The 230,686-nt window shown below is 66.0% G+C and carries 182 protein-coding genes, 1 tRNA gene, 8 pseudogenes and 1 riboswitch (2 of these 192 cut by a window edge); of the genes and pseudogenes, 103 read left to right on the top strand and 88 right to left on the bottom strand.

All coding sequences use genetic code 11. The features are described from left to right. Positions 1-475 carry the 5' portion of a DMT family transporter gene (locus ABDW49_RS01840; protein WP_343609287.1) on the bottom strand. Its footprint begins 371 nt before the window's first position, so the window shows 475 of its 846 coding nt (coding positions 1-475); it begins with the start codon at positions 473-475; the stop codon falls past the left edge of the window. 256 nt (positions 476-731) lie between these two features. Beyond that, the gene (locus ABDW49_RS01835) at positions 732-1,481 is read right to left on the bottom strand and encodes a copper homeostasis protein CutC (protein WP_343609285.1); all 750 of its coding nucleotides are present in this window, start codon (positions 1,479-1,481) and stop codon (positions 732-734) included. 194 nt (positions 1,482-1,675) lie between these two features. On the opposite strand from ABDW49_RS01835, the gene ABDW49_RS01830 reads away from it, so the two are divergent. After that, positions 1,676-3,214 (top strand): M81 family metallopeptidase, encoded by a 1,539-nt coding sequence (locus tag ABDW49_RS01830; RefSeq protein ID WP_343609283.1) that lies wholly within the window; start codon positions 1,676-1,678, stop codon positions 3,212-3,214. A gap of 258 nt (positions 3,215-3,472) precedes the next feature. Then, entirely contained in the window at positions 3,473-4,225 is a 753-nt protein-coding gene (locus tag ABDW49_RS01825; protein ID WP_343609281.1) for a hypothetical protein, read from the top strand. A 72-nt stretch (positions 4,226-4,297) separates the two neighbouring features. On the opposite strand, the gene ABDW49_RS01820 is transcribed toward ABDW49_RS01825, so the two are convergent. Beyond that, positions 4,298-5,359 (bottom strand): LacI family DNA-binding transcriptional regulator, encoded by a 1,062-nt coding sequence (locus ABDW49_RS01820; protein WP_343609279.1) that lies wholly within the window; start codon positions 5,357-5,359, stop codon positions 4,298-4,300. A 450-nt stretch (positions 5,360-5,809) separates the two neighbouring features. On the opposite strand from ABDW49_RS01820, the gene ABDW49_RS01815 reads away from it, so the two are divergent. From ABDW49_RS01815 to ABDW49_RS01775, 9 genes are all read left to right on the top strand, one after another. Then, positions 5,810-8,098 carry a TonB-dependent receptor gene (locus ABDW49_RS01815; RefSeq protein WP_343609278.1) on the top strand — a complete coding sequence of 763 codons (2,289 nt, stop codon included), beginning with the start codon at positions 5,810-5,812 and terminating at the stop codon, positions 8,096-8,098. A 20-nt stretch (positions 8,099-8,118) separates the two neighbouring features. Continuing rightward, entirely contained in the window at positions 8,119-11,205 is a 3,087-nt protein-coding gene (locus ABDW49_RS01810) for a glycoside hydrolase family 2 TIM barrel-domain containing protein (protein WP_343609276.1), read from the top strand. A gap of 128 nt (positions 11,206-11,333) precedes the next feature. Beyond that, entirely contained in the window at positions 11,334-11,726 is a 393-nt protein-coding gene (locus ABDW49_RS01805) for a hypothetical protein (RefSeq protein WP_343609274.1), read from the top strand. Positions 11,727-11,837: 111 nt separating this feature from the next. Further along, entirely contained in the window at positions 11,838-12,356 is a 519-nt protein-coding gene (locus ABDW49_RS01800) for a hypothetical protein (RefSeq protein ID WP_343609272.1), read from the top strand. Next, the gene (locus ABDW49_RS01795; RefSeq protein ID WP_343609270.1) at positions 12,340-12,582 is read left to right on the top strand and encodes a DUF6434 domain-containing protein; all 243 of its coding nucleotides are present in this window, start codon (positions 12,340-12,342) and stop codon (positions 12,580-12,582) included. Before ABDW49_RS01800 ends, ABDW49_RS01795 begins: the two co-directional genes overlap by 17 nt. A gap of 42 nt (positions 12,583-12,624) precedes the next feature. Continuing rightward, a complete protein-coding gene (locus ABDW49_RS01790; protein ID WP_343609268.1) occupies positions 12,625-14,712 on the top strand; it encodes an FUSC family protein in 2,088 nt (695 codons plus the stop codon). Then, positions 14,709-14,957: a DUF1656 domain-containing protein gene (locus tag ABDW49_RS01785; RefSeq protein ID WP_343609267.1), complete on the top strand. Its 249-nt coding sequence runs from the start codon at positions 14,709-14,711 to the stop codon at positions 14,955-14,957. The genes ABDW49_RS01790 and ABDW49_RS01785 overlap by 4 nt, the downstream gene beginning before the upstream one ends. After that, on the top strand, positions 14,954-15,982 hold the full coding sequence (locus ABDW49_RS01780) for an HlyD family secretion protein (RefSeq protein ID WP_343609265.1): 1,029 nt from the start codon (positions 14,954-14,956) through the stop codon (positions 15,980-15,982). The genes ABDW49_RS01785 and ABDW49_RS01780 overlap by 4 nt, the downstream gene beginning before the upstream one ends. After that, complete coding sequence (locus tag ABDW49_RS01775; protein WP_343609264.1) at positions 15,979-17,442, top strand: efflux transporter outer membrane subunit; 1,464 nt, start codon at positions 15,979-15,981, stop codon at positions 17,440-17,442. The genes ABDW49_RS01780 and ABDW49_RS01775 overlap by 4 nt, the downstream gene beginning before the upstream one ends. On the opposite strand, the gene ABDW49_RS01770 is transcribed toward ABDW49_RS01775, so the two are convergent. From ABDW49_RS01770 to ABDW49_RS01760, 3 genes are read right to left on the bottom strand one after another with little or no spacing between them, the layout of a single operon-like run. Next, positions 17,443-18,186, bottom strand: coding sequence for an MgtC/SapB family protein (locus ABDW49_RS01770; RefSeq protein ID WP_343609262.1), 744 nt, complete (start codon positions 18,184-18,186; stop codon positions 17,443-17,445). Between the two features lie 53 nt (positions 18,187-18,239). Further along, entirely contained in the window at positions 18,240-19,607 is a 1,368-nt protein-coding gene (locus tag ABDW49_RS01765; protein WP_343609260.1) for an ATP-binding protein, read from the bottom strand. Beyond that, positions 19,597-20,271, bottom strand: a complete 675-nt coding sequence (locus ABDW49_RS01760; protein WP_343609259.1) for a response regulator transcription factor — start codon at positions 20,269-20,271, stop codon at positions 19,597-19,599. Before ABDW49_RS01760 ends, ABDW49_RS01765 begins: the two co-directional genes overlap by 11 nt. 147 nt (positions 20,272-20,418) lie before the next feature. Here ABDW49_RS01760 and ABDW49_RS01755 point away from each other — a divergent pair, with 147 nt between their 5' ends. The 7 genes from ABDW49_RS01755 to ABDW49_RS01725 all read left to right on the top strand — a co-directional run bounded on the left by ABDW49_RS01755 (position 20,419) and on the right by ABDW49_RS01725 (position 31,295). Then, positions 20,419-21,738, top strand: a complete 1,320-nt coding sequence (locus ABDW49_RS01755; RefSeq protein WP_343609257.1) for a TolC family protein — start codon at positions 20,419-20,421, stop codon at positions 21,736-21,738. Next, positions 21,735-22,760 (top strand): efflux RND transporter periplasmic adaptor subunit, encoded by a 1,026-nt coding sequence (locus tag ABDW49_RS01750; protein ID WP_343609255.1) that lies wholly within the window; start codon positions 21,735-21,737, stop codon positions 22,758-22,760. Before ABDW49_RS01755 ends, ABDW49_RS01750 begins: the two co-directional genes overlap by 4 nt. Beyond that, entirely contained in the window at positions 22,760-25,822 is a 3,063-nt protein-coding gene (locus tag ABDW49_RS01745) for an efflux RND transporter permease subunit (protein WP_343609253.1), read from the top strand. Before ABDW49_RS01750 ends, ABDW49_RS01745 begins: the two co-directional genes overlap by 1 nt. A 283-nt stretch (positions 25,823-26,105) precedes the next feature. Then, the gene (locus ABDW49_RS01740) at positions 26,106-27,128 is read left to right on the top strand and encodes a YncE family protein (RefSeq protein ID WP_343609252.1); all 1,023 of its coding nucleotides are present in this window, start codon (positions 26,106-26,108) and stop codon (positions 27,126-27,128) included. 58 nt (positions 27,129-27,186) lie between these two features. Beyond that, a complete protein-coding gene (locus tag ABDW49_RS01735) occupies positions 27,187-27,885 on the top strand; it encodes a phosphatase PAP2 family protein (RefSeq protein ID WP_343609251.1) in 699 nt (232 codons plus the stop codon). A gap of 25 nt (positions 27,886-27,910) precedes the next feature. After that, positions 27,911-30,355 carry a TonB-dependent receptor gene (locus ABDW49_RS01730; RefSeq protein ID WP_343609249.1) on the top strand — a complete coding sequence of 815 codons (2,445 nt, stop codon included), beginning with the start codon at positions 27,911-27,913 and terminating at the stop codon, positions 30,353-30,355. 166 nt (positions 30,356-30,521) lie between these two features. After that, positions 30,522-31,295, top strand: coding sequence for a hypothetical protein (locus tag ABDW49_RS01725; RefSeq protein ID WP_343609247.1), 774 nt, complete (start codon positions 30,522-30,524; stop codon positions 31,293-31,295). 10 nt (positions 31,296-31,305) lie between these two features. Here ABDW49_RS01725 and ABDW49_RS01720 read toward each other — a convergent pair whose 3' ends face one another. From ABDW49_RS01720 to ABDW49_RS01690, 7 genes are all read right to left on the bottom strand, one after another. Further along, complete coding sequence (locus ABDW49_RS01720; protein WP_343609245.1) at positions 31,306-32,466, bottom strand: DUF1501 domain-containing protein; 1,161 nt, start codon at positions 32,464-32,466, stop codon at positions 31,306-31,308. A gap of 3 nt (positions 32,467-32,469) precedes the next feature. Further along, on the bottom strand, positions 32,470-33,897 hold the full coding sequence (locus ABDW49_RS01715) for a DUF1800 domain-containing protein (RefSeq protein WP_343609243.1): 1,428 nt from the start codon (positions 33,895-33,897) through the stop codon (positions 32,470-32,472). 68 nt (positions 33,898-33,965) lie between these two features. After that, on the bottom strand, positions 33,966-34,418 hold the full coding sequence (locus ABDW49_RS01710; protein WP_343609241.1) for a periplasmic heavy metal sensor: 453 nt from the start codon (positions 34,416-34,418) through the stop codon (positions 33,966-33,968). Next, positions 34,415-34,816, bottom strand: coding sequence for a hypothetical protein (locus ABDW49_RS01705; RefSeq protein ID WP_343609239.1), 402 nt, complete (start codon positions 34,814-34,816; stop codon positions 34,415-34,417). The genes ABDW49_RS01710 and ABDW49_RS01705 overlap by 4 nt, the downstream gene beginning before the upstream one ends. After that, a complete protein-coding gene (locus ABDW49_RS01700) occupies positions 34,809-35,372 on the bottom strand; it encodes an RNA polymerase sigma factor (RefSeq protein WP_343609237.1) in 564 nt (187 codons plus the stop codon). The genes ABDW49_RS01705 and ABDW49_RS01700 overlap by 8 nt, the downstream gene beginning before the upstream one ends. 39 nt (positions 35,373-35,411) lie before the next feature. Next, complete coding sequence (locus ABDW49_RS01695) at positions 35,412-35,894, bottom strand: EF-hand domain-containing protein (protein WP_343609235.1); 483 nt, start codon at positions 35,892-35,894, stop codon at positions 35,412-35,414. Positions 35,895-36,012: 118 nt separating this feature from the next. Further along, a complete protein-coding gene (locus ABDW49_RS01690) occupies positions 36,013-36,669 on the bottom strand; it encodes a hypothetical protein (RefSeq protein WP_343609233.1) in 657 nt (218 codons plus the stop codon). A 286-nt stretch (positions 36,670-36,955) separates the two neighbouring features. Between ABDW49_RS01690 and ABDW49_RS01685 the strand changes: the two genes are divergently transcribed. The 5 genes from ABDW49_RS01685 (at position 36,956) to ABDW49_RS01665 (ending at position 40,435) form a co-directional block, all read left to right on the top strand. Then, the gene (locus ABDW49_RS01685) at positions 36,956-37,393 is read left to right on the top strand and encodes a hypothetical protein (protein ID WP_343609231.1); all 438 of its coding nucleotides are present in this window, start codon (positions 36,956-36,958) and stop codon (positions 37,391-37,393) included. A 17-nt stretch (positions 37,394-37,410) separates the two neighbouring features. Continuing rightward, a complete protein-coding gene (locus tag ABDW49_RS01680) occupies positions 37,411-38,226 on the top strand; it encodes a ferredoxin--NADP reductase (protein ID WP_343609229.1) in 816 nt (271 codons plus the stop codon). A 54-nt stretch (positions 38,227-38,280) separates the two neighbouring features. After that, the gene (locus tag ABDW49_RS01675; protein ID WP_343609227.1) at positions 38,281-39,027 is read left to right on the top strand and encodes an electron transfer flavoprotein subunit beta/FixA family protein; all 747 of its coding nucleotides are present in this window, start codon (positions 38,281-38,283) and stop codon (positions 39,025-39,027) included. After that, positions 39,027-39,959: an FAD-binding protein gene (locus tag ABDW49_RS01670; RefSeq protein ID WP_343614081.1), complete on the top strand. Its 933-nt coding sequence runs from the start codon at positions 39,027-39,029 to the stop codon at positions 39,957-39,959. The genes ABDW49_RS01675 and ABDW49_RS01670 overlap by 1 nt, the downstream gene beginning before the upstream one ends. Before the next feature lie 170 nt (positions 39,960-40,129). Next, entirely contained in the window at positions 40,130-40,435 is a 306-nt protein-coding gene (locus ABDW49_RS01665; RefSeq protein WP_343609225.1) for a hypothetical protein, read from the top strand. A gap of 69 nt (positions 40,436-40,504) precedes the next feature. On the opposite strand, the gene acnA is transcribed toward ABDW49_RS01665, so the two are convergent. Further along, positions 40,505-43,177 (bottom strand): aconitate hydratase AcnA, encoded by a 2,673-nt coding sequence (acnA, locus tag ABDW49_RS01660; protein WP_343609223.1) that lies wholly within the window; start codon positions 43,175-43,177, stop codon positions 40,505-40,507. Between the two features lie 237 nt (positions 43,178-43,414). Continuing rightward, on the bottom strand, positions 43,415-44,365 hold the full coding sequence (locus tag ABDW49_RS01655; protein ID WP_343609221.1) for a DMT family transporter: 951 nt from the start codon (positions 44,363-44,365) through the stop codon (positions 43,415-43,417). A gap of 227 nt (positions 44,366-44,592) precedes the next feature. Here ABDW49_RS01655 and ABDW49_RS01650 point away from each other — a divergent pair, with 227 nt between their 5' ends. Further along, positions 44,593-46,212: a L,D-transpeptidase family protein gene (locus ABDW49_RS01650; protein WP_343609219.1), complete on the top strand. Its 1,620-nt coding sequence runs from the start codon at positions 44,593-44,595 to the stop codon at positions 46,210-46,212. A gap of 306 nt (positions 46,213-46,518) precedes the next feature. Here ABDW49_RS01650 and ABDW49_RS01645 read toward each other — a convergent pair whose 3' ends face one another. From ABDW49_RS01645 to ABDW49_RS01595, 11 genes are all read right to left on the bottom strand, one after another. Beyond that, positions 46,519-47,253, bottom strand: a complete 735-nt coding sequence (locus tag ABDW49_RS01645) for a murein L,D-transpeptidase catalytic domain-containing protein (protein ID WP_343609217.1) — start codon at positions 47,251-47,253, stop codon at positions 46,519-46,521. A gap of 34 nt (positions 47,254-47,287) precedes the next feature. After that, entirely contained in the window at positions 47,288-47,791 is a 504-nt protein-coding gene (locus ABDW49_RS01640) for a GNAT family N-acetyltransferase (protein ID WP_343609215.1), read from the bottom strand. A gap of 39 nt (positions 47,792-47,830) precedes the next feature. Further along, positions 47,831-48,388, bottom strand: a complete 558-nt coding sequence (locus ABDW49_RS01635; RefSeq protein WP_343609212.1) for a TIGR02281 family clan AA aspartic protease — start codon at positions 48,386-48,388, stop codon at positions 47,831-47,833. Positions 48,389-48,699: 311 nt separating this feature from the next. Continuing rightward, positions 48,700-49,830, bottom strand: a complete 1,131-nt coding sequence (gene ispG / locus ABDW49_RS01630) for a flavodoxin-dependent (E)-4-hydroxy-3-methylbut-2-enyl-diphosphate synthase (protein ID WP_343609210.1) — start codon at positions 49,828-49,830, stop codon at positions 48,700-48,702. A 238-nt stretch (positions 49,831-50,068) separates the two neighbouring features. Beyond that, the gene (locus ABDW49_RS01625; RefSeq protein WP_343609208.1) at positions 50,069-50,962 is read right to left on the bottom strand and encodes an RDD family protein; all 894 of its coding nucleotides are present in this window, start codon (positions 50,960-50,962) and stop codon (positions 50,069-50,071) included. Further along, complete coding sequence (locus ABDW49_RS01620) at positions 50,955-52,013, bottom strand: stage II sporulation protein M (RefSeq protein WP_343609206.1); 1,059 nt, start codon at positions 52,011-52,013, stop codon at positions 50,955-50,957. Before ABDW49_RS01620 ends, ABDW49_RS01625 begins: the two co-directional genes overlap by 8 nt. Next, positions 52,010-53,362, bottom strand: a complete 1,353-nt coding sequence (locus ABDW49_RS01615) for a DUF58 domain-containing protein (protein WP_343609204.1) — start codon at positions 53,360-53,362, stop codon at positions 52,010-52,012. Before ABDW49_RS01615 ends, ABDW49_RS01620 begins: the two co-directional genes overlap by 4 nt. 5 nt (positions 53,363-53,367) lie before the next feature. Then, the gene (locus tag ABDW49_RS01610; RefSeq protein WP_343609202.1) at positions 53,368-54,345 is read right to left on the bottom strand and encodes a MoxR family ATPase; all 978 of its coding nucleotides are present in this window, start codon (positions 54,343-54,345) and stop codon (positions 53,368-53,370) included. After that, positions 54,342-55,628: a DUF4350 domain-containing protein gene (locus tag ABDW49_RS01605; RefSeq protein ID WP_343609200.1), complete on the bottom strand. Its 1,287-nt coding sequence runs from the start codon at positions 55,626-55,628 to the stop codon at positions 54,342-54,344. The genes ABDW49_RS01610 and ABDW49_RS01605 overlap by 4 nt, the downstream gene beginning before the upstream one ends. After that, positions 55,625-56,305 (bottom strand): hypothetical protein, encoded by a 681-nt coding sequence (locus tag ABDW49_RS01600; protein WP_343609198.1) that lies wholly within the window; start codon positions 56,303-56,305, stop codon positions 55,625-55,627. The genes ABDW49_RS01605 and ABDW49_RS01600 overlap by 4 nt, the downstream gene beginning before the upstream one ends. 138 nt (positions 56,306-56,443) lie before the next feature. Beyond that, on the bottom strand, positions 56,444-57,343 hold the full coding sequence (locus ABDW49_RS01595) for a prephenate dehydratase (protein ID WP_343609196.1): 900 nt from the start codon (positions 57,341-57,343) through the stop codon (positions 56,444-56,446). A 118-nt stretch (positions 57,344-57,461) separates the two neighbouring features. Here ABDW49_RS01595 and ABDW49_RS01590 point away from each other — a divergent pair, with 118 nt between their 5' ends. The 3 genes from ABDW49_RS01590 (at position 57,462) to ABDW49_RS01580 (ending at position 58,690) form a co-directional block, all read left to right on the top strand. Further along, positions 57,462-58,079, top strand: a complete 618-nt coding sequence (locus ABDW49_RS01590) for a cytochrome c family protein (RefSeq protein ID WP_343609194.1) — start codon at positions 57,462-57,464, stop codon at positions 58,077-58,079. A 69-nt stretch (positions 58,080-58,148) separates the two neighbouring features. Continuing rightward, the gene (locus ABDW49_RS01585; protein WP_343609192.1) at positions 58,149-58,397 is read left to right on the top strand and encodes a type II toxin-antitoxin system ParD family antitoxin; all 249 of its coding nucleotides are present in this window, start codon (positions 58,149-58,151) and stop codon (positions 58,395-58,397) included. Next, positions 58,394-58,690 carry a type II toxin-antitoxin system RelE/ParE family toxin gene (locus tag ABDW49_RS01580; RefSeq protein ID WP_343609190.1) on the top strand — a complete coding sequence of 99 codons (297 nt, stop codon included), beginning with the start codon at positions 58,394-58,396 and terminating at the stop codon, positions 58,688-58,690. Before ABDW49_RS01585 ends, ABDW49_RS01580 begins: the two co-directional genes overlap by 4 nt. Before the next feature lie 94 nt (positions 58,691-58,784). Here the strand turns inward: ABDW49_RS01580 and rplL are convergent, their stop codons facing one another. Together rplL and rplJ are read right to left on the bottom strand one after the other, a co-directional pair. Then, complete coding sequence (rplL, locus tag ABDW49_RS01575; protein ID WP_168603844.1) at positions 58,785-59,162, bottom strand: 50S ribosomal protein L7/L12; 378 nt, start codon at positions 59,160-59,162, stop codon at positions 58,785-58,787. Between the two features lie 87 nt (positions 59,163-59,249). Further along, positions 59,250-59,762: a 50S ribosomal protein L10 gene (gene rplJ, locus ABDW49_RS01570; protein WP_206242113.1), complete on the bottom strand. Its 513-nt coding sequence runs from the start codon at positions 59,760-59,762 to the stop codon at positions 59,250-59,252. 487 nt (positions 59,763-60,249) lie between these two features. Between rplJ and ABDW49_RS01565 the strand changes: the two genes are divergently transcribed. After that, entirely contained in the window at positions 60,250-60,876 is a 627-nt protein-coding gene (locus ABDW49_RS01565) for an isoprenylcysteine carboxylmethyltransferase family protein (protein WP_343609182.1), read from the top strand. Between the two features lie 78 nt (positions 60,877-60,954). On the opposite strand, the gene ABDW49_RS01560 is transcribed toward ABDW49_RS01565, so the two are convergent. Further along, entirely contained in the window at positions 60,955-62,163 is a 1,209-nt protein-coding gene (locus ABDW49_RS01560; protein WP_343609181.1) for a hypothetical protein, read from the bottom strand. A 525-nt stretch (positions 62,164-62,688) separates the two neighbouring features. Here ABDW49_RS01560 and rpoB point away from each other — a divergent pair. After that, positions 62,689-66,876, top strand: a pseudogene (gene rpoB / locus ABDW49_RS01555) (DNA-directed RNA polymerase subunit beta). An 87-nt stretch (positions 66,877-66,963) separates the two neighbouring features. After that, positions 66,964-71,276 (top strand): annotated as a pseudogene (rpoC, locus tag ABDW49_RS01550) (DNA-directed RNA polymerase subunit beta'). Between the two features lie 162 nt (positions 71,277-71,438). Here rpoC and ABDW49_RS01545 read toward each other — a convergent pair. The 3 genes from ABDW49_RS01545 to ABDW49_RS01535 all read right to left on the bottom strand — a co-directional run bounded on the left by ABDW49_RS01545 (position 71,439) and on the right by ABDW49_RS01535 (position 74,064). Beyond that, on the bottom strand, positions 71,439-71,930 hold the full coding sequence (locus ABDW49_RS01545; RefSeq protein WP_343609180.1) for an ATP-binding protein: 492 nt from the start codon (positions 71,928-71,930) through the stop codon (positions 71,439-71,441). 257 nt (positions 71,931-72,187) lie between these two features. After that, a complete protein-coding gene (locus ABDW49_RS01540; RefSeq protein ID WP_343609178.1) occupies positions 72,188-72,874 on the bottom strand; it encodes an RlmE family RNA methyltransferase in 687 nt (228 codons plus the stop codon). After that, positions 72,871-74,064, bottom strand: coding sequence for a Ppx/GppA phosphatase family protein (locus ABDW49_RS01535; RefSeq protein WP_343609177.1), 1,194 nt, complete (start codon positions 74,062-74,064; stop codon positions 72,871-72,873). Before ABDW49_RS01535 ends, ABDW49_RS01540 begins: the two co-directional genes overlap by 4 nt. A gap of 440 nt (positions 74,065-74,504) precedes the next feature. Here ABDW49_RS01535 and ABDW49_RS01530 point away from each other — a divergent pair, with 440 nt between their 5' ends. After that, positions 74,505-76,934, top strand: coding sequence for a DNA translocase FtsK 4TM domain-containing protein (locus ABDW49_RS01530; RefSeq protein WP_343609176.1), 2,430 nt, complete (start codon positions 74,505-74,507; stop codon positions 76,932-76,934). 250 nt (positions 76,935-77,184) lie between these two features. Here ABDW49_RS01530 and ABDW49_RS01525 read toward each other — a convergent pair whose 3' ends face one another. The 4 genes from ABDW49_RS01525 to ABDW49_RS01510 are packed head-to-tail and all read right to left on the bottom strand — an operon-like array spanning position 77,185 to position 80,239. Continuing rightward, positions 77,185-77,595 (bottom strand): thioesterase family protein, encoded by a 411-nt coding sequence (locus tag ABDW49_RS01525; protein ID WP_343609175.1) that lies wholly within the window; start codon positions 77,593-77,595, stop codon positions 77,185-77,187. Then, positions 77,595-77,879 carry a hypothetical protein gene (locus ABDW49_RS01520; RefSeq protein ID WP_343609173.1) on the bottom strand — a complete coding sequence of 95 codons (285 nt, stop codon included), beginning with the start codon at positions 77,877-77,879 and terminating at the stop codon, positions 77,595-77,597. Before ABDW49_RS01520 ends, ABDW49_RS01525 begins: the two co-directional genes overlap by 1 nt. 4 nt (positions 77,880-77,883) lie before the next feature. Beyond that, positions 77,884-78,147 (bottom strand): hypothetical protein, encoded by a 264-nt coding sequence (locus ABDW49_RS01515; protein ID WP_343609171.1) that lies wholly within the window; start codon positions 78,145-78,147, stop codon positions 77,884-77,886. Between the two features lies 1 nt (position 78,148). Continuing rightward, positions 78,149-80,239 (bottom strand): S9 family peptidase, encoded by a 2,091-nt coding sequence (locus ABDW49_RS01510; protein ID WP_343609170.1) that lies wholly within the window; start codon positions 80,237-80,239, stop codon positions 78,149-78,151. Between the two features lie 103 nt (positions 80,240-80,342). Here ABDW49_RS01510 and ABDW49_RS01505 point away from each other — a divergent pair, with 103 nt between their 5' ends. From ABDW49_RS01505 to ABDW49_RS01480, 6 genes are all read left to right on the top strand, one after another. After that, a complete protein-coding gene (locus ABDW49_RS01505; RefSeq protein ID WP_343614079.1) occupies positions 80,343-82,142 on the top strand; it encodes an aminopeptidase P family protein in 1,800 nt (599 codons plus the stop codon). A gap of 69 nt (positions 82,143-82,211) precedes the next feature. After that, positions 82,212-82,583 (top strand): VOC family protein, encoded by a 372-nt coding sequence (locus ABDW49_RS01500; RefSeq protein ID WP_343609169.1) that lies wholly within the window; start codon positions 82,212-82,214, stop codon positions 82,581-82,583. A gap of 4 nt (positions 82,584-82,587) precedes the next feature. Continuing rightward, the gene (locus ABDW49_RS01495) at positions 82,588-82,995 is read left to right on the top strand and encodes a cupin domain-containing protein (RefSeq protein WP_343609167.1); all 408 of its coding nucleotides are present in this window, start codon (positions 82,588-82,590) and stop codon (positions 82,993-82,995) included. A gap of 483 nt (positions 82,996-83,478) precedes the next feature. After that, complete coding sequence (locus ABDW49_RS01490) at positions 83,479-84,303, top strand: hypothetical protein (protein ID WP_343609165.1); 825 nt, start codon at positions 83,479-83,481, stop codon at positions 84,301-84,303. Between the two features lie 91 nt (positions 84,304-84,394). Then, a complete protein-coding gene (locus ABDW49_RS01485; RefSeq protein ID WP_343609163.1) occupies positions 84,395-85,132 on the top strand; it encodes a response regulator in 738 nt (245 codons plus the stop codon). A 10-nt stretch (positions 85,133-85,142) separates the two neighbouring features. Beyond that, a complete protein-coding gene (locus tag ABDW49_RS01480; RefSeq protein ID WP_343609162.1) occupies positions 85,143-86,744 on the top strand; it encodes an ATP-binding protein in 1,602 nt (533 codons plus the stop codon). Positions 86,745-86,967: 223 nt separating this feature from the next. Here ABDW49_RS01480 and ABDW49_RS01475 read toward each other — a convergent pair whose 3' ends face one another. Both ABDW49_RS01475 and ABDW49_RS01470 read right to left on the bottom strand, forming a co-directional pair. Then, positions 86,968-88,905, bottom strand: a complete 1,938-nt coding sequence (locus ABDW49_RS01475; RefSeq protein WP_343609161.1) for a M1 family aminopeptidase — start codon at positions 88,903-88,905, stop codon at positions 86,968-86,970. Positions 88,906-88,912: 7 nt separating this feature from the next. Further along, entirely contained in the window at positions 88,913-89,674 is a 762-nt protein-coding gene (locus ABDW49_RS01470) for a hypothetical protein (protein ID WP_343609159.1), read from the bottom strand. Positions 89,675-89,991: 317 nt separating this feature from the next. Between ABDW49_RS01470 and pabB the strand changes: the two genes are divergently transcribed. Genes pabB through arfB form a run of 4 tightly spaced genes read left to right on the top strand, consistent with a single transcriptional unit; the run spans position 89,992 to position 94,152 of the window. Continuing rightward, positions 89,992-91,893 (top strand): aminodeoxychorismate synthase component I, encoded by a 1,902-nt coding sequence (gene pabB / locus ABDW49_RS01465; protein ID WP_343609158.1) that lies wholly within the window; start codon positions 89,992-89,994, stop codon positions 91,891-91,893. After that, a complete protein-coding gene (locus ABDW49_RS01460; protein WP_343614077.1) occupies positions 91,893-93,074 on the top strand; it encodes a pyridoxal phosphate-dependent aminotransferase in 1,182 nt (393 codons plus the stop codon). Before pabB ends, ABDW49_RS01460 begins: the two co-directional genes overlap by 1 nt. Further along, positions 93,071-93,733 (top strand): RluA family pseudouridine synthase, encoded by a 663-nt coding sequence (locus ABDW49_RS01455; RefSeq protein WP_343609157.1) that lies wholly within the window; start codon positions 93,071-93,073, stop codon positions 93,731-93,733. The genes ABDW49_RS01460 and ABDW49_RS01455 overlap by 4 nt, the downstream gene beginning before the upstream one ends. Next, the gene (gene arfB / locus ABDW49_RS01450) at positions 93,730-94,152 is read left to right on the top strand and encodes an alternative ribosome rescue aminoacyl-tRNA hydrolase ArfB (RefSeq protein WP_343609156.1); all 423 of its coding nucleotides are present in this window, start codon (positions 93,730-93,732) and stop codon (positions 94,150-94,152) included. Before ABDW49_RS01455 ends, arfB begins: the two co-directional genes overlap by 4 nt. Positions 94,153-94,380: 228 nt before the next feature. On the opposite strand, the gene ABDW49_RS01445 is transcribed toward arfB, so the two are convergent. Next, complete coding sequence (locus ABDW49_RS01445) at positions 94,381-94,611, bottom strand: hypothetical protein (RefSeq protein ID WP_343609155.1); 231 nt, start codon at positions 94,609-94,611, stop codon at positions 94,381-94,383. A 130-nt stretch (positions 94,612-94,741) separates the two neighbouring features. Between ABDW49_RS01445 and ABDW49_RS01440 the strand changes: the two are divergent. From ABDW49_RS01440 to ABDW49_RS01410, 7 genes and pseudogenes are all read left to right on the top strand, one after another. Further along, a pseudogene (locus ABDW49_RS01440) lies at positions 94,742-95,720 on the top strand (metalloregulator ArsR/SmtB family transcription factor). Between the two features lie 9 nt (positions 95,721-95,729). Beyond that, positions 95,730-96,665, top strand: a complete 936-nt coding sequence (metF, locus tag ABDW49_RS01435; RefSeq protein ID WP_343609154.1) for a methylenetetrahydrofolate reductase [NAD(P)H] — start codon at positions 95,730-95,732, stop codon at positions 96,663-96,665. Beyond that, positions 96,662-97,723 (top strand): homocysteine S-methyltransferase family protein, encoded by a 1,062-nt coding sequence (locus ABDW49_RS01430; RefSeq protein WP_343609153.1) that lies wholly within the window; start codon positions 96,662-96,664, stop codon positions 97,721-97,723. Before metF ends, ABDW49_RS01430 begins: the two co-directional genes overlap by 4 nt. Before the next feature lie 6 nt (positions 97,724-97,729). After that, complete coding sequence (gene metH, locus ABDW49_RS01425) at positions 97,730-100,342, top strand: methionine synthase (RefSeq protein ID WP_343609151.1); 2,613 nt, start codon at positions 97,730-97,732, stop codon at positions 100,340-100,342. 289 nt (positions 100,343-100,631) lie between these two features. After that, complete coding sequence (gene recQ, locus ABDW49_RS01420; RefSeq protein ID WP_343609149.1) at positions 100,632-102,416, top strand: DNA helicase RecQ; 1,785 nt, start codon at positions 100,632-100,634, stop codon at positions 102,414-102,416. A gap of 275 nt (positions 102,417-102,691) precedes the next feature. Continuing rightward, complete coding sequence (locus tag ABDW49_RS01415; RefSeq protein WP_343609147.1) at positions 102,692-103,315, top strand: 6-phosphogluconolactonase; 624 nt, start codon at positions 102,692-102,694, stop codon at positions 103,313-103,315. Further along, a complete protein-coding gene (locus ABDW49_RS01410) occupies positions 103,303-104,061 on the top strand; it encodes an NUDIX domain-containing protein (protein ID WP_343609145.1) in 759 nt (252 codons plus the stop codon). The genes ABDW49_RS01415 and ABDW49_RS01410 overlap by 13 nt, the downstream gene beginning before the upstream one ends. Here ABDW49_RS01410 and dinB read toward each other — a convergent pair. Together dinB and ABDW49_RS01400 are read right to left on the bottom strand one after the other, a co-directional pair. Next, on the bottom strand, positions 104,031-105,167 hold the full coding sequence (dinB, locus tag ABDW49_RS01405) for a DNA polymerase IV (RefSeq protein WP_343609143.1): 1,137 nt from the start codon (positions 105,165-105,167) through the stop codon (positions 104,031-104,033). The two genes, ABDW49_RS01410 and dinB, sit on opposite strands and share 31 nt — an antisense overlap. 135 nt (positions 105,168-105,302) lie before the next feature. Beyond that, a complete protein-coding gene (locus tag ABDW49_RS01400; RefSeq protein ID WP_343609141.1) occupies positions 105,303-105,677 on the bottom strand; it encodes a UrcA family protein in 375 nt (124 codons plus the stop codon). 245 nt (positions 105,678-105,922) lie between these two features. On the opposite strand from ABDW49_RS01400, the gene ABDW49_RS01395 reads away from it, so the two are divergent. After that, entirely contained in the window at positions 105,923-107,185 is a 1,263-nt protein-coding gene (locus tag ABDW49_RS01395) for a multidrug effflux MFS transporter (protein ID WP_343609139.1), read from the top strand. Between the two features lie 222 nt (positions 107,186-107,407). On the opposite strand, the gene ABDW49_RS01390 is transcribed toward ABDW49_RS01395, so the two are convergent. Genes ABDW49_RS01390 through crtY form a run of 4 tightly spaced genes read right to left on the bottom strand, consistent with a single transcriptional unit; the run spans position 107,408 to position 111,715 of the window. Beyond that, positions 107,408-108,376, bottom strand: coding sequence for a phytoene/squalene synthase family protein (locus ABDW49_RS01390; RefSeq protein WP_343609138.1), 969 nt, complete (start codon positions 108,374-108,376; stop codon positions 107,408-107,410). A gap of 14 nt (positions 108,377-108,390) precedes the next feature. Next, positions 108,391-108,972, bottom strand: a complete 582-nt coding sequence (locus tag ABDW49_RS01385) for a TIGR00730 family Rossman fold protein (protein WP_343609137.1) — start codon at positions 108,970-108,972, stop codon at positions 108,391-108,393. Next, complete coding sequence (locus ABDW49_RS01380; protein ID WP_343609135.1) at positions 108,969-110,450, bottom strand: phytoene desaturase; 1,482 nt, start codon at positions 110,448-110,450, stop codon at positions 108,969-108,971. The genes ABDW49_RS01385 and ABDW49_RS01380 overlap by 4 nt, the downstream gene beginning before the upstream one ends. Continuing rightward, entirely contained in the window at positions 110,447-111,715 is a 1,269-nt protein-coding gene (gene crtY / locus ABDW49_RS01375; protein ID WP_343609133.1) for a lycopene beta-cyclase CrtY, read from the bottom strand. Before crtY ends, ABDW49_RS01380 begins: the two co-directional genes overlap by 4 nt. Before the next feature lie 200 nt (positions 111,716-111,915). Between crtY and ABDW49_RS01370 the strand changes: the two genes are divergently transcribed. From ABDW49_RS01370 to ABDW49_RS01360, 3 genes and pseudogenes are all read left to right on the top strand, one after another. Then, a complete protein-coding gene (locus ABDW49_RS01370; protein WP_343609131.1) occupies positions 111,916-113,343 on the top strand; it encodes a DUF4261 domain-containing protein in 1,428 nt (475 codons plus the stop codon). Positions 113,344-113,623: 280 nt separating this feature from the next. Continuing rightward, a riboswitch (TPP riboswitch) is annotated at positions 113,624-113,731 on the top strand. A 73-nt stretch (positions 113,732-113,804) separates the two neighbouring features. Further along, positions 113,805-115,686, top strand: a pseudogene (gene thiC, locus ABDW49_RS01365) (phosphomethylpyrimidine synthase ThiC). Between the two features lie 138 nt (positions 115,687-115,824). After that, positions 115,825-116,274 (top strand): YiiD C-terminal domain-containing protein, encoded by a 450-nt coding sequence (locus ABDW49_RS01360; protein WP_343609130.1) that lies wholly within the window; start codon positions 115,825-115,827, stop codon positions 116,272-116,274. A gap of 165 nt (positions 116,275-116,439) precedes the next feature. Here the strand turns inward: ABDW49_RS01360 and ABDW49_RS01355 are convergent, their stop codons facing one another. Continuing rightward, positions 116,440-116,730 (bottom strand): hypothetical protein, encoded by a 291-nt coding sequence (locus tag ABDW49_RS01355; protein ID WP_068089913.1) that lies wholly within the window; start codon positions 116,728-116,730, stop codon positions 116,440-116,442. Positions 116,731-117,329: 599 nt separating this feature from the next. On the opposite strand from ABDW49_RS01355, the gene ABDW49_RS01350 reads away from it, so the two are divergent. The 10 genes from ABDW49_RS01350 to ABDW49_RS01305 all read left to right on the top strand — a co-directional run bounded on the left by ABDW49_RS01350 (position 117,330) and on the right by ABDW49_RS01305 (position 131,653). Next, positions 117,330-118,235, top strand: coding sequence for a hypothetical protein (locus ABDW49_RS01350; RefSeq protein ID WP_343609128.1), 906 nt, complete (start codon positions 117,330-117,332; stop codon positions 118,233-118,235). A gap of 137 nt (positions 118,236-118,372) precedes the next feature. Next, entirely contained in the window at positions 118,373-118,753 is a 381-nt protein-coding gene (locus ABDW49_RS01345) for a hypothetical protein (RefSeq protein WP_343609127.1), read from the top strand. A 34-nt stretch (positions 118,754-118,787) separates the two neighbouring features. Continuing rightward, on the top strand, positions 118,788-118,913 hold the full coding sequence (locus ABDW49_RS01340) for a hypothetical protein (protein WP_343609125.1): 126 nt from the start codon (positions 118,788-118,790) through the stop codon (positions 118,911-118,913). Positions 118,914-118,958: 45 nt separating this feature from the next. Next, on the top strand, positions 118,959-120,239 hold the full coding sequence (locus tag ABDW49_RS01335; protein ID WP_343609124.1) for a TolC family protein: 1,281 nt from the start codon (positions 118,959-118,961) through the stop codon (positions 120,237-120,239). Next, positions 120,226-121,431, top strand: a complete 1,206-nt coding sequence (locus ABDW49_RS01330) for an efflux RND transporter periplasmic adaptor subunit (protein WP_343609123.1) — start codon at positions 120,226-120,228, stop codon at positions 121,429-121,431. The genes ABDW49_RS01335 and ABDW49_RS01330 overlap by 14 nt, the downstream gene beginning before the upstream one ends. Before the next feature lie 36 nt (positions 121,432-121,467). After that, positions 121,468-122,997, top strand: a complete 1,530-nt coding sequence (locus ABDW49_RS01325; RefSeq protein ID WP_343609122.1) for a glucan biosynthesis protein — start codon at positions 121,468-121,470, stop codon at positions 122,995-122,997. Further along, complete coding sequence (gene mdoH / locus ABDW49_RS01320) at positions 122,994-124,811, top strand: glucans biosynthesis glucosyltransferase MdoH (protein WP_343609121.1); 1,818 nt, start codon at positions 122,994-122,996, stop codon at positions 124,809-124,811. Before ABDW49_RS01325 ends, mdoH begins: the two co-directional genes overlap by 4 nt. Before the next feature lie 78 nt (positions 124,812-124,889). Then, positions 124,890-128,267 (top strand): transglutaminase family protein, encoded by a 3,378-nt coding sequence (locus ABDW49_RS01315; protein ID WP_343609120.1) that lies wholly within the window; start codon positions 124,890-124,892, stop codon positions 128,265-128,267. 3 nt (positions 128,268-128,270) lie between these two features. After that, positions 128,271-130,760 (top strand): circularly permuted type 2 ATP-grasp protein, encoded by a 2,490-nt coding sequence (locus ABDW49_RS01310; RefSeq protein WP_343609119.1) that lies wholly within the window; start codon positions 128,271-128,273, stop codon positions 130,758-130,760. Then, on the top strand, positions 130,757-131,653 hold the full coding sequence (locus tag ABDW49_RS01305) for a transglutaminase family protein (protein WP_343609118.1): 897 nt from the start codon (positions 130,757-130,759) through the stop codon (positions 131,651-131,653). The genes ABDW49_RS01310 and ABDW49_RS01305 overlap by 4 nt, the downstream gene beginning before the upstream one ends. Positions 131,654-131,746: 93 nt before the next feature. Here the strand turns inward: ABDW49_RS01305 and ABDW49_RS01300 are convergent, their stop codons facing one another. The 8 genes from ABDW49_RS01300 to ald all read right to left on the bottom strand — a co-directional run bounded on the left by ABDW49_RS01300 (position 131,747) and on the right by ald (position 143,621). Continuing rightward, entirely contained in the window at positions 131,747-132,337 is a 591-nt protein-coding gene (locus ABDW49_RS01300) for an LptA/OstA family protein (protein WP_343609117.1), read from the bottom strand. Positions 132,338-132,407: 70 nt separating this feature from the next. Then, complete coding sequence (locus ABDW49_RS01295; RefSeq protein WP_343609116.1) at positions 132,408-133,103, bottom strand: LPS export ABC transporter periplasmic protein LptC; 696 nt, start codon at positions 133,101-133,103, stop codon at positions 132,408-132,410. A gap of 8 nt (positions 133,104-133,111) precedes the next feature. Next, positions 133,112-133,735, bottom strand: coding sequence for a ribonuclease D (locus tag ABDW49_RS01290; protein ID WP_343609115.1), 624 nt, complete (start codon positions 133,733-133,735; stop codon positions 133,112-133,114). A 195-nt stretch (positions 133,736-133,930) separates the two neighbouring features. After that, the gene (locus tag ABDW49_RS01285; RefSeq protein ID WP_343609114.1) at positions 133,931-136,405 is read right to left on the bottom strand and encodes a TonB-dependent receptor; all 2,475 of its coding nucleotides are present in this window, start codon (positions 136,403-136,405) and stop codon (positions 133,931-133,933) included. Between the two features lie 270 nt (positions 136,406-136,675). Then, entirely contained in the window at positions 136,676-139,114 is a 2,439-nt protein-coding gene (locus ABDW49_RS01280; protein ID WP_343609113.1) for a TonB-dependent receptor, read from the bottom strand. A 608-nt stretch (positions 139,115-139,722) separates the two neighbouring features. Further along, the gene (locus tag ABDW49_RS01275) at positions 139,723-140,361 is read right to left on the bottom strand and encodes a trimeric intracellular cation channel family protein (protein WP_343609112.1); all 639 of its coding nucleotides are present in this window, start codon (positions 140,359-140,361) and stop codon (positions 139,723-139,725) included. Positions 140,362-140,383: 22 nt separating this feature from the next. Further along, complete coding sequence (locus ABDW49_RS01270; protein WP_343609111.1) at positions 140,384-142,414, bottom strand: M3 family metallopeptidase; 2,031 nt, start codon at positions 142,412-142,414, stop codon at positions 140,384-140,386. A gap of 91 nt (positions 142,415-142,505) precedes the next feature. Continuing rightward, positions 142,506-143,621, bottom strand: a complete 1,116-nt coding sequence (gene ald / locus ABDW49_RS01265; protein WP_343609110.1) for an alanine dehydrogenase — start codon at positions 143,619-143,621, stop codon at positions 142,506-142,508. A gap of 132 nt (positions 143,622-143,753) precedes the next feature. Here ald and ABDW49_RS01260 point away from each other — a divergent pair, with 132 nt between their 5' ends. Both ABDW49_RS01260 and ABDW49_RS01255 read left to right on the top strand, forming a co-directional pair. Continuing rightward, positions 143,754-144,212: an Lrp/AsnC family transcriptional regulator gene (locus ABDW49_RS01260; RefSeq protein WP_343609109.1), complete on the top strand. Its 459-nt coding sequence runs from the start codon at positions 143,754-143,756 to the stop codon at positions 144,210-144,212. 330 nt (positions 144,213-144,542) lie between these two features. Further along, complete coding sequence (locus ABDW49_RS01255; RefSeq protein ID WP_343609108.1) at positions 144,543-145,367, top strand: glycoside hydrolase family 16 protein; 825 nt, start codon at positions 144,543-144,545, stop codon at positions 145,365-145,367. Here ABDW49_RS01255 and ABDW49_RS01250 read toward each other — a convergent pair. Both ABDW49_RS01250 and ABDW49_RS01245 read right to left on the bottom strand, forming a co-directional pair. Next, the gene (locus ABDW49_RS01250; protein WP_343609107.1) at positions 145,346-146,917 is read right to left on the bottom strand and encodes a hypothetical protein; all 1,572 of its coding nucleotides are present in this window, start codon (positions 146,915-146,917) and stop codon (positions 145,346-145,348) included. The genes ABDW49_RS01255 and ABDW49_RS01250 overlap by 22 nt on opposite strands. Before the next feature lie 147 nt (positions 146,918-147,064). After that, a complete protein-coding gene (locus ABDW49_RS01245; protein WP_343609106.1) occupies positions 147,065-147,343 on the bottom strand; it encodes a metal/formaldehyde-sensitive transcriptional repressor in 279 nt (92 codons plus the stop codon). A 159-nt stretch (positions 147,344-147,502) separates the two neighbouring features. Between ABDW49_RS01245 and ABDW49_RS01240 the strand changes: the two genes are divergently transcribed. Both ABDW49_RS01240 and ABDW49_RS01235 read left to right on the top strand, forming a co-directional pair. After that, complete coding sequence (locus ABDW49_RS01240) at positions 147,503-148,861, top strand: carbohydrate porin (RefSeq protein WP_343609105.1); 1,359 nt, start codon at positions 147,503-147,505, stop codon at positions 148,859-148,861. Positions 148,862-148,997: 136 nt separating this feature from the next. Next, positions 148,998-150,689, top strand: coding sequence for an FMN-binding glutamate synthase family protein (locus ABDW49_RS01235; protein WP_343609104.1), 1,692 nt, complete (start codon positions 148,998-149,000; stop codon positions 150,687-150,689). Positions 150,690-150,968: 279 nt separating this feature from the next. Here ABDW49_RS01235 and ABDW49_RS01230 read toward each other — a convergent pair whose 3' ends face one another. The 5 genes from ABDW49_RS01230 to ABDW49_RS01210 form a co-directional block, all read right to left on the bottom strand. Next, positions 150,969-152,312 (bottom strand): sugar transferase, encoded by a 1,344-nt coding sequence (locus ABDW49_RS01230; RefSeq protein ID WP_343609103.1) that lies wholly within the window; start codon positions 152,310-152,312, stop codon positions 150,969-150,971. Positions 152,313-152,568: 256 nt separating this feature from the next. After that, positions 152,569-153,597, bottom strand: coding sequence for a DNA polymerase III subunit delta (holA, locus tag ABDW49_RS01225; protein ID WP_343609102.1), 1,029 nt, complete (start codon positions 153,595-153,597; stop codon positions 152,569-152,571). A gap of 7 nt (positions 153,598-153,604) precedes the next feature. Further along, positions 153,605-154,165, bottom strand: coding sequence for an LPS assembly lipoprotein LptE (lptE, locus tag ABDW49_RS01220; RefSeq protein ID WP_343609101.1), 561 nt, complete (start codon positions 154,163-154,165; stop codon positions 153,605-153,607). A 5-nt stretch (positions 154,166-154,170) separates the two neighbouring features. Further along, on the bottom strand, positions 154,171-156,690 hold the full coding sequence (leuS, locus tag ABDW49_RS01215; protein WP_343609100.1) for a leucine--tRNA ligase: 2,520 nt from the start codon (positions 156,688-156,690) through the stop codon (positions 154,171-154,173). An 88-nt stretch (positions 156,691-156,778) separates the two neighbouring features. Beyond that, a complete protein-coding gene (locus ABDW49_RS01210) occupies positions 156,779-157,279 on the bottom strand; it encodes a DUF3576 domain-containing protein (protein WP_343609099.1) in 501 nt (166 codons plus the stop codon). 338 nt (positions 157,280-157,617) lie between these two features. On the opposite strand from ABDW49_RS01210, the gene ABDW49_RS01205 reads away from it, so the two are divergent. From ABDW49_RS01205 to ABDW49_RS01190, 4 genes and pseudogenes are all read left to right on the top strand, one after another. Further along, entirely contained in the window at positions 157,618-158,454 is an 837-nt protein-coding gene (locus tag ABDW49_RS01205) for a hypothetical protein (RefSeq protein ID WP_343609098.1), read from the top strand. A gap of 231 nt (positions 158,455-158,685) precedes the next feature. Continuing rightward, positions 158,686-159,408, top strand: coding sequence for an acetoacetyl-CoA reductase (phbB, locus tag ABDW49_RS01200; protein ID WP_343609097.1), 723 nt, complete (start codon positions 158,686-158,688; stop codon positions 159,406-159,408). 173 nt (positions 159,409-159,581) lie between these two features. Next, a pseudogene (locus tag ABDW49_RS01195) lies at positions 159,582-159,797 on the top strand (ribbon-helix-helix domain-containing protein); the annotation flags it as partial. Between the two features lie 127 nt (positions 159,798-159,924). Continuing rightward, complete coding sequence (locus ABDW49_RS01190) at positions 159,925-160,215, top strand: glycine zipper domain-containing protein (protein ID WP_343609096.1); 291 nt, start codon at positions 159,925-159,927, stop codon at positions 160,213-160,215. A gap of 260 nt (positions 160,216-160,475) precedes the next feature. Here ABDW49_RS01190 and murA read toward each other — a convergent pair whose 3' ends face one another. Then, positions 160,476-161,759: a UDP-N-acetylglucosamine 1-carboxyvinyltransferase gene (gene murA, locus ABDW49_RS01185; RefSeq protein ID WP_343609095.1), complete on the bottom strand. Its 1,284-nt coding sequence runs from the start codon at positions 161,757-161,759 to the stop codon at positions 160,476-160,478. A gap of 155 nt (positions 161,760-161,914) precedes the next feature. Here murA and galU point away from each other — a divergent pair, with 155 nt between their 5' ends. After that, positions 161,915-162,811: a UTP--glucose-1-phosphate uridylyltransferase GalU gene (galU, locus tag ABDW49_RS01180; RefSeq protein WP_343609094.1), complete on the top strand. Its 897-nt coding sequence runs from the start codon at positions 161,915-161,917 to the stop codon at positions 162,809-162,811. A 483-nt stretch (positions 162,812-163,294) separates the two neighbouring features. On the opposite strand, the gene ABDW49_RS01175 is transcribed toward galU, so the two are convergent. The 4 genes from ABDW49_RS01175 to glnE all read right to left on the bottom strand — a co-directional run bounded on the left by ABDW49_RS01175 (position 163,295) and on the right by glnE (position 168,488). After that, a complete protein-coding gene (locus ABDW49_RS01175) occupies positions 163,295-164,065 on the bottom strand; it encodes a M23 family metallopeptidase (protein ID WP_343609093.1) in 771 nt (256 codons plus the stop codon). 161 nt (positions 164,066-164,226) lie between these two features. Beyond that, positions 164,227-165,024, bottom strand: coding sequence for a ferritin-like domain-containing protein (locus ABDW49_RS01170; RefSeq protein ID WP_343614075.1), 798 nt, complete (start codon positions 165,022-165,024; stop codon positions 164,227-164,229). Between the two features lie 271 nt (positions 165,025-165,295). Beyond that, on the bottom strand, positions 165,296-165,769 hold the full coding sequence (locus ABDW49_RS01165) for a peroxiredoxin (protein ID WP_343609092.1): 474 nt from the start codon (positions 165,767-165,769) through the stop codon (positions 165,296-165,298). Next, positions 165,762-168,488 carry a bifunctional [glutamate--ammonia ligase]-adenylyl-L-tyrosine phosphorylase/[glutamate--ammonia-ligase] adenylyltransferase gene (gene glnE, locus ABDW49_RS01160; protein ID WP_343609090.1) on the bottom strand — a complete coding sequence of 909 codons (2,727 nt, stop codon included), beginning with the start codon at positions 168,486-168,488 and terminating at the stop codon, positions 165,762-165,764. The genes ABDW49_RS01165 and glnE overlap by 8 nt, the downstream gene beginning before the upstream one ends. A gap of 100 nt (positions 168,489-168,588) precedes the next feature. Here glnE and ABDW49_RS01155 point away from each other — a divergent pair, with 100 nt between their 5' ends. Continuing rightward, the gene (locus ABDW49_RS01155; RefSeq protein WP_343609089.1) at positions 168,589-169,572 is read left to right on the top strand and encodes an agmatine deiminase family protein; all 984 of its coding nucleotides are present in this window, start codon (positions 168,589-168,591) and stop codon (positions 169,570-169,572) included. Between the two features lie 483 nt (positions 169,573-170,055). On the opposite strand, the pseudogene thrS reads toward ABDW49_RS01155, so the two are convergent. Then, positions 170,056-172,046 (bottom strand): annotated as a pseudogene (thrS, locus tag ABDW49_RS01150) (threonine--tRNA ligase). A 149-nt stretch (positions 172,047-172,195) separates the two neighbouring features. Here thrS and ABDW49_RS01145 point away from each other — a divergent pair. The 5 genes from ABDW49_RS01145 to ABDW49_RS01125 all read left to right on the top strand — a co-directional run bounded on the left by ABDW49_RS01145 (position 172,196) and on the right by ABDW49_RS01125 (position 179,394). Beyond that, the gene (locus ABDW49_RS01145; RefSeq protein ID WP_343609087.1) at positions 172,196-172,615 is read left to right on the top strand and encodes a hypothetical protein; all 420 of its coding nucleotides are present in this window, start codon (positions 172,196-172,198) and stop codon (positions 172,613-172,615) included. Next, positions 172,612-172,803 (top strand): helix-turn-helix transcriptional regulator, encoded by a 192-nt coding sequence (locus ABDW49_RS01140; protein WP_343609085.1) that lies wholly within the window; start codon positions 172,612-172,614, stop codon positions 172,801-172,803. The genes ABDW49_RS01145 and ABDW49_RS01140 overlap by 4 nt, the downstream gene beginning before the upstream one ends. Before the next feature lie 48 nt (positions 172,804-172,851). Then, a complete protein-coding gene (locus ABDW49_RS01135; protein ID WP_343609083.1) occupies positions 172,852-173,622 on the top strand; it encodes an alpha/beta hydrolase in 771 nt (256 codons plus the stop codon). Between the two features lie 15 nt (positions 173,623-173,637). Continuing rightward, positions 173,638-174,570: a tetratricopeptide repeat protein gene (locus ABDW49_RS01130; protein WP_343609080.1), complete on the top strand. Its 933-nt coding sequence runs from the start codon at positions 173,638-173,640 to the stop codon at positions 174,568-174,570. 78 nt (positions 174,571-174,648) lie between these two features. Next, a complete protein-coding gene (locus ABDW49_RS01125) occupies positions 174,649-179,394 on the top strand; it encodes an NAD-glutamate dehydrogenase domain-containing protein (protein WP_343609079.1) in 4,746 nt (1,581 codons plus the stop codon). Positions 179,395-179,619: 225 nt separating this feature from the next. On the opposite strand, the gene queG is transcribed toward ABDW49_RS01125, so the two are convergent. Then, positions 179,620-180,687, bottom strand: coding sequence for a tRNA epoxyqueuosine(34) reductase QueG (queG, locus tag ABDW49_RS01120; RefSeq protein WP_343609078.1), 1,068 nt, complete (start codon positions 180,685-180,687; stop codon positions 179,620-179,622). 41 nt (positions 180,688-180,728) lie between these two features. Between queG and ABDW49_RS01115 the strand changes: the two genes are divergently transcribed. Together ABDW49_RS01115 and ABDW49_RS01110 are read left to right on the top strand one after the other, a co-directional pair. Continuing rightward, positions 180,729-181,706: an ATP-binding cassette domain-containing protein gene (locus ABDW49_RS01115; RefSeq protein WP_343609076.1), complete on the top strand. Its 978-nt coding sequence runs from the start codon at positions 180,729-180,731 to the stop codon at positions 181,704-181,706. After that, entirely contained in the window at positions 181,706-182,965 is a 1,260-nt protein-coding gene (locus ABDW49_RS01110; RefSeq protein ID WP_343609074.1) for an ABC transporter permease, read from the top strand. The genes ABDW49_RS01115 and ABDW49_RS01110 overlap by 1 nt, the downstream gene beginning before the upstream one ends. Before the next feature lie 242 nt (positions 182,966-183,207). On the opposite strand, the gene ABDW49_RS01105 is transcribed toward ABDW49_RS01110, so the two are convergent. Continuing rightward, positions 183,208-183,993, bottom strand: coding sequence for a 3'(2'),5'-bisphosphate nucleotidase CysQ (locus ABDW49_RS01105; RefSeq protein WP_343609072.1), 786 nt, complete (start codon positions 183,991-183,993; stop codon positions 183,208-183,210). A gap of 134 nt (positions 183,994-184,127) precedes the next feature. Between ABDW49_RS01105 and sucC the strand changes: the two genes are divergently transcribed. The 3 genes and pseudogenes from sucC to ABDW49_RS01090 all read left to right on the top strand — a co-directional run bounded on the left by sucC (position 184,128) and on the right by ABDW49_RS01090 (position 187,464). Beyond that, positions 184,128-185,330: an ADP-forming succinate--CoA ligase subunit beta gene (sucC, locus tag ABDW49_RS01100; RefSeq protein ID WP_343609071.1), complete on the top strand. Its 1,203-nt coding sequence runs from the start codon at positions 184,128-184,130 to the stop codon at positions 185,328-185,330. Between the two features lie 446 nt (positions 185,331-185,776). Then, positions 185,777-186,525, top strand: a pseudogene (locus ABDW49_RS01095) (electron transfer flavoprotein subunit beta/FixA family protein). Between the two features lies 1 nt (position 186,526). Next, positions 186,527-187,464, top strand: a pseudogene (locus tag ABDW49_RS01090) (FAD-binding protein). 304 nt (positions 187,465-187,768) lie between these two features. On the opposite strand, the gene ABDW49_RS01085 reads toward ABDW49_RS01090, so the two are convergent. From ABDW49_RS01085 to ABDW49_RS01065, 5 genes are all read right to left on the bottom strand, one after another. Further along, positions 187,769-188,980, bottom strand: a complete 1,212-nt coding sequence (locus tag ABDW49_RS01085) for a DUF445 domain-containing protein (protein WP_343609069.1) — start codon at positions 188,978-188,980, stop codon at positions 187,769-187,771. Positions 188,981-189,015: 35 nt separating this feature from the next. Next, complete coding sequence (locus ABDW49_RS01080; protein WP_343609068.1) at positions 189,016-192,261, bottom strand: efflux RND transporter permease subunit; 3,246 nt, start codon at positions 192,259-192,261, stop codon at positions 189,016-189,018. Next, on the bottom strand, positions 192,258-193,421 hold the full coding sequence (locus ABDW49_RS01075) for an efflux RND transporter periplasmic adaptor subunit (protein ID WP_343609066.1): 1,164 nt from the start codon (positions 193,419-193,421) through the stop codon (positions 192,258-192,260). Before ABDW49_RS01075 ends, ABDW49_RS01080 begins: the two co-directional genes overlap by 4 nt. Before the next feature lie 247 nt (positions 193,422-193,668). Continuing rightward, positions 193,669-193,968 (bottom strand): DUF1153 domain-containing protein, encoded by a 300-nt coding sequence (locus ABDW49_RS01070; RefSeq protein ID WP_343609064.1) that lies wholly within the window; start codon positions 193,966-193,968, stop codon positions 193,669-193,671. Next, positions 193,965-194,423, bottom strand: coding sequence for a hypothetical protein (locus ABDW49_RS01065; RefSeq protein ID WP_343609062.1), 459 nt, complete (start codon positions 194,421-194,423; stop codon positions 193,965-193,967). The genes ABDW49_RS01070 and ABDW49_RS01065 overlap by 4 nt, the downstream gene beginning before the upstream one ends. A gap of 196 nt (positions 194,424-194,619) precedes the next feature. On the opposite strand from ABDW49_RS01065, the gene mnmA reads away from it, so the two are divergent. Further along, the gene (mnmA, locus tag ABDW49_RS01060; protein ID WP_343609061.1) at positions 194,620-195,771 is read left to right on the top strand and encodes a tRNA 2-thiouridine(34) synthase MnmA; all 1,152 of its coding nucleotides are present in this window, start codon (positions 194,620-194,622) and stop codon (positions 195,769-195,771) included. Between the two features lie 236 nt (positions 195,772-196,007). On the opposite strand, the gene ABDW49_RS01055 is transcribed toward mnmA, so the two are convergent. Continuing rightward, complete coding sequence (locus ABDW49_RS01055; protein WP_343609060.1) at positions 196,008-196,421, bottom strand: hypothetical protein; 414 nt, start codon at positions 196,419-196,421, stop codon at positions 196,008-196,010. Between the two features lie 55 nt (positions 196,422-196,476). Here ABDW49_RS01055 and ABDW49_RS01050 point away from each other — a divergent pair, with 55 nt between their 5' ends. Further along, positions 196,477-197,586, top strand: a complete 1,110-nt coding sequence (locus tag ABDW49_RS01050; protein WP_343609058.1) for a serine hydrolase — start codon at positions 196,477-196,479, stop codon at positions 197,584-197,586. Between the two features lie 227 nt (positions 197,587-197,813). Here ABDW49_RS01050 and ABDW49_RS01045 read toward each other — a convergent pair whose 3' ends face one another. After that, a complete protein-coding gene (locus tag ABDW49_RS01045; protein WP_343609056.1) occupies positions 197,814-198,737 on the bottom strand; it encodes a cation diffusion facilitator family transporter in 924 nt (307 codons plus the stop codon). Next, on the bottom strand, positions 198,734-199,360 hold the full coding sequence (gene pdxH / locus ABDW49_RS01040; protein ID WP_343609054.1) for a pyridoxamine 5'-phosphate oxidase: 627 nt from the start codon (positions 199,358-199,360) through the stop codon (positions 198,734-198,736). The genes ABDW49_RS01045 and pdxH overlap by 4 nt, the downstream gene beginning before the upstream one ends. Before the next feature lie 154 nt (positions 199,361-199,514). Between pdxH and ABDW49_RS01035 the strand changes: the two genes are divergently transcribed. From ABDW49_RS01035 to fabI, 3 genes are read left to right on the top strand one after another with little or no spacing between them, the layout of a single operon-like run. Beyond that, positions 199,515-200,465 (top strand): DnaJ C-terminal domain-containing protein, encoded by a 951-nt coding sequence (locus ABDW49_RS01035; RefSeq protein ID WP_343609053.1) that lies wholly within the window; start codon positions 199,515-199,517, stop codon positions 200,463-200,465. Between the two features lie 7 nt (positions 200,466-200,472). Beyond that, positions 200,473-201,444 carry a YihY/virulence factor BrkB family protein gene (locus ABDW49_RS01030; protein WP_343609051.1) on the top strand — a complete coding sequence of 324 codons (972 nt, stop codon included), beginning with the start codon at positions 200,473-200,475 and terminating at the stop codon, positions 201,442-201,444. Between the two features lie 18 nt (positions 201,445-201,462). Further along, positions 201,463-202,266, top strand: a complete 804-nt coding sequence (fabI, locus tag ABDW49_RS01025) for an enoyl-ACP reductase FabI (protein WP_343609049.1) — start codon at positions 201,463-201,465, stop codon at positions 202,264-202,266. A gap of 264 nt (positions 202,267-202,530) precedes the next feature. Here fabI and ABDW49_RS01020 read toward each other — a convergent pair whose 3' ends face one another. From ABDW49_RS01020 to ABDW49_RS01010, 3 genes are all read right to left on the bottom strand, one after another. Then, positions 202,531-203,088, bottom strand: a complete 558-nt coding sequence (locus tag ABDW49_RS01020; protein ID WP_343609047.1) for a hypothetical protein — start codon at positions 203,086-203,088, stop codon at positions 202,531-202,533. A gap of 109 nt (positions 203,089-203,197) precedes the next feature. After that, positions 203,198-203,950 carry an NTP transferase domain-containing protein gene (locus ABDW49_RS01015; protein ID WP_343609045.1) on the bottom strand — a complete coding sequence of 251 codons (753 nt, stop codon included), beginning with the start codon at positions 203,948-203,950 and terminating at the stop codon, positions 203,198-203,200. Positions 203,951-204,281: 331 nt separating this feature from the next. Then, positions 204,282-205,382 (bottom strand): inositol-3-phosphate synthase, encoded by a 1,101-nt coding sequence (locus ABDW49_RS01010; RefSeq protein ID WP_343609043.1) that lies wholly within the window; start codon positions 205,380-205,382, stop codon positions 204,282-204,284. 391 nt (positions 205,383-205,773) lie between these two features. Here ABDW49_RS01010 and ABDW49_RS01005 point away from each other — a divergent pair, with 391 nt between their 5' ends. From ABDW49_RS01005 to ABDW49_RS00995, 3 genes are all read left to right on the top strand, one after another. Continuing rightward, on the top strand, positions 205,774-206,658 hold the full coding sequence (locus ABDW49_RS01005; protein WP_343609041.1) for a CDP-alcohol phosphatidyltransferase family protein: 885 nt from the start codon (positions 205,774-205,776) through the stop codon (positions 206,656-206,658). Between the two features lie 12 nt (positions 206,659-206,670). Further along, positions 206,671-207,882, top strand: a complete 1,212-nt coding sequence (locus tag ABDW49_RS01000) for a M20 family metallopeptidase (protein WP_343609039.1) — start codon at positions 206,671-206,673, stop codon at positions 207,880-207,882. 208 nt (positions 207,883-208,090) lie between these two features. Continuing rightward, positions 208,091-210,310, top strand: coding sequence for an EAL domain-containing protein (locus tag ABDW49_RS00995; RefSeq protein ID WP_343609037.1), 2,220 nt, complete (start codon positions 208,091-208,093; stop codon positions 210,308-210,310). 73 nt (positions 210,311-210,383) lie between these two features. On the opposite strand, the gene ABDW49_RS00990 is transcribed toward ABDW49_RS00995, so the two are convergent. The 3 genes from ABDW49_RS00990 to ABDW49_RS00980 form a co-directional block, all read right to left on the bottom strand. Continuing rightward, positions 210,384-210,548 (bottom strand): hypothetical protein, encoded by a 165-nt coding sequence (locus ABDW49_RS00990; RefSeq protein WP_343609036.1) that lies wholly within the window; start codon positions 210,546-210,548, stop codon positions 210,384-210,386. A gap of 139 nt (positions 210,549-210,687) precedes the next feature. Then, on the bottom strand, positions 210,688-211,230 hold the full coding sequence (locus ABDW49_RS00985) for a type II toxin-antitoxin system antitoxin SocA domain-containing protein (RefSeq protein WP_343609034.1): 543 nt from the start codon (positions 211,228-211,230) through the stop codon (positions 210,688-210,690). Positions 211,231-211,457: 227 nt separating this feature from the next. Continuing rightward, positions 211,458-211,532 (bottom strand) — tRNA-Thr (locus ABDW49_RS00980). 160 nt (positions 211,533-211,692) lie between these two features. Between ABDW49_RS00980 and ABDW49_RS00975 the strand changes: the two genes are divergently transcribed. The 9 genes from ABDW49_RS00975 to ABDW49_RS00935 all read left to right on the top strand — a co-directional run bounded on the left by ABDW49_RS00975 (position 211,693) and on the right by ABDW49_RS00935 (position 219,792). Next, entirely contained in the window at positions 211,693-211,842 is a 150-nt protein-coding gene (locus tag ABDW49_RS00975) for a hypothetical protein (RefSeq protein WP_343609032.1), read from the top strand. A gap of 118 nt (positions 211,843-211,960) precedes the next feature. Continuing rightward, on the top strand, positions 211,961-212,647 hold the full coding sequence (gene gpmA, locus ABDW49_RS00970) for a 2,3-diphosphoglycerate-dependent phosphoglycerate mutase (protein WP_343609031.1): 687 nt from the start codon (positions 211,961-211,963) through the stop codon (positions 212,645-212,647). Positions 212,648-212,650: 3 nt separating this feature from the next. Further along, the gene (purE, locus tag ABDW49_RS00965) at positions 212,651-213,145 is read left to right on the top strand and encodes a 5-(carboxyamino)imidazole ribonucleotide mutase (RefSeq protein ID WP_343609029.1); all 495 of its coding nucleotides are present in this window, start codon (positions 212,651-212,653) and stop codon (positions 213,143-213,145) included. 18 nt (positions 213,146-213,163) lie between these two features. Next, positions 213,164-214,219, top strand: a complete 1,056-nt coding sequence (locus ABDW49_RS00960; RefSeq protein WP_343609028.1) for a 5-(carboxyamino)imidazole ribonucleotide synthase — start codon at positions 213,164-213,166, stop codon at positions 214,217-214,219. A gap of 11 nt (positions 214,220-214,230) precedes the next feature. Beyond that, positions 214,231-214,713, top strand: a complete 483-nt coding sequence (locus ABDW49_RS00955; RefSeq protein ID WP_343609027.1) for a dihydrofolate reductase — start codon at positions 214,231-214,233, stop codon at positions 214,711-214,713. 10 nt (positions 214,714-214,723) lie between these two features. Continuing rightward, positions 214,724-215,653: a bifunctional riboflavin kinase/FAD synthetase gene (locus tag ABDW49_RS00950; protein ID WP_343609026.1), complete on the top strand. Its 930-nt coding sequence runs from the start codon at positions 214,724-214,726 to the stop codon at positions 215,651-215,653. Between the two features lie 286 nt (positions 215,654-215,939). Continuing rightward, positions 215,940-218,810 carry an isoleucine--tRNA ligase gene (gene ileS / locus ABDW49_RS00945; RefSeq protein ID WP_343609024.1) on the top strand — a complete coding sequence of 957 codons (2,871 nt, stop codon included), beginning with the start codon at positions 215,940-215,942 and terminating at the stop codon, positions 218,808-218,810. Then, complete coding sequence (lspA, locus tag ABDW49_RS00940) at positions 218,807-219,379, top strand: signal peptidase II (RefSeq protein WP_343609022.1); 573 nt, start codon at positions 218,807-218,809, stop codon at positions 219,377-219,379. The genes ileS and lspA overlap by 4 nt, the downstream gene beginning before the upstream one ends. Positions 219,380-219,384: 5 nt before the next feature. Then, positions 219,385-219,792: a DUF3035 domain-containing protein gene (locus ABDW49_RS00935; RefSeq protein WP_343609021.1), complete on the top strand. Its 408-nt coding sequence runs from the start codon at positions 219,385-219,387 to the stop codon at positions 219,790-219,792. 306 nt (positions 219,793-220,098) lie between these two features. Here ABDW49_RS00935 and ABDW49_RS00930 read toward each other — a convergent pair whose 3' ends face one another. Further along, a complete protein-coding gene (locus tag ABDW49_RS00930) occupies positions 220,099-221,415 on the bottom strand; it encodes a hemolysin family protein (RefSeq protein WP_343609019.1) in 1,317 nt (438 codons plus the stop codon). A gap of 198 nt (positions 221,416-221,613) precedes the next feature. Here ABDW49_RS00930 and ABDW49_RS00925 point away from each other — a divergent pair, with 198 nt between their 5' ends. Together ABDW49_RS00925 and msrB are read left to right on the top strand one after the other, a co-directional pair. Continuing rightward, positions 221,614-222,315, top strand: a complete 702-nt coding sequence (locus tag ABDW49_RS00925; protein ID WP_343609017.1) for an OmpA family protein — start codon at positions 221,614-221,616, stop codon at positions 222,313-222,315. Between the two features lie 105 nt (positions 222,316-222,420). Further along, on the top strand, positions 222,421-222,942 hold the full coding sequence (msrB, locus tag ABDW49_RS00920; RefSeq protein WP_343609015.1) for a peptide-methionine (R)-S-oxide reductase MsrB: 522 nt from the start codon (positions 222,421-222,423) through the stop codon (positions 222,940-222,942). Between the two features lie 285 nt (positions 222,943-223,227). Here msrB and ABDW49_RS00915 read toward each other — a convergent pair whose 3' ends face one another. Genes ABDW49_RS00915 through ABDW49_RS00905 form a run of 3 tightly spaced genes read right to left on the bottom strand, consistent with a single transcriptional unit; the run spans position 223,228 to position 227,028 of the window. Continuing rightward, positions 223,228-225,033 carry a hypothetical protein gene (locus ABDW49_RS00915; protein ID WP_343609013.1) on the bottom strand — a complete coding sequence of 602 codons (1,806 nt, stop codon included), beginning with the start codon at positions 225,031-225,033 and terminating at the stop codon, positions 223,228-223,230. Between the two features lie 5 nt (positions 225,034-225,038). Beyond that, positions 225,039-225,443: a GtrA family protein gene (locus tag ABDW49_RS00910; RefSeq protein ID WP_343609012.1), complete on the bottom strand. Its 405-nt coding sequence runs from the start codon at positions 225,441-225,443 to the stop codon at positions 225,039-225,041. Between the two features lie 10 nt (positions 225,444-225,453). Beyond that, entirely contained in the window at positions 225,454-227,028 is a 1,575-nt protein-coding gene (locus ABDW49_RS00905; protein ID WP_343609011.1) for an NAD(P)/FAD-dependent oxidoreductase, read from the bottom strand. 287 nt (positions 227,029-227,315) lie between these two features. On the opposite strand from ABDW49_RS00905, the gene ABDW49_RS00900 reads away from it, so the two are divergent. Beyond that, positions 227,316-229,079: a hypothetical protein gene (locus ABDW49_RS00900; protein WP_343609010.1), complete on the top strand. Its 1,764-nt coding sequence runs from the start codon at positions 227,316-227,318 to the stop codon at positions 229,077-229,079. A 241-nt stretch (positions 229,080-229,320) separates the two neighbouring features. Here the strand turns inward: ABDW49_RS00900 and ABDW49_RS00895 are convergent, their stop codons facing one another. Further along, positions 229,321-229,863: a DUF2141 domain-containing protein gene (locus tag ABDW49_RS00895; protein WP_343609009.1), complete on the bottom strand. Its 543-nt coding sequence runs from the start codon at positions 229,861-229,863 to the stop codon at positions 229,321-229,323. A gap of 340 nt (positions 229,864-230,203) precedes the next feature. Here ABDW49_RS00895 and rpe point away from each other — a divergent pair, with 340 nt between their 5' ends. After that, on the top strand, positions 230,204-230,686 hold the 5' portion of the coding sequence (rpe, locus tag ABDW49_RS00890; protein ID WP_343609007.1) for a ribulose-phosphate 3-epimerase. The gene runs 180 nt beyond the window's last position; the window shows 483 of its 663 coding nt (coding positions 1-483); it begins with the start codon at positions 230,204-230,206; its stop codon lies beyond the right edge, outside the window.

The raw sequence follows: 230,686 nt of genomic DNA, 5'->3' as shown, positions 1-230,686 counted from the left end.
GCAGCGCCAGCAGCGCGAAGGTCAAACCGGCCAGCCCGAATTGCGCGCCCGCCATGCCGTCCCACACCACCATCGCCACCCCGGCCAGCGCGCAGAGCAGCCCGCCGCCGCGCAGCAGGGTGAAGCGATGCTCGGTGATGGCCAGGGTCAGCAGCGGCTGGATGCCCAGCAAGGTCGCCAGCAGGCCGGGCCGCAGCCCATGCTCCATGGCCAGCAGATAGCAGGAGGAGTAGATCCCCGCCATCGCCAGCCCGATGCCCATCACCCGCAGGCGGCTGCCCCGCTCGGGCAGGAAGCGCCCCCGCCGCAAGGCGAAAGCCGAAAGCACCGCCAGCGCGATGCCATAGCGCAGGATCAACAGGGCAAAGGGCGAGCCATGGCGCAGGCCCACTTCGGAAACGATGGCGCCGCTGCTCCACAGCAGCACGAAAAGGCTCGTGAGGACGAAGGCCCTCGCGGAAAAACGAAATGTCATGAATCACCTGAAAATGCAGTTATCCGGCGCGCGAGGGGCGCCGGGCCAAAGCGTCAGACGGGCTTAACCCGCGACGGCAGAAGTCGGAGGAGTCGCGGCCCGAACGACCACGACACGCTGCATGACAGGGGGAGGAGGCGAGATGCCCCGGCGCAGACCGCGAAACCCGGACGAACCGGACATCAGCAAGGAGGAAAGGGTCTGCATGGCGCCAAGGCTAGGGTAATCCGCGCAGTGAGGCAAGCTGTTCCCGGATTCAGGCTTTCGCCAGATCGTCGAGCACACGGCGCATCCGCTCGACAGCGGCGCGGTCGGTCGCGCTCCGGCGCGGCGGGGCAAAGCCCATCGCGACGGCGCGCGGATCGCCGCCATCGCGTATACCGCTGCAGGAGGCATGGACCGCCCTCACCCCGGTGGCCGCCACCAGCGCGCCGACATTCTCCGCGCGCAAGCCGCTGCCCGCCAGAATGGTCAGATCCGGCCCGGCGCGCCGCACCATCGCCAGGATTTCATCGTTCCCCTCGGGCGCCTTGAGCGCGCCGCCCGAGGTGAGGATCGTATCGATGCCCAAAGCCCGCGCGACCTCCACCGCCTCGCGCGGCGAAGGCAGCAGATCGACGGCACGATGCAGCGTCACCCCCATGCCCGATGCGGCAGCCATCAAGCCTTCCAGCACGGCCCGGTCCAGCGCCCCCGCGGCATCGATCGCGCCGATCACCACCCCGGCCAGACCGGCATCGCGCGCGGCTTTGATGTCATCACGCATCACGGCGACCTCCGCCGCGTCAAAGGTGAAATCTCCGGCGCGCGGGCGGATCATCGCACGCACCGGCAGGGATTGCCGCCCGGCCAGCGCCATCAGCCCGGCCGAGGGTGTCAGCCCGCCCTCGCCCAGCGAGGAGCACAGCTCGATTCTGTCCGCCCCGCCCGCAATGGCGGCCTCCAGCCCTTCCGCCGTATCGACGCAGACTTCGAGCAGGATTGCGGGCAGCAGGATATCGGGCACTCTCAACTCCACGCATCGCGGTTTCGGCAATCGGCCTTGCGCATGTGCAAAAAACCGCGCCTTCATTCAAGGCATTGCCGACTGAGCCGGCGCTCTCAGCGGGAAAGGCGCTCAACAATGTGGCGAACGACCACTATCTGTCAGGCGCGCGCAGTGCCACCGCCCAACAGTCACGCGCCGATCAGGAGATCCCCATGAAGCGTCGTTCCTTTCTTCGCTCGGCGGGTACGGGCGCCATCGCCGCCATGACCGTGGGCGCTCCGCTGGCTCAGGGCGCGCCTCTGGTGGAGCCGCTGGGCCGCATGCCGCGCATCGCCTTTGGCGGCATTGCCTCGGAATGCAGCACCTACAGCAACATCCGGCAGGTCATCACCGATGCCAACATCCTGCGCGGCGAGGCTCTGGCCGCCAATGAGCGCTTTGCCTTCCTCAAGCGCTATGAGATGCCCTTCCTGCCCACCCTCGTCGCCGTCTTCCCCTCCGGCGGACCACTGGCGCGGGCGACCTATGAGGCGATCAAGGCCGACTATCTCGACCGGCTGAAAGCGCTGCTGCCGCTCGACGGCGTCTATCTGCCAATGCATGGCGCGCTGGCGGTGGACGGCATGGAGGATGCCGAGGGCGACTGGTATGAGGCCACCCGCAAGCTGGTGGGCCCGGCCTGCATCCTCTCGGCCAGCTATGATCTGCACGGCAATTTCAGCAGGAAGATCGTCGACACGCTGGACGCCATGTCGGCCTATCGCACCGCCCCGCATGTGGACCGCGTGGAAACCATGATGCGCGCCACCGACATGCTGACCCACGCCCTTCGCACGGGTGAGCGGCCTTCCATCGTCTGGGCCAGCATCCCCATCGTCCTGCCCGGCGAGCAGACCAGCACCGAATGGGAGCCGGGCCGACGCCTGTGGTCGGACCTGTCGGAGTACAACCGGCTCTCGGGCATTCTCGATGTGACGACGCTGGTCGGCTATGTCTGGGCCGATGAGCCGCGCTCGGCCGCCTCGATCGTGGTGACGGGCACCAATCGCGCGATGCAGACGCTGATCGCCACCGAACTGGCCAGTCGCTATTGGGCGGCCCGGCGCGAGTTCCGCTTCGACTTCCCCACCGGCACCATCGCCCAGACCCTGGCGCAGGCCATGGCATCGCAGACCCATCCGGTGATCATTTCCGATTCCGGCGACAATCCGGGCGGCGGCGGCAATGCCGACCAGAGCTTCTTTCTGCAGGCCGTGCTCGATGCGGGGGCGAAGAATGTGTTGCTGGGCGGCATGACCGACAAGCCCGCCACCGATGCCTGCTATGCCGCGGGCGTGGGGGCGACGATCCCGCTGTCGGTCGGCGCCACGCTGGACCCCATCATGTGCAAACCGGTGAAGGTGGAGGCGACGGTCAAATATCTCGCCAAGGCCGCCGATCCCGCCGACCGCGAGGCGGTGATCAGCTTCCGGGGCGTGACCATGACCCTCGCCGCGCGCCGCCGCGCCTATCACGAGGCCGATGCCTTCCGTTCACTGGGGGAGGAGCCGCTGAAGTATGACATCGTGGTGCTGAAATGCGGCTATCTGGCGCCCACGATGAAGCCTCTGGCCAATCCACATCTGATGGCGCTGTCGCCCGGCGCGATCGATCAGGATATCCTGCATCTGGCCAACAAAAGGCGCGGTCCGCGTTTCCCCTGGCAGCCCGATCTGCCCTATGTGCCGCAGCCTTATTTTTCGCCCCGTTGACCGCCCACACGCCCCATCCGTTCAGGAAATGATTGGACGCCTGCCTTTTTCTTCTGACATACTTGCGGGGTGAGAGTCTGTTTGGAAATCCGGCGAAAGCCGAATTTGCGGCACCAGCCCTCTCCCCCACCCGGCCACCCATATCATCCTGCCGTTGGGTGGCCGGGTGGGGGAGAGGGCTGGTGCCGCGCTGAACATGCGCTTTAGCGCATGTTCCAAACGGGCTCCAAGTGTTCAGCAGAACCGAAGGACAAGCCCATGGCGCGCGGCAAGATCACCATGGTTCTGGGCGGCACGCTGGCGGCGGCGCTGGTGACGGGCGGCATCGTGCTGGCGACCCATCCGGCGACAGGCAACTCCTCGGACGCCAACACGCCGAGCCTGAGCAGCGTGACCGCAACCACCCCTGCTGCGCCCTTCGACATCGAAAGCTACACCTACAGCGATGCCTTTGTCGGCGGCATCAAGGTGGCGCAGATCCGCGCCATCGTGACGGGTGACGACCGCAACCGCTGGGCGGCCACGATCATCACCATCGGCCAGATGGCTCAGCAGTCGGGCGCGGAAGCCGTCAAGGTGACCCTGCTGCGCAACATCCCCAAAACCGTGCCTGACATCATGCGCGAGCTGGGGCACGCCTGGTATCAGCCGGTCCCCAACCGCACGGTGTGGAACGACAAGGAAAAATGGACGATCTTCGTCGCCCAGCCGCGCCATATCGCGGATGACCGGACCATCGCGGTCAATCAGGCCTATCACGAGGCGTATCGCAAGCTGATCCGTGCCCGCGTCGATACCAACAAGGCGGCGGACCAGGCGCATCAGACGATTGCCGAACGCTTTCACCTGCCCTCCGACTGGAAGCTGTGGGCGGGCAATGTGAATGAGAACACCGACCGGGTCAGCCCGGAGGCGATCTCCATCGACAAGACGCCGGTGACCGACCGGCTCAAGGAGTTGAAGGACTGCCTGTCGATGGGCATGGCCTATCAGCCAAAGCCCTGCACCTAGGGCCTTGGCACGCGCGATGGGCAGGATCTGACGCAGCGCTCCGGGCAGCTACGGCATAACAGCTTCGCGGGATCAGCCCGCAGCCGTCGATTCGCGCACCACCAGCTCCAGCGCGACCGGCCCCACCGCCTCTGCGGAGGGCTCGCCATGGATGATCTCGATCAGCCACTCGGTCGCCTGCCGCGCCATCATCTGCAGGGGCCGCCGGATCGTGGTCAGCGAGGGCGAGACCATCGCGGCAATATCACTGCCGTCGAAACCGGCGATGGCCACATCCTCGGGCACGCGCAACCCCAGCTTCGTCGCCGCCTTCAGCACGCCGATGGCCGAGACATCGTTGCAGGCAAAGATCGCGCTGGGGCGGTCCTCGCCCGACAGCAGCCTGTGGCCCGCCTCAAGCCCGCCAGCGAACGTATAGTCGCCCTGCACCACATGATGCGGGGCCAGATGGACGCCTTTTTCCTCCAGCGCGGCGATAAAGCCGCTGGCCCTTTCCTGCGAGGACTGGCGCTCCGGCGAGCCGGTCACCAGAGCGATGCGGCGGTGGCCCAGATCGTAGAAATGCTCGGCCATGGCCCGTGTGGCGATGTTTTCGCCCGACACCAGCATGCCCGAATAGCCCGCCACATAGCGCGCGCCCAGCCCGATGGCGGGGATGTGAAGCCCGGCCAGCATCTCGGGCAGCCTGGGCTCCTCCGAGGTGGGGGACAGCACGATGACACCATCGACGCGCGAGCGCTGAATAAATTCGCGCACATTGCGCACCAGATCGGGATCGTCGACCGAGGCGGAATGGACCACCAGCTCGAAGCCCTGCGCGGTGCAGGAGGTGACGATGCCATGCTGGATCGCGCCGATGGTGTGGGAATTGGCATCCCCCTGAATCACCCCGATCAGGTTCGAACGGCCCGAGCGAAGCCCGCGCGCCCGCGCGCTGGGGCTGAAATCCAGCTCCTCGATCGCCGCTTCCACCCGCAGCCGGGTCTCGCTGTTGACCAGCGGCGACTTGTTGACCACGCGCGAGGCGGTGCGCACCGACACGCCGGCCAGTTGCGCCACATCGACGATGGTGGCCACCGCCGGGCGCGGGGATGAGGCGCCATTGATCCGGTTGCCGGACTGATGATCTGTCATGCGTGTCGCGATCTCCGGACATGAGGCCTTGGACTGGCGGGAAGCGCTGTGGGGCGGACGGACAGGCGGAATATCAACAAACGCCGCAAGGTGCCAGCAACCTGCGGGAGGAGACGGAAAGCCACGCATCGACGGGGCGAACCGCCCTTTGCATCAAACGCTTTGCCGCTCTTTTCACTCCTTCTGCCAACGTAGGCAAAAAATTTTCCTGAACAGATTGACAGCCATTGCCAACGTAGGCAGTTATTCCTCAAGACCTTCATGGAGTCAATCTCCGCCCCAACAGGTGGAAAGGATCCGGCGTATACAATCACCCGCCGGCATGAACACAGTCACGCCATCGCAGAGTTGATGACCACATCCGGCCAAGACCGCCGATATCTGACCGATCTTCATCGCTAAAAATCAGACCAAGATCAAAAGAACAAAAATATCCCACGGAGGGGAACCATGGCTTCAAAACTTGATGACACCCGAGTTGCGTCCAACATCGGGATCATGGCGATTTCGATCATCGCCATGACCGTCGCAACCGCCACGCCGCTGCATGCGCAGGACACCGCCCCGGCCGCCCCCAAACCCGCGTCCGACAATGAGATCATCGTCACCGCGCAAAAGCGCGCGGAGAACATCCAGAAAGTCCCGCTCGCGGTTCAGGTGGTCAATGACCATGCGCTGCAGGTCAATGGCGTGCGCAATTTCGCCGATCTCTCGAAGGTCGCCCCCTCGCTGGTGGTGCGCCCGGCCGAGCAGCCGGTGAACTCCTCGATCTCGATCCGCGGCATCGGCACCTTCGCCTTCAGCATCAGCACCGAACCCAGCGTCGCGGTGCAGGTCGATGATGTGCCGGTGGCCTTTCAGGCCCGCGCCTTCACCAACCTCACCGACATCGACCGGCTCGAGGTGCTGCGCGGCCCCCAGAGCACGCTTTACGGCAAATCCGCCTCGGCAGGCCTGCTCAACATCGTGACCAAGGACCCCACGCCAACGCTGACCGGCCGCGTTGGCGCGCTGGCCACCTCGGATTCGGAGTTTCAGGGCAATGCCTCGCTGTCCGGGCCGCTGACCGACACGCTGGGCTTTCGCGCCTCGGTCAATTGGGACAAGTTTCTTGGCAATGTCACCAATGTCACCGATGGCCGCCGCCTGAGCGGACGTGAGGATTTCTCCGCGCGCGGCAAGCTGAAATGGACCCCCACCTCGGATCTGACGGTCCATCTCGGCCTCGATTATGTCGATGGGCACACCACGCTGGGCCAGCCCTTCATCACCATCTCGCCCGATGCGCGGCTGCGCGGCACGCCGGCACTCACCCCGGCGGTTTTTGCGCCGGGCATCACGGCCACGCTTGGCAACCGCCTGGTCGCCAATGATTTTGTCGGCGGCACGCGCTATCACGATTTCCAGCAATCGCTGCGCGCCAGCTATGATTTCGGCTTTGCCTCGCTGATGTCGATCACCTCGCATGACTTCTACAAGATGTATGACCGTCTGGACAATGACGGCACGGCCATCGCCGCCTTCAACAACCAGCAGACCGGCACCATCACCGCATCGCAATGGACCCAGGAGTTTCGCCTGATTTCCGCCAGCAACCAGCCGCTGCGCTATACGCTGGGGCTGTTCTATGCCGATGCCAATTTCACCCAGATCCGCGATCGCGGGCAGGTCTTCTCGCTCAGCCATTACACCGCCTCGGCGGGCTCGTTGCAGAAGGCGGCCTTCGGTCAGCTTGAGTATGATGTGTTCAAGAACCTGACCACCATCGGCGGCCTGCGCTATGGCATCGACGATGTCAGCTACACCTTCCTCGACCGGCAGAACGGCAATGCCTATTTCTCCGGCTCGGACGAGCGCGATTATGTCACCTACAAGGCCAGCCTGCGCTACACCTTCACCCCCGATGTGAATGTGTTTTTCACCCATGCCTCGGGCCGCAAGGGCGTCAGCTATGATCTGAGCACCGGTTTCAACGCCACCCGCGCCGCCGGCGGGCCGGTGAAGCCGGAAACCTCCAAGGACTTTGAACTCGGCCTGCGCAGCCAGATGTTCAACCGCCGCCTGACCTTCAACGCCACCTTGTTCACCGCCACCTACAAGAACTTCCAGGCGCAGGGCATCGAAACCCTGCCCGATGGCACATCGAACTTCCGCCTCGCCAATGTCGGCGCGATCCGCACACGCGGCGTCGAACTGGAAGCCAATGGCCGCGCGACCGATCACCTCTCGCTGGGCGGTTCGCTGGCCTATGTCGATGCGCGGATCACCTCTTTCCCGGTGGCGCAATGCTATCCGGGGCAGACGCTGGCGCTGGGCTGCGTGCCCGCCAATGCCGCGACCGGCGCGCCCGCCTTCCAGAATCTGGCAGGTGCCCGCCCGGCTCAGGCGCCGGTGTGGAAGGCCTCAGCCAACATCGATTACACCCATGCCCTCGGCAACGGCCCGCTGGAGGCCGCCGCCAACGCCGCCTTCTCCTACCAGAGCGCGATCAACTATTCGCTCAGTCAGGACCCGGCCACGGTGCAGGGCGGCTATGGCATTCTCAACCTCTCGCTGGGGGTGCGCTCGCAGGACCGCCGCTGGGAGGTGATGGGCTTCGTCAACAATGTCACCGACAAGCAATATGCCGCCAACCTCGGCAATGCCTATGGCACTTTCGGCAATCAGCTGGCGGTGACAGCCTTGCTGCCCCGCGATTTCCGCCGCTATTTCGGCGTGCGCTCATCTTTCCAATTCTGACCTGACAGGGGCCCAGTCGCATGAAGCGTCGTTTCGCAGCACTCTTTCTGGCCTCGGCCTGCCTGCCTTCCGCAGCGCTGGCCGCCCCCGGCCCCATCGACACGCAAAAGCAGATGTTGAGCGGGGACGGCCCCGACAATGCCGTCCCCTGGGATTTCACCATCGACGGCGGGGCACGCGCGGGGGAAAAGGCCACCATCCCCGTGCCCTCCAACTGGCAGCAGCAGGGCTTTGGCCATCCGCATTACGGCACCGACCGCGCCTGGCAGACGCATGATCGCGCCACCTATCACCGCAGCTTCACCGTGCCCGCCGACTGGCAGGGCAAGCGCATCCGCCTCACCTTCGATGCGGTGATGACCGACACCATCGTCAAGGTGAATGGCGTGCAGGCCGGGCCGCTGCATCAGGGCGGCTTCAACCGCTTCAGCTTCGACATCACCCCGCTGCTCAAGCTGGGCGCCAGCAATGATGTCGAGGTCGAGGTCGCGGAAAACTCGGCCAACAAGGACACCGAAATCGCCGAGCGCTATGGCGATTACTGGACCTTCGGCGGCATCTACCGCCCGGTCTGGCTGGAGGCGCTGCCCGCCGAGGCCATCGGCCATGTCAGCGTGGACGCGCGCGCCGATGGCACCATCGCCGCCGATATCACGCTGGCCGAACCCAGGACCGTCACCTCGGTTGTTGGCCAGATCGTCGACAAGGATGGCAACAAGGTGGGCACGCCCTTCTCCACCCCGATCCCGGCGGGCGGCACGGGGCTGGTGACGCTGCATGGCTCTGCGGCGAACCCGCGCCTGTGGTCGTCCGAAACGCCCAATCTCTATGTCCTCGATGTCACGCTCTTCAAGGGGAATGAGGCGGTGCATCATGTCCGCACCCGCTTCGGCTTCCGCACTTTCGAGGTGCGCGCGGGGGGGGGGCTTTACCTCAACGGGCAGAAGATCGTGCTCAAGGGCGTCAACCGCCACAGCTTCCGGCCCGACACCGGCCGCGCCTTGACCCATGCGAACTCCTATGAGGATGTGAAGCTGATCCGCGGCATGAACATGAATGCCGTGCGCATGTCGCATTACTCGCCCGAGGAGAGCTTCCTCAAAGCCTGCGACGAGCTGGGCCTCTATGTCCTCGATGAACTCAGCGGCTGGCAGCATTCCCACGACACGGAGGTCGGCCGCAAGCTGGTGCGCGAACTGGTCGAGCGCGACGTCAACCACCCCGCCATTCTCTTCTGGGACAATGGCAATGAGGGCGGCTTCAACCGCGAACTCGATCCCGAATATGCCCGCTATGACCCGCAACACCGCAAGGTGCTCCACCCGTGGGACCCGCATGACGGGGTGGATACCAAACATTACCCGAAATATCAGGATTTCGTGGCGCGGTTGAACGGCCCCAATCTGGTAATGCCCACCGAATTCCAGCACGGCCTCTATGACGGCGGCGCGGGCGCGGCGATGGAGGATGTGTGGCAGGCGATCAAGGCCTCGCCCCATGGCGCGGGCGGCTTCGTCTGGGTCTTCGCCGATGAGGGGCTGGCCCGCAAGGATCAGGGCGGGCGGATCGACAATGTCGGCACGCAGGCCCCCGACGGCATCCTCGACGCGCGCCATAACCCCGAGCCGAGCTATTTCACCATCCGCGACATCTATGCGCCGGTGCAGATCACGCCGCCCACGCTGGATGGTTCTTTCGACGGGCAGATCAAACTGGCCAATGCCTATGATTTCACGCCCCTGTCGGCGCTAACCTTCCGCTGGGAATGGCTGCGCTTCCCGCTGCCCAGCGAGGCCGGAACCCAGCCGCGCGTTCTGGCCTCGGGGCAGATCACCGGTCCCGATGTGGCCCCGCACAGCGAGGGACGGCTGGCACTGCCCCGCTCGGCCAGCATGGGGCAGGCCGATGCCCTGCGCCTCACCGCACGTCGCGGCGAAGAGGACGTGATGCGCTGGGTCTGGCCCATCGCCACGCCCCGCCCCGAAGCCTCAGCGCCGCAAGCCGGAACGCCGCAGATCGCCAAAGCCAATGGCGCGATCCGCCTGACCGCGGGCCGCTTCAGCGCCGATTTCGACGAAAAGACCGGACTGCTGCACAAGATCGCCAGCGGCAGCCGCACGGTGGCGATCGCGGGCGGCCCGCGCCTCGTCTATGCCCATCCCGCCAGCGCTCAGCCGGTCTGGTCCGAGGTGACGGCGGCGGGCGACAATGTCTTCAAACCCGCTGCGCCGGGGCTGGCCAACATCGCCCAGATCGACTTCGGCCTCGATGAAAAAAGCTTCCTCTCCGGTTTCACCCTGCAAATCTCGCGCGACGGCAAGGCATGGACCACCGTCGCCGCGACGCAGCGCACATGGCGCGATCCCACGCTCTATGCCTTCCCCGCGCAGCAGATCGCGGCGATCCGCCTGCTCGATGTGCAGGGGCTGCATGGCGCGCTCAACCCGCCCAAGGTGAGGATCGGCTATCAGGCCGACCGTTTCGAGCCCGCACCGACCCCGGCCAGCACCGTAACCAGCGGCACCGGAACCGATCCTGCCACAGGCAAGCCGGTCGTCTGGCTCGATGCGCCGGGCGCGGGTGGGCTGGAACGGGCACACTGGACTCTGGACGCCAGCGGCGCGCTGCGGCTCGACTATCGCTATCAGCTCAGCGGCGCCTATGTTTACTATGGCGTGGGCTTCGACACCGCGCCGGTCACCTCGGCGCGTGCCCTGCTGCGCGGGCCATGGCCGGTGTGGAAGAACCGCCTGCGCGGGCCGGAACTCGGGGTCCACGATATCGCCGACAGCAAGAAGGCCGGCGCGCTGTCGCCCGCCAATGCCGGCTATTTCGCCGATCCGCGCTGGGTGAAGCTCGATATGGGCGGCGCGCCGCTGCTGATCCGTCCCTCGGCGGGCACGCCCTTTCTGCAGCTCGGCGCGCGGCTTCAGGACCACCCCAACACCAGCCCGCCCTTCCCGGACACCACCTTCGGCTTCATGCAGGCGATCCCCGGCATGGGGAACAAGTTCCACGAGGCGGCGGACACCGGGCCGCAAGGCCAGCCCACCAGCACCACCGGCAGCCATGAGGGGAGCCTGACCTTCACCCTGCCCGCGCCGTAAGGCACGGTTTTTCCGGCTTGAACCGTGGCTGTACCGGGCATTCGCAACCCGTTCAGATCGTGGGGTCCAAAGGGGGCGTGGCTGATCGACAATCACCCCCCGTCAGCCCGATACAAGCAGGAGGATTTATGAAGCTCGCCCGCGCAACGCTCGCCGCCGCCGCCCTTTCCATTGGCGCCGTCACCGCCGGTCTGATGGGCGCCAATGTCGCCATGGCCCAGCCTGGCCAATGGGCTCCTGGCCAGTGGAACCCCGGCACCTTCTGGCGCGGCGCGCCCGACAACCCCTATGAGCGCATCCACTTCCTGCGCGAGCGCGTCAACCGTGGCCGGGCCGACGGCAGCCTCGACCGCCGCGAAGCCGTCCGCGTCAGCCGCGAGCTGGACGGGGTGGAGCAGTGGATCCGCCGCATGCACTGGGCCGACGCCGGTCGCCTGACGCCCGACCAGCGCGCGCAGGTTCAGGGCCGCCTCGACGGCATCAGCCGCCAGATTCACTGGATGCGCCGCAACGGTTTCTAAGCGGCCACGATCCCTCCCGCCGGTTTTCACGACCGGCGGGAGAGGACATCAAGAACCGTCGACCTGCCGCGCAACCATGTTATAGAACCGCCAGCTTGAGCGGGGGATATCATGGGTTCACGCGGCGCGATCATCATGGGCTTTTTCGGCGCGGTGTTCATCGCCATGACGCTGCATTGGCAATGGCATGTTTCCGGAATGCCGCTCGCCCTGCCCTTTGCCGTTTTTGTCATGATCGGCCTTGGCGCTCTTCGCGTGATGCGCCTGCCGGGTGAGGGCATCACCCCCTCGCCTCGCGCCGAAAAGGCCATCACCTGGGCCAGCGTTGGCGAGGGGATCGGCCTGTTCCTCGCCTCCAATCTGGTGATGAACCTGCATCATCCCGAATGGCTGATGCCCGCCGTGGCGCTGGTCGTCGGCCTGCATTTCCTGCCCATCGCATGGGCCGCGCCCTTTCCGCCCTTTTACGCGCTGGGTTCGGCGCTGATCGCGGCGGCTGTCGTCGGTGTGCTGCTGCCCGCGCCACTGGGCGGGGCGCTCTCCGGCTTCGCGGCGGCGCTTGCCTTGTGGACCGCCTCGCTCGTCGCGCTGCTGCGCGATGCGGGCGCGAAACGTGCCGCCCTGTCCTGAAATGACCGCTTTCGACTGGCACGGCGCCCCGATCCACCGCGATACGCCCATTGATGGCACCTATCGCAACACGCAGAATGTCCGGCGCTTCTTCCTCGCCGCCTGCGGTCCGGACTTCGCGTTCGACCGGAGTTTCATGGCCTGGCTGAAGGACGGCACGCCCAAGACCATGGGCGAGGCCGCCGACATATGGACCCGCCATCACGCCCCTGCCCTACGCCCTTAAATGCTTGCTCCTTCCGGGGCTTATGCCTAAGATTTTTACCCTATGGCGGCTCCACCCCTCAGCCTGCGCGGTGTGTATGATTCCCTGCGCGTGCCGACGCTGCGGGATCTGGTCTTTTCCACCAAGGCCTATCTGGCCACCGCCCTCGCGCTGATCGTCGGCTTCAGTCAGGATCTGGAAAATCCGTACTGGGCGGTGCTCACGATCTACATCGTGCTCAACCCGCCCGAGACCGGGGCGATCCGCTCCAAGGCGCTGTTCCGTTTTATCGGCACCATCGCGGGCGGCACGGTGATGATGGGCGTCACCGGCCTGTTTGGCGATCAGTTGGGCATTCTGGTCACCGTCACGCTCGGCATCATCGTGGGCGCCACCTTTCTGCGCCAGATCGACCGGACCCCGGCCAATTACCTGTGGTTCTCGGCGGGGGTGACCGCCGGTGTGGTGGGCCTCACCAATCTGATGGCGCCGACCAATGTCTTCGATTACGCCACCGCGCGCATGGGCGAGATCTCGCTGGGCATTCTGGCGATCACCGCGGTCGACAGCGCCTTCTGGCCGCGCCCGATGACTCCCGATTTCCTGAAAACCATGGCCGACTGGCGCGGGCAAACCCGCGACTGGCTGGTCGATGCCCTCAGCCTCACCGCCGCGCAATCCCCCGATGAAGATCGCCGCCGCGCCCTGCGCCAGGGCCTGCGTGAGCTGACCAAGGCCGTCGGCGTGATCGATGCCAAGGCGGTGCAACTGCCCTTCGACGTTGTCGCCATGGCGCCGCGCGGACGGCAGCTCAACCTGCTGCGGCGGCAGGTGGTGGAGCTGATCGCCGATCTGGCGGGAATCGAGATCTGGGCGCGGTCCCTGCGCCATGACCGCCGCCTGCACACCGATCTGGGCCGCTCGCTCGACCTTGTGACGGCCTGGGTGCAGGAAACACCCGCAGACCCTCACGACCATGCTGCGCACGGCAACCTGCTGATCCACGCGCTGGAAGAGACGCGCGATGCGCTCGACCCGGCGGGCGGCGAGATCCTCACCATGGAGCGCGGGCTGCTCTCGCGCCTTGCCGCCTTTGTGCGCGCGTGGTCGGTGCTGGGCATCGCGCTGCATGCCATCGAGACCGGCGCAAAGCTGCCCGCGCCGCTCGAACGGATGGCGCGGCAGGCCAAACCGGTGCGCAGCGCGGATTATCTGGGCGCGTTCCTCGATGTCGTGCCGATGATCCTCTCCACCGGCCTCACCACGCTGATCTGGTATTTTACCGCCTGGAGTTCGGGCGGCGGGGCGCTGCTGTTCTCCTTCATCGGCTGCGTCTTCCTGACCGGGCAGGACCGCATCCTCTCCTCCAGCGTCGGGCTGGTGACATGGGTGATGACCGCCTTTGCCGTCGTCTTCCTCTACCAATATGCCATCCTGCCGCGCGTCACCGATTTTCCCGTGCTGATCGCGGTGCTGGGCTGCGTGCTGCTGCCCTTCGGCCTGATGATGGCGATGAATCTGGCGGGCATGCTGATCTGCGTCTACATCTTCGCCTTCCTCGGGCTGCAAAGCGCCTATGCCGCCGATTTCAACCAGAGTTTGCAGACGCTCAACGCCTCGCTGGCCGGGCTGCTGATCGCCTGCGGCTGCCTTTATGTGTGCAGCTATGACCATGCCCGCTTTGCGGCGCGGCGGCTGGTGCTGGCGGTGCGCCGCGACATTCTCGACATCGCGCGCAGCCACCGCATGCCCGACCGCGAGCGGTTCCTGTTTCTGGTGATCGACCGGCTGGCGCTCTATTTCCCCGCCGCCGAGCAGATTTACGGCGCCGGGCAATTGCCGCGCCTGCGCATGATCGACGATTTCGGCATCGGCATCAACCTGCTGGCGCTGCGCCAATGCGAGGGTGAGGTGAGCCCCCATATGCACGCCATCCTGTGTGACCTGCGCGCCCAGACCGCGCTCAGCTATCGCGACAGGCTGGCCGGGCGGCAGGAGGACGGCAGGCTGCGCGCCATGGTCAACGACGCGCTGGCCGACCCCGCCCTGCTGGCCGAAACCGCGCATGGCCGCCTGCGTGAGGCGCTGATGGGCATGCATCTGGCGCTGGAAGACGAAGTCGCGCCCCCGCCCGGAGAGATCATCCCATGATGGCCCATGACTTCCTGATCGGCGGGGTGATCCTCTCGCCCATCGTGCCGCAATTGCTGATCGCGCTGCTGCTCACGGTGCTGCTGTCGATCCTGCTGATGCGGCTGGGCTTTTACCGGCTGGTATGGCATCGACCGCTGGTCGAACTGGCAATTTTCTGCATCCTTCTGGGGACACTTGTGGCCTTGACTCCCGACGGCTCGTCGCAACCCTTTGGCACCATTCCCAGGGAGGCCGCGCGATGACCCGCCTGCTGCCCGATCTGGGGCGTATCCTGCTCACCATCCTGCTGATCGCCGGGGCCATTCTGGCGCTGGTGCTGGTCTGGCGCCATTACGAGGACGATCCCTGGACCCGCGACGGCGCGCTTCAGGCCGATGTGGTGCAGGTCAGCGCGGATGTCGCCGGGCTGGTGACTCAAATCCATGTCCATGACAACCAGCCGGTGCGCGCCGGGGATCTGCTCTTCACGGTCGATCAGGAGCGTTATGCCGCGCAGCTTGCCCAGGCCGATGCGGCGGTGGCCAGCGCGCAGGCCGGCATCGCCAATGCGAGCGCCACCATCACCAATGCGCAAGCCACGCTGAGCAACGCATTGCGCGAAAAGAGCCGCTATGTCGCGCTGGGCAATCTGGTCAGCCAGGAGGAGCGCGACACCCGCATTACAACCGTCGACAAGGATCAGGCCGCGCTGGTTCAGGCCCGCGCGGGGCTGCAATCCGCGCAGGCCGGGCTGAAACAGGCCGAGGCCAACAGGCGGCTGGCGCAGGTCAACATGGATCACTCGGCTGTGCGGGCCAAGGTCAACGGCTACATCACCGGCTTCTCGATGCGGCCGGGCGATTATGTCGCGGCGGGCAGTCCGCAATTCGCGCTGCTCGACACCGACAGCTTCTATGTGCTGGGCTATTTCGAGGAAACCAAGCTGCGCCGCTTTGCGCTGGGCGACAAGGTGCGCATCGACCTGCTGGGCGACAACCGCCCGCTATGGGGCCATGTCGACAGTCTGGCGGCGGGCATCACCGACCGCCAGCAGAATGCTTCGGAGCTGCGGCTGCCCAACATCACCCCGACCTTCAGCTGGATCCGGCTGGCGCAGCGCGTACCGGTGCGCGTGGTGATCGATACCGTGCCCACCAACATCCGCCTGGTCGCCGGGCGCACCGCGACGGTGACAGTGCTGCCCACGCATGAGAAGGTCGCTCCACGCGCCGCGCCCAATTCCACGCTGGTGCCGGGCACCGCGCCGCTTAACCGGGCCGCGCAATGAAGGGGCGCCTTGCCGCTGTCGGCACCCTGCTGCTGGCGGGCTGCACCGTCGGGCCGAACTATCACGCGCCGCCCTTGCAGGTGGGGGGCACACCGCCCGCCGCCTTCCTCGGCGCGGGCGATGCCGCCTATGACCAGCAAGGCGCGCTGCCGCCGCGCTGGTGGCGGCTCTACGACGATCCGCTGCTCGACGGGCTGGAGGAGAAGGCGCTCACCCACAACACCGATCTGCGCGTCGCGCTGGCCAGCCTGCAACAGGCGCAGGCCGCCCTGCGCGGGGCGGAACTTGCGCGCACGCCGCAGACCAGCCTGACGCTCGACCCGACCTATGGGCAGGCCTCGGGCGACTCCAAGGGCTCGCCCGTCGCCCTGAAACCGGGCTTCGCCTATGCCGGGACCGAGAGCATCTCCTACGATCTCGACCTGTTCGGGCGGCTGAAACGCTCGATCGAGGTCGGGCAGGCCAATCTCGGGGCGGCGCAGGCGGCGCTCGATCTGGCGCGGGTCAATGTCGCGGCGGCGACGGCGCAGGCCTATGTCACGGTCTGCGCGGCGGGGTTGCAGATCGCGGTCACCCGGCGCTCGATCACCGTGACCGAACAGTCGCTGGCGGTCACCCAGCGCCGCTATGACGCCGGGATCGCCGGGATCAACGATGTGGTGCGCGCCCGCACCCTGCTGCGCCAGACCGCCGCCACCCTGCCCGCGCTGGAGGCCCAGCAGCGCGGCGGCCTCTTCACGCTGGCCACGCTGACCGGCGACGCGCCGGAAACGCTGCCCACGCAGGTTGCAAGCTGCGCCGCGCCGCCGCTGATCCGCCACCCCATCCCCATCGGAGATGGCGCTACCCTGCTGGCCCGCCGCCCCGATGTGCGCGAGGCGGAACGCAAGCTGGCCTCCGCCGTGGCGGGGATCGGCGTCAGCACGGCAGCGCTTTATCCTTCGGTCAGTCTGGGCGGGTCGCTGGGCACGGTGGCGACCAGCGTGCCCGATATCGTCAAGGATCGCGGCTTCCAGTGGAGCGTCGGGCCGCTGCTCTCATGGTCCATCCCCAATCTGGGGCGGGCGCGGGCTCAGGTTGCGCAGTCCAATGCCGCGGCGCGCGGCGCGCTGGCCCAGTTCGACGGCACGGTGCTGACCGCGCTGCGCGAGACCGAGGGCGCGCTCAACACTTTGGCCCGGCGGCTCGACACCGAAAGGCAACTCACCGCCGCGCGCGACGATGCCGCCACCGCCAATGCCAACACCGCGCGGCTCTATGCCGGGGGCATCGGCCAGTTCCTCGACACGCTGGACGCCGAGCGCACGCTGATCGGGGCGGAAAATTCGCTGGCCAATGCCACGGCGCAGGTCTCGCAGGATCAGATCGCGCTGTTTCTGGCACTGGGCGGCGGGTGGCAGGACGCGCCGCCGGTGAAGGACACCTCGTTGGAAACCGTCACCGAGCGAAAAACCCGATAATCAGCTTGTCGTGCTCACCGTCCAGGTCGCGCTGATGATCGCCTGATGCCGGGCGATATGGCTGGTGATGGCGTCCAGCTCGGCGGGATCGGCGGTGGTGGGCAGCAGGACCGCGGCCAGTTCCACCTGAGCATCGCCATCGGTCAGCGTCTCGATCTCGCGGATCGGGTAGTGGTGGATATCCAGCTCCTCGAACAGCAGGTCGCGCGCGTCGGTGACGTGATCGTCGGAGCAGATCACATGGATGCGGTACAGCGCCTCGGTCTCGCCCGCCGTGATCGGGCGGCGGTTCACGAAATCGACCAGCGGGCGCAGCAGCGTGTTGCCCGCCAGCACGAAGATCGTCACCAGCACCGCCTCGGCCGGCTTGCGCGCGCCGGCAAAGCTGCCCACCGCCGCCGATGCCCAGAGCGTGGCCGCCGTGTTGAGCCCGCGCACATGGGTGCCCTCCTTCATGATGACACCCGCGCCCAGAAAGCCGATGCCCGACACGACATAGGAAATGACGCGCACCCCGCCATCGGCCCCCGCCGTGCGCAGCCCAAGGTCGACAAAGGCCGCCGCGCCCACCGCCACCAGCACATTGGTGCGCAGCCCGGCCGTGCGCTGGCGCCATTGCCGCTCCAGCCCGATCAGCGTGCCCAGCAGGAAGGCCGTCAGCAGGCAGATGCAACTGGCCAGCAGCGAGAGCACATCGACATCGAAAAGTTCGGCCAGAGCCTGAGCGCCGGTGGTGATATGCATGGGTTGGCCAGGCTCCGTTGATCAATCGAGCCCGCTGTATCAGCCGTCCGCTTTCAGGAAAATGACAAAGGGCAGGCGCGGAAGGTCAGCTCCAGCGCAAAGCCCGGCCCCGGCATCACGCGGCATTCGGCGCGATGCACCTCGGCGATGGCGGCCACCAGCGACAGGCCAAGGCCCGTGCCCGGCAGCCCCTTGCTGGCCGCGCCGCGATAGAAACGGCGGAAGATCTTCTCGTAATCCTCCGGGTCCACGCCCGGCCCATCGTCGCTGATCCGCGCCAGCACCGTCTCGGCCCCGGCCTCCAGATCCACGGTGATGGTGGTGCCCTCGGGCGTGTGCACGATGGCATTCTCGACCAGATTGGTGAAGAGCTGGGCCAGCATCTCGGCATCGCCCTCCACACACAGGTCCGGCGCGATCCGCGCGATCAGGCGGTGCCCCTCATCCTCGGCCACCGGCGCATAGGTTTCGGCCATGCGCGACAATTGCTCGGACAGCGGCACGGGGCGGAAGCGGCTGCGCCCCACCCCGCCCTCGATCATGCCGATGCGCAGCAGCGCCTGAAAGGTGGAGAGAATATCCTCGACCTCGCCGATCGCCGCCTCGACCGCCTCATCGCCCTCTTCGGTCTTGCCGCTCAGCCGCTCCAGCCGCTGGTGCAGCCGCATCAGCGGCGTGCGCAGATCATGGGCGATGGCGGTCGAGACCTGCCGCAGCCCCTCCATCGCCGCATCCTTGTGATCGAGCATATGGTTGAGGTTGCGCGTCAGCGTATCGAACTCCGGCGCCAGGCCGATGGCGGGCAGGCGCTCGGCACTGTCCCCCGCCACGATCCGCTCGACCTGACGGTTCACCCCATCAAGCCGCCGCAGGAAGAGCCGCCCCGCGCCATAGCCGCCGATCAGCGCGAAAAGCGTGATCGCCGCCCCGCTCAGCATGGTGAAGCGCGCCAGCCGCGCCCGCAATTCGTCGAAATCGAAGAAGTCGGTGGCCACCACCAGCACCAGCCCGTCACCGATCCGCAGGCCGAACTGGCGCATCATCACCGGGCCGCTGTCGGCCTCGCTCATGCGGATGGTGGCTTCGCCGAGCTGGCCTTGTCCCGCGGGAATGTCGCCATAGAGGCGGCGGCCCTGCCCATCGCGCAGCAGGTAATGGAACTGATTCTCGCCCGCGCCCTCGCCGTGGCGGCGCAGTGCCTTGAGCAGACCGTCGCGCCCGGTCTGGGCATATTCCCCGGCCAGCACGCGCGCCTCGGCATGCAGCATCACCTCGGTCGCTTCGAGCCCATAGCCGCCCACCTGCCGCTCCACCACCCAGAGCAGCGCGATCGAGCCCAGCGCGAAGACCAGCGCCAGCACCAGCGCAAAGCGGAAGGCCCCGCTGCGCAGCGCTGCCAAAGGCGCGGAATTAACCGTCATGGAAGCGATAGCCGACGCGGCGCAGGGTCTGGATCGGGTCCGGCTCACCATTGGCGCACAGCTTGTTGCGCAAGCGGCTCATATGGCTTTCGACGATGTTGGTGCGGGTCTCGAAATGATAGGACCACACGCCTTCCAGCAGCATGGTGCGCGTCACGATCTGACCGGCATTCAGCATCAGATATTCCAGCAGCTTGAACTCCTGCACCTGCAGGCGAATAAGCTGCCCGCCACGGGTGACGCTGCGCTTCATGCGGTCGATCTCGATGTCGCCGATGGCCAGCACCGCCTGCACCTCGGCCTGCGGCGAGCGGCGGCCCAGCGCCTGCACCCGCGCCAGCAATTCGCGGGCGGAAAAGGGCTTGGCCAGATAATCGTCGCCGCCCGCTTCGAGACCCTCGACCCGGTCGTCCACCCCGGTCATCGCGGTGAGAAACAGAGCCGGGGTCAAAATGCCCTTGGCGCGCAGGGCTTTCAGCGCGGTCAGCCCGTCCATGCCTTCCACCATGCGGTCGAAGATCAGCACGCGATAGTCCTGCGAGGCGGCCAGCTCGATCGCCTCCTGCCCGGACCGGCAGGTGTCGACCTCATGCCCGGCCTCCTGCAGGTCGGCCACAAGGTTGCGCGACAGCGTCTCGTCATCTTCCAGCAGCAGTATGTTCATGGGTCACAGCACTCGGTGTTCCGGGGCGCCCGCGCAAGACAGGCAGGCATGAGGTCAGGATACTGTAAGCGGCATGGGAAAGCCAAGTTGGGAAGAATTTAGGATTCCGTCCTCTGCCTGTCATGGTTTTTTCAGTATTGGCGCGGGATGCAGCGATCCTTTCTTCCCCCCCTTGTTCTGGGCCTGATGCTGGCCGGCTGCGCGCATGACGCGCCGCTGCCGCTGCCCGCGCAGCCCTCGCTGGTCGCCTCACCCGATCGCCTTGCGCAGGCCCCTGCCACGCAGGGCCCGCTGGGGGTCGAGCAGGTGGTGGCGCTGGCACTGGCCAACAACCCTGACCTGAAAGCCGCCCGGCTGCGCGATGCCGTGGCGCGCGGCCAGACGAAGCAGGCGGGCATATTGCCCAATCCGCAACTGACGGGGGCCTTTCTGCCGCTGCTCTCGGGGGTGGGCACGGTTCCGGCGTGGAATGTGGGGCTGGCGCAGAATCTGCGCGCCATCATCACCTATCGCGCCCATCTGCGCGGCGCGCGCGATGCCCAGCAGCAGGTCGCCGCCGACATCGTCTGGCAGGAATGGCAGACCGCCGGCCTCGCCCGCCAGCTCGCCACCGACATCATCATGGGCGAGCAGAGCCGCCCCGCCACCGCCGAGACCGTCACCCTGCTGGCGGATCGCAACGCAAGGCTGGAACAGGCCATGACGCGGGGCAATGCCACGCTGGCCATGCTGGCGCCCGACCGCGCCGCGCTGCAGGCCGCCCGCGCCGCGCTGGAGGGGCTCGACCAGCGGCAACTGGCCTTGCGGCAACAGCTCAACGCCCTGCTCGGCCTGCGCCCCGACGCGGCGCTGCCGCTGGTGGCCCAGCCCGATCTGCCGCCCTTCGACCCCGCCGCCACGCGCGCGGGACTGGCCACGCTGCCCGACCGCCGCCCCGATCTGATCGCGCTGCGCTTCGGCTATGCCGCCGCCGAGGAAGGCGTGCGTGAGGCCATTCAGGCACAATTCCCCGATCTGGTGCTGGGCGGCGGCGTCGCCAGCGACAATTCCAAGGTCATCAACGGCGGCCCCAATGCCGCGCTGGGCCTGCCCGTCTTCGACCGCAATCAGGGCCAGATCGCCATCGCCCGCGCCACCCGCGCCCAGTTGCGCGCCGAGTATGACGCGCGCCTGTCCGCCGTCTCCGGCGAGGCCGAGGGGCTGCTGGCGCAATATGCCCAGATCGCCACCCAGCTCGACCGTGTGCGCCGCGAGATCCCCGCCGCGCGCGACGCCGCCCGCCGCGCCGAAACGGCACTTCATGCGGGCACCATCGACGAACGTGCCTTTGCCGATCTCGTCGCCAACCGCCTTGCCAAGGAACAGGAACTGATGAGCTTGCAGACCGCTGCGCTCGACCGCCAGATCGCCCTTCAGACGCTGACTGGCGAGGGCCTGCCCACCGTGAAGACCGGAGGCGCACAATGAACCGCCTGCCTTTCCTCGCGCTCCCTCTGCTGACCCTGACGGCTTGCGGCAGCGCGGACCAGCCCGCCGACACCCAGCCCAGCGTGGCAGTCACCACCACAAGCGTGACGCAGGGCGATCTGCCCGAAACCGTGACGGCCTATGGCACCGCCGCGCCTTCGCTCTCGGGGGTGCAGACGATCAGCTTCGCCCAGCCGGGACAGGTCACCGCGCTGCTGGTCACCCCCGGCCTTGCGGTGCATGCGGGGCAGAAGCTGCTGACCTTCGCCCCCGCCGCCAGTGCGCGCGCCAGCTATGCCCAGGCGCTCAATGCGCTGCATGCCGCGCAGGTGCAGGAAAACAGCACCCGCCAGCTGCTCAGCCAGCAGCTGGCCACCGCCGACCAGATGGCGCAGGCCAGCAAATCCGTCGCCGACGCCCGCGCCAGCCTGCAAGGCCTCTCCGCCGAGGGCGCAGGACAGGCCAGCACCACCGTCACCGCCCCCTTCGACGGGGTGATCGCCACACTGACCGTGGCGCAGGGCGACCGCACCCAGCCGAGCGCCCCGCTGCTGACCGTGGCCAAGGGCGGCGCGCTGATCGTCACCGCCGGGATCGACCCTGCGCAGCGCGCCCGCGTCAACCCCGGCCAGAGCGTGTCAGTGCAGCGCCTGACGGGCGGCGCGGCGGTCACCGGCCATGTGCTGCGTGTGGCAGGCGCGCTCGATCCCAAGACCCGGCTGGTGTCGGTCGACATCGCCTTCCCCGCTGGCGCTTTGATGCCCGGCGAGGCGGTCAAGGCGCAGATCGCCACGCGGCCCGTGCATGGCTGGGTGGTGCCGCATCAGGCGGTGGTCACCGCCGATGGGCCGCCCCATGTGTTTCAGGATGTCGGCGGCAAAGCGCATCAATTGCCTGTCACCGTGCTGCTCTCCACCGACAAAAGCGATGTGGTGAGCGGCGCACTCGATACCGCGCGCCCGGTGGTGGTCGATGGCGCCTATCAGGCGCATGACGGCGACCGCCTGCGTCGGGGGCAGTGATGCTGGAACATCTGCTTCGCACGCAATCGCGCGCCTTTGTGCTGATCGCCATGGCCGCGGCGCTGGCGGGCCTGGTGGCGGCCTTCGGCCTGCCCATCGGCCTGTTTCCGCAGGTCTCTTTCCCGCGCGTCGTAGTCGATCTCGACGCGGGCAGCCGCCCCGCCGACCAGACCGCGCTGACCGTCACCCGCCCGGTCGAGGAAGCGATCCGCGCCCTGCCCGGCGTGCAGGATGTGCGTTCGGAAACCAGCCGGGGCGCGGCGCAGATCTCCATCGATTTCGGCTGGGGCCGCGATATGGTGGCCAGCACCTTGCTGGTCGACACCGCCATCGGCCGCGTGCTGCCCAGCCTGCCCACCGGCACACAGTACAATGTGCGGCGGATGGACCCCACGGTCTTCCCAATCATCTCCTATGCGCTGGAATCGGATCGCGATCCCAAGGCGCTGCAGGATCTGGCCAAATATCAGATCACCCCGCTGCTTTCCTCGATCCCCGGTCTGGCCCGTGTCGGCGTGCAGGGCGGCGAGACCAGCGAGGTCGAGGTGCTGGCCGATCCGCATCGTCTGGCCGACCATGGCATGGCGCTGGGCGATCTGGCGCAGGCGATCAAGGCGGGCAATGTGCTCTCCGCCGTGGGACAGGTGCAGGATCGCGGGCGCCTCTCGCTGGTGATCGCCGACCGCAGCGCGGTCAGTTCAACGCAGATCGGCGACATCGTGGTCAAGTCCGACCCCGCCGGTGTGGTGCGCGTGCGCGATGTCGCCACGGTGCAGGATGGCAGCGTGCCGCAATGGCTGCGCATCGTCGAGGACGGCAAGCCCGCCGTGCTGTTCAACATCTATGAGCAACCCGATGGCAATGCCGTGCAGATCGCTCAGGAGGTGCAACGGCGCCTGAAGGCCTTCCCGCTGCCGCCCGGCGTCCGCCTCGTCAACTGGTACGACCAGAGCGAGCTGGTGACCCAGTCGGTGGCCAGCGTGCGCGATGCGGTGCTGATCGGGCTGGTGCTGGCGGCCATCGTGCTGCTCGCCTTCCTGCGCAGTTGGCGCGTCACGCTGGTGGCGGTGATCGTGGTGCCTGCGACGCTGGCGGCCACGGTGCTGGTGCTCTCCATTCTGGGCATGAGCTTCAACATCATGACTTTGGGCGGCATCGCGGCGGCGGTCGGCCTGCTGATCGACGATGTGATCGTGATGGTCGAGCATATCGCCCGCCGCGCCGGGGCGAAAGGCAAGGACGGCCAGCCACTGGGCGACGAAGCCGTGCTGCCCGCCGCGCGCGAATTTATGGCACCGCTGATGGGATCGAGTCTGGCGACGCTGATCGTCTTTCTGCCGCTCTCCTTCCTGACCGGCGTGACCGGGGCCTTTTCCAAGGCCCTGTCGGTGACGATGGCGGCGGCGCTGGCGATCAGTTGGGCGATGACCGCCTTCGTGGTGCCGATTCTGGTGCGCGCGCTGGTCGATTTCGGCAAATGGCACGATCCGGGCGCCGAGGCCGACGGGCGCATGGAGACGGTGCATCACGGCCTGCTCTCGCGCCTGTCACGCCGCCCGGTGCTGCTGCTGGCAATTGCCCTGCCGCTGCTGGTGGTCGGCTATATCGGCTATGCCCGCGTGCCCACCGGCTTTATGCCCAAGGTGGATGAGGGCGGCTTCGTGATGGATTACTACACGCCGCCGGGCACTTCGCTGAACGAGACCGGGCGGCAAGTCGGCCAGATCGATGCGTTGCTGCGCGCCAATCCGGATGTGCTGACCTTTTCGCGCCGTCTGGGCACGGGCATGGGCGGCGATCTGGGGCAAAGCTATCACGGCGACTATTTCGTCAAGCTGAAACCCAGCCACAGCAAGCCCACCGAGGAGATCGCCGCCGCCGTCGCCGCCGAAGTGGCGCAGAAGGTGCCGGGCGTCGATGTCGAGGTGGCGCAGCTGATGGAGGATCTGATCGGCGACCTTACCGCCGTGCCCCAGCCCATTGAGGTCAAGCTCTTCGCCGCCGATCCTTCGGTGCTGTATGGGCAGGCCAAGAAGGTCGCGGCGCTGATCGGCAAGATCGATGGCGTGATCGAGGTGAAGGATGGCGTCCGCCTGGCCGGTGACGCGCTGGATGTGAAGATCGATCCGGTGCGCGCGGGGCTGGAAAGCGTGACCGTCGCCGATGTGCAGAGCCAGATGAGCGATGCGCTGTCGGGCACCATCGCCACCTCGCTCGCCCAGCCGGGCAAGCCGGTCGATGTGCGCGTGCGCCTGCCCGAGGCGCTGACGCTGAGCCAGAACGATCTGGAAAGCCTGCCGATCCGCGCCACCGACGGCCATGTCTTCCCCTTGAGCCGCGTGGCCACCATCGATCCCGTGGCCGGACAGCCGCAGATCACCCGCGAGAATCTGGAGCCGATGGTCGCCGTCACCGGGCGCATTCAGGGGCGCGGCATGGGCGCGGCGGTGGGCGATGTGACCAAGGTGCTCGACCAGCCCGGCACGCTGGCGCAAGGCGTGCGTTACGAGCTGGGCGGGCTCTATCAGCAGCAGCAGATCGCCTTCAACGGGCTGATCCGCGTGTTCGGCGCGGCGCTGATCGCCGAGCTGATCCTGCTGGTAGTGCTCTATCGCGGGCTGGTGCTGCCGCTGATCATCATTGCCTGTTCGCTGCTCTCGACCACGGCGGTCTTCACCGGCCTGTGGCTGACGGGCGTGGATCTCAACATCACCGCGCTGATGGGGATGACGATGATCATCGGCATCGGCACCGAAATGGCGATCTTCTACGTCTCGGAATATGAGGAGCTGGCCGCGCATCTGCCCCGCGCCGAGGCGGTGTGGCAGGCGGCACGGAACCGCTTGCGCCCCATCACCATGACAACGCTGGCGGCGATCCTCACCCTGCTGCCGCTGGCCTTTGCCATCGGGCAAGGATCGGGCATCCAGCAGCCGCTGGCCATCGCGATCATCTCCGGGTTGCTGCTGCAATATCCGCTGGTGTTGCTGGTGATGCCGGTGCTGGTCAGCCTGACCCTGCGTGACAACACGGCTCCGCAAACCTTAACCGCCGGCGCCTGACCGGGTCGCGGGAGGGCATGGCCATTGATTCGGCCATGCCCTCCTTCGCGCTTTCAGGCAATCTTCTGACATTGTTGCTTTTATTATGTGGGCGCCCCAATCCCGGAGGCGCCCCATATTGCATGTCTGCAATCTTGCCCGGCACCCCAACATTATAAGTTGCCAATGTTGGTTGTTTACCAGCCGATCGCAAGAATCCGTCACAGATTCGTCATTCGGCGCGCCTAGTCCGCCCCTCAGATTTCACAGAATATCTGTTTCTCACAATACAGGGTCCACCATCATGTTCACCCGCTTCTCCGGGGCGACGGCATTTGCCGTCTGCTGTCTTGCATCCGCTGCTGCCGTTCATGCCGCGCCTGCGCCCAGCTATGGCGTGGTCGACAAGGTGGCCGGGCCCGATGGTGGCTGGGATTTCGCCAATGTCGATACGGCGCGCGGCGTGCTCTATGTCGCGCGCAGCAATGCGGTGATGGCGATGGACATTGCCAGCCACAAGGTTTCCACTCTGGCTGCGGCGCAGGGCAGCCATCAGGCCATGGCCATCGCGGACGGTAAGACCGTGGTTCAGACCGACGGCAAGACCGGCCTGACCCGCTTTATCGACGCCGCCACCGGCCATATCGATGCGCAGGTGCCCAGCGGCCAGAAGCCCGACGCCGCCTTCTACGACGCGCAGACCGGCAAGGTCGCGGTGATGAGCCCCGGCAATGACACGATCACCACCATCGACGCCAAAAGCCACAAGGTGGTGGGCACGATGAAGCTGGCGGGCGGTCTGGAATTTGCCGTCACCAACGGCAAGGGCGGCGCCTTCATCAACCTTGAGGATGCGGCCAAGATCGCCGAGGTCAATCTGGCCAAGGGCACGCTGCTGCGCAAGATCGACCTGCCCGGCTGCGAGGGCCCCACGGGTCTGGCACGTTTTGCCCATGGTACGCGGCTGATCTCGGCCTGCGCGAATGGCGTGGCGCTGGTGATCGACACCGCCACCGGCAAGACGCTGACCACCCTGCCCATCGGCAAGGATGCCGATGCCGTGCTGCTGGATGAGGAACGCGGCCTGGCCTTCGTGCCCTGCGGCGGCACCGGCACGCTGGTCGCGCTGTCGATTGCCGATGCCAACAACGTCACCGTGGCTCAGGTGATCCCCACGCAGGTCGGCGCCAAGACCGGCGCGGTCGATCCGCGCGACGGGCGCATCTATCTGCCCACCGCCACGCTGGCCACGCCCGAGCCCGGCGCCAAGCGCGGCAAGCCGGTGCCCGGCAGCTTCACCGTTCTGATCGTCGCCCCCAAGGCCTGAATCTGTTTGCAAATCCGGCGGAAGCCGGATTTGCCGCATTTGCCCAGAGGATTTTCCCATGAAGCGCTTTCTCTCCGTCGCGCTGCTCTGCGCGGCTTTGCCTGCTGTTGCCCAGGCCGAAGCTCCCAAGCATCTGCAATATCTCGATGCCGCCAGGTTCAACCCCGCGCAGATCCTGCCGCCTCCGGCCGCGCATGGTTCGCCCGCCGAGGCTTTCGAGCTGGAAACGCTGCACCGCCTGCTCGCCAAGGCCAGCCCCGAGCGGCTCAAGCAGGCCAAGGTGGACAGCGACAATGAAGATCCCTCGCTGTTCAACGGCGTGCTGGGCTTCGATCTGAAGACCAAGCCCGCCACCTGGGCGCTGCTCACGCTGGTCCAGTCCGAGGCGGATGCGGCCGCTGGCGACAGCAAGGCCTTTTTCCACCGCATGCGGCCCTACAGCACCGATCCCTCGATCCCCTTCTGCGAATACAAGCCCGATCCGGCCAAGCCCGAATACAAGTCCTATCCCTCGGGCCATTCCACGCTGGGCTATTCGGTGGGCTGGGTGCTGGCACAGCTGATGCCCGAAAAGTCGCAGGTCATTCTGGCCCGCGCGCATGACTATGCGGTGAGCCGCCTCTATTGCGGCGCACATTACGCCAGCGACACCGAGGCCAGCCATGTCATCGGCACGATGGTCGGCATCGACCTGCTCGCCGATCCGCGTCTGGCCGACAAGATCGCCGCCGCCCGCGCCGAACTCTCCAAGCCGTAATTCCTTCCTTCAGGGGGCTTTCATCATGATTTCTTTTCCTTCGCTTTTGAAGGGTGGCAGCGCTTTGGCCGCCGTTCTGGTCGCCACCTCGGCCTTTGCCGCCACCGAACCGGCCAATGCGCCGGCACCGTCGGCCGCCGATGGCGCCGCCGATCCGCAATCGACCAGCGCCAATCAGGCAGGGCAGGCCAATGACAAGCAGGCGCTGACCTCCTCCGACATCATCGTGCTGGGTTCGCACACGGCGCAGGCCGCGCCGATCTCCACCTCGCTGACCACCACCCAGCCGCAGTCGGCGATCAGCCGCGATTTCATCGACAATGCCAATGCCGCCTCGGACTTCAACGAGCTGATCGCCCTGACGCCCAGCGTCTCGATCACCGGCACCGGCAATGGCCTTGGCTTTGGCGAGACCAAGGCGGTGATCCGCGGCTTTCAGGATGGCGAATACAACGTCACCTATGACTCGATCCCCTTTGCCGACACCAACAACCCCACCCACCACTCGACCGCCTTCTTCCCCTCCAACACGATCGAGACCATCGTGGTCGATCGCGGGCCGGGCAATGCCAGTCAGCTGGGTCAGGCCACCTATGGCGGCAACCTCAACATGTATTCGCGCGGCGTCAGCGACAAGATGGGCGCGCAGGTCGAGGGCCTGCTGGGCAACTGGAACAGCGCCATCGGCCGTTTCGAGATCCAGAGCGGCAAGATCGACAAGCTGAACGGCGCCAAATTCGTGCTGGCCGGGCAGTTCCTGCGCTCCGACGGCGCGCTGACCAACTCGCCGGTCAACTCCAAGAACCTGTTCTTCAAGGGCGTGGTGCCCATCGGCGAGCACAACACGCTGACCGTGCTGAGCACCTACAACCGCAACTTCTACTATCAGTCCGACGTGCTGAAGGGTGCCACCTGCGGCGTGCCGACCAGCGGTCTGGTCTCGGGCTCGGCCACGTTGAAGGCCAGCAATTGCGCGGCAACCTCCAACATCGGCCAGTATGGGCTGAACTATGGCATGGGCAGCGACCCGACCAAGCAGGATTACTGGAAGTACAACCGCACCGACAAGACCACCGACTTCTCCTATCTGCGCCTGCAGAGCGAGCTGGGCAGCGGCTTCTCGATGGACAACCGTGCCTATATGTACGGCTACACCAACAACACGTTGTCGGGGAACACCACCCCGGTGGTGACCGGCTTCACCGGCGCGGGCACAACGGCCTCGCCCTATAAGGCAGTGACCGCCCCCAATGACGTGCCCGGCTACAACAAGCTGAACAAGTACCGCGTGCTGGGCTACATCGGCCAGGTCGATTACACCTTCAAATATGGCAAGGTGAAGGTCGGCGGCTGGTACGAGCATGCCAAGAGCTGGCGCCACACCTGGGATTTCGACTGGACCACCGGCCAGCCCAGCTATGACCAGAAGGCCAATCTGGGCACCGCCGCCACGGCGCAGTTCCCCTCGATCAGCATGGCCAATCTGAAGTATGAGCAGAATTCGAGCTGGGATCAGTTCCAGCTCTTCGGTGAGTTCGAGATCAGGCCCACCGACACGCTCTCGGTCACGCCCGGCGTGAAGTATGTGAACTTCACGCGCGGCGTGAACGCGCTGGTCAATGCCGACGCCAACCGCTCGCCCTCGAACAATTCGGCGACCTGGACCAAGACCCTGCCCTTCGCCACCATCAACTGGCAGCCGGTGCAGAATCTGTCGGTCTATGGCCAATATGCGCAGGGCATGTATGTGCCCGACCTGTCGAGCTTCTACACGCCGACCACCGGCACCGGCAGCTCGGTGCAGCAGAGCACCGCCCTGGCCTCGGTCAAGCCGCAGACCTCGACCAACTATCAGCTGGGTTCGGTCTGGCATGGCAAGAAGGTCTCGGTGGACGTCGATGTCTACAAGATCGACGTGAACAACAAGATCGCCACCGACAATTCGGTCGGCGCCATCTCGGGCGCGCTGGTGAACATCGGCAGTGTGCATTACAAGGGCGTCGAAGGCTCGCTGGCCTATATGCCCGTCGAGGGGCTGACGCTGTTCGGCAATGGCTCGTACAATTACGCCCATTCCGGCACCACCGGGGCGCAGATCGCCAAAGCGCCCTTCTCCACGGCGGCGGCGGGCGTGATCTACAAGCATCACGGCACGCGCGTGTCCTTCAGCCAGAAGTTCACCGGGCCGCAGTACGCCACCGAACTGTCCTCCAGCGTGACGACCACCGACGGCATCCGCATGTATCGCATCAGCCCCTACAGCACGGGCGAATTCGCGATCAGCCAAGAGGTTGGCCAGCACTTCCGCATCGGCGCCACCGTGTCGAATGTGTTCAACAGCCGGGCAATCACCGCCGTATCGAACGGCGGCACGACGGTCGTGAATGGCCAGACCTTCTACGCCGGGGCAGACCAGTTCAACTTCCTGCCGCCGCGTTCCTTCCTGATGGATGTGCGCGTCAAATATTGATCGCGCCACCCACGACCCGGTGCGGGCCCTCTTCCCGCACCGGGTCACCCCGGTTCATCACGAACCTAAAAACATCCCAACCTTCGCACCCATTGGTGGCGATGGGCTCCGGCGGGCCCTACGATGCTTTTGCCGGATGCTTTGCGCAAGATTTCCCAGGACAGCCATGAACGACCAATCCTCCCCCACGCTCCAGGCCCGAGACACGCTGGCAAAAGTGCCCGCCGTCACGCTGGGCTTCTGGGTCATCAAGATTCTGGCCACCACGCTGGGCGAAACCGGCGCCGACCTGTTCACCCAGCAGTATGACATGGGCTATGCCGCCGGCATCGCGCTGTTCTGCGTGCCGTTGCTGATCCTGGTCGCCGCGCAGATACGCGCCCGCGGTTTTCATCCGCTGCTCTATTGGGCGGCGATCCTCGCCTCGACCACGGCGGGCACGGCGCTGGCCGATTTCTTCGACCGCTCGCTGGGCATCGGCTACACCGGGGGCAGCGCGGTGCTGCTGGCCTGTGTCGCCGCCTCGCTGCTGAGCTGGCGTCTGGTGCTGGGCACCATCTCGGTGGAAAGCGTGTCCTCGCCCCGCGCCGAGGTGTTCTACTGGGTCACCATCACCTTCTCGCAAACGCTGGGCACCGCACTGGGCGACTGGTCGGCCGATGACGGCGGTCTGGGCTATCTGGGCGGCGCGGCGGTGTTTGGCGGCGCGCTGCTGGTGCTGGCGCTGCTGCATCGCTTCACCAGCCTGTCGCGCACCGGCCTGTTCTGGGCCGCCTTCATCCTGACCCGCCCGCTGGGCGCGACGGTGGGCGATTTCCTCGACAAGCCGCTGGCGCAAGGCGGGCTCAATCTGGGCCGCGATATGGCGACGCTGGTGCTGCTGGTCGCCATTGCCCTGGCGCTATGGCTGGTGCCGCAGCGCGCGGGCAAGCCGCATTGAGGTTGGCAACCTAAGCCACCAACCCCGTCACCGGCCTGCCTCCGCCCGCCTGTGGGAACAGCACCCGCGCCACATGGTCGGGGTCGAGCGACAGGGCCTCGCCCGCCACCCCCGCGATCAGCGCATCGAGGCCAATCGTAGGACGCAGATCGCGGTTCTGGTAAAGCTGGCTACCCGCCAGCCCCGGCCAGTCGGCGACCACCCGGCCACCGCGCACCCCGCCGCCCAGCACCCATGCCACCGAGCCCGTGCCGTGATCGGTGCCGCCCGTGCCATTGGCAGCGGCGGTGCGCCCGAACTCGGTCGCGACCACCACGGTGGTCTGCGCCCAGACCGGCCCCAGCCCGTCACGTAGCGAGGCCAACAGCGTGTCGAGCGCTCTCAACTGCCCCGCCAGCCGGTTGTTCTGGCCGCTATGCGTGTCCCAGCCGCTGGTCTCCAGCATGGCGATACGCGGGCCGGAGGGCTTGGTGAGGAAGCTGGCGGTCAGATGCCCCAGCGAGGCTGGGTCCTGCTTCGCCCCCGTGCCTTCGGCCAGATCGCGCGCGGCCAGCGCCGCCGACCATGCCGGGTGGAACTGGGCGTCACTGGCGTAAAGCTGGCCCACCCGCATCATCAGATCATCCGAAGGCTGAGGCAGCGCCGAGGGCGCATAGCTGGAGACCTCCACACCCCCACGCAAGGCCTGAGGCACGGTTGCGGCAATGGCGATCGCGCTGTCCCCATGCACCGGCGGCAGCATGCCGGTCAGCCGGTTGAGCCAGCCGTCGCGGGTCTGGTAGGGCTGGGTGCCGCCGGTCTCCAGCACATTCTGCCCGTCGAAATGCGAGCGGTCGCGATAGGGCGAGGCGGCGGCATGCACGAACAGCGCCTGCTTCGCCGCGAACATCCCCGCCGTCTGCTTGAGCGCGGGATGCAGCGCGAACATGCCGTCCAGCTTGGTCGCGCCGGCCGGGTCGATGGCCAGATCGCCGCGCAGCTTCGCATAGGCCGGGTCGCCATAGGGCACCACGATGTTGAGCCCATCGGCGGCACCACGCTGGATGATGAAGATAAAGCGCCGCTCGGTCTGGGCGGCGGCCAGCACCAGTTGCGGCGAGATCAGCATCGCCCCCGCCCCGGCACCCGCGCAGGCAATGAAATGACGACGGGCCAGTATCGGATTGATCATAGCCTATCTCCGCAGAAAATCGGGGGACACCAGCAACAACGCCAGAGCGCTGACCGGACTTTCCGCCATCGCCACCTGCCCGGCGGTGGCCGGATCGAGCGAAGCGGGGAGCAAACGCGGCGCCAGCGCCCGCGCATCGATCTGGGCGCCCAGCGGCGCGGCCAGCCTTTGGGCGAATTCCACGCGGCGCATCAGCGCATCGGGCGCGATCCAGCTCGCGCCGAGATCGTCCCACCCGGCGGGCGAGCCCGGCTTCCACACCGGCTGGCCAAGCTGGCGCTGCACGGCGGCCATCTGGATCGCCCCGGTCTCGCCGCGCCCCAGCCCGCGCAGCGCCGAGATCGTCCACTCCCAGGGCGTCTTGAACTTCAGCGGTTGGGGCGCCCAGGCTTCGGGGCTGTCGATCAGCGCCTTGTAGAGCGTCGGCAGATCGCCGCGACCGCTGGTGAAGGCCGCAGCCAGCCGCGCCACCATGGCGGGCGGGGGCGTGTCTCCGGCAAAATGGCGCGCCAGCTTGGTGGCGATATGCGTGGCCGTGGCGGGCGCATGGGTGAAATCACCCAGAGCGGCACGGGCCTGATGCTCGCCCACCTGATGATAGCTGCGGCCGAGGATCTGGCGCGAGCCCGGCTCATGCTGCCGGTCGCGGAAGAGGAAGGTGCCGGGCGTGTTGCTCTCCGCGCCCGAGACCGACCAGCCGGTCAGCGCGCGGGCAAATTCGGTGACATCGGCCTGCGTATAGCCGCTGCGCACGCCCAGCGTGTGCAGTTCCATGATTTCGCGGGCGAGGTTTTCGTTCAGGCCCCGCCGTTTGGCCGGATCGCCTCCCAAAGCACTGCGTTGCGCGGCGATGCTGTTCGGCCCGATCGACTGGTTCTGGTTGAGGTAGATCAGCATGGCCGGATGGTGCTCGACCGCCATCGCCATATCCTCGAAGCGGCCCAGCACATAAGGACGGATCGCATCGCGCTCGAAGGAGCCGGCATAGGCGGTGACCGGCTGATTATCGACCGAGACGCAGAAATGGTTCGACCAGAAATGGACCATGCGCTCGACGAAAGGCGCCTGGGTCTGCAGCGCGGCATCGCTGCGCGCCTGCACCGCCGCGCGATAGAGCGCCTGCACCTGCTGGCCATAATCCTGTCGCGCGGCGAGCAGGACGGGGTCTTTCACCCCGGCGCCATCAGTGGTGGCGCCAGAAGCGGCAGGAGGCGGCTGGTTCTTCCGCTCCATGCGGCGCTCGGCCTGATAGGCGGTGACCATCGCTCCGGCATCGGGCAGGGCCGCAAAACCGGCGGGACGCACCTCGAAGTGGTCGAACTGGTCCAGCAGCCAGCCGCGCGGATTGTCAGGCGCCGCGCCGGGGCTGGCGCCCAGCCCGAAGCGGTTGAGCGCGATCGCCTGAAGGGAGAGAGCATGGGAAACCGGCATGGATGCTGTCCTCTGTGGGTCTGCCCTTTTTGAACGCGGCGCGGCGGGGTTTCCGTCGCGCTCTTGTGCTATTGTGCGGGTTTCTTCAGCGCTCCCTTGCGCTGCAGGCTTTCGGCCAGCTTGATGCGGTCGGCCTGAGGCAAGGTGGCGATAAAGGGCACGGCGCGTTCCTCGACATGGGCGCGCAGGGCCACATCGCTGTCGCGCACCCTTTGCAGCGCGGCGAGCAGCGCGGGCTGATCGACGGCCGGAGCACCCAGCAATTGGGCCGCCTCATCGCGGCGGGCGCGGTTGTCCTGCACCATCGGCTGCACCTCCTTGCGGGCGGCGCGCAGGGTCTGGCGCAGGGCCTTGCGCTCATCCCTGGGCAGGTCGGCGCCCGCGATGCGCATGGCCCCCGCGCCGATCATCGGCGGTTTGACCTGCAGGCGGGTGAAGGCGGCAATGCCCCCCGCGACCAGAAAGATGTTGAGCAGGACCGAAACCAGACAGGCGATCCGCAAGGTGCGAGGACTCATCATCCTTCTCCCGGACTGAAATCGCCAAAGGCGGTCGCCTCGAAGCTGGACGAAGCCGAAGGCAAGGCTACGCCGCCCAGCGAGGCCAGGGCCAGACCCGCTCCGGCCCCCGCCAGCGCCGCGCCCAGTCCCAGTGCCGACCACCACAGCCGCACGCGCCGTCCCAGCGGAGCCTGCCACGATCCCGCCACCGCCTGACGCAGGCGCGGCGAGGGCGCGGGCACCGTCCAGAGATCGAGCTGTGCGTCGAGCGCCGAGGCCTCTGCCAGCACAGCCGAGGCCTCGGGCTCAAGCGCCATGCGTTGCGCGGCATCCCGCACATCGGCAGGCCAGCGGGTAAGGTCGCCGCCATAGGCTTCGGCCAGTTCGGCGAAGCGGGCCAGTGTCAGGGCTTCACTCATCGCGCCAACCTTCCTTTTGGGCAAAATGCTGCTTCAACGTGCGACGCCCGCGTGCCAGCAGGCTTTCCAGCGCCTCGACGCTGATGTCCAGCACCTGCGCCGCCGCAATGTTGGTAAGATCCTGATAATGCACCAGCAGGATCGCCTCGCGCTGGCGTTCGGGCAAGGTGGCAATCGCCTCGGCCACCGCTTTTCCGCGGGCCGAGGCTTCCAGCATGGCATCGGCGCGCGGCTGCGGGTCGGGCGGATCGGGCATATCCTCGCCCGTCACGGGAGCATGGCGTTTGCGGCGCAACCGGTCGCGGCACAGATTGAGCGTCACCGTATGCAGCCAGGTGTCGAAGCGCCCCTGCCCCGGCTGCCAGCGCGGCGCCTGACGCCAGGCACGGGTAAAGGCTTCCTGCGCAACATCCTCGGCCTCGGCCGGGTCGCGCAGCAGGCGCAGGCCCAGCGCCAGCACGCGCGGCAGCCGGGCGGTGACGAATTGGCGCACCGCCCCCTCGTCGCCCTGGCCCATCCGCTCGATCAGCGCGGTGTCCGGGTCCTGCGTGGTCAAGCCGGACTCGCGCATGCAGCAGAACAGGGCGCCACAGGATCAAGGCTGCTGCGCTGGGGCGGGCATATCACCGCCACCCTGAGAGCCCTGCCCTCCACGCTGCCCTCCATGCTGGCCACCCCGCTGCCCCACGCGCTCGTCGGGCGTGAGGACGCCATCGCCATTGCGGTCCATGCGCTGGAACCGCGCGGTGAGCGCGGCGCGGATCTCATCCTTGTCGAGATAGCCGTCATGGTTGGTGTCCATCCGGTCGAAGCGGCGCTCGGGATTGCCCTGCGCGCCTCCGCCCTGTCCCTTGCCTCCCGCACCGGCGGCCATCATTTCGGCCTTGCTGATGCGGCCGTCGCCATCGGTGTCGGCGGCCATGATACGCGCGGTCTGGCGCGAAAGGAACTGGTCGAGCGTAAGGGGTTTTCCGTGCGGAGCAGCGGGCATCTCATCGGCGCCCTGGGCCATGGCGGGCTGAACGAAGGCGGGCATGGCCAGCACCAGTCCGGCCAAGAGAAGGGGGGAGAAACGCATGATGATCTCCTTGATGGGTTCAGACATCCGCCATCCGGGGCAGATGCCGGTTGAACGCATCGCGAAGACTGTTCCGTCGCGGGCACCGCGAAATTTTTCGCAGGGCGTGCTTCGGCCCCTAGAGCGGGGTGGTGATATCCACCCCGAAGCGGCTGAAGGAACCACGCGTGGGCTGAGACATCTCGTCCTGTCGCTGGCCGGGATAGCGCGTCGTCTGCCAGCCCATGGTCATCTGCATGGGCCCCAGCGGGTGCTGCAGCCCCACCGAACTGCGCCAGCCGGTCAGCTTCGGCTCGTTGAAGAACCACAGATGCGTGCTGTCGTCGAAGCCGTCATGCAGCCGCAGTTGCAGCGCCCCCGCCCCGGCCACCAGCCGCCACTGGCCGTGCAGGCGCAGGCTGGCGCTGCCGCCGACATAGATCTCGCGGTCCACGCGCAGGCTGCGGTGATCGGCCTCATGCCCGATATAGTCGTTGGGATTGACCGCAAAGGCCGCGCCATACTGAAAGGTGACGCCATAGCGCAGCCGCCCGGCATTGCTGTCCAGATTGACGAAGGCGACGTCCAGCCGCCGATGCACCGGCGTGCCGCCCAGCGGCCCGGCCATGGCCATCACATCGTCCTGAGAGACCAGATCGGTGGTCAGCACCGGATGCGCCTGCGCCGCCCCCGACACAATCCCCCCGATGGCCAGAACAAGCGCCGCAAGCTGCCGATGACAGCGCGGCATGCGTTGTGACGCGCGCGCCGACGCGCCCGCACAGAATGTCCCCATGATGCTTACCCCCGTTTCCTCCTTTCAGCCTGCCCCCAGGCGCGAAAGGAGAGTGATCCCGCGAGCCATTCTGGGCGGGACAGTTGAAGCAATGCTTGCATGGAATGGTTGACGGCATGGCAGGAAGGATTCAGCATAATGACCCCAACGGCGGTCCCTTTTGCCGCCCCCTTCTCGGGCAAGATTACCCTGCTGGATGCTAATGCGATTGACTCGCATTAGATTGGCGCCTAGTCGGTCCGGATGGACGCCCGCGCGGCGTCGCCTCACTGGCGTGGGAGATGTTATGTACCAATTCCTCGACCGCAAGATCAGCGAGCTGGATGCCCCGGCCGCCTTCATCGCCGGCGCCATGCGCATGTGGGTCAACGCGGTGCAGTCCGGGCGCTGCCCCTGCGGCATGATCGCCGCCCATTTCGCCAAGGCCGGGCTGGAAACGGTGGCGGGCGATTTCGGCATGGCGATGTTCACGCTGAACGGCGACGGGCTGCAGCAGCTCCACCTCGCCCCGCCCGGCTGCCTGGCGATCCGTGATGATGAGGCGCGCCTGCTCGCCCTGTTCACCAGCGCCATCGATGGCGACCAGCCGATGCTGGCACAACTTGCCGCAACACTGGTGCATGACAACGCCATACCTCGTCTGATACAGGCCGTGTCCATCGTGGCCGCGCATATCGCCGCAAGCCACGTCTCGACTCGTTTCGACGTCTCTCCACGCGATTAATTCGGAATTCTGCCCGCATGACTGTCCAGACCCTCGAACCCCGCCTGCTTCCCGAACACAGTGGTTTTCACACCAGCACCGTGCGCTGGGTGCGCCACTGGAACGAGCACCTCTTCAGCTTCGCCATCGAGCGGCCCGCCTCCTTGCGCTTCCGTTCGGGCGAATTTGTCATGGTCGGGCTGGACAACGGGCCGCGCCCGCTGATGCGCGCCTATTCGATCGCCAGCCCGGACTATGCCGAGGAGCTGGAGTTCCTCTCGATCAAGGTGCCCGACGGCCCGCTGACCTCGCGGCTGCAGACCATTCGCGCGGGCGATCAGGTCTATCTCTCGCGCAAGCCCACCGGCACGCTGGTGTGCGATGCGCTGCTGCCGGGCAGCCGCCTGTTCCTCTTCTCCACCGGCACGGGGCTGGCGCCCTTCCTCAGCCTGGTGCGCGATCCGGAGGTCTATGACCGTTTCTCGCAGATCGTGCTGGTGCACTCCGTGCGCCGGGTCAGCGATCTGGCCTATCATGACGAGCTGATGGCGCAGCTTGCCGCCGATCCGCTGGTGGCCGATCAGGCGCTGCTGCAGTTCCATTATGTGCCCACCGTCACGCGCGAGCCCTTCCGCAACACCGGGCGCATTCAGGCGATGATCGACGATGGCAGCCTGTTCGCCCCGCCGCTGATGGGCGCGCCCAAGCTGGACCCGGAAACCGACCGCGTGATGCTCTGCGGCAGCACCGAGATGATCCGCGATTTCGCCCATATGCTGGACGGGGCCGGTTTCGAGGAAGGCTCCAACGCCAAGATGGGCCATTATGTGATCGAGCGCGCTTTCGTCGATTGACGAACCATCACGGCGTCGACTGATCGCACCGAACTGAACACCAGAGGACCGCAGATGAAGATCCTTGTGCCGGTCAAGCGCGTGCTTGACTACAATGTGAAGCCGCGCGTGAAAATCGACGGATCGGGCGTGGATCTGGCCAACGTCAAGATGAGCATGAACCCCTTCGACGAAATCGCCGTCGAGGAGGCCGTCCGCCTGAAGGAAAAGGGTGTGGCCAGTGAGGTGATCGCGGTCTCGGTTGGCCCGGCCAAGGCGCTCGACACGCTGCGCACCGCGCTGGCGATGGGCGCGGACCGGGCCATTCTAGTGCAGACCGATGCCGAGGTCGAGCCGCTGGCCGTCGCCAAGATCCTGAAGGGCGTCGCTCTGAAGGAAGGGCCCGCGCTGGTCATTCTGGGCAAGCAGGCCATCGATGATGACAGCAATCAGACCGGTCAGATGCTCGCCGCGCTGCTGGGCCGCCCGCAAGGCACCTTCGCCAGCAAGGTCGAGATCGATGGCGATCACGCCACCGTCACCCGCGAGGTCGATGGCGGTCTGGAGACGGTGAAGCTGGCCCTGCCCGCCATCGTCACCACCGATCTGCGCCTGAACGAACCGCGCTTTGCCAGCCTGCCCAACATCATGAAGGCGCGCTCCAAGCCGGTGGCGAACAGGACTCCCGAGGATTTCGGGGTGGATGTCGCGCCGCGCCTCACCGTTCTGGGCGTTACCGAACCTGCGCCGCGCACGGGCGGGGTCAAGGTGGCCGATGTCGATGCGCTGGTGGCCAAACTCAAGGAACTGGGAGCAGCATGATGGGACAGATCCTTGTCTGGGCCGAACATGACCATGCCGCGCTGAAAGAGGCCACGCTGCATGCCGTGACCGCCGCCGCGCAATTGGGCGAGGTGCATCTGCTGGTGGCTGGCGCGGGCGTCGATACTGTGGCGCAGGCTGCCGCTCAGGTGGCGGGCGTGGCCAGGGTGTTGGTGGCCGATGATGCCGCCTATGCCCATGGGCTGGCTGAAAATGTCGCGCCGCTGGTGGTGAGCCTGATGGAGACCCACGACGCCTTTGTCGCCACTGCGACCTCGGGCGCCAAGAACATCGCGCCGCGCGTGGCGGCCCTGCTCGATGTGGCGCAAATTTCCGAGATCCTGAGCGTAGAGGGTCCCAAGACCTTCACCCGCCCGATCTATGCCGGCAACGCCATCGCCACGGTGGAAAGCAGCGACGCCAGGCTGGTGATCACCGTGCGCGGCACCGCTTTCGCCAAGGCCGAAACGCAGGGCGGCAGCGCTTCCATCGAAACCGTCGCGGCGGCGGGCAATCCGGGCCTGTCCAGCTTTGTCGGCGCCGATCTGGCCGTGTCCGAGCGGCCCGAACTGACCAGCGCCCGCGTGGTGCTATCGGGCGGACGGGCACTGAAGGACGAAGCCACCTTCCAGTCCCTGCTCCTCCCACTGGCCGACAAGCTCGGCGCCGCCGTGGGCGCCAGCCGCGCGGCGGTGGATGCGGGCTATGCCCCCAATGACTGCCAGGTCGGGCAGACCGGCAAGATCGTCGCGCCCGATGTCTATATCGCTGTCGGCATTTCCGGGGCGATCCAGCATCTGGCGGGGATGAAGGATTCCAAGACCATCATCGCCATCAACAAGGACGAGGACGCGCCGATCTTCCAGATCGCCGATGTTGGCCTTGTCGCCGATCTGTTCGAGGCCGTGCCCGCGCTGACCGCGCAAGTCTAACCATCCGAGGCAGGGACCGGGTTACACCCCCGGTCCCTGCCGGACACCACGGGCAAGCCGGCCCGTCGCACGGGGCGAGAGGATTGCAATCCCCCGCCTCATCGCCTGTAAATCTGATCGCAACCACAAGGCCATCACCGGCCCCGCCCCGACAGATTTCAGGACACACTATGACCGACGCAGATCTCTACACCTATGCGGGCCTCGCCATCCGCACCCTGCTGACGGTGATGATCCTGACATGGCTGATCGAGATGGTGGCCTTCCGCCGCCTGCGCCCCCTGCTGCGCGCCAGCCTGACCGTCACGCTAGCCTGGCTGGCCTCGGCCGCAACGACGGGCCCGTGGCGCGACTGGGGCCAGCGCTATGACCCACACGCATTGATCCTCTATCTGCCCGCCGCCGCGATCGTCTGGGCCTTCTATCTGCGCAGCCTGATGAAGGCTTATGGCGACGGCCCGGATCACGCCGAATAATCCCCGCCCATAACAAAAGGGCGCCCCCTTGCGGGGACGCCCTCCTGATTGTCAGCGTGATCGGAAGGATCAGGCGGCCAGCTTGCGCAGCACATAGTGCAGGATGCCGCCGTTGTTGAAGTATTCCACTTCATTGGCGGTATCGATGCGGCACAGCGCGGTGAAGGTGAAGCTGGTGCCGTCGGGGCGCTTCACGGTCACCACCACGTCCTGACGCGGCTTGATGGAGGCCAGGCCCTCGATGGTGAAGCTGTCGTCGCCGGTCAGGCCCAGGCTCTGGCGGGTGTCGCCATCCTTGAACTGCAGCGGCAGCACGCCCATGCCGACCAGGTTCGAGCGGTGAATACGCTCGAAGCTCTCGACGATGACCACGCGCACGCCCAGCAGGTTGGTGCCCTTGGCGGCCCAGTCACGCGACGAGCCAGTGCCATATTCCTTGCCCGCGATCACGATCAGCGGCGTGCCATCGGCCTTGTGCTTCTGGGCGACGTCGTAGACCGCGCCGGTTTCCGTACCATAGCGCGAGAAGCCGCCCTCGATGCCGGGGACCATCTCGTTCTTGATGCGGATGTTGGCGAAGGTGCCGCGCATCATGACTTCATGGTGGCCACGGCGCGCGCCGTAGCTGTTGAAGTCGGCCTTGGCGACCTGATGGGCCTGCAACCATTCACCGGCGGGGCTGTCGGCCTTGATGTTGCCGGCGGGGCTGATGTGATCGGTGGTGATCGAATCGCCCAGGATCAGCAGCGGCTTGGCCTCGATGATGTCGGTCACGGGGGCCGGGGTCATCGTCATGCCCTCGAAATAGGGCGGGTTGGCGACATAGGTCGAACCGGCGCGCCAGCCATAGGTTTCCGAGCCGGTGACGTTGATCGCCTGCCAGTGCTTGTCGCCCTTGTAGACGTCGGCATAGCGGGCCTGGAACATGGCACGGTCCATGCAGCCGGTCATGACGGTGTAGACCTCGTCATTGGTCGGCCAGATGTCCTTGAGGTACACGTCCTTGCCCTCGGTCGACTGGCCGATCGGGGTGGTGGTGAAGTCCTCGATCACCGTGCCCTTCAGGGCATAGGCGACGACCAGCGGCGGGCTGGCCAGGAAGTTGGCGCGCACGTCGGGCGAGACGCGGCCCTCGAAGTTGCGGTTGCCCGAGATGACGGCGGCGGCAACCAGACCGTTCTCGTTGATCGCCTTGCTGATCGGCTCGGCCAGAGGGCCCGAGTTGCCGATGCAGGTGGTGCAACCGTAACCCACCAGGTTGAAGCCGATGTTGTCGAGGTGCGACTGAAGACCGGCACGCTCCAGATAGTCGGTGACGACCTGCGAACCGGGGGCCAGCGAGGTCTTGACCCAGGGCTTGGGCTTCAGGCCCAGCTCATCGGCCTTCTTGGCGACCAGACCGGCGGCGACCAGAACCGAGGGGTTGCTGGTGTTGGTGCAGCTGGTGATGGCTGCGATGGTGACGTCGCCGTCGCCGATGGTGAAGTCCTTGCCTTCGACCGCAACGCGGGTCTGGGCCTTCTTGTAGACGTTGGCCATGTCGGCGTTGAACACATCGTCCACGTCGGGCAGCGACACGCGGTCCTGCGGGCGCTTGGGACCGGCGAGCGAGGGCACGACAGTCGACAGGTCCAGTTCAAGCGTGCTCGAGAAGATCGGCTCGACAGCGGGGTCGATCCAGAAGCCCTGCTCCTTGGCATAGGCTTCGACCAGAGCGATCTGGTCTTCCTCACGACCGGTCAGGCGCATGTAGTCGAGCGTCTTGTCGTCGATGCCGAAGAAGCCGCAGGTCGCGCCATACTCGGGGGCCATGTTGGCCAGCGTGGCGCGGTCGGCCAGCGTCAGGCCGGCAAGGCCGGGACCGAAGTATTCGACGAAACGGCCCACCACGCCATGCTTGCGCAGCATGTTGGTGGCGGTCAGCACGAGGTCGGTGGCGGTGACGCCTTCCGACAGCGTGCCGGTGAACTTGAAGCCGACCACTTCGGGGATCAGCATCGAGACGGGCTGACCCAGCATCGCGGCCTCGGCCTCGATGCCGCCCACGCCCCAACCCAGCACGCCCAGGCCATTGACCATGGTGGTGTGGCTGTCGGTGCCGACGCAGGTGTCGGGATAGGCGATCGTCACGCCATCCTGATCCTTGCTGGTCCACACCGTCTGGGCGATGTTCTCAAGGTTGACCTGGTGGCAGATGCCGGTGCCGGGGGGCACGGCATAGAAATTGTTGAGCGACTTGGAGCCCCACTTCAGGAAGTCGTAACGCTCCATGTTGCGGTGATATTCGATCTCGACGTTCTCTTCGAAGGCCTTGGGGTGACCGAATTCGTCCACCATCACCGAGTGGTCGATGACGAGGTTGACGGGGACCAGCGGGTTGATCTTGCTGGTGTCGCCGCCCAGCTTGGCGATGGCGTCGCGCATCGCGGCCAGATCGACCACGCAGGGCACGCCGGTGAAGTCCTGAAGCAGCACGCGCGCCGGGCGGTACTGGATCTCATTGTCCGAGGCGCTGGGGTTCTTCTGCCAGTCGGACACCGCCTGGATGTCGGCGGTGGAGACGGTGAAGCCGCCATCCTCGAAGCGAAGCAGATTTTCCAGCAGCACCTTCATGCTGAAAGGCAGACGGCTGACATCGCCGATGTGGCTTGCGGCCTTCTTCAGCGAATAATATGCCACCTCGCGACCGGCAACATTCAGAGTGCTGCGGGTTTTCAGAGAGTCCTGTCCGACCTGAGTCATGCGGCGTCTTTCCCTCGGCTGTCACCAGACCGCAAAGGGGCGCCGCGCTTCGGGGATCAATCCCGTCCGCGCCATGCTGCTTTGCGGAAAAGGTGCATTGATGTTGGGAAGCCCCTGCGCGCTTGCAGCGGAGTCGTCAAGTGTGCCGAAGGTAGGGTGGCCGGTAAAATTTGCCGGTACGACTGCTTATTTTTGATACTGATTTTCAACAGCAATTCAAGCAGGAAAAAGCCGCCTTCACCCTGCCAATTCGCCCGGCAATCCTTCCTGATCGGCCTGCGCCCGCGGCCCGCCGCGCGCCGTGCCAACCCAGACGCCCGCCACGATCAGCGCCACACCGCCCAGAGTCCATGGGCTCAGCCCCTCATGGAACCACAGATATCCCATCAGCGCGGACCAGACGAAAGCACTGTATTCGACCGGCAAAAGCCGATGCGCCTCGGCCCGCGCCCAGCCCCAGCCCAGCAGCGCCAGCGACAAGGAGGCCAGCACCCCGGCGCCCACCACCAGCGCCGCCGCATAGCCATCGAAGGCTCCACGCCCCGGCATCATCCCCAGCCAGGGCGACAGCGGCAGCATGTACAAAGCGATGAACAGCCCTTGAAAAAAGGCGATCTCCCCCGGCCCGGCCCGCTGCGCCTGATGGCGCTGCAGCACCAGATTGCCCGCATAGAGCACCGCCGAGGTCAGGATCGCCCCCAGCCCCAGCCGCGACTCCAGCGAATCGGCCAGCCCCTCGTTCAGCCGCCCGGCCGCCACCACACCCACGCCGAGCAGCGCGATCAGCGAGGCGCCCAGCGCCCGCCGGGTGATCGGCTCGCCCAGAAACAGCGCCGAGAGATAGAGCGCGATCAGCGGCGCGATGAAGGACAGGCCCATGCCCACCGCCATCGGCGTGCGCACCAGCCCCCAGAAGAACAGGCTGGCCATGGCGCAGACCAGCGCGGCACGCACGGCATGCACCAGCAGCATCGCCCGCTCCGGCCAGACGATCCGCCGCCCCTTCAGGCGCTCGGCCGCCCACCATGCCGCCAGAGTCAGCATGGCGCCAAGCACATTGCGCCACAGCAGCGCGGTGAACACCCCCACCGCCATCGACGCGCCCTTCATCAGCGCATCCATGATGGCAAAGGTGGCAATGCCAGCGGCAGCGGCCAGCACAGGCGCAAGGTGGTGAGGGCGCGTCATGCGCCGGGCCCTATCGCGTGTCGGCACCCGCGTCACCCCCGGCCCAGGATCAAGGCCAAAGATAAAAGCCCAAGATGAACGATGCCCGAGCGGGCAATTCAGCAAGTTGCAAGGCACAATGCTTGATGCGGGGCGTTGAAAAGGGCAAAGCATCCGGCGCAGCTTCCCAGCATCTGGGCAACTATTGCCGTGCCGGATGGGATTGAAGACAGGGATACGATACGGACATGGCCAACCAACCGCACGACCGCCTGACGCCGGGCTCGATCAGCGCTGCCGTCGGCAGGCGCAAGCGGCTGGGCCTGTGGCTGGGCAGCGCGGCACTGCTGATGCCCGGCGCTGCGCTGGCCATTCCGCCGGGTGGCTACAGCGGGTTGCAGGCCTCACCCCCACCCTCACCCACGCCGACCCCCACGGCCACCCCCACCCCGAAGCCCAAGCCCCGGACTCCGCCGCCGACCTCGATCCTGCCGGCATCGATGCAGCCTGTCACCCGCGCCACCCCCACGCCTCAGGCCTCGCCCGCAAAGCCCGTGACGCCCAAGGCCACGCCCTCGACCGCGCCCTATATCGACGCCCAGCCCACCACCGCACCGGTCACCCCGCCGCCGGTGATCACACCGGGTGCGCCGGGCTCGCACACCGTCACCACCACCACCATCGTCCCCGCCGAACAGCCGGTGCGCGTCTGGACGCTGGCTGACGCCCAGGCCCTGCTGGCCGTGGTCAAGACCATCGACACCGAAGGCCTGTTCCCCGGCGACTACAAGCCCGAGGTGCTGGCCGCCGCCATCACCGCCGGCGCCGGCCCCGCGCTGGACGAAGCCGCCAGCCGCACCTTCGACTGGCTGGCCGAAGACCTGCGCGACGGCCGCACCCCGATGGACAGCCGCATCCAGTGGTTCGCCGTCGACACCGATGTCGATGCCCACCCCACCCATGAGCTGCTCGAAACCGCGCTGGCCACGCATGATGTGGCGGGCGTGCTGGCCGGGCTCGACCCGACCTATGCCGACTATGCCGCGCTGAAGGATGCGCTGGCAGCCACGCCCCGCGCCGACAAGGCCCGCCGCGACATGATCCGCATCAATATGGACCGCTGGCGCTGGCTGCCGCGCGACCTCGGGCAGGTCTATCTGCTGACCAACATCCCGGAATACATGCTGCGCTTCAACGTGGGCGGCAAGATCATCAAGAGCTATCGCACCGTCGTCGGCAAGCCGGGCCGCACCGCCACGCCTCAGCTCGCCGAAAAGGTGCAGGCCGTGGTGTTCAACCCCACCTGGACCGTGCCGCAGTCCATCGTGAAGGGCGAAAATCTGGGCGCCAAGCTGCTGGCCAACCCGGCCTCCGCCGCGCGCCAGGGCTACAAGGTGACCAAGGCCGAGAATGGCGTCGTCACCGTGGTGCAGCAGCCGGGCGACAAGAACTCGCTGGGCCGCATGAAGATCGACATGCCCAACCCGCATGCCATCTATCTGCACGACACCCCCGCCAAGGCGCTGTTCGAAACCCCCGTGCGCGCCTATTCTCACGGCTGCATCCGCACGCAGGACGCGCTGAAGCTGGGCATGACCATCGCCATGCTGCGCGGCGACATGACTCAGGATGAGGCCTCGGAACTCTACCACTCGCTGAAGTACAAGCGCGTGGTGATGAAGCAGGCCACGCCTGTCTATTTGACCTACACCACCATGGGCCTGAACGTGGACGGCCAGATGACCACCTTCAAGGACATCTACACCCGCGACGCGCCCGTGCTGGCGAGCTTCCGTGGACCGCGCGCGCTGCACACCACGCAGCGGGTGAGCACGCAGGAAGTGATCGTGGCGGATGATCCTTTGTAAGGGGGCTTGAAGGTTTAGGAAGATAGATGCGAGGGGGTTACCCCCTCGCGCTCCCATGACGTCTTCCGACGATAAGGCAGTGGTTCCGCATCGTGGTGCGCGAACTCTCCACCAGCGCAACAAAATGGCGCCGCAGGCAAGAATGCCCGGCGCCTTTCTCGTTTCAAAGCCTGCGGCGCGGCGACCCTAGCCCTTGGGCCGAACCCGATGCGCAACGTGGACAATAATGGGAGCGCGAGGGGATAATCCCCTCGCACTTATCCTTTTCAATCCCGCTACTTTTCTTAATCCTGCCGATTCACCAAATCAGGCTTCGGAAATCCGGTCAGCATAGAGCAGACGCCCCGCCGCAAGATGGGTCAGCGCCTTGTTGAACTGCTGCGGGTCCATGGCGAAGCAGCCTTCCGAGCGGCCCAGCTTGCCATATTTCGTCAGCATATCGGGCGCGGCATACCATGCCGGATGCATCACGATGGCGCGCTCCAGCGCATTGGAATTGTCGGCATCGAGCCCGCGCAGGCGGATCGAGGGTCCGTATTTACCATCATAGATCGAGGCGGTGAGATAGGCCCCGCGCGAGGTCGCCTCGGAGTTCACCGTGTTCGAGAAATGCTTGAGCCAGCCGTCGTGCTGCGGGTCGGAACCGCGGCCATGCGCCACCAGTTCGGAGCGCAGCGTGCCGTTTTCCACGTTCACGAAGTGCAGGCGCGGCAGGTTGGAGGGGCGGGCGAAATCGGCCACCGCCACCAGATCGCGCTTCCAGATCACGCCTGAAAGGCGGCTGATCTGCTGCTGCGCGATGGTGACCACCTGACGCTCATAGGGCGTCAGCGGGCTGGCCGTTGCCGGCATGCTGGCGCTGGGGGCCATGCTTTCGAAGCCCGGCCCGGCCTGCATCAGATGCGACGCTCCAGCCTGCCCAGCGCCGTGGGCGGTGGAGGTCTTGTGGGCATGGGCCAGCAAACGCATGGGCGTTGCCAGAGCCACACCAGTCCATAACCCGCCAATCAGCAGGTTTCTACGATTCAGCGATCCCGTCATGGTCGTCATCCATGCGGATGGTTTATCCAATTGGCTATGCCCTTTCGGCGGAAGCGCTCTGGCCTGCGGCGAGTTGAGACAAAGCGGAACCATTAACGCGCATAACGGTCCATTGTTCCTGAGGAATCGCCCCAAGCGAGCGATAAAATCCGATCGCAGGCTCATTCCAGTCCAGCACCGACCACTCGAGTCGCGCGCAATCGCGCTCCACCGCCAGCGCCGCGAGCCGCGTCAGCAACGCCTTGCCCAGCCCGGCCCCGCGCGCCGTCGGGCGCACATAGAGATCTTCCAGATAGATACCCGGCCGCCCCTCGAAGGTCGAAAAATTATGGAAAAACAGCGCAAAGCCTTGGGCATCGCCGTCAACCTCGCCGATCAGCACCTCGGCCATGGGGCGCGGGCCAAACAGGTAACCACGCAGCACATCCTCATCGAAACGCACCGCATCGGCCAGTTTCTCATACTCGGCCAACTCACGGATAAAGGCACAGATCAGCGGCAGATCGTCGGGACGGGCGGAACGGATGGCAATGCTCATGCCCCTGCCTTGGCAAAGCGCACCGCCGCCCACAAGCAGTCATTTGGGCATCAGCACCATCGTGTCGCCGTTCAGCTCCAGCCGCACTGCCTGGCGCAGCACCGACTGGCCCAGCAGATTCTCGCTCAGGCCCTGCGCCACCACGGCAGGCTGATGATCCATGCGGTGCCCCACCAGCTCCACACTGTCCAGCAGCACCTGCGCCCCCATCCCCGTGCCCGACGCGGTGCGCAGAATGGGGCGGTAATCGCCCGCATTCACATTCAGCCCCAGCTCCTGCGCGGTCTGCGGCGTCAGCGCCACCAGATCGGCGCCCGTATCAACCAGAAAGCGCGTGCTGCGCCCGTTGACCAGCAGATCGACATGGAACTGCCGCGAGGCATCGCGGGTCAGCACCTTGGGCTCGACCGGATGGCTGGCGCCGGGCGGTGTGCGGTTGATGCCCCAGGGGTTGTAAGGCTCCGCCGCCGCGACTTCGGCCGAGGCAGCCTCGGGCACCTCGGCCTGCGCTGCGGGAGGGCTGTGGCGCATCATGACCTGCGCCAGACCGAACAGGATCAGGACAAGGCCGATGGTGAGGCGAACAAGGCGGATCATGAGCCTTGTGGCTAAAGGCAAAGGGTTAGGGAATCATGGAAAGTTACAGGGAGAAGGGAGGAAAAAGCGAGGGGGTTACCCCCTCGCGCTCCCATAACGTCTTCCGGCGATAGGGTGGTGGCGCCGAAATGGAGCGCTCAAACTCTCCACCTGCGCAACAAAAAGGGCGCCGCAGGCAGGAATGCCTCGACGCCATCTGTTGTTTAAAGCCTGCGGCGCGGCAACCTTGGCGCCCAGGCCGAACCCGATGCGCGACGCCGACAAAAAACGGGAGCGCGAGGGGATAATCCCCTCGCACCTTCCCTTTAACCTTACTCGGCTGCTTCAGCTTCCTTGGCAGCCTCGGCGGCATCCATCTCGGCAGCCTTCGCCTCGACCAGCTCAACGATATGGTCCAGCATGGACTCGCTGTTGATCACATGGTCGGTCACGCCCGACAGATAGACCATATGCTTGCCGTTGCCGCCGCCGGTCAGGCCGATGTCGGTCTCGCGCGCCTCGCCCGGCCCGTTCACCACGCAGCCCAGCACCGAGAGCGAGATCGGCGTCTTGATATGCGACAGGCGCTGCTCCAGCGCGGCCACGGTGCGGATCACGTCAAAGCCCTGACGCGCGCAGGACGGGCACGACACCACGCGGACGCCGCGCGTGCGCAGGCCCAGCGATTTCAGGATCTCGTAACCGACGCGCACCTCTTCCTCGGGCTCGGCCGAGAGCGAAACGCGGATGGTGTCGCCGATACCGGCCCAGAGCAGATTACCCATGCCGATGGCGCTCTTCACGGTGCCGCCGATCAGGCCGCCGGCCTCGGTGATGCCCAGATGCAGCGGGCAGTCCACCGCATCGGCCAGCGCCATATAGGCCGAGACCGCCAGGAACACGTCGGAGGCCTTCACGGCCACCTTGTATTCGTGGAAGTCATGGTCCTGCAGCAGCTTGATATGGTCCAGCGCCGATTCGACCAGCGCCTCGGGGCAAGGCTCGCCGTATTTCTCCAGCAGGTCCTTCTCCAGCGACCCGGCGTTCACGCCAATGCGGATGGCGCAGCCATTGGCCTTCGCGGCGCGCACCACTTCGGCCACGCGGTCGCTGCCGCCGATGTTGCCGGGGTTGATGCGCAGGCATGCGGCGCCGGCGTCGGCGGCCTCAAGCGCGCGCTTGTAGTGGAAGTGGATGTCGGCGACCAGCGGCACACGGGCGGCGCGGGCGATCTGCTTGAAGGCCGCGGTGCTTTCCACATCGGGGCAGGAAACGCGGATGATGTCGGCGCCAGCCTCCTCGCAGCGGCGGATCTGGTCGATCGTCGCCTTGGCGTCGGAGGTGAGCGTGTTGGTCATGGTCTGCACCGAGATCGGAGCGTCACCGCCCACGGGCAGCTTGCCCACCATGATCTGACGGCTTTGACGGCGCGCGATATCACGCCAGGGACGCACTGAAGACATGAACGGTCCTTGTTGGAGGGCTGGAGGGTGCCCCTCGTTTGCCCGCCCTATAGCGCATCAGGGCGCCGCCGCAAATGTCGGCGATGGTGCAGGGCGGCGTTTCGCGATCAGATGTTGCCTCGACATCGCGCACCGGCCCTCTGCCCCGCCCGGACATCCAACGCCAGTACCCTATGGGTGGCCGGGCGGGGGAGAGGGCCGGTGCCGCTCTGCCAATATGCGTCAGCACATTGGCCTGTCATCCATGCTTGTCGGCCTTGCGGCGGCCCATGCGCATGCCGCCTTCCAGCCTTTCGCGAAGCTGGGCGTAATAGGCATCGAGAAAGGGGCCGACATCCGGGCCATGGGGCACATGCCAGCCGATCTTCTCGCAGATGGCCGTCGCCACCAGCACCATCTGGTCGACTTTGCGCAGGCGCAGCACCTCTTCCAGCCGCTGCAGCTCATACTCGCCATAGGCCGCCAGATCGGCATCGCGGAAGCGATAGGCCGCCTGAGGGGTTTCGGCGCTGTGCTCGGTCATGGCGCGGGCGAGCGGCTTGCGAGGGCGCTCGACCACCCAGGTCCCGGCAATAAGATCGCCCGCCCGCAGCCGGTCGCGGTTGAACAGCGGAAACAGCGCGAAGAGCAAAAACCAGCCGGTGGCCAGCCAGCCGGTGCTGTCGCCCTCGCCCATGCTGCTGGCCAGCATGGTCAGCGGCAGGAAGATTTCGATGTCGCGCAGCAGGTTGCGGGCGATCACCCGCTCGGGCGTCAGACGGGCGCCGTCGCGCGCGGCGATACGGATGCGCAGCAGGCGCTTGCCCGGCGTGGCGCCGCGCGGGCCCAGCTCGAAGGCCATGAACCAGGCGTTGCGGATCAGGAAGCCGACGATGATCCACAGCGCGAACAGCGCCTGCATCGCATGGTCCTGCGCCGAGGCGCCACGCAGATGCCGGTCGATGTCGCGCAGCCCTCCAGCGGTGTAGCCGATGGCCACGGCGGCCAGAATCAGCGAAGCGACCATGCAGAGCAGATCGATCAGCAGCGCCCCCACCCGACTGCCCCGCGAGGCGAGGGTGAAAGGCACCATCAGCCCCTCGGGCGTGATCAGGGTGCGACGGCGCGGGTCGTTGCGGCGCAGGTCAGCCATGGCGTTTGCGCCCATAGGCGAAGAAATAGAGCAGCCAGAACCCCAGCATCCCCCCGCCCACGCTCAGGCGGCGCATCGTGTCCTGAATCAACTGGCGGGCAAAGCCTTCCAGCAACCCGGCCACCACCAGCATCAGCACCACGCCCACCATCACCACGGCAGCGCGGCATCCGGCCTCGGCCGCCGCCGCCATCGCGCCGCGCTGCCCGGGAAAGGCCACCGCCCGCCCGATATGCAGCCCCGCCGCGCCCGCCAGCGTGATGGCGAACAATTCCGTGGTGCCATGGATCGAGAGCCAGCCGACCACCTCCAGCGTCAAGCCCTGCCCGTGGAACAGCCAGAGCATCGCGCCCAGCATGCCGGCATTCTGCACCAGCAGCATCAGCGTGGGCACGCCGAAGGCAAAGCCCAGCGCGAAGCACAGGATCGAGATCTGCGCATTATGCCCGAAGAGATAGGCGGCAAAGGCGCCCAGCCCGTTCTGGTCCTGCGTGCCGAACAGCGTGCCGCGCAGCACCTCGCGGCTGGCGCCGGGCACGCGCACGTCGCCCGCCCCGCCCATCAGCGCGCCATACCATTGCGGATCATGCGCCACCAGCAGCCAGCCCAGCACCGTGCCCACCACCAGCACGCCAAAGGCGATCCACAGATCCAGCCCCATCGAGCGCACCGCCCGGCTCCACCCGCCGGTGAAGAAGCTCTTCAGCCAGCCGCCAAAGCCCTGCCGCGCGCCATGGAGCTGGAACCACGCGCGCTGCGCCAGCGCCTCCAGCCATTGCACCGTGGCCATGTCGAGCGAGGTCTCACGCGCGATCGACAGGGACGAGACCAGCCCGCGATAGAGCACCGGCAGCTCCAGCAGATCCTCGTCGGAGAGGCGGCGGATACGCCCCTGCTCCAGCCGCAGCACGATGGCGTCGAGGCGTTTCCAGTCCTCCTCCCGCTCCTGCCGGAAGCGGTCGGAGCGCAGCGAGGCGGCACGGATGGCGCCCTCTTCCGCCGGAGCGCCACGGCCCAGCCGGGCTTTGACGGCATCGATCCAGTCGGTCATCCGATTCCCCCCGCCTGCCGGATCGAGAGATAGGCATCGATCAGGCTGAGCCCGAGCTTGTCATGCGGCGCCTCGATCACATCGACACCCAATTGCCGCAATTTCGCCGTCACCAGCGCGCGCTGGCGCAGCAATTGCCCGGCCCCCACGGCCAGAGCGATATCCTGAGTCGCCTCGGGCTCGGCACGGGCGAGGGTTTCCAGCTCCTCGTCCAGCATGGTGACGAAGATCACGCGATGGCGGGCCACCAGTCGCCCGATGCTCTCGACCATCAATTGCGCGCTGGTGGGGTCCGTGAAATCGGAGAAGACCACGATCAGCGAGCGGCGCTGCAACTGCTGCGCCAAGGTCGCCAGCGCCAGCGTGAAATTCGGCTCACGCGTTTCGTAATCGAGCAAGGCCGCCGCCGACTGCAACCGCCCAAACCCGCTGGCATCGGTGACAAAGGGCGTGGAAAGCAGCACCCGGCTGGCAAAACCGAAGAGCGAGACCAGATCGCCCCCTTTCAGCGCCACCCAGCCCGCCGCCAGCGCCACGGAAATCGCCCGGTCGAGCCGCGCCAGGCCCGCCACCGGCTCGCACATCGCCTGACCGCAATCCACCGCGAAGACGATGCGGTTGTTGCGCTCGGCCTCATACTCCTTGGCGTAGAGATGGGCGTGGCGGGCCGAGGCCTTCCAGTCGATCCGCCGCCGGTCCATGCCGGGGTGATAGTCGGACAACGCCTCGAACATCGTGCCATCGCCATGCATACGGCGGGCGACAAGGCCGATATCGGCATCGCGCAGAGTGGCCTGCACCCCGCGCGAACGCAGCAGCGCCAGATTGGGATTGACCCGCAAGGGCCTGTCGAGATCGCGCTTTGCCTGCCGCGCGCCCAGCCCCAAAGGTCCCTGCCAGCGCAGCCACACCGCATCGATCTGCCCTGGCCCGCGACGGTCGGGCGTGATGGTGGCATCGCCCTCGTGAGCCTCGCCCTTGCGTGCCAGCGGCAGCGCCACCACACCGCCCGGCGCCAGACGCGGGTCGAGCGCCACAGCGGCCTCGGCATGGCCAGCGCGGGAGGAAAGCCCGGCTCGGATGATCAGATGAGCCCTGGCGCCGACCTCCACCTCGACCGGGGCCGTCAGCGCCACCTCGCCCAGCCCGCCTGCCAGCGCAGCATCGACCAGCACCAGCGCCAGCAGCACCACGCCCAGTGACGGCCCGACGATCCAGCCATCGGGCACCATCACCGCAATGCCCAGCCCGATGCCGGCCAGCACCACCAGCGCCAGCACCGCGCGGGCGGTCGGCACCGGCGCCTGATCCGGCTTCAGGCGGGCCAGCAAGGCGGAAAGCCAGCGCATCAGGATCAGCGCGGCGCCTCGGTGCGGTCGATCAGCTCGTCGACCAGCGCTTCGGCGGTCTTGCCCTCGATCTCGGCGGCGGGGCTGAGCAGCAGGCGGTGGCGCAGCACGGCGGGGGCCAGCGCCTTCACATCGTCGGGCAGCACATAGTCGCGGCCCTCCAGCGCGGCGCGAGCGCGCGAGGCATGCGCCAGCAGCACGCCCGCACGGGGGGAGGCACCACAAGCCAGATCGGCGCTGTCGCGCGTGGCGCGCAGCAAGCGCACGATATAGGCCGCCACTGGCTCGGCCAGAGTCACCTGCGCCACGGCGCGCGTGGCGGCGGCCAAGGTGGCGGCGTCGGTGACGGGATGGACGCCCTGCGCGCGCGGATCGGGCGGGCCGCTCTGCTGGCCGAAGCGGGTGAGGATCGCCAGCTCCTCGGCCTCGCCGGGGTAATCGACGCGCAGCTTGAAGAGGAAGCGGTCGAGCTGCGCCTCGGGCAGCGGATAGACGCCCTGCTGCTCGATGGGATTTTGCGTGGCCACCACCATAAAGCTCTCGGGCAGCGGATGGGCCGCGCCGTCCAGAGTCACCCGGCGCTCCTGCATGGCTTCGAGCAGGGCGGCCTGGGTCTTGGGCGGGGTGCGGTTGATTTCGTCGGCCAGCAGCACCTCGCAGAAGATCGGCCCGCGCGTCAGGGTAAAAGTGCTGGTCTGGAAGTTGAACAGGTTCGAACCCAGAATATCGCCCGGCATCAGGTCCGGCGTGAACTGGATGCGCCCGAAATCGAGCCCCAGCGCGGTGGCAAAACTCTGCGCCAGAAAGGTTTTCGCGGTGCCGGGAGGGCCCTCCAGCAGCACATGCCCCCGCGCAAACAGCGCCACCAGCAGATGATCGACCACCGCGCGCTGGCCCACCACCGCCTTGCCGATCTGCTCACGCAGGGCCTGCGCCAGACGGGCCACGTCGGTCAAACTGAGGGCGGTGCTCAAGTCGCTCATGGGATCACAATCCTCTCGATGGCATGCAGGGTGCGGGCCAGAGCGAGAATCTCGCCCTCGCCCTGCGCGCGCGCCAGTTGCGCGGCGGCTGAGGTGAAGCTTTGTTCGGGCCCAAAATCGGGCGACACAAGCCCCGAGGCGCGGCGCGCGGCCAGCGCCCGGTCGATGGCGGCATCCACCGCCTCCGCCTTCATCTGGCGCGGCAGCGACAAGGCGCGGGCCAGCCTTGCGCGTGAGGCATCCGCATAGGGCGCCCCCAGCACATGGAAACGGCGGGCGCGGCGGATCAGCGCGGCGGCATTGCCCAGCAGGCTGGCCTTGCCCAGCGCGATGGCGCGCCCTTCCTGAAGCGTGGGGCCAAAGCGCAGCAGCCCGCGCCACATGGCCGCCAGCACCGCCAGACCCAGCACCAGCGTGGCGGCCAGATAGGGCGGCATAAAGGCCAGCGTCAGCAGATTGGGCTGGCGGCCCAGACCGTTGAAGGTGACATCGAAGGTGATCCGCCCCTGAGGCTCGCCGATGCGGCGAAAGAACTCCGCCGCCCAGATCGCATTGTCCGCATGCGACAGGCCGTAATTGTCGAGCAGATCGGGCTCGAAGACCAGAAACAGCAGATGCTCGGCCTCCGGCTCGCCCTCATCCTCGTCATCGGTGGTGAGGGGGATGGTTTCATCATAGCGCGCCGCCAGCACCTGGCCCTGCGCCCGCGCAAAGGGCCTCAGCCGCGCGCCGCCGCCGACTTCCACCACCATCGCATCGGGCAGCACCGGCGCGGGCACCGGCAGCGAGGTCGCCACCCGCCGCGCCCCGGTACCAAAGCCGCGCGTGTTGACGGTCACATCGTCGAGAAAGCCCTTCCATTGCGGCAGCTCCGTGCCGATCACCCGCACCCAGCCCCGGCGCAGGCCGGGCTGACGGGTGTCGACCGGCATGGTCTGCCATTTGGGGGCGATCACCACCACCGGGCCGACGCGGCGATGCTCATTGACGGCCTTGGTCAGCTTCTCGCCATCGGCATAGACCTCGGGGGTCAGCACCAGCACGCCGGGGCTGTGCCAGTCCGCCTCGCTGCGGCCCAAGGTGACGGCATAGCCCTCGCCCTGAAGCAGATGGCTGAGACCGGCAAAACCGTTGAGCCCGGTGCCCGCCGCATGGGCGCCGCCATTGTCGCTGCGCGTGGCGGCGACGCCTCCGCCCACCTGCCACAGCAGCGCGGCGAACATCGCAACTCCGGCCAGCACCAACACGACCACGGCGCGCGGCGAGAAAGCGCGCGGGTTCATACCCCGACACTTTCGGCAAAGGGCAGGCGGGCGAAGGCGGCATAGGCATCGCGCGCAGCCAGCCAGTCACCCTGCGCCAGCGGACGCAGCGCATAGCGGCTCGCCTCCACCCGCGAAGCGATGGTGCCAAAGGCGGTGCGGGCGGCATCGGGCAGCACGCTCATCCCGGCGATCTCGCGCGCGGTGCTGGCCGGATGGACCAGACCGGGCCGCGCACTGGCCAGTTGCTGAACGCTGCGGCGGAGCAGCAGATGGGTGGCGCCGTCGAAGTCCCCGGCGGCGGCCAGTCTCTCGGCATCGCGCAGCAGGGCGACGGCCTCTTCGCTGGCGGGAGTCCAGCCGGAGGCCTCATCATCCGCAACCTTCGGGCGGCGGCGCGCCTTGAGCAGCGGCGACAGCAGGGTCCAGAGCAGCCACGCCGCGCCCAGCACCAGCAAGGCGATCAGCAGCTTTTCCACCCAGGGCCATGCGCCGCCGAACAGCCGCGCCAGAGGCTTGAAGAGAGTCGCCAACTGCCTGCCCAGCTCACCCAGCCAGGCGGGCGGCGGGTCGGGCTGCCATGGCGGAGGCGGGGCAAATTGCAGATCATGGCCGGCGCGCAACTGCTGCCAGTGCTCCAGCGTGGCCTGATGGGCCCCGGACGCCTGTGCCGGATCGACTGCCGCCTCGCCCGCCAAAACCCTGCCCAGTCCCCTGCAAACCGACCACACAGCCGGGAGGCCGGGGCATCGCTGAAAACCTGTGTGCCGGTTTTTCTTGGCACGATCAAGTCGTTGCCCGATCAGACCAAGGACATCGCCTTATGCCAGGAGCGTTCAGCCGCGCTCACGCGCCTGAGCGTAAGTCCCCAGAATGCGCAGTTCCTTGCAGTGGAAGGCCAGTTCTTCCAGCGCATGGTCCACACCCACATCACCGGGCGCGCCGACAATATCGGCATAGAACATGGTGGCCGAGAAGCTGGCGCCCTTCTGATAGCTTTCCAGCTTGGTCATGTTGACGCCATTGGTCGCGAAGCCGCCCAGCGCCTTGTAGAGCGCGGCGGGGATGTTGCGCACCTCGAAGATCATGGTGGTCATCGCCACCTGACCCTTGAGGCTGACCGGATCGAGCGGGGCGCGGGCCAGCACCACAAAGCGCGTGGTGTTGTCGGGCGCGTCCTCGACATTGTTCTCGATGATGTCGAGGCCATAGAGTTCGGCGGCCAGCGGGGGGGCGATGGCCGCCGCCTCGGGATCGCCCATTTCCTTCACATAGGCCGCCGCGCCCGCCGTATCGGCGTAGCTCATCGGCGTGATGCCGCGCTCACGCAGATAATGGCGCGACTGGCCCAGCGCCTGCGGATGCGAATAGGCCGCCGTGAAGGGGCCCTTGGCGCCCGGCAGCGCCATCAGGCTGGGGTGGATGCCGATGAAATGCTCACCCACGATCGACAGGCCGCTTTCGGGCAGTAGAAAATGCATATCGGCCACGCGGCCATGCTGGCTGTTCTCGATGGGGATGATCGCGCGATCGGCACGGCCTTCCTTCACCGCATCGAGCGCATCCTCGAAGCTGAAACAGGGCAAGGGCGCGCACTCAGGGTCGAAATCCAGCGCCGCGCGGTGCGAATTGCAGCCCGGCGCGCCCTGAAAGGCCATGGCGCGGGAAGGCGAGGATTCGGCGACCTGGGTCAGCGTTTTGACCTGGATCAGAGCGGGCGTGGGATAAGAGTGCATAGCGGAACCGCGTTAGGGCCAACCGCGTCGTCCCGCAATGGCCCTTGCGCTAGGATTTTGTGCCCTATAACAACGGGGCATAAAAAATATTCTGCATGAACTTGGGCGAGGCAATCTGATGAGCGGTCGTTTCAATACCATTGCGGGTTGGGTTTTGGGTGCTGGTATCGTGGCCCTTGGGCTGACCAGCCTGTCCGGCCATTATTTCCGGGCGGACAAGGACCAGCGACCGGAGAAGCTGGGCTACCCCATTGCCGGCGTGGTCGCGGAAGGTGGCGCCGCCGCGGCGGTGCCGATCGAGACGCTGCTGGCCAAGGCCGATCCCAATGCGGGGCAGCAGGTTTTCCAGAAATGCGCGGCCTGCCATACGGTGACGCAAGGGGGGCCCAATGGCGTCGGCCCGAATCTCTATGGCGTGGTGGGCGACGAGATCGCCAAGGGGCGCGGCGGCTTTGCCTTCTCGTCCTCGCTGGGGGGCAAGGGTGGCAAGTGGGACTTCAAGTCGCTCGACACCTGGCTGACCAACCCGCGCGGCTTTGCCGATGGCACGAAGATGACCTTCGCGGGCCTCGATTCGCCGGAGGATCGCGCCAATGTGATCGTCTATCTCAACAAGCAGGGCTCGAATGTGCCGCTGCCCGCAGCACCTGCGGCCGGCGCGGCGCTTGCAGGCGATGCCAAGGCAGCAGACGCCAAGGGCGAGGCGAAGGCCGAAGGGGCGGCTTCGGGCGGGTAGGACCGCCCCTCGATTGCCGTGTAATACTTTTTGGTATAGCTTGGCCTGACTCTGCAACAGGGAACGGCCATGGCCCGCAACACATCCGTGACGATCGGCGAGCACTTCACCAGCTTTATCAGCGAGCAGGTGCAGGCGGGCCGTTATGGTTCGGCCAGCGATGTGGTGCGGGCCGGGCTGCGCCTGCTGGAAGAGCATGAGATCAGGGTGCGAGCCCTGCAGGAAGCCCTGATCGCCGGGGAACAGTCCGGCGAGCCGGAAGCCTTCGACTTCGATGCCTTCAAGGCAAGAAAGCGGGCCGGGCATCAGGATCAGTGAAAGCCCTGAGGTTCTCACCTGCCGCTCAGGCCGATCTTGAGACCATCTGGGATTACAGCGCCGCCCATTGGGGCGCCGATCAGGCTGATTGCTATATCGATGATATCCGCGATGCCTGCCTCAAGGTCGCATCGGGAGAAAGCACAGGCCGACCGGTCGATGTACGGCCCGATTATCTGAAAATCGCTGCCGGATCACATCGGATCTATGCCCGCGATCACGGGGACCATCTGGCCATCATCCGCATCCTGCACGCCCGACAGGATGTGGAGCGCAATCTCGGGAACGACTGATCCGCCCGCCCACTACCCAAACAAAAAGGGCGGAAGCCTTGCGGCTCCGCCCTTCTCGCGTAGATCGGCGAACCGACCGACAGGCTGTGAAGTCTTACTTGACTTCGACGGTGCCGCCGGCTTCCTCGATCTTCTTCTTGATGTCTTCGGCTTCAGCCTTCGACACGCCTTCCTTGATCGCCTTGGGGGCGCCCTCGACCAGAGCCTTGGCTTCGGTCAGGCCCAGGTTGGTGATGGCGCGCACTTCCTTGATGACCTGGATCTTCTTGCCACCGTCACCGGTGAGGATCACGTCGAACTCGGTCTTCTCTTCGACAGCGGCAGCAGCTTCGCCACCAGCAGCCGGAGCGGCAACGGCAACAGCGGCAGCAGCCGAAACGCCCCAAGCCTCTTCGAGGGCCTTGGCGAGGTCAGCGGCTTCCAGGACGGTCAGAGCCGACAGTTCTTCAACGAGCTTGGCGATATCAGCCATGATGATTACTCCATTCAATGTTGGGTGCGCCCCGCGCGGAATTGCTGCGGGGCACGAAACGCTTGAAACGTCTTACTCGGCCTGAACTCAGGCAGCCTTGTCCGCATAGGCGGCGAACACGCGGGCCAGCTTGGCTGCCGGGGCAGTCGAAAGCTGGGCCAGCTTGGTCGCGGGCGCCTGAACGAGGCCGATGAGCTTGGCGCGCAGTTCGTCGAGCGAGGGCATCGTGGCAAGCGCCTTGACCCCGTTGACGTCCAGCACCACGCCGCCGATCACGCCGCCGACGATCTCGATCTTGTCGGTCGTCTTGGCGAAATCGACCACCACCTTGGCGGCGGCGACCGGATCAATCGACCACGACAGCGCGGTCGGACCCGTCAGGAAATCACCAATGCCTGCGCACGGCGTTTCCAGAGCGGCGATCTTGGCAAGACGGTTCTTCGCAACCTTGTAGGTCGCGCCCGCATCGCGCATCTTCCCGCGCAGCACCGTGGACTGAGCCACGGTGAGGCCGAGGTTGCGGGTGACAACCACCACGCCGACCTCGTTGAAGACCGCGTTGAGAGCGGCAACCGAATCGGCTTTCTGCGAACGATCCATGCCATACTCCTTCACATGTGGCCGCATGAGGCATGCCCCTTGCGACCGGCTACGTTGTCCTTGAACGATGCGCATGCGCGCACCGGCCCAAGGGCGGTTGTTCCGTATGTCGACATGGGGAAGGAGTGCGCGTCCCTGAAAGAAGCACGCCGGGCACATGCCAACATTGTCGGCAGGGCCAAAAATCTCTTTTCCCCGTCTAGGCTGGACGATTAAGCAGGAGACCTGCGCCAACTGTCTCGGACGGATGAAACCAGGTTGCCCCGGAATCGTGGAGGCGCCGATAGAGGTTGCCGGACAGCGAGTCAAGCGGCCACCGGCCTTGCGGGCACCCTGCTCGGCTCGTCGCAACGCTAGTGCCCCCTCATTTTATTTTTAACGGTTGCACAGTTATAGCCGACAACGGTTCGCAGAGGTCGGGGGGCCTCACCAAAAACAGGATTAACCCGTTACCATGGGTGAAAACGCCAAGGCGGAGCCACCGCCAATGGAAAATATCCGTCCCTTGCAAGGCCCTATGCTGGGCAAGGTGCTCGATCGCGCCGAACAGGTGGTGATCCTGCTGCTGTGGGTGGTGCTGGTGGAGCGCGTGATTCGCTCGGGCAATGCCTATGCGCCGCTGCTGCTGCTGTCGGAAACGGCGGTGCTGGTCTTCGCGCTGATCCGCCGCCCGACGCAGGCCATCACCCGCAAGCTGAGCGACTGGCTGCTGGCCATCACCGCCACCGCCGCCCCGTTGCTGATCATGCCAAGCCATACGCCGGTGCCGCAAATCGCCTTCATCGGGGTGATTCTGGTGCTGGTGGGCAACATCGGTCAGGCCGCCGCCAAGCTGGCGCTGCGCCGCAGCTTCGGCATCGCTCCGGCCAATCGCGGAGTGAAGGTCTCCGGCCCCTATGCGCTGGTGCGCCATCCGATGTATGCTGGCTATCTGCTGGTGCATATCGGCAATCTGGTGCTGTTCCCCTCGTTGCTGAACCTTGTCATCTACGCCGTCGGCTGGACAGCGCAGATCCTGCGCCTGCAGGCCGAGGAGCAGTTGCTCTCGCAGGACGACGCCTATCGCCTCTATCGCGAGAAGGTGCGCTGGCGCCTGATCCCCGGCCTGTTCTGATCCACACACGGCAAAGCGCCGGACGGTCCTGAAACCATCCGGCGCCCTGGGTGACCTCCCCCTCACGGGGAGCTTCGGTTACTTGACGGGTTCGGCCTTCACGGCCCCGCCCCTGCCCGGCTGATCCGCCGCCGGCCTCACAGCCTGCTTCATGCTGGGCTTGTAGGTCCGCCAGTCGAAGCGTTCGGTGGCCTTGTCCTGCAGTTCCTTCTCGCGGGTCTGGAGGATCAGGCGGGCGCGGCGCATACGGGCACGCGGCGTGTGGAAGGGATTGGCCTCGTCAGGCTCGGCCTCCACCATGCGCTTGAGCAGTTCGGCACGCTCCTCGCCGGTGGGCAGCGGGCCTTCGCGCAGCATCACCGCTTCGGGCGAGTCAGCACGCTTGCGGCGACGGACCGGCGCAGGCGCGGTTTCCGCGAGCTTGGCCTCGGGCACCATCCCGGCCTCGGCCACGCGCTGGGCATCGGCCTGCGCGACGGCATCGACCGGCTCATTGGCGGCGGGCTCGAAGTAGCTCGGGTCGACATAGGTGCGACCGGTGGGGGTCACGACCGTCTCGGCCTCGGCTTCTTCCTCATCGCGACGGCGCGTCAGGGCGAAGCCGGCCAGACCCGCCAGAAGGACGGCACCGGCGGCACCGATCGGCCAATAACGCTCCATATCGGAGGCGGGCGACGGGGCCGGAGCAGCGGCAGGCGCCGCAGGCGTACCATCGGCGGTGTAGAGGCCCGCAGGGTCACGGCGCGTCAGCCCCGAGCCATTGCTCCCGGCATCGGCGGACTTGGCAGCCTCCTTGCTTACGGTCTGCGTGGTGGTGCGGCTGGTTTCCGTGGGTGCGGGACGGGCCGCAGGCTGAGCGGGGCGCGCCTCGGCATGAGCGCGCGGTGCGGCCTGCTTGGCCGGGGCGGCGGCGCTGTCGGCAGCGTCAGCCGCGCTCTGGGCCTGAGCCGGGGTGCCGCTGTCCGGCACCGCCTGCACGACAGGGTTCGACGTCATGGTCGGCGCCTGAGGCGCGGGAGCGGGCGCTGCAGCCGGAGCCGTATCGGTGGTGGGCGGCGGCGCGGGGACCGGAGTCGTGGCGGGCGCCGGGGGCGGCGCGGGCACCTCGCTGGGCGGGTTGGTCGCGGCCTGAGGCGCAGTCGCAGTGGGGGCAGCAGCGGGCGCCGTCGCGGCGTCAGGAGGCTGGGCTTGCGTCGCCTGAGCCGAAGCTGGCGAGGTGGAAAGGAGCAGGCTGGCCGCCGCAAGGGCGGTGAGCGAGCTGAGCGAGCGGTCAAGTGCGTGTGTCATGGTGAAGGAAGAGACAGATTGGCACTTTGTGGCCGACAGAGTCGACCAGTCGGGTGATTTCAGAGATGAGTCGACAAATATTTCACCATATTCATCAAAACCGTTCTTGACTTCTACTTGATCTGCAAAAGCGATGAATTGCCAATTCATAAGACATTCATCGAAGCACCCACTTTTGCGCCCAAAGTGCAACAGAGGCATGCCACACCGTGGCCCGCACGCCACGCCGCGAACGCCCCCACCAGCCTTGACAGGAAGCCGACTCCGGCCTACATGCCGCCGGTTCTTGCAGCTTCGAGCAAGATTGACCCAGCGCGGGGGTCGGTCACGGAAGGAAGCTCAGGGGTCGTGCCATCTGACGCAGCAGGCTACGGGCCGATTGCCCCTTGTATAAGGGTCATCAAGCCACCCGTGGCCCTTTTTGCGTGATGGCAACCCCATAAAGTCCGCGCAAACACACGGTTTTTCAAAAGGCGTGCCGCCCGCGTGGCCCGCCTTGGCAGAGCGAAAGAGGCAAGACCAGCAATGGCAACGAAGCCCCAGCAACCCTCGCGTGCGTCGTCCAAGCGCCGCATCCGCAAGATCTTCGGCGACATCCACGAAGTGGTGCAGATGCCGAACCTGATCGAGGTGCAGCGCGAGAGCTATGAACAGTTCCTGCGTTCCGACCCCAAGATCGGCTATGTCTCGGGCCTGGAAAAGACGCTGCGCAGCGTCTTCCCGATCCGCGACTTCGCCGGCACCAGCGAGCTGGACTTCGTCCACTATGAGCTGGAAGAGCCCAAGTACGACATCACCGAATGCCGTCAGCGCTCGATCACCTATGCCGCGCCCATGAAGGTCACGCTGCGCCTGATCGTCTTTGAAGTCGACGCCGAGACCGAAGCCCGGTCGGTGCTCGATATCAAGGAGCAGGACGTCTACATGGGCGAAATGCCGCTCATGACCGACAACGGCACCTTCATCATCAACGGCACCGAGCGCGTCATCGTCTCCCAGCTGCACCGTTCGCCGGGCGTGTTCTTCGACCACGACCGGGGCAAGACCCACAGCTCCGGCAAGCTGCTGTTCTCCGCCCGCATCATTCCTTACCGCGGCTCGTGGCTGGACTTCGAGTTCGACCCGAAGGACATCGTGTACGTCCGTATCGACCGCCGCCGCAAGCTGCCGGTCACCACGCTGCTGCATGCCCTGGGTCTGAACGACGAAGAGATCCTGCACTATTTCTATCAGCGCATCACCTGGAACCGTGCGGGTGGCGGCTGGAAGATCCCCTACACCGCCGAAGCCTGGCGCGGCACCAAGCCGACCTTCGATCTGGTCGACGCCAAGAGCGGCGAAGTGATCTTCGCGGCCGGCACCAAGATCAGCCCTCGCGCCGCCAACAAGGCGGAGAAGGACGGCCTGACCGACCTGCTGATCCCGACCGAGGAAATCTTCGGCCGCTACAGCGCCAATGACGTCATCAATGAATCGACCGGCCGCATCTACATCGAGGCCGGTGATGAAGTGACGCCGGAAAATCTGGCCGCGCTCGACGCCGCCGGCATCGACTATGTCGAACTGCTCGACATCGATCATGTCGCCACCGGTCCCTGGATCCGCAACACCCTCAAGGCCGACAAGGCCGAGGACCGCGACCACGCGCTGGTCGACATCTACCGCATGATGCGTCCCGGCGAGCCGCCGACGCGCGAAGCCGCCGAAGCCCTGTTCGACGGCCTGTTCTTCAACGCCGACCGCTACGACCTGTCGGCCGTGGGCCGCATGAAGTTCAACATGCGTCTGGGTCTGGATGTGGAAGACACGGTCACCACGCTGGAAACCAACGACATCCTGTCTGTCGTCAAGGAACTGGTGAACCTGAAGGACGGCAAGGGCGAAGTCGACGACATCGACCACCTGGGCAACCGTCGCGTGCGTTGCGTCGGCGAACTGGCCGAGAACCAGTTCCGCGTCGGCCTGGTGCGTGTCGAGCGCGCGGTCAAGGAACGCCTGTCCATGGCCGAAAGCGAAGGCCTGATGCCGCAGGACCTGATCAACGCCAAGCCGGTGGTCGGCCGCGGTGAAGGAGTTCTTCGGTTCCTGGCAGCTGTCGCAGTTCATGGACCAGAACAACCCGCTGTCGGAAATCACGCACAAGCGTCGTGTCTCCGCACTCGGCCCGGGCGGTCTGACCCGTGAGCGCGCCGGCTTCGAAGTTCGCGACGTACACCCGACCCACTACGGCCGCGTCTGCCCGATCGAAACGCCGGAAGGTCCGAACATCGGTCTGATCAACTCGCTGGCGACCTACGCGCGCACTCAACGAGTACGGCTTCCTCGAGACGCCCGTACCGCCGCGTGGTCGACGGCAAGGTCACCGACGACGTGGTCTACCTGTCGGCCATCGAAGAGCAGAAGCACACGTCTCGCCCAGGCCTCGGCCGAACCCAACCGGATGACGAAGGCTCAACTTCGTGGAAGAGCTGGTCTCGGCCCGTCAGAACGGCGAATTCGTGATGGCCCCGCGCGAGACGATCACGCTGATGGACGTTTCGCCGAAGCAGGTCGTTTCGGTCGCTGCCTCGCTGATTCCGTTCCTGGAGCACGACGACGCCAACCGCGCACTGATGGGCGCGAACATGCAGCGTCAGGCCGTGCCGACCCTGCGTGAAGGCCGACGCGCCGCTGGTCGGTACCGGCATGGAACGCGCAACGTGGCGCGTGACTCCGGCGCCGCCGTCGCCGCCGCGCGTGCGGGCGTGATCGACTAGGTCGATGCCAGCCCGTATCGTGGTCCGCGTCAACGACGATGAAGTCGAGACTGGCGAAGCCGGGCGTCGACATCTACAACCTGACCAAGTACACCCGTTCCAACCAGAACACCTGCATCAACCAGCGTCCGCTGGTGAAGGTGGGTGACGTCGTCGCGCGCGGCGACATCCTGGCCGACGGTCCGTCGACCGACCTGGGCGAACTGGCCCTGGGCCAGAACATGCGCGTCGCGTTCATGCCCTGGAACGGCTACAACTTCGAAGACTCCATCCTGCTCTCCGAGCGCGTGGTGCAGGAAGATCGTCTTCACCACGATCCACATCCAGGAACTGGAGGTGCGTGGCCCGCGACACCAAGCTGGGGCCAGAGGAAATCACCGCCGACATCCCGAACGTGGGCGAGGCCGCGCTGAACAAGCTGGACGAAGCCGGCATCGTCTACATCGGTGCCGAAGTGCACGCCGGCGACATCCTGGTCGGCAAGGTCACCCCGAAAGGCGAAACCCAGCTGACGCCGGAAGAGAAGCTGCTGCGCGCGATCTTCGGTGAGAAGGCGTCCGACGTGAAGGACACCTCGCTGCGCGTGCCGACCGGCACTGGCCGGCACCGTCATCGACGTGCAGGTCTTCACCCGCGACGGCGTCGAGAAGGACAAGCGTGCCCGCGCGATCCAGAACGAGGAAATCGAACGCCTCGCCAAGGACCGTGAGGACGAGCGTGCCGCATCGTGGAAACGCGCCACCTTCAACCGCCTGAAGGACATGCTGCTCGGCCAGACCGCTGCCGCAACGCCCAAGGGCCTGAAGAAGGGCGTGGAGATCACCGAGGAACTGCTCGGCGAGGTGGAGCGCCACGAGTGGTGGAAGTTCGCCGTGGCCGACGACGCGCGCCAGCAGCAGCTGGAAGCGACCAAGGCGCAGTACGACTTCACCATCAAGTCGATCGTCGAGAAGTTCGAGGACCGTAAGGAAAAGCTGCAGCACGGCGACGACCTGGCTCCGGGCGTGCTGAAGATGGTCAAGGTCTACCTGGCCGTGAAGCGCCGCCTCCAGCCGGGCGACAAGATGGCCGGCCGTCACGGTAACAAGGGTGTCGTCTCGCTGATCATGCCGGTCGGAAGACATGCCGCACGATGCCAACGGCACGCCGGTCGACATCGTACTGAACCCGCTGGGCGTACCGTCGCGTATGAACGTCGGTCAGATCCTCGAAACCCACCTGGGCTGGGCCGCCAAGGGCCTGGGCCGCAAGATCGGCGATGCTCTGGATGCCTGGCGCGAAGCCAATCCGAACCCCGAGGTCGGCCAGCCTCCTGAAGCTCTGCGCGAGCTGATGAAGGACATCTATGGCGAGAACTACGCCGAGCAGCTCGACGACCTCAGCGACGACGAACTGCTCGAACTGGCCAAGAACCTGCGCAAGGGCGTGCCGATGGCTACGCCGGTGTTCGACGGCGCGATGGAAGCCGATGTGACCGCCATGCTGCGCAAGGCGGGGCTGGATGAATCGGGTCAGATGACCCTGTTCGACGGCCGCACCGGCGAGCAGTTCGAGCGTCCGGTCACCGTCGGCTACATGTACGTGCTGAAGCTGAACCACCTGGTCGACGACAAGATGCACGCCCGTTCGACCGGCCCGTACACGCTGGTTACCCAGCAGCCGCTGGGTGGTAAGGCGCAGTTCGGTGGTCAGCGCTTCGGTGAGATGGAGGTGTGGGCGCTGGAAGCCTACGGCGCGGCCTACACCCTGCAGGAAATGCTGACCGTGAAGTCGGACGACGTGAACGGCCGTACCAAGGTGTACAAAAACATCGTGGACGGCGACCACCGGATGGAGGCCGGCATGCCCGAGTCCTTCAACGTGCTGATGAAAGAAATCCGCTCGCTCGGCATCAACATCGAACTGCCCGAACACCGATGAGGATGACGAAGACGGTCTCGCGCAGGCGGCGGAGTAAGAGGGCCGGGCGGTTCTGAACGGAACCGCCCTCCCTTCGCCCGGAATTTGACGTCCAGCGCCCCTGATGGGGCAAGGGAACGAAACTATGAACGACCTGACCAAATTCACCAACCAGATGGCCAAGCCCGAGACCTTCGATGCGATCAAGATCGGTCTGGCCTCGCCCGAGATGATCCGTTCGTGGTCGTTCGGCGAAGTTAAGAAGCCGGAAACCATCAACTACCGTACGTTCAAGCCGGAGCGTGACGGCCTGTTCTGCGCCAGGATCTTCGGCCCGGTCAAGGACTACGAGTGCCTGTGCGGCAAGTACAAGCGCCTGAAGCACCGCGGCGTGATCTGCGAGAAGTGCGGCGTTGAAGTGACCCTGACCAAGGTGCGCCGTGAGCGCATGGGCCACATCGAGCTGGCCTCGCCGGTCGCGCACATCTGGTTCCTGAAGTCGCTGCCGTCCCGTATCGGCCTGCTGCTGGACATGCCGCTGCGCGATCATCGAACGCGTGCTGTACTTCGAAAGCTACGTGGTGATCGAACCGGGCATGACCACCCTGGAAAAGGGCCAGCTGCTGACCGAAGACGAGCAATACTTCGACGCGCTGGAAGAGTTCGGTGACGAATTCGACGCCGACATGGGCGCCGAGGCCGTTCAAGCACATGCTGAAAAACAAGGCGCATCGACCTGGAGCAGGAGAAGGAAGACCTCCTTCAGGAACTGGCCAAAACCAACTCCGAAACCAAGCGCAAGAAGCTGACCAAGCGCCTGAAGCTGCTGGAAGCCTTCGTGGAGTCTGGCAACAAGCCAGAGTGGATGATCCTGACCGTGCTGCCGGTGCTGCCGCCGGATCTGCGTCCGCTGGTTCCGCTGGATGGCGGTCGTTTCGCGACCTCGGACCTGAACGATCTGTATCGCCGCGTGATCAACCGTAACAACCGTCTGAAGCGCCTGCTCGATCTGGCTGCGCCGGACATCATCGTGCGCAACGAAAAGCGCATGCTGCAGGAAGCGGTCGACGCCCTGCTGGACAACGGCCGTCGCGGTCGCGCCATCACCGGTGCCAACAAGCGTCCGCTGAAGTCGCTGGCCGACATGATCAAGGGCAAGCAGGGTCGCTTCCGTCAGAACCTGCTCGGCAAGCGCGTCGACTACTCCGGCCGTTCGGTCATCGTGACCGTAGGTCCGTACCTGCGTCTGCACCAGTGCGGTCTGCCCAAGAAGATGGCGCTGGAGCTGTTCAAGCCGTTCATCTACGGCAAGCTGGACGCCGCGTGGCCTGGCCACCACCATCAAAGCCGCCAAGAAAATGGTTGAGCGAGAAGGAGCGCCAGGAGGTCTGGGACATCCTGGACGAAGTGATCCGCGAACACCCGGTACTGCTGAACCGTGCGCCGACCCTGCACCGTCTGGGCATCCAGGCGTTCGAGCCGGTGCTGATCGAAGGCAAGGCGATCCAGCTGCACCCGCTGGTCTGCGCGGCCTACAACGCCGACTTCGACGGTGACCAGATGGCCGTTCACGTTCCGCTGACGCTGGAAGCCCAGCTGGAAGCGCGCGCGCTGATGATGTCCACCAACAACATCCTGTCGCCCGCGAACGGCGAGCCGATCATCGTTCCGTCGCAGGACGTGGTGCTGGGTCTGTACTACATGACCCGATGGACCGCATCGGCGAGCCCGGCGAGGGCCAGCTGCTGGCCGACATGGCCGAGGTGCATCAGGCGCTGGATTCGGGCGTTGTCACGCTGCACTCCAAGGTGGTGGCGCGCGTCCCGCAGACCGACGAGAACGGCAAGACGTATCTCAAGCGTTTCGAGACGACTCCGGGCCGCATGCTGATCGGCGAATGCCTGCCCAAGAGCCACAAGGTGCCCTTCGACGTCGTCAACCAGCCTCCTCACCAAGAAGGATGTGGGCGACGTGATCGACGAGGTCTATCGTCACACCGGCCAGAAGGACACGGTGCTGTTCGCCGACGCCATCATGTCGCTGGGCTTCCGCCACGCGTTCAAGGCCGGCATCTCCATCGGCATGGACGACATGGTCATCCCCGACGAGCAAGGCGACATGAATCTCGTCGACCAGACCAAGTCGCTGGTGGCCGATTACGAGCAGCAGTATCAGGACGGTCTGATCACCCAGCAGGAGAAGTACAACAAGGTGATCGACCTCTGGAGCCGTTGGCGGCGACCAGGTGGCTGCGGCCATGATGGACGAAATTAAAGCCACCCCGCTGGATGATGACGGCCGTCAGAAGTCGTTCAACTCGATCTACATGATGGCCGACTCGGGCGCGCGGGGTTCCGCCGGCCCAGATCCGTCAGCTGGCCGGTATGCGCGGCCTGATGGCCAAGCCGGACGGCTCGATCATCGAGACGCCGATCACCGCGAACTTCCGCGAAGGCCTGAACGTACTCCAGTACTTCATCTCGACCCACGGTGCTCGTAAGGGTCTGGCGGATACCGCGCTGAAGACCGCGAACTCGGGTTACCTGACCCGTCGTCTGGTCGACGTGGCGCAGGATCTGGTGGTGACCGAGAACGATTGCGGCACCGAGCGCGGCCGCTGGAAATGCGCGCGATCGTGCAGGGCGGTTCGACCATCGCCTCGCTGGCCGAGCGTATCCTGGGCCGTACCCTGGCCGAGGATATCGTGGCCAAGGACGGCAGCGTCATCGTCGCCAAGGGCACGCTGCTCGACGAGCCCGCCGTGGCCCGTATCGAGGCGGCCGGCACGCAGTCGGCCCGCATCCGCTCGCCGCTGACCTGCGAAACCCGGCAGGGCGTCTGCGCCACCTGCTACGGCCGCGACCTGGCCCGTGGCCACGCCGGTCAACATCGGTGAAGCGGTCGGCGTCATCGCCGCCCAGTCGATCGGTGAGCCGGGCACGCAGCTGACCATGCGTACGTTCCACATCGGTGGCGCCGCGCAGGTCAACGAGCAGTCGAACCTGGAAGCGCTGTGCGACGGCACCGTGATCTATCGCGACATCCCGACCATTCAGGACAAGCGCAACCGCCGCCTGTCGCTCGCCCGTAACGGCGAGGTCGTGGTGATCGACACCGATGGTCGCGAGCGCGCGCTGCACCGCGTGCCCTACGGCACCCATCTGATCTTCGAGAATGGTGCGGAGATCAAGCAGGGCGACCGTCTGGCCGAGTGGGATCCCTTCACCACCCCGATGATCACCGAAAAGTCGGGTATCGTGAAGTATCAGGACCTGATCGATGGCCGCACGCTGACCGAGCAGACCGACGAAGCCACCGGCATGAGCAGCCGCGTGGTGACCGAAAACCGCGCCACCAGCCGCAGCAAGAAGGAGGACCTGCGTCCTCGTCTGACGCTGCTGGATGACGCCAGCGGTGAAGCCGCGCGCTATCTGCTGGCGCCCGGCACCACCCTGTCGGTCGAGGACGGTCAGGTCGTCGAGGCCGGTGACGTGCTGGCCCGCGCCAGCCGCGAAGCCGCCGAAGACCCGCGACATCACCGGCGGTCTGCCGCGCGTGGCCGAGCTGTTCGAAGCGCGCTCCCCCAAGGACAATGCGATCATCGCAAAGATCTCGGGCCGCATCGAATTCGTCCGCGACTACAAGGCCAAGCGCAAGATCGCCATCGTCCCCGAGGAAGGCGAGACCGTCGAATACCTGATCCCCAAGAGCAAGGTGATCGACGTTCAGGAAGGCGACTGGGTCAAGAAGGGCGACAACCTCATCAGCGGTTCGCCCAACCCACATGACATTCTGGAAGTGCTCGGCGTGGAGGCTCTGGCTGAGTACCTCTGCTCCGAAATCCAGGACGTCTACCGTCTGCAGGGCGTGAAGATCAACGACAAGCACATCGAGGTGATCGTTCGCCAGATGCTGCAGAAGGTTGAGATCACCAACGGTGGCGACACCACCCTGCTGCCGGGCGAACAGGTCGATCTGGAAGAGATGCTCGAAACCAACGCCAAGCTGCTCGAAGGCCAGATCCCGGCCGAGGGCAAGCCGGTGCTGCTGGGCATCACCAAGGCCTCGCTGCCGACGCGTTCGTTCATCTCGGCCGCGTCGTTCCAGGAAACGACCCGCGTGCTGACGGAGGCCGCGATCATGGGCAAGCGCGACGGCCTGCGCGGCCTGAAGGAAAACGTGATCGTGGGCCGTCTGATCCCGGCCGGTACCGGCGCGGGCATGAACCGCATGCGCGTCACCGCCTCCTCGCGCGATGCCGCGCTGCGTGCCTCCTACCGCAAGCTGCAGGGGCACCTGATCGCCCCGGCCAGCGCCGCGGAAGAGCATGCCGCCGAGCTGGCCCAGGGGCCTGAGGCCGCCGGTCTGGTCGATCCGCTGGGCGCCGTCGAAGGCACCACCCACGGCACCGACGCCGATGCCGGTGATTACCTGATCAAGGGTGATGAGGCCGAATAAGCCTCATTCCCTCACGGGTTGGAGAGAGACCCCGCCAGAGCTTCGGTTCTGGCGGGGTTTTCTTTTGGGCAAGGATTTGAAGGGGTCGGTGCGAGGGGGTTACCCCCTCGCGCTCCCATGACTGTCTACCTTGCGCCCGGTCCTTGGCGTGGGTGCATGGGGTCAGGAGTGGTGGGTCACGATCTCGAAGCCCTCTTCCGGGGAGGGGGCCGAAAAGTGGCTGGTGAACAGGGCGAACTGCTCGTCCGTGACGGTGAACTCATGGTCCCCGCTCTCATTCCTCTGACGCAGCCGGGCTTTGCAAACCTCGTCCGGGACGTCGAGATGGTGGAGTTGATGCATGCAATCCGCCTTCTCGAACAGCGTCCGCATCCACGCCCGGCTGGCCGGTGTGTTGGCGGGAAAATCCAGCACGACCGAAACACCGCCCTGCAACAGGGTAACGAGATGATCCGTGATGGCCTCCCGCAGCCGTCCTGAGTTGCGCACATAGTCCGCAAGGGAGTTCTGTTCACCCGGATAGAGGCGGGCCAGCCAGCTATCCTCGCTCACGATGATCGTGTCGGGCCTTTGGCCCAGAGCTTTGGTCAGTGTCGATTTTCCGGCAGCGATCTTGCCGCATAGGAAATGCAGTGTGGCTTGAGTTGATGGCATGGCCAATGACCTTGAAAGACGCGGCTCGCGTCATGGGATTCACAAGCGGAAAGACCCGGCCCGACGTGTCAGGCCGGGCGGTTAATTCGTCCGCTGATTGCGATGTGAATCCAGAAGATCATGCCGGGATCATGCCAGCAGCCCCGGCAAGGGTCAATTGCCTGCCACAGATGGAGAGGTCAGGCACAACATTTCGGCACCACTGCCCTGTCGTCGGGAGACGTAAAGGGGGTGCAGGGGGCGATGGCCCCCTGCTTTCACTCTTCCCCGACTTCCTCTTCAACCCGCCCCTTGAACCCCTGAGCGATCACATACCACTCGGAGGAATCCTTGCGGCTGGCAGGCGGCTTGGCGTGCTTCACGGTGGTGAAATGCTTCTTCAACAGGGTCAGCAAGGTGGGATCGGTCCCCCCCGCCAGAACCTTGGCAACGAAAGCCCCACCCTTGGACAGTTGCTGGATCGCGAAGTCGGCGGCGGTTTCCACCAGCCCCATGGTGCGCAGATGGTCGGTCTGCTTATGGCCCACCGTGTTGGCGGCCATGTCGGAGATCACCAGATCGGGCGCCCCGCCAAGGGCCTCCATCAGCGCGCCGGGGGCCTCGTCGGCCATAAAGTCCATCTCGAACAGCACCGCGCCCTCGATAGGGTCGGTGGGCAACAGATCGATCCCGACCACGCCCGCCTGAGGCGAACGCTGGCGCACCACCTGAGTCCAGCCACCCGGCGCCACGCCAAGGTCGACCACCCGGCGCGAGCCCTTCACGAGGCCGAACTTGTCGTCCAGCTCCATCAGCTTGTAGGCCGCGCGGCTGCGATAGCCGTCGGCCTTGGCCTTTTTCACGTAAGGGTCGTTCAACTGGCGGGTCAGCCAGCGGGCGGAAGAGGCGGTGCGCTTCTTGGCAGTGCGCAGGCGCTCATTGGGGTCGCGGCCTGAACGGCTCATCGGCGTTTCTCCATATTGCCCGCCGAGTTACTAGCAGTGGGGGCAGGCATTGTATCGTCAGTGCCGATCAGGCTGCGCAGGATGCCCTCGCGGATGCCCCGGTCGGCAACGCCAAGGTGTTGAGCAGGCCACAGTTCGAGGATCGATTCAAGGATCGCGCAGCCCGCCACCACCAGATCGGCGCGCTCGCGCCCGATGCAGGGCAGTTCGCGGCGGCGCGCGAGAGCCATGGTGGACAGGCGCGTGGTGATGCCATGCATGCTTTTGGCGGGCACGATCACACCATCGACGGCGCTGCGGTCATATTGCGGCAGGTCGAGGTGGACGCTGGCCAGCGTGGTGACGGTGCCGCTGGTGCCCAGCAGGCGCAGCGGGCCGCCGGGCTCGCTTTGCGCGGCCATGGTGCGGAACGGCTCGATGCGCCGGGCGAAATCGGCGAAGCTGGCATCCACCCGCCCGCGCATTTCGGCATAGCGGTCGATGCGGGCCTGTTCGTCCTGTCCCTCGCCCACGCAGGTCTCGGTCAGCGAGACGACGCCCCAGGGCACGCTGACCCAGTCGCGGATCAGCGGGGGGGCATCGCTGCCGGGGATGGTTTCCACCAGCACCAGTTCGGTCGAGCCGCCGCCGATGTCGAAGACCAGCGCCGGGCCGGGGCCGGGTTCCAGCAGGATATGGCAGCCCAGCACCGCCAGACGCGCCTCTTCGCGCGCCGAGATGATGTCGAGGCGGATGCCGGTTTCGGCGCGCACCCGCTCGATAAAGGCCGGGCCGTTGCTGGCGCGGCGGCAAGCCTCGGTCGCCACCGAGCGGGCGAGATGGACATTGCGGCGCTTCAGCTTGTCGGCACAGACGCGCAGCGCGTTCAGGGCACGCTCCATCGCCTGATCCGAAAGGCGCCCGGTCTGCGCCAGCCCCTCGCCCAGACGCACCACGCGGCTGAAGGCGTCGACCACCACAAAGCCGTCACCCGCCGGGCGCGCGATCAGCAGGCGGCAGTTGTTGGTGCCCAGATCGATGGCGGCATAGGCCTGACGGGGCGCACCCGGCCGGGCCGCGGCGATGCGCGGCGGGGTCTGACGGGCAGGCGCAGGCCTGGCCCCATCACGGCTGTTGTCCGCACGTCTGCGTTGCCCACCCGGCGCGGGACCGGGATCAGGCTGGCTTGCGCCCGAAGGCGCCCTGTTCATCGCGCCCGAAGGCGCTCTGTTATCGGCCGGGCCGGGGGCGGAGCGGGGCGCTTGAGGCGCGGCCACGCCGTCCGGACGGCCACCGGCAATGGCCCGGTTCGCGCCGGAAGGGGTGGATGCGCCGCTGGTCTTGCGCGCGTGCCGCTTGCGTTTACCCCCGTGCTTGCGAACCTTGTTGCGTTTTGCCGGCGGATGCTGGTCCGCCATAATCATCAAACTCGAAAAAACTGTGGGCCGCATTCTATGCGGTAAGATTGTCATAATCGTAACGCTCGCGAGGCTTGGGGGCAAGCGGCGTTTGCGGTCGGTGCCCCGTGGCGCGCGTCACCCGTCCTTGACGAGGACTCCCCGCACGGCGCATAAGAGGGCAAAGGGGGAACGCTGCCGCATGTCGCGCCTGCGTCCGGACCCGTTCACGCAGCAAAGGCAAGCATCCGGCCATGGCAACCAGGCCCTATTCCCCCAGCGGCGGTTCTCGCGGCGGCCCCAACTGGCGCATGATCCTGCGCCGCAGCGTGAAGCGCAGCGCCGAACTGCTGGGCGCGGGGCTGCTGGTGGCGGTGATGATCTTCACGGTGCTGGCGCTGCTCTCCTATCACCAGACCGACCCTTCGGCCTCGACGGCGGCCGCCGGCCCGGTGCTCAACTGGATGGGCCGCCCCGGCGCCTGGGTGGCCGAGCGCGCGCTGTTCCTCTTCGGCCCGGCCTGTGTGCTGCTGCTGCCGCTGCTGCTGGTGTTCGCCCGCCAGCTCTGGCGCATTGCCGAGGCGGATGCCGCCGATGTCGAGGATGAGGATGCCGTTCCCGCCCATCACTGGGTGCGCCCGATTGCCGTGCTGGTGGTGGCCACCGGGCTGATCTGCTCGGCCCTGTCGCTGGCTTTTGCGGACAGCGCGACCAGCCTGCCCGCCTCTCCGGGCGGCGTGGCCGGTCTGCTGGGTGCCGCCGCCGTGCATGGTGTGGCGGATCTGATCCCGGCTGCCGGGCGCGGCGTGTTCACCTTCATCTGCGGGGCTGTGGCGCTGCTGGCGGGGGCTGCTCTGGCGACGCAGGTCTTTGCCATCGACTGGATCGACCTCATTACCATCCCCCTGCGCCGCCGCGCCGCCGCGCGTGCCGGGCTTGAGGAGGAAGACGAGGACGACGAGAGCCATGAGCCTGCCGCGCGCAAGGCCAAACCCGCCACCGTCGCCAGCAGCCCGGCCAAGGCGGCCCCGCTGCCCGATCTGCCCTTCACCCCCGATGGCCCCGCGCCCGTGATCGCCCAGCGCCGCGCGCCGGAAATCAGCGATCCGGCCCGCGCGGTGAAGCAGGCGGAGTTCTCCAGCCTGTCGCGCCAGACCGATCTGTTCGATTCGGTGACGCTGCCCGGCCTCGAACTGCTGGCCGATCCGCCCGCCGATGCCGCCCAGCCCATCGACAAGCTGGCGCTGGAGCGCAACGCCCGCCTGCTCGAAACCGTGCTGGACGATTTCAATGTGAAGGGCGAGATCACCGGTGTGCGCACCGGCCCGGTCGTCACCAGCTATGAGCTGGAGCCCGCCCCCGGCATCAAGGCCAGCCGCGTGATCGGTCTGGCCGACGACGTCGCCCGCAACATGAGCGCGATTTCCGCCCGCGTCTCGCCCATCCCCGGCCGCACCGTGATGGCCATCGAGCTGCCCAATGCGGTGCGCCAGATGGTCAGCTTCAAGGAGATGATCGCCAGCGAGACCTTCGTGGGCAACAAGGGCCAGCTTCCCATCATTCTGGGCAAGGATATCGCCGGCGAACCCATCGTGGCGGATCTGGCCACCATGCCTCACCTGCTGGTGGCGGGCACCACCGGTTCGGGTAAGTCGGTGGGGCTGAACTGCATTCTGCTCTCGCTGCTGTACCGCCTGACGCCTGCCCAGTGCCGCCTGATCCTCGTCGATCCCAAGGTGCTGGAACTGAAATCCTACGATGCCATTCCGCATCTGCTCAGCCCGGTGGTGACGGACCCGTCAAAGGCCGTGCGCGCCCTGAAATGGGCCGTGGAGGAGATGGAGCGCCGCTATCGCCAGATGAGCGAGATCAACGTGCGCAACATCGTCAACTTCAACGAGAAGGTGAAAAGCGCCGCCGCAAAGGGCAAGCCTTTGGGCCGCCGCATCTCCATCGGCTTCGATCCCGAGACCGGCGAGGAGCTGTTCGAGGACAAGCAGCTCGATTATCAGGTGCTGCCGCTGATCGTGGTGATCGTCGACGAGCTGGCCGACCTGATGGTCACCGTCGGCAAGGAGATCGAGGTGCTAATCCAGCGTCTGGCGCAGAAATCGCGCGCCGCCGGTATCCATTTGATCATGGCCACGCAGCGTCCCTCGGTGGACGTCATCACCGGCGTCATCAAGGCCAACCTGCCGACGCGTATTTCCTTTGCCGTGACCAGCCGCATCGACTCCCGCACCATCCTTGGCGAGCAGGGTGCCGAGCAGCTCCTCGGCAAGGGCGATATGCTGTTCAAGCCCTCTTCCGGACCGATGCTGCGCGTCCACGGGCCCTTCGTGGCCGACGATGAGGTGGAAAAGGTCGCCGATCACTGGCGTCTGCAGGGCGCGCCCGAGTATGTGGATTCGGTGACGGAAGAGCCCGAGGAAGGCTCCTTCGGCTTCGACGACCTCGACGCCACCGCCAGCGACAATCCCGAAGAGCGCAAATACCGCCAGGCCTGCCAGATCGTGTTCGAGAGCCAGAAGGCCTCGACAAGCTGGCTGCAGCGCCAGATGGGCGTGGGCTACAACACCGCCGCCAAGTGGATCGAGCGGATGGAGAACGATGGGTTCGTCGGGCCTGCCAATCACGTCGGGCGGCGCGAGATCTATCGGGATAAGGATGGGCAGCCCTTGTAAGGGGCTTTAAAAGGGTAAGGTGCGAGGGTGTTACACCCTCGCGCTCCCATTAATGTCTACCTTGCGCATCGGGTTCGGCCTTGCGCACAGATTGCGGCGCCGCAGGCCTTCAACGATATGTCAGCGCGCTGATTTCACCTGCCTGCGGCGCCATGCAGCGCAGGTGGAGAGGTGGGGCGCAAGGACCGGGCACCACTGCCCTGTCGTCGGAAGACGTTCTGGGAGCGCGAGGGGGTAACCCCCTCGCATCTTAATCTTCCTTCCACCCCTTGAAAGGCTCAGCCACCTCAGGCGGAATCCGGCACAGCCTTCCGCTGGCCATATCGATCATCGCCCATGTCGTGCGGGCGGAAACGATGGACTTCTCCTCGCCCACACGGCAGAAATCCACCCGGCGGTCGAACCGTGCCGCTTTCGGCGGATCGGGGATGAAGGTTCGCGCCACCACGCTTTCGCCCTCGCGGATGTTGCCGCGATAGTCGATCTCGTGGCGGGTCACGACCCAGATGTAGGTGGCCACGTCCTCGGGGCGGGCGTCGTTTTCCCAGTGGGCGGTGGCGATGGCTTCCATCCATTGCACCCAGACCGCATTGTTCACATGGCCGAGGACATCGATATGCTCGGGCCCTGCGGTGAAGGTCTGGGTGAAATGGTTGGCCATCAGAGGCAAGCTCCCGTTCCGAAGCCGCATGATAACAACGCCAGGGCGACGAGCGGAAGCGGTAAAAGGCAGAGCCCTCCCGCGATCAGCAGGCCCCAGTTACGGCGGCGCACGCCAATCAGCACCACGGCGACCAGCAGCCCCGCATCCAGAACCAGCATCGGGATCGTGAAGGGCGCCTCGATACCCATCGTCACGCCGGCTACGACGAAGAGCAACAGGCCTGTCCAGACGGCCGTCACCGACCAGTCGCCTTGACTCCAGTCGATGCCGGGCTGACGCATAAGCCTATCTTGCCCCCAACGCCGCCAGCGCCAGTCCCACGAAGGGCGCATAGGCCCAGAGCGCGGGCACAATCGCTAGCAAAGGCCACCAGCGGCGGGTCTTGCGCGCGGTCAGCACGCAGGCCACCACCGAGGCCAACACAAGCGGCCAGCAGACGATCAGCACCTTCAGGAAGGGATCGGCGTGGCCCAGCCAGCAGGCCAGCCACAGGGCCAGCGCCAGCAGGTTCACGACAACCGCCCCCCGGAAGATCAGGCGCTGCTGCATCTTACGCGGCCATGCCCAATTGCCAGAGGATGAAGGCGAATTCCTCCGCCGCCTCGGTCAGGCTCTGGAAGCGGCCCGATTTGCCGCCGTGGCCAGCGCCCATATTGGTTTTCAGCAGTAGTTCGTTGCTGTCGGTCTTCAGCTCACGCAGCTTGGCGACCCATTTGGCGGGCTCCCAATAGGTCACGCGCGGGTCGTTGAGGCCCGCCGTCACCAGCAGCGGCGGATAGGCCTGCGCCTTCACCTGATCATAGGGGCTGTAGCTGTGGATCAGCTCGAAGGCGGCCTTGTCCTCGATGGGGTTGCCCCATTCGGGCCATTCGCCGGGCGTCAGCGGCAGGGTTTCGTCCAGCATGGTGTTGAGCACATCGACGAAGGGCACATGGGCCACCACGGCGCCCCACAGTTCCGGCGCATCATTCATCACCGCGCCCATCAGCTCGCCGCCGGCCGAGCCGCCGCTGATGCTGATGCGGCCGGGGGTGGTGAAGCCGCGCTCGATCAGCCCGCGCGCCACATCGACGAAATCGTTGAAGGTGTTGGTGCGCTGCTCGCGCTTGCCTGCCTTGTACCAGCCGCGGCCAAGGTCGTCGCCGCCGCGGATATGCGCGATGGCATAGGCAAAGCCGCGATCCACCAGCGACAGGCGCGTGGTCGAGAAGCTAGGGCTCATCGCCATGCCATAGGCGCCATAGCCATAGAGGTGCAGCGGATCGCTGGCCTTGCGGTCTTTGCGGTAGACGATGCTGACGGGCACCAGCGTGCCGTCGCGCGCGGGGATCTCCAGCCGCTGGGTTTCATAGAGGCTGGCGTCATAGCCGCTGGGGATCTGCTGCACCTTGAGCACTTCCAGCGATTTGTCCGCCAAATGGTAGTCATAGACGGTGGCCGGGCTGACCATGCTCTCATAGGTCAGGCGCAGCTTGTCGACGGCCCATTCGGGGTTGTCGGCCAGACCGGCGTCATAGCTGGCCTCGGGGAAAGTGATGGGTTCGATGCGCGACGGATCGTCGTAATAGCGCAGCTCGATGGTATCGAGGCCGCGCACCCGGCTCTCCACCACGAAGAAATCGCGGTAGAGTTCAAAGCCGGTGACATAGAGATCGTCCGTGCCTTCCAGCAGCGTCGTCCATTCGCCGGGGTTGGCCAGCGGCGCGGTGGCGATGCGGAAGTTCTCATGCGTGTCATTGGCATGGATGTAGAGCGTGCCCTCACGCTCATCGACATCATACTCCACGCCATCCTGACGGGCCTTCACCAGCAGCGGCTTGGCCAAAGGATCATGGGCGGGGATCAGATAGGTCTCGCTGGTCTCGTGATCGCTGGTGCCGATCACCAGCCACTTTTCGTTCGCGGAGAGCGAGGAGCCGACGCGGAACCCCTCATCATCCTCGTGATAGAGTTCGACATCGCTCTCCAGCGGCTGGCCCAGCCAGTGCAGGCGGGCGTTGTCGGTGCGCCAGTTCTCATTGGCCAGCGAATAGACCAGCCCCTTGTCCTCCGCGACCCACACCAGCGAGGACAGCGTGCCCTCGATCACATCGGGCAGTTCCTCGCCGGTGGCGATCACCTTGATGCGGGCGGTGAAGCGCTCCGAGCCATTGTCGTCCACGCTCCAGGCCAGCATCGTGCCATCGTTCGAGACCGACAGCGCGCCAAGGCGGAAATAATCATGCCCCGCCGCCAGAGCGACCTCGTCGAGGATCAGCTCATCCTCGCCGCCCGCCACGGGCTTGCGCCACCATTTCTTGTATTCCGCGCCTTCCTCGAACTCGATCCAGTAGAGGTAATCGCCATCCTTCTGAGGCACCGAGCGGTCGGCTTCCTTGATGCGGGCGCGCATTTCCTTGAACAGATCGTCCACCAAAGTCTTGCGCGGGGCCATGCGCGCCTCGAACCAGGCGTTTTCGGCCTCCAGATGCGCCAGCACCTCCTTGTCGGTCACCTGAGGATAGCCGGGATCGCGCAGCCAGGCGTAATCGTCGGTGACGGTGATGCCGTGATGCGTGATGCTGGCCGGCTTCTTGGCGGCGACAGGGGCGGCGATGGGCGCAGCAAGCGCGCTCTGGCTGGAATTGCTCATCACTTGCATTTATGGTGCCCGGCAACGCGCCGCAAGCATGCTTGCGTGCAGAAAACCCATTCCCCGGCCCAAATAAGCCGGACTGTCCTCAAGGAGGGACGCCCCCATGCTGATGCACCCCCATGAAGCCCGCCTTTCGGCGCTGCGCGCGCAGCTTGCCCGCGAAGGCTATGACGGCTTCGTCATCCCCATCTGCGACGAGCATATGAGCGAATATGTCGGCGCCTATGCCCAGCGTCTGGAATGGCTGACCGGCTTTGGCGGCTCGGCGGGCAGCGCGGTGGTGCTGGGGGAGAAGGCGGCGATCTTCGTTGATGGCCGCTACACGCTGCAAGTGCGCGATCAGGTCGATGGGCGACTGTATGAGTATCACAATGTGCCCGCCACCAGCGCTTCGGCATGGCTGGCCCAGCAGGTAAAGCCGGGCGCGCGCATCGCCTATGATCCCTGGCTGCACACCCAGCCGTGGGTTGCCGCGACGCGCAAGGCGCTGGCCGCCAAGGGCGCGGAATTGGTGGCGGTAGAAAGCAACCCGCTCGACGCTGTGTGGAATGACCAGCCCGCCCCCTCGCCCGCTCCCGCTTTTGTTCAGCCGCTGGAGTTGGCGGGTGAAAGCAGCGAGGCCAAGCGCGGCAAGATCGCCGAATGGCTGGGCGAGCAGGGCCTTGATGCGGCAGTGGTCAGCGCGCTCGATTCGGTGGCTTGGCTGCTCAACATCCGCGGCAGCGATGTGGACCGCACGCCCGTCGCCCTGTCCTTCGTGATCGCCCATGCCGATGGCACGGCGGACTGGTTTATCGCGCCCGAAAAACTCACGCCCGAGGTCGCCGCCCATCTGGGCAATGCCGTGCGCCTGCAACCGCGCGACAGCTTCACCGATGCGCTGGCCGCCCTGAAGGGCAAAAAGGTCGCCGTGGACCCGGAACGCGCCGTCTCCGCCATTTTCGCCACGCTGAAGCAGACCGAGGCACTGGTCACCGAAAGCCGCGACCCCTGCGTGCTGCCCAAGGCGATCAAGAACCCGGTGGAGCAGGCCGGCCAGCGCGCGGCGCAAGCCCGCGACGGCGGCGCCGTAGCCCGCTTTATGCACTGGCTTTCGGTCGAGGGCCCCAAAGGCGAGGTCACCGAACTCTCCGCCGCCGAAGCCCTGCACCAGTTCCGCCGCGATTGCGGCGACCTGCGCGACCTCTCCTTCGACACGATCAGCGGCGCGGGGCCGAACGGCGCCATCGTCCACTACCGGGTGAGCGAGGAAACCAACCGCACACTGGAACCCTCCAGCGTCTATCTGGTCGATTCGGGCGGGCAATATCCCGATGGCACCACCGACATCACCCGCACCGTCTGGATCGGGCCCGGTGAGGCCGGCGCGGAAGAGAAGGACCGCTTCACCCGCGTGCTCAAGGGCCATATCGCTCTCGCCCGCGCCATCTTCCCGCGCGGCACGGCGGGCAGCCAGCTCGATACGCTGGCACGCCAGCATCTGTGGCAGGCGGGCGTCGATTACGCCCATGGCACCGGCCACGGCGTCGGCAGCTTCCTCGCGGTGCATGAGGGGCCGCAGCGCATCGCCAAATCGGCGGGCGGTCAGGCGGGCACGGGGCAGGAGCTGCTGCCCGGCATGTTCCTCTCCAACGAGCCGGGCTATTACAAGACCGGCGCCTATGGCATCCGCATCGAGAATCTCGTGCTGGTGGAACAGCGCGACATCCCCGGCGCCGAGGGCGACTATTTCGGCTTCGAAACACTGACTCACGTGCCGATCGGCCGCGAACTGGTCGAACCCGCTCTGCTCGATGGGCCGGAAACCGCTTGGTGGAACGCCTATCACGCAAGCGTGTGGGCGATTCTCTCGCCCCAGTTGGAAGGGGCCGCACTGGCTTGGCTGAAGGATCAGTGCGCGCCTTTGTAAGGCTTGCGGCGCGCACGATGTTCACTTATTGTTCCAACATTCAGTGAGTCGTGCAAAGGGGAGAGGATCATGATCGGTTACGTCACGGTGGGCACCAACGATCTGCACGGATCGGCGCCGTTCTATGATGCTCTGGCCAAGGAGCTGGGCGTTGGCCGCATGATGGAGGAAGAGACCTACATCGCATGGGGCATGCCCGGCGGCGGCGCAGGCATCGGCCTGACGAAACCCTTCGATGGCCAGCCTGCCACCGTGGGCAATGGCGTGATGGTGGCACTGGAAGCGAAAGACCGTGCACAGGTCGACCGCCTCCACGCCATCGCGCTGGAGCAGGGCGGCACCTGCGAAGGCCTGCCCGGCCCGCGCGGTGAAGGCGGCTTCTACGCCGCCTATTTTCGCGACCGTGACGGCAACAAGCTCAACGCCTTCACCTTTGGTTGAGCACATGACGGGGCAGGCCCTTCCGCTGGAAAGCCATCCGATCCACCTCGGGCCGGACGGCACCGCGCTGGTTCTGCCCCCGATGACCGGCCCGCAATGGTATGAGGATTACGAGGCCGCCCATGGCGCCGATGGCGCACAGGGACGGCTGGTAAGCCTGCACCACTTCACGCAGGACTGGGACGGCTGGGAAATGCACCCCCAGGGCGCGGAGGTGGTGATCTGCACTGCGGGCGAGGCGACGCTGATCCAGCGCGACGAAGCCGGGGTTGAGACGCGCATTGTGTTGCGGACGGGCGATCAGGCCATCAATCCAGCCGGGGTCTGGCATACCGCCGATATCGCGCATCAGGCGAGTTTGCTGTTTATCACGGTGGGATTCGGGACTCAGGGGATGAAGAGGGACAAGTAGATGATGCGAGGGTGTTACACCCTCGCGCTCCCTTTAATGTCTGCGTTGCGCACCGGGTTCGGCCTTGCGCCCAGATTGCGGCGCCGCAGGCTTTCAAGGACAGGGTAGCGCCCTGATTTCGCCTGCCTGCGGCGCCATGCCGTGCAGGTAGAGAGGTTGGGCACCAGGATCGTGCACCACCGCCCTATCGTCGGAAGACGTTATGGGAGCGCGAGGGCCCGGAGCATTCCTCTTGAGGAATGCGACCAACAAGGACTTCCCCCTCGCATCTTCCTTCCTCCCTCCTCCTTCCCGCCCAAAAAGCGACAATTGGCGACAAAAACCCCCATCTCCGGCATAAACCCGCGACAGACGCGATCTACACAGGTCATCGAAAGTCACGCGGTTCTGTCGGTTCTCATCCCCCCTCCAAATAGAGCTTATGGGCCGCGCGGCTTTCACCATATTCCTGCGCAATGGGGGCATTGAAGAAGGATCGCACTGATGACGTCATTCACCCTGCGCTCGCGGATGATCGCGCTGGCATTGGCGGGATCCATGCTGGCGACGGCTCCGGCCATGGCGGCCACCAAGGCGAAGGCCAAGCCCGCCGCCGCCAAGACCGCCCCCGACCAGCCCCCCGCGCTGACCCGTGACGAGGCGAAGGCTCACGCCGCGGAAATCTTCGACCATCTCGATTTCAACAAGGATGGCGTCTTCAACGAGGCCGATATGAAGGCCCGTTATGAGGACCGCCTCAGCCGCGAGTTCGACCGGCTCGACACCAATCACGATGGTTCGGTGACCAAGGCCGAGTTCATCGCCGCGCATGAACAGCCACGCCACCCCGGCGCCGGGCATCCCGGTCCCGATGGCGCTGCCCCCAAGGGCCCGGAAGGCGCTCCGCCCCCGCCGCCTCCGGGCGAGCACCCCGGTCCCGATGGCCATCGCGGACCTGACGGCCATGGCGGCGGTCACCCCGGCGAGGGCCCCGGCCATCACGGCTTCATGTCGCCGATCGTCTTCCAGCTTCTGCACGACGCCGATCCCCAGCACACCGGATCGGTGACGAAGGACGCCTTCATCGCCGCCGAACTCAAGCGCTTTGACGAGGCCGACGCCAATCACGACGGCAAGGTCACCTTCGAGGAGCTGCGCGCCAGCCACCACGGCCATGGCGAGCATCATCACCGCTGGGGCGGCCCGCGCCATGGCGGCCCCGATGGTGAAGGTCCGCGTGGCTGGGGCCCGCCCCCGCATGGTCCCGACCAAGGTCCCGATGGGGGTCCTGATGGCCATGACGCGCCGCCTCCCCCACCGCTGACCTGAATGCAAAACCTTGACAGGTGGGCCCGCGCAGGGTCCACCTTTCAGGCCTGATGAAGACAAAGCTGTGAACCAGAGCACCATGACCACTGGCATGACCCAGGACGCCGCCCCCCAACGCCTGCTGCTTGTCGATGACGAGCCGGGGCTGCGTGAACCCCTCGCCTCCTATCTGGAGCGGCAGGGTTTTACCGTCAGCCAGGCCGCCAGCGCCGCAGAAGCGCGGGCGATCATGCGCGAGGGCGTGCCCGATCTGGTCCTGCTCGACATCATGATGCCCGGCGAGGACGGCCTGTCGCTGTGCCGCCACCTGACCGAATCGCGGGCGATCCCCACCATCTTCCTCACCGCCAAATCCGAGGCGACCGACCGCATCGTCGGGCTGGAGATCGGCGCGGACGACTATGTCGTCAAACCCTTCGAACCGCGTGAGCTGGTCGCCCGCATCCGCAGCGTGCTGCGCCGCTCGGGGCGCGGGGCTGTGGACACCACGCAGAATGAGGATTTCCTCTTCGACGCCTGGCGCCTCGACCCGCTCAAGCGCCGGCTGATCGATCCCGAGGGCGCCATCGTGGCGATCTCCTCGGTGGAGTTCCGCCTGCTGATGGCCTTCCTCGAACATCCGCGCCAGGTGCTGGACCGCGACCGCCTGCTCGACATGGTGCAGGGCCGCGAGGCGCATCTCTTCGACCGCGCGGTGGACAATCAGGTCAGCCGCCTGCGCCGCAAGATCGAGGTCGACAGCCGCAACCCGCAGGTAATCCAGACGGTGTGGGGCGGCGGCTATATGCTGGCCGCCGATGTGCGCCGGGTGCCCTCCGGCCCCGCGTGACGACACTGGCATGACCGACAGCGAAACACCTGCCCCCCGCCCCGGCCTGATCGCCCGCATCTTCACCATGCTGTGGCCGCATTCGCTGCGCGCCCAGGTGATGGGCGCGCTGGCGCTGGCGCTGCTGCTGGCGCAGGGGATCGGCGCGGCGCTGCTCTATCGCGCTCAGGCCGAATATCGCGAGGAACAGGTCACCCATGCGCTGGCGATCAAGCTGGTGATGGCCTCTCACGACGATTTCGCGCCACCGCCTCCCCCGCCCGAGGCGCCCGATGACAAGTCCGGCAGCAAGGACGCGAGCAAGACCCCAGCCAAGCCCGGCACCCCGGACACGCCCGAAGAGGCCGGCGAGCACCGCTTCCGTCGCCACCATCATCACGGCCCCCCGCCCGAGGATGTGTCGCGCGGCCCCCGCACCGAAAACGTCGATCACTTCGCGCTGCAATCCTTCGACCGGCCCCTGCCCGAGATGGCCCGCCGCCTCTCCCCCATGCTGACCGAGCAGGACGTCAATCCTGCCGGTCTGCTGGTCTGCCAGCGGCCGCTGATGAAGGATCCCATGATGATGCAGCGCATCGAGCGCCGCGCCGCGCTGATGCGCCGTCATGTCAACCTGCCCCATCCCCCGCCGCTGGAGGCCAGCCGCCTGCTGATCGCCGCCGTGCCGCGCCCCGGTGGCGGCTGGCTAGTGGCGCGCACGGTCGTCTCGCCCGAGGACCCCTGGCTGCCCTTCACGCTGGTGGCGCAGACGCTGTTCATCTACCTCGTGCTGGTGGGCACCATGGCGCTGATCCTGCGCCGCATCATCCGGCCTCTCGCGGCGCTGACATCGCAGGTGGAGCAATTCGCCGAAACGCGCGTCGCCTCCAACCAGGTGGTCCCGCAGGGCCCGCATGACATCCGCCGCCTGATCGCGGCGCAAAACGCCATGGAAGACCGCATCATCGCCCTCATCAACGAGAAGGACGTGATGCTGGGCGCCATCGGCCATGACCTCAAAACGCCGCTGGCCGCGCTGCGCGTGCGCATCGAATGCGTGGAGGACGACACCGAGCGCCTGCGCATGGCCCAGACCATCGAGGAGATCGTGCGCTCGCTCGACGATATCCTCAGCCTTGCCCGTGTCGGCCGCCCCAGCGAGCCGCTGGAGACCAACGAACTCTCCGCCCTCGTCGCCTCGGTGGTCGAGGATTACGAGGATATGGGAGAGCCGGTCGAGCTGGACGACACGATGCGCATCGTCCTGCCCCTGCGCGCGATCTGGGTGCGGCGGGCGCTGCACAACCTTATCGGTAATGCGGTGCGCTATGGCTCGGTGGCCCATGTCTCGCTGAGGCGCGAGGACGACGCGGACGGCACAGGCTGGGCCGTGATCCGCATCGAGGACCAGGGGCCCGGCATCGCCGAAAGCCAGATCGAGCGGATGTTCGAACCCTTCACCCGCGGCGAACCCTCGCGCAACACCCATACCGGCGGGGCGGGGCTGGGGCTGACTCTGGCGCGGGCGATTGCGGATCAGCACGGGGGCACGCTGGCGCTGGCCAACCATATTGGGCCGGATGGGGGGATTTTGGGGCTGGTGGCCGAGTTGCGGCTGCCTTTGGCTGGGTAGAAGGTTTTAAGGGAAGATGCGAGGGGGTTACCCCCTCGCGCTCCCATGACGTCTTCCGACGAAGCGGCAGTGGCTCACGAACGTTGCGCCCGACCTCACCGCGCCGCAGGCAATCATTTTCCGCTTCGCGGGGGACGTTTGCGCACAGGTGGCGTTCACCACCGCCCATGCGTCGGAAGACGTCATGGGGGTGCAGGGGGCGTAACGCCCCCTGCTTTCATCCTTACTTCAAAGAAGAAATCTCCTTCGAAACCTCCTTCGCCCGAGCATTCTTCAACACCCCGCAAGAACGCACCCGCTCGATGCTGCGATCCAGTTCGAGCTGCCCACTCAGCCCGGCCATCTTGGGGCCGAAGTCGCGGGCCATGGCGTCGGCGCCTTCCACCGAGCACATGGAGCCCAGCACGATCGGCAGGCGCGCCGCCACGAAGATCCCCGCCGAGCCCTTCAGCAGTTCGTCGCTATGGTCGCGGGCCCAGTTGTAGCCAATGTCATGCGTGGTGCGGTTGTTGGTGACGTTGAGCACCAGCGACATGCGCTCGGTCTGGCGCAGGCGCTGGTCGCGGGCCTCGTTCAGGATCCAGTTGGCGATGGGGGCCTTGCCCGGCAGGCTCAGCGCGCCGAGCAGCGCGGGACGCAGGTTGGAATCCTGCGTGGCCAGCGCGCGCTCGAACAGGTTTTTCGCCGCGCTCACGCCGCCATCCCTTCCCTTGGCCTGTTCGCCCAGCCAGACGCCGAAGGCGAGGCGGTACCATGTCGGGTCGAGCGCCTTGGGGTTGCCGCCCAGCCAGTCGGTGGCGGCCTTGTTCAGCTTGCCGATCACGCCGGGGTCGACCACGGCGCTGGCCATCTGGCTGACGAGCTGGACGCGCGCCTGCGACTTTTCGGCATCTTCACCAGCATAGGCGTCGAGCGCGGGGTTGAAACCCTGACGCTCAAGCTGCGGGGCCAGAATGCGGCCGAGGAAGCGGCGATAGGCGTTGTTCGCCTTGTCGTCGAACATGTCCATCGCCTGAAGCTGGATCAGCCCCTGCGTGGCGGCATCGGCGGCAAAGCTGTCGGGGTTGGCGGACATGACGCGGGCCAGATCGGCAAGCTGGGTCGCGCTGGAGCGCCCGGCCAGGAAGCTGGCGCGCAGCGAATCGGCCAGTGCCAGCCCCTCGCCACCGGTCAGGCTGGCCGAGCCCGCGATCAGCGCGTCCCAATCGGCCTTGGGCAGTTCGAAGCGGTAATAGCCGGTGCCCCCGGCGTTGGGCATGAACACGCCGCTGCCGCCGACCTGCACCGTGCCGCTGACGGTATCGAGCAACTGGCACACACGCTCATCGCCGCGACGCATGCAGAGCGGCACGCCCCATGTCTGCGCGGGGGCCTGCGTGCCAAGGCGGGCATAGCGGCTCTGGGTTACGGTATAGCGCCCGTCGCCGCCCGAGAAGGTCAGCAGCGGCACGCCCTGCTGATCGGTGAAGCTCTGCAGCGCGGGCAGGATGCGCGGGTCGCCGCTGGCCTGCGCCATGGCGGCAAAGAACTGCGCGCTGGTGGCATTGCCATAGCGATGCGCCGCCATATAGCCGCGCACGCCATCGCGGAACTTGGTGTCGCCCATGAAGGCGGCGATCATCGCCACCACATGGGCGCCCTTGCCATAGGTGATGCTGTCGAAGGCCGCATCGATCTGGCTGTTGCGGGTGATCGCCTGATGGATCGGGCGCCCGGCCAGCAGGGCGTCGGTGTTCATCGCCGCAAAGCCTTCCTCCAGCGCGCCGGCGCCGATGTTGAGGTCGGGCCGCCACTCATTGCCGATGCGATAGCCCATCCAGTTGGCGAAGCTCTCGTTCAGCCAGATGTCGTCCCACCAGGCGGGGGTCACCAGATCGCCGAACCACTGGTGTGCCAGCTCATGCGCGACGACCATGCCGAATTCGCGCTTGTCCTCGGTGCTGTCCTTGTCGGTGACGATCAGCAGCTTGTCCTGATAGAGGTCCGCCCCGGCATTCTCCATCGCCCCGCCCATGATCGGCGCGGAGATCTGGTCGAGCTTGGGGTAGGGGAAGCTCTGGCCGAAATAGTTCTCCAGATGGGCGACGATCTGCTTGGAGTTTTCCAGCGCGAAGCCCAGCTTGTCGGCATTCTCTTTCGTCGAGACGACGCGCAGCGGCAACGGATGGTCACGCTGGGGCGTGGGGGGGCACCTCGCCTTTGGCGACCGCGAAGGGGCCGACCATCATCGCCAGCAGATAGGTGGGCAGCGGCGCGCTGGCGGCGAAATGGTGGACATCAAGCCCGCCTTCCTGCGTGACCGAGGTCTCGGGCGCATTGGTGACGGCGACCAGCCCCTTGGGCGTGCGCAGCGTGACGGTGAAGGGCTGCTTGTAGCCGGGCTGATCGAAGGCGGGATAGGCGGCGCGGCCATCGATGGATTCGAACTGGGTCCAGCTGTACCAGTCGGCGCCGACCTTCACGCGGAACATGCCGTCCGGGCCCTGATGGAAGGGGGCGTCGTAATCGAAGGCGAAGGTGGCCTTTCCGGCGGGCACCGGCTGAGGGAAGGTGAGCAGCACCACGCCGGTCGGGTCGACCTGCTTCCAGTCGGCGACATAGCTCTTGCCCGCGATGGTGACGGTGGCCTTGCTCACGGCCAGACCATTGCCGTGCATGTAGATGAAGCGGCTGGGGGCCTTGACGCTGGCGTCGATCTCGACATGGCCGCCGAAACGCTCCTGCGCGGGATCGACCTTCAGGTCCAGCCGATAGGCCGAGGGGATCACCGCATCGGGCAGGCGGCCGGTGGGCACGGGCGGGGCTTCGGCGGCGGAGGCCGGAGCGGCCGTCTGGGCCAGCGCGGGGGCGGCGGTCAGCAGCGTGCCGGCGCTCAGGGTCGTGGCCAGCAACAGGGATTTCAGAGGCATCTTGAAGGCGGGGGGCACCATGCAACACGTCTTTCCGGCGCTGGATTGCGCGCCTTTGGGAAACGGGAACGGAAAAAGCGCGAAGCGACGGAGCGATGCTTCGCAACCATGAAAGCGGCGAAACATAATTACCACTTTACGCAATGGCGAGTGAATAATCGCCCCATATCGCCTGCCACCATCGCGCTTTGGACAGGGCGCGCCTGAGAGCCCGCTCCCCCACCCGGCCACCCATATCATCCTTTCGTTGGGTGGCCGGGTGGGGGAGCGGGCTGGTGCCGCAAATCCGGCTTCGTCGGATTTCCAAACAGTCTCTGAGCCGCTAGAAGCCGCCCGCCATGCCTGCCAATCAGCCCTTCGACCGCAACGCGCCCTTTGTTCTGCTCGACGATGCCAAAAGTCAGGGCGCTGGCCCCGCGCGGCTTTACAGCAAGCCCTATGAGGTGGTGATCGCCCGCAACGCGGATGAGGTCACCCCCGCCCTCGCCCGGCTGGAGGCGCTGCGACAGGAGGGCGCGGCGCTGGCCGGTTACGCCGCCTATGAGGCCGGGCTGGCGCTGGAACCGCGCCTTGCCGCCCAGACGCAAAGGCGCAGCGGCGGTGAAGGGCCCTTGCTGTGGTTCGGCGCTTTCGTGGGCTGGCAGGAGATCGCCGCGCCGGATGTGCCCGCATGGCTGGCCGCTCAGGCCCGTGATGAGCGCAGCACCATCGGGCCGATGGCGCCCGGCATCTCGCCCGGCGCCTATGCGCGGGGCTTTGCGCGGCTGAAGCAGGCGATTGCCGATGGCGACATCTATCAGGCCAATTACACCTTTCCGCTCTATGGCCCATGGCAGGGCGACCCGCTGGCCCTCTATGCGTTGCTGCGCGGCAAGGGCGGCGGGGCCTATGGCGCGCTGATCTTCGATGGCGGCGGCTGGCTGCTGAGCCACTCGCCCGAGCTGTTCTTCACCTGCGACGATGGCTTGCTGACGGCCCGCCCGATGAAGGGCACCCGCCCCCGTGGCGCCACGCCCGAGGACGATGCGGCTCTGCGCGCGGATCTGGCCGGCAGCACCAAGGATCGCGCGGAAAATCTGATGATCCTCGATCTGATGCGCAACGATCTCTCGCGCATCGCCGTGCCGGGCAGCGTGAAAGTGCCCGAGCCCTTCGCCATCGAGAGCTATCCCAGCGTCCACCAGATGGTCTCGGCGATCGAGGCGCGGCTGCTGCCCGATCACAGTCCGATCGATGTGCTGCGCGCCCTCTTCCCCTGCGGATCGGTGACCGGCGCGCCGAAAATCCGCGCCATGGAACTGATCGAGGCGGTCGAGCCCTCACCCCGCGGTGTCTATTGCGGCGCCATCGGCCATATCGATCCGGCAGTTTCCGTGGCGCCGGGGGCGCGAAACAAGGAACGCACTGGCCGCGCCGCCTTCAATGTGGCAATCCGGACGCTCCGGCTGACGGGCGAGGATAGCGCTCCGTCGGCCACAGCCCGCCATGGTCGCGCGGTGCTGGGGGTGGGATCGGCGGTGGTGGCCGATTCCGCGCTCTGGAGCGAATGGCGGGAGTGTCTGGTGAAAGGGGGTTTCGTGCATCAGCCGGTCCATGCTGAAACGGGTCATGCAGCGCAGATCGATCTGATCGAGACCATGCGCTTTACCCCCGAGGAGGGCATGGCGCTGCTCGAATTCCATCTCGAACGGCTGAAGATCAGCGCCGCCGCGCTGGGCTTTTCCTTCGACCGCCATGCCGCACGCAACGCCATCCACGCTCTGGGCTTCGAGCTGGAAACCCCCTCGCGCATCCGCCTGACGCTCAGCCGCAGCGGCGCGACCACGGTGGAGGCGGCGCCCCTGCCCGCGCCGCTCGATGCGGACAATCCGGTGAGCTGCATCCTGCTGCCCCTGCCGGTCGATCCCTCCGACTGGCGGCTGGCGCACAAGACCTCGGACCGCTGGTTCTACAATGCCGGGCTGAAAGCGGCGCGCGCGAAAGGCGCCCAGGAGGCGATTTTTGTCCGTGAAGACAATCTTGTAACCGAAGGCTGCTTCACCAACCTGTTCGTCGAGCGCGATGGCGTTCTGCTGACCCCGCCCACCACACATGGCCTGCTGGGCGGCGTGCTGCGCCGCTCGCTGATCGAGGAGGGCAAGGCGCGCGAGGCCGATCTCACCCCCGATGACCTTGCGGAAGGCTTCCTGATCGGCAATGGGCTGCGCGGGCTGATGCGCGCCCGACTTCTGGATTCATGATGACCGATACGACGATTTCAAACGCCCTGGCCCGTATCCAGCCCTCGCAGACCAATGCGATGACCGACCGCGCCTTCGAATTGCGCGCCGCCGGGGCCGACATCATCTCGCTCTCGGTGGGCGAGCCCGACTTCCCCACCCCGCCCCATGTGATCGAGGCCGCCACCGCCGCTATGCTGGCCGGCGAAACGCGCTACACCGCCGTGGCAGGCACCGCGAAACTGCGCGAAGCAGCCGCGCTGCATTTCCAGCGCGATCTGGGGATCACCGTGGCGCCCGCTCAGGTGCTGGTCTCCACCGGCGGCAAGCAGTCGGTGTTTCTGTGCCTGACCGCCACGCTGAACCCCGGCGACGAGGTGGTGGTGCCCGCACCATGGTGGGTGTCCTACTCCGAAATCGTGCATTTCTCCGATGCCGAGGTGGTGAAGGTCGCCACCACCCCCGCCAGCCGCTTCCGCATGAGCGCGGAGCAACTTGAGGCGGCCATCACGCCGAAAACCCGCTGGCTGCTGCTCAACAGCCCCGGCAATCCCACCGGCGCCACCTACAGCGCGCAGGACCTGCTGGGCTTTGCCGAGGTGCTGCGCCGCCACCCCCGCGTGCTGGTGATGAGCGACGATATCTACGCCCCGCTGCGCTATGGGCAGGGCCCGCATGCCACGCTGGCGGCCCTCGCCCCCGATCTGGCCGAGCGTATCCTCACCATCTCGGGCGTGTCGAAGAGCCATGCCATGACCGGCTTTCGCATCGGCGTCTCCGCCGGTCCGCAATGGCTGATCAGCGCCATGACCCGCCTGCAAAGCCATATCACCGGCAATGCCTGCACCATCAGCCAGGCCGCCGCCGTCGCCGCCTTCACCGGCCCGCAGGACTTCCTGCTCGACTGGCGCGAACGCTTCCGCGCCCGCCGCGACGCCGTGGTCGCCGCGATCAACGCCATCCCCGGCCTCTCGACCCCCGTGCCCGACGGCGCCTTCTATTGCATGGTGGACGCCACGCCCCATATGGCGCGCTTCGGTGACGACAATGCGCTGGCCATGCATCTGCTCGAGCATGGCGTGGCCGTGGTCGCCGCATCGGCCTTCGGCGGGCAGGATGGCTTCCGCATCTCCTTCGCCGCCGACGACGCCGTCCTTCAAACCGCCATCGCGCGCATAGCCAAAGCACTGGAATCACAATGACCCTCCCCATCCTCTTCGAAGACGGCGAGGCGCTCGTGATCGACAAGCCCGCCGGCCTGCCACTCGACATGCCCCGCGCGGGCGGTGTCAGCCTTGAGAATCATCTCGATTCGCTGCGCTTCGGCTTTGCCCGCGCCCCCGCGCCCGTCCACCGGCTGGACCGCGACACCTCCGGCTGTCTGCTGCTGGCCCGCAACCCCAAGGCGCTCAAGCGCTTTTCCGCCGCCTTCGAGGAGCGCGTGGTGGAGAAGGTCTATCTCGGCATCGTCGCGGGCAAGATCGAGCAGGACAAGGGCGTGATCGAACTGGCCCTCTCCAAGATTTCCAGCGCGGCGGCGGGCTGGCGCATGATCCCGGCGAAAAAGGGCAAGCCCGCCCTCACCCGGTGGCGCAAGCTGGCCGAGAATGAGGCCGGTACGCTGGTCGAATTCCGCCCCGAAACCGGCCGCACCCACCAGATCCGCGTCCATGCCCTCCATGGCCTGGGCATCGCGCTGCTGGGCGACCCGATCTATGGCGAGCGCCTCTCCACCGGCGCCACGGCGCCCCGCACCATGCTCCACGCCTCCAGCCTGCAGGTGCCGCGCCCCGGCAAGGACCCCATCATGGCCCACGCCCCGCTGCCCGGCGACTTCCTCTCGCTGGGCTTCGCGGTGTGACCTCCAGCGAGGTCGAAGGCGCCATCAACCGCGCCTTCGCCGCCGTCAGCGAGAGCTTTATCACCGCCACCGGGCCAGGTGGGCAGAATGTCAACAAGGTGGCCACGGCGGTCCAGCTGCGCGTGAGCATCTATGCGCTGCGCCTGCCGCCGCTGGTCTTTGCGCGCATGAAGGAACTGGCCGGATCGCGCCTGACCGATGCGGGGGAGATCCTTTTGGTCGCGCGCCGGTTCCGCACGCAGGAATCCAATCGTTCCGATGCGCGGGAAAGGCTGGCAGAGCTGATCCGTGAAGCCTTCAAACTCCCCGAAAAGCGCGTGAAGAGCCGGTTAAACCGGGTCGGAAAAACGGCGCGGCTTGAGGGCAAGAAGATTCGTGGGGCGGTGAAGGCAGGCCGGGGGAAGGTTTCCTTCGATTGAAGGTTTGAAGGAGAAGATGCGAGGGCCATCGCCCTCGCGCTCCCTTTACTGTCTGCGTTGCGCATCGGGTTCGGCCTTGCGCTTAGTTTGCCGCGCCGCAGGCAGACGGATTAAAGCCTGCGGCGCCTTAGGTCGCGCTGGTGGAAAGCCCGGACGCAACAATTCGGCGCCACTGCCCCCTCGCCGGAAGACGTCACGGGAGCGCGAGGGGGTAACCCCCTCGCATTCTTACTCCCCTGAACTCGCTGCCTGAACCGGAACTGGCGCCCCGGCATCAGCCGAATCCGCCACCGGCCCCACGCCCGCTGGCAGGCCGCTCAGCGCTTCCTCGGCGGGGATTTCCACATTGTCGGCGGAGGCCGCGTCGGAGGCCTTGTCAGCGTGGCCACAAGCCGCGAGGGCGAGTGCCAGACCGGCTCCCAAAGCGGCGCGGATCACGGAGGTTTGGGAAAGGGTCATGCTGGTCCTCGGGTAACACTGTCTGGGTGTTACTCTAGAAGCGCGTTTTGCAAACCGCAAAGGGCGTTGCAATCATATAAAGATATCTTTATATGCCATCTCACACCAGAGGCCGAGAACCCACACCGCCATGCAGATCGACCCCATCCTCCGCGCGCTGGCCGACCCCACGCGGCTGCGCATCATGCGCCTGCTTACGGCGATGGAGCTGGCTGTGGGTGAACTGGCACAGGTGCTGGGGCAAAGCCAGCCGCGTGTGTCGCGCCATGTCAAAATCCTCTGCGATGCGGGGCTTGCCGAGCGGCGCAAGGAGGGCAGCTGGGTCTTTCTGAAAAGCGCCATTGCCGAGGATCGCGATCTTGCCGCGCCGACGCTGGGCGGGGCCACCACCCGCCTGCTGGCCGCTGCCGAGCATGACGATGCCGCTTTCGCCGCGCGCTGCGCCGAGGACCGGCGCCATCTGGCCGCGATCCGGGCCGGGCGCGAAAGCAGCGCGGCCGCCTATTTCGAGCGCAACGCCGTGCAGTGGGACGAGCTGCGCAGGCTGGTGTCCGACGATGCCCCGGTGGAGGCGGCGCTGGAGGGCGCCTTGCTCTCCAACGGCAATCTGGGCGCGATGCTGGATGTCGGCACGGGTACGGGGCGCATGGCCGAGCTGTTCAGCCCCCATGCCAGCCATGTCACCGCCTTCGACAAGAGCCCGGAGATGCTGCGGATTGCGCGGGCTCGCCTGCAGCATCTTCCGACTTCGGGCGTGACGCTGGTGCAGGGCGATTTCACCGATCTGCCCTTCAAGCCGGCGGCTTTCGACACGGTGCTGTTCCATCAGGTGCTGCATTTCGCTCAGGCGCCAGAGGTGGTGCTGGCTCAGGCAGCGCGCGTCACGCGGCCCGGCGGGCGCATCGCGGTGGTCGATCTGGCCGCGCATGAGCGCGAGGAGATGCGCTCCACCCACGCCCATGCGCGACTGGGCTTCACCGATGGCCAGATGGCCGATCTGTTCACGGGCGCGGGTTTCGAGCCTGCCGCCCCCCCTCGCGCTGCCCGGCGGGCAGTTGACCGTCAAGATCTGGACCGGGCAGCGGACTGACGCTCCCGCCGCTGCATAAGGCTTTGATATGATTGCCACCTATGATGCGCTGCGCGAGGCTCGCACCGCTTTGGATACGCCGCTGTTTGCCGGGCTGCCGGGCGATATCCGTGTCTCCTTCGAATTCTTCCCGCCCAAGACCGAAGCGATGGCCGCGCAATTGTGGGAGACCGTGACCACCCTGGCCCCGCTGGCGCCCGAGTTCGTCTCGGTGACCTATGGCGCGGGCGGCTCGACGCGTGACCGCACCCATGACACGGTGGCGCGCATCATCAGCGAGGCCAAACTGCCCGCCGCCGCTCACCTGACCTGCGTGGACGCCACCAAGGCTGAAATCCGCGAGGTGGCGGAGGCTTACTGGCAGGCGGGCGTGCGCCATATCGTGGCGCTGCGCGGCGATATGGGCCAGCCGGGCGTGCCCTTCACCCCGCATCCCGAAGGCTATGCCAATGCCGCCGAGCTGGTCGCAGGGCTGAAGCAGATCGCGCCGTTTGAAATCTCGGTTGCGGCCTATCCCGAAAGGCACCCTGACAGCGTTGATCTGGCCGCCGATCTCGACAATCTGAAGCGCAAGCTGGACGCCGGGGCCACCCGCGCCATCAGCCAGTTCTTCTTCGAGCCGGAAACCTTCTTCCGCTTCCGCGATGCGCTGGCCGCCGCGGGCATCGACGCGCCGGTGCTGCCGGGTATTCTGCCGGTCACCAATTTCGCGCAGGCCCACAAATTCGCCGCCGCCTGTGGCGCGGCCATCCCCGCCTGGATGGAAGGCCTGTTCGAGGGGCTCGACAAGCATCCCGGTTCGCGCCAGCTGGTTGCCGCCACGCTGGCCGCCGAATTCTGCCGCCGCCTCTATGCTGGCGGGGTGCGTGATTTCCATTTCTACACGCTCAACCGCGCCGAATTGTCCTATGCCATCAGCCATCTGCTGGGCCTGCGCCCAAAGGTTTCGGAGATCGCCGCATGACCATCACCCCCTCCGCAGCCCGCAAGGCCTTCCTTGAGCAGGCCGCCCAGCGCCTGCTGATCACCGACGGCGCCTTCGGCACGGAAATCCAGAACTTCAAGCTGAGCGAGGCCGATTACGCGGGCTCGCTGGGCCTGACTCACGACCAGAAGGGCAACAACGACATCCTCGCGCTGACCAAGCCCGAGGTGCCGGAATCGATCCACCGCGCCTATTTCGAGGCCGGGGCGGACATCGCCGAAACCAACACCTTCTCGGCCAACCGCATCTCGCAGGCCGATTACGGCGCCGAGCATCTGGTGCGCGAGATCAACGTCGCCAGCGCGCAGTTGGCGCGCCGCATGGCCGATGAATATCAGGCCAAGGATGGCCGCCCCCGCTTTGTGGCGGGCGCCATCGGGCCGACGAACAAGACGCTCTCGCTCTCGCCCGATGTGAACGATCCGGGGTACCGCGAGGTCGATTGGGACACGATGGTCGATGTCTACCTCGAGCAGGCCCGCGCGCTGGTCGAGGGCGGCGCCGACTTCATCCTGATCGAGACGGTGTTCGATACGCTCAACGCCAAGGCCGGGATCATGGCGGTCAAAAAGCTGGAACAGGAGGTGGGCCGCGAGGTGCCGATCATGCTTTCCATGACGCTGACCGACCTGTCGGGCCGCAATCTCTCGGGTCATACGGTGGAGGCCTTCTGGCACGCCGTGCGCCATGCCAAGCCGCTGACCATCGGGCTGAATTGTTCGTTTGGCGCCACGCAGCTTCGCCCCCATGTGAAGCTGCTGTCGGAAATATCCGACACGCTCATCATGATCTACCCCAACGCCGGTCTGCCCAACGAGCTGGGCGCCTATGACGAGATGCCCGAGACCACGGCGGGCCTCGTCAAGGAATGGGCCGATGCGGGGCAGGTCAATGTGCTGGGCGGCTGCTGCGGCTCCACGCCCGCGCATATCGGCGCGATGGCGCGGGCTGTCACCGGCCTGTCGCCGCGCCATGCGCCCACGCTTTCGCATGTCACCCGCCTGGCGGGCCTTGAACCCTTCACCATGGCCGAGTGACCTAAGATGACCACGCAATCTTCCAGCCGTTTCGTCAATGTCGGCGAGCGCACCAATGTCACCGGCTCGGCCGCGTTCAAAAAGCTGATCCTCGCCGGCGATTACACCAAGGCCATCGAGGTCGCCCGCAACCAGGTGGACGCCGGGGCGCAGGTCATCGACGTCAACATGGACGAGGGCCTGCTCGACGCTGTCGAGGCAATGACCACCTTCCTGAAACTCATCGCGGCGGAACCCGATATCGCCCGCGTGCCGGTGATGATCGACTCGTCCAAATGGGAGGTGATCGAGGCCGGTCTGAAATGCGTTTCGGGCAAGCCGATCGTCAACTCGATCAGCATGAAGGAGGGCGAGGACGCCTTCCTCCATCACGCCCGCCTCTGTATGGATTATGGCGCCGCCGTGGTCGTCATGGCCTTCGACGAAAAGGGTCAGGCCGACACCAAGGAGCGCAAGGTCGAGATCTGCTGCCGCGCCTATCAATTGCTGACCGGCATCGGCTTCCAGCCCGAAGACATCATCTTCGATCCCAACGTCTTCGCCGTCGCCACCGGCATCGAGGAACACGACAATTACGGCGTGGACTTCATCGAGGCGACCCGTGAGATCAAGGCCCGCTGCCCGCATGTGCATATCAGCGGCGGCCTTTCCAACCTGTCCTTCAGCTTCCGTGGCAATGAGCCGGTGCGCCGGGCGATGCACAGCGTGTTCCTCTATCACGCGATTCCCGCCGGCATGGACATGGCCATCGTCAACGCCGGCCAGCTCGACATCTATGACCAGATCGACCGCAAGCTGCGCGATGCCTGCGAGGATGTGATCCTCAACCGCCCGCAGGTGGGCGAGGAGACCAACACCGAAAAGCTGATCGCCATCGCCGAAGCCTTCAAGGGCACGGACAAGGCCGCCGAAAAGGCCGCCGAGGAATGGCGCTCCTACGATGTGGTAAAGCGCCTCGAACACGCTCTGGTGAAGGGCATCGACGCCTATATCGTCGATGACACCGAGGAAGCCCGCGCCGCCATTCAGGCACGCGGCGGCCGCCCCATCGAGGTGATCGAAGGCCCGCTGATGGGCGGCATGAACACCGTGGGCGACCTCTTCGGCTCGGGCCAGATGTTCCTGCCGCAGGTGGTGAAATCGGCCCGCGTGATGAAGAAGGCCGTCGCCCACCTCATCCCCTTTATCGAGGCGGAGAAGGAAGAAGGCGCCAAGGCCAAGGGCCGCATCATCATGGCCACCGTGAAGGGCGACGTCCACGATATCGGCAAGAACATTGTGGGCGTGGTCCTTCAGTGCAACGGCTATGAAGTGCTCGACATGGGCGTGATGGTGCCCTGGGCCACCATCCTCGACCTGGCGCAAAAGGAGCAGGTGGATATGATCGGCCTGTCGGGCCTGATCACGCCCAGCCTCGACGAAATGGTCACCGTGGCCGAGGAAATGCAGCGCGCAGGGATGACCATGCCGCTGCTGATCGGCGGCGCGACGACCTCGAAGGTCCACACCGCCCTGCGCATCGACCCGGCCTATGACGGCCCGGTGATCCACGTTCTGGACGCCAGCCGCGCCGTGGGCGTCGCCAGCCAGTTGCTCTCCGACACGCAGGCCGACGCCTTTATCGAGGCCACCGCCACCGAATATGAAGCCACCCGCCGCGCCCGCGAGGGCCGTGGCAAGTCGAAGTTGGTGTCGCTGGCCGACGCCCGCGCCAACGCTTTCGCGCCCGACTTCACCCAGAAGCCCGCAGCCCCGTTGCAGCCCGGCATCCACCGCTTCGACGACTGGGATCTGGCCGATCTGGCGCAGTACATCGACTGGACGCCCTTCTTCCGCGCCTGGGAACTGGCGGGCGTCTACCCCGCGATCCTCGACGATGCCGTGGTGGGCGAAAGCGCCCGCAACCTCTTCGCGGACGCCCAGGCCATGCTGAAGCAGATCATCGAGGAAAAATGGCTCACCGCCCGCGCCGTCGCCGGGTTCTGGCCCGCCGTGCGCGATGAGGACGATATCGTCCTGCAGGACGGCACCGTGCTGCCCATGCTGCGCCAGCAATTCGCCAAGAGCCGGGGCCGCGCCAACTTCTGCCTCGCTGACTTTATCGCCCCCGCAGGCGACTGGCTGGGCGGTTTCGCCGTGGGCATCCACGGCATCGAGCCGCATCTGGAACGCTTCAAGGCCAACCACGACGATTACAACGATATCCTGCTCAAAGCGCTGGCCGACCGCTTCGCCGAAGCCTTCGCCGAGCGTCTGCACCTCCACACCCGCACCACCCTGTGGGGCTATGCGCCGGACGAGCAGCTCACCAACGAGGCCCTGATCCGCGAGCACTATCGCGGCATCCGCCCCGCGCCCGGCTATCCCGCCTGCCCGGATCACTCGTTGAAGCCGATCCTGTTCGACCTGCTGGATGCCACAGAGAACGCCGGGATAACCCTGACGGAATCGCAGGCCATGTTGCCCACCTCGGCGGTGTCGGGCTTCTATTTCGCTCACCCGGAATCGCAGTATTTCGGCGTGGCGACGATCGGGACCGACCAGTTGGAGGATTACGCCGAGCGTCGGGGCGTCGATCTGGAAACGGCGACACGGTGGTTGCGGCCCAATCTGGATTAAGAACGAAAAAGAGAAATGCGAGGGCCATCGCCCTCGCGCTCCCTTTAATGTCTACGTTGCGCCACGGGTTCGGCCATAGAGCAACGTCGCCGCGCCGCAGGCATGAAAACCCGCAGCGCAGCCGATCCACGAACCATGCCTGCCTGCGGCGCCTAGCCTTGCTCAGGTGGATAGTCTGGGCGCCACGATGCGGAGCCACTACCCTCTCGTCGGAAGACGTTCCGGGAGCGCGAGGGGGTAACCCCCTCGCATCTTCTTTTTCCTTCCTGATTCTGCCATAACCACCCTTGTGACCACTTCAGAAACCCTCCCCGACGCCAGCGAAGCCCTCCACAAAACCTTCGGCTTCACCGGCTTCAGAGGCGTGCAGCAACAGGTGGTCGAGCGTATTCTGGGCGGCCATTCCACGCTGGCCATCATGCCCACGGGCGCGGGCAAATCGCTGACCTATCAACTGCCCGCCACCATGCTGCCCGGCACCTGCGTCGTGGTCTCCCCGCTGATCGCTCTGATGCATGACCAGCTCCGCTCCGCCCGCGCCAACGGCATCCGTGCCGCCAGCCTGACCAGTGCGGATATGGATCGCGGCACCACCATCGGCGCATTGCTCGATGGCGACCTCGACCTGCTCTACGTCGCCCCGGAACGCGCCAGCCAGCAGCATTTCCGCGATCTGCTCGAACAGGCGCATATCAGCCTCTTCGCCATCGACGAGGCGCATTGCGTCAGCCAGTGGGGCCATGATTTCCGCCCGGATTACCGCCTGCTGCGCCCGATGATGGACGCCTTCCCCGGCGTGCCGAGGCTGGCGCTGACCGCCACCGCCGACGAACACACCCGCCACGATATCCTCGACCAGCTTGGCATCCCCGGCGATGGCATGATCGTCGCCGGGTTTGACCGGCCCAACATCCGCTACACCATCGCCGCGCGCGACAATCCGCTGGCGCAGATCAAGCGCCTGATCGCCGACACGCCGGGCTCGGGCATCGTCTACGCCCAGACCCGCGCCGGGGTAGAGCGCATGGCCGAGGCGCTGGAGGCCACCGGGCGCGCCGTGCTGCCCTATCACGCCGGCCTGCCGCCCGAGACGCGTGCCGCCAATCAGGCCGCTTTCGTGGCCTCTGAAGATATGGTGATGGTCGCGACCATCGCCTTCGGCATGGGCATCGACAAGCCGGATGTGCGCTTTGTGGCGCATGCGGGCCTGCCCAAATCGATCGAGGCCTATTATCAGGAAACCGGCCGCGCGGGCCGCGATGGAGACCCTGCCCATGCCCTGATGCTGTGGGGCGCGGAGGATTTCGCCAAGGCCCGCCAGCGTCTGTCGGAGGTCGAGGAAGAGCGCCGCCCCGGCGAACTCGCCCGACTGAACTCGATGGCCGCGCTGGTGGAAACCGCCGCCTGCCGCCGCGCCCTGCTGCGCCGCCATTTCGGCGAGCAGCCCCCCGCCAGTTGCGGCAATTGCGACAACTGCCTGCAGGCGCCCGATGTGATCGACGCCACCGATCTGGCGCGCAAGCTGCTCTCGGCGATCTACCGCACCGGGCAGAGCTTTGGCCTCGGCCATATCGCCAACGTGCTGACCGGGGTGGAGGACGAAAAGGTCCGCGCCCGCAGGCATGACGAACTCACCGTCTTCAACATCGTCGATGCCGAGGAAGCGCAATTGCTGCGCCCCCTCGCCCGCGCCCTGCAGGCACGCGGCAGCCTCGACACCACCGAGCATGGCGGGCTGCGCCTTGCCGGAGACGCGCGCGACATCCTGCGCGGCGAGGCCGCCGTCCTCATCACCCGCCCGCCGCCGCGCGAGAAAGGCCGCCGCCGCGAGCGTTCCGGCAACAGCGCCAACCCCGTGGGTGATCCGCTGTTCGAGGCGCTGCGCGGCCTGCGTCGCGATCTGGCCAAGGAGGGCAATGTGCCGCCCTATGTCATCTTCCACGATGCGACGTTGCGCGAGATCGCTCTGGCCCGGCCTCAGTCGCTGGATGAGTTGGGGCAGGTCAATGGCGTCGGCGCGCGCAAGTTGGAAGCCTATGGAGAGGCTTTCCTCAGAGTGGTTCGAGAGAATTAAGAAGAGAAGATGCGAGGGGGTTACCCCCTCGCGCTCCCATGAATGTCTACGTGGCGCCACGGGTTCAGCCACAGAGCAACGTCGCCGCGCCGCAGGCATTATTCCCTGCGGGGCGGATAGGTCGGGCGCAACGCTGCCCAAAAACACCCACCTTTCGCCGGAAGACGTAACGGGGGTGCAGGGGGCGTAACGCCCCCTGCTTTTCACCTTATTCCTGCCACTCCATAGCATTGCACGCCATTCCCACACCCAACCACCAATGCTACCCATCGCATATGGCTCAAGTCACACTCACCCCCGCCGCCGATCCTGTCGCCATCGCCCAGTGGCTGGCCGATCACCTCTCCGCTGCGCTGGCCGCCACGGACCAGCCCATCGCCATCACGGTGCCGGGCGGGCGCACGCCGTTCCCGGTGCTCAGCGCGCTGGTGGAGCATGATCTGGCCTTCGACCGCATCAGCGTCTGGCCCAATGACGACCGCATGGTGCCAGAGGATCACCCCGCCTCGAACCTCGCCAAGATCCGCGCCGTGCTGGAGCCCACAGGCGCCACCATCGTCGGCCTTGAGGAAGGGCAGGTCCCGCCCCGCTTCGCGCTGGCCCTGCTCGGCATGGGCGGCGACGGCCATATCGCCAGCCTGTTCCCCAACACCAACCCGCAGGCCGATGCTCCCGCCAAGGTCATCCGCCTGACCCCCGATCCCCTGCCGCCCGAGGCGCCCTTCGACCGCCTGTCGCTGACCATCCCCTCGCTGGCGGCGTCGGACGCCATCGCCTTCCTCATCACCGGCGACGCCCATAAGCGCGAGATCTTCGAGCAGGCCGCCGCCGGTGGCAACGACCTGCCCGTCGCCCGCCTGCTGAAGGCGACCGACAAGCCGGTGACATGCTTCTGCTGATGGCGGAGAAGGTGCTGGGGTTCGCCCCGGCACCGCTCCACCGGCTGGCATTGAGGCTGGCCCACCAGATCCGGCGGCAATGGTGGCGGATCAGGAAACCCGAAATCTCCGGCTGCCGGGTGCTGGGGCTCGATCCGCAAGGGCGCGTGCTGCTGGTTCAGCACTCCTACGGCTCGGCCAACTGGATGCCGCCGGGCGGCGGCGTGAAGCCCGGCGAAGATCCTCTGGTCGCCGCCGCGCGCGAGTTTCGCGAGGAAATCGGCATCGCTCTGGAAGAGCCGCGTCTGGTGGCCACCACGCATGACGCGTTCCACGGGGCGGCGAATGTGTCCTACATCGTGGCGGGGCGCTGCTCGGGAACGCCGGCGCCGGACGGGCGGGAGATTGTCGACGCCGCGTTCTTTACGCCGGGGCTTTGGCCTTCCGCCATGTCGGAGGGGCTGAAGCAGAAGATGGGCGAGTGGCTGGAAGAAAAAAAAGTAACATGCGAGGGCCATCGCCCTCGCGCTCCCTTTACTGTCTGCGTGGGCGTCACGGGTTCGGCCTTGCGCCTAACTTGCAGCGCCGCAGGCTTTAAGTTTCATTGCCTGCGGCGCCATAGGTGGTGCAGGTGGAGAGGTCAGGCGCAAGGATCGGGCGCCACCGCCCTATCGTCGGGAGACGGAATGGGAGCGCGAGGGGGTAACCCCCTCGCATTGTCTTTCCTTAAAATCCTTCAAAACAGATCCAACTGCCCCCCGCCCTGATCCGCGACGACCGGCGCGGAAACCGCCTGCCGCCCTTCCAGCGCTGACAAAGTCACCCCCATCAACCGTACCGGCTGAGGCAGCGGCAACACATTATCCAGCAGTTCCCCCGCCAGCCGGGCCAGTTCCTCTCGCCCCTCCACAGCGCGCGACAAAGACCGCGCATGCGTCCGCAGCGTAAAATCCGACAAGCGCAGCTTCAGAGTCACCGTCCTCCCCTTGGCCCCGACCTTCTCGATATCGTCCCAGACCAGATCGACGATATGCGCCAGCACCTCGCGCAGGCGGCTGCCGGTGGAGATATCGCGCTCGAAGGTGCGCTCGGTGCCGATGGATTTGCGCGGGCGGTTGGGGCGCACCCGGCGCAGGTCGATGCCGCGCGCGGCGCGATAGAGATAATCCGCCTGAGCACCGAAATGCTGGCGCAGGAAGGCCAGATCCTTTTCGCGCAGGTCGGCGCCATTGACGATGCCCAGAGCCGCCATCTTCTCCGCGCCGCGCGGGCCCACGCCGTGGAAGCGCCGCACGGGCAGGCTGGCGACGAATTGCGCGCCCTCGCCGGGGCGGATCACGCAGAGGCCATCGGGCTTGTTCTGGTCGCTGGCCAGCTTGGCGATGAATTTGTTGTAGCTGACCCCGGCGCTGGCGGTGAGGTTGGTTTCGGCCTTGATGCGGGCGCGGATCAACTGCGCGATGCGCGTCGCGCTGCCGATGCCTTTCAGATCCTGCGTCACGTCGAGATAGGCCTCGTCCAGTGACAGGGGCTCGATCAGCGGCGTGTAATCGGCGAAGATCGCGCGGATCTGGCGCGAGACGGTGCGATAAACCTCGAAACGCGGCGGCTTGAAGATGAGATGCGGGCACAGGCGCACCGCCTTCACGCTGGGCATGGCCGAGCGCACGCCGAAGACCCGCGCCTCATAGCTGGCCGCGGCCACCACACCGCGCGCACGGCTGCCGCCGACGGCCACGGGCTGACCTTTTAACGAGGGATCGTCGCGCTGTTCGACGCTGGCGAAGAAGGCGTCCATATCGACATGGATGATCTTGCGGAGCCCATCGGCTTCCTCGCTGTCATCATCATCGTCTGGCTGGTGCGACTCCATGCCGCACATGGTAGCGCCCCGGAGCGGGACGCGCACCGGGGCTCTACAAATCTGTCACCGGAAGATGTTGGCAGGACATTCTGGCAGGGGGCCGGGGCGGGAGAGGCCTCCGGGCGCCCCCTGCGATATCGGAGCTCAGCGGCCCAGCCCGTCGATGGCGTTGTGGCCCTGAGCGATCGCGTCGCTGCGGCAGTTCTGATAGGCAATCGAGCGGTCGGCTTCGATCGAGGCAACACGCAGCGGTTCGCAGACGCGGGTGGCGGCGCGGGCCAGGCGGTGGTCCATTTCCTTGCGGCCCTGCTCATTGCTCAGATCGAGGCCGGCATAGGAGACGCGCAGGCTGGGCACGCCGTTTTCGTCCATTTCGACATGCTCGACGGGGGCACCGGCTTCGGCACTGTCGGCGAAGGTGGCGGCGTGGGCGACCATGGGGGTCATGCCGATGGCGAAGGTGGCGACAACGCCGAGGCTGGCGGCGAGAGCGGTGGTGAAACGGTTGAAATTGTTCATGATACTTCCCCTTGCTTGTTTCCGCCGAAGCCGTTCCGGCGGGATGCAAGGGGTACAGCATGAGCCGTGCCAGTTTTCCAAAAACGGCGGATTTCCGCCATTTCCTGCATTGCGTCGCAGCATGAGCCGAAACTGACCATGCAATTCACACCAAATTCATGATGTGAATTTCCCCAAATAATGGGAAAATTTTCAAAGCCTCTAAAACACTGGCATCTGCGCGCCCAAAGGCCCATGAGGCCCCCATGAACGCCTCCACACAGGCCGATTCCGTACAATCCGGCCCCAAAACGATGAATCCGCGCGAATTTGTGATGCTGATGGCCTTTATTCAGGCCCTTCAGGCATTGTCGGTCGATTCCATGCTGCCCGCGCTGGGCCATATCGCGTCCGACCTGCATGTCACCGACGCCAATCATCGCCAATTGGTCGTGGGCGTCTTCATGCTCTTCAGCGGGCTTGGCTGCCTCGTCCCCGGCACGCTGGCCGACCGCTTTGGCCGCCGCCCGGTGCTGCTGACCTGCATGGCGCTCTATGTGCTGCTCACCACCGCCTGCGCGCTGGCGGTCAGCTTCGAGATGCTGCTGGTGTCGCGCGCGGTGCTGGGGCTGGCCTGCGCGGGCTTCAACGTGCTGCCCGCCGCCATCATCCGCGACAGCTTCGAGGGCGACCGCATGGCCCGCACCCAGTCGTTGGTCTCCATGGTCTTCATGATCGTGCCGATGCTGGCCCCCAGCGTCGGTCAAGCCGTGCTGCTGGCCGCAAGCTGGCGCTGGATCTTCGGCGTGATGGGCCTGATGGGCGTGATCGTGTCGATCTGGGCCGCGCTGCGCCTGCCCGAGACTCTGCACCCGGAATACCGCCAGAGCGTCAACATCGGCCGCCTCACCCGCACGCTGGGCGAGGTGCTGACCTGCCGCGCCGCCATCGGCTATGTCATTGCCAATGCGCTGGTGACCGGCGCGCTGCTGGGCTACATCAACTCAGCACAACAGCTTGTGGCCGAGCATTTCGGCGCGGGCGCGCGCTTCCCGCTGATGTTCGCGGGCATGGCGATGTGCATGGCCGCCACCGCCTTCACCAATGCGCGCATCGTGATGCGGCTGGGCGCGCGGCGCGTCTCGCACGGGGCGCTGATGGTCTATATCTGCACCAGCCTGCTGCAGTGGCATATGGCCGGGCCCGACGAGACGATCTGGGAATTCCTGCCGCTGATGACGCTTAACATGTGCCTCACCGGCTTCCTGGGCGCCAATTTCTCCTCGATCGCGCTGCAACCCTTCGCGCGGACGGCGGGGGCAGCAGCCTCGATTCAGGTGTTCATCCGGATCGTGGGCGGGTCGGTGCTGGGGATCATCATCGGCAATGCCTTCGACGGCACGGCGCGCCCGCTGGCCATCGCTCTGGTCAGCGCCGGGGTGCTGACTCTGGGCCTGCTGCTGTTCAGCGAGAAGGGGCAGTTGTTCAAGCGGCGCAATCCGCCGGGTGGGCCTCGGCAGGTAGCTTAAGGGGTTTGGAAGAGAGATTCTTGAGGGCGTTACGCCCTCAAACTCCCGTTACGTCTTCCGACGAAGCCGCAGCGGCACCCGACCCAAGCGCCCAACCTCTCCGCCCCGCAGGGAATAACAGCCTCCGGCGGTGGGACGTTGGCGCAAACTGCTGGACCGGCACACCCTCTCGTCGGGAGACGTAACGGGGGTGCAGGGGCGATGGCCCCCTGCTTCTTCCCTTCAAACCCTTGCCACAGCCCCGGCCAGCACGCCCCGCCCATAAGGCACAGGCGCGACATCGGCCGGATGAGGCGCGATCCCCAACCACCGCGCTTTCGCCGCCTGAGCCCCTGCGCGCAGCAGCAGCCCCAACTTCTCCGGCTTGCTGGTCGTCACGCGCGCATCCCACGCCCGCGCCCGCTTTGTCGCGACCTTGCGCGCGATGGCGCCATAGATCCCCGCCGCCGCCAGCACCGACCACTGACTGCGCAGAGGCAACCGGGCCGCGCCAACACGGGCGCTGGCCTCGTAACGCCCGGCCATCGCGCAGAGACGCGCGACCATCGCCACCAGCGCCTCGCGGTGTTCGGCGGCCATCAGGGCTTCGGGGGCGATGCCCGCCTCCTCCAGCCATTGCGCGGGCAGATAGATGCGCCCGGCGGCGTGATCCTCGGCGATGTCGCGGGCGATGTTGCCGAGCTGGAAGGCGATCCCCAGATCGCTGGCGCGGTTGAGCGTATCGGCATCCTCGCGATCCACGCCCATCACCAGCGCCATCAGCACGCCCACCGCCCCTGCCACATGGTAGCAATAGGCCAGCATGTCGCGCTCGGTACGGGGGTGCCAGCCGTTGGTGTCGAGCGCGAAACCGGCGATCACATCGCCGGTGTGCACCGCGCCGATGCCGCATTCGGCGGCGACGACGCCAAGGCAGTCGAAGGCTTCGCGCCCCGCCTCGCGCCCGGCCAGCGCAAGGGCGGTCAGGCGGCGTATCTCGTTCAGGCGGCCATCGGCGCCGGTCTGGTCGCCCAGCGCCCCGCCATGATCCTGCGCATCGGCAAGATCATCGCAGGCGCGGCACCAGGCATAGAGCATCCAGACCCGCTCCCGCACCTCGCGCCCCATAAGCTGGCTGGCGGTGGCGAAGCTTTTGGAGCCTCGCCGGATGCTGCCGTAGGCAGCCTCCACCAGCGCTGAGCGGGGGGGCAAGGTGCGCGCTTGGCTCAAAGCGTATCGGGGTCCATCTGCACGATCGGCTTGATCGGCTCATGCGCTTCCATACGGTCGAGCAGCAGGTCGAGTTCCCGCTCGGCGATGATGATGCCCTGATGGGCAGGTCGGATAAAGCCTACCTCGATCATGTGGCGGTTGAAGGCCAGAAGCTGGTCATAGAAACCAAAGGCGTTGAGCACGCCCACCGGCTTGGCGTGATAGCCAAGCTGGGCCCAGCTTACCGCTTCCCACAGCTCGTCCATGGTGCCCACACCGCCCGGAAGGGTGATGAAACCGTCCGACAGGCGGGTGAAGGCCGCCTTGCGCTGGTGCATGTCTTCCACCACCATCAGCTCCGAACAGTCGTGGTTGGTGACTTCGGTCCGCTCCAGCGCCTTGGGGATCACGCCGATGACATGGCCGCCATTGTCCAGTGCGCCCTTGGCCACCGCGCCCATCAGGCCCAGCTTGCCGCCGCCATAGACCAGACCGATGCCGCGCTGCGCCAGCGTGGCGCCCACCGTGTAGGCCAGTTCGACATAACGCGGGTCCGACGGGGTGGCCGAACCGCAATAGACAGCAATGTTCTTCAAAGTCTCAAATCCTCGATCATCAGACCGGCAGTCGCTTTCGCGCTGCCGACAACACCCGGAATGCCCGCGCCGGGATGGGTTCCCGCCCCCACCAGATAGAGGTTGGGGATGACATCGTCACGATTGTGCCCGCGGAACCATGCGCTTTGAGTCAGAATCGGCTCAAGGCTGAAGGCACTGCCCATATAGGCGGACAGGTCGCTTTCGAAATCGGGCGGGGCATAATGGAATTTGACCGTGATACGGTCGTGAATATCGGGGATGAAGCGCAGGCCGATCTCGTCGAGGATGCGCTTTTCCAGCACCGGCCCGATGGTGTCCCAGTCGATCGGCAGCTTGCCGAGATGGGCAACCGGCACCAGCGCATAGAAGCTGCTGTGCCCCTCGGGCGCCAGCGAGGGATCGCTGATCGTGGGGTGGTGGAGATAGATCGAGAAGTCGCGCGGCAGCACGCCATGGTCGAAGATATCCTCCAGCAGGCCCTTGTAGCGCGGCCCGAAGAGGATCGAGTGATGCGGGATGCCGGGCCATTTGCCCTCCATGCCGAAATGCACCACGAAAAGGCTGGGCGACCAGCGCTTCTGGGCCAGCTTCTTGGCATATTGGTTGCCGCGCGGCGCCTCGCAGAGCAGGTCGCGATAGGTGTGCATCAGATCGGCATTGCTGGCGACGGCATCGAAGCGCTCACGCCAGCCGCTGGCGGTTTCCACCTCGGAGGCGCGGTTGCCCACGGTGTGGATGCAGGACACCTTGTCATTCAGCCGCAGCGTGCCGCCCAGCCGCTCGAACAGGGCCACCATGCCAGCGACGAGCTTGTTGGTGCCGCCCCTGGCCCACCACACGCCGCCATCCTTCTCCAGCTTGTGGATCAGCGCATAGATCGAGCTGGTGGTCATGGGATTGCCGCCCACCAGCAGCGTGTGGAAGGACAGCGCCTCGCGCAGCTTCTCGCTTTCCACATAGGAGCTGACGACATCATAGACGCTGCGCCAGGCCTGATGCTTGATCAGCGCGGGCGCGGCCTTCACCATGCTGGCGAAATCGAGGAAGGGCACATGGCCCAGCTTCACATAGCCTTCCTGATAGACATCCGCCGCATAGCCGAGGAAATCCTCATAGCCCCCCAGATCGGCGGGGGCGACGCGGGCGATCTCGCCGCGCAGGGCGCCTTCGTCATTGGAATAGTCGAAATGCACGCCATCGGGCCATTGCAGGCGATAGAAGGGCATCACCGGCATCAGCTCGACATCGTTTGCCATCCGGTTGCCCGAAAGCGTCCACAGCTCCTCAAGGCTGGCCGGATCGGTGATGACGGTCGGCCCGGCGTCGAAGGTATAGCCCTCCTTGTGCCAGACATAGGCGCGGCCGCCCGGCTTGTCGCGCGCCTCCACCACGGTGGTGGCGATCCCGGCTGATTGCAGGCGGATGGCAAGAGCCAGGCCGCCAAAGCCGGCGCCGATGACACAGGCGCGTTTCATGATGGCAAGACTCCCGAAGCGCCAGGACCGGCAGAAGGCGACATTGTTATGGACCCGATCGAAGGTTGTGGCGAATCATGCCCGACATTGCCGGGATGATCCAGCCCCGCGAGGGAATTGCCCCCGCCCATCAGCGTGGCCAGCGCCCGGCCCAGCGGCACCGGCGGGCGCCCGCTCACCAGCCGCAGCTTATCCGGCATGGTCAGCCGCCCGGCGTAGAAACGGGCGATCAGCCCCTCGTTCAGCCGGTAGAAGCGCTCGAAAACGCGATGCCAGCGCGCGGGCTCCCCGGCGCCGAACATCATGCGCGCCAGCAGGCGCAGGAAAGCGCCGTCGCGCCAATGCGCCCGCGCGCGGCTTTCGCAAAGGCCGTCCAGCGCCGAAAGTCCGGGCGCCCCGGCCACCGCCAGCGCCGCCTCCACCGCGCAGGGCAACGAATAGGAGGTCAGCGGATGAAACAGCCCGGCGCGCGTGCCGATGCGCCCCACGCCGGGGATGCGCGTGGCGGCCAGGAATGTCTCGATCTCGCCACCGGCCACCACGGGCAACACCCCCTGCTCCTCATGGATGATTCGCGCCTGCTTCAGGCCCAACCCCGCCACATAGTCCGCGATGCGCCCGGCCAGCACATCCCGATCCAGCCCGGCATGGGCCGAATAATAGGTGTCCTCGACAAAGAGCGTCTCCGCGGAAAAGGGCAGCACATAGATAAAGCGATAGCCGTCCCGCTGTTCCACGGTGGCGTCCATAATGATGGGCTTTTCAAACCCATGCGGCCCGGTGTGCCACACTTGCCCAACGAATTTCTGCCAGCCGCCCCTCAGCCCCGCAAAACCCGGAGCGCCCCGCGCATCGAGCACCGCGCCCGCCTCCAGCCGCCACCCGTCGGCCAGCGTGACATGGGTGGCGCTCACCTCCAGCGCCGGGCTGCCGCGCAGCACCGCGCCCTTGGGCAAGCGCTCCTCCAGCACCGCGTCCAGCCTTTCGCCATTCGTGCTGTTGTAGCCCATGGGCAACTGCCGCTCATGCCCGGCAAAGCGCACGCCATGGCCATCCCAGTGCTTCACCACCAGCGGATCGACCAGCCAGCGGGCGTCCTGCGCGATATCGCTGTCGAACCATGACCAGACATGGTTGCCGCCGCAGCGCTCGCCCGCCTCCACGACACAGACTCGCCATTCGGGGCGCTGTGCCGCAACAGCCAGCGCCGCCAGCCCCCCGGCCAGCCCGCCGCCCAGAATAACCAGATCCGTTTGCGCTGACATTCTCTCTGTCTATGGCTTTACATCGCCCCCGGCAACGGCAAGACATTGATCCGCGATACGGAATTTGGGGCAAGCGCCGCCATGAGCGGCCAGCCTATCGGGCCCATACCGGGCAATGCCCCTCACCGAAACGCAGCAAATCCTTAAAGTCTGGAGGCGTAAAACAAGCCCTGCGTCGTTGTGCGTAGATTGGGACAGCCATGCCAACCATCCTCTTTCACCGTCCCGGAGTCCTGCCCGCCGGACGCCTGCGCGCCATGCTGTCCGACGCCTTGCCGCTCTATCGCTGGATCTGCGGCGAGGATGACGACGGCACCTCCGGCCACACCATCCCTTTGCGCGGCCATCACCTGATCTGCGGGCGCGGCGATGGCGCCCCCCTGTTCGTCGAGCTGCGCTGGATCGATTCGCCGCTGACGGGCGACAACATCCCGCACCATGCCGAGCATGTCACCCTCTCCCCTCCCACTACCGACAACCGGGCCGAGGGCGATCTCGTGATTGCGCTGATCGCTCAGGCGCTGATGAGTCAGGACGGCGGCGGCATCTGGTGCCGCCTCTCCTCCGATGGCGGCTGGATGGCGGGCGTCAGCATGGAGGAGATCACCCGCCGCATCGCCGCCGGAGACACGCTGGAACGCGCCGGCTCCGAGCCTCATCGCCCCAGCCCGGTGGCGCCGCGCACCATCGCCCCGGCCTTTCACACCGAACGCCCCAGCCTCGACCGCCTGCCGACACTGGCCGTGCTGATCGCGCCCGGCGACTCCGGCAACGCCATGCCGCCCCCGCCCGACTGGGTCGAGCTTGAGGATGATCTGCACAGCCACGATCCCGCCGGCAACTGGCGCATCGACCCGCGCGACAGCCACAGCGCCCTGCTGACCGGCCGCCCCGGCCGCATCGGCATCGCCATGCGCGGCACGCCGCTGCCCGCCGACTGGCTGCAACTGGCGCTGGGCCGCAACCCCCGCCTCGCCGAGGACACCGAGACCGCCGCCGAACTGCGCGCCCACAGCGCCTGCCTGACGCTTTCCTGCGACCTCGACACCCATGCCGCCGGGCCCGACGACACCCGCCAGATCGCCATCGCCATGGGGCTGACCCTGCTGCTGCTGGCCCGCGACCTGCACGGCGCCGGGCGTCTGGCCGGGCTCGCCAATCCGGCGCATGCCATGCTCTTCGCGCCCGAGCAGTTGCCCGCCTTCGCCCAGACGCTGCAGGCCGGGGACGTCCCCGCGCCGCTGTTCATCGGCACCGCCTTCCATGCCACCATGCCCGGCGCGGTCTCGCTTTCCACCACCGGGCTGATGCCCTTCACCGGATTCGAGGTCGAGGCCTGGAACGCCCCCGGCGATGCCGACACCATCGGCGAGCGGCTGGCCTCTGTGCTGCGCCATCTGCTGAAGCAGGGGCCCGTGTTGCGCCACGGCGATACGCTGGGTGGAGGAGCGATCCGCACCCTGCATGGCACCAGTCGCGCCGAGCGACCCTATGCCGGGAACAAGCCTCTGCCCGCGCTGTGGCTGGAGTTCGGAGAGGCCCGGCCCTATCCTTCCCGCCCGGTGGCGGTGCCTGCGATGGCGGCGCCTTTGCGGCGGCCGGGGGGGTTTGGAAGGAAGGGGTTGTAGGGGGTTAAGGAAGAAAGATGCGAGGGGGTTACCCCCTCGCGCTCCCATGACGTCTTCCGACGAAGCGGCAGTGGCGCCCGATCGTTGCGCCCGGTCTATCCACCTGCTCCACCTAAAGCGCCGCAGGCTTCAGGATCTTCTGCCTGCGGCGCGGCAAGCTGGGCGCAAGGCCGAACCCTTGGCGCAACGCAGACATTAAAGGGAGCGCGAGGGCGATGGCCCTCGCATCTTCTCCTTATCCCCCTTCTGGACATTCCTTCCTCTCCCGCCTAACCTGCCAGCAGTTTCCCCGGGGAGCCCGCATGGGCTGAGAGGTGGGCTTTGCGCCCCACGACCCGCTGAACCTGACCCCGTTAATGCGGGCGTAGGGAGGGAGTACCCGGCGGCGGATCTGTGCGATCAGTCCGTGCTGCGGGCACCTTTTTCCTCACGCCACGCTCTTTGAGGAAGAGGCAAAGCGCATGGCCGATATCGATTCGAAGCTGGAGGCTCCCAAGGAGGGCCAGTTCAACGTTACAACGGGCCCCATCCGGGGCAGCCGCAAGATTCACGTTCCCGTACCGGGCACCGATGTGCATGTCGCGATGCGTGAGATCACGCTGGAGCCGGGCAGCGGCGAGGCGCCGGTGCGGGTTTATGACACCTCCGGGCCCTATACCGACCCCAAAGCGCAGATCGACATTCAGGCGGGCCTGCCCCTGCTGCGCCGCGACTGGATTCTGGCGCGCGGCGATGTGGAGGATTACGAAGCTCGCGCCATCAAGCCCGAGGACAACGGACAGCTTGGCCCGGATCGCAGCGGCGGTGTTCCCGCGTTTCCCAATCCGGTTCGTCGCCCACTGCGTGCCAAGGCAGGCGCCAATGTCAGCCAGATGCATTACGCCCGTCGCGGTATCGTCACGCCCGAGATGGAGTATGTGGCGGCGCGCGAGAACCTTGGTCGCGCTGCTCTGAAAGACAAACTGGTTCGTGACGGGCAGGATTGGGGCGCCTCCATCCCCGATTTCGTGACCGGCGAGTTCGTGCGCGAGGAAGTCGCCCGCGGCCGCGCGATCATCCCCGCCAACATCAACCACCCCGAACCCGAGCCGATGATCATCGGCCGCAACTTCCTGGTGAAGATCAACGCCAACATCGGCAACTCGGCGGTGGCCTCCCGATGTCGCCAGCGAGAAGTGGAGAAGCTGGTCTGGGCGATCCGCTGGGGGCGGCGACACGGTGATGGACCTGTCCACCGGCAAGCACATCCACGAAACCCGCGAGTGGATCCTGCGCAACAGCCCGGTGCCGATCGGCACCGTGCCGATCTACCAGGCGCTGGAGAAGGTCAACGGCGTGGCCGAGGACCTGACCTGGGAAATCTTCCGCGACACGCTGATCGAACAGGCCGAGCAGGGCGTCGACTACTTCACCATCCACGCCGGCGTGCTGCTGCGCTACGTGCCGCTGACCGCCAAGCGCGTCACCGGCATCGTGTCCCGCGGCGGCTCGATCATGGCCAAGTGGTGCCTGGCGCACCACCAGGAGAACTTCCTCTACACGCATTTCGAAGAGATCTGCGAAATCATGAAGGCCTACGACGTCAGCTTCTCGCTGGGCGACGGCCTGCGCCCCGGCTCGATCGCCGACGCCAACGACGAGGCCCAGTTCGGCGAGCTGGAAACGCTGGGCGAGCTGACCAAGATCGCCTGGAAGCACGACGTGCAGGTGATGATCGAAGGCCCCGGCCACGTGCCGATGCAGATGATCAAGGAAAACATGGACAAGCAGCTGGAAGGCTGCGACGAGGCGCCGTTCTACACCCTCGGCCCGCTGACCACCGACATCGCCCCGGGCTACGACCACATCACCTCCGGCATCGGCGCGGCGATGATCGGCTGGTTCGGCTCCGCCATGCTCTGCTACGTCACGCCCAAGGAGCACCTGGGCCTGCCGAACAAGGATGACGTGAAGGACGGCATCATCACCTACAAGATCGCCGCCCACGCCGCCGACCTGGCCAAGGGCCATCCGGGCGCGCAGATCCGCGACAACGCGCTGTCCAAGGCGCGCTTCGAGTTCCGCTGGGAGGACCAGTTCAACCTGGCCTGGACCCGGACACCGCGCGAGGCCTATCACGACGAGACCCTGCCGCCGAGGGTCGCCAAGGTCGCGCACTTCTGCTCGATGTGCGGGCCGAAGTTCTGCTCGATGAAGATCACCCAGGAAGTGCGCGACTACGCCGCCAAGCAGAATCAGGAGCCGGGGAGGTTTATTGCCGCCGAGGAGGCCGAGAAGGGCATGGAAGAGATGTCCGCCCGTTATCGGGAAGCCGGGGATCTTTATATTCCGGCTGTTGAGTAAGACGATTCAAGAGGAAAGTGCGAGGGGGTTACCCCCTCGCGCTCCCATAACGTCTCCCGGCGCAAGGGTGGTGGTACCCGATCGTTGCGCCTTGCCTTTCCGTTGATTTGAGCAGAGTGCGTGCCTAGCTTGGGCGTCATGGATATCGCTGTTCTAGAGCAATATTTGCATCACCAGATCCCCCTGTCCGCCGCGATGCAGGTGACGGTGGATGCCGCGGGGGCGGACTCGGTGGTGCTTTCCGCGCCACTGGAACCGAACATCAATCACAAGAGAACGGCCTTTGGCGGCAGCATCTCGACCCTGGGCATCCTTGCCGCATGGTCGCTGGTGCATCTGCGGCTGCTTGAAGAAGGGCTGCGTTGCGAAGTCGTCATCCAGTCCAACCAGATGGACTATGACCGGCCGATCACGGGCGCCTTTGCCGCTGCCTCTTCGCTGAGTGATCCGGCGGGTTGGCCGATGTTCCTGAAGACTTTGCGGCGCCGGAAAGTCGCGCGCATCGAGGTCCGCTCGGACCTGCTGTTCGAGGGCGCGGTGGTGGGGCGCCTGAGCGGACGCTTCGTGGCCTTCCTGCAGCAAGGCTGACGCAGCAGCAGTCAAAACCCATTAAGCCCAACGCAGACATTAAAGGGATTGCAAAGGGCGATGGCCCTTTGCCCGCCGGAGGCATAATTTCTGAACTCAAAGAAAAAGGCCGGATGGGATAACCCCATCCGGCCTTTTCAAACGCTCGGTTGGAAGCGCCTCGCCTTAGCGGGCAGCGACCAGCAGCTTGGCGTTCAGCGGCTGCACGTCGCGCAGCGAGAACGAGACCGGAGCGTTGTCGATGAAGCCCGACACGCCGCCCTTGGCAACGCGCAGTTCGAAGGGGACCGAACCCTTGTCGGCGGTGCCCTTCAGGATGCGGACGTCGCCCTTGGTTTCGACGGTGTAGGCATAGTCCACGCCGTCATACGAGAAGGTCTGCTTGGGGGCAGCTTCAGCCGAGGCAACGGCGGGCAGGGCGAAAAGAGCGGCAGCGGCAAAAACAGTCTTGAACATGGCAATTTCCCTTTAGATCGAAGGCCTGCTTCGAAGGTGAGATTGCCTTCAGCATCCTTATCTGTTGCATCGCAGCATAAGGAAACGCGTTCTTTGGCTCAATTGTGATTGCCGTGTTCACTGTTGCAGAAAATGCATGGTTCCCGCCAAGGCCTAGAAAACACCGCAAAATTTGCTCATCTCAGCGCTGAAAAAGACGTTTTGCATAGCTATGCTTGCAAAGCGCGCATAGCCATAAAATCCCATTTGGAATTTGTACGCAATCTTCGGAACCAAAATTGCGGCAGGCCCTCTAGAATCACGCCAGCAGATAAAACCATTTAGGCGTCAAGAATATAAAAATTACACCCGTTTGGATCAATTTCCACCCTCACTTCCCAAAACCAACCGATTCACCAGAACCAACCGGCCCCTGCCTCACGCAAGTTAACTTGCCCGCCTCGCGCCGCCGTGGCAGGCCCTTCACAATAAAAAATCTCACTGCAAAACCCGCAACATCGGGGTCAGACTGCGTTCAGCATATAAGGCCCATAAGAGCACGATAGAAACATCGACCCTGTAGAACCGTTTTGTCCCTACAGGCTTTGGAGAGTTGTCCCATGACCCCTTCATCACGCGCAAAGCTCAAGAGCATGCAGAAGATCGTGCTGACCGGCGGGGCGCTGGCGATGGCGGTGGGACCGCTGGCCGCCGGCTTTGCCTCTGCCCAGACCGACACCTACGGCTACCCCAACCAGTCGCAATATCCCTCGGGGCAGTACCCCAATGGGCAATATGGCGGCCAATATCCCAACAATGGCCAGTACCCGAACAATGGCCAATACCCCAGCAACGGCCAGTATCCCGGCAATGGGCAATATCCCAACGGCGGCGACAACGGCCAGTACCAGCAGGGCCAGTATCCGCAGGGTGGCGACTACCAGAACGCGCCGCCCGAGCCTGTTGCCCCCAATGGCTATGACGGCACCCGCCCGCCTCCGCCCCCTCCCGGCTATGCCGCGCCCGGCGATCTGGCCGCGCAGCAGATGGCGGACCAGCGCTATGCCCAGAACGCCGAGATGTGGGCGCGTGACAACTGCATCAAGTCGCGCGGCAATGTCGCCGGCGGTGCGGCGGTCGGCGGCATTCTGGGCGCCATCATCGGCGGCGCGCTGGGCGGACGGCATGATCGCGGCGCGGGCGTCTTCGCCGGCGCGGCGGTGGGTGCGATCGGCGGCGCGGCGGTGGCCAGTTCCACCGGCGGCGCCACCAGCCCCGGTTGCCCTCCCGGCTATGTGACGCGCGGCGGCGCCCCCGCATGGAGCTATCAGCCTGCCGGCTATTACTATGCCGCGCCGGACTGGTATCGCCCCTGGGTCTTTATCGACAACAGCTGGGTCTATCGCCCCTATCCCTATCATGAGTTCTATTACCACACCTGGTGGGGCCCCCGTTACGGCGGTCCGGGCTGGCGCGGCCGTCCGGGCTGGCACGGCGGCGGCTGGCATGGCGGCTGGCGCCGCTAAGCCGAAGGCAACCTGACATCGGGAGGGGGCGGCATACAGGTGCCGCCCCCTTTCCATGCCGCTTGTGCGAAGAAGCTGCTTGGCGCTTGCGCCGAATTCGTCCATCAGGCGCCAAGCTGACCTCCTGCCGGTGTTTCATGACGATCGACAAACCCTCGCGTGGCGCGTTCCTCCTGCTGCTGGCTGCGGTGCTTTACCTCACCCTGATCCCCACGCCGCCGCATGTCGCGCTCGACAATCTGCCCTATGGCGACAAGATCGAGCATTTTACCGCCTTTGGCGCGCTGGCTTTTGCCGCCCGATTGGGCTTTCCGCGCATGCCTTCGTGGCTGGTGCTGGAACGATTGTCGTTTCTGGGCGCTATGATTGAGGTGGTTCAGGGTTCCCCCGGCCTTCAGCGCGATTGCGACTGGACGGACTGGGCCGCCGATACGCTGGGCGTGATGGTGGCTCTGGTTGCGGTTCGCGTGCTTTACAGCGCGTTCCGCAGCCGGAAGCCGAGCCCCACGCTGCATTGAGAAGGCCGCATTTGGGCGGCGGAAAGGTTTGTTGATGTCGCTGCCCATCCTGTTTCCTTCCCGCTTCATCGCGGCAGCGCAGCATCACCAATCCAAGAGTCACCACGCCCTCGCCCCCCTCATCATCGAGGCCAACCATCTCGCAACTGCGGCATTATGACGCGATGCGATTGCCTTGGTGGGATATTTTGCTAGCAGAGGCCGCGTGACGACAACCTTTCCCCCCATGGAACGGGCGCGCCTCGCGGTCCTGACGCTGGCTCTGGCCTGTGCGGGCTGCATGAGCGGCCCGGTCTCGGGCCCGCCGCTGCGGCTGGTGTCCGAAACCGCCCCCTCCACGCCCGACGATGTCCTCCCCTGGTGGAAGGACGCGGGCGACCCGCTGCTGGCCCAGCTGATCGAGCAGGGTCTGGCGCATGATCCCGTGCTGATCTGCCAGGCCTTCGATCTGTCGAAGAGCGACGAGAAAGCCCATCCGCCCGGCCTGCGCCACCGCCTCTCGCGGCTGATCGCGCAGGGCGAGGACGAGACCGCGCATCGCGCCCGCGCCTATGGCTATGCCGATGCCCGCAACGCCTTGGCCGAGCGGATCGCGCTGGCCTATGTCGAGGCGCGGCGCTGGCAGGAACGGCTCGCGGTGCGGGTCAAGGCCACCGATCCGCTGCGCGACAATGGCGAGATCGCCCATTTCCGCAAGGAAGCCGGGCTGGTCCCGGCGATGGACGGCGATATGGCCGATGTGATGACCGGGCTGGATTCCGCCTCGGTGGAGGCCGCGCGCAACCGCCTGAACGACAGCGTCGCCGCGCTGGCCAAACTCGCCCACATGCTGCCCGAGGATCTGCGCAAGCAATTGGGCAACGAGGGTCATCTGCCCACCTTCACCGCCAAGCCCGCCAATGATCGCAGCCACCGCGCCGATCTACGCGCGCTGGAACTGAAGCTGACCGGCGAGCTGACCCGGCACAAGGTCGATCAAAACGCCATCGATGCCGTCGCCCATGCCCCCGAAGGCACGCCGCCCGAAGGCACACCGACCGCCCCTCTTGCCGCCGCCACGCCCAAACCCGCCGATCCGGTCAAGCCCGGCGGCAAGAAGCCCGTCGGCCCCACGGCTGACGCGCGCGCTCAGGATGCCGTTGGCGCCTGGCGCGCCGCGCAGATCCGTGCCGATGCCGAGATCAGCGAGGCCAGCGCCGCGCTGGGCACCATCACCTTGCGCCTCGCCCCGCTGGCGCGCGCCGAGGCGACCGCCACCCGCACGGTCACCGATGCGCGCCTCGCCTATCGCGGCGGAACGGAGACCTTCTCGATGCTCTATGTCGCCGAAGCCGCCGTGCTGGCCGCGCAGGAAGGGCAGATCGATGCCCGCGCCGCCGCCGCCGCCGCTGCCATCCGCCTGTGGTCCGCACAGGGTCTGGGCTGGCACGATGCCGATCTGGCCCCGGCGCCAACCGATGGTGTGACCGTCTGTGGCCAACCCTGAACTCGACGCCTTTCTGGGGGCCCGCCCCCATCGCGAGCTGTATCACTGGCTCAGTGTCGGCGTGATCGTCGTGGCGCTGGCGGTGGCCTTCGTGCTGCTGGGGCGCTTCGTCAACGGGCCCGATCTGGCCTATTACACCGCTCCGGTCGAGCGCGGCGACATCACGCCGGTGATCTCGGGCGAGGGCACGCTGCATGCCGTGGGTGAGGTGACCGTCACCGCCACCGGCGATGGCGCGGTGCAGAGCCTGCCCGGCCCGGCGCAGGGCCCGGTCAATGCCGGGCAGTTGCTGGTCACCATGGACAATGCCTCGCTGCTGGCCGAGCAGACCGCGGCTCAGGCGCAGCAGATGCAGGCGCAGGGCGATGTCGACCGCGCCAAGCTGTCGCTGAGCGAGGCCCAGATCAAGCTGGCCCGCTATGACAGCGTGTGGCGCAAGTCGCAGGGCCGCGTCCCCTCGCTCAACGAGATGGAAGGCGCCCGCGCCAATGTCGGCCGCGCCAGCATCGCGGCCTCCAGCGCGCAGGCCGCGCTGTCCGCCGCTCAGGCCAAGGTCAAGGCGTCTCAGGCCAAGCTGGCGGGCAGCGCGATCTCCGCGCCGGCCGCCGGTGTCGTGGTCGCCCGCCTGGTCGCGCCCGGACAAGGTGTGCAGGCCGGCGCGCCGCTCTTCACGCTGGCGCCCAGCATCGACAGGCTGATGGTTGCCGTATCGCTCGATGCGGCGCAGGCCCAGCGCCTCGCCATCCATGCCCATGCCCGCGTGCTGGCCCCGGCGCTCAGCGACGGGCCGCGCAATGCCACGCTCGACCGGCTCGATCCGGGTCCCGGCGACGGGCGGCAGTTTGCCGTCTTCACGCTGGATGCGCCCGGCGCGCCGCTCAAGCCCGGCATGCCGGTCACGGTGGACATCGACCTGCCCGCGCGGCAGGGTGTGCTGCTCGTGCCCAATGCGGCGCTGACCTTCGCGCCCGAGGGCAAGCGTCCGGGCGGCAGCGTCTATGTGCTGGCGCAGCATCAGCAGCCCCGGCAGGTGCCGGTGGCCGTTGGGGTCTCTGACGGCCAGCATACCGAAGTCATCGCCACCGGCCTGCAGCCGGGCGAACAGATCATCACCGGATGGCGTCATGCTCCGGACAAGAATCAAACGGGGGGGAATCCGAAGGCGGCCACCACACCGCCCACGAAACCTTGAGCCGCGCTGAGCCGCGTAACACGGATGATATCGATTATGACCAAGCCCCCGTTTTCGCCCCGGACTTCTCTTTCTCGGCGCGAGGCGACCGGCCTGATTTCCGCCTTTGTCGCGGCCCTGACCGCTCCGGGTGCCGCGCTGGCCGCGCCCGCCGGACGTTTCGGTCCCGCCACGCCTTTCTCCTGGGATCGCCTAGTCGCCCGCGCCCAGGCCAATGCCCGCAGGCCCTTTGTCGAGCGCCCCGCCTCGAAACTGGCGGTGCCCGATTTCGACACGCATGTGCGCTACACCTATGGTCAGGCCGAGGAACTGCCCGGCCATGTCCGCCTGTTTCCCACCCGCGTCGGCATTGCCCCGCAGGCCGTGGGGATCAGCATTGTCGAGAATGGACAGGCCCACACGCTCACCAATATGAAGGGCCTGTTCGGCGGCGGTCAGGATGGCGAGGCGGCGGGCTTTCGCGTGATGTGGGCCGATGGCCATGCCGACTGGCTGGCCTTTCTGGGCGGCTCCTATTTCCGCGCGGCGGGCAGTCATGACCAGTTCGGGCTTTCGGCGCGCGGCATCAGCATCAACACCGGCGCGCCGGGGCCGGAAGAGTTTCCCGAATTCACCGACTTCTGGTTCGAGGGCAAGGGCGAGGACGGCCTCATCGTCCATGCCCTGCTCGACGGGCCCTCGCTGACCGGCGCCTATCGCATCGAAACCAAGCGCACCCCCGATGCGGGCATTCAGGATGTGACCGCCACGCTGTTCCTGCGCCGCGATATCCAGCGGCTGGGTCTGGCCCCCATGACCAGCATGTACCTTTATGGCGAAGGCGACCGCCGCACCGACTGGCGCCCCGAGGTGCATGACAGCGATGGTCTGGCCATCGTGACGGGCACGGGCGAGCATATCTGGCACCCGCTCATCAACCCCGAGCAGGAACACCAGCCGCCGATCACCAATGCGATGCGGGCCGACCATGTGAAGGGTTTCGGTCTGCTGCAGCGCGATCAGACCTTCGATCATTATCAGGATGATATGAGCTATTACCACCGCCGCCCCTCGCTCTGGGTGGAGCCCAGGGGCGATTGGGGGCCGGGCGTGGTGGAGCTCTATTCCTTTGCCTCGATTTCCGAGACGGTGGACAATGTCTGCGCCTATTGGCTGAGCGACACCCCCGCCAAGGCCGGGCAGCGCCGCGACTTCGCCTATCGCCTGACCTGGAGCTCGCAGGAACCCGCGCATGGAAACAATGCGCTTTGTACCGCGTTTAGAGTTGGACCCGGTGGTGTGCCAGGGCAAGATGAGATCAAGGGTGTCACCCGCTATGTGTTCGATTTCGAAGGCGATATTCTGGCGGGCCTTACCCGTGACAGCCATGTCGAAGCCCAGACCGACATTCCCGCCAAGGCCGTGCTGCTGATGGCCGTGGGCCCGATCGGCGGCCAGAAGAACATCTGGCGCGTGACGATGGATGTGCGCCATGCCGATCTGCCTCACCCCGAATTTCGCCTGTTCCTCAAGCGCGGCGGCGCGGCCTTGAGCGAGACGGTGATCGCCACGGCCAAACTGCCATGAGCATCACCTTCCCCAACCTGCCCGCCGAAGCGCCGCTGGAGATGCCGATCCAGCGGCTTGACGGCGTCCCCCCCGCCGTGCGCGAGGTGGCCACCCGTCCGCAGGGGCTGGTGGTCAAGCGCCTGCTGCTGATCGCGCTGACCGCCGTGCTGGCGCTGGCCGCCTCCAGCGAGATCCGCGCCGCTTTCTCGCGCGACGGGCTGGACGTGTTCGATGTGCTGCTGCTCATCTTCTTCGTGCCGCTGTTCAGTTGGGTGGCCTTTGGCTTCGTGTCCTCCACCATCGGCTTTCTGCAGCTGATCACCGGGGCGCATCCCGGCTTTGCGCCTGTGCCCCGCCAATTGGCGCCGCTCACCAAGCGGACCGCCGTGCTGATGCCGGTCTACAATGAGAGCGTGGAGGATGTGTTTGGCCGCGTGCGCGCCATGGTCCATTCCATCGCGGCGGCAGGCGGCGCGGAAGCGATCGACTTCTTCGTGCTGAGCGATTCCAACGAATTGCATGGCAAGCGCGAGGAGGCCGCATGGGCCCATATGGTGCCCCAGTCGCCCATCGCGCTCTATTACCGCCGGCGTGAGAAGAACATCGCACGCAAGCCCGGCAACATCGCCGAATGGGTGCGCCGTTTCGGCGGGGCCTATGAATCGATGCTGGTGCTCGATGCCGACAGCCTGATGAGCGGCGAGACCATCGTCGGCCTCGCCTCGATCATGGAGGCGCGGCCTTCGCTCGGCCTGTTGCAGACTGTGCCCATGATCACCAATGCCCAGACCTTGTTCCAGCGCTGGATGCGCTTCGCCAGCGAGGCTTACGGGCCGATCGCCTCGGCAGGGCTGCTGTGGTGGTCGGGCTCGGAGGCCAATTTCTGGGGCCATAACGCCATTTTGCGCACCCGCGCCTTTGCCGAAAGCTGCGGCCTGCCCGAATTGCCCGGCAAGCCCCCCTTCGGCGGCCATATCCTCAGCCATGATATGGTCGAATCGGCCCTGCTGCGCCGTCGCGGCTGGGCGGTGCATATGGTGATGATCGCGGGCAGCTATGAGGAATTTCCGCCCACCATCGTCGATCACGCCATCCGTGACCGGCGCTGGATGCAGGGCAACCTGCAGCATCTGCGGCTGCTGGGGGCCTCTGGCCTGTCGATGGCCAGCCGGTTGCATCTGGTGATCGGCGCTTCGGCCTATCTCACCTCGCCGGGCTGGCTGCTGCTGCTGCTGACCACCATTTTGCAAGTCACCGCCTCGCGCGATCAGAGCCTGCCTCAGGCCGCGCCTCCGGGCGTGCTGTGGCTAACGGTGGTGCTGCTGTTCGGGCCGAAGGTGATGGGCCTGATCTGGATGCTGGCCGACAAGGAACGCCGCGCCAGCTTTGGCGGCGCGGGGCGCTCGATCAAATCGGTGCTGCTGGATATTCTGCTGGCGATGCTGCTGGCGCCGGTGTCGATGGTGATGCAGGTGAAAGCGCTGGTCAGTCTGGTGCTGGGCATTCCCAGCGGCTGGCACACCCAGAACCGCGAGGCGCAGCGCATCCCCCTGCGCACCATCCTGCCCGATCTGCGCGACCACATCCTGCTGGGCATGCTGTTTGCCGCCACGGCATGGATCGATCCGGTGACGGCGCTGTGGCTCTCGCCGCTGACCATCGGCTTGCTGACCGCGCCTTGGCTGATCAGCATCACCTCTTGCGAGAAGACCGGGGCCAATATGGCCGCGCGCGGCTATTTTCAGGCCCCGCCCGTCGATGTGGTCGCCACGCCCGAGGATGGCGACGACGACGACACCAAGCCGGGCAATGTGCCCCTCGCCCTGGCCTGACGCAAGGGGCGGAACACCGCCCCTTGCCTGCGAATTTTCCGTGTTGCGGCGCACCATCATCTGCCGCACACTCGGGTCATGATCAAGGCAGGGCTCCACCACCTCACCCGCTACAACTATGATCGCCCGATCCGGCTGGGACCACAGGTCATCCGGCTGAGACCGGCGCCGCACAGCCGAACGGCGGTGCCGAATTACTCGCTGAAGATCAGCCCCGAGAACCACTTCCTCAACTGGCAGCAGGACCCGCACGGCAACTGGCAGGCGCGCATCGTCTTCCCCGATCCGGTCGATCATTTCGGGGTGGAGGTGGATCTGCTGGCCGATCTGGCGGTGATCAACCCCTTCGACTTCTTCGTCGAGGAGTATGCCGAGACCTTCCCCTTCACCTATGCCGAGGAACTGGAAGGCGATCTGGCCGCCTATTTCGAGGTGGAGCCGCAGGGCAAGCTGTTCGATACGCTCTATCAGCGCTTCGCCGGGGTGAAGGATGAGCGCACCATCGATTTTCTGGTGGCGGTCAATCAGGCGGTGAATGCCGCCGTCAATTACGTCATCCGCATGGAACCGGGCGTGCAAAGCCCTGAGGAAACGCTGGAGGAAGCCAGCGGGTCCTGCCGGGATTCGGCATGGCTGCTGGTGCAATTGCTGCGCCGCCTTGGTTTTGCCGCGCGTTTCGTCTCGGGCTATTCGATCCAGCTTCTCCCCGATGTGGTCCCTGTGGAAGGCCCCAAGGGCGTCTCGCAGGATGTCTGCGACCTGCACGCCTGGGCCGAGGTCTATGTGCCCGGCGCGGGCTGGATCGGCATGGACGCCACCTCGGGCATGCTGGCGGGTGAGGGGCATATTCCGCTCGCCGCCACGCCGCATTACCGCTCCGCCGCGCCGGTCGTCGGCATGGCCGAGCCCGCCGAGGTCGATTTCCATTTCGAGATGAGCGTCCACCGCATTCAGGAAGCGGTGCGCATCACCAAGCCCTTCACCGATGCCCGCTGGGAGGCGCTGCTGGCGCTGGGCGACAAGGTGGACACCGACATTACCGCGCAGGACATGCGCCTGACCATGGGCGGCGAGCCGACCTTCATCGCCGACAGCGATTTCGACGCGCCCGAATGGAACGCCGATGCCGTGGGGCCCACCAAGGCGGGCTATGCCGACCGACTGATCCGCAAGCTGCGGGAGGCCTTTGCGCCCACCTCGCTGCTGCATCACGGCCAGGGCAAATGGTATCCGGGGGAGAGCCTGCCGCGCTGGGGCTATTCGCTCTATTGGCGGCGCGACGGCCAGCCGGTGTGGCGCGATGCCAGCCTGATCGCCGGGCAGCCCCTGCCGGGCGAGAAGGATGGGGAAGGCCAAGTCACCGTCGAGACCGCCAGCAATTTCCTCTCGGCCACGGCGCAGAAGCTGGGCGTCTCGCCCAATTACGCCATGCCGGTCTATGAGGATGCCGTCGAATGGATCGTGCGGGAGGCGCAACTGCCCGACAACACCGATCCCCTCTCGCCCGAGATCGATGATCCCGAGGCGCGCGCCCGCTTTATGCGCACCTTCCAGCGCGGGCTGACCAAGCCCATCGGCCATGCCCTGCCGATCCAGCGCTGGCAGTCGCAGAACACTGCGCCGCGCTGGATGAGCGAACACTGGCGCTTGCGGCGCGGGGTGCTTTACGCGGTGCCGGGCGATTCCTCGCTGGGCTATCGCCTGCCGCTGGGCTCGCTGCCCTTCGTGCCCGCCGCCAACTATCCCTACATCAACCCGCAGGACACCGCCGATGAACGCGAGCCCCTGCCCGATTTCCGCGCCAAGCTGGCGGAGCGTGTGGCGGAACGCGGGGCTCAGGCCTCGACCGCCTCGGCCACCCCGCCCCCGCCGCAGCACCGCAACGAACAGGCGATCAGCAACATCGAGGGCACGGTGCGCACCGCCATCACCGTCGAGCCGCACAATGGCCCGGATGGCCATTACGTCTCGGTCTTCCTGCCTCCGGTAGCCTATCTGGAAGACTATCTGGACCTGATCGCGGCCATCGAAGCCGTGGCCGAGGAAACCCGCACCCCGGTTCGGATCGAGGGCTATCCCCCGCCCGCCGATCCGCGTCTGGTGGTGCTGAAGATCACCCCCGATCCCGGCGTGGTGGAGGTCAACATCCACCCCGCGACAAGCTGGCGCGAGCAGGTGGAGATCACCGAAACGCTCTATCAGGCCGCGCGCGAAGTGGGGCTGACGGCGGACAAATTCATGGTCGATGGCCGCGCGGTGGGCACCGGCGGGGGCAACCATATCGTGCTGGGCGGGCCGTCCTTGCTCGATTCGCCCTTTATCCGCCGCCCCGATCTGCTGAAAAGCTTCGTCATCTACTGGCAGCGCCATCCGGCGCTGTCCTACCTGTTCTCCGGCCTGTTTATCGGCCCGACCAGCCAGGCCCCGCGCATCGATGAGGCACGCCATGATGGCCTCTATGAGCTGGAAATCGCCCTCTCGCAGATCCCCGGCCCCGATCAGCCCCAGCCGCTGGCATGGGTGACCGATCGCCTGCTGCGCAACAGTCTGGTCGATGTCACGGGCAACACCCACCGCACCGAAATCTGCATCGACAAATTCTTCAGCCCCGATGGCCCCACCGGACGCCTTGGCCTGATCGAATTCCGTGGCTTCGAAATGCCGCCCGAGCCGCGCATGTCGCTCGCCCAGCAATTGCTGATCCGCGCGCTGGCCGCCATGTTCTGGCGCCAGCCGGTGGAGGGCGCTCTGGTCCGCTGGGGCACCACGCTGCATGACAAATTCATGCTGCCCCATTTCGTTTGGGAGGATTTCCTCGACGTCCTCAACGATCTGCGCGCGGGCGGTTACGACTTCGATCCCAACTGGTTCGAGGCGCAGCGCCAGTTCCGTTTCCCCACCCATGGCTCGATCCACGCCGGCGGCGTGCATGTCGACATCACCCATGCGCTGGAGCCGTGGAACGTGCTGGGCGAAACCGGCGCCATCGGCGGCACGGTGCGCTTTGTGGACTCCTCCACCGAACGCCTTCAGGTCAAGGCCAGCGGGCTGGTGCCCGGCCGCCATATCATCACCTGCAACGGGCGCCGCGTGCCGCTGACCGCCACCGGCCAGCCGGGTGAGGCGGTGGGCGGCGTGCGCTACAAGGCGTGGTGGCCCGCCGATTGCCTCCATCCGCTGATGGCGCCGCATGCCCCGCTCACCTTCGATGTGCTCGATACGTGGAACGGGCGCTCGCTGGGCGGCTGCGTCTATCATGTCGCGCATCCGGGCGGGCGCAATTACGACACCGCCCCGATCAACGCCTATGAGGCCGAGGCGCGCCGCAAGGCCCGCTTCTGGGAGCATGGCCATACGCCCGGCCCGCTGCCGCTGCCGCCGCAGGAAGTGCCCGGCGAATTCCCCTTCTCGCTGGATCTGCGGCGCGGTCCGGTGGGCTCGGCGCCCGGACTCTAGCCCATGCCGCGCAGCCGTGCCCTGCCTGCCGCCCCGGATTGGCTGAGTTCCTATCAGCCCTCCGACACGGCCAGCGATCTCTATGCCTCTGCCTCGCCGCAGACGGCGGCCCATTGGCGCACCATGGCGCGCGGGCTCGCGGCGCTGGGCGAAGGCCATGGTAGCAGCGGGGGCGGCGTGCAGGAGCAGATCGCCCGCCAGATCCGCGATATGGGCCTGACCTTCCGCATCGCGGGCGACGAGGCCGAGCGCGACTGGCCGCTCACCCCCATGCCGCTGATCATCGGTGGCGAGGAATGGGCGGGGATCGAGGCCGGGGTGGTCCAGCGCGCCGATCTGCTCGAAAGGCTGATCGGCGATATTTATGGGCACGGCCAACTGGTGGCCAAGCGCCATCTGCCCGCCCCGATCCTGACCGGCAGCCCTTACTTTGCGCGCAAGATGCCGGGGATGGCGCCGCCCTCGGGCCATTGGCTGCATGTCTGCGCGATGGATCTGACGCGCGGTCCGGATGGGCAATGGTGCGTGCTCTCCGACCGGGTGCGGCTGGCCAGCGGGATCGGTTATGCTCTGGAGAACCGGCTGGCCTTTTCGCGCGCGACGGGATCGCTGCTGGGCGATATCCATGCGCGGCGGCAGGCGGGGTTCTTCTCCGCCCTGCGCGAGGGGCTGGCGCGCGACTGCCAGCGCGACCGTCCGCGCATCGCCCTGCTGACGCCGGGGCGGCTCAACCAGTCCTATTCCGAGCAGGCGCATCTGGCGCGCTATCTCGGCTTTCCGCTGGTCGAGGGGCGGGATCTGGTGGTCAATCAGGATCGCCTCTTCGTGCGCACCATCGCGGGCCCCAAGCGCGTCGATGCGCTGTGGCGCTGGATCGACACCAATGCGCTCGATCCGCTCAGCTTCGATGTGCGCTCCACGCTGGGGGTGCCCGATCTGATGGCAACGCTGCCCGGCGGCGCGGTGGTGGCCAACTGGCCCGGCGCCGAAGTGGTGGAAAGCCGCGCCATGGCCACCCAGATGGAGCGGCTCTGCCCGCTGCTGCTGGGGCAAAACGCTTTGCTCAAAAGCGTGCCGGGCTGGTGGTGCGGGCAGGATGGCGCGCTGGCCCATGCCGAAGCGCATTTTGACGATCTGCTGATCGCCCCGGCCTTCGGCAGCGCCGAGGGGCTGGGCTCGCAACCGGTGGTGGGCGCCTCGCTGAGCCCCGAGCGCCGCGCCGCGCTGCTGGCCGCGATGCGGCAGCGGCCGATGGATTATGTGGTGCAGACGCTGATGGCGCTGGGCCAGACACCGACACTGAGTGCGCCCACGCCGGTCGAGCAGCAACTGGTGCCGCGCCCCTTCTCGCTGCGCGTCTTTGCCGCGCGCGACGGGCAGGGCCGCTGGCAGGTGATGCCCGGCGGCTTCGCCCGCATCCTGCCCGGCGACGATGAGACCCCCGCGCTGATCGGCACCGGGGACCTCTCCGCCGATGTCTGCATTGCCGATGCGCAGAAGCAGTCCTCGGTGGGCCACACCATGCTGGATGCGCCCGGCGTGGTGCGCGGCGGGGCGATTCTGGCCAGCCAGTCGGCGGACAATCTGTTCTGGTTCGCCCGCTATGCCGAGCGGGCCGAGTTCACCCTGCGTCTGTTGCGCGCCCTGCTGGGCGGCTCGATCGAGGCCGATGCCAGCCCTGCCCATCAGGCGGGGGTCGGCGGCATGCTCATCAACCTGCTGCATGCCGGGGGCGCGGTGCGGGCTCAGGGCATGGGCGAGCCCACGCTGGATATCTGCGCCGACGCCCTGACCGAAGGCGAGCTGCCCGGCGGCATCCCCTCGCTGATCCGCCAGTTGCAGAACACCGGGCGGGCGCTGCGCCAGCGTTTCGCCCGCGATTTCTGGCTGATCGCCAGCCGCCCGATGCCCGCCCTGCGCGACCATCACCCCCAGACCATGCTGGAAGTGATCGAGGAGCTGATCGAGCGCCTGAGCGCCCTCTCCGGCCTGATCGCGGAAAACATGATGCGCGGGCCGGCCCATGCCTTTATCGACATGGGCCGCCGCATCGAGCGTGCCTTGTCGATCTGCCGGGTGACGCGCGGGCTGCAGGCCTCGGGTCAGGAAGGGCTCAATGTGCTGCTGGAGCTGTGCGACAGCCAGATCACCTATCGCTCACGCTATCTGAGCGGGGCCGCGCCCTTGCAGGTGCTCGATCTGGTGCTGCTCGATCCCGACAACCCTCGCTCGCTGGCCTTTCAGGTCGAGGCTTTGGTGCAGCGGATCTCCGGCCTGCCACCGCTCGACGATCGCAATCTGCCCGAACAGACCCTGCTCGATGCCCGCGCGATCCTTGCCCCGCTTCAGGCGCAGGCCATCGCCGATGTGGACAGCGGCACGCTGCATGCCATCGAGATCCAGTTGCTCAGCCTGTCGGACCGGATTTCGGAGCGCTATTTCCTGCCCAATGAGACGGTCGCGCCGCGCCAGCAGGGGGCGCTGCTGTCATGATCTATAACGTCACCCACACCACCACGCTGTTTTACAGCAATCTGGTGCGCCTTGCCCGCTTCAACCTGCGGCTGCGCCCCATCGACTGGCCGGGGCAGACGGTGAGCGATTACCGGCTGGACGTCAGCCCGGCCCCCGCCGACATCCGCCAGAAAAGCAGCCCCTGGCTCGCCAATGAGACCAGGCTGACCCTGCGCGACCCGATCACAAGGCTGTCGATCACCAGCCGTTTTCGCGCCCGCGTGCAGCCGCCTGCTTTCGACCGGGCACAGGCGCCCAGCCCCAGCATCGCTCAGGTGCGGGCTCTGGCCATGGGCTGGCCGGCTGTGGGGCCCGGCAGCCCGGCGTCCTACCTCTTCGCCTCGCCCATTGCCGCGATCTGGCCCGGCGAGATCGGCGCATGGGGCCGCCAGTGGCTGAGCGACGAGGCCCCCGTGATGCAGGCCGCCATCGCCCTGATGCAGGCGCTGCACGATGAGTTCGCCTTCGATGCCGCCTCCACCAGCCCCGACCAGCCGCCCATCGATGCGTTCCGGGCGCGGCGCGGGGTCTGTCAGGACTTCACCCATGTGATGATCTGCGCGCTGCGCGCCATCGGCCTGCCTGCAGCCTATGTCAGCGGCTATCTGCGCACCATTCCGCCGCCGGGCATGCCCCGGCTGGTGGGCGCCGATATGATGCATGCCTGGGTGGCCTTGTGGTGCGGCCCCGATCTGGGCTGGGTGGGGCTGGACCCGACCAATGCCACTCTGGTCACCACCGACCATATCGTGGTGGCGATGGGGCGCGATTACAGCGATGTCGCCCCGCTCGACGGCGTGTTCCATGGCGGCGCGGGCCAGACCATGACGGTCTCGGCCGATGTCGAGCCGGTGGAAGAGGAAGTGGCCTGAGGTGTTGTTTGTAGGACAATGCGCCAAGGCGCATTGTCAGGGCGGGCTGGCGGCGCGAAATCCGGCTTTTTCGCCGGATTTTCAAAAAACCTCTTACTGGCCTTCGGGCTTGCTGTCCGAAGAACCGCCGTCCTTCTTCTTGTCAGGCACGGAGAAGCTGCCGCTGACACGGCCCGGAGTCGGCCCCGTCACCGCACCGGGGCGGGCCGCGCCGCCCACGAAGTTGCTCAGCCCGGTGTTGAGGTCCACCACCAGCCGCGCGCCATGCGACACATCGGTGCCCCGGCGCAGCGTGACATTGCCCGACATGACGATCACCCGCCGATCGAAATCATAGGTGCCGACATCGCCCACCGCGCTCTCATTGTTGCGCGTGACGACCACCCCGCCGGTCGAGTTGATCAGCTTGATCTTGAGCGAGCCGTTGTTGGTGTAATCCACCAGCGTGCGCGCCGCGGTCATCTTCAGCTCGGCCTGGGTGATGACGACATGGCCCGAAAGCACCACATGATTGGCCTTGTCGTCCAGATCGATGCGGTCGGCCTCGTAATTGACCGGGGCATTGCTGTTATGGCCCGACAGGCCGCCCGCGCCATGCGCCGTGCCCACCGCCAGACAGGCGGCAGCGGCAAAGCCGAGCATCAGGGGGCGGGTGGGAATCGAGCTGGGCAGGGGCATGCGCATAGGGGGCGTCTAACCTAAGCGGCCCGGTCCGTGAAGCGGCACGGGGCGATATTTATGGAGCAAGGCCGCATCAGTGGCCTTGATTCGGGGGAGGCGCGCCAGCGGGTTTCAGATCCGCCTGCGCATTCTGCATCGTCTTGCCCGGCGTCATGCGCAGGCGCGCGCGCCCTTCCAGCCGCACCGTATGCTTGTCGAGATCGGCATACATATGGTCGCCGGAAAAATCGCCCGAGGGGATCAGCCCACTGGCGCTGCCCTTGCTCAGCACCGTCTGGTGGCGCACATCGATGACCACCTGATTGGCATGCATGTCATAGCCGCCGGCATGCTGGAAGCGCAGTTGCCCCGGCACGGTGAGCTGCTCACGCGCAATGTCGAAATTGCCCTGAGCGGCCTCCAGCCTGGCCGGGCCATCGTTGAGCGCGATGGTGCCGATCAACTGGTTCATCCGCACCAGCGGATCCTGCGCCGAATGCTGCACCGCATCCCGCGCGGACAGTTCGAAGGGGCGCCCTTCAGTGTCCTTGCCGCGATAGGCCGCACTCTGGATCAGCATGCGGTTTTCGGTGACCTGCACCTTGTTGCGGTCGAGCAGGAAGCTGACCGAATTATGCGGGAACAGCGGCCAGACGACCATCACCGCCACCACCACCCCCGCCGCACCCGGCAGGAAGCGCCCCAGCGTGCCCAGCAGCAGCTCGCGCTGGCAGCCGGGCAGCGCCATGGCCCGCCTCTTGTCGTGGATCTGGCGCTTGGAGAGGGTCACTTGCGTTCTCAGGCCGCTTCGTGGCTGAAGATATCGTGGTTTTCCCAGCCCGCCAGATCGAGCGCGGCGCGCGCGGGCAGGAAGTCGAAACAGGCCTGGGCGATGGCGGTGCGGTTCTCGCGCGCCAGACGCTCGACCAGAATGGCGTAGCAGCCGTGCAGGTAGCGCACATCGCTGGCGGCATAGTCGCGCTGCTGCTCGGACAGCTCGGCGCCGCCCCAGTCGCTCGACTGCTGCTGCTTGGAGATTTCCTTGCCCATCAGCTCGCGCACCAGATCCTTGAGGCCATGGCGGTCGGTGTAGGTGCGCACCAGCTTGCTGGCGATCTTGGTGCAGAAGGCGGGCGCGGCGATCACGCCGAGGTAATGCTGGATGGCGGCAATGTCGAAACGGGCGAAGTGGTAAAGCTTCAGGCGTTCCGGATCGGCCAGCACGGCCTTCAGATTGGGCGCGTCATAGGTGCTGTTGGGGCCGAACCGCACCAGATGCTCGTCACCGCTGCCATCGCTGATCTGCACCACGCAGAGGCGATCGCGACGGGTGATAAGGCCCATGGTCTCGGTGTCGACAGCGATGATGCCCGGCTTGAGAACGCCAGCGGGCAAGTCTTCTTCATGAAAATAAACAGCCATGGCGGCAATGTAGGCCACCGCCGCGCAAATGGAAAGGGGCGCGGAAGGCCCGCGCCCCTGTTCTGTTACATCGCTGCTGCGGTGCCGGCCCGTTCCCCCGCCCGAACACCCTACGGTGGTATCCTCTGGGTGGTCGGGCGGGGGAGTGGGCCGGTGCCGCAAAATCCGGCTCTTCCGCCGGATTTTCAAACAGACTTAAAACTGCACCCGGATCGTGCCGCCATAGGTGCGCGGATCGCCAAGCTGCGCGGCGATGAGGCCGGTGTTGCCGCTGGTGACGGTCAACTGCTGGATATAGTTGGTGCCCGTGGCGTTGCGCACCCAGCCCGAGATATCCAGCCCATGCGGCACGCGGAAACCGACGCGGAAATTGTGCAGCGAATAGCCATCCACCCAGGTGTAGATCGAGGCCGAGGGGTTGGACGAGAAGTTCGAACGGTACGAACCATCGTAACCGAAGTACACTTCGCCATCCTTGCCCAGCAGCTTGGCGGGCACATTGTACTCGCCACCCCAGCTGAAGGACCAGCGCGACACGCCCGGCAGGCGCTGCCCGGAAATATCGCAGGACGCCGGGCTGAGCCCGCCCGCCACGCCGGGGGCGCCAGCCACCTGGCCGGCCGCCACCGTGGTGCCGCCCGACAGCTCGGGCGGGCAAGGCGCGGCGGTGAACTTGGTGTATTTGGCATCGGTGAAGGCGCCATTGCCATAGACGTTGAAGCGCGCGCTGGGGCGATAGGAGGCATCCGCCTCGAAGCCTTGCGTGCGCACCTGCTCTGCATTGGCGAGATAGCCGCGCAGCACGCCCAGCGCGCCATTGGTCACCTGCGCCTGATAATTGTCGATGGTGGTGCGGAAGGCGGCCAGATTGACCGTCGCCTTGCGGTCGAGGAACTGGGTCTTGATGCCCGCTTCCAGATGATGGACCGATTCCGGCTTCACCGTGGCGGCGGCCAGCAGCGGATTGCCATTGGCATCGGCGGGCACGCCGTTCAGATTGATGCCGCCCGATTTGAAGCTCTTGGCATAGGTGGCATAGACGCGGATGTCCTGCGCCACGCGGTAGGTGGCGGTGATGTCATAGCTGAAGTTCCACGCGCTGAAACGCGGCGCGAACTGCTGGGGCGCCAGCACGCCAAGCTGGGCCGATTGCGTGGCCGTCGGCGTCGCCGAATAGAGCACCGGCTGGCCCGCGCCGTTGAAGACGGTGGCATTGTACCAGCCGTTCTTCTTGTCATAGTTCAGGCGCGCGCCGGGCTGGATGTCGAAGCGGTCGGTCACATGCCAGGTCGCCTGCCCATAGAGCGCAAGGCTGGTGTTGTTCAGGCGAATGTCGTTGTTCGAGGTCAGCCCGTTGAGGATCGCCGTCGAGCAGCCCGCCGCCGAGCCCGTGGGGCAAGCCGCCGCGATCTGCGCGCTGGACAGCAGATAGGTGCTCGCCGCGCTGCCCTGCTGCTGCGTGCCCTCGGTATGGATCGCCTGATTGAAGGCGAAGACGCCGATCTGCAGATCGTATTTGCGCTGCTGCAGGCTGTAGCGGACCTCCTGCGTGTACTGGTTCTGCTGGCTGGGGTTCTGGCTCAGCGTGGTGATCGGCAGGCCGGTGTAATCACGGTCGTTCGACGGGTTCCAGTCCCAGAAACGCCAGGCGGTGATGCTGGTCAGCGTGCCCGCGCCAAGCTGCGCCTTGACGCGCAGCGAAACGCCGCCGGTCTTGTTCTGGGCGAACAGGGGACTGTCGAGATCGGTCAGCCGGTCATAGGGGTTGGTCGAGGGCGGCGTGTAGTTCAGCGCCTTGGCCAGCGCCGGGAACTGGCGCGCGGCGGCCTTTTGCGTCGGCCCATAGCCATAATAGACGGTCGAGCAGCAGATCGGGTTCTGGCGGTTGAAATCGCCCGCCAGAGTCACATCCACGCGCGACGAGGGGCGCCACAGGAGCTGGGCGCGCAGGCCCAGATTGTCCTGCGAATCGATCCCCTGCTGGGTCTTGACGTTGTAGACCGTGCCGTTGCGGCTGGTTTCGGAAATGGCGATGCGCGCCGCCAGCGTCTCGGACAGCGGGCCGGAGATCGCCGCCTTGGCCTGCTTGAAGCCGTAATTGCCGATCGAGACCTCGCCGCGCCCTTCCAGCTCGAAGGTGGGCGCTCGGCTGGTGATGCTGATCGCGCCCGCCGTGGTGTTCTTGCCATAGAGCGTGCCCTGCGGCCCGCGCAGCACCTCGATCTGCTGCACGTCGAGGAAGTCGAAGGTGCTCGACGCGGCGCGGCTGTAGTAGACATCGTCGATGTAGATGCCCACGCCCTGCTCGATGCCGTCATTGGTGAGGCCGAAGGGGGCGCCAAGGCCGCGCACATTGGCCGCCGAATTGCGCGGGTTCGACGAATAGAACTGCAGCGTCGGCGTCAACTGCTGCAGGCGGCCCACGTTGAAGGCGCCGGTGTTGTCGATATGGTCGCCGCCCACCACCGAGATCGCCAGCGGGATCGCCTGGCTGCTCTCGCTGCGGTGGCGCGCGGTGACGAGAATCTCGGTGCCGTCGCTGGCGCCGGTGCCCGCCGAGGTGGTCTGGGGCGCATCGGCCTTTGGCGCGGGCGCCTCATCGGCAAAAGCGGGGCTCGCGATCAGCGCGGCCAGAACGCTGCCAGCCAGCAGGCTCGCTCGAAGATTCATCAATAGGCTCCCTGTTGCATCTGTGCGAATCGGGCGCCCTTCCGGCGTTCCCCCTCTTCAACCCTCGCAGTCTGTTTATTCTCAACCACAGAAGTAGAGTTAATCAGGAAATCTGTGGCGGGGCAAAGCTGGCCTATTCGCGCCGCTCATAACGCGGATTCGCCCCTGCGAATAACGCGGATTCGCCCCCGCGAATAACGCAGACGCAAAAAAGCGGCGGGGCCTTTCAGCCCCGCCGCCCTGTTTTTACGCCGAAATGAAGGGTTCAGATCACCACTTCACGCTGGCACGGACATAGAGATAACGCCCGTTGAGACCCCAGGGCGTATAGGCCGAGTAGGTCGCCGCGCCCGTGGTGTTGACCGTGGTCGGGTTGATGCGGGGATAGACGTCGAACAGATTGTTCGCGCCGATCGCCAGATTGAGCGCCGTATCGGTCGGCTGGTAACGCAGTTCCAGATCGGTGATCGCGCGCGGACCGGTCGGCGCGTCAAGCGAGGCGTCGGTCGAGCTGGGGTTCACCACATTGCCGTAATAGGTCACGCGGGCCGTGGCGCCGATCTTGCCCTTGCTCCAGTCCAGCGTGCCGCTGATCTTCTCGCCCGGCGTGCCGCGCGTGATGGTCTGGATGCGGTTGCGCAGCAGCAGCACGGGCGGATTGGCCAGCGTCGCCGTGTTGGTGGGGATCGAATCGACGTTGATCTTGTTGACGTTGCCCGCCACCGTCAGGTCGAAAATGCCGAAGCTTTGCGTGCGATGCTTGTAATGCGCGATGGCATCGATGCCCTGCGTGGTGGTGTGCACCCCATTGATGAAGAAGCGCGCGGAGCTGACGCCCGTACCCGCCAGAACAGCCGCAACGCCGGCATTGGTGACGCTCAGATTTTCCGACAGGGTGATCGCATCGCGCACCTTGATCAGATAGCCGTCGATCGTCACATCCAGCCCGCCGAAGCGGAACACGCCGCCCGCCGAGTAGTTCATCGACTTTTCAGGACGCAGCGGCAGGCCGCCCAGCGCCTTGCCGATCGCGCTGGTCGAGGAATAGGTGCCCGTGGGCAGCGGCGTGTTGATCGGATAGGTCACGCCACCGATCGTCACCGGACCGGTCGAGAGCACATAGGCGGTCGAGGTGAAATACTGCTGGCCCAGCGACGGCGCGCGGAAGCCGGTCGAGATCGTGCTGCGCAGCGCGAAATGCGGGTTGAAGTCATAGCGGCCCGACGCCTTCCAGGTGCCGGTGTCGCCAAAGTCCGAATAATGCTCATAGCGACCGGCGGCGCCCAGACGCAGCTTGTCGGTCACCTGCTGGTCGAGGTCGAGATAGGCCGAGACGTTCGAACGATGGGCATTGACCTGATCGGTGTCCTTGAAGCCCGAGAAGCCCTGCGCGCCCAGACCCACGGTGGTGTTCACCCCGCCCGAGTTATAGGAAGCGGGTTCGCCCTGACCGATCTTGTAGCCCTCGCGGCGCGCTTCGACGCCCCAGGCCACGTTCAGGCCATTGAGAACGTCGAACTTCTTGGCGACATCGACGCCGCCCACCCACTGGTCATAGGTCAGCGAGCCATCGTAAAAGCTGGTCTTGCTGCCCGCGCCATAGGTGTAGTTGACCGAATTGTTGGTCCAGAAATCGATCTTGTTGCGGCCATAGCTGACCTTGGCATCGACCGACCAGCCGGCCACCTCACCCTTCACGCCAAGGGCCGTGTTCAGGTCCTTGGAATGGGTGTTGATCAGCGGCAGGAAGCCATTGGGATAGATCGAGCTGATGCCCGAGAAGGTCACCGGATTGGCATAGGCGCTGAGCAGACGCGGCGATGCCGCCGAGGCGGTGTTGCGATACTGGTAACCGGCCCAGCCATAAACGCTCCATACATCGCTCAACTGCTTGCCGAAATTGGCGAAGCCGCTGCCCTGGAACACGTTCGGATCGCCGGTGCGCGCGGTGACGGGGTTGCCCGCGACGCGCGGGTCATTGTCGGCGCGGTTGGTGGCGCTGGTGTGCTGATAGTCGCCCGAGACGGTCAGGAAGCCGCCCTCGCCCAGCTTGATGCCCTGCCAGCCCGACACGTCGATGCTGGGCTCGCCGATCACCGAATGGCTGCCGTAGATGCCGGTGTAATTGGTGCCATAGAGGCCATAGCTGACATTGGCGCCGCCGCCATGGTCGGCCTGACGCAGCTTGAGGTTGACCACGCCCGCGATCGCGTCCGAACCATACTGGGCCGAGGCGCCGTCACGCAGCACTTCGAGGCCGTCGAGCGCGACGGTGGGGAAGGTGTTGAGGTCAACCGCCTGCGAACCGCGACCCACCGAGCCGTTCAGATTGACCAGCGCCGAGGTATGGGCGCGCACGCCATTGACCAGCACCAGCGTCTGGTCGGGCGACATGCCGCGCAGCGTGGCGGGGCGGATCGCGTCGGTGCCGTCGGTGTTGGACGGGCGCGGGAAGTCGATCGAGGGCGCAATGTTGGCGATGGCCGTGGCGAGCTGCGGCGTGGCCTGCTGCTGCAGGCTGGCGCCGCTGAACACGTCGACCGGGGCGGTCGAATCGAGCTTCGTGCGGCCCGCGACGCGCGTGCCGGTCACCACGATATCCTTGGCGGTGTCGGCGGCATCAGCAGTATCCTGCGCGAAAGCCAGAGCAGGGGCGCCCAGCGCCAGCGCCGCAAGGCTGATCGAGGTGAGATAGCGGGTGGATGTCATAGAATGTGTAACCTCATGATAGGGGCCGCCCTTTGGATCGGGGGCCGGCCTTCTGGTTCAGGCCTCCCTGGCCTGTGTTCGATTGCTTCTTTTATGCTCTGGTTTGCGACTGATTCCTGCTTGAATGCTCTAGAAGCTTTCGCTTTCCAAATCGTAACAGCGTTTACAATACGGAATTCGCGCAAGTGCCTCAGCCGGGACATGCTCCTAAAGGGCCGCCCCGATGATTGTCTAGTGATTTGGTAGATATTTTATCTGGGGTGGGGGCAAGGTGATCTTGCTCCGAGGTTCCAGGCAGGAAAATCCAAGGAAATGAAGTGCGAGGGGGTTACCCCCTCGCGCTCCCATAACGTCTTCCGACGCGCGGGCAGTGGCACCGAAAGGGTGCGCACAACCTCTCCACCTGCGCAACAGGGAGCGCCGCAGGCATTCGTCTCTCAGGCAAAAACTGTAGCATGAATGTTACAGCCTGCGTCTTTTTGAACACGAAGCAGAGGCTTCGTCAGAGGCGCAAGGTCGACATTCATGGGAGCGCGAGGGCCCGGAGCATGTCTCTTGAGACATGCGACCAACTCAATACTCCCCCCTCGCCTTTTCCTCTTCTTCCTTCACCGCCGATAGGCAGGCAAAGCCAGCTTCCACCGGATCGCCGCCCCGCGCAGGCCGACCCCCACCGCAAAGGCCAGACCGGCGGCCAGCATCCCGCTCGCCCCGGCCCAGATCAGCACCACATAGCCGCCCGCCGCGCAGGCCGCCGCCGTCACATAGATCTCCGGCCTGATCACGATGGACGGCACGCCCGCCAGCAGATCGCGGAAGATCCCGCCCATCGAGGCTGACACCACCCCCATGATCGCGGCGGGCAGAGGCGAAATCCCCCAGGCCAGCGCCTTGGCCGCGCCGAACACCGCATAGGCCGCCAGACCGAAGCCATCGAGCCAGTCCAGCGCCTGAATCGGCCACCAGCGATAGGGTGTGAACCAGACCGCAAGCGCCGTGAACAGGCAGATGCTGATCGGCAGAGAGGCATGCATCCAGAACACCGGCGCGCCGATCAGCAGGTCGCGCAAGGTGCCGCCGCCCACACCCGTGACAGCGGCGAAATACATCGCCGTCACCAGCGTTTGGCGCGCCTTGGCCGCCGTCAGCGCGCCCGAGGCGGCAAACACCGCCAGCCCGCCCATATCGAGATAGGGCAGCAGCGCCGAAGAGGCCTGCACCACCGAGACGATCCGCGCATCGTCCATGTTCCCCGCCCCCTTTATCCGGTCAGGCGGCCACGCCCCAGCTTTCCAGCAGGGCCTCATTGTCGGGCTCGCGGCCACGGAAGGCGATGAAATTGGTCAGCGCATCGCGGGTGCCGCCGCGCGAGAGCACCTGAAGGCGGAACTTCTCGCCCAGCGCATGGCGGTTCTCGGGGGATTCCTCAAAGGCGGCATAGGCGTCGGCGGACAGGCGCTCGGCCCAGAGGTAGGAGTAGTAACCCGCCGCATAGCCGCCCGCGAAAATATGCGTGAAGCTGTGCGGGAAGCGATGCCATTCCGGAAAATCGATCACCGAAACGCGGCTGCGCACCTCGCTGAGCACCGCCATCGGATCGGGGGCATTGTCGCCGCCCGCCGCGCAATGGATCGCCAGATCGAAGAGCGCGAACTCCACCTGACGCACCAGCCCCATCGCGCCGAGGAATTTGCGCGCGCCCAGCATGCGCTCGATCCATTGATCGCTCAGCGGTTCGCCGGTGGCGTCGTGGCTGCTGGCGGCCTTGAGCGTGGCCGGCTCCCAGGCGAAGTTTTCGAGGAACTGGCTGGGCAGTTCGATGGCATCCCACTCGACGCCCGCGATGCCGCCGATGCTGGCCAGATCGACCTCGCTCAGCAGGTGATGCAGGCAGTGGCCCATCTCGTGGAACAGCGTGACCATATCGTTGTGCTGCAGCGTGGCGGGCTTACCCCCCACCGGCGGCGCGAAATTGGTGACCAGATAGGCCACCGGCGTCACCAGAGCCCCACCCTCGCGGCGGCGCACCCGGCAGACATCCATCCACGCCCCGCCGCGCTTGCCTTCGCGGGCATAGAAATCGGCATAGAGCGCCGCAACCGGCGCCTCCACACCATCGCGGTGCAAGGTGAAGTGGCGCACATCGGGATGCCAGACCGGCGCGCCATCGGCGGCGCGGACCTCCACGCCGAACAGCTCATGCACAAGACCGAACAGCGCCTCCAGCACGCGGGGCAGCGGCAGATAGCGGCGAATCTCGGCGGTATCGAGGGCATGGCGCTGCTTGCGCACCGCCTCGCCCACCCATGAGACATCCCACGGCTGCATGTCCGGCAGGTTCAGATGGTCACGCGCGAAGGCGCCCAGATCCTCCAGCTCGGCTTTGGCGCGAGGGCGCGCCGCACCCGCCAGACCGGAGAGGAACTGCTCCACCTCATCGGCATCGCGCGCCATCTTGGTCGAGAGCGAGACCGACACCGGATCGGCAAAACCCAGCGCCAGCGCCGAACGCCCGCGCCGCTCAAGGATTTCGGCGATGCGCGGGCTGTTGTCGAACTGGCCCGCCGTGGGCCCCTGATCGGAGGCGCGGGTGTTCCAAGCGGTGTAGACCTCCTGACGCAGCGCGCGATCCTCGGCATGCGAGAGCACCGCCATCACGCTGGGGGCATGCAGCGTGACGCGCCAGCCCGCCTCCTGCCCGGCGGCGCGGGCGGCAGCTTCCATCCCGGCGCGGTCGGCCTCGGAAAGCCCGGCCAGACGCGCCTCATCATGGATTTCGAGATGCCACGCCTGAGTGGCATCCAGCACCGCGTTGGAAAATTCGGTCTCCAGCCGCCCTTGCTCGACGCGGTTGGCGGCGAAATCCTCACGCGCCTGCCCTTCCAGCGCCACGCCAGAGAGTTCGAATGCCTGCAAGGCCAGCTTCAAGGCGCGCTGCTCACCGCTGTCCAGCGCATCGGGATCGATGGCGGCCAGCGCCTCATACAGGGCGCGATCCTGCCCTACGGCGGTGTAATGGGCGTCGATCAGCGGCTGGCCCTCGGCATGGGCGGCGCGCAACTCGGGCGTGTTGACGACCATCAGCAGATGCTCGACCACGCCCCACACCCGGCCCAGCGCGATATCCGCATCAGCCTTGGCGGCCAGCAGGCCGGGATCGCCCGCCTTCGCCGCCAGATCGGCCATGGCCTGTTTGTGGCTCGCAATCGCCTGCTCGACAGCGGGGACGACATGCTCGGGGCGGATATCGCCGTAAGCGGGCAGGTCAGTCTGGGCGAGCAGGGGATTGGCAGCGGTCATTCGGTCATCTTTCCAAAGCGCGGGGCCTGTCATGCCCCGCGCCCAAGATGGGGGCCAATGCTGCACGCATCAACCCCGAATGACGGTGGTTTCAGGCCAGCGCAGCTTCCGGCGCGGTCGGTTCATAGCCCAGATCGCGGGCGACGGCCTCATAAGTCACCTTGCCGGCCCAGACGTTGAGGCCCGCCAGCAGATGCCTGTCGCGCTTCAGGGCCTCCTTCCAGCCGAGGTTGGCGATCGCCAGAGCATGCGGCAGCGTGGCATTGTTCAGCGCATAGGTGCTGGTGCGCGCCACGGCGCCAGGCATGTTGGCCACGGCATAATGCACGATGCCATCGACCACATAGGTCGGCTCGGCATGGGTGGTGGCGTGGCTGGTTTCAAAGCAGCCGCCCTGATCGATGGCGACATCCACCAGAACCGCGCCGGGCTGCATGGTGGAGAGCATGGCACGGCTCACCAGCTTGGGCGCGGCGGCGCCGGGCACCAGCACCGCGCCGATCACCAGATCGGCCTGAGCGACAGATGCCGCCAGATTGGCGCGGCTGGCATAGAGCGTCTTGGCGCTGGCGCCGAAATGCGTGGCCAGCTTCTCCAGCACCACCGTGCTGCGATCAAGGATGGTCACATCCGCGCCCATGCCGACCGCCATCTGCGCGGCGTTGAAGCCCACGACACCGCCGCCGATCACCACAACCTTGCCCGGCAGCACGCCCGGCACGCCGCCCAGCAGCACGCCGCGACCGCCATGCGCCTTCTCCAGCGCGGTGGCCCCGGCCTGAATCGACATGCGGCCCGCAACCTGACTCATCGGTTTCAGCAGCGGCAGACCGCCAAAATCATCCGTCACGGTTTCATAGGCGATGCACACCGCGCCCGACTTGACCAGATCCTTCGTCTGCTCGGGATCGGGGGCGAGGTGGAGATAGGTGTAGAGGATCTGCCCCTCGCGCAGCATGGCGCGCTCGACGGGCTGAGGCTCCTTCACCTTCACGATCATCTCGGCCTTCGCGAAGATGTCGGCGGCCGTGGCGACCAACTCGGCCCCCGCCTCGGCATAGGCCTCATCGCTGGCGCCGATGCCCAGACCCGCGCCGCTTTCCACCAGCACGCGATGGCCGTGCGCGGTCAGCTCATGCACGCTCTCGGGCGTGAGGCCGACGCGATATTCGTGGTTTTTGATTTCCTTGACGGTGCCGACGATCATGGTGCTCTCCCAAGCTGTCTGTTGAGCCCAGACTAAACGCCCCACCCCGGCATGTTTTCCGAAATTTTTCCCATTGCAGGGCAAATTTCGGGATTTTATCCTCCCCGGCCGCGTTAAGCAGGATTTTTCACCATGGATCGTATCGACCGCCGCCTGTTGGAAGTGCTGCAGGAGGACTCTCAGGCCTCCATCTCGGTGCTGGCCGAAAAGATCGGCCTCTCCCCCTCGGCCTGCCACCGCCGCATCAAGGCGCTGGAGGATTCAGGCATCATCCGCGGCTATGGCGCGCGGGTGGATGCGGCCAAGGTCGGCATCGGCCTCCATGTGCTGATCGACATCACGCTGGTCAGCCAGAGCCGCGAGGCCATGGAGCGTTTCGAACGCGCCGTGGGCGATTTTCCCGATATTCTGGAATGCCATCTGCTGTCAGGCACGGCGGATTACCGGTTGCGCACGGCGGCGCGCGATATGGCCGATTTTGACCGGCTGCATCGGGAGTGTCTGGCGCGTCTGCCCGGAGTGAGCGCGATGCATTCCAGCTTCGTGATCCGTACCGTGAAGGGATGGAACGGGTTTGTTTTGGGGGTTTGAAGAAGAGAAGATGCGAGGGCCATCGCCCTCGCGCTCCCTTTAATGTCTGCGTAGGCGCATCGGGTTCAGCCTTGCGCCCGGTTTGCCGCGCCGCAGGCATGAAACGACAGATCAGGCGCCATGTTTTCCTGCCTGCGGCGCCCCATGTTGCGCCGGTGGATAGTCCGGACACAAGGATCGGGCACCACTGCCCTCTCGTCGGAAGACGTTATGGGAGCGCGAGGGGGTAACCCCCTCGCATTTCCTTTTCCTGACTCCCTCCAAAACCGACCCAGATCCTCACCTGCTCCCCTCTAACTGACCTATGATCGCCACGGAGGTAAGGCGATCATGATCCGAACATTGGGACTCGCACTGGCCGGTTCTGCTTTGGTCGCCCCGGCGCCTGCAGCGGATATGCGGACGCTGGACCTCTCGCAGTTCTGCCCTTCCTTCATGGAGGATTTCCGCAAGTTCCGGATCGCCTCGCGCAGTCTGGAGCAAGCCGACTGGATCGCGCACACCCCATGGAACGGCGATTTCGGCGATGCGGCCTTCAGCGATCCCGGCCCGGACGGTCCATTTTCCGTGGACAGGGGCGTGCTGCATATCACCGCGCGCAAGGGCAAGGACGGGCGCTGGCGCTCCGGGCTGATCGCGGCGGCGGATGCGCAGGGGCGCGGGCATGGCGTGCGCTTTGGCTATTTCGAGGCGCGGATGCAACTGCCGCCGGGGCCGGGCACATGGCCGGCCTTCTGGCTGCAGACGCTGCATAACGTCGATGACGGCACGCCCTCGGTGGAGGTGGATGCCATCGAGTATTACGGCCACAATCCCAAGGCTTTTCAGACGGGCAAGCTGGTGTGGTACGGCCACAAGGCGGTGGGCGGCAACAAGGCGATTCCCGTGCCCGATGGCGCCTTGGTGCAGGGCTTTCACACCTATGGCATCAGCATCCTGCCCGAGGGGATCACCTATTATCTGGACCGGCGCGCGGTGTGGCAGCAACCTCTGCCGCCGGAGCTGAACCGGCCGATGTTTCCGCTGGTCAATCTGGCACTGGGGTCAGGCTATCCGATCGACCATACGCCCGACCCGTCGGTGCTGCTGGTCAGCTATGTGCATGTCTATGCGTGGCGCAAGGATGGTGCGTGTCAGAAAGACCGCAAGGACTGATCCACGGGCCTGTGGTCCAAAGACTGCACCACCATCGGCTCCTCCATGGCGGGCAGCGGCAGCGCAGGTTGAGAGGATGATGCCACAAACCCCGGCACCGCCCGCGCCTGATCCGCCGGGGAGGGAAAGGGGCCAAAGCGCCCTCGCCCGCCCGGCGCGCGCATGATGCGGATCTGCGGCGGTTCCTCCTGCTCCGGCATGGCCATGGGCGCGGCGGCGGTGATGGCGAGAATGACCGCGATCACCGCCCCGTAATCGGCGGTGGTGGCCGCCCCCATCGCCGGGATCATCGCGACCGCCAGCGCATAGCGTCCGCCCCGCCCCATGCTCGCCAGCGGCAGGCCCGGCCCTCCGGCGGGCAGCGCCGCCAGCATGCAGCGCAAGAAGAAGCCCCCCATCAGCGCGGCCCCCACCACGCCCGAGGCCGCCAGCACCGCCACCGCCCAGTTCGACGCGCGCGAGGCCCCGGCGCCGATGCCATAGCCCCAGGTCATCATCACGGCATGGAAGGTGTCGCGCGTCCAGCCGCTGCGCTCGATGTAGGAGGCGCTCTCGCCCTTCTTGAGCACCAGCCGGTCGATCACATCGTAAAGCCGCCCCAGAATATCGGGCGCCATGATGAGGTAGATCGCCACCGCCGCCAGCACCACCAGCGCGGCCAGCACCTCGACTTGGGCCTGCACGCGCTCGCCCCGGTCGGCGCTGGCCAGTGAGGAGGAGAGCATGAACCATAGCTGCGCCACCACCATCAGCCCTAGCCCCGCCACCGCGCCGCTGGAGGTGGAGAGATAGGTCATCAGTTCCAGCCCCAACCCCAGCACGATGTCCAGCATCGCCAGCAGCCCGCCGAATTCGCGCGCGGGGCGGATAAAGATCAGGCAGGCCGCCAGCGCCAGAGTCGCCGCGCCATAGGCCGAGGCCTCGCTGAACACGCCGACCACACGGCGCACGCCGATATCGTCAAAGGCCGCGTCGAGGATCAGCCCGTATTTGGCGGTCTTGAACACGGAAAGCGGCGCGCTGCCCAAAGTGGCATCCACCGCGCCCGTGACGATCAGCACCAGCGCGCCGACCTGCAGCCCCTCGGCCAGCAGGCGGCGGCCCTCGCGGCTCTGCACCATGATGCAGGTGGCTAGCGTGATGCCATAGCTGCCCAGCATATAGCAGACCTGGGTGATGTTGGTGGGGCCGAAATGCAGCCGTCCCTGGCGCAGCGTGTTCAGCTCCACGATGGGCACGCCGGCAAAGAGGCGTGGCGCGGTGCAGGTGACGACCAGCGTGATCAGGCTATAGGCCGTCAGCAGCCCCAGCCGGCGCCAGTTGAGCATGGCATCCACCACCTGCCCCGGCCCGGCGCCCCACTCCGGCCCCGCGCACAGCATGCGCCACACCAGCAGCGGTACGCAGGCGGTGGCGGGCAGCAGGTTGATGCCGCCGGGCAGCGTGTTCATGGCGCCAAAAGCGATGCTGCCGAAGAACAGATAGGTGATCCAGCGCAGCGAGCCGATCGCCGCGATGCCCCACAGCAGCCAGAAGATCGCCATGACCATGATGCGCGCCGTCCCTTTCCGCACGCAGCATAAGCCATGCGCCGCGCCGCGCGGCATGGCGATGCCACCGGAACGGAGCCAGAATCGGGCGGGGGGAGCATACCAGCCCGCAAAATCCGGCTCTTTCGCCGGATTTTCAAACAATCATCAGCGCAGGTAAGAGCGCAGGATCGCCACCAGCTCTTCTGCCGCCTGAGCGCGCGGATCGGCGGAGGGCAAGGCGGGATCGACCATATGTTCGCGGATATGGTCCTCGATCACCTCGACGATAAAGCCCTCCAGCGCCCCCCGGCAGGCCGTGGCCTGCTGCAGCACGCGGGCGCATTCCACATCGGCCTCCACCGCGCGTTCCAGCGCGTCGATCTGGCCGCGCAGGCGCTTCAGGCGGTTGAGCAGCTTCTGCTTTTCAGCGGCGACGTGGGTCATAAGAAATCTCTAAAAAAGAGGGGTTGATACTATACCCCCCTAGGGTATAGGGCGCACGCCGTCCAGACCGACTGTGCGCCCGCTTCCCCGCAGTTTTCCGGTGAAGCGGCTGTCGGAATTGTCACATTGCCATGCCAAGCGCCGCTGGGGGAGATTTCCATGGCCCGTTCGATCCTGCGTCCTCTTGTTTCGCTTGCCGTGCTGGGCGCCTTGCCCGTGCCTTTTGCCGCCGCCCAAACCGCCGATGCCCCCGCTTCGGATCAGTCCGCTGATGCCAAGCCCGATCAGACCTATGCCGTGCATGGTCAGGCGACGCTGGTGGTGCAGGGCGTGAAGGGCTTTGCCTCGCCCTACACCGGCGACAACAGCCTGCACCCGCATGACACCGAGGAGACGGTGGACGCCACGCTCTATCTGGGCGTGCGGCCTTGGAAGGGCGCGGAACTCTGGGTCAATCCCGAGATCGATCAGGGTTTCGGCCTGTCGAACACGCTGGGCGCGGGCGGCTTTCCCAGCGCCGAGGCCTATAAGGTCGGCAAGAACAACCCCTACTTCAAGCTGCAGCGCCTCTTCCTGCGCCAGACCATCGCGCTGGGCGGCAAGGCCGTCACGCTGGACGCCGCCGCCAACCAGTTGCGCACCACCACCACGGCGAACCGCATCGTCATCACGGCGGGCAAGATGGGCGTGGGCGATGTGTTCGACACCAACGCCTATGCCCATGATCCGCGCGGCGATTTCCTGAACTGGTCGCTGGTGGACACCGGCAGCTTCGATTACGCGGCCAACGCCTGGGGCTACACCTATGGCGCGGCGGTGGAGTGGTATCAGGGCGACTGGACGCTGCGCGGCGGGCTCTACACCCTCTCCAAGCAGCCCAACAGCGAGGAGCTGGGCACCAATCTGCGCCAGAACGAGATCGTCGCCGAAATCGAGCACCGCCACACGCTGTTCGGCCAGCCCGGCGCGGTGCGCGTGACCGGCTTCCGCAACCGGGGCATGTTCGCGCGCTATGACGATGCCGTGGCACTCGCCCGCACCACCGGCGGCGATGTCGATCTGGCCCCGGTGCGCCGCATGCAGAACCGCGCCGGCATCTCGATGAACGCCGAGCAGAGCCTGACCGCCAACCTCGGCGTCTTCCTGCGCGCGGGCACCACCAATGGCGCGATCGAGACCTATGATTTCACCGACATCGACCGCACCGTGGCCTTTGGCGGCGCGTTGAAGGGCAAGGGCTGGGGCCGGGCGCAGGACACTTTCGCGCTGGCCTTTGTGAACAATGCCATTTCGCAGAGCTTCCAGCGCTATCTGGCGGCGGGCGGCATCGGCGTGCTGGTGGGCGATGGCGCCCTGCCTCACCCCGGCGATGAGCGCATTCTGGAGGCCTATTACACCTATCGCCCGGTCAGTTGGGCCAGCGCGACGGTGGATTTCCAGCATATCGCCAACCCCGGCTACAACCGCGACCGTGGCCCGGCCAATGTGCTGGGTGCGCGGCTGCATATCGGTTTTTGAAGCCCGGACCTTGGTTCCCCTTCCCGTCCCATGGTCGGAGAGGGGGCCAATTTCGCTTTACATGGGCAGGCACAAGCGCGACCTAACCGCCTAAACCCGGCGACCCGCTCCAAACCCGCCGGGGGTGGAGACTGCGATGACCGATGCCGCCACGCCCACTCCGGGCCGCTCGCCGATTCCCCTCGCCATGGCCCTGTTCCGTGATGAGCCATGGCGGCGCAATGTCGTGCTGTGGGCCGGGGGGGCGCTCTGCGCGGGCGGGGTGATCGGCAAGATCCTCTCCGGATCGAGCGACTGGCTGTGGCTGCTGGTGGCGGGGCTGCCGATGCTGGCTTTGGCTTTGGCGGATCTCACACAGCGCTCGCACAGTCTGCGACGCAACTATCCCGGCGCGGCGCGGTTTCGCTGGCTGTTTGAATCGCTGCGCCCCTTCTCGCGCGCCTATCTGGTCGAGGGCGATCTCGATGGCCGCCCCTTCACCCATGAGGAGCGCGATCTGGTCTATGCCCGCGCCCATGGCACGGCGGACGCCCACCCCTTCGGCACCCAGCTCGACGTCTATTCCGATGAGTATGAATGGCTGGCGCACTCCATGGCCCCCAACCCCGATGCCGATCCCGATATGCGGGTGAAGGTGGGATCGGACCAATGCTCGCAGCCCTATTCCGCCTCGCGCCTGAATGTTTCGGCGATGAGCTTCGGCGCGCTGGGCGCCCATGCCATCGAGGCGCTGAATCTGGGCGCCAAGCTGGCGGGCTGCTATCACGATACGGGCGAGGGCTCGATGTCGCCCTATCACCTCAAGCATGGCGGCGATGTGTGCTGGCAGGTGGCCTCGGGTTATTTCGGCTGCCGCGACAAATCGGGCCATTTCGATCCGGTGATGTTCGCCGACCATGCGGCGCATCCCTCGGTCAAGATGATCGAGCTGAAACTCTCGCAAGGCGCCAAGCCCGGCCATGGCGGCGTGCTGCCCGCCGCCAAGGTGACGCCTGAAATCGCCGCCACCCGCGGCGTGCCGATGGGCGAGGATTGCGTCTCGCCCCCGCGCCACAGCGCCTTTTCCACCCCGCGCGAGCTGGTGGAATTCGCCGCGAAACTGCGCGAGTTGTCAGGCGGCAAGCCGGTGGGAATCAAGCTCTGCGTCGGCCTGCCGCACGAACTGTTCGCCATCGCCAAGGCCATGCTGGCGACCGGCATCACGCTGGACTTCATGGTGATCGACGGCGCCGAGGGCGGCACCGGCGCCGCCCCCAAGGAGCTCTCCGACAAGATGGGCATGCCTCTGCGCGAGGGCCTCGTGCTGGCGCGCAATGCGCTGGTCGGCGCCGGGTTGAAGGGACAGGTGAGGCTGGCGGCCAGCGGCAAGGTCACCTCCGGCGCCTCCATCGCGGTGAACGCCGCTCTGGGCGCCGACTGGTGCAACGCCGCGCGTGCCTTCATGTTCTCGATCGGCTGCATCCAGTCGCTCAAGTGCCATACCGGCAATTGCCCCACGGGCATCGCCACCCAGTCGGCGGCCCGCCAGCGCGGGTTGGTGGTGCCGGAAAAGGCCGAGCGTGTGGCGCGCTTCCATGGCACCACATTGCGGGCCCTGCATGAGATCATCGTGGCGAGCGGGCTCAACAGCCCATCCGATCTGCGGCCATCGCATCTGCGCCAGAGGATCAATGTCGCCGAGATGCGGCAGCTGGATGAAATCTACGCCTTTGCCCGGCCTGGAGAACTGGTCGCGGGCAGCGAAGATCCGCAACTGCGCCGCTGGTGGGAAGCTGCAAACGTCGACAGCTTTCAGCGGGCGGATGGGGATCGGTTGGCTTTGGTGTAAGGGGTTTAAAAGGAAGGTGCGAGGGGGTTACCCCCTCGCGCTCCCATGACGTCTTCCGACGAAAACGCAGTGGCACCCGATCGTTGCGCCTGAACTCTCCACCTGCGCGGCATAAGGCGCCGCAGGCAGTGTATCGATGATACAGCAACTGTGCTGGGCGTTTTAAAGCCTGCGGCGCTGCAACCTTGGCGCCTTGGCCGAACCCTATACGCAACGCAGACATTAAAGGGAGCGCGAGGGTGTAACACCCTCGCATTCTCTCTTCCTGCCTAAACCCGCTCAATAGGCCTTATCGTGCACCAGCACCCGGAAGGTGGCCATAATGATCCACATATCGCGCCACAGCGACCAGCCCGCCAGATACTCCAGATCGGCGTTCAGACGGCCGGACAGGTCCTCCTCACGATCCGTCGCTCCGCGCAGGCCGCGGATCTGCGCCAGCCCCGTCAGACCGGGCTTCAAGGCATGGCGCTGCCAGTAACGCGCATCCACTTCCCAGAACAGCTTGTCACCCGCCAGCGACCCCGTGGCGTGAGGGCGCGGGCCGACCAGGCTCATATCCCCGCGCAGCACGTTGAAGAGCTGCGGCAGCTCGTCGATCGAGGTCGAGCGGATGAACTTGCCGATGCGGGTGACGCGCTTGTCGTCCTTGGAGGCCGACTGACCGCCATCCTTGCCGACCTTGTTCTCCGTCATCGAGCGGAACTTCATGATCGGGAAGAAGCGGTTGCCGCGCCCCACACGCCGCTGGAAGAAGAAGATCGGGCCGCCATCCTCCAGCTTCACCGCCAGAGCGACAGCGAGCAGCAGCGGCGAGAGCGCCAGCACCGCCGCGCCCGCCACACAGACGTCAAGCAGGCGCTTGGTGATCCGGCTGCGCAGCCCCAGCGGGCCGACCGAGACCTGAAGCATGCCATGACCGGCCGCCAGACGCGCACCATTGGCACCCAGGCGCATCACGGTATCGTCGATCACCTCACCGGCGACATTGGCGCCTTTCAGGATGATGCTCCATTCCACGCGGCGCTCGGGCGGGGCGCTGACGATCACGCGATCGGCGTTACGCATCACCAGTCCGATGCGGTCCAGCGCGGCAGGATCGCTCAGCGAGGGCTCCAGATTGAAGCTGCGGGCCGAGACGTGATAGGCGCCGGGCAGGCTGATCGCCGGGCCGTCATCGTCGATCACCAGCTCGTTGATCACCGAGGAGCCGCAGCGCCAGCGGATCATGCGGCGCATCTGCAGGCGTTCCCAGCTCAGCGTCAGGGCGCTGGCCACCACGCCCAGCGTGAAGCCGACGCGCGAATATTCCTGCGAATTGCGCGCGTAGAAGGTGATGAACAGCACCACCGCCGCCGACACCAGCAGGGCCATCAGCGCCGAGGTGACGCTGCGTTCGGTGCTGCGCAGGGCCTTGATCGAATAGCCATCATTGTAGAGCGCAACGGTCAGGAAGACCGGAAGAACCAATTGGGCGAGAAGAAGAGATTCGCTGAACCCAATTCGCATGTTGTAGGCATAGCCCGTGGCCGCGAAGCCGACAAAGAGCGCGGCCATATCCGCGATCATCAGCAAGCCGTAGCATTGCAGGCGCCGCCGCTGCAGCGAGGGCATCAGAGGCATGCGCGCGGCGCGTGCGCGCGCCTTTGCGCGTTTGCGCAATGAACCTCCAAGACGTGCAACAGGCGCATTCATCGTTGTCGAAGCTCCAGACACAAGTCTCTCCGCTCGCACAAAAGTGGGCCGCAAAAAGAGGCAATGCTGGTCGGGATAGCAAAACTGCCCCCCGGCCGTTCTTAAGTGACAATACTGGTTTGGTTGCAATGCAGCAAGAAGGAAGCGCAACAAATGTAAAAACATGTCGCAGCTAGAAAGCGGCTCATCGCTTTCGGGCAGCAGCCCGGGTAATTTCAGCCAGTCCTTGCGCCAGCAAAAGGTCTGCTTGCTGACTGTTTGTTAATAATTGTCGATGGAGAATCAACAGTCTGTCGACCAGACGTTCCAGTGCGGGCCCTTGCCAGCGCGAGAGCTGGCGGGTCAGATCGTCGGCATCCTTCCAGAACACGCGGCGGGCGGATTTTTCCGCTTCGATGAAGGAACGCGCGTCTCCGCGCGGCCCCATACGCGCCGCAAGCCCCGCCAATTGCGAGGCGCGACGCTCGATCGCCAGCAAAACGCCCACCGCATTAAGGCCCACTTCGGCCATCCGCTTGAGTTCCGGACCCAGCCGCGCGACGTCGCCGCCCAGCACGGCGTTAACCACAGGGTTGAGCCCGTCATCCTCGGTGGCAGCGCCGATGGCGGCGAAGGCGGCCATGTCCGCATCGCGCGGCCTTTCGGGGCTGGCGTCGAGATAGAGTGCCAGTTTGGTCACTTCCGACTGGGCCAATCGCGTGTCGAGCCCGCTGGCAGCGGCGATTCGCTCGGCCAGATCGTTGGCCATCCGCAAACCCGCCGCGCTGGCCATGCCGCGAACCGATGCGGTGACGGAGCGCAGATCGGGCGGATAGAACATCGCCACCACGGCATCGTCGCGCTTCTCCAGAAGCTTCGCGCATTTGCCCTTGTCGGTGGCGCCGGGCGCCTGAACGATCACCGGCCACAGCCGCTCACCGCCCACCAGCACCTCAAGCGCATCATGCGCCTCATCGCCCGAGGCGCGGACCCAGAGATAGCGCCGGTCGCCGAACAGCGAGGTCGAGCGGGCCTCATCGCCCAGTTTTGCTGCATCGCGGCGTAATTCGGCGCCGGTGAACTCGACCCTTTCGCCGGGGTCGGGCAGCAGCGAGAGGATGCGGGTGGCGGCATCCTGCACGCTGGCCTCATCCGAACCGCAGAAGAAGAACACCGAACAGTCGCGTGCCGCTCTGGCGGCCTGAGCGGCAAAGTCCTTCTGGGTCAGCTTCATCGCGCGCTCAGCGCTGGCGTTCGGGGGCGGGGCTGTCCTTGTCGGGCGCGGCACCGCCGGCGGCGCCCACATCGCCCTTGCGCAGACGAATCGCCAATGTGGTGACAATTCGGTCCGCCACCACGCGAGTCAGGTTCTCCAACGCGCTCTGCTCGGCGGCGACGGTGGCATATTCGCTGGAGACCACATCGATGCCCGCGTCCGAACCGGCGGTGGCATCGAGCAGGATCTCGCCCGAAGAGGTATCGACCAACTGGTAACGCGCGCGCAGGGTGCGCCTTTCGCGGCCCACCGTATCGTTGGCGAGCAGGCCGAGACCCTCCAGCTTGTCATCCAGCCGCACATCGAGGCGGAAGCGCTTGGTGCCCTCACGGTTGCCGGTGGGATGCATGCGGTCGTTGAGCGCATTGCGCATCAGCCAGCCCTGCTGCCCGGCAATGGCGGGCACATCAACATCGTCCAGCCCCTGCGAGACCGCCGCATGGCTGCCGCCCTCATAGAGCGGGTGCAGCCCGCAGCCGCCCAGCAGCGGCGCGGCGATCAGGGCGAGAGCCAGAAAGCGCTTCATAAGGTTCAGGCCACCAGATTGACGAGACGGTCGGGCACCACGATCACCTTCTTAATCTCGGCGCCTTCCAGCGCACGCTGCACCTTTTCCGATGCCCGCGCCAGCCTTTCCAGCTCCTCCTTCGAGGTGCCCTTGGCCACGGTGACGGTGTCGCGCAGCTTGCCCTTGACCTGAATGGCCACGGTGACCTCATCATCGACCAGCAGCGCCGGATCGACTTCGGGCCATGCCGCATCGGCGATCAGGCCCTCACCGATCTTGGCCCAGGCCTCTTCGGCCAGATGCGGCATCATCGGGGCGATCAGCAGCAGCACGGCCTTGATGCCATTGTTGCGGCTGGCGCTGGGCGCTGCCTTTTCCACCACGCCGGTCAGTTCGTAGATGCGCGCCACGGCCTTGTTGAAGCCCAGCGATTCGATGTCCTGCGCGGCGGCATGGACGGTCTGGTGGATCTTGCGCTCCACCGCCTTGTCCTCGCCCGAGGCGCTGGCATCGAACTGGCCGAACAGACGCCACAGGCGCTGCACGAAGCGCGCGCAGCCCTCGATGCCGGCCTCGCTCCAGGGCAGATCGCGTTCGGGCGGGCTGTCGGAGAGCATGAACCAGCGGATCGCGTCAGCGCCGTAGGTCGCGACGATCTCATCGGGATCGACCACGTTCTTCTTCGACTTCGACATCTTGATGACGCGGCCGATCTCAACCGGAGCGCCATCCGCCTTCAGCGTGGCGCCATCGCCGCTGCGCTCCACCTCGCCGGGGCTGAACCACACGGGCTGGCCATTGGCGGGATCGACGCGGCTGTAGGTCTCATGCGTCACCATGCCCTGCGTGAACAGGCTGGCGAAGGGCTCCTTCACCTCGATCTTGCCGATGCGCGAGAGGGCGCGGGTCCAGAAACGGGCGTAGAGCAGATGCAGGATCGCATGCTCGATGCCGCCGATATACTGGCCGACGGGCAGCCAGCGGGCGATCTCGGCCGGATCGAAGGGCGCATCGCTGGGCTGGCTGGCAAAGCGCAGGAAGTACCAGCTCGAATCCACAAAGGTGTCCAGCGTGTCGGTCTCGCGCCGCGCGGGCTTGCCGCATTGCGGGCAGTCGACATGCTTCCAGGTGGCGTGGCGCGCCAGCGGATTGCCCGGCGTGGCGAAATCCACATCCTCCGGCAGCACCACCGGCAGCTGCTTCTTGGGCACGGGGACGACGCCGCAGATCTCGCAATGGATGAAGGGGATCGGCGTGCCCCAATAGCGCTGGCGCGAAACGCCCCAGTCGCGCAGGCGCCACACGGTCTTGCCCTCGCCCGAGCCATTGGCTTCGAGGCGCGCGATGATCGTCTTCTTCGCCTCGGCCACGGACAGGCCGTTGAGGAAGTCCGAGTTCACCAGAATGCCGTCACCGGCCTCGGCTTCCTTGCCGAAGGGCTTGTCGGCCTCATCGGCGCTGGCGGCGACGACGCGCAGGATCGGCAGATTGTACTTGGTCGCGAATTCGAAATCACGCTGGTCATGCCCCGGCACGGCCATCACGGCGCCGGTGCCGTATTCCATCAGCACGAAATTGGCGATGAAGACCGGCAGCTCGGCCCCGGTGAAGGGATGGCGCGCGGTGATGCCGGTGTCGAAGCCCAGCTTTTCGGCGGTTTCCAGCTCGGCGGCGGTGGTGCCGCCCTGCTTGCACAGCTCGATAAAGGCAGCGGCGTCCGCATTATGCTCGGCCACGCCCTGCGCCACCGGGTGATCGGCAGCCACGGCCACAAAGCTGGCGCCAAAGATCGTGTCGGGGCGGGTGGTGTAGACATCCAGCCCGGCGCCGTTCGAGAGGTGGAAGCTGAACTGCAGGCCCTGGCTCTTGCCGATCCAGTTCTCCTGCATCAGCTTCACCTTCTCGGGCCAATGCTCCAGCGAGCCCAGACCTTCGAGCAGTTCATCGGCGAAATCGGTGATCTTGAGGAACCACTGCGAGAGCTTGCGCTTCTCGACCATCGCGCCGCTGCGCCAGCCGCGCCCGTCGATCACCTGTTCGTTGGCCAGCACGGTCTGATCGATCGGGTCCCAGTTGACCGTTGATTCCTTGCGGTAGACCAGCCCTGCGGCATAGAGATCGAGGAACAGCGCCTGCTCCTGCCCGTAATAGTCGGGCTCGCAGGTCGCCAGCTCGCGGCTCCAGTCGAGCGCGAAGCCAAGGCGCTTCAGCTGCGCCTTCATGTTGGCGATGTTGTCGCGCGTCCAGCCGCCGGGGTGGACCCCCTTTTCCATGGCGGCATTCTCGGCGGGCATGCCGAATGCGTCCCAGCCCATGGGGTGCAGCACCTCGAAGCCCTGCATCCGCTTGTAGCGGGCCAGCACGTCGCCCATCGTGTAGTTGCGCACATGGCCGATATGGATGCGCCCCGAAGGATAGGGAAACATCTCAAGCACATAGCTGCGCGGCTTGGGCGAGCTGTCGTCGGCCTTGAAGGACTGGGCCTCGTCCCACACGCGCTGCCAATGGGTGTCAGCGGTGTTGGCTTCGAAACGCTCGCTCATGGTAACTGCTTCTTCCTTCATGCCGCCCACCGCCTTTCCGCCTCACGCGAAACAGCGACGGGCGGAAAGGAAGCGGTAACCGGCGAGATTACTGCTGAATGGTGCCGCGGCGCAGATCGCGCGCCTTGGTCAGGATCACGTCCTCAAGCTGCTGCACGGTGGCGGCCTTCACCGGCGCATCCACCCAGGTGCCGCCCTGGTTGACCTGACGGCTGGCGGCCACGCGCAGCGCGTCCGACCGCAGATCCTTGTCCAGAATGGTCACGGTGATCTTCATGCGCTCACCGGGGTTGCTGGGGTTCGAATACCAGTCGGTGACGATCACGCCGCCATTGCTGTCCGACTGGATCAGCGGCATGAAGCTGAGCACATCGAGGCTGGCACGCCACAGATAGGAATTGACGCCGATCGTCGTCACATTCGTGGGCGGCAGCGCCAGACGGCCCGGACGGGCACGATGATGCTTGATATGGAGCGGACCATGGCTGCATGCCGCCAGCGCCAGAACGCCCAGCGCCATCACTCCGGCGCGCAAGCCCATGCGCAATGCGCGAGAGGCCAACTTGTCTTCCAGCAATCCCGTCGTCATACCCAATCCTTGCAACCGGCCGTCAAACCCGCCCGTCATCCATGCCTGCACGCGCCGATACGCTTGCGGTTCGGCGCACACACGTTCTGGCCTCTATAGCTGCCCCCGCCCCGGCGGCAAGCCCCTCGGCGGCAAGAGGCCCGCAAGGCCTTCTCGCCCTTCGCGTGGTGAACATCGTCTGAATATCGCACATCGTTCTTCTCGGGTTCAGCTTGGCGATGGCATAGAGAACACCTATAGCGGCTTCATAACAGAAGGCCCTGGGGAACACCGGGGCGGATTCGTGCTTCAAGGTTTCACGCTTCAGACTTTTTAATCGGGAAGGTTCAGGCCCCTTCATGGCCACCGCATACTACAGACTGCATGCCGGCCAGACCTCACCGGAGGCACTCAAGTCTCCGGCGCTGGTGATGGTGATGGCCGTCTGCGTGCTGGCGCTGCCCAGCGCGGTGCTGGCCTATTCCAGCAAGCTGGAAGCCGCCCTGCCCGGCCTTGGCATCAGCCAGAATGCGCTGAAAGAGAGCGGCGGCGGCTTTGCCCCCGGCGAGACCGATCCGCATCTGACCCGCGCTCTGGCGGCGCGTTCCCGCGACCCGGCGCTGTTCCGTTACACGCCCGCGGGCCTGTACTCCCGCCCCGATCGCTCGGTGACGGTGGCGGTGCGCGTCGATGAGGCGACCGCCCATTCGATCGTGGTGCGCGGCCCCGCCATCCGCAGCACGGCCTTTGCCGCGCCCGCGCCGCCGGTGCTGCATCTGGCCACCACCGCCTACAACCTGGGTCTGGCGCATGGCTATCAGGGCTTCACCCCGGCCAGCGCCAATTTCACCCTGCCCAAGGACCTGCCCAAGGATATCGCCCGCGAATCGCGGCGCGGCGAGATGCCCGACCTGTCGGCCTATGCCCAGGCGGACAATTCGGCGGCCGCCACCGTCTCGCGTCTGGCCCCGCATGTGCAGCTTGACGACAATCAGCGCGCCGGGCGGGCGCCCCGCACGCTGGAAACGCTGGGCGAGCAGAGCGTGGATGTCGGCGGCAGCTATCGCGTCACCCGCAACTTCGACGTGACGGCGGGCGTGCGCTATTCGCAGGACCGCGACCGGATCAAGTCCATGTCGCCCGACGGCAAGTCCGACAGTCAGGCTGTTTACGTAGGGACGCAGTTCCGGTTCTGAAACACACCGGATCGGAACACGCCTTATTTTGCTGCAACTGCGAAGACCTGTATTTTGCACCGCAATGTCAAATAGTTGCAACATCTTTCTTTTCATTTCCCAATGCAAATCGGTTATTGATTCACCGCCCCACTGAATTAGGATCATGGCTGTGGCGGCGCTCTGCCGCCCGCCCGCCCATCCTCTTCTCTGGGCCGGTCCGTCGATCACGCTTCACGCATTGGAGAGATTATGACTCGAATCGCCATCGTCACCGGAGGCACGCGCGGCATCGGTGAGGCGATCAGCCTTGCGCTCAGGGATCTGGGCTACACGGTTGCAGCCAATTACGCGGGCAATGAAGCCAAGGCCAAGGCTTTCACCGACGCCACCGGGATCGCCACCTACAAATGGGATGTGGGCGACCATGAGGCCGTGCTGGCCGGCGTCAAGCAGGTCGAGGCCGATCTGGGCCCGGTCGATGTGGTGGTCAACAATGCGGGCATCACCCGCGACGGCACGCTCCACAAGATGACCTTCGACGACTGGAACGAGGTGATGCGCATCAACCTTGGCGGTTGCTTCAACATGGCCAAGGCCACCTTCCCCGGCATGCGTGAGCGTGGCTGGGGCCGTATCGTCAACATCGGCTCGATCAACGGTCAGGCCGGGCAGTACGGTCAGGTCAACTATGCCGCCGCCAAGTCGGGCATCCACGGCTTCACCAAGGCGCTGGCACAGGAAGGCGCCAAGTTCGGCGTCACCGTCAACGCCATCGCGCCGGGCTATATCGACACCGATATGGTGGCCGCCGTGCCTCAGCCGGTGCTCGACAAGATCATCGCCAAGATCCCCGTCGGGCGTCTGGGTCAGGCTTCGGAAATCGCGCGCGCTGTGGCGTTCCTCTGCGCCGAGGAGGCCGGGTTTGTGACCGGCTCGACGCTGTCGCTCAATGGCGGGCAGCATATGTATTGAGTGATTTGGAATGAAAAAAGGGCGTGCGAGGGGGTTACCCCCTCGCGCTCCCATAACGTCTCCCGACGAAGGGGCAGTGGCTTCCTGTGCTTGCGCAAACGTCCCGCGCAAGGCGCCATAAAAGCGCATAAAGCGCCTTCTCCCGGCGCCCATCCCTGATACAATTGGCCGCCATGAGCACGCCCTATCATCCGCCGGTCAAACGCTCGGTCGAGATTGCCGGGCACAAGACCTCGATCAGCCTCGAACCCCTGTTCTGGGACTGGCTGCGCAGCGAGGCCCATCGCGAAGGCCTCCCCCTCAACGCACTGGTCGCGCGCATCGATGCCCAGCGCATCGCCGCCCCCACCCCGCCGGGCCTGGCCGGAGCCATCCGCCTGTGGCTGGCCCAACGGGCGATTGGGAAGATGAACGAAAGCCCCATCGGCGGTTCCAGCGGCATTCAGCCCGTTGGCGACACTGAGCACTCAACCGAACACAGTTCGAACATATGAGTTCCAGAGGAGGAGAAACCCCATGAAATCATTGCTTCCCGCCCTTGCGGCCGCCGTGCTGATCCTGCCCGCCCTCGCCGCGGACGCCGACGCGCGCCCCGTTCCCCGTCGTCAGGTCTACAAGTCCTGCCGCCACTCGAGCGGCACCACCGGTCTGGTCGCAGGTGGCGTGGCAGGCGCCGTGGTGGGCGACAAGGTGATCGGTGGCGGTCTGGCCGGGCCTCTGGTCGGCGCCGCGGCTGGTGCTCTGGGTGGGCGCGCGATCGACCGCTCGATGACCGCCAAGAAGCGGTGCCGTTATTATCGGCGTTAAGAGGTTTAAAGGATAGATGCGAGGGGGTTACCCCCTCGCGCTCCCATGACGTCTTCCGACGCAAAGGCAGTGGTTCCGAAGCCGAGCGCCCAGGCTTTCCACCAGCGCAACAGAAAGGCGCCGCAGGCAGGAAGCCCCGGCGCCTTTTCTCGTTTTAAAGCCTGCGGCGCGGCAAACTGAGTTCAAGGCCGAACCCGTAGCTCCCACGCAGACATTAAAGGGAGCGCGAGGGCGATGGCCCTCGCACTTATCCTTACTTCTTAATCACTTCCGACCCGCTCGATATCCGCGCCGAGCAGAGCGAACTTCTCCTCAAGCCGCTCATAGCCGCGATCGAGGTGATAGATGCGCGACACCTGCGTCTCGCCCTCGGCGGCGAGGCCAGCGATGATCAGGCTCATCGAGGCGCGCAGATCGGTCGCCATCACCTGGGCCCCGGTCAGTTTGGGCACGCCCTGCACGATGGCGGTGCGGCCCTGGGTCGAGATATTGGCGCCCATGCGCGCCAGTTCGGGCACATGCATGTAGCGGTTTTCGAAGATCGTCTCGGTCAGCACGCTGGTGCCCTCGGCGCGGCACAGCATGGCCATCAACTGAGCCTGCATGTCGGTGGCGAAACCGGGATAGGGCGCGGTGGACAGCGTGACAGGACGCAGCGGACCATCGGCGGCGACCTTGATCCCACCGGCAACGCCTTCGACATGCACGCCCGCGTCGCGCAGCGCCTGAAGCGTGCTTTCCATCTCCTCGATGCGGGCGCCCTTCAACTCGACCTCACCGCCGGTGATCGCGGCGGCGCAAGCGTAGGAGCCAGCCTCGATGCGATCCGGCATCACCATATAGGTTGCACCATGCAGGCGATCCACACCGTGAATGGTGAGATCCGAACTGCCAATGCCCTCGATCTGCGCGCCCATGGCGACCAGCAGGTTGCAGAGGTCAACGATCTCGGGCTCACGCGCGGCATTGTGCAGGATGCAGGTACCGCGCGCCAGAACAGCGGCCATCAGCGCGTTTTCGGTCGCGCCCACGGACACCACCGGGAAGGTGTAGCGCCCACCGGGCAGACCGCCGTCGGGCGCGATCGCGCGGACGTAACCGGCGGTCAATTCGATCGTCGCGCCAAAGGCTTCCAGCGCCTTGAGGTGCAGGTCGATGGGGCGATTGCCGATGGCGCAGCCGCCGGGCAGCGAAACCGTCGCCTCGCCCGCGCGGGCCAACAAAGGCCCCAGCACCAGAATCGAGGCGCGCATCTTGCGCACCAGCTCATAGGGCGCGGTCGTGGCGGTCAGGCGCGTGGCGGCCAGAGTCATCACTCGCCCGAAATCCTCGGGGCGGCTGCCCGCGATGGTGGTCGAAACACCGAACTGGTTCAGCAGATGCTGGAACGAATCGATGTCCGCCAGACGCGGCAGATTGCGCAATGTCAGCGGCTCATCCGTCAACAGCGCGCAGGGCAGCAGGGTCAAAGCCGAATTCTTGGCGCCCGAAACAGGCACCACGCCCGACAGGCGTTTTTGCCCGTGAATGATGATCTTGTCCATTTTGGCCCTTTAGCCGGTTTGCCCCCGTACCGCAAATATCCCGCACATGCACAACAACCACCGCAAGCGATACACATGTCGCGCTGAACCGCTTGCGCTGCAGTGCGGCATAAGATTTAACACGTAATAGATTTCCACGTGGCAGCAGGGGTTTCATGACCATCTCATCATCGATCAAACCCGTTCGTAAAGCCGTTTTCCCCGTCGCGGGTCTGGGCACACGTTTTCTTCCAGCCACCAAAGCCATCCCCAAGGAGATGCTGCCGATCATCGATCGACCGCTGATCCAATACGCCGTCGATGAAGCGCGCGAAGCGGGTATCGAACAGCTCATCTTCGTGACGGGCCGCGGCAAGACCGCCATCGTCGAGCATTTCGATACCGCTTTCGAACTCGAAGCCACCATGACCGGGCGCGGCAAATCGCTCACCGCGCTGGAGCCTTCGCGCATTCAGCCGGGCAACCTCGTCACCGTGCGCCAGCAGGTGCCGCTGGGCCTGGGCCACGCCATCTGGTGCGCCCGCGCCATCATCGGCAACGATCCCTTCGCCATCTTCCTGCCCGACGAGCTGATGATCGGCACGCCCGGCTGCATGAAGCAGATGGTCGATGCCTACAACCAGGTCGGCGGCAACTTCGTCAGCGTGCTCGAAGTGCCGCGTGACGAGGTGTCCTCCTACGGCGTGATCGCCCCCGGCGCTCGGCCCGAGGGCTTCGACGGGACGCTGACCGAGGTGAAGGGCCTGGTCGAGAAGCCCAAGAAGGAGGAAGCGCCCTCCAACCTGATCGTGTCGGGCCGCTACATCCTTCAGCCCGAGGTGATCGACATCCTCACCACGCAGGAAAAGGGCGCGGGCGGCGAGATCCAGCTCACCGACGCCATGGCCAAGCTGATCGGCAACCAGCCCTTCCACGCCGTGACCTTCGGCGGCAAGCGTTACGACTGCGGCTCCAAGACCGGTTTCGTCGAGGCGACTCTGGCCCTGGCTCTGGAGCGCCCGGATATGGCCGATGAAGTCCGCGCGGTGGCCAAGCGGCTGCTGGGGCTTTGATCGCTCTTTGCCAATTGGCAGCGTGATACGGAAAGGGGGGCTTCGGCTCCCCTTTTTGGTTTTGGGCTGCGGTTAAAGGGGAAGGTTGAAGGAAAGTAAGATGCGAGGGGGTTACCCCCTCGCGCTCCCATGACGTCTTCCGGCGCGCGGGCAGTGGCGCCCGATCGTCGTGCCTCGGCTCTCCACCTGCGCGACCAAGGCGCCGCAGGCAGTCAATCGCTGAAAGCAATGCCGGGGTTGCGAAAGAAAATCCAGCCTGCGGCGCGGCAAACTGGGCGCAAGGCCGAACCCGATGCGCCAAGGCAGACATTAAAGGGAGCGCGAGGGCGATGGCCCTCGCATCTTCTTTCTAAACCCCTTGAACGAAATCCCAAAAAACAAAGAGCGACTGTTTCCAGCCGCTCTTTGCCCGCATCCTCTCCAAGATGCTGCTGCCTTCGGGGGCTCTTGCCCCTTCTCAGGCCGTTTTATTCGTTGCTGAACTTATTCGTCGTCGGCGTCGTTATGAGCCGCGCCATGATCCGCGATCTTCTCGGCGGAGGCCAGCGTGGTCATGTCGGCCACACCGCCCTGCATGAAGGGGATCGGGTTCACGGCCGAACCCTCGACGCGGACTTCGTAATGCAGGTGGGGGCCGGTCGAGCGGCCGGTGGTGCCCACGAAACCAATGATATCGCCCTTATGGACCGACTGCCCGGCGACCACATTCAGGCGCGACAGATGGCCATAACGGGTTTCCAGCGAACCACCGTGCTCCAGATCGATGCACAGGCCATAGCCGCCGAACCAGTCGGCGCGGCCCACAACGCCGTCAGCCGTGGCATGAACAGGGGTGCCGACGGGATTGGCCAGATCGACACCGGTGTGAGCGCGGCGACCGCCAAGGACGGGGTGCCAGCGCAGACCGAAGCTGCTGGTCATGCGCAGATTGTCGACGGGCATGCGCGAGGGGATCGAAACCTTGTGGTTCAGGCCAACCAGATTGTTGCTGCCGAAACCGGGGATCGTGGTGGAGGTGGCGACGGCGGGGCGGGCAAACTCGGTGGTCTGGCTGCTGCGGTCCATCTGGCGCCAGCTTGCGAAGAGCTGGCGGAATTCGGTGTCGCCCTTGTCGGCCTGAGCCGTAACGGGCTGCGCGGTGCGAAGGGGAGCGGCGATGTCGGCGTTGGCGCTGTTGGCCAAGGCGGGCGTCGCCAGCAGAGACGCGATGGAGGCGGCGGTAAGCACGCCAGCACGCATCGTCTTGAGAACCATTTTAGCGATCACCCGTCACACCTTGAACTGCTTTGGCACGCCGATCCCGTTTGGCGCGTCAAAAAGGACCCACACCGCGAGCCGCAAGCCCGCAGCGATGTTTCTTGGAGTTTGGTCGGAACCCCCCGCCAACTCGTGAGTATGGTTAGCGTCAGCGACTCCTAAACCGCAAGAGCCATATACATTTCGCGCGGTAAACCGGCTGCATGACGCGCTGAGTCGTTGAACGGTGGCTTAACGGAACCCCGAAAATAGCGCCCCACCAGCATCTGCCAGCATGATTCGAGCGACAAACCTTGTGCGTCGCACCATGCCTTGAGGTGAATCACCCCACAGCGCACATGTCGAATTTCATCCGCAAGAATACGTGTCAGGATGCGCGCACCGGTCTTGTCGCCGCTCTGCTCCACCCGCTCCAGCGTTGCCGGTGTGACATCCAGCCCTCGCGCCTCCAGCACCATCGGCACCACCGCAAGCCGCGCCGCAACATCGTGCCGCGTGGCATCCGCCGCCTCCCAAAGCCCATCATGCGCGGGCAGATCGCCATAGGTCGCCCCCATGCTGACGAGATGACGCTGGATGATGGCGAAATGCAGCGCTTCATCAGCGGCCACACTCAGAAAGTCGGAGGTGAACGCCTCGCCCATCTCCGCGCCGAAGCGGCCTGCCATATCCAGCGCCAGATCGATCGCCACGAACTCGATATGCGCAATCGCATGCCAAAGGGCGATGCGCCCCCTTTCCGACCCGCCCTTGCGACGCTTGGGCATACGGCCTGGAGGCAGGAGTTCGGGATGCTCAGGCCGGGCCGGGCGTTCCGGCATCGCGTTCGGGAATTGGAAAGCCAACCGCCCCAGCCGCCAGTCGCGCGCAACCTTGCGCGTCGCCATCAGCTTGGCGCGCGGGTCGGCGGTGGACAATGCGGCGTGGATGGCGTCGCCTAGGGTGGGTTGAGTCATGGCTGGGTCGGGTAGAGGGAAGACGTCAGAAAAGAAAGATGCGAGGGCCATCGCCCTCGCGCTCCCTTTAATGTCTGCGTTGCGCCTCGGGTTCGGCCTTGCGCCCAGCTTGCTGCGCCGCAGGCATAAACGACAAGAAAGGCGCCGGGGCTTCCTGCCTGCGGCGCCTTTCGTTGCGCTGTTGGAGAGTTTACGCGCCACGACCGGGCGCCGCTGCCTGATCGTCGGAAGACGTTATGGGAGCGCGAGGGGATAATCCCCTCGCATTCTCTTACTTCCCCTGAACCGCCTTCAAAACCTCTTCGGCGTGCCCCTTCACCTTCACCTTATTCCACACCCGCTCGATCTTGCCGGCAGCGTCGACCAGATAGGTCGTGCGCACCATGCCCATATAGGTCCGCCCGTAATTCACCTTCTCGGTCCAGATCCCCAGAGTGTCGGACAAACCGCCCTCTTCCGCATCGCTGGCCAGAGGCGCCGTCAGCCCGTGCTTTTCGGCGAACTTCAGGTGCTTCTTGGGCGGATCTTTCGACACGCCCAGCAGGGCCGCGCCCGCCGCCTCGAACTGCGACGACAGTTCCGAGAAATCCTTGTTCTCGGTGGTGCAGCCGGGGGTGTCGTCCTTGGGGTAGAAGAACACCACCAGCTTGCGCCCGGCAAAGTCCGCAGGGCGCACAACCGAGCCATCGGGGGCGGTCAGGGCGATATCGGGGAAGGCGTCGCCGGGGCCAAAACTGTCAGTCATCGGATGTGATCTCCAGAGTCTCGCCGAAAATCTGCGCCCAGGCAGCGGCGGTGTCGCGGCGTGCCTGAAGCAGGGCTTGGGTTACCGCCTGCCAATCGCTCAGGTCGCAGGCTCTGGCAAGCGCCATGCGGGCGACCTCACCGGGGACGGCGGCATCGGGCGCGATCAGGCGCGAGGCGACCAGCAGGCGCGCCATCACGCCATGGGCCTGCGCCATCTCCGGAGGCAGCAGCCCTTCCGCGATCAGCCCGGCCAGCGCCTCGCTCAGGCGCGGCGACAGCGCCTTGCCCTCGCGCAGTTGCAGCGTGTGGATCAGGAACTCGACATCGACGAGGCCACCGCGCATCAGCTTGATGTCCAGCGGGCCGCGCGGTGGTTTGTGTCCGGCCATCTTCTGGCGCATGTCCAGAATATCGGCGGTGAGCGTTGCGGAAGGCGCGCGAGTCAGCACGCCATGGATGATGCCGGAGAGCTTCGCGCACGCCTCATCCGACCCGAACAAAGGCCGGGCACGACACAGGGCCATATGCTCCCAGGTCCAGGCCTGTTCGCGCTGATAGAGTTCGAAGCTCTCGAAGCTGACCGCCAGCGGGCCTTGCGTACCTTGCGGGCGCAGGCGGGTGTCGACCTCATAGAGCGCGCCCTCGGCGGTGGGCACGGAGAGCGCCGCGCTGATCCGCTGGGCCAGCCGGTTGAAATAGAGCGTGGCGCCCAGCGGCCTGCGCCCGTCGCTTTCGGCGGCATAATCGCCGGTGAAAAGATAGACGATATCGAGATCGCTGGCGTGAGTCAGCGCCTCGCCCCCCAGCCGTCCGAGGCCGAGAATCACCAGTTCGGCGCCGGGGATGCGTCCGTGAGTCTGCTCGAATTCGGCGATGGTGGCGCGGGCCAGCAAATCGATCGCCGCCTGCGCCACATGCGAGAGCGACGCCGCGATGGCGAGCGGATCGTTCGCCCCCTCGATCAGTTGCACGCCAAGAGCAAAGCGGCGCTCACCCACCTTGCGGCGCACGCGGTCGAGGATGCGCTGGTAATCGTCGCCCGCCTCGCTGGAGGAGAAATCGGCGATCAGCGCCTCCACCCCGCCGGGCAGGTTGAGCGCGCTGGCATCGATCAGCGTGTCGAGCAGATCCGCGCGCCGCGCCAGCTCGTCGGCCAGCGGCGGGGCCAGCGCGAGGATACGCACCATCACCTGAAGTAGAGCAGGTCGCGCCTCCAGCAGGCGGAAGAGATTCACCGCGCTGGGCAGGCTGGTGATCAGCCGCTCCCAGCGGGCGAGCGCCTTGTCGGGATCGGGCGCCTTGGCCAATGCCGCCAGCAGGCTGGGCTGAATCGCATCGAGCGCCGCCAGCGCCGCTTCGGACCGCAGGGCGCGGATCGTGCCGCCGCGCCAACCGTCGATGCGCGCGGCCACGCCCGGCGGATCGGCGAAGCCCAATTGCGCCAGCTCCCCTTCCAGCGCCAGACCGCGCGGGGTCTCACCGGCAGCGCCAGCGCCGCCGACCGGGCTGCCTTCCGCGATCAGCGCATCATAGCGTGTGCCCACCATCTCGGTGATGGCGCGCAACTCCTCGATCAGCGCGGCGCCATCGGGCAGACCATCCAGCCGGGCGACGGCATCGATGGCGGCCATGTCACGCGGCAGGGCATGAGTCTGAAGGTCGCTGATCATCTGCAGGCGATGTTCGATGGTACGCAGGCGATCATAGGAGTCGCCCAACACCTGCGCATCGCCCGAATCGATGATCCCCGCCGCCGCCAGAGCATCCAGCGCCGCGCGCGTGCCCTTTTGCCGCAGCGCCGGATTGCGCCCGCCGTGAATCAACTGGTGGCCTTGGGCGAAGAACTCCACCTCGCGAATGCCGCCGCGCGCCCGCTTCAGGTCGAAACCGGGGCCCACGGTCGAGACCTTACCATGCTCGGCGCGGATGCGGCGCGTCAGGCGCCCGATCTCGGCGATGGCGCCGAAATCGAGGCTTTTGCGCCAGACGAAGGGGCGGATCTGGGCCAGAAACTGCTCGCCCAGCGCCACATCGCCAGCGGCGGCGCGCGCGCGGATAAAGGCGGCACGCTCCCAGGCCAGCGCGCTGCTCTCATAATGGCTGAGCGCGGCATCGATGGAGATCGCCAGCGGACTCACCTCGCTGGCCGGGCGCAGCCGCAGATCGACGCGAAACACATAGCCCTCGCCATCCATATGTGAGAGCAGACGCACCACCTGCCGCGCATAATTCTGCGCCGCCTCGCCGGGCTCCTCGCGCGGGCGGCGGGGCAGGGTGTCGGGATCGAACAGCAGGATCGGATCGATGTCGGAGGAATAGTTCAGTTCGCAGGCGCCATGCTTGCCCAGCGCCAGCGCCAGAAAACCGGCAGGCTGCGCATCGGGCACGCGGGTGGTGATGGCATGCGCCATCGCCGCATCGAGCGAGGCATCGGCCAGCGCGCTCAAGTCCCCCGTCACCTTCGCCAGCGGAAAGGCCCCGGCCAGATCACCGATTCCCAAAGCCAGCGCCGTGGCCAGCCGACGCCGACGCAGCGCCGCCGAAACATCCGGCGCGCCTTCCCCGGCCAGCGCCGCGGCGGCCAGAGCGCCCTCTCCATCGCCCGCGTCCAGCAGGGCGGTAATATCCGGCAAACGGTCCAGAGCGCGCGAAAGAAAAGGGCTGAACGCGCGGGCGCGCTCGATGGCGTTGCTCCAGTCAGGCGTCAAATCAGGCATCCATCCGTCCGTTGGTAACTTATGCCCCGGTTCATGCTCTGCCCCGCCGGAAGGTGCAAGGGTCTGGCAGAAGCCCTCACCAACCGCTATGGGCGCGCCCATGACCCAATGGCGCTTCCCCCCCGAATGGCACATGCAGGACTGGCTCTGGATCGGTTTCCCGCATGATGGCGACGAATGGCCCGGCTTCCTTGAGCAGGCCCAGGTGCAGATGGCGGCTTTCGCCAGCGCGGTGGCCGACAGCGGCCAGCAGGTCCGCCTGCTGGTCCGCAACGAAGCCAACGAGGCCCGCGCCCGCGCCCTGTGCAGCGAAAAGGTGACCATCGAGCGCCGCACCTATGGCGACGTCTGGCTGCGCGACACCGGCCCGCTGGTGATGACCAATTCCGCGGGCGGCCGCATCGCCAAGCGCTTCGGCTTCAACGGCTGGGGCGGCAAGTACTTGATGGACGGCGACCAGACCATCGGCGCCGAAATCGCCGCTGACGCGGGCCTTGAGATCGAAACCGCCGACTGGATTCTGGAAGGCGGCGCCATCGATGCCGACGGCACCGGGCTGGTGGTCACCACCGAGCAGTGCCTGCTCAACCCCAACCGCAACCCGCATCTCTCGCGTGAAGACCTCGAAATGCGGCTGCAGCGCGACCTTGGCTTCAACCGCGTGCTGTGGCTGGGCGAAGGCCTGATCAACGATCACACCGACGGCCATGTCGACAACCTCGCCCGCTTCGTGGCGCATAACGTCCTCGCCCTGCCCAAGGCCACCGGAGAGAACGACCCCAACGCCCATATCTACGCCGACGCCCGCGCCCGCGCGGAAGGCGCCGGTGTGGTGGTGAAATCGATCCCCTCGCCCGGCCTTGTCGAGCGCGATGGCCGCATCGAGCCCGCCAGCTATATGAACTTCGCCATCACCTCGCGCCTGATCGTCGTGCCCATCTACGGCACACCGCATGACGCCGATGGCGTGGCCGCCATCGCGGAGCTCTTCCCCGGTCGCGACACCGTGGGCATCATGGCCGACGCCATCCTGGCGGGCGGCGGTTCCTTCCACTGCTCCAGCCAGCAGATGCCGCGGATTTAACCATTTGTTATCAGGTTGAAGCCCATGGTCAGCCCATGAGCTTCAACCTCTCACGCCTCAACGCCGATGCCCTGATCGAGGGCCTGCGCGCTGCTGTCGTGCTGGGTTGCGCCGCCGCCCTGGCCTTCGCCGGGCTGGCCGCGCACGCCTGAAGCCGCACATTTAGACGGAGGGCCAGCGCGGAAGCTCCCAAATTTTCCGCGCTGGCCCGATTTTTCCCGGATTTAGAAAAGTAAGATGCGAGGGGGTTACCCCCTCGCGCTCCCATTTCGTCTTCCGACGCATGGGCAGTGGTGCCCGGTCGTGGTGCGTGAACTCTCCGTCAGAGCAACGAAAAGGCGCCGCAGGCAATCAGCCCCGGCGCCTTTCTTGTCGTTGATGCCTGCGGCGCGGCGACGTTAACTCTGTGGCCGAACCCTTGGCGCAACGCAGACATTCATGGGAGCGCGAGGGTGTAACACCCTCGCACCTACCCTTTCCCTCTTACTTCAAATCCGGCGCAGTCGCCTCACCCTTCAGCAGCTCGATGGCTTCCGAAAGAGTCATAACCTTCTGCGCCTGCTCGCCCAGCACGCGGACGGCGACGGTGCCTTCCTCGGCCTCGCGCTTGCCGACGACCAGCAGGTACGGCACCTTCTTCAGCGAGTGCTCGCGCACCTTGTAGTTGATCTTCTCGTTGCGGGTGTCGGCTTCCACGCGGATGCCGGCGGCCTTCAACTGCGCCACGGCGTCATGGGCATAGTCGTCGGCGTCCGAGACGATGGTCGCCACCACGGCCTGCACCGGGGCCAGCCACACGGGCAGCTTGCCCGCGAAATGCTCGATCAGGATGCCGATGAAGCGCTCGTAGGAGCCCAGAATCGCGCGGTGCAGCATCACGGGGCGATGCTTCTCGCCATCCTCGGCGATGTAGGCGGCGTCGAGGCGCTCGGGCAGCACGCGGTCCGACTGGATCGTGCCGCACTGCCAGGTGCGGCCGATGGCGTCGGTCAGGTGCCATTCCAGCTTGGGTGCGTAGAAGGCGCCCTCGCCGGGGAGTTCTTCCCAGCCGTATTCCTCGGTTGCCAGACCGGCCTCGACCACGGCGTTGCGCAGTTCGGTTTCGGCCAGATCCCACATTTCCTCGGTGCCGAAGCGCTTTTCGGGACGCAGGGCCAGCTTGATCTCGTATTTGAAGCCGAAGTCCTTGTAGACGCGATCCGCCAGTTGGCAGAAGGCCCGGACCTCTTCCACGATCTGGTCTTCGCGGCAGAAGATATGGCCGTCATCCTGCGTGAACTGGCGCACGCGCATGATGCCGTGCAGCGCGCCATGGGGCTCGTTGCGGTGGCAGCAGCCCATCTCGGCGAGGCGCAGCGGCAGTTCGCGGTAGCTCTTGATGCCCTGACGGAAGATCAGCACATGCGCCGGGCAGTTCATCGGCTTCAACGCCATCCACTCGGCGTCCTTCGAGACGATGGGACCATCGTCCTCGGTATTCGGCGCCTCGTCGGGGATGACGAACATGTTTTCGCGGTACTTGCCCCAGTGGCCGGACTGCTCCCACTGCTTGGCGTCCATCACCTGAGGCGTCTTCACCTCCTGATAGCCGGTGCTGTCGATGGCGCGGCGCATATAGGCTTCCAGCTCGCGCCAGATCATATAGCCCTTGGGATGCCAGAAGACGCTGCCGTGCGCCTCGGGCTGGAGGTGGAACAGGTCCATCTCGGCGCCCAGCTTGCGGTGGTCGCGCTTGGCGGCCTCTTCCAGACGCAGCAGATGCGCGTCCAACTGCTTCTTGTTCAGCAGCCGGTGCCATAGATGCGCGAAAGCATCGCGTTCTTCTGGTCGCCGCGCCAATAGGCGCCCGAGACGCGCGTCAGCTTGAAGGCCTGCGGGTCCAGCTTGCCGGTGCTGGGCAGGTGAGGCCCGCGGCACATATCCAGCCAGTCGTCACCCGACCAGTAGACGGTGAGATCCTCGTCACCCGGCAGTTCGGCGGCCCATTCGGCCTTGAAGGTCTCGCCCTGCTGCTTCCAGCGGCTAATGAGCGTTTCGCGCGTCCAGACTTCGCGGCGCAGCGGCTTGTTGGCGGCGATGATCTTGCGCATTTCCGCCTCGATGGCGGGCAGGTCGTCGTCCGTGAAGGGGCGGTCCTTCGGGGCGAAATCGTAATAGAAACCATCGTCCGTCGCCGGGCCGAAGGTGATCTGCGTGCCGGGGAACAGCGCCTGCACCGCCTCGGCCAGAATATGCGCGAAATCGTGGCGCGCCAGCTCCAGCGCGTCCTTCTCGTCCTTGTTGGTCACCAGTGCCAGCGATGCGTCCCCGGTGAAGGGTCGGGTGAGGTCCACCAGTTCGCCATCGATGCGCGCGGCAATCGCGGCTTTCGCCAGGCCGGGCCCAATCGCGGCGGCCACATCGGCAGGGGTGGAGCCCGGCGCCATCGAGCGCTGCGAGCCATCGGGAAGGGTGATCGTGATGCTGTCAGACATGGAACAGGCCCTTAGCCGGGAGCGGGGCGCGCCTCAACCTTGCAAATGGGGGCTTTCGCGCAAAGAGCATGTCGTTTTGGAAAGCAAACTTGACACATGGGTGGTGAATTATGTAAAGCAAGCTTGTCAAAACGTCGGGGAGACCAGACATGACCCGTTACAATTCCCCCGCCATCCGGCGTTACTCTCGTCGGCTGGGGGTATTTCTCACCCTCTACACCGTGCTGATTTTCGCGATGGGCTGGCTATTCCGCCATGCGCCGCCGCCCGCGCCATGGAATGTGCTGCCGGCAATCCTGCCCGCCTTGCCGGTGCTGGGTGTGGTCTGGACGGTGATGCGCCTGCTGGTGGAAGAGCCCGACGAGTTCTGGCGGATGATGTTCGTGCGCCAGGCACTGATCGCCACCGGCTTCTGCCTGACGGTGATGACCATCTGGGACTTCCTGCAAAATTACGACATTGTCGCCCCCGGCCAGCACGGTTTCGGCGCGGCCTTCTTCTGGCTCATGGGGCTGGGCGTGGGGGCGATCTGGAACGCCATCACCCTGTGGCGCAGTGAAAAGGCATGAACAATCGCCTGCGTGTGCTGCGTGCCGAAAAGAGCTGGAGCCAGCAGGATCTGGCGCAAAGGCTGGAAGTCTCGCGCCAGTCGGTGAACGCCATCGAGACCGGGCGCTACGATCCATCTTTGCCGCTGGCCTTCCGCATCGCCGATCTGTTCGGCCTGCCGATCGAGGCGATCTTCCTGCGCGATTAAGGCCTGATCTCCCTTTCCCCATCCGGCAGGCCGGGGCAAAAGGGAGGCATGAGCGACGTTCTTTTTCATCCCCTGCCCGCCGATGGCGAAAAGCCCGCCCGCCGTCTGGCTTATCGCCTGACACCGCCTGCAGACTCGCAAGGCAAGACACTCGTATTCCTGCCCGGCTATATGTCGGACATGGCCGGGTCCAAGGCCGCGATGCTCTTCGATGCCGCGCGCGAACAAGGCATTGGCTGCCTGTTGCTCGATTACTCCGGATGCGGCGCCTCGGATGGCGATTTCCCCGATGGCACGCTCACCCGCTGGCGCGAGGAGGTGCTGGCCCTGATCGCGGCGCTGATCCCCGGCCCCGTGGTGCTGGTCGGCTCCAGCATGGGCGGCTGGCTGATGTTGCTGGTGGCGCAGGCCCTGCCCGCCGCAAAGCTGGCCGGGATCATGGGCATCGCCGCCGCGCCCGATTTCACGCAATGGGGCTACACCAGCGCGCAGAAGGGCGAACTGATCGCCGGGCGCACCATTTTCGAACCCAATCCCTATGGCCCCGAGCCCACGCCGACTCACGCCCGCTTCTGGACCGATGGCGAGCATAACCGGCTTCTCGATGCCGAAATCCCCCTCGATGTGCCCGCGGTGCTGATCCATGGCCAGCGGGATGAAGATGTCCCCTGGGAAATTTCATTGCGCCTCTCTGCAACTTTGCGTTCTGACGCGGTTCAGCTATGCTTGGTCAAGGACGGCGACCACCGGCTCAGCCGGCCGGTGGATCTGGCCCTGATCCGGCGCATGGCTCTTGCGCTGGCCGGGGCCGACGCCTGATCCGGGAAGTCATTGATGTCGCTTGTTTTGCTTGCCTCTGCCCTGATGCTTCAGACCGGCCCGCTGGTGGGTGACGGCATCGCCCCCTCGCTGGGCCTGCCGATGATCGACCGGCCGACCGCGCCCAACCGGCGGCGCCCGGTCAGCGAAATCACGGCGCGCCCTGAACGCATCGACGACTCGAACAAGCTGACTCACTGCCGCGAAACCGCAGACCATGATCCCGATGCCGCCGCGCAAATGGCCACCGACTGGCTGAGCGGCGCCAAGGACACCCAGCGCGCCGAGGCCGAGCTGTGCCTGGGCTATGCCTATTCCGCGCAGGAAGCCTGGCCCATGGCCGAGCAGGCCTTTCTGGCCGGGCGCGATGCGGCGGGCGACAATGCGCTCAACCGCGCGCGCCTGGGCGCCATGGCCGCCAGCGCGGCGCAGGCGCAGGAGGGCGGCGCGGATCGCGCTCTGGCCGCGCTCGACAAGGCACGCGTCGATGCCAGGGCGGTGAACGATCCCGCGCTGATGACCTCCATCGCCGTCGACCGCGCCCGCGCGCTGGTCGCGCTCAAGCGCAATGACGAGGCCGCCGCTTCCCTCGCCGAAGCGCGCACGCAGGGGCCCGACAATGGCCCGGCCTGGCTGCTGTCGGCCACGCTGTCGCGCCGCATGGGTCATCTGGCCGATGCCCAGACCCAGATTCAGACCGCCGCCAGACTGACCCCGCTCGACCCCGAGGTCGGGCTGGAGGCCGGGGTGATTGCCATGCTTTCGGGTCATGAGGATGCCGCCCGCAAAAGCTGGGAGTCCACCGTGAAAGCCAGCCCGCAAAGCGAGGCCGGGCATCAGGCGTCCGCCTATCTGCAACAGATCGGCGGTACATCCGGGGCAAACGCCCCATCCCCTTCGCCCACCACGGGCGCCAATTCCACGTCAACCCAACCATCGCCCGGATGATTACGCAGTAACATCAGGCATAAATACCAAGGCCATCGCGCTAAGCGCAGGCCGTTACCTATCGGGAGAGAGACACGCATGTCCGACCAGCCGAGCCGAGCCCAAGCCCCCGCCCCCCTGCCTGACGCGCTGGTGGCGCGGCTGGCCCCCAGGCTGGAGGTCAGGCTGGACGAAGCCCAGCTTCCCGGCGACCCGGAAATGAGCGCCGAGGCGCTGGCCGCCGCCGCCCGTTTCCTGCTGACCTCCGCCGCAAGGCGTGAACGCGCGCAGAGCGCCATCAACATCGAAACCGTGGCGGGCGCGGCGGGTGAGCGCTTCATGCGCATCGCCGTGGTCAATGAGGACATGCCTTTTCTGGTCGATTCGATCGCGGGCACGGTGGGCGCGCATGGTCTGGTGATCGACCGGCTGATCCACCCCATCGTTCCGGTCGAGCGCAACGGCCATGGCGACATCACCGACCTGCCCGAGGGCGAGGCCCCCGGCGTGGCACGTGAATCGGTGGTCTATCTCGAAACGCCGCGTGCCGACGCGCGCACCCGCGCCGCGCTGGCCGCCGATCTGGCGGTGACTCTGGGCGATGTGCGCGCCGCCGTGGGCGACTGGGGCGCGATGCGCACCGCCATGGAGGACGATGCCGGGCGCCTCACCGCCATGGACCGCGCCGAGGGCGCCGCGCTGTTGCGCTGGTTCAAGGACGGCATGCTGACGCAGCTCGGCCATGTCACCCGCCTGCGCGACGGCAGCCAGCAGGGCGCGCTGGGCGTCTGCCGCAAGAGCACCTGGGAATTGCTGAACCGCGCCGGTTTCGACAGCGCCTTCGCCTGGTTCGACCAGTTCGCGGCCAAGGGCGGCGGCGGTCGCCTGCCGCTGATCGTCAAGTCGAACCGCATCGCCCATGTCCACCGCCGCGTGCCGCTCGACCTGTTCATCGTGCCGGTGATCGATGACGGCAAGGTCACCGCTTTGTCGGTCCACGCAGGCGTCTGGACCAGCGAGGCGCTCGCCAGCCCGCCACAAGCCGTGCCCCGCATGCGCGCGCAGCTTGCCGCCTTGATGGAGAAGTTCGGTTTCTCGCCGCGCGGCCACGCGGGCAAGGTGCTGGTCCATGCGCTGACCAGCCTGCCGCATGACCAGCTCATCGGCTTCGAGGATGCCGATCTGGAGCGCGTTTCCCTCACGCTGATGAGCATCATCGACCGCCCGCGCCCGCGCCTCTCGCTGGTGACGGGATCGCTGGGGCGGCATCTCTACGGCTTCGTCTGGCTGCCGCGCGAAACGCTCTCGAACCGCATGCGCGCGCGCATCTCCACCATGCTGGAGGAGGCTTCGGGCACCAAGGTGCTCGACTGGTCGCTGGAGGTCGAGGAAGGCAATCTGGCGCAATTGCGCTATGTGCTGGCCGCCGCCGAGGGCCATGCGATCGCCGTGCCCGATGAGGCCGCGCTCGATGCGCAATTGCAGGCCATGCTGCGCGGCTGGGGCGACGCAGTGGAGGCGGAACTGGCCAACACCGAGGAACCGGCCCGCGCCGCCGCCATCGCCACGCGCTATGCCGATGCCTTCCCGGAAAGCTATCGCGTGCTCTATGGCGCGTCCGAAGCCGCGATCGATATCGCCCATCTGCGCCGCATCGCCAGCGGCGGTGACGAGCATCCACGCGCGGTGCGCCTCTATCGCCTGCCCGCCAGCGACGAGCCGACCCGCCTGCGCCTGAAGATCTATGAGCGCAACGCCTCGCTGGTGCTCTCCGACGTGGTGCCCGCGCTGGAAAACTTCGGCTTCCGCGTGATCGACAACATCCCCACCACGCTGGGCAGCGATGAAAGGCTGGGGGTGATCCATGATTTCCTGCTGGCCCTGCCTGTCGGTCAGGATACCGCCCCGGTGCTGGCTCATGCCCCGATCATCGAGGATGCGCTGCTCGCCGTGCTGACCGGCGCGGGCGAGGAAGACGCCTTTAACCGGCTGATCGTCGGCGTGGGGCTCTCCGCGCGGGAGGCCAACTGGCTGCGTGCCTGGTATCGCTATTTGCGCCAGACCGGCCTGAACTACAGCATCGACACCGCCGTCGATGCGCTGATGAATGCCGGGCCAGTGACGCTGGGTCTGGTCGATCTGTTCCGCGCCCGCCATCAGCCCGACATTTCGGACCGCACGGGTCAGGAAGCCTCGGCCGAGGATGTCATCCGCGACGGTCTCGCCAAGGTGTCCGCGATCAATGAGGACCGCCTGCTGCGCGCCTTCCGCATGATCGTGCTGGCGATCCTGCGCACCAATGCCTACGCCCCCGCCGGGCGCGAGGCGCTGGCCTTCAAATTCGATTCCGCGCTGGTGCCGAACCTGCCCAAGCCGCTGCCATGGCGTGAAATCTTCGTCTATTCGCGCCGCGTGGAAGGCATCCATCTGCGCGCCGGCCCCGTCGCACGCGGGGGCCTGCGCTGGTCCGACCGCCGCGACGACTTCCGCACCGAAGTGCTGGGCCTGATGAAGGCGCAGCGCGTGAAGAACGCCGTCATCGTGCCGACCGGCGCCAAGGGCGGCTTCTATCCCAAGCAGTTGCCCGACCCCGCGCGCGACCGCGATGGCTGGGCCACCGAGGGCCGCGAAAGCTACAAGGTCTTCATCCGCACGCTTTTGTCGCTGACCGACAACATCGTCGAGGGGCAGGTCGTCCACCCCGAATGCGTGGTGATCCGCGACGGCGAAGACCCCTATTTCGTGGTCGCCGCGGACAAGGGCACCGCCACCTTCTCCGACACCGCCAATGGGCTGGCCGCCGAGAAGGACTTCTGGCTCGACGACGCTTTCGCCAGCGGCGGCTCGAAGGGCTATGACCACAAGGCGATGGGCATCACCGCGCGCGGCGCCTGGATGAGCGTGCAGCGCCACTTCCGCGAAATGGGCGTCGATGTGCAGACCGACCCCGTCCGCGTCGTCGGCGTGGGCGACATGAGCGGCGACGTCTTCGGCAACGGCATGCTGCTGTCGAAGAGCCTGCTGGTCACCGCCGCCTTCGACCACCGCCATATCTTCCTCGACCCCAACCCCGATGCGGCGAAATCGTGGGAGGAACGCAACCGCCTCTTCAACCTGCCGCGTTCGAGCTGGGACGATTACGACCGTTCGGTCATGTCGCCGGGCGGGGCCATCGTGCCGCGCAGCCAGAAGGAAATCCCGCTCTCGCCGGAAATCCGCGTCGCGCTGGGCATCGACGCCGAAGTGATCGACCCCGATTCGCTGATGACCGCCATCCTGAAGGCCCCCGCCGATCTGCTGTGGTTCGGCGGCATCGGCACCTATGTGAAGGCTTCGCACGAAGTCCATGCCGAGGTGGGCGACCCCTCCAACGACTCGATCCGGGTGAATGGCGCCGACGTCCGCGCCCGCGTCATCGGTGAGGGCGGCAACCTCGGCTGCACCCAGGCCGGGCGCATCGACTATGCGCTGCGTGGCGCCAATGGCTTCGGCGGGCGCGGCAACACCGACTTCATCGACAATTCGGCCGGCGTCGATTGCTCGGACAAGGAGGTCAACATCAAGATCGCGCTGGCCAGCGCCAAGCGCGCCGGGCGCCTCGACGAGGATGGCCGCGTCGTCCTGCTCTCGCAGATGACCGATGCCGTGGCCGCGCTGGTGCTGGAGGACAACCGCCTGCAGGCTCTGGGCCTCTCCATCGCGCAGAGCGGCGGGGCCGATGCCATGCCCGGCCATGTCCGCCTGATCGAGATGCTGGAGGACAATGGCCAGCTCGACCGCCGCACCGAAGGTCTGGCCGATGCCGACAGCTTCGCGCGCCGCGCCGCCGACATCGGCGCCGGGCTGACCCGCCCCGAACTGGCGGTGCTGCTCTCCAGCGCCAAGCTGGCGGTGCAGGAGGCGCTGGAAGCCTCCACCGTGGTCGATGACCCGGCGCTGGATGACGACCTGCTCCACGCCTTCCCCGAGGACATGCGCGAAACCTATCGCGAGGACATCCTCGGCCACCGCCTGCGCCGCGAGATCCTCGCCACGCGCCTGGCCAACCGCCTGATCAACCGCCTCGGCTTCGTCCATCCCTTCGAACTGGCCGAGGAAGAAGGCGTGGGCGCCGCCGAGGTGACCGCCGCCTTCCTCGCCGCCGAAAAGCTATTCGATCTGGAAGCCATCTGGCAGGCCATCGAGGACGCGCCCATCGCCGAAACGCCGCGCATCCTGCTGATGAGCCGCGCCGCCGATGTGGTGCGCAGCCATATGGCCGACCTGCTCCGCTCGGGCGCGACGACCATCGCGCCCTCGGTGATGGCGGCGGATCTGGCCGGGGGCGTCTCCGCCCTCTCCGCTCAGGTCGACGACCTCCTCGTCACCGAAACGCGCGAGCGCTCCACCCGCATGGCCACCGAACTGCTGGCAGCTGGCGCGGATGGCGAACAAGCCCTCTCCATCGTCCATCTCTTCGATATGGATGGCGTGGTCGGGCTGGCGGCACTGGCCCATGGCAATGGCGCCGATCCCGTGGCGCTGACCCGCGCCTTCACCCGTCTGGGCGAGGCGCTGGGTCTGGACTGGGCACAGGGCGTGGCCGCGCGCCTCTCCCCCGCCGATCCGTGGGAGCGCCTGCTGGTCGCAGGGCTTGCCCGCGACTTCCAGCAGATGCGCCTGCAATTCCTCGCCCGCGCGGAGCCCTCGGCTCCGGTCGCGACCGTCGAGAGCTGGCTGGAAGCGACCAGCGCCGGCGTGCTGGCGTTCCGCGGCATGATCAATCGCGCGCGCAAGGCGGCGGTGGTCAGCCCCGCGATGCTGGCGCAGATCGCCAGTCAGGCGCGGAATGTGTTGGCTCGGTAAGGTTTGAAGGAAGAAAGTGCGAGGGGGTTACCCCCTCGCGCTCCCATGACGTCTTCCGACGATAGGGTGAGGGCGCCGCGTCGTGGCGCTTTGGCTCTCCACCTGTGCGGCATAAGGCGCCGCAGGCATCACATTCCTGCCTGCGGCGCGGCAAACTGGGCGCAAGGCCGAACCCGCGGCGCTGAGGCAGACATTAAAGGGAGCGCGAGGGCGATGGCCCTCGCATTATCCTTCTTCCAATCTTCCCAATGCCCAAACAGCCGCATCCGCCACCGCCTCATCCGGGTCGGCGCACAGGCTGCGCACCTGCTCCACCAGCGCGTGATTCCCGGAATTGCCCGCAGCGTACAAACAGTTCCGCACAAACCGGTCCCGCCCGATCCGCTTGATGGGCGAGCCGGAGAACAGCTTGCGGAACCCCGCATCGTCCAGCGCCAGCAGTTCATCCAGCCGGGGTGCTACCAGTTCGGCGCGGGGCAGGAACGCGCGGTTGCGCTGGGCTTGCGCCGCGAACTTGTTCCACGGGCAGGCGGCGAGGCAATCATCGCAGCCATAGATGCGGTTGCCCAAGGCCTCGCGAAACTCCTCGGGGATCGGGCCTTTGTGCTCGATGGTCAGATAGGACACGCAGCGGCGCGCATCCAGCCGGTAGGGGGCGGGGAAGGCATCCGTGGGGCAGGCGGTCTGGCAGGCGTCGCAGGAGCCGCAGCGGTTGCGGCCCATGGTGTCGGGCTCCAGCTCCAGCGTGGTGTAGATCGCGCCGAGGAACAGCCAACTGCCATGCGTGCGCGAGACCATATTGGTGTGCTTGCCCTGCCAGCCGATGCCGGAGGCCTCGCCCAGCGGCTTTTCCATGACCGGGGCGGTGTCGACGAAGACCTTCACCCCGGCCTCGATGCCCTGTTTGGCGCAATGCTCGACGATCCAGCGGGCGAGGTGCTTCAGCGCCTTTTTGACGATGTCGTGATAGTCGGCGCCCTGGGCGTAGACGGAAATGCGGGCGCGTTCCTCGTCGCCCTCCAGCGCCAGCGGGTCGAAGGCGGGGGCATAGCTCATGCCCAGCGCGATCACGGTGCGGGCTTCGGGCCACAGGCCTTGCGGGGAACGCCGGTGGTGTTCGCGGCTTTCCATCCAGTCCATGCTGCCGTGCATGCCTTCTTCCAGCCACTGGCCGAGGCGGGCGGCGCGCACAGGGTCTTCGCCCGCGCTGGCAAAGCCGCAGGCGGCAAAGCCGAGCGCCTGCGCCTGAGCGGCAATTTGCTCTTTAAGGGCAGGATTTAGCGTGATCTTCATCAAACTCTGTGTTGTTGCTGCGGTATGAAATGGGGACCGGAATGACGGCTGATCTAGAAGATGCGGTTCGCAAGGGCAACGATGCCCGCCCGCTGGCCATCGAGGTGCGGGGGCTGGTGAAGCGCTTCAACGGTACGACGGCGGTCGATGGCGTGGATCTGCGCGTGCCCGAAGGCGCCATTTACGGCATTCTCGGCCCCAATGGCGCGGGCAAGACCACGACCTTGCGCATGATTCTGGGCATCATCGATCCCGACTCCGGTTTCCGCCGCGTGCTGGGCAGCGAGCGGCCGCATGATGTCTCCCACGCGATCGGCTATCTGCCCGAGGAGCGCGGGCTCTATCCCGCGATGAAGGCCTATGAGGCGATCGGCTTTCTGGGCGCCCTGCGCGGCGTGCCTTTGGCCAAGGGCCGCCAGCGCGGGCGCGAATTGCTGGAAGAGCATGGGCTGGGCCACCTCGCCGAGCGCCAGATCCGCCAGATGAGCAAGGGCCAAGCCCAGCAGGTGCAGGTGCTGGGCACGCTGGTGCATGAGCCGCGTCTGGTGATCTTCGACGAACCTTTCTCGGGCCTCGACGCCATCAATCAGGGGCGGCTGGAGCAGATGATTCGCGGGCTGGCGGCCAAGGGGACGACGGTGATCTTCTCCACCCATGTCATCGCCCATGCCGAGCGGCTCTGCGACGAGGTGGCGATCATCGCCGGGGGCCGCGTGCCCTTCGCCGGGCCCGTGGACGAGGCGCGCGACCGTATCCGCCCGCAGGTGCGCCTCGAAACCCGTGCGCGCGAGGGCGCATGGCGCGCCGCTTTGCCCGCAGACACACGGCAGGAGGGTCGCTTCTGGCTGTTCTCCCTGCCCGAAAGCGGGGTCGAGCCCCTGCTGCGCGCCCTGATCGAGGGCGATGCCGGCATTCTCTCGCTCTCCATCGAACGCGCCGGGTTGCACGATGCTTTCGTGGCCATCGCGGGTGCGGCGGCGGCCAAGGCGCTGGATGCCAGCGGCGAGGAGGTTCTGTGATGAGTGAAACGACCAAAGGCGGGCGCCTTTCGCTGCTCTCCGCCGCTCTGGTGGTGGCGCGGCGTGATTTTATGGCCGTGCTGTGGAGCCGCAGCTTTATCTTCTTCCTCGTCGGCCCGCTGTTTCCGCTGATCGTCGGCGCGCTGGCCGGTTCGGTGACGAATCATGTCGAGACCAGCGATGCCGGTAACCCCCGGTTGGGGGTTATCATGCAAGGCCCTGATCTGGATGCGGTGTTGACCGCCGGGGCCATTCTGGCGCCACGCATGAACGGCGACCTGCCCGACCTTGCCGTCGTCAAACGGCTGAAACCGGGCGAAAGCGCCCAGCCCGCCAGAGCGCTGGCTCAGGAGAATGCGGCAGGGCACGGTCTGGGCGCGATTCTCTCTGGCACCCTCGCCCACCCGGTGCTGACCGGCAACCGCGACCGGATTCAGGACTGGCAAGGCCCCGTCTCGCTGCTGACCGCCCGCGCCCGCGCGCAGGCGCCCGCCCCCCTGCCAGAGGTTGCCCTCTCGCCCACCGCCGCCCCCGCGACCCAGGCCGATATCGGCCATGGTCGCATGATGACCGCTCAGGCCGCGCAGACCCTGCTGTTCCTGCTGATGATGCTGCTGGCGGGCATGGTCCTCTCCAACCTCGTCGAGGAAAAGGGGAACAAGATCATCGAGGTGCTCGCCGCCGCCATCCCCATGGACGCGGTCTTCCTCGGCAAGCTGTTCGCCATGCTGGCCATCTCGCTGGTGGGCATCGCCGTGTGGGGCGCGGCGGGCGGCCTGCTGCATCTGGCCAGCGGGCAAGGGCTGCAGTTCCTCACCGCCCCCGCCGTGGGCTGGCCCTTGTTCGTGCTGCTGGGCATCGCCTATTTCGCGCTGGGCTACCTGCTGCTGGGCAGCGTCTTCCTCACCATCGGCTCCATGGCCAGCACCGTGCGCGAGGTGCAGACCCTCTCCATGCCCGTGACGATGGCGCAAATTCTGGTGTTCTTCTTCGCCTCCTACGGCATGGCGCGCGAGGGATCGCCGGTGGAATGGGCGTCCATCGTGTTTCCCTTCTCCTCCCCCTTCGCCATGCTGGGCCGCGCCGCGATCCACGGCGAGATCTGGCCGCATCTGGCGGCGCTGGGCTGGCAGGCGCTGTGCGTGCTGATCTTCGTGCGCGTGGGGGCGCATATCTTCCGCAGGCGCGTAATGCAGAGCGGGGCTCAGGGAGCGGTGAAGAAGAAGCGGGGGGTTTTGGAGATTTTGCGGAAGGGGTGAAAAGGAAGATGCGAGGGGGTTACCCCCTCGCGCTCCCATGACGTCTTCCGACGCAATCGCAGCGGCACCCGATCCGAGTGCCCGGCCTCTCCACCTGCGCAACGCAAAGCGCCGCAGGCAGTGCATGTTGAAAGCCTGCGGCGCGGCAAATTATGCGCAAGGCCGAACCCGTGGCGCAAGGTAGACAGTAAAGGGAGCGCGAGGGCGATGGCCCTCGCATTCTCTCTTTCTTCAAACCCTTTTCAAGCCAACCTTCCAGCCCGCTCCGCCAACCGGTCCACCGCCGCCTCGTGAATCCCCGGCGCGCAGGCGATCACCCCAAACGCGCGCGGGTCCCGCTTGTTGTAGGCCAGCGCCTGACCGAAAGCGTCGCTCACCACCGCCCCGGCCTCCCGCGCGATCAGGGCCGCAGCGCCGATGTCCCATTCGAAGCCCCAGCGCAGAGTCGCCACCAGATCGGCACGATCGTCGGCCACCATGGCGATGCGCAGGGCGATGGAATTGGGCTGCCCCACCAGAGTCAGATCCGCATCCTCGGGCGGCAACACCCGCGCCGGGACTCGCGCGCCGGGCAGAATGCTGCGGCGCGATGCGTGCAGGGCCGAGTCGTTCAGCGTGGCTCCCTGCCCGGCGCTGGCTTCCCAGAACTCGCCGCGTGCGGGGGCGGCCAGCATGCCGATCAGGGGGCGGCCGGCGCTGATCAACGCCACGGAAACCGCCCATCCGGGGCGTCCGTGGATATAATCGCGAGTCCCGTCGATCGGATCGACCAGCCAGATCAGGCTGCCTTTGCGCTCATCGGGCGAGTCGGCGGTCTCTTCGGAGAGCCATCCGGCGGCGGGCAGCAGGCGTGTCAGCTCCTCGCGCAGGAAGGCGTTGACGTCCAGATCGGCGGAGCAGACCGGGTTATTAGGGCCCTTTTCCCATATATCCAGTGCCTTGCCGCCACCGGTTTCGCCCGGCCAGCAGGCCAGGGCGATGGCCCCTGCTTCCTTCATAATGGCGCGCAGGCGGGACTGGTCGATCACGGTGTCAGGCCTGTTTTGATGAAAGTTTGCTATTAATAATCATTATCACACATCATCCTTTTCATCCCCACATTCCTATGCTTATGCGGCAACGCAATAAGGGCCGACAGGCTTGCAACAGCGGGTATAGACCGATGAACGTCCATGAGTATCAGGCAAAAGAACTCCTCGCAAAGTTTGGCGTGGCGATCCCCACCGGCCACGCGGCGCTGACCGTTGAGGAAGCCGTTGCCGGCGCCAAGCAGCTGCCCGGACCGCTCTATGTCGTGAAGGCCCAGATCCACGCCGGTGGCCGCGGCAAGGGCAAGTTCAAGGAACTGCCTGCCGACGCTAAGGGCGGTGTGCGCCTGGCCAAGTCGATCGAGGACGTCGAGTCCTTCGCCAAGGAAATGCTCGGCAACACGCTGGTCACCATCCAGACGGGCGAAGCCGGCAAGCAGGTGAACCGCCTGTATGTCACCGATGGCGTTGACATCGCTTACGAATATTACCTGTCGCTGGTCGTCGACCGCAAGACCAGCCGCGTGGCCTTCATCGTTTCGACCGAAGGCGGCATGGACATCGAGGACGTGGCCCACTCCACGCCCGAGAAGATCACCACCATCACCATCGATCCGGCCCAGGGCTTCCAGCCGCACCACGGCCGCGCCATCGCCTTCGCTCTGAAGCTGAAGGGCGAGCAGAACAAGCAGGCCCAGATCCTCGGCAAGCAGCTGTATGACGCCTTCGTGGCGCTCGACTGCGACATGCTGGAAATCAACCCGCTGGTGGAAGACAAGGCCGGCAAGCTGCTGGTGCTCGACACCAAGATGAGCTTCGACTCGAACGCCCTGTTCCGCCACCCCGACATCGTCGCCCTGCGCGACGAGACCGAGGAAGACCCCGCCGAGATCGAAGCCTGCAAGTACGACCTGGCCTACATCAAGCTGGACGGCAACATCGGCTGCATGGTCAACGGTGCCGGTCTGGCCATGGCCACCATGGACATCATCAAGCTGAACGGCGGCGAGCCGGCCAACTTCCTCGACGTGGGCGGCGGCGCCACCACCGAGAAGGTGACGGCAGCCTTCAAGATCATGCTGTCGGACCCCGCCGTGAAGGGCATCCTGGTCAACATCTTCGGCGGCATCATGAAGTGCGACATCATCGCCGATGGTATCGTGGCCGCCGCCAAGGAAGTGAACCTGTCGGTTCCCCTCGTTGTGCGCCTTGAGGGCACCAACGTCGAGAAGGGCAAGGACATCCTGAACAACTCGGGCCTGCCGATCGTGGCCGCCGCCGACCTGGGCGACGCCGCGCAGAAGATCGTCGCCGAGGTGGAGAAGGCTTCGGCCTGATCGCTTTTGCTCGGTTTGAATTGGAAGAGCCCTCGCCAGTTTGGCGGGGGCTTTTTCTTTTGGCCAAGGTTTTGAAGAAGAAAATGCGAGGGCCATCGCCCTCGCGCTCCCTTTACTGTCTGCGTTGCGCTTCGGGTTCGGCCTCGCGCCTAGTTCGCCGCGCCGCAGGCAGGAATGCGATGCCTGCGGCGCCCCAGGTAGCACAGGTGGAGAGCCGGGGCACACCGATGCGGGCCTCACTGCCCTCCCGTCGGGAGACGTTCTGGGAGCGCGAGGGGGTAACCCCCTCGCATCTTCTTTCCTTCCCCTTCCCCACCCACCTTAACCTAAACGTCAATCAAACCGCACCGTCACCCCTTGACCTCCGCGCCCCATCGCGCGATGTCGGGACGACAGCGCTTTAACCGATCGCTTAAAGCGCCGCGCAATGGAAAGGCAATGGCCCCATGAAGATCCTTGTGCCCGTGAAGCGGGTGATCGATTACAACGTCCGCCCGCGCATCAAGCAGGATGGCAGCGGCGTCGATCTCGGCAACGTGAAGATGTCCATGAACCCCTTCGACGAAATCGCCGTGGAAGAAGCGGTGCGCCTGAAGGAAAAGGGCGTCGCGACCGAGGTGATCGCCGTGTCGGTCGGGCCTGGCGCAGGCGCCAGGACACGCTGCGCACCGCGCTGGCGATGGGCGCGGACCGCGCCATCCTGGTGCAGACCGATGAAACGGTCGAGCCGCTGGCCGTCGCCAAGATCCTCAAGGCCCTGGTGGACAAGGAAGAGCCCGGCCTGATCATCCTGGGCAAGCAGGCCATCGACGACGACAGCAACCAGACCGGCCAGATGCTGGCCGCGCTCTGGGGCCGGCCGCAGGGCACCTTCGCCTCCAAGGTCGAGGTTGAGGGTGACGCCGTTGTGGTCACGCGCGAAGTCGACGGCGGCCTGGAGACGGTCGCGCTGACGCTGCCGGCGGTGGTGACCACCGACCTGCGCCTGAACGAGCCGCGCTACGCCAGCCTGCCCAACATCATGAAGGCGAAGAAGAAGCCGCTGGCGACCAAGAGCCCGGCCGATTACGGTGTGGACATCACGCCGCGCCTGAAGGTGGTGAAGGTTGCCGAGCCGGCCGGTCGCGCGGCGGGCGTGAAGGTCGAGAGCGTGGATGCGCTGGTGGCCAAGCTCAAAGAACTGGGAGTTGCCTGAGATGACGAAGGTTCTGGTCTGGGCCGAGCATGACAATGCCGCCCTCAAGGAAGCCACGCTGCATGCGGTGACGGCCGGCGCTCAACTGGGCGCCGTGACGCTGCTGGTGGCGGGCGCTGGCGTTTCCAGCGTGGTGGACGCCGCCAAGCAGGTCGCGGGTGTGGAGGCTGTGCTGGTGGCCGACGATGCCGCCTATGGCGCCGCTCTGGCCGAAAATGTCGCGCCGCTGATCGTGGGTCTGCTGGGCGATTTCGACGCTTTTGTCGCCCCTGCCACCTCGCACGGCAAGAACTTCGCGCCGCGCGTCGCCGCGCTGCTGGACGTCGACCAGATCTCCGACATCGTGGAAGTGGTCAGCCCCGACACCTTCAAGCGCCCGATCTACGCCGGCAACGCCATCGCCACGGTGCAGTGCAGCGGTCAAGCTGGTGATCACCGTGCGTACCACCGGCTTCGACCAAGGCCGAGGCCACGGGCGGCAGCGCCAGCGTCTCGCCTGCCGGCGGCACGGGCGATGCGGGGCTGTCCAGCTTCGTGAGCGCCGAAGTCGCCGCCAGCGAGCGCCCCGAACTGACCAGCGCGCGCGTCGTCGTCTCGGGTGGCCGGGCGCTCAAGGATGCGCAGACCTTCGCTGACACGAAGGTCCTGGATCCGCTGGCCGACAAGCTGGGCGCCGCCGTGGGCGCCTCCCGCGCGGCGGTCGACGCCGGCTACGTGCCCAACGACTAGCAGGTCGGCCAGACCGGCAAGATCGTCGCGCCGCAGCTGTACATCGCGGTGGGCATCTCCGGCGCGATCCAGCATCTGGCCGGCATGAAGGACTCGAAGGTGATCGTGGCGATCAACAAGGACCCGGAAGCGCCGATCTTCCAGGTCGCCGACTACGGCCTGGTCGCCGACCTGTTCACGGCGGTGCCGGAGCTGATCGGCAAGCTGTGAATTGTATGACGCGCGGGGGTGCTCTGGTGCTCCCGCGCGCATCATGCCGGACTGTCACGCGCAAAGCGGGCAAAAAAAAGCCCGGCCGGAGCCGGGCTTGGAAGTTTTGGGAGAGGATGCCTGAAAGGCCTGTACCGGATAGTTCACGACCAATAGTCTGACAAGTGCGATTCCCGTGGCATCGATTGCATTTTCTGCATCAATGGCCGATTTCAGCCGAAATCCCGCCTGAAAACGCGACGGACTGAAGAGTCGGCAGGCATGAACAACCGCCCATGGCGGGAACCGGCCCTTCCGATTGCAATCAGATCAACCTGTCGATCCCGTGCAGGATCAATCCGACCAGCCCGCCCACCAGCGTGCCGTTGATGCGGATAAACTGCAGATCGCGGCCCACCGCGCCTTCGATGCGGTTGGTGATGGTGCGCGTATCCCAGCGCTTCACCGTGTCCGACACCAGCGTGACGATGCTGGCGCCATAGCGCGTGGCGATCCCCGCCAAAAAGCGCCGCGCATGGCGGTTGACCACCCATTGCAGATGCGCGTCCTGCGTGAGCGACTGACCCAACTCGGCGAGACTCGCCCCGAAACCGCCCGACAGCGTGCCCTGCGGGTTCTCCGAGGCATGGAGCAGCGCCTGCCGCGCCCGCAGCCACAGCGCATCGAACCAGGCGGTCATGGCGGGGTTGTCGAGCACCTCCTGCTTCATGGTCGCCACCTTGGCCTGCATCGCGGGATCATGCAGCAGATCATCGGCGAGCTGGCCCAGCGCCTCTTCCATCCGGGCGCGCAGGGGATGGTCAGGGTTGACCACGCATTCGGCCAGCAGCTTGTAGAGGCCATCGAGAATCCCATTCGCCAGCGTCTCGTCCAGCCCGGTCCAGCGCAGGATGGTGTTGGCGCGGTCGTGGATCATCTTGCGCAGCAGCTCTTCATTGTCCTCCAGCGTCAGCCCGGCCCAGCGCAGCGCCGCCTCGATCAGCGGACGGTGCCGCCCATCCTGAATCGCCGCCGAGAGCAACTGACCCAGCAGCGGCGCCAGATCGAGCTTCTCCAACTGACCGCGCAACATGCCCTTGACCATCGTGCCAAGCTGCTCGCCCGCCAGCGAATGGAGGATATCGCTCAGCAGCCCCGCCGTGCCCTGACGCAGACGCGCCTGCCCGCCCCGGCTGGGGTCGATCAGGAAGGTGCCGACCAGCCCGGCGAAATTCACCGCCTTCAGCCGCCGCAGCACCACCTGGGGCTTGAGGAAATAGACGCGCAGGAAACCGGCCATGGCATCGGCCAGCCGGTCCTTGTTGGAGGGGATGATCGCCGTATGCGGAATCGGCAGGCCGAGCGGATGGCGGAACAGCGCCGTCACCGCGAACCAGTCGGCCAGAGCGCCCACCATCGCCGCCTCGGCAAAGGCGCGCGGCCATTCCCAGCCGGCGTATCCCTGCCCCATCAGATGGCGCGAGGCGAGGAACAGCGCGGCCATCACCACCAGCAGCCCACCTGCCACCTGTCGCATGCGCCGGCCGCCATCGGCGGCCGGGGATGGCAGTGTCAGGGATGCGGCAGCGGCGGGGAGGACTGATGCGATGACGGCTGCTCCTTGCCCGTGATATCCTTGAGGAAATCCTTGGCCGTCCCCCCGGTTCCATCACGGTGTGAAGGATCATAGGTGAGGAAACGGCGACGCAAGGCAGGGCCTAGCCGCTTTTCCAGCCCGTCGGCAAGGCTGAAGGCCGCAGGCACGATCAGCAGGGTCAGCAAGGTCGAAAGACACAGGCCACCGATCACCACCGTACCCATCGGCGCGCGCCACGCCCCGTCACCACCCAGCGAGATGGCCGAGGGCACCATGCCCGCCGTCATCGCCACGGTGGTCATCACGATGGGCTGGGCGCGCTTGTGCCCGGCCTCGACGATGGCATCAAACTTGGGCTTGCCGGTGGCCATTTCCTCGATGGCGAAATCGATCAGCAGGATCGAGTTCTTGGCCACGATGCCGAACAGCATCAGCATGCCGATGAACACCGACATGGAGATCGGCTGCCCGGCAATCGCCAGAGCAATCAGGCCTCCCAAGGGCGCCAGAAACAGCGAGCCCATATTGACCATCGGCGAGACGACGCGGTGATACAGCAGCACCAGCACCGAGAAGACCAGCATGATGCCCGCCGCCAGCGCATACTGGAAGTTGATCACCATCTCCTGCTGCCACTTGTCACCGCCATAGGGGGTGTTCGAGACGCCCTGCGGCAGATGCTGCATGATGGGCAGGGCCTTCACCTTGTCCATCGCCTGGCTCTTGATCACGCCGGGCGGCAAGTCAGCCGAGATGAAGACGCGCCGCGCCTGATTGTAGCGCTGGATCGTCGTCGGCCCCGAACCGAAGGTGATGTCGGCCACGCGGCTGAGCGGCACCGAATCACCGCTGGCAGTCGGCACCGGCATGTTGGTGATGTTGGAGAGCGAGGTGCGCGCGCTTTCAGGCATGCGCACGCGGATCGGCACCTGCCGGTCGGAGAGCGAGAATTTCGCCGCATTCTGGTCGATGTCGCCGATGGTGGCGATGCGGATCGCCTGGCTGAGCGAAGAGGTGTTCACCCCCAGGCTGGCCGCCAGATCGAGCCTTGGCGTGATCACCACCTCGGGCCGCCGCAGATCGCCGTTGATGCGCGGGGCGACCACTTCCTTCAGCCCCTTCATCTGCTCGACCAGTTCAGCCGCCGCCGCCTCCAGCTTCACCGGATCGGAGGAGGAGAGCATCACCTCGATCGGGCGCCCCGAAGAGGACCCCTGATTGCTCGATGAGCGGAAGGTCACCCGCGCATCGGCGATCTGCTGCAGCGGCGGGGTGAGGGCGCGCTCGAACTGGGCGGTGGTGATCTTGCGGTCCTTGCGCAGGGTGATGAACAGATCGGCACGCGCCTCCTGCACCTCCTCCAGCACCTGATCGACTTCGGGCCGCTGGCCGACGAAAGCCGCGACACGGTCCGCCATCGCCTCGGCCTGAGGGATGGTGGTGCCGGGCACCAGCTCGACGCGCAATTGGGTGAAATCGCTGTTTTCGTCGGGGAACATCTCGCTGGGCAGGATCATCACCCCGGCCACCGTCATCCCCAGCGCCACCACCGCAATGCCGATCATCCACACGCGATGGTCGAGCAGCCGTGCCTTGAAGCGCGTGCCCCAGCTCAGCCGCCCGCGCAGATCCATCATCCTCGCGCGCAAGGCCTGAGCCTTCTGCGTATCGAGCGACCACAGCAGAATCTTGAGATAGCGCGTCATCATCGCGCCGCCGCCATGGTCGCTGGTGCCATGGGGTTTCAGCACATAGGCGGCGATCATCGGCGTGATCATGCGCGCCACGGCCAGACTCATCAGCACCGAGATCACGACCGTCAGGCCGAAATTCTTGAAGAAGGCGCCCGCCACGCCGGGCATCATGCCCACCGGCAGGAACACCGCCACGATCGAGAAGGTGGTCGCCACCACGGCCAGACCGATCTCGTCGGCGGCATCGATGGAGGCCTGATAGGCCGTCTTGCCCATGCGCATATGGCGCACGATGTTCTCGATCTCGACGATGGCGTCGTCGACCAGCACGCCCGCCACCAGACCCAGCGCCAGCAGCGACATGTTGTTGAGCGTAAAGCCGAACCACGCCTTCATGCACCAGAAGGTGGGGATGGCGGAAAGCGGGATCGCCACGGCGGAGACCAGCGTCGCGCGCCAGTCGCGCAGGAAGAAGAAGACCACGATGACCGCCAGCACGGCGCCCTCGATCATCGAATCGATCGAGCTTTCATACTGCTTGCGGGTGTAGTCGACCGTCGTGAAGAGCAGCTTCACATGGACGCCGGGATTCTCGGCCTCGATCTTGCCGATCTCTTTCACGGCACTGTCATAGACCGACACGTCCGAGGCACCGCGCGCGCGGCTGATCGAGAAGAGCACCACCGGCTTGCCGCCGACCTTGGCGAGGCTGACGATCTCGCCGAAACTGTCCTTCACCGTGGCGATGTCGGAGAGCTTCACCATCCGCCCGCCACCCAGCGAGACCTGCGTCTGCGACAGGGCATAGGCATCCTGCGCATTGGCCAGAACGCGCATCGACTGGCGCGTGCCGCCGATTTCCGCGCGACCGCCCGCCGCATTGAGGTTCAGCACCCGCAGCGCCTGATTGACCTGAGGCGCGGTGACGCCAAAAGCCTGCATCCGCAGCGGATCGAGCGTGACGAGAATCTCGCGATCCACACCACCCTCGCGCTTTACGTCCGCCATGCCCTCGACGCCCAGCAGGCGCTTGGCCACCGAATCATCGATGAACCAGGAAAGCTGCTCCTGAGTCATGTCGTCGGCCGAAACCGAGAAATAGGCGATCGGCTCGCTGGAGGTGTTCACCTTGAAGATCTGCGGCTCCATGATCCCGTCGGGCAGATTGCCGCGGGTCTGGTCGACCATGTTCTTCACTTCGGAAACAGCGGCGTTGATGTCCTCGCCAAGCTGGAACTGCACCTGCGTGCTGCTCATGCCTTCCGACGCGGTGGAGCTGATCGAATCGACGCCGGGGATCGAGCGGACCGCCGCCTCGATCCTTTGGGTGATCTGGGTCTCGATCTCCTTGGGGGCGGCGCCCGGCTGGCTGATCTTGACGATCACGATGGGGAATTCGATGTCCGGCTGCTGCTGGATCTCCATCCGCGAGAAGGCAACGATGCCCATCAGCATCAGGCCGGTGAACAGCACGATCGGCACGATGGGGTTGCGGATGCACCAGGCCGAAAGGTTGCGGAAGTTCACTTGGAAACTCCCGGTTTCGCCAGTTGCGGCTGCACCGTCTCACCCGCGCTGAGGAAGGCCCCCGCGCGCAGCACCACCTTCTCGGTGCCCTGCAGGCCCGAGGCGATGGTGACGCCGCCCTCGGTGATCAGCCCGATGGTGACCGCGCGCCGCTGGGCCTTGTTGCCCGGTGCGATGACATAGACGAAGCTGCCATTGTTATCGGCCTGCAGCGCCGATTCCGGCAGCACCGGCGCATCGACCATGCCCGACTGGATGCCCGCGCTGGCAAAGCCGCCGGGGCGGATCGCCGGATCATAGGCAAGCTGGATGCGCGCCAGACCCTGCCGCGTCGCCGGATCGATCACCGGCGAGACCTGCCAGACATGGCCGGTGAACTTCTGGGTCGTGCCTGCCGGCACCACCTGCACACTCTGCCCCACGGCCAGATGCGCCAGATCGTTTTCGGAAAGGCGCGCGCGCATCTCCATCTCGCCATGCTCGGCAATGCGGAACAGCGTGCCGGTGCCGCCACCGACCACTTGCCCCGGCTCGACCATGCGGTCCAGCACCAGACCGTCGGAGGGCGCGACGATGCTCAGGCGGCGGATGCGGGCGCGCGTCTCGCCAAGGCTGGCCTGCGAGACGCGGACACGGGCATTGGCGGCATCGCGCGTGGCGGTGAGCTGATCGATGTTGGCCTTGGAGATGAAACCGCGATCCACCAGCTTCAACGCGCGGTCCAGATTGGACTGCGCCAGCCTTGCATCGGCCTCGGACACGCGGACCTGCGCCTGCTGGTTGGCATCCTGCTCGGCCTGAACCGAGCGGTCGATGATCGCCAGCAACTGGCCCTTCTTCACCCAGTCCCCGGCATTGACCATCACCTGCGCGACCTGACCACCCTCACCCACCGAGGCGACGGGCATGTCATGCTTGGCGGCCAGCACGCCGGTGGCGTTGATCGTGCCCGATACGCTGGTGCGGCCCGGAACGACCACGGTGACGACCGGCGCCTGAGCGCCCTTGTCGGCCACGGCAGGCGTGCGATGCATGGCAAACCACGCCCCGCCGAGCACCGCCACGGCGGCAACGCCCCCCAGCCAGACGCGCCAGTTGCGCGGGGCAGGTCGGGCCTGATCCCATTCAGCTTCGGAGGAAACACTGGAATATTCGTTCATCGATGCACCGCCCCCGGAAAGATGGACATGCCCAATCTTTCCCTCAATCTGGAGGGCGTATTACATGACTAATGCACTCTGGTAAAGCGGCTCCAGCATCGCGCGAAAAAGTGGAAACGGTTTTTCGCAAAGGCAATGCGGCATAGCAAACCGCCGCATGCGCAACACGCCCGCCCAAACGCATGAGGCGGGCGCAGGACCATCGCCCCGCACCCGCCTCATGCCTGCATTCCCTTCGAAAAGGGTATCAGTACTTCTGCTGACGCTCGTAGAGGTCGCGGTAATGCTGGATGCGCGTCACGCGCAGGCCCTGCATGCCCGAACGGTCCACCGCCCGCTGCCAGGAGGCAAACTCCTCCAGCGTCAGGCTGTAGCGGTCGCAGACCTCATCGATGGTCAGCAGGCCGCCATTGACGGCCGCAACCACCTCTGCCTTGCGGCGCACGACCCAACGCGTGGTCGACGGCGGCGGCAGCGACTCGATGGTCAGCGGCTCGCCAAGTGGCCCGATCACCATGGCCGGGCGGATCTTTTGGTTCTCGATCATTTCAACCCTCGATTGCCGGAAGGGAAGAGGCCGGCAACAGTTCCATCATTGCCAGATGTGTTTTTGCGATCGGCTGAAGAGGTAGGGTTAACGGTGTGTGACACTTTTCCTATCTCCCGGCCCAAGGCTGCGTTCCCTGTCAGCCGCTTAGCGTCCGCCTCGTCCCAGCCGGGCGGCTCCTCGGGTGGAACAGATGTAAATGCCGCCAGAACCCGCGCGCTGGGTTCATGAAAACTGCAGGCCGCGGGGCGAAGCATGAAAGCGCCCCCGCCCATGCCGGCCTCGCCCGCCAGCCCGCCATGGCGCTGAAAAGCGTGCGCCGCCGCCAGCCGCGCGGCCAGCGTCGGCCAGTCGAGGCGCGCAGGCGACCCGCCGGAAAAGAGGCGTCGCCCCAGTTCCGAATCGCCTGCCAGCCCCGCTGCAGCCCATGTCTGGGAATCGAATGTCATATCCATGACGCAGGCTTGTAACCTGCGTTGGTAAAGACGATGTCAAAGCGCGCTTTACACTTGTTTGAGAATGGTTAACGCGGAGCAACCTTCCTTGCTAGGCGGCAAGATTTGGCGGCTTTCCCCTGCCGCTTGGCTGCCGCTTGCGGCAGAAAACCGCCGCTTTTTGCGAAAAATGCTGCTTGGGTGTATGGGGCGGGCCATGAACGCCCCCACCAGCACCATCACGCTCGACCATGGCGAGATCTTTCAGCTTTCCCAGCCGTTTAACACGCGCCGCATCGTCGTGGCCATGTCAGGCGGAGTCGATTCATCGGTGGTGGCCGCTTTGGCCGCGCAAAGCGGCGCGGAGGTCATCGGCATTACCCTCCAGCTCTACGACCATGGCGAGGCGGTGAAGCGCAAGGGCGCCTGCTGCGCCGGAGACGACATCCGCGACGCCCGCGCGGTCGCGGATCGCCTCGGCATCGCGCATTACGTTTTCGACCACGAATCCTCCTTCCGTGAGTCGGTGGTCGAGGGTTTCGCCAATGACTATATGGAGGGGCGCACCCCCATCCCCTGCATCCGCTGCAACATGGGGCCCAAATTCACCGACCTCTTCGCCATGGCTCGCGACCTTGGCGCCGACTGCCTCGCCACCGGCCATTATGTGCGCCGCGTGATGGGTCCGGGCGGGTCCGAATTGCACCGCGCCCTCGATCCCGCGCGCGACCAGTCGTACTTCCTTTACGCCACCACGCAGGCGCAGCTCGATTATCTGCGCTTCCCCTTGGGCGGCCTGCCGAAAACGCAGGTGCGCGACCTTGCCGAGCAGTTCGGCCTGCGCGTCGCCGCCAAGCCGGATTCTCAGGACATCTGCTTCGTGCCCGATGGCGATTACGCCAGCGTCGTGCGCCGCATCCGCCCTGACGCGGACACGGGCGGGGCCATCGTCCATGCGGAAACCGGCGCGACTCTGGGCCAGCACAAGGGCGTGATCCACTACACGGTGGGCCAACGCCGGGGTCTGGAAATCGGCGGTCAGGCCGAGCCGCTCTATGTGGTGGGCATCGATGCTGCGCAATCGCAGGTGCTGGTCGGCCCGCGCGCGATGCTGGCGGTTGGCGCCGCGCGCATTACGGAGACCAATCGCATCGGGCCTTTGCCGGAGGGTGTTTCATTGACCGCCAAGGTGCGTTCCCTCGCCAAGCCGGTGCCGGTGGTGCTGGACGGGCCGCTGGGCGATGGCGCCGATACGGTGATCCGTTTCCTCTCGCCCGAATATGGCGTAGCGCCGGGGCAGGCGGCGGTGATCTATGCCGGGGACCGCGTTGTCGGGGGCGGCTGGATCGATGAGACGATGAAGAATTGAAGGATAAGATGCGAGGGCCATCGCCCTCGCGCTCCCTTTAATGTCTTCGTTGCGCCAAGGGTTCGGCCTCGCGCCCAGTTTGCCGCGCCGCAGGCTTTAAGTTTCATTGCCTGCGGCGCTTCAGGTCGCGCAGGTGGAGAGATCGGGCGCAAGGATCGGGCGCCACCGCCCTCTCGTCGGAAGACGTTCTGGGAGCGCGAGGGGGTAACCCCCTCGCATCTTCCTTACTTCCAAACCTAACTTCCCCATGACTCCAGCACACACCCCGCCCCCGGCTTCAGAGTCGCGGTCTGGCGCGAAATCAACAACACCCGCGCCGTCACGCTTTTCGCGGACTCATCGCTGGAGATGGTGACCATCCCCATCCCCGGCTCGAAATCGTCGGAGCACTGGCCCAGCGGGCGGCCCTCGATAAAGTGGCAGGCGCAGGCCACGCGCGCGCCCACCGAGGCCCCTGCCACCGCATCGCCGTGAATCGACGGCCAGAACCATGCCAGCACCGCCAGGCCCGCCACCGCCAGCAGTCCGATGATTCGGCCTGTCCAGCCGCGCCACAGCCGGGTGATATCCGGGCGCCATTGGCTCAGGCGGCGCAGGATCCGGGTGATCTGGGCCAGGAGGGTGATATGTCTGGGCTTTATGGTTGCCATTGGCTCTGGCCTTGCGCATGGGGTGGGGCCCATGGTGATGCGCCCTCGATCTTGGATGTCCCTTATCGCGCCGCTGGCGCTGCTGCCAGCCCTGATGGCGTGCCATTCACAGGGGCAGCCTCCCTTGCCGCCAGAAGCGCTTGCGGCGGTGAACGACCATCCCGGCGCCCCGCGTGAGGCTCTGGCCCGCGCCATCGACACCCTGTTTACCGAGCGCGATCTGGGCGAAACCCGCGCTCTGCTGGTGATGTACAAGGGCCGCATCGTGGCCGAGCGCTATGCCCCCGGCTATGGCCAGAACACGCCGCTGATCGGCTGGTCGATGTCGAAAAGCGTGACGGGCGTGCTGGTCGGCCTGCTGGTGGCCGATGGGCGGCTGAGGCTCGACGAATCGATTCCCGTGCCCGCGTGGCAGCGCCCCGGCGACCCGCGCGGCGAGATCACCCTGCGCCAGTTGCTCCAGATGCGCTCCGGCCTGCGCCACCGCGAAACGGGCGATCCGACGCGCGACACCGACACCGTGCGCATGCTCTTCACCGACGGGCGCGACGATATGGCCGCCTATGCCGAGGCCCAGCCGCTGGAGCATGAGCCCGGCAGCACCTGGGTCTATTCGACCGCGACGGCCGTGATCCTGTCCGACATCGCCACCCGCGCCCTGACCGACAGCCGCAACCCCGCCATCCGCCGCGAGACCATGGCCGACTACCTGCACACCCGCCTGTTCGAGCCTTTGGGCATGCACTCGGCGGTTGCGGAGTATGACGCGGCAGGCACGCTGGAGGGCGGCAGCATGATCCACGCCACCGCGCGCGACTGGGCCAAGTTCGGCGAGTTCCTGCGTCTGGGCGGCACCGTGCAAGGCGCCCGCATCGTCCCGAGCGACTGGGTGAGTTTCATGACCACCCCCTCGCCGCGCAATCCGGGTTACGGCGCGCAGATCTGGCTGAACCGCCCGCAGGTGGATGGGCATAGCGAATTGCTGCCCGGCCGTGCGCCCAAGAACCTCTTCGCGGCGATCGGGCATCTGGGGCAGTATATTCTGGTCTCGCCCGATCAGCAGTTGACCGTGGTGCGGCTGGGCAAATCGCTCGGCAAGGAGCGCCCGGCGTTGATGTCCCGGTTGGGGGATATCGTGGCGCTTTATGTGGGTTCTGAAGAATAAAGAGAAATGCGAGGGCCATCGCCCTCGCGCTCCCTTTAATTGTCGGCGTTGCGCATAGGGTTCGGCCTAGCGCCTGGCTTGCCGCGCCGCAGGCTTTAAGATTTGATGCCTGCGGCGCTTTAGGTAGCGCAGGTGGATAGTCTGAGCGCCACGATGCGGCACCATTGCCATCTCGTCGGAAGACGTTCCGGGAGCGCGAGGGGGTAACCCCCTCGCATCTTCTTCCTTCAAACCCCCTTCAAAATATCCTCGGCCATCACCCCGCTCTCACCCACATGCCCTTCCGGATCGGGATGAATCAGAATCTCCACATCGGGGAAATGGGTTTTCAGCTTGGCCTCGATCTCGTCCATCACCTTATGGGCGTGAGTCACCGTCATGTTCCCGTCGATCCAGACGTGGAACTGCACGAAATCCTGATTGCCGCTGGTGCGGGTGCGCAGATCGTGGACGCCGCGCAGCTCGGGATGCATCGCCAGCACCTCGATAAAGCGGGCCTTTTTGTCCTCGGGCCATTCGTGGTCCATCAGTTGCTCGATGGCTTCCTGACTGGCCTTCCACGCCCCCCAGCCGAGCCACAGCGCGATCCCCAGACCGAACAATGGGTCAGCGCGCGTGAAACCGGCATATTGATCCAGCGCCAGCGCGATGATCACCGCGACGTTGAGAATCAGGTCCGACTGATAGTGCAGATGGTCCGTGGCAATCGCGATGGAGCGCGTGCGCGAGAGCACATGGCGCTGCCAAGCCAGCAGGGCCAGCGTGCCGACGATGGCCACCGCAGAAACGATGATGCCCTCGCCCGCCTGCTCGCTGCGGCCACCCGCGATCAGTTGCTGCACCGAGTGAATCGCCAGAACCACCGCGGAAACGCCGATCAGCACCACCTGAAACAGGGCGGAGAGCGCCTCGGCCTTGCCATGGCCGAAGCGGTGATTGTCATCCGCTGGCTGCCCGGCCACCCAGACACCCGCCAGCGTCGCCACCGAGGCGACCAGATCGAGCGCCGTATCGGCCAGACTGCCCAGCATCGCCGCCGATCCGGTCGACCAGGCGCCATAGCCCTTGATCGCCACCAGCAGGCTGGCCATGCTGATCGAGGCCAGAGCGGCGCTACGGTTCAGCGCCGCGTGGTCATGGGTGCCGCTCATGGATAGAGCAGCGTGCTGGTCCAACCGCTTCCCTCGCGGGTGAAGCGGCGGCGTTCGTGCAGGCGGAAGGCGCGGTCCATCCAGAATTCGATCGCGGTGGGCACCAGGCAGAAGCCGGTCCAGTGCTTGGGGCGCGGGACGGGGCCGATCAGATGGCGCGCCGTCACCTTGGCGATATCGGCAAGGAAGGTCGCATAGGAAGGCAGCGGCGCCGACTGGTCGCTGGCCAGCGCGCCGAGCTGCGAATCGCGGCTGCGGCTGGCGAAATAGGCGTCGGCCATCGCGTCGGGAACCTGGGTGATGGTGCCCTCGATGCGGATCTGGCGGCGCAGGCTCTTCCAGTGGAACAGCAGCGCGGCGCGCGGATTGGCCAGCAGCTCGCCGCCCTTGCGGCTATGGGTGTTGGTGTAGAAGACGAAGCCGCCATCGGGGCCCAGCAGATCGGGGCCGTGATTCTTCAGCAGAACCATGCGCGCCGAGGGAAAGCCGTCGGGCGTCGAGGTGGCCAGGGCCACAGCTTCGGGGTCGGCCGGTTCGCGCTCGGCGGCCAGGGCGAACCACTGGTCGAACAGGGTGAAAGGGTTGTCCTGCGCGATCTCTTCACGCTGCTGGCTGGCGTCCACGCTGTTTCTTCCTGCTGCGGCGAAAGCCTTCGCCCTTGGCGCCTTCGCATAAACGGGCCGGGGCGGCATGAAAAGGCGCAAACGCTTGGCTTCGGTTCCTCTTCCTGAACGCGCTATCTTGCAGCTTGCGCTTCACGCTCCTAGCTAGGGGCCTATGGCAAAAGACCCTTACGCAACCCTGGGCGTGGCACGCAACGCAGGCGAGAAGGACATCAAGTCCGCCTATCGCAAGCTGGCCAAGGAGCTGCACCCGGACACCAACAAGGACAATCCGCAAGCTGCGGAGCGTTTCAGCGACGTCACCGCCGCCTATGATCTGCTGTCCGACAAGGACAAGCGCGCCCGGTTCGACCGGGGCGAGATCGATGGCGACGGCAATCCGGCCTATGGCGGCTTCGGCGGCGGGGGCGGTGCGGGCCATGGCGGTTTCCGCCCCGAGGATTTCGGCGGCTTCGGCGGTTTTGGCGCGGGCGCGGAAGGTGTCGATCTGGGCAGCATGTTCGACGGGCTGTTCGGCGGACGTGGCGGTTTCGGCGGCGGCTTTGGCGGCGGGGCGCAGCAGCGTCAGGCGCCGCGCGGCGGCAATATGGCCTATCGCCTGGCCGTCTCGCTGCCCGATGCCGCGCTGGGCACCAGCCAGCGGCTGACGCTCTCCGACGGCAAGCCCATCGATGTGAAGCTGCCCAAGGGCGTGGAAGAGGGCATGCAGATCCGCCTTGCGGGCAAGGGCCAGCAGGGTCCGGGCGGCGCGGGCGATGCCATCATCACCGTCACCATCCAGCCCCACCCATGGTTCAAGCGCGATGGCGACAATGTGCTGCTCGACCTGCCGGTCTCGCTGGCCGAGGCCGTCGCCGGCGCCAAGGTGAAGGTGCCCACGGTGGAGGGCCCGGTGGTGCTGACCGTGGCGCCCGGTTCCTCCTCGGGCCGTATGCTGCGGCTCAAGGGCCGGGGCTTTACCCGCAAGGACGGCACGCGCGGCGATCAGCTCGTGCGGCTGGACATCGCCTTGCCCGCAGCCGACAGCGCGGCCGCGCAGGATCTGGCCGCAAGGCTGGAGGGCTGGAGCGACCCGCAGGAACCGCGGGCCCGCTTCGGGCTTTAAAAGCTTTATGACCCCGCGCAACGACACCTCCGATACCGGCAGCGATGCTCGTAACGGGGGGCGGTCGTTGACGGGGCGCCTGCAATCGGTGGAGCGCCACGTCGGCGCGGGCGGCATGGAGGTGATCCGCCGCGTGGTGGCGGGCGTGTGGAACGACGGCTTCATCCATGCGGGCAACCTCGCCTATATGACGATGCTGACGCTGTTTCCCTTCTTCATCGTCATGTCCGCCGTCTTCTCGATGATCGGTGAGCAGCATGAACGCGCCGCCTCGGTCCATGCCTTCATGACCGCCCTGCCCCCTGTCGTCCGCCAGGCGCTGGAGCCGGTGGCCAGCGGCGTGATCGAGGCGCGCAAGGGCTGGCTGCTCTGGGCGGGCGGGCTGGTGGCACTGTGGACCGTCTCCAGCCTGATCGAAACCATCCGTGACATTCTGCGCCGCGCCTATGGCATGCAGGCGACCCAGCCCTTCTGGCATTATCGCCTGCTGGGTGGCGGGCTGGTGATGATGGCGGTGATCGCGCTGCTGCTCTCGCTCTATCTGCAGGTGGCGATGGATGCCAGCGCCTCGATCGTGACCGAGCGCCTGAACCCGATGGCGCAGCATGGGCTCAGGCTGGTCCAGATGCCGATCGCCCGGCTGCTGCCCGCCGTCATCCTGTTCGGGGCGATGTATCTGCTGTTCTACATGCTGGCGCCCGGCCATTATCGCCGCAGCATCTACCCCAAATGGCCCGGCGCCGCGCTGGTCACCCTGTGGTGGGGCGTGGTCAGCACGGTGCTGCCGGTGCTGCTGCGAGTGTTGCTTAAATACGACCTTACCTACGGCAGCCTCGCCGGTGTGATGATCTCGCTTTTCTTTTTCTGGCTCGTCGGCTTAGGGATCGTTACAGGAGCCGAGTTGAACGCGGCGCTGGCCTTGCCGGCAGAGCGCGACATGATCGGACAGTCAGACGACCGCGCCCGGCGCGGCCAATAGAATGCAGGGAATATACGAATGAGCGGATTGATGCAGGGCAAGCGTGGCCTGATCATGGGGCTGGCCAATGACAAGTCGCTGGCTTGGGGCATCGCCAAGAAGCTGCACGAACAGGGTGCCGAGCTGGCCTTCTCCTTCCAGGGCGAGGCCCTCGAAAAGCGTGTGCGCCCGCTGGCCGAGCAGCTCGGCAGCGACCTGCTGATCGATTGCGACGTGGCCGACATGGATGCTCTGGACACGGCCTTCGACAAGCTGAAAGAGCGCTGGGACACCATCGACTTCATCGTCCACGCCATCGGCTTTTCGGACAAGACCCAGCTGCGCGGTCGCTATTACGACACGACGCTGGATAACTTCCTGATGACGATGAACATTTCGGCCTATTCGCTGGTCGCCGTGACCAAGCGCGCGCGCGAAATGATGCCCAACGGCGGTTCGATCCTGACGCTGACCTATTACGGCGCCGAAAAGGTTGTGCCCCACTACAATGTGATGGGCGTGGCCAAGGCCGCCCTGGAAACCAGCGTGAAGTATCTGGCCAACGATTGCGGGCCGGAGAACATCCGCGTCAACGCCATCTCGGCAGGCCCGATCCAGACGCTGGCCGCGCGCGGCATCGGCGATTTCTCCTACATCATGAAGTGGAACGAGCTGAACTCGCCGCTGCGTCGCAATGTGACGATCGAGGATGTGGGCGGGGCTGGCCTCTACTTCCTGTCGGACCTGTCCTCGGGCGTGACCGGCGAAATCCACCATGTGGATGCCGGGTACAACATCATCGGCATGAAGCAGGAAGATGCTCCCGATATTGCCTTGAGCTAAGAAGTTTAAGGGGAAGGTGCGAGGGGGTTACCCCCTCGCGCTCCCATGAATGTCTGCGTGGCGCATCGGATTCGGCCACAGGGCTAAGGTCGCCGCGCCGCAGGCTTAAACGACAAGAAAGGCGCCGGGGCTTCCTGCCTGCGGCGCCTTTTCGTTGCGCTGGTGGAGAGGTCGCGCGCTACAATGCGGCACCACTGCCCTTGCGTCGGGAGACGTAACGGGGGTGCAGGGGGCGATGGCCCCCTGCCTTATCCCTTCAAACCCTTACTTGGCAGGCGCGGTGCCGGCAGCCCGAGCCGCCTCATCCGCCTCGGCCTTGGCGCGCTGGCGCTCGTCATAGGCCTTTTCTTCCTTTTCCACCGCCGACTGGGTGGCGGCGGCATCGGCATCGACATGCGATTCGCGCTCGGCGCGGGCGTCCTGGATCATCTTCGAGAAGGCGACATCGCTGCCCATCTTCTTCTCGAGATAGGCGTTATGCACGAACTGGTTGGCGCAGCCCGTCCAGCCGCCGCTGCCCACCGGCGAGCAACTGAGCGTACCGGTGGCGCCCACCATTTCGTAGCTCTTCACCCGCTCGGTCCAGGAGGTGTTGTTGGTGCTGCCGGGGTTGCGGAAGGGCTCGGGGATGCGATAGCGCTCGCCCTCTTCCTTGCGGGCGCAGACCACGATGTCCTGATCGTTGGTTTCGGGGCATTTGTCGTCGCCATAGACGATGACCATGTTGACCCGGCTGCCATCGGCCCCCTGCGCCATTGCGGGCGTGCCCAGCCCCAGAGCCCCGGCCAGAACGGTGCTGGCGGCGAGAAGAAGGCGGTTCATGGGCAGGCTCCTTGGCGTGTGGCAGGCAGTGGGGCCGGTATAGGCCGTGTCGCCCTTGAATGGTAGCTGAAGCTGAGCCGGTTTGTTCCCTCGGCCCGGCTGAAACGCCTTACCGGTCGTGGAAATAATCCGCCAGATAGCGCGGCGCCAGTGCCTCGGCCAGTTCATGGGCGCGCGGGTCATCCACATCCATCCACCAGGCGTCGTTCTCGTCCTCGCCGATGTCGAAGGTCGCTGCGCGGCCCCGGTTGGCCAGCACCTGCATGCCCTCCGACAGGCTGCCGCCCTTGCCCTGATCGATGGCCTCGCGGATGGCGGCGGCCAGTTCGGGCGTGGCAAGGAAGGCGCCGCAATCGACCACGTTCCAGATGGGAATGGTCTTGCCGATGGCCTGAATGAAGCCCCGCTCGTCGGTTTCAACCCAGGTGGCGTCGTCGGGATCGATCAGCGGGCTGTCGATACGCTGATCAACGGCCAGAGTCACACCGCGTGTCGGCCCGCCCTGTTTGGCCAGGCGCTGCAGGATCGAGGGGGCGAAGATATGGTCCGCCATCATCAGCAGGTAGTCGCCCGCGATATGCTCGGCACCGGCCATCACGGACCAGCCGTTGGGCTTCGACCAGTCACCGATTCGCACCGGCTCCACCGCGATGCCCACGCGGTCGGAGAGAGCGGGCAGCGCGCCCTCCAGGCGATCCGCCGCATGGCCCGTGACCACCACCACCTTGCCCGCGCCCGCCGCCTTGGCGTTGCGGATGCCCAGTTCGATCAAGGGGATGCCTGCGATCGGAGTCAGCGGCTTGCTGGGCGAAATGTCGGCAAGGCGACTGCCGTATCCGGCGGCAATGATCAGGGCGTCCATTCGGGGCTTTCGGGTGGTTTATAAGAACAGTGAAGATGCGAGGGCCATCGCCCTCGCGCTCCCTTTAGTGTCTGCATTGCGCCCTGACTAGGCCGGGGTGCTCGGGTTCGCCGCGCCGCAGGCAGAAAAGGTTTAAAGCCTACGGCGCCTTAGGTAACGCAGGTGGAGAGGCTGGGCACCACGATGCGCCCCCCCCTGCACTTGCGTCGGAAGACGTCATGGGAGCGCGAGGGGGTAACCCCCTCGCTTCTTCCTTCCTCTTCCAAACCCAAAAAACAAAACGCCGGCTGGGCAACCCCAACCGGCGTCATGTTGTTCAAAAGCGAACAGCTTACTCGGCAGCGATGGCCGGGTCAGCGATGTAGCTCTCGACCATCTGCGCGGCGACATCGTCGCTGAACTGCACCGGCGGGTGCTTGCAGAAGTAGGCCGAGGGGCCGGTCAGGGCGCCGCCCTCACCGCGCTCCAGCGCGACCTTGCAGCAGCGGATGGCGTCCATCACGCAGGCGGCCGAGTTGGGGCTGTCTTCAACCGAGAGACGCAGCTCCAGGTTCATGGGAACGTTGCCCCACTGCGCGCCTTCCAGACGGAGGAAGCACAGCTTGTTGTCCTTCTGCCAGGGAACATAGTCCGAGGGGCCGACGTGGATGTTCTCATCCTCAAGGCGCGTGGCCAGCATGGCCTGCACGGCTTCGGTCTTCGATTCCTTCTTGGAACCAAGGCGCTGGCGGTCGAGCATGTTCATGAAGTCGGTGTTGCCACCGGTGTTGAGCTGGTAGGTGCGCTCCACGGTCACGCCGCGGGCAGCGAACAGGCTGGAGAGCACGCGGTGCACGATGGTGGCACCGACCTGGGCCTTGATGTCGTCGCCGACGATGGGCAGGCGCTTGTCAGCGAAGCGCTTTTCCCACTCGGGGCGGCTGGCGATGAACACGGGCATGCAGTTCACCACGGCCACACCGGCCTCAAGCGCGCATTCCATGTAGAATTCGGTGGCGGTTTCCGAACCCACGGGCAGGAAGTTCACCAGAACCTCGGCGCCGCTGTCCTTGATGGCGGCGATGATGCCTTCCTTGGTGGCTTCGGGTTCGTCGGCCAGGATGAAGCCCTTGTCGCCCATGCCGGTCATGTGGTCGGCAACGCCGTCCAGGATCTTGCCCATGATGACCTTCGAGCCGCTGGCGGGCACGTCGGCATGGAACACGGCGGTGCAGTTGGGGCCCGCGAAGATGGCTTCGGAGATGTCCTTGCCGACCTTGCGCTTGTCGACATCGATGCCGAGCACGAAGTCCACGTCACCCGCGCCATAGCCGCCGATGCGGTCATGGATCAGACCTTCCGACGAGTTGTTGGCACGGTAATAGGCAACGCCCTGAACCAGCGAGCTGGCGCAATTGCCCACGCCGATCACGGCGACCTTAATCGGTTTCATCAATTCGATTCCTCCAGGCGAGACGCGGGGGGCGTCGTCCGCCTTTGCGCGCTTCTCGGTAAATCACAGGTCCAAAGCAAGAAGTTGGGCCGGGGTCAAGCAGGCAGATGAGCAACGCCCCGGCAAAACTGTCGCAGCAACGCCACAAAGCGGTGTTACGTCTAGCATTTTGGCTCTATGCTGCTTTCGTCGCTATAGCGCAGGTTTGCGATGAGTTGCAGGCCCCTTCGCGGCACATCAGGCGTTTTTACGCATTTTTTATACAGCAGCAAAGGGCATTCGCAAGCGCATGGCATCGGTTGGGGGCAAGGCAGCGACAGATGGCAAGACGCAGATGAATACGTCGCCAGACTCTGGGCCAGACAGGAAGCCGGGTCGCCCTCAGCGGCCGATGCGCCCGCGTGAGCTGCAGGATGGCCTTAACCATTACCTCTATCACCCGCTGGCGTGGCGTCTGGCGCTGCTGCTGGCCAAGACTCCGCTGACGCCCAACATCGTGTCCGTCATCGGGGCGATGAATGTGGTGGGCGCGGCCTTTGTCTATGGCTGGGGCTTTGCCCATGGCTGGGGCTGGAAGGGCGCGGCACTCGGCATGGCGCTGCATATGGCCTGGCATGTGTGGGACGGCGCCGATGGCGATCTGGCCCGCATCACCGGCCGGGCCAGCCCCATCGGCGAGATGGTGGACGGCATCTGCGATTATGCCAGCCATGTGGTGATGTATTTTGTGCTGGGCTGGATCGCTTATGAACAGATTTCTGCCTGGACCGGCTCGTCGCTGATCGGGCTGATCGCCTGGCCGCTGATGCTGGCGGCGGGCGTCTCCCATGTGATTCAAGCCAACCATGTCGAGGTACAGAAGCGTTCCTACCAATGGTGGGTCTATGCCAAGCCCTGGATTCGCCAGACGCGCGAAAAGGCCGATGCCAGCACCAAGGAGGGCGCCTCGGGCGCGCTGGTGTCGCTCTATATGTATGTCGGCGGCAAATTCGCCGGCAACACGCCGCAGATCGACGAGGCCGTCGATGCGGCGCAGGGCAATCCCGCCCGGCTGGAGTCGATTCGCACCGCCGCCCGCAAGGAGGCGCCTGCCCTGCTGGGTATCCTGAAAGTGCTGGGCCCCAACCCGCGTGCGGTGCTGCTGGGCTTTTCCATGTTGGCGGGCAGCCCGATCTGGTTTTTCCTGTGGCTGGTCATCGGCCTCAATCTGACGCTCAAGGCCTCGATCAGCATGCATAATGCCGCGGCTCTGCGGATTTTGAAGGCGATCGGTTAAAGGGAGGCGTGCATGGCAACGCTCTATGACGAAGCGCAGGATCTGTCCGAACGCCTGACCACCCTGCGCCGCGCCATCCATGCCGAGCCCGAACTGGGCCTGCAGACCCCCAAAACGCTGGCCAAGGTGAAGGCGGCGCTGGCCCATCTGCCGCTGGAATGGCGTGAGGGCCCCTCCACCACCGGCGCGACCGCCTTTCTGCGCGGCGGGGCAGGCCCGGCGGACCATCGCCGCGTGGTGCTGCTGCGCGGCGATATGGACGCGCTGCCGATGGGCGAGGAAACCGGCCTGCCCTTCGCCTCGACCATTGCCGGCACCATGCATGCCTGCGGGCATGACGCCCATACCGCCATGCTGACCGGCGCGGTGGAACTGCTGGCCGCCCGCGCGGAAAGCCTGCCCGGCGACGTGCTCTTCATGTTCCAGCCCGGCGAGGAAGGCCATCACGGCGCCCGCTTCATGATCGATGACGGGCTGCTGCAAACGCCCGATGGCCGCAAACCCGATGCCGCCTTCGCGCTGCATGTCATGCCCAATGCGCCGCACGGGCAGGTGCAGGGCCGCGCCGGGGCGCTGATGGCCAGCGCCGACCAGATCGACATCACCGTCACCGGCGCGGGCGGCCATGCCAGCATGCCGCATCACGCCGCCGACCCGATTCCCGTCGCCTGCGAGATCGTCTCCGCGATCCAGACCATGGTGACACGCCAGTTCAACGCGCATGATCCGGTGGTGGTCACCATCGCGAAGATCGAGGCAGGGACCACTCACAATGTCATCCCCGACAGCGCGCATATGAAGGGCACGATGCGCTCGCTCTCCCCCGCCAACCGCGCCGCGCTGCGCGAGGCGATCACGAAGCTGGCCCAGGGCATCGCCGCGGCGCATGGCCAGAAGGCAGAAGTCACGGTGCATCCCGGCTTTCCGGTGACGCTCTGCGATCCGCGCGCGGTCGATCTGGCACAAGCGGTGAGTGGCGCGCTGTTCGCCCCCGACAGCTTCCTTCGCCTGCCCGCGCCGATCATGGGCGCGGAAGACTTCTCCTATGTGCTGGAGCAAGCGCCGGGCGCCATGCTGTTTCTGGGCGCGGCGCACCGGGATGTCGATGCCACGCAGGCCAATGGCATCCATTCGCCGCGCATGGTGCTGGATGAAGAGGTGCTGCCGCGCGGCAGCGCGCTGCTGGCGGGGCTGGGTCAGGCCTTTCTGGAGCGCGGATTCTAGCCTCCAACCGGGCAAACCCTGATCCCATCGCAAGAAAACTTTGGGGATATTGCTTAGGAAACCTCCGCAAGCTTCCCTAACATGGCACGGACTATGGCGCTAACATGAAACCCGGTCACCATGGTCATGGCCACAGCCTGCTTTCCGGGCCTCCCGGCGCTGCACTCGAAAGGCGCCATGGCGCCGTGCCCGCAAGGCGTCGTCCGGCATGAGTGCCCCATCCGCCCCTGATCTCAAGTCCAGCTTCGATCAACGCCGCGCCCGCATCTTCCGCCCGGTGGTGATCGTCTCAGTGGTGGCGCTGGTGCTGCTGGCGGTCATCGCCATGCGGCTGGTGGCCAGCAACGACCGCGAGGCGCGCGAGCATGAGCAGGCCATGGTCGAGCGCGGCCTGGCCCTGCGCATGCATGAGCTGGAGCAGGGGGTCATCCCGCAGGTCGAATGGGATGAGGCGGTCGATCATCTGGGCAACCGGCTCGACCGCCCCTGGGCCGATGCCTATTTCACCGTCTTCATGCATTCGCAGGTGGGGGCCACGCGCGCCTTCGTGCTTCAGGGCGACGGGCGCCCCGCCTATGCCGCGCGCGACGGCAAGCCCACCCGTGCCTCGCCCGATGCGATCTTCGCCCCTTTCGCCCCCGCCGCCGCGAAAATGCTGCCGGGGCTGCGCCAGCGCGATGCGGCCGCGCATGAACCGCCCGTCTCGGGACAGGCGCTGGCCCATGCCGTCCACACCACCGCGCTGGCCCGCGCCGAGGGGCAGGTGTGGATCGTCAGCGCGCATCTGATTCAGCCCGATGGCGGCAAGGTCAAACCGCGCGAGGGGCCGCTGGCCATCGCCATGCTGGCCATTCCCCTCGATGCGCCGATGCTCAACCTGTTTGGCCAGCGTTACCATATCGAGGATATGGTGGTGACGCCGGACGCGCCGCGCAATGACACGATGGCGCGCGTGCAGCTCAAGGGGCTCGACGGGGCCGGACTGGGCTGGATGGTGTGGACCCCGCAGCGCCCCGGCACCGCCCTGCTGCGCGAGATCGCCGCGCCGCTCATCATGCTGCTGGCGGCCTTTGCCTGGGGTGCCTGGATCTTCATCCGCGAAGCCTCGCAGATCACCCGCGAGCTGATCGACAGCGAGGCGCTGGCCCGCCATGTCGCCTATCACGACACGCTGACCGGCCTGCCCAACCGCGCGCTGATGTTCGACCGGCTGACCAACATGCTGGCCATCGCCCGGCGCCATGCCTTCGATCCGGCCAATGATCTGGCGGTGCATTGCCTCGACCTCGACCGCTTCAAGGAGGTGAACGACACGCTGGGCCACCATGCGGGTGACGAGCTGATCCAGAAGGTGGGCATCATCCTGAAGCAGCTCTGCCGCGAATCCGATACGGTGGCACGGCTGGGCGGCGATGAGTTCGTCATCCTGCAGCCCGGCACCACGGCGGCGGGCGCCTCGCATCTGGCCGGGCGGATCCTGCGCGAGCTGGCCCAGCCGATCGACCTCACCTTCGGTCAGGTGGAGATCAGCGGCTCGATCGGCATCACCATGGTCTCCGACCCGCAGACCGCGCCTTCCGATGTGCTGCGTCAGGCCGATCTGGCGCTTTATGCCGCCAAGGAAGCCGGCCGCAACACCACCGCTTTCTTCGAGCCCGAGATGGATGCCGCCCTGCGCCTGCGCCGCGCGCTGGAGGGCGATCTGCGCCATGCCCTGGCCAGCGGCGAAATCCATATGGCCTATCAGCCGCAGATCGACCGCGACGACCGCGTGGTCAGCGTCGAGGCGCTGGTGCGCTGGCATCACCCCGAGAAAGGGCCGATCTCCCCCACCGTGTTGATCCCGCTGGCCGAGGAAAGCGGTCTGGTTCACGAGCTTGGTGAATATATCCTGCGCCGCGTCTTCGAGGAGACGCACGGTTGGCCGGGCCTGCGCGTGGCGGTGAATCTCTCGGCGCTGCAATTGCGCTCACCCGTGTTCATGGCGATGGTCACCCGGCTGGTGGCCGAATATGACATCGACCCGCGCCATTACGAGTTCGAGATCACCGAAACCGCCCTGCTGGGCGACGAAGGCGTCACCCGCAACAATCTGACCGTGCTGAGTCAGGAGGGCTTCACCATTGCGCTCGACGATTTCGGCACGGGCTATTCCAGCCTGACCAATCTGCACCGCTTCGCCATCGACAAGATCAAGATCGACCGCAGCTTCGTCCAGAACCTCGACAGCGGGGAAGAGGCCGAGGCGCTGATCGATGCCATCGTGCGGCTGGGCCGTGCTCTGGGGCTGGATATCGTGGCCGAAGGGGTGGAGACCGAAAGCCAGCGGCGGCGGCTGGCCATGTGCGGGTGCAACCACTTTCAGGGATATCTGGTCAGCCGGCCTGTGGGGGCTCAGGAGTTGGAGCGGATGATTCCGGGGAAATAAGGGGGGGCCCCCTCGCGCTCCCACAACCTCTTCCGACGAGAGGGGGGCACGCGATCCTCGCCCCCGGCCCATCTCAGGCTCCCGGTTTGCGATCCTCTCCGCCCTTGCCGATCGCCACGCCCGACACGAACAGAAACGCGCTGCCCAGCCAGTGGAACGCCTCGGTCGACATGGCGTCGCCCTTGCCGAAGATCAGCACCCCCACCAGCGTGACGAACAGCAGCAGCGACAGGACCATCGCGGCGGCATGGGTCTTGTCATTGGTGCCATATTTGAAGACGCCGAAGTTCAGATAGAGGACGCGATTGTCCGCCTCATTGCCGGTATAATCGTTGAGCCCCTTCCTCGTGGCATGATCCGGAACGCTGGACGTGTTCTCAGGCGGCGGGATTCTCAGCGTTTTTCTCCAGCTTTTTGGCGAAAACCTGTCGGATCAACTCGTTGGGGATGAAAGGCTTGTTCGCCGTCCCCTGCTTCTCGCTCACCACCGTCCATGGTTCGCCCGGCGCGTGAGTCGAGTTGGAGAGCTGAATGCCGTCATAGACCTTCAACGTGTCCCAGACGTTCTTGATGAAATCGCGCAGCGCGGCGGTGGCCACCCCCGTGGGCGCCCGCACATTTGCCGCCCCGTCATCCAGCGACAGTTCGGTGATGGGGGCCGTCACCCGGCCGCGCCCATAGCTTTTGGTCTGCAGATAAACGTCGCGGATCACCGGGCCCCAGGGCCATGCCTCGAAGTCGTTCTCGAACAGCGGGCCCTTGCCATAGGCCAGATGCCATGCATGCGCATAGAACAGCAGCTTTTGCAGCTTCATCTGGTCGATCGGCGGAAAGCTGGGTTCGGCCGCCGCCAGACTGAGGAATTCATTCGCCACGGAAGCGACCGTGGAGGCTGGCATCGGCAAGGCGGTGGCCATCATAGTCGTCCTGAATCAAAGCCCCACCTGCGCATCGGCACCAGAGGGGCACGGTTTGTTCATAACCTATTTGAGGCCAGCTGCGAAGCCTTTCAAGGCCATGCGGCATCGGGCAGCCCGGCACACGGCGGCTGCGATGATGCAGGGATGCCCTGCGTCGCCTGCCATATGATGATGAAGGAAAGGCTCTCAAGCCACCGCCGGTTTCGCTGAAACCGGGGGAGAAACTGTGGTGCTGCTGGGGAGGATTGAACTCCCGACCTCAGCCTTACCAAGGATGCGCTCTACCACTGAGCTACAGCAGCACACCACAGTCTTGCCGTTTGGAGCGAAAAGCGCCGCCGGGCAGGGGGGCGCTAATGACGGCCCGATCACCCCTTGTCAAGCGCCTGTTTTGCATTGTGTGAAAAACTATGCGAGGCAATTTGCCATCACGCCAGACGCTTCAGGATTTGATCAAACCTCATGCCCTCCGACCAGCCCGCCCCCCTCACCCGCGAGGAACGCCTTGCCGCCAAGCTGCGCGAAAATCTGCGCCGCCGCAAAACGCAGGCCCGCGCGCTGAACGCGGAGGACACCATACAGCGCAACGAAGAGAACGAAAAAGGCGCATAAGCTTTCCTTTCCAAATCCGGGCCAACCGGCTAGGGCCTCGGGCCTGTTATTGCCGGGCCGCCTCCCGCCACATTCGTCGGCGCACGGTCCGGCCTCTACGAGAGGGAGCCCATTACCGATGCCTCGCCTGATCCTCGTCCGCCACGGCCAGAGCCAGTGGAACCTTGAAAACCGCTTCACCGGCTGGTGGGATGTCGATCTGACCCCCAAGGGCGAGACCGAGGCGATGGCCGCCGGCGAGCTGCTCAAGGACAAGGGCGTGGTGCCCACCGTCGCTTTCACCTCGCTTCAGACGCGCGCGATCCGCACGCTGCATCTGGCGCTGGAAGCCTCGGGCCTGGCCTGGATTCCCGAAACCAAGGACTGGCGCCTGAATGAGCGTCACTATGGCGGCCTGACCGGCCTCAACAAGGCCGAGACTGCCGAGAAGCACGGCGAGGAGCAGGTGAAGATCTGGCGCCGCAGCTTCGATGTGCCGCCCCCGGTGCAGGAGAAGGGCAGCGAGTTCGATCTCTCGACCGATCCGCGCTACGCCGGCATCGCCATCCCCCAGACCGAGAGTCTGAAGGACACGATCGCCCGCGTGCTGCCTTATTACGAGGAAGCGATCGCACCCCAGCTCAAGACTGGCGAGACGGTGATCGTTGCCGCGCATGGCAATTCGCTGCGCGCGCTGGTGAAGCATCTGTCAAAGATTTCGGATGCGGACATTCTCGACCTTGAAATCCCCACCGGTCAGCCCATCATCTTTGAACTCGATGGCGATCTGAATGCCACGGAACGCTACTACCTGTCGGAGCGCTAAGCCATGACCCGTCCCGGAGCCATTGTTTCCATCGTTATGGGCAGCCAGTCTGACTGGCACACCATGAAGAAGGCCGCCGATACCCTCACCGCGCTGGATGTGCCGCATGATGTGCGCATCGTTTCGGCGCATCGCACGCCCGACCGTCTGGTGGAATTCGCCAAGGGCGCGGCGGATGAGGGTTTCAAGGTCATCATCGCGGGCGCCGGCGGCGCGGCGCATCTGCCGGGCATGGTCGCCTCGATGACGCATCTGCCCGTGCTGGGTGTTCCCGTGCAGAGCAAGATGCTCTCGGGGCAGGATTCGCTGCTCTCCATCGTGCAGATGCCTGCCGGTGTGCCGGTCGGCACGCTGGCCATCGGTGAAGCCGGTGCCGTGAACGCGGGTCTGCTGGCCGCCAAGATCCTGGCCACCAGCGACCCGGCCCTGACCGAGCGCGTGAAAGCCTATCGCGTGGCGCAGACCGAATCGGTGGCCGAGCGCCCCACCGACACCTGAAGGATAATTTCCAAAACCATGATTCCCCCCGGCGAGACGATCGGCATTCTGGGTGGCGGCCAATTGGGCCGCATGATGGCCATGGCGGCAGCGAACCTTGGTTACCGGGTGCATATCTATGCGCCCGAAGAGGATTCGGTGGCCGCCGAGGTCTGCGCGGCCTTTACGCAGGCGGCGTGGGACGATGCGAAGGCCATGCGCGCCTTCGCGGCGGATTGCGCTGTCGTCACCTATGAGTTCGAGAATGTGCCGGTGGGGCCTCTGGCGGCGATTGCGCCCACACCTTTGCTGGCCCCTCCCCGCGCTCTGGAAGTGGGGCAGGACCGGGTGAGCGAAAAGAGCATGGTCCGCGATCTGGGCGGCACCCCCGCCCCCTTCGCCACCGTGGACAGCCGCGCCGATCTGGAAGCCGCCATGGCCGAGATCGGCACCCCCGGCATCCTGAAAACCCGACGCGACGGTTATGACGGCAAGGGCCAGTGGCGCATCATGACGCCGCAGGACGCTGAAACCATCGATCTTCCTGATGTGCCGCTGGTCTATGAAGGCTTCGTGCGCTTCTTCGGCGAGTTCTCGGTGATTCTCGCGCGCGGTGCCGATGGCGATATCCGCTTCTGGGATTCGGCGCAGAATGTGCATGAGAGCGGCATCCTTGCCCTCTCCACCGTGCCCGCCGCGCCCGAATTGCTGGAACAAGTGCCCGCCGCTCGCACTCTGGCGCGCAAGATTGCCGAAGCGCTCGATTATGTCGGCGTGCTGGCGGTGGAGTTCTTCGCCACGGCGGAAGGCCCGATCTTCAACGAGATGGCCCCGCGCGTCCACAACTCCGGTCACTGGACCACCGAGGGCGCGATCACCAGCCAGTTCGAAAACCATATCCGCGCCATCTGCGGCCTGCCGCTGGGCGACACCGGCCTGGCCGCCAAGGGCGTCGAGATGCGCAACATCATCGGCGACGATGCGCAGGACTGGGCAGGCATCCTCTCCGATCCGGCCAACCATCTGCATCTTTACGGCAAGGCCTCGATCCGACCCGGCCGCAAGATGGGCCATGTCACCCGGCTGACGCTGTAAGGCCCACGCCCATGGCCGAGCTGTTCCTGATCTATGCCCGCGCGGCCAATGGCACCATCGGGGTGGACAACCGCCTGCCCTGGCACCTTCCGGCGGATCTGAAGCATTTCAAGGCGCTGACCCTTGGCAAGCCGATGATCATGGGCCGCAAGACCTTCGAGAGCTTCCCCAGCCCCCTGCCCGGTCGCCGCCATATCGTGCTGACCCGCGACACAGGCTGGGCCCGCGAGGGTGCCGAGGTGGCGCATAGCGTCGAACAGGCTCTAGCACTGGCGGGCGATGGCGAAGTGGCCGTGGTCGGCGGCGCGGAAATCTACGCCCTGTTTATGGACCGTGCCGCGCGCGTCGAACTCACCGAGGTCGATCTGACAGTCGAGGGCGACACCTTTATGCCGCCCCTCGGGGCCCAGTGGCATGAGGTTTCACGTGAAACCCACGCCCCGGAAAACAGCCGCCCCGGCTTCGCTTTCGTGACGCTGAAGCGTCACCTATAGGGCAGACTCCATGATTCGCCTGACCTCCGACCTGCCCGTCCCCGAAGCCTTGCGCGGCGCCATCGTCGCCCTGGGCAATTTCGACGGCTTCCATGCCGGTCATCAGGCCGTGGTGGGCGAGGCGATCCGCTGGGCCAAGGCCGAGGGCCGCCCGGCCATCGTCGCCACCTTCGACCCGCACCCCGTCGCCATCTTCGCCCCCGATGCCGCGCCCTTCCGCCTGACCACGCTGGACCAGCGGCAGGAGCTTTTCGCGCAGGCCGGGGCCGATGCCATGCTGGTGTTCAACTTCACCCGCGCCTTCGCCGCCACCTCGGCGCATGACTGGGTGCACGCCGTGCTGGGCCACACCATCGGCGCGGCGGGCGTCGTCACCGGCACCGATTTCACCTTCGGCAAGGGGCGCGAGGGCGATATCGCCACCCTCGCCACGCTGGGCGCGGAAATCGGCATGAAAGCCCGCGCCGTCGCTCCGGTGGAGGATACGCAAGGCGTCATCTCCTCCAGCCGCATCCGCGACGCCCTGCGCGACCGCGACCCCGCCACCGCCACCCGCCTGCTGACCCGCCCCTTCGCCATCCGCAGCACCGTGCAGCATGGCGACAAGCTGGGCCGCACCATCGGCTTTCCCACGGCGAATCTGGCGCTGGGCGACTATCTGCGCCCGGCTTATGGGATCTATGCCGTCACCGGGCACCTGCCCGATGGCCGCGTGCTGAAAGGCGCGGCGAACATCGGCGTGCGCCCGCATTTCGATCCGCCCAAGGAATTGCTCGAACCGCATTTCTTCGATTTCTCCGAAGACCTGTACGGGCAGGAGATCGAGGTGGCCTTCCACGCGTTCCTGCGCGGTGAGGCCAAGTTCGAGTCGATGGACGCGCTGATCGAGCAGATCGGGGCGGATTGCGATCTGGCCCGGAAGGTTCTGGAAGAAGTTTGAAGGGATAAGATGCGAGGGCCATCGCCCTCGCGCTCCCTTTAATGTCTGCGTGAGCGCTACGGGTTCGGCCTTGCGCATAGTTTGCGGCGCCGCAGGCAGATGATTTTCCAAAGCCTGCGGCGCTTTAGCTTGTGCAGGTGGAGAGTTTGGCCGCTACGGTCGGACACCACTGCCCTATCGCCGGAAGACATTATGGGAGCGCGAGGGGGTAACCCCCTCGCATCTTCTCTTTCTGCCTCCCAGACATTTGCAGGAATCCCTTACAATCGCTAAGGCACGCGCCATCATGACCGAAAAGCGCGACTTCCGACCGACCGTCTTCCTGCCGAAGACCGATTTCCCCATGAAGGCGGGCCTCCCCCAGAAGGAGCCCGGCATTCTGAAGGCTTGGCAGGATCAGGATATTTATCGCAAGTTGCGCGATGCCCGCTCGGGTCGCGAGAAGTTCATCCTGCATGATGGCCCTCCCTATGCGAATGGCAACATTCACGTCGGCCACGCGCTGAACCATATCCTCAAGGACATGGTGGTCCGCACCCAGAGCCTGCTGGGCAAGGATGCGCCCTATGTGCCCGGTTGGGACTGCCACGGCCTGCCCATCGAGTGGAAGGTCGAGGAAGAGTACCGCAAGAAGAAGCGCAACAAGGACGAGGTTCCCGCCAAGGAATTCCGCGCCGAGTGCCGCGCCTATGCCCGCCAGTGGGTCGATGCCCAGCGCGAGCAGTTGAAGCGCCTTGGCGTGAATGCCGACTGGGACAACCCGTACCTGACGATGGATTTCGCCGCGGAGGCGGGCATCGTGGCCGAGCTGCTGAAGTTCGCCGAGAGCGGCCAGCTCTATCGCGGTGCCAAGCCGGTGATGTGGTCGCCGGTGGAAAAGACCGCGCTGGCCGAGGCCGAGGTCGAGTATGAGGACATCACCTCGACCCAGATCGACGTGGCGTTTGAAATCACGGAATCGCCGATCGCCGAGCTGGTCGGCGCCTATGCGGTGATCTGGACGACGACGCCCTGGACGATCCCGGCCAATCAGGCTTTGGCCTATGGGCCGGAGGTGGATTACCACCTCTATCGCGCCGATGACGGCCGCCGTTTCCTCGTCGCTGTGGATCTGCTGGGCACCTTCCTCGAGCGCACGGGCCTCGCCCCGCACGCCGATGGGCTGACCACGGGCATGAATGTATCCGAGCACGCCTTGGCGACCTTCAAGGGCGCGGACCTCGCCGGCACCGTCGCCCGCCACCCGATGGCGGCGCAGTTCCCCGAGAGCCCCTTCTTCACCAAGCCCCGCCCCTTCCTCGCTGGCGATTTCGTCACCACGGATTCGGGCACAGGTCTGGTCCATATGGCGCCCGACCATGGCGAGGACGACTTCCTGCTCTGCAAGGCCCATGGCATCGAGCCCGTCTTCGCGGTCGAGGGCGATGGCAAGTATCGCGCCAACTGGGAATGGCTGGGCGGCGAAGGCTCGGTCATCAACCCCAAGTTCAACGCGCCCGACGGCCCGATCTGCACCGCCCTGCGCGAAGCGGGCGGCCTGCTGGCGGCCAGCGCCGACTACAAGCATTCCTATCCGCATTCGTGGCGCTCGAAGGCCAAGGTGATCTTCCGCTGCACCCCGCAGTGGTTCGTCCCCATGGACCGCCCCATCGACCGCCAGACCCCGCTCTGCGCCACTGAAGCCGGCATCCGCGCCGATCAGGGCGAAGGCGAGACCCTGCGCCAGATCGCCGTCAAGGCCATCGCCGACACGCGCTTCGTCCCCGAAAAGGGCCGCAACCGCATCAGCGCCATGGTCGAAGGCCGCCCTGACTGGGTGCTGAGCCGCCAGCGTGCCTGGGGCGTGCCGATCACGCTGTTCGTGGACCGCAAGACCGGCCAGTATCTCAGCGACCCGGCCGTCAACGCCCGCATCATCGAGGGCATCAAGGCCGAGGGCGTCGACGCTTGGGACGAGGAACGCGCACAGGCCTATCTGGGCGCCGACTACGATCTGGCCGATTACGAGCGCGTCACCGACATTCTCGACGTGTGGTTCGATTCGGGCAGCACCCATGCCTTTGTGCTGGAATCGGGTCGCTGGCCCGATCTGCTGCGCCCCGAAGGCTACAAGGGCCCGCATGCCGATCTGTATCTCGAAGGCAGCGACCAGCATCGCGGCTGGTTCCAGTCCTCGCTGCTGGAAGGCTGCGCCACGCGCGGCCATGCGCCTTACAAGGCCATCCTGACTCACGGCTTCACCATGGATGCCAAGGGTCACAAGATGTCCAAGTCGCTGGGCAACACCATCGACCCGCTCAAGGTGATGGAGACCTATGGCGCGGATATCGTGCGCCTCTGGGCCCTGTCGGTGGATTACACCGAGGATCACCGCATCGGTGACGAGATCCTCAAGGGCATCGCCGACCAGTATCGCAAGCTGCGCAACACCTTCCGCTATCTGCTGGGCGCGCTGGACGGCTTCACCGAGGCGGAACGTCTCGATGTCGCCGAGATGCCCGAGCTGGAGCGCTATGTGCTGGGCCTGCTGGCGCAGCTCGATGGTGTGCTCAAGCAGGCGGTCGAGGATTTCGACTTCAACGCCTATGTCCGCTCGCTGGTCGATTTCTGCAACGAGGACCTGTCGGCCTTCTTCTTCGATATCCGCAAGGATTCGCTGTACTGCGACGCTGCGGATGACGTGAAGCGCCGCGCCTATCGCACCGTGCTGGACGTGCTGTTCCACGCGCTGATCCGCTATGCCGCGCCGGTGCTGGTCTTCACCGCCGAAGAGGTCTGGCAGTCGCGCTTCGCCGGCGAGAGCGTGCATCTGCAGGAATGGCCCGCCATCCCCGCCGCCACGCTGGACGCCGAACGCTGGACCGCCCTGCGTGCCCTGCGCGCCGAGGCACTGGCCGCCATCGAGCCTCTGCGCCGTGACAAGACCCTCGGTTCCTCGCTGGAAGCCGAAGTCACCGTCCCCGCCGATGCGCCTGAAGCCGATCTGGCCGAACTGTTCATCAGCGCCGCCGTGCATCGCGGCGAGGCTCTGGCCGTCACCCGCACCGAGGCGCAAAAATGCGGCCGCTGCTGGCGCCACCTGCCCGACGTGACCGAGGACGGCGATCTCTGTTCACGCTGCGATCATGTCGTTTCTGCCATGGAAACGGCTGAATGAGCAGCTTCAAGCGCAACCGCCTGCTGGGCCTGGGCGTTGCCGCCCTGACCTTTGCCGCCGATCAGGCGGTGAAGTGGGCGGTCGTGCACCCCATCGGCCTGCCGGCGATCTATGATCGCAACATCAGCACCGCCACCTGGAACCCCGCCGTTCCCGACCTGCCGATCATCCCCTTCTTCGGCCTGAGCTGGCGGCAAAACTTCGGCGTCTCCCTCGGCCTCTTCACCGCCGGGTCGGACGGCGCGCGCTGGGCGCTTGTCGGCATGACCGCGCTGATCGCCGGTTTCGTCACCATCTGGTTGCTGCGCGAAAAGCGCTTTGCCGACACCGCCGCGCTGGGCATGATCCTGGGCGGCGCGCTGGGCAACATCCGCGACCGCGCTGCCCTTGGCTATGTCGTTGATTATGCGGATCTGCACTTCGGCGCCTTCCGCCCCTTCCTCATTTTCAACCTGGCGGATGCCGCGATCACCATCGGCGTCCTGATTATCCTTGCCCGATCCTTCCTTTCAGGCGAAAAGCGCGCCTCTCGGCCACAGGATCAGGCCAACACCGCGACGGAGAGCTGATACACATGCGCAAGTCCACCGCCATTCTGCTGGCGAGCGCCATCACCCTGACGCTGTCGGGCTGCACCGATCGTCTCTTCGCGCGCGTGCGCCCCGATGAATTCGCGGTGCAGCGCCAGGCCCCGCTCTACATTCCGCCCGATTTCGCGATGACCCCGCCGACACCCGGTGCCCCGCGCCCCGCCAGCCGCAGCAGCCAGCAGGACGCACTGGCCGCCATGTTCGGCGGCGAAGCCGGCAAGAGCCCGGTCGAAAACGCCACCCTGCGCAAGGCCGGCGAACCCGAGGCAGGCATCCGCTCCACCGCCGCCGACCCCAAGACCAACGCCGTCGATAAGGGCGACATCACCCGCGACATCATCGCGGCGCCCGAAGGCAACGGTCGCGAGGCGCAGACGACCACAGCCAAGTAAGGCTCCGGTTTTCGCGTTTACACAGCCGCCTGCGAGGAGACTCGCGGGCGGTTTTGTTTTTTCGGGGTTCAGGAAGAAGAGAAGATGCGAGGGCCATCGCCCTCGCGCTCCCTTTATTGTCTGCGTTGCGCTTCGGGTTCGGCCTTGCGCCCAGCTTGCCGCGCCGCAGGCTTTGACAGCACGGATCACTGCCTGCGGCGCTTGATGTAGCGCAGGTGGAGAGACTGGGCACGAGGATCGGGCGCCCCTGGCTCTCGTCGGAAGACGTTATGGGAGCGCGAGGGGGTAACCCCCTCGCATCTTCTCTTACTCTTCTTCCACGTCTGCCAGCACAATCCTGCTCACCAGCAGCTTGTCGATCTTCCGCCCATCCATATCGACGATTTCGAAACGCCACTCCGGCACCTCGAACACATCGCCCTCATCCGGAAACCGCTTCATCACCGACAGGGCAAAGCCCGCCGTCGTCGCGTAATCGCGGTGCTCGGGCAGGTCCAAACCGAGACGGCGGCTCAGGGCGTCCGCGGGCAGGGCGCCCGCGATCAGCATGCTGCCATCCTCGCGCTCGATAACCATGGGGCCTTCGCCGTCGTCCTGATGGCTCACGAAGGTGCCCACGATGGCCGAGAGCAGGTCGGCGGGGGTGACGATGCCTTCGACATGGCCGTATTCGTCATGCACCAGCGCCATGGAGATGCCCGATTGCTGCAGGATGCGCAGCGCGTCCATGGCGTCGAGCTGGTCGGGGATGATCTCGGCCTTGCGGATCAGGCGGCGCAGGTTCAGCACGCGCCCGGCCACCAGCACGGCGAGGATCTCGCGCACCTTGGCCACGCCCAGGATCTTGTCGGGCGATCCGTCGCCGATGGCCAGCATCGAGTGCGGGCTGGCGGCGATACGCTCACGCACGGCGGTCTCGCTGGCGTTGACGTCGATCCAGTCGATCTGGTTGCGGGGCGTCATCACCTCGCGCACGGGGCGACCGGCCAGGCGCATGATGCCGGTCATGATCTCGCGCTCTTCCTCCTCGATCACGCCGGAGCGGGTGGCCTCGGCGAACATCAGGTGAAGCTCTTCCTCGGTGACGGAAGGTTCGTCGGTGTGCTTGACGCCCAGCAGGCGCAGCAGCCCCTGCGAGCTGCGGTCCAGCACCCAGACCAGGGGCGCGGTCCAGCGCGCAAGGCGAACCATGACGGGCGCGGCGAGGCAGGCGATGGGCTCGGCCATGCGCAGCGCAAGTTGCTTGGGCACCAGTTCGCCCGCGATCAGGCTGACGAAGGTGGTGATGCCCATCACCAGCACCAGCCCGGTTTCATCGGCAAAGCGGTGGGGAATGCCCAGCGCCTCCAGCCGCTGAGCGACCGGCGTGCCGAGGCTGGCTTCGGAAAGCGCGCCCGTCACCAGCGCGATCAGCGTGATGCCGATCTGCGCGGTGGAGAGCAGCTTGCCGGGATCTTCGGCCAGTTCAAGGGCCGCGCGTGCGCCGCGCCGCCCGCGCTCCACCAGAAGTTTGAGCCGGGCCGGGCGGGCCGATACGATTGCCAGTTCCGACATCGAGAACAGGCCGTTCAAAACGACCAGCCCCGCGATCATCAACAGGTCTGTCCAGGGAAAGGGTGTCACAATAATCCCACCTTAACAGCTTTCCATTCCCGCGCGAAGGGGCATTCCCGGACCATTGGCCCAAACCTTCGGCACATGCGAAAAGATTGCAATAATTCACATGTTCGATGGTTCATAACTCTCCGGTCAAGCTGTCGTTCACCGAAAACGCATGATACGAGTTGCGACATTCAGGACGTCGCACAGGAGATCGCATCCATGCTCACCAAGTCACGCGCAGCAGTTGGCGCTCTGGCGGCCCTCTCGCTGATGACGGCGGGCTGCGTGACCGATCCCAACACCGGGCACAAGAAAGTGTCGCGCACCGCCATCGGCGCGGGTGCGGGCGTGCTGGGCGGCATTCTGATCGGCGGGCTGATCGGCGGCGGCACGGGCCGCATCATCGGCGCGGGGATCGGCGGCATCGTGGGCGGCTCGATCGGCTATGCCAAGGACAAGCAGATCCGCGACCTGCGTGAAAAGACCGCCGGCACCGGCGTCAACATCAGCCAGAGCGATGACGGGCGCGCCATCCTGGTCAACCTGCCCGATGGCGTCACCTTCGACAGCGACAGCTATGCCCTGCAGCCGCAGTTCCGCCCCACGCTGGACAAGATCGCGCAGAGCCTGAACGATTATCCCAACAGCCTGATCGACGTTTACGGCCACACCGACAGCAGCGGCACGCCGCAGCACAATCAGGTCCTGTCGGAGAACCGCGCCCGCACCGTGGCGGATTACATGTCGATCCGCGGCGTCAGCGCCAGCCGCGTGCGCGCTCAGGGCTTCGGCGCCACCATGCCCGTGGCCGACAATGCCACGCCGGAGGGCAAGGCCCGCAACCGTCGCGTGGAAATCAAGATCGTGCCGATCACGCAGGAGCAGGTGCAGGCCGCCCGCGCCCAGGGCGGCAGCTACTGAGAATCAGGCGGGGCCTGACCGGCTCAGGCCCCGCGCCGGACTTTTTTGTAACCCGCGTATCCTTTCACGCCTTCGCCACGTAATAGCTGGTGAAGGAGATGCGTGATGAAGGATTCAACGCTCCAACCATCGATGGTGCCCACACGGCGGCATATGCTGACCGGGCTGGTCTTCGGCGTTTCGGCCATGGCGGTGGGTTTTCGCCTCTGGCCGCAGGAGGCGCAGGCCGCCACCGCCGGCTACCCCATCCATTTCACCGACGCGGAATGGAAAAAGCGGCTGACCGCCCAGCAGTTCGCCGTGCTGCGCCAGCAATCAACGGAATATCCCTACACCTCGCCGCTGCTGAAAGAACACCGCAAGGGTACCTTCCTCTGCGCGGCGGACGGGAATGCGCTGTTCTCCTCGGACACCAAATTCGAAAGCGGCACCGGCTGGCCCAGCTTCTGGAAACCACTGCCCGGCGCCGTGGGCACCAGCACGGACCACGAACTGGGCTATGCCCGCACCGAGGTGCATTGCAGCAAATGCGGCGGGCATCTGGGCCATGTGTTCGACGATGGCCCCCGGCCTACGGGCTTGCGCTATTGCATGAATGGGGTGGCGATGACGTTCAAGGCGGCGTGAAGGGGTTTTAAGGAAGAAGGTGCGAGGGGGGAGTCTTTGATGGTCGCATGTCTCAAGAGACATGCTCCGGGCCCTCGCGCTCCCAGAATGTCTTCCGACGATAGGGTCGTGGCGCCGGATCCTCGCGCCCGAACTCTCCACCTGCGCCACCTTAGGCGCCGCAGGCTTTAAATCCTCGGCACTACGCCTTCCTATTCTGCCTGTGGCGCGGCAAGCTGAGCGCAAGGCCGAACCCGTGGCGCAATGCAGACATTAAAGGGAGCGCGAGGGTTATGACCCTCGCCCTTATCTTTTAACCTTGAACACCTGCAAGCTCCCGCCAGTCCCGGCCACCGGCTCCAGCCAACCGGGCACATGGCCAGCCATCAGCCTTGCGGCCAACCCCTGAGGCGCCGCATGGGCATAAATGGGGAACTCCGCCGCCAGCGGGCACACCGCGACATAATCGATCCTTTCCGCAGCGATCAGGGCGTGAGCCCTGTCCTCCGGCGCCGTGAAGATACGGATCACCGCATCCATGGCGCGCGCGCCGCGATGATGCGCGCTGGCCAGCACCGCCTGATGCGTGTTCAGCAGCAGTTCCGGTGCGGTGTCCAACCCCGCCAGAACGAGCCCCGGCGGCTGCCCGGCAAGGGCGCGCGCGCCACGGTCGAGATGGCAGGCCCAAATCGGATTGCCCTCCGGCACGGCTGGTTCGCCGGGCAGAGCCTGATCGCGCCGGGCAACCTTATCGGTCATCGGCGCGGCAGGGCTGGGGGCAAATTGCTGATAGAGGGTCAGGGGTGCGCTCGGCTGCACGGCGGCGACAATGGCCAGCAGCCAGCCCGCCTTGGCGAGGGGCGGGCTGACCCGTGCCCGTTCCAGCCAGCTCTGGACCAGCCATGCCAGCGGCACGGCGGTGAAAGCTCCGGAGACACCGGCGGCACGCGCCACCAGCAGCGCCACGGCCTGGGCGCCGATCAACACCAGCGCATAATCCCGCCAGATCAGCCGCTGCCGCCCATGATGCGCTTGCATGATCCGCCACAGGGCGAACAAGGCAAAGAGCGGAGGGAAAAGGATCTGCACGATTTTCGAGGGCAGTTGGTGCCAGATCGCCAGCCCTTCATCGACCTGATTGTACCACAGTTCGCGCACCAGCGGGCTCAGCATATCGAAGGAGCCGGCGCGGCATTGCGGCGCCATGCCGAGATAGAGCGCCCCCGCCAGAGCCCCCAGCACGCCCAGAGCGATCACCCGGCCCCACAGCGGCCAGCGCGCTCCGCAGGCCGCTCCAGCCACGCAGCCAAACGCGGCCACAGCCAGCACCGCCAACTGGACGGGCGACATCTGGTCGCAATGCTGCGCCAGATCGCCAAAGCCACGCAGCAGCGCAAAGAGCAGCAGCGAGGCCGAGGCCAGCGCCGCCATATAATGCGCCAGCCACAAGCGCCCCGGTTCGTTACGGAACCAGCGCAAGGCGCCCACCGCCGCGAAGATCGCGGCCAGCGGCAGCCCTTCCACGCTGATTTCCAGACTGGCGGCCATGGCCAGACCCGCCAACCATGCGCCCAAAGTCGCGCGGCGCGCCAGCAAGCCGCTCAGCGCCAGCACGGCGCAGGCGATCTGCCAGCCATGATGGTCGATGCGCATGGGCAGGACCTGAGTCACGAAAGGCGCGCTCATCATCAGCATCAGGCAGGTCATGGTGACAGAGCGCGCGCCCAGCCGCAGCCAGGCGATACGCGCCAGCAGCGTCATGATCACGCCCAGAGTCAGCAGCGGCACCAGAATCCGCGCCGCCATTTCGGCTCCGGCCATGCCCAGCAGGGGGCGCAGCGCCAGCATCACCCCGGCCAGCGGCAGATCGACCAGCCGCGACCAATGCATCGGCACGCCGCCATGCAGCGGATCGAGCCGGTGCTGGGTCAGGTCGAACCAGCCCTGTCCGCCCAGCCAGTCGCGCACTTGCTGCAGGCGCAGCGCGTCGTCGGGGTCGGGAAAGCGATGCTCGACGATGGAGCGGGCGCTGGTCAGCAGCAGCAGAAACACCACCAGCGCAAAGGCCGGGATCAGCCGCTTGAGAAAGCCTGAATCGCGATGCAAGGACATCACCCTCACTCCGCCAGACGCGGCGCGAAGACCAGACGGTTGCGCAGCACATAGGTCGCGATGAAGGAAGCCGCCACCGCCGCCAGCTTGGCCAGCCGCGCATCGAGGCCAACATGGGACCCCGCACTGACCACCAGCACCGTCACCGCCAGCCCCAGCAACGCCGAGGCGACGAACAGCGCCTGTTGCCTCAGCCGGTCGCGCCCGGCCTGTGCCAGATGCTGCGCGAAAACCGCACGGCTCGACAGGAGCCAATGCGCGCCGATGCCCAGCGCATAGGCCAGCGCGGCGGCAGGCGTGGCCGCCATACCCAGCCGCAACAGCAGCAGATAGCAGCCCATATCGACCGCCAGCGCGGCAAGGCTGGCGCCCAGATAGCGCGGGAAAGCGTGGCTCAGCAGGACCCGCATCGGTCTGCGGTCAGGCTGCACGCTTGCCGGGCGTGCCCGAAACGCGGGTCGGCACAGCGCGCAGCGATGCCAGCGCGGCAGCCTGATCGGGCGTGACGGGGCGGGTGTCAGGAAGGCGCTTTTCGGCGCCTTCGTCCCCGGCCTCGTGATATTCGGCGTCCTCATTGACGCACCAGATGTCATACACGCGCTGGCCCGCCTTGATGTTCTCCACGCTCAGCATGGCGGTCATCATGGCATGGTCCTGATTGTTGTAGCGGTGCATGCCGTTGCGCCCCACCAGATGCAGCGTGGGGAAGCGCGCCTCCAGATCCTCGCGCATCGCGGCGACATGGGCGGCATAGGTTTCGTCATAGACCGGATAGGCCTTTTCCTGACGCACCACCGCGCCGCCGATCACCTGATCGGGGTTCACCAGCCCGAGGATTTGCATTTCGCGCGTGGCTAGCGCGACGAGATCCTCGTCGGCCATCGACCACAGGCCGTCACCCTCAAAGCAGAAATACTCCAGCCCCACGCAGGCGACGGATTCATCGGGCACCATTTCGGGCGACCAGCTGCGGAAGTTCTGGATGCGGCCCACCTGCACCTTGGAATCGTGGATGTAGATCCAGTTGTCGGGGAACAGATCCTCGCTGCGGATTTTCAGGGCCACGGTCAGGAAGTCGCGGTATTTCAGCTCCATGGCATCAGGCAGGCTGACGGGCAGGGGGTGGATGCGCCCGGCCAGCTCGCGCATCGGCGCGCTGGAGATGATGTGCCGCGCGGCAATCACGCTCTCGCCGGAATCATGGCTGGCGGTGAGGTGCCACAGGCCATCGGCGTCCTGCGACAATTGCTTGAGTCCATGCCCCATCAGGATGCGGCCCAGACCCGTGGCAGCAATCTTGCGCGCGGCCTCTTCCCACATCATGCCGGGACCAAGGCGCGGATAGCGGAAGCTTTCCAGCAGCGTCTTGGTGGCCATGCCGTCATTGGGCTTTTTGTTCAGACCCAGCGAGCGCTTGAAGCCGTCCAGCACCGCCTTGCCAAGGCTGAGACCCTTGATGCGCTGGGCGGCCCAATCGGCGCTCATCGTGTCGCAGGGCATGCCCCAGACCTTCTCGGTGTAGGTCTTGAAGAAGATGGAATAGAGCTTCTGGCCGAACTGGTTGATCGTCCAGTCCTCGAAGCTGCGGACATCCTTGCGCGGGAAAGCTTTCGCCAGCGCGAAACTGGCCATGCACAGCGTGGAGCGCCACAGGCCCAGATTGCGCAACGCTTCAAAGGCGCGCAGCGGATAGGAGTAGAAGCGGCCCTCGTAATAGATGCGGCTCATGCGCGGGCGCTGGATAAAATCGTCGGGCAGGATCTCGTTCCACAGATCGACCACCTGCTGCGATTTCGAGAAAAAGCGGTGCCCGCCGATATCGAAGCGGTACCCCTCATGCTCCACCGTGCGGCTGATGCCGCCGACATAGCGCGGGTCTTTCTCGATGATGGAGACCATATAGCCGGCCTTGGTCAGCAGATAGCCCGCCGTCAGCCCTGCCGGGCCCGCGCCGATGATCGCCACATCCACTGTCTGCTGTCGATCGCCGCTCATAACCAACCTTATGCCATGCTGGTCCTGACCGGACCCCTGTGTCGGGCGTGAAGGAAAATGCCTAAGCAATGATGAAGAGGCGCCAAAAACAGGGCCCAAAACCCCGGTTTTCGGCAACATCACAAGGTAAACGCGGCGGTAACATCGATTCGCCACGGCCATGCGCGATCGACTCGACAGAATCCATGCCACCCACGTCGGACAATGCGGCTTTTCGCTGTCGCATCGTGCGAAAAACCGGTGCCCACTTTTTCGCACGATGCGCTACTGTGGCCGCGATGGAGAGAATGCCCCAAAACCGGTGGCCCGAGCAGGGCTCGCCCCAAGCATCGCGCGCGCAGGTCTGGCGGGTCTGCCTCGGCTGGCTGGCCGGGCTGATATTGTGCTTCCTGCTGGCCAGCCGGCTCAGCCCCCACGGCGGGCAGGGCATCGCGGGCGCCTATGTGCTGATGCAGGACCGCTGGCTGCTGGCGATGGCGGTCGGCGTGGCCCTGCTCTCCACGCTGACGGCCATGACAGCGCGCTCCCGCTTCAGGCCACGTGGCATGGGCTTCTCTCCCCGCGCGGTGATCGTGCTGACCCTGCTGGCGGTGGGTGTGGCCGTGGCCGGGCGGCACTGGCTGCTGCTCGATTACGACCTTTCCCGCGATGAGCAGATGGCGACATTCGACGCCTGGATCTATGCTCACGGCCATCTCGCCTGGCCGCTGCCGCCCGAGTGGCGCGCCGATTTTCCGATGCTCAACAACCTCTTCATGCTGCCGGTGGGCAAGCCCGTGGCGTGGATCTCGGCCTATCTGCCCGGCCACACCGGGCTGCGCGCGCTGGTCGGGCTGATCGCGCCGGGCTGGCTGGGTGGCCCGGCCTTCACCGGGCCGCTGATGCTGGGCGCCTCGCTCTGGCTGCTGTGGAGCATCGCCCGCACCATGCTGACCCGCGAGGGCGCCAGCGTGGCCGTGCTGATGCTGCCGCTCTCCGGCCAGAGCCTGTTCGCCAGCATGAGCGCCTTTGCCATGCCCGCGCATCTGGCGGTCAATCTGCTGTGGCTGCGGCTGTTTCTGGCGAACCGCCCCCGTGCCGATCTTGCCGCTCTGGCGGTGGGCTTCCTCGGCACCGGGCTGCACCAGCCGCTGTTCCACCCGATGTTCGTCGCGCCATGGCTGGCCCTGCTGCTGGTACGCGGGGCGTGGAAGCGGCTGGCGCTCTATGTGGTGGCCTATGGCGCCATCGGCCTGTTCTGGCTGGCCTGGCCACATGTAACTCACAGCCTGATCTGGGGGCCGGGCAGCTTCGAGAGCGATGTCGGCACCAGCTACCTCTCGCGCCTGCTCGACCTGCTCAGGCAGAACGAACACAACGTCCCGATGATGAGCGCCAATCTGTTGCGCTTCGCTTTGTGGAACCACCTCGCGCTGATTCCGCTGACGGTGCTGGGCGCGGGCCTTGCCCTGCGCGACGGGCGCGTGGCGGCACTGCTGGCCGGGCTGCTGCTGCCGGTGGTGGTGATGGGGATTATCCTGCCCTATCAGGGCTATGGCTTTGGCTATCGCTACATCCACGGGCTGCTGGGCAATGCCGCCCTGCTCGCCGGTTTCGGCTGGCAGCGGCTGACGCCATGGCACACCCGCCTGCGTCCCGCGCTGGCCGTGGCCAGCCTTGGCACGCTGGCGCTGATGGTGGCGCAGGGCGCGCTGACGCATCGCCTCTACGCGCCCTTCGCCCGCGAGAACGCCGCCATCAACGCCTCGGGCGCCGATTACACGATTCTGGGCGGCAATGACGGCGCCTTTGCGCTCGACCTCATTCTCAACCGGCCCGATCTCTCCAACCGGCCTCTGCGGCTGTCCATCTGGGAGATCGAGGATGCCGACGCCCTTGCCGCACGCCTGTGCCGGGGAGGGGGCAAGCGAATCGCTTTACCTCAGGATTCGTTCTTTGCTCGGGAAGACGCGCTGTTCGGGCGGGCGGCCAGCGGGGAAGCCAGTCAGCGGTTTGCTGAAACCGCTCAGGCCTTCACTTCGGCGGGGTGTGGGGTGGTGGTTTTGAAATAAGGTTCAAGGAGAAGATGCGAGGGCCATCACCCTCGCGCTCCCTTTAATGTCTGCGTTGCGCCACGGGTTCAGCCTTGCGCCAAGTTTGCCGCGCCGCAGGCTTTAAAACATGAACTGCCTGCGGCGCTTTAGGTCGCGCAGATGGAGAGGTGGCGCGCAACAATTCGGCGCCACCACCCTATCGCCGGAAGACGTCATGGGAGCGCGAGGGGATAATCCCCTCGCATCTTTACTTTATCCCTTAGGGATATTTCATCTTGATATGCGACGTCAGCCCATCGCGCGTCACATTCAGACGCACCGAGCTGAACGTCGGCAACCCCAGCAGCGTCGGCGGATTGTTTGAAAACCCATACCCCTCGGCAGGCATCTTGAAGCTGGTGAGGTCGAACTTCTGGTTCGCGTTCTCGTCGTGATAGAGCGCCAGCACCCAGACCCCGGTTTTCGGCAGATAGATGCATGTGTTGGTGGTGCCTGCCACGGCCTTGGTGCGCCCCACATAGAGCGAGCCGTGCTTCACCAGAAACTTGCTGGAATCATCGGCGTAGAGCGTGATGGCGATCTGGCCCTGGTCGTTGCGGACATTTTCCACCACCACATTGATCCAGTGCGGACTGACGGGGCCGGTGCATCCGGCGGGCGCGCCATCGGCCAGCGCCGGAGCGGCGGGCAGGGCAAGCGCGCAGGCCATGGCGGCGGCAAAGCGGCGAAGCGGCGAAAAAGGCATCTGGTCTGGCATCCAGTCGATCAGCAGTGCCGGCCCCGCCGAAAACGGCAGAGCCAACAGGGTGGAACGTTCCTGCCATCCCCCCCGGGCTGGTCCGGGGGGCAATACAGGATGGCACTGTGTGGTGCCAGCACTTCTTGGCAACAGTGTGGCAAAGTAGTTCCCCCTAGGGTTGCTCCGGTTCTGATCGAACCGAGCGACCCCAAGTTTCTTTTGTTTGCCGTGATTTCCGAGTCACCATCTGATTCCATCCGGCTTTAATTCACTTGGCGTGACCGCACGTTGAACATCATCGTCAGCCAACTGTGTGGAAAATGGCGGGGTCAGCGCTTGAGTGGGTGCGAATCGGGGGGTAAGCCAAGGTGATTTGGTTTCCGTCAAGAGCATTGCCCCTATCATGACCACGCCCCTGATTGCCCCTTCGATCCTCTCGGCCGACTTCGCGCGGCTGGGCGAGGAAATCCGCGCGATCGACGCCGCCGGGGCCGACTGGATTCATGTGGACGTGATGGACGGGCATTTCGTGCCCAACATCACCATCGGGCCGATGGTGGTGAAGGCGCTGCGCCCGCACACGCAAAAGCCTTTTGACGTGCATCTGATGATCTCGCCGGTGGACCTCTATCTGGAGGCCTATGCCGAGGCTGGGGCCGATCTGATCAGCTTCCATCCCGAGGCCGGGGCACATCCCCACCGCACGGTGCAGGCGATCAAGGCGCTGGGCTGCAAGGCGGGGCTGGTGCTCAATCCGGCGACGCCCGTGGACGTGCTGGACTATCTGATCGAGGATCTCGATCTGGTGCTGCTGATGAGTGTGAACCCCGGCTTCGGCGGGCAGAAGTTCATCTCCAGCCAGCTCCGCAAGATCGACGTGGTGCGC

The sequence above is a fragment of the Novosphingobium sp. genome (assembly GCF_039595395.1).
Taxonomy (GTDB): Bacteria; Pseudomonadota; Alphaproteobacteria; order Sphingomonadales; family Sphingomonadaceae; genus Novosphingobium.
The sequence above is the reverse complement of the archived record's forward strand: the minus strand, read 5'-3'. Positions and strand labels throughout refer to the sequence as shown.

What these genes read in the sequence shown, in the direction of transcription:
- ABDW49_RS01830 (WP_343609283.1), top strand. Translation starts at nt 1,676, where the DNA reads ATGAAGCGTCGTTCCTTTCTTCGCTCGGCGGGTACGGGCGCCATCGCC.
- ABDW49_RS01825 (WP_343609281.1), top strand. Translation starts at nt 3,473, where the DNA reads ATGGCGCGCGGCAAGATCACCATGGTTCTGGGCGGCACGCTGGCGGCG.
- ABDW49_RS01820 (WP_343609279.1), bottom strand. Translation starts at nt 5,359, where the DNA reads ATGACAGATCATCAGTCCGGCAACCGGATCAATGGCGCCTCATCCCCG.
- ABDW49_RS01815 (WP_343609278.1), top strand. Translation starts at nt 5,810, where the DNA reads ATGGCTTCAAAACTTGATGACACCCGAGTTGCGTCCAACATCGGGATC.
- ABDW49_RS01810 (WP_343609276.1), top strand. Translation starts at nt 8,119, where the DNA reads ATGAAGCGTCGTTTCGCAGCACTCTTTCTGGCCTCGGCCTGCCTGCCT.
- ABDW49_RS01805 (WP_343609274.1), top strand. Translation starts at nt 11,334, where the DNA reads ATGAAGCTCGCCCGCGCAACGCTCGCCGCCGCCGCCCTTTCCATTGGC.
- ABDW49_RS01800 (WP_343609272.1), top strand. Translation starts at nt 11,838, where the DNA reads ATGGGTTCACGCGGCGCGATCATCATGGGCTTTTTCGGCGCGGTGTTC.
- ABDW49_RS01790 (WP_343609268.1), top strand. Translation starts at nt 12,625, where the DNA reads ATGGCGGCTCCACCCCTCAGCCTGCGCGGTGTGTATGATTCCCTGCGC.
- ABDW49_RS01785 (WP_343609267.1), top strand. Translation starts at nt 14,709, where the DNA reads ATGATGGCCCATGACTTCCTGATCGGCGGGGTGATCCTCTCGCCCATC.
- ABDW49_RS01780 (WP_343609265.1), top strand. Translation starts at nt 14,954, where the DNA reads ATGACCCGCCTGCTGCCCGATCTGGGGCGTATCCTGCTCACCATCCTG.
- ABDW49_RS01775 (WP_343609264.1), top strand. Translation starts at nt 15,979, where the DNA reads ATGAAGGGGCGCCTTGCCGCTGTCGGCACCCTGCTGCTGGCGGGCTGC.
- ABDW49_RS01770 (WP_343609262.1), bottom strand. Translation starts at nt 18,186, where the DNA reads ATGCATATCACCACCGGCGCTCAGGCTCTGGCCGAACTTTTCGATGTC.
- ABDW49_RS01765 (WP_343609260.1), bottom strand. Translation starts at nt 19,607, where the DNA reads ATGACGGTTAATTCCGCGCCTTTGGCAGCGCTGCGCAGCGGGGCCTTC.
- ABDW49_RS01760 (WP_343609259.1), bottom strand. Translation starts at nt 20,271, where the DNA reads ATGAACATACTGCTGCTGGAAGATGACGAGACGCTGTCGCGCAACCTT.
- ABDW49_RS01755 (WP_343609257.1), top strand. Translation starts at nt 20,419, where the DNA reads ATGCAGCGATCCTTTCTTCCCCCCCTTGTTCTGGGCCTGATGCTGGCC.
- ABDW49_RS01750 (WP_343609255.1), top strand. Translation starts at nt 21,735, where the DNA reads ATGAACCGCCTGCCTTTCCTCGCGCTCCCTCTGCTGACCCTGACGGCT.
- ABDW49_RS01745 (WP_343609253.1), top strand. Translation starts at nt 22,760, where the DNA reads ATGCTGGAACATCTGCTTCGCACGCAATCGCGCGCCTTTGTGCTGATC.
- ABDW49_RS01740 (WP_343609252.1), top strand. Translation starts at nt 26,106, where the DNA reads ATGTTCACCCGCTTCTCCGGGGCGACGGCATTTGCCGTCTGCTGTCTT.
- ABDW49_RS01735 (WP_343609251.1), top strand. Translation starts at nt 27,187, where the DNA reads ATGAAGCGCTTTCTCTCCGTCGCGCTGCTCTGCGCGGCTTTGCCTGCT.
- ABDW49_RS01730 (WP_343609249.1), top strand. Translation starts at nt 27,911, where the DNA reads ATGATTTCTTTTCCTTCGCTTTTGAAGGGTGGCAGCGCTTTGGCCGCC.
- ABDW49_RS01725 (WP_343609247.1), top strand. Translation starts at nt 30,522, where the DNA reads ATGAACGACCAATCCTCCCCCACGCTCCAGGCCCGAGACACGCTGGCA.
- ABDW49_RS01720 (WP_343609245.1), bottom strand. Translation starts at nt 32,466, where the DNA reads ATGATCAATCCGATACTGGCCCGTCGTCATTTCATTGCCTGCGCGGGT.
- ABDW49_RS01715 (WP_343609243.1), bottom strand. Translation starts at nt 33,897, where the DNA reads ATGCCGGTTTCCCATGCTCTCTCCCTTCAGGCGATCGCGCTCAACCGC.
- ABDW49_RS01710 (WP_343609241.1), bottom strand. Translation starts at nt 34,418, where the DNA reads ATGATGAGTCCTCGCACCTTGCGGATCGCCTGTCTGGTTTCGGTCCTG.
- ABDW49_RS01705 (WP_343609239.1), bottom strand. Translation starts at nt 34,816, where the DNA reads ATGAGTGAAGCCCTGACACTGGCCCGCTTCGCCGAACTGGCCGAAGCC.
- ABDW49_RS01695 (WP_343609235.1), bottom strand. Translation starts at nt 35,894, where the DNA reads ATGCGTTTCTCCCCCCTTCTCTTGGCCGGACTGGTGCTGGCCATGCCC.
- ABDW49_RS01690 (WP_343609233.1), bottom strand. Translation starts at nt 36,669, where the DNA reads ATGGGGACATTCTGTGCGGGCGCGTCGGCGCGCGCGTCACAACGCATG.
- ABDW49_RS01685 (WP_343609231.1), top strand. Translation starts at nt 36,956, where the DNA reads ATGTACCAATTCCTCGACCGCAAGATCAGCGAGCTGGATGCCCCGGCC.
- ABDW49_RS01680 (WP_343609229.1), top strand. Translation starts at nt 37,411, where the DNA reads ATGACTGTCCAGACCCTCGAACCCCGCCTGCTTCCCGAACACAGTGGT.
- ABDW49_RS01675 (WP_343609227.1), top strand. Translation starts at nt 38,281, where the DNA reads ATGAAGATCCTTGTGCCGGTCAAGCGCGTGCTTGACTACAATGTGAAG.
- ABDW49_RS01670 (WP_343614081.1), top strand. Translation starts at nt 39,027, where the DNA reads ATGGGACAGATCCTTGTCTGGGCCGAACATGACCATGCCGCGCTGAAA.
- ABDW49_RS01665 (WP_343609225.1), top strand. Translation starts at nt 40,130, where the DNA reads ATGACCGACGCAGATCTCTACACCTATGCGGGCCTCGCCATCCGCACC.
- acnA (WP_343609223.1), bottom strand. Translation starts at nt 43,177, where the DNA reads ATGACTCAGGTCGGACAGGACTCTCTGAAAACCCGCAGCACTCTGAAT.
- ABDW49_RS01655 (WP_343609221.1), bottom strand. Translation starts at nt 44,365, where the DNA reads ATGACGCGCCCTCACCACCTTGCGCCTGTGCTGGCCGCTGCCGCTGGC.
- ABDW49_RS01650 (WP_343609219.1), top strand. Translation starts at nt 44,593, where the DNA reads ATGGCCAACCAACCGCACGACCGCCTGACGCCGGGCTCGATCAGCGCT.
- ABDW49_RS01645 (WP_343609217.1), bottom strand. Translation starts at nt 47,253, where the DNA reads ATGACGGGATCGCTGAATCGTAGAAACCTGCTGATTGGCGGGTTATGG.
- ABDW49_RS01640 (WP_343609215.1), bottom strand. Translation starts at nt 47,791, where the DNA reads ATGAGCATTGCCATCCGTTCCGCCCGTCCCGACGATCTGCCGCTGATC.
- ABDW49_RS01635 (WP_343609212.1), bottom strand. Translation starts at nt 48,388, where the DNA reads ATGATCCGCCTTGTTCGCCTCACCATCGGCCTTGTCCTGATCCTGTTC.
- ispG (WP_343609210.1), bottom strand. Translation starts at nt 49,830, where the DNA reads ATGTCTTCAGTGCGTCCCTGGCGTGATATCGCGCGCCGTCAAAGCCGT.
- ABDW49_RS01625 (WP_343609208.1), bottom strand. Translation starts at nt 50,962, where the DNA reads ATGGCTGACCTGCGCCGCAACGACCCGCGCCGTCGCACCCTGATCACG.
- ABDW49_RS01620 (WP_343609206.1), bottom strand. Translation starts at nt 52,013, where the DNA reads ATGACCGACTGGATCGATGCCGTCAAAGCCCGGCTGGGCCGTGGCGCT.
- ABDW49_RS01615 (WP_343609204.1), bottom strand. Translation starts at nt 53,362, where the DNA reads ATGCGCTGGCTTTCCGCCTTGCTGGCCCGCCTGAAGCCGGATCAGGCG.
- ABDW49_RS01610 (WP_343609202.1), bottom strand. Translation starts at nt 54,345, where the DNA reads ATGAGCGACTTGAGCACCGCCCTCAGTTTGACCGACGTGGCCCGTCTG.
- ABDW49_RS01605 (WP_343609200.1), bottom strand. Translation starts at nt 55,628, where the DNA reads ATGAACCCGCGCGCTTTCTCGCCGCGCGCCGTGGTCGTGTTGGTGCTG.
- ABDW49_RS01595 (WP_343609196.1), bottom strand. Translation starts at nt 57,343, where the DNA reads ATGCACTCTTATCCCACGCCCGCTCTGATCCAGGTCAAAACGCTGACC.
- ABDW49_RS01590 (WP_343609194.1), top strand. Translation starts at nt 57,462, where the DNA reads ATGAGCGGTCGTTTCAATACCATTGCGGGTTGGGTTTTGGGTGCTGGT.
- ABDW49_RS01585 (WP_343609192.1), top strand. Translation starts at nt 58,149, where the DNA reads ATGGCCCGCAACACATCCGTGACGATCGGCGAGCACTTCACCAGCTTT.
- rplL (WP_168603844.1), bottom strand. Translation starts at nt 59,162, where the DNA reads ATGGCTGATATCGCCAAGCTCGTTGAAGAACTGTCGGCTCTGACCGTC.
- rplJ (WP_206242113.1), bottom strand. Translation starts at nt 59,762, where the DNA reads ATGGATCGTTCGCAGAAAGCCGATTCGGTTGCCGCTCTCAACGCGGTC.
- ABDW49_RS01565 (WP_343609182.1), top strand. Translation starts at nt 60,250, where the DNA reads ATGGAAAATATCCGTCCCTTGCAAGGCCCTATGCTGGGCAAGGTGCTC.
- ABDW49_RS01560 (WP_343609181.1), bottom strand. Translation starts at nt 62,163, where the DNA reads ATGACACACGCACTTGACCGCTCGCTCAGCTCGCTCACCGCCCTTGCG.
- ABDW49_RS01545 (WP_343609180.1), bottom strand. Translation starts at nt 71,930, where the DNA reads ATGCCATCAACTCAAGCCACACTGCATTTCCTATGCGGCAAGATCGCT.
- ABDW49_RS01540 (WP_343609178.1), bottom strand. Translation starts at nt 72,874, where the DNA reads ATGAGCCGTTCAGGCCGCGACCCCAATGAGCGCCTGCGCACTGCCAAG.
- ABDW49_RS01535 (WP_343609177.1), bottom strand. Translation starts at nt 74,064, where the DNA reads ATGAACAGGGCGCCTTCGGGCGCAAGCCAGCCTGATCCCGGTCCCGCG.
- ABDW49_RS01530 (WP_343609176.1), top strand. Translation starts at nt 74,505, where the DNA reads ATGGCAACCAGGCCCTATTCCCCCAGCGGCGGTTCTCGCGGCGGCCCC.
- ABDW49_RS01525 (WP_343609175.1), bottom strand. Translation starts at nt 77,595, where the DNA reads ATGGCCAACCATTTCACCCAGACCTTCACCGCAGGGCCCGAGCATATC.
- ABDW49_RS01520 (WP_343609173.1), bottom strand. Translation starts at nt 77,879, where the DNA reads ATGCGTCAGCCCGGCATCGACTGGAGTCAAGGCGACTGGTCGGTGACG.
- ABDW49_RS01515 (WP_343609171.1), bottom strand. Translation starts at nt 78,147, where the DNA reads ATGCAGCAGCGCCTGATCTTCCGGGGGGCGGTTGTCGTGAACCTGCTG.
- ABDW49_RS01510 (WP_343609170.1), bottom strand. Translation starts at nt 80,239, where the DNA reads ATGCAAGTGATGAGCAATTCCAGCCAGAGCGCGCTTGCTGCGCCCATC.
- ABDW49_RS01505 (WP_343614079.1), top strand. Translation starts at nt 80,343, where the DNA reads ATGCACCCCCATGAAGCCCGCCTTTCGGCGCTGCGCGCGCAGCTTGCC.
- ABDW49_RS01500 (WP_343609169.1), top strand. Translation starts at nt 82,212, where the DNA reads ATGATCGGTTACGTCACGGTGGGCACCAACGATCTGCACGGATCGGCG.
- ABDW49_RS01495 (WP_343609167.1), top strand. Translation starts at nt 82,588, where the DNA reads ATGACGGGGCAGGCCCTTCCGCTGGAAAGCCATCCGATCCACCTCGGG.
- ABDW49_RS01490 (WP_343609165.1), top strand. Translation starts at nt 83,479, where the DNA reads ATGACGTCATTCACCCTGCGCTCGCGGATGATCGCGCTGGCATTGGCG.
- ABDW49_RS01485 (WP_343609163.1), top strand. Translation starts at nt 84,395, where the DNA reads ATGACCCAGGACGCCGCCCCCCAACGCCTGCTGCTTGTCGATGACGAG.
- ABDW49_RS01480 (WP_343609162.1), top strand. Translation starts at nt 85,143, where the DNA reads ATGACCGACAGCGAAACACCTGCCCCCCGCCCCGGCCTGATCGCCCGC.
- ABDW49_RS01470 (WP_343609159.1), bottom strand. Translation starts at nt 89,674, where the DNA reads ATGGTGCCCCCCGCCTTCAAGATGCCTCTGAAATCCCTGTTGCTGGCC.
- pabB (WP_343609158.1), top strand. Translation starts at nt 89,992, where the DNA reads ATGCCTGCCAATCAGCCCTTCGACCGCAACGCGCCCTTTGTTCTGCTC.
- ABDW49_RS01460 (WP_343614077.1), top strand. Translation starts at nt 91,893, where the DNA reads ATGACCGATACGACGATTTCAAACGCCCTGGCCCGTATCCAGCCCTCG.
- ABDW49_RS01455 (WP_343609157.1), top strand. Translation starts at nt 93,071, where the DNA reads ATGACCCTCCCCATCCTCTTCGAAGACGGCGAGGCGCTCGTGATCGAC.
- ABDW49_RS01445 (WP_343609155.1), bottom strand. Translation starts at nt 94,611, where the DNA reads ATGACCCTTTCCCAAACCTCCGTGATCCGCGCCGCTTTGGGAGCCGGT.
- metF (WP_343609154.1), top strand. Translation starts at nt 95,730, where the DNA reads ATGATTGCCACCTATGATGCGCTGCGCGAGGCTCGCACCGCTTTGGAT.
- ABDW49_RS01430 (WP_343609153.1), top strand. Translation starts at nt 96,662, where the DNA reads ATGACCATCACCCCCTCCGCAGCCCGCAAGGCCTTCCTTGAGCAGGCC.
- metH (WP_343609151.1), top strand. Translation starts at nt 97,730, where the DNA reads ATGACCACGCAATCTTCCAGCCGTTTCGTCAATGTCGGCGAGCGCACC.
- ABDW49_RS01415 (WP_343609147.1), top strand. Translation starts at nt 102,692, where the DNA reads ATGGCTCAAGTCACACTCACCCCCGCCGCCGATCCTGTCGCCATCGCC.
- ABDW49_RS01410 (WP_343609145.1), top strand. Translation starts at nt 103,303, where the DNA reads ATGCTTCTGCTGATGGCGGAGAAGGTGCTGGGGTTCGCCCCGGCACCG.
- dinB (WP_343609143.1), bottom strand. Translation starts at nt 105,167, where the DNA reads ATGGAGTCGCACCAGCCAGACGATGATGATGACAGCGAGGAAGCCGAT.
- ABDW49_RS01400 (WP_343609141.1), bottom strand. Translation starts at nt 105,677, where the DNA reads ATGAACAATTTCAACCGTTTCACCACCGCTCTCGCCGCCAGCCTCGGC.
- ABDW49_RS01395 (WP_343609139.1), top strand. Translation starts at nt 105,923, where the DNA reads ATGAACGCCTCCACACAGGCCGATTCCGTACAATCCGGCCCCAAAACG.
- ABDW49_RS01380 (WP_343609135.1), bottom strand. Translation starts at nt 110,450, where the DNA reads ATGAAACGCGCCTGTGTCATCGGCGCCGGCTTTGGCGGCCTGGCTCTT.
- crtY (WP_343609133.1), bottom strand. Translation starts at nt 111,715, where the DNA reads ATGTCAGCGCAAACGGATCTGGTTATTCTGGGCGGCGGGCTGGCCGGG.
- ABDW49_RS01370 (WP_343609131.1), top strand. Translation starts at nt 111,916, where the DNA reads ATGCCAACCATCCTCTTTCACCGTCCCGGAGTCCTGCCCGCCGGACGC.
- ABDW49_RS01360 (WP_343609130.1), top strand. Translation starts at nt 115,825, where the DNA reads ATGGATATCGCTGTTCTAGAGCAATATTTGCATCACCAGATCCCCCTG.
- ABDW49_RS01355 (WP_068089913.1), bottom strand. Translation starts at nt 116,730, where the DNA reads ATGTTCAAGACTGTTTTTGCCGCTGCCGCTCTTTTCGCCCTGCCCGCC.
- ABDW49_RS01350 (WP_343609128.1), top strand. Translation starts at nt 117,330, where the DNA reads ATGACCCCTTCATCACGCGCAAAGCTCAAGAGCATGCAGAAGATCGTG.
- ABDW49_RS01345 (WP_343609127.1), top strand. Translation starts at nt 118,373, where the DNA reads ATGACGATCGACAAACCCTCGCGTGGCGCGTTCCTCCTGCTGCTGGCT.
- ABDW49_RS01340 (WP_343609125.1), top strand. Translation starts at nt 118,788, where the DNA reads ATGTCGCTGCCCATCCTGTTTCCTTCCCGCTTCATCGCGGCAGCGCAG.
- ABDW49_RS01325 (WP_343609122.1), top strand. Translation starts at nt 121,468, where the DNA reads ATGACCAAGCCCCCGTTTTCGCCCCGGACTTCTCTTTCTCGGCGCGAG.
- mdoH (WP_343609121.1), top strand. Translation starts at nt 122,994, where the DNA reads ATGAGCATCACCTTCCCCAACCTGCCCGCCGAAGCGCCGCTGGAGATG.
- ABDW49_RS01315 (WP_343609120.1), top strand. Translation starts at nt 124,890, where the DNA reads ATGATCAAGGCAGGGCTCCACCACCTCACCCGCTACAACTATGATCGC.
- ABDW49_RS01310 (WP_343609119.1), top strand. Translation starts at nt 128,271, where the DNA reads ATGCCGCGCAGCCGTGCCCTGCCTGCCGCCCCGGATTGGCTGAGTTCC.
- ABDW49_RS01305 (WP_343609118.1), top strand. Translation starts at nt 130,757, where the DNA reads ATGATCTATAACGTCACCCACACCACCACGCTGTTTTACAGCAATCTG.
- ABDW49_RS01300 (WP_343609117.1), bottom strand. Translation starts at nt 132,337, where the DNA reads ATGCGCATGCCCCTGCCCAGCTCGATTCCCACCCGCCCCCTGATGCTC.
- ABDW49_RS01290 (WP_343609115.1), bottom strand. Translation starts at nt 133,735, where the DNA reads ATGGCTGTTTATTTTCATGAAGAAGACTTGCCCGCTGGCGTTCTCAAG.
- ABDW49_RS01285 (WP_343609114.1), bottom strand. Translation starts at nt 136,405, where the DNA reads ATGAATCTTCGAGCGAGCCTGCTGGCTGGCAGCGTTCTGGCCGCGCTG.
- ABDW49_RS01280 (WP_343609113.1), bottom strand. Translation starts at nt 139,114, where the DNA reads ATGACATCCACCCGCTATCTCACCTCGATCAGCCTTGCGGCGCTGGCG.
- ABDW49_RS01275 (WP_343609112.1), bottom strand. Translation starts at nt 140,361, where the DNA reads ATGGACGATGCGCGGATCGTCTCGGTGGTGCAGGCCTCTTCGGCGCTG.
- ABDW49_RS01270 (WP_343609111.1), bottom strand. Translation starts at nt 142,414, where the DNA reads ATGACCGCTGCCAATCCCCTGCTCGCCCAGACTGACCTGCCCGCTTAC.
- ald (WP_343609110.1), bottom strand. Translation starts at nt 143,621, where the DNA reads ATGATCGTCGGCACCGTCAAGGAAATCAAAAACCACGAATATCGCGTC.
- ABDW49_RS01260 (WP_343609109.1), top strand. Translation starts at nt 143,754, where the DNA reads ATGGATCGTATCGACCGCCGCCTGTTGGAAGTGCTGCAGGAGGACTCT.
- ABDW49_RS01255 (WP_343609108.1), top strand. Translation starts at nt 144,543, where the DNA reads ATGATCCGAACATTGGGACTCGCACTGGCCGGTTCTGCTTTGGTCGCC.
- ABDW49_RS01250 (WP_343609107.1), bottom strand. Translation starts at nt 146,917, where the DNA reads ATGGTCATGGCGATCTTCTGGCTGCTGTGGGGCATCGCGGCGATCGGC.
- ABDW49_RS01245 (WP_343609106.1), bottom strand. Translation starts at nt 147,343, where the DNA reads ATGACCCACGTCGCCGCTGAAAAGCAGAAGCTGCTCAACCGCCTGAAG.
- ABDW49_RS01240 (WP_343609105.1), top strand. Translation starts at nt 147,503, where the DNA reads ATGGCCCGTTCGATCCTGCGTCCTCTTGTTTCGCTTGCCGTGCTGGGC.
- ABDW49_RS01235 (WP_343609104.1), top strand. Translation starts at nt 148,998, where the DNA reads ATGACCGATGCCGCCACGCCCACTCCGGGCCGCTCGCCGATTCCCCTC.
- ABDW49_RS01230 (WP_343609103.1), bottom strand. Translation starts at nt 152,312, where the DNA reads ATGCCTCTGATGCCCTCGCTGCAGCGGCGGCGCCTGCAATGCTACGGC.
- holA (WP_343609102.1), bottom strand. Translation starts at nt 153,597, where the DNA reads ATGAAGCTGACCCAGAAGGACTTTGCCGCTCAGGCCGCCAGAGCGGCA.
- lptE (WP_343609101.1), bottom strand. Translation starts at nt 154,165, where the DNA reads ATGAAGCGCTTTCTGGCTCTCGCCCTGATCGCCGCGCCGCTGCTGGGC.
- leuS (WP_343609100.1), bottom strand. Translation starts at nt 156,690, where the DNA reads ATGAGCGAGCGTTTCGAAGCCAACACCGCTGACACCCATTGGCAGCGC.
- ABDW49_RS01210 (WP_343609099.1), bottom strand. Translation starts at nt 157,279, where the DNA reads ATGACGACGGGATTGCTGGAAGACAAGTTGGCCTCTCGCGCATTGCGC.
- ABDW49_RS01205 (WP_343609098.1), top strand. Translation starts at nt 157,618, where the DNA reads ATGGCCACCGCATACTACAGACTGCATGCCGGCCAGACCTCACCGGAG.
- phbB (WP_343609097.1), top strand. Translation starts at nt 158,686, where the DNA reads ATGACTCGAATCGCCATCGTCACCGGAGGCACGCGCGGCATCGGTGAG.
- ABDW49_RS01190 (WP_343609096.1), top strand. Translation starts at nt 159,925, where the DNA reads ATGAAATCATTGCTTCCCGCCCTTGCGGCCGCCGTGCTGATCCTGCCC.
- murA (WP_343609095.1), bottom strand. Translation starts at nt 161,759, where the DNA reads ATGGACAAGATCATCATTCACGGGCAAAAACGCCTGTCGGGCGTGGTG.
- galU (WP_343609094.1), top strand. Translation starts at nt 161,915, where the DNA reads ATGACCATCTCATCATCGATCAAACCCGTTCGTAAAGCCGTTTTCCCC.
- ABDW49_RS01175 (WP_343609093.1), bottom strand. Translation starts at nt 164,065, where the DNA reads ATGGTTCTCAAGACGATGCGTGCTGGCGTGCTTACCGCCGCCTCCATC.
- ABDW49_RS01170 (WP_343614075.1), bottom strand. Translation starts at nt 165,024, where the DNA reads ATGACTCAACCCACCCTAGGCGACGCCATCCACGCCGCATTGTCCACC.
- ABDW49_RS01165 (WP_343609092.1), bottom strand. Translation starts at nt 165,769, where the DNA reads ATGACTGACAGTTTTGGCCCCGGCGACGCCTTCCCCGATATCGCCCTG.
- glnE (WP_343609090.1), bottom strand. Translation starts at nt 168,488, where the DNA reads ATGCCTGATTTGACGCCTGACTGGAGCAACGCCATCGAGCGCGCCCGC.
- ABDW49_RS01155 (WP_343609089.1), top strand. Translation starts at nt 168,589, where the DNA reads ATGACCCAATGGCGCTTCCCCCCCGAATGGCACATGCAGGACTGGCTC.
- ABDW49_RS01145 (WP_343609087.1), top strand. Translation starts at nt 172,196, where the DNA reads ATGACCCGTTACAATTCCCCCGCCATCCGGCGTTACTCTCGTCGGCTG.
- ABDW49_RS01140 (WP_343609085.1), top strand. Translation starts at nt 172,612, where the DNA reads ATGAACAATCGCCTGCGTGTGCTGCGTGCCGAAAAGAGCTGGAGCCAG.
- ABDW49_RS01135 (WP_343609083.1), top strand. Translation starts at nt 172,852, where the DNA reads ATGAGCGACGTTCTTTTTCATCCCCTGCCCGCCGATGGCGAAAAGCCC.
- ABDW49_RS01130 (WP_343609080.1), top strand. Translation starts at nt 173,638, where the DNA reads ATGTCGCTTGTTTTGCTTGCCTCTGCCCTGATGCTTCAGACCGGCCCG.
- ABDW49_RS01125 (WP_343609079.1), top strand. Translation starts at nt 174,649, where the DNA reads ATGTCCGACCAGCCGAGCCGAGCCCAAGCCCCCGCCCCCCTGCCTGAC.
- queG (WP_343609078.1), bottom strand. Translation starts at nt 180,687, where the DNA reads ATGAAGATCACGCTAAATCCTGCCCTTAAAGAGCAAATTGCCGCTCAG.
- ABDW49_RS01115 (WP_343609076.1), top strand. Translation starts at nt 180,729, where the DNA reads ATGACGGCTGATCTAGAAGATGCGGTTCGCAAGGGCAACGATGCCCGC.
- ABDW49_RS01110 (WP_343609074.1), top strand. Translation starts at nt 181,706, where the DNA reads ATGAGTGAAACGACCAAAGGCGGGCGCCTTTCGCTGCTCTCCGCCGCT.
- sucC (WP_343609071.1), top strand. Translation starts at nt 184,128, where the DNA reads ATGAACGTCCATGAGTATCAGGCAAAAGAACTCCTCGCAAAGTTTGGC.
- ABDW49_RS01085 (WP_343609069.1), bottom strand. Translation starts at nt 188,980, where the DNA reads ATGCGACAGGTGGCAGGTGGGCTGCTGGTGGTGATGGCCGCGCTGTTC.
- ABDW49_RS01075 (WP_343609066.1), bottom strand. Translation starts at nt 193,421, where the DNA reads ATGAACGAATATTCCAGTGTTTCCTCCGAAGCTGAATGGGATCAGGCC.
- ABDW49_RS01070 (WP_343609064.1), bottom strand. Translation starts at nt 193,968, where the DNA reads ATGATCGAGAACCAAAAGATCCGCCCGGCCATGGTGATCGGGCCACTT.
- ABDW49_RS01065 (WP_343609062.1), bottom strand. Translation starts at nt 194,423, where the DNA reads ATGGATATGACATTCGATTCCCAGACATGGGCTGCAGCGGGGCTGGCA.
- mnmA (WP_343609061.1), top strand. Translation starts at nt 194,620, where the DNA reads ATGAACGCCCCCACCAGCACCATCACGCTCGACCATGGCGAGATCTTT.
- ABDW49_RS01055 (WP_343609060.1), bottom strand. Translation starts at nt 196,421, where the DNA reads ATGGCAACCATAAAGCCCAGACATATCACCCTCCTGGCCCAGATCACC.
- ABDW49_RS01050 (WP_343609058.1), top strand. Translation starts at nt 196,477, where the DNA reads ATGTCCCTTATCGCGCCGCTGGCGCTGCTGCCAGCCCTGATGGCGTGC.
- ABDW49_RS01045 (WP_343609056.1), bottom strand. Translation starts at nt 198,737, where the DNA reads ATGAGCGGCACCCATGACCACGCGGCGCTGAACCGTAGCGCCGCTCTG.
- ABDW49_RS01035 (WP_343609053.1), top strand. Translation starts at nt 199,515, where the DNA reads ATGGCAAAAGACCCTTACGCAACCCTGGGCGTGGCACGCAACGCAGGC.
- ABDW49_RS01030 (WP_343609051.1), top strand. Translation starts at nt 200,473, where the DNA reads ATGACCCCGCGCAACGACACCTCCGATACCGGCAGCGATGCTCGTAAC.
- fabI (WP_343609049.1), top strand. Translation starts at nt 201,463, where the DNA reads ATGAGCGGATTGATGCAGGGCAAGCGTGGCCTGATCATGGGGCTGGCC.
- ABDW49_RS01020 (WP_343609047.1), bottom strand. Translation starts at nt 203,088, where the DNA reads ATGAACCGCCTTCTTCTCGCCGCCAGCACCGTTCTGGCCGGGGCTCTG.
- ABDW49_RS01015 (WP_343609045.1), bottom strand. Translation starts at nt 203,950, where the DNA reads ATGGACGCCCTGATCATTGCCGCCGGATACGGCAGTCGCCTTGCCGAC.
- ABDW49_RS01010 (WP_343609043.1), bottom strand. Translation starts at nt 205,382, where the DNA reads ATGAAACCGATTAAGGTCGCCGTGATCGGCGTGGGCAATTGCGCCAGC.
- ABDW49_RS01005 (WP_343609041.1), top strand. Translation starts at nt 205,774, where the DNA reads ATGCGCCCGCGTGAGCTGCAGGATGGCCTTAACCATTACCTCTATCAC.
- ABDW49_RS01000 (WP_343609039.1), top strand. Translation starts at nt 206,671, where the DNA reads ATGGCAACGCTCTATGACGAAGCGCAGGATCTGTCCGAACGCCTGACC.
- ABDW49_RS00995 (WP_343609037.1), top strand. Translation starts at nt 208,091, where the DNA reads ATGAGTGCCCCATCCGCCCCTGATCTCAAGTCCAGCTTCGATCAACGC.
- ABDW49_RS00990 (WP_343609036.1), bottom strand. Translation starts at nt 210,548, where the DNA reads ATGGTCCTGTCGCTGCTGCTGTTCGTCACGCTGGTGGGGGTGCTGATC.
- ABDW49_RS00985 (WP_343609034.1), bottom strand. Translation starts at nt 211,230, where the DNA reads ATGATGGCCACCGCCTTGCCGATGCCAGCCTCCACGGTCGCTTCCGTG.
- ABDW49_RS00975 (WP_343609032.1), top strand. Translation starts at nt 211,693, where the DNA reads ATGCCCTCCGACCAGCCCGCCCCCCTCACCCGCGAGGAACGCCTTGCC.
- gpmA (WP_343609031.1), top strand. Translation starts at nt 211,961, where the DNA reads ATGCCTCGCCTGATCCTCGTCCGCCACGGCCAGAGCCAGTGGAACCTT.
- purE (WP_343609029.1), top strand. Translation starts at nt 212,651, where the DNA reads ATGACCCGTCCCGGAGCCATTGTTTCCATCGTTATGGGCAGCCAGTCT.
- ABDW49_RS00960 (WP_343609028.1), top strand. Translation starts at nt 213,164, where the DNA reads ATGATTCCCCCCGGCGAGACGATCGGCATTCTGGGTGGCGGCCAATTG.
- ABDW49_RS00955 (WP_343609027.1), top strand. Translation starts at nt 214,231, where the DNA reads ATGGCCGAGCTGTTCCTGATCTATGCCCGCGCGGCCAATGGCACCATC.
- ABDW49_RS00950 (WP_343609026.1), top strand. Translation starts at nt 214,724, where the DNA reads ATGATTCGCCTGACCTCCGACCTGCCCGTCCCCGAAGCCTTGCGCGGC.
- ileS (WP_343609024.1), top strand. Translation starts at nt 215,940, where the DNA reads ATGACCGAAAAGCGCGACTTCCGACCGACCGTCTTCCTGCCGAAGACC.
- lspA (WP_343609022.1), top strand. Translation starts at nt 218,807, where the DNA reads ATGAGCAGCTTCAAGCGCAACCGCCTGCTGGGCCTGGGCGTTGCCGCC.
- ABDW49_RS00935 (WP_343609021.1), top strand. Translation starts at nt 219,385, where the DNA reads ATGCGCAAGTCCACCGCCATTCTGCTGGCGAGCGCCATCACCCTGACG.
- ABDW49_RS00925 (WP_343609017.1), top strand. Translation starts at nt 221,614, where the DNA reads ATGCTCACCAAGTCACGCGCAGCAGTTGGCGCTCTGGCGGCCCTCTCG.
- msrB (WP_343609015.1), top strand. Translation starts at nt 222,421, where the DNA reads ATGAAGGATTCAACGCTCCAACCATCGATGGTGCCCACACGGCGGCAT.
- ABDW49_RS00915 (WP_343609013.1), bottom strand. Translation starts at nt 225,033, where the DNA reads ATGTCCTTGCATCGCGATTCAGGCTTTCTCAAGCGGCTGATCCCGGCC.
- ABDW49_RS00910 (WP_343609012.1), bottom strand. Translation starts at nt 225,443, where the DNA reads ATGCGGGTCCTGCTGAGCCACGCTTTCCCGCGCTATCTGGGCGCCAGC.
- ABDW49_RS00905 (WP_343609011.1), bottom strand. Translation starts at nt 227,028, where the DNA reads ATGAGCGGCGATCGACAGCAGACAGTGGATGTGGCGATCATCGGCGCG.
- ABDW49_RS00900 (WP_343609010.1), top strand. Translation starts at nt 227,316, where the DNA reads ATGCCCCAAAACCGGTGGCCCGAGCAGGGCTCGCCCCAAGCATCGCGC.